The following is a 161,797-nucleotide window of genomic DNA, read 5'->3' as shown; positions in this document are numbered from 1 at the left end:
GCATGTGTTAAGCACGCCGCCAGCGTTCGTCCTGAGCCAGGATCAAACTCTCCGTGAATGTTTACCGGTAATCCGGTGACACATCACGAGAGCGGTGCGAGGAAAGGAATAATCTCCTCGCACACAGCGTCCTCGCTGTGTTTTTTCAAAGGAACCTCAACCCGATCGAACCGATCAGGTCGGGGTATCAACATATCTGGCGTTGACTTTTGGCACGCTGTTGAGTTCTCAAGGAACGGACGCTTCCTTTGTACTCACCCTCTCGGGCTTTCCTCCGGGCGCTTCCCTTCGGTCTTGCGTTTCCGACTCTATCAGATCCTTTTCGATCCGATTCCCTGTCGGCGGGAAGTCGTTCGGCCTTCTCGCTTTCGCTCGTCGGCCTTTCGACATTCACTACGTTAGCCGATCCTCCGCCCAACTCATAATCGAGTCCGCGGGCTTGAATTCGGGCATGCGTGCACGCCGAATTCGACCCCGCTGAGGGGTGATCGTAGGTAGTGGGTTGGCCGCTCCGGCTGCAGGCGATCGCCGTACCCGGTTCAGCGGCTCGGACTACATTACGCACCTCGTGCGCCCGGGTCAACTTCGGCGGCGCCTCGGCACATGGGCCCGGTAGGGGCTCACCGTCGGATCGTCGGCGATCCAGTAACGCCACGGATGGACATCGCCGTTGCCGCCGTCGCCGGCCACACCGGTGCGCGGGCCGTTGCGTACCTGGTCGGACGGCACGGGCGTGCCGGTCAGGACGCGCAGCGGGGTGTCTCCGGCGGCGCAGGCGTCGGTGCCGTCGAGGGACCGGTCGACGTCCAGCGCGGTGGCCAGGCGTGCCGGACCTTTGGCCAGTTCCTTGTCATTGCGGGCCGAGAGTCGACGTTTGCGGGCCCACTCGACGCCCTCGACGATCTCGCCGGCGCGCAGCAGGACCGCGCTCGCCCTGCCCTCGGGTCCGCACACCAGGTTCATGCAGTGCCACATGCCGTAGGTGAAGTAGACGTACACGTGTCCGGGCGGGCCGAACATCACGTCGTTCCGGGGCGTGCGTCCGCGGTAGGCGTGGGAGCCGGGGTCGTTGGGACCGTCGTAGGCCTCGACCTCGGTCAGGCGGAGGGCGATCGGGCCGTCCGGCGTGCTGCGCACCAGGACGCGCCCCAGGAGATCGGGGGCCACCTCGAGGACGGGGCGGTCGAAGAACTCTCTGGGCAGGGGCGTACGGTCGGGGCTCGCGATCATGCCCTCCGAGGGTACTGGAGGCGGGTGGCGCGGAACCGGCCGACGCCGGATCGCGTTTGTAGGGATCAGAGGATCTCGGTTCACGGACAACACGTGCCGGGCCGTGGGGCCCGTCTGGAAAGGAAGAGACATGGCGTTCAAGAAGCTGCTCGCGAGCCTGGGGGCCGGCGGGGCTTCCGTCGAGACGGTGCTGAACGAGGTCAACGTCGTTCCGGGCGGTGTCGTCCAGGGTGAGGTGCGGATCCAGGGCGGGTCCGTGAACCAGCAGATCGAGGGGCTGTCCGTCGGCCTTCAGGCGAAGGTCGAGGTGGAGAGCGGCGACGAGGAGTACAAGCAGAACATCGAGTTCACGAAGCAGCGGCTCGGCGGCGCCTTCGAGCTCCAGGCGAACGCGGTGCACGCGGTGCCGTTCGGGCTGGAGATCCCGTGGGAGACGCCGATCACGACGATCGACGGCCAGGCGCTGCGCGGGATGAACATCGGCGTGACGACGGAGCTGGAGATCGCCCGGGCCGTGGACTCCGGCGACCTGGACGCGATCAACGTGCACCCGCTGCCGGCGCAGAAGGCGATCCTGGACGCGTTCATCCAGCTGGGCTTCCGCTTCAAGAACGCGGACATGGAGCGCGGCCACATCCGCGGTACGCGGCAGAAGCTGCCGTTCTACCAGGAGATCGAGTTCTTCCCGCCGCAGCAGTACCGCGGGCTGAACCAGATCGAGCTGAGCTTCGTCGCCGACGCGACCGCGATGGACGTCGTGCTGGAGATGGACAAGAAGCCGGGCCTGTTCAGCGAGGGCAGCGACACGTTCCGCTCGTTCCAGGTCGGGCTGAACGACTATCAGGGGACCGACTGGGCGGCGTACCTCAACCAGTGGCTGTCCGAGGTCGGCAGCAAGCGCAACTGGTTCTAGGCTCGGTACTCACTGAACGCACCGATCAGGAGGTACCGAGGTGACCGAGCTCAAGAGGCGGCCGCTCCCCCACGACTTCCATCCGCCCGTACCGTCGTTCACGGTGGCGAGTGAGGACGTCGAGGAGGGCGCGACCCTCAAGGACGCTCAGGTCTACGCGGCCGGCAACACTTCGCCGCATCTGCGGTGGGAGGGCTTCCCGCCGGAGACCAAGAGCTTCGCCGTGACGTGTTACGACCCGGACGCCCCGACGGGCAGCGGGTTCTGGCACTGGGTCGTGTTCGACATCCCGGCCTCCGTGACGGAGTTGCCGGCGGGTGCGGGCAGCGGCAAGTTCGAGGGTCTGCCCGAGGGCGCGGTGCAGGCGCGCAACGACTACGGGACGAAGGACTTCGGCGGTGCCGCGCCGCCCGCCGGGGACGGTCCGCACCGGTACGTGTTCACGGTGTACGCCGTGGACCAGGAGAAGCTCGGTCCCGACGCGGACGCGACGCCCGCGTTCGTCGGCTTCAACCTGCGGTTCCACACGCTCGCCCGCGCCCAGCTGATCGGTGAGTACGAGGTGCCCGCCGAAGGCTGAGCAATCCCGGCGTTCACGGAACGTTTGCCCGCCCCTGGTCTTGGAAGTGATCAGGGGCGGGCATTTTTGTTGCCGGGGGGCCACGAGAGTTCAGCCCTCGCGGAGCGGCAGATATTGCGTTGTCCATCTCGGCGTGCCCGGCCAGAGTTGGTCCCAGCCCGCCAGGGGGTGGGCCGGTGCACACGGGAGGTGGGCTGGTATGCGGGACACGCTGGTACTCAACGCGAGCTTCGAGCCGTTGTCGACGGTGACGCTGAACCGCGCCGTCGTTCTGGTGCTCCAGGACAAGGCCGTCGTCGAGCAGGCCCACCCCGAGCTGCGTATGCGGGGAGCCGCGGTCGACATACCGGCGCCCCGCGTCATACGGCTGTGCCAGTACGTACGGGTGCCGTTCCGAAGACGGGCTCCGTGGTCGAGGCGGGGTGTCCTGGTGAGGGACCGGCACAGGTGCGCGTACTGCGGCCGGCGGGCGACGACCGTGGACCACGTGGTGCCGCGGTCGCAGGGTGGTCAGGACACGTGGCTGAACACGGTGGCGTCGTGCGCGGAGGACAACCACCGCAAGGCGAACCGGACGCCGGAGCAGGCGGGGATGCCGCTGCTCAGGGAGCCGTTCGAGCCGACGCCCGCCGACGCGATGCTGCTGGCGCTGGCCCGGGACGACTTCGACGCGCTGCCGGACTGGCTGGCCCAGCCGGCCGCCTAGCCCGTAGCCGCACATGCCGACGGGGGCGCACCTCTCACCAGAGGTGCGCCCCCGTCGGTGCGTGCCGGGTGCGCCGTCAGTCGATCGACGGCTTCTCGCGGCGTTCCTGGGCCGGGACTCCGGCTCCGCCGTTGCCGCCGTTGCCGCTGCCCGAACCTCCGCCCAGGCCGCCGAAGTTGCCCATGGCGCCGGACAGGCCCTTGAGGGCGTCGCCGATCTCGCTGGGGACGATCCAGAGCTTGTTGGCGTCGCCCTCGGCGATCTTCGGGAGCATCTGGAGGTACTGGTAGGAGAGCAGCTTCTGGTCCGGGTCGCCCGCGTGGATCGCCTCGAAGACCGTGCGGACGGCCTGGGCCTCGCCCTCGGCGCGCAGGGCTGCCGCCTTGGCCTCACCCTCGGCACGCAGGATCTGGGACTGCTTCTCGCCCTCGGCGCGCAGGATCTCGGACTGCCTGACGCCCTCGGCCTGGAGGATCGCGGCGCGCTTGTCGCGGTCGGCGCGCATCTGCTTCTCCATCGAGTCCTGGATGGAGGTGGGCGGCTCGATCGCCTTCAGTTCGACGCGGTTGACGCGGATGCCCCACTTGCCGGTGGCCTCGTCGAGGACGCCGCGCAGGGCCGCGTTGATCTCCTCGCGGGAGGTCAGGGTCCGCTCCAGGTCCATGCCGCCGATGATGTTGCGCAGCGTGGTGACGGTGAGCTGCTCGATCGCCTGGATGTAGCTGGCGACCTCGTAGGTGGCGGCCCGGGCGTCGGTGACCTGGTAGTAGATGACGGTGTCGATGTTGACGACCAGGTTGTCCTGGGTGATCACCGGCTGGGGCGGGAAGGGGACGACCTGTTCACGAAGGTCGATGCGGTTGCGGATGGTGTCGATGAACGGGACGACGATGTTGAGGCCCGCGTTGAGCGTGCGGGTGTAGCGGCCGAAGCGCTCCACGATGGCGGCGCTTGCCTGTGGGATGACCTGGATCGTCTTGATCAGGGCGATGAAGACCAACACCACCAGAATGATCAGGACGATGATGACCGGTTCCATCGACGTTCCCCGTACCCTTCTCCGCCTCGGCGCTCATGGAAGATCCGAAGATCCTACGGCTGTTGTAGATCTTGCTGGTCGAGTCTGACAGACCGTCGTGTGTCGCGTGGGGCGTTCGGCGCAGTCTGCGTCGCGCGGGGTCACATGATGATCGCCGTGGCCCCCTCGATGTCCACGACGTCCACTTCCTGTCCGACTTCGTAGGCGGTTCCGGTGTCGAGGGCGCGGGCCGACCAGACTTCCCCGGCGAGCTTGATGCGGCCGCCGCTCGCGTCGACGCGTTCCAGCACGACGGCTGTCCTGCCTTTCAACGCGTCCACTCCGGTGGCGAGTTCGGGTCGCCCGGTGCGATGTCGCTTGGCGATGGGCCGTACCACCGCGATGAGGGCGGTCGAGACGATGACGAAGGTCACGACCTGGGCGACGGCGCCGCCGCCGAAGAGGCCGGAGACCGTCGCCGCCGCGACGGCGCCCACCGCGAGCATGCCGAGTTCGGGCATGGCGGTGACCACCAGCGCGATGCCGAGCACTGCCGCTCCGACCAGCCACCACACCCATGCGTCGATGTCCACGTGGTCATGGTAGGACCGGGGACCCGGTCCCCGACAGGGCGCCGATCAGTTCAACGTGCTTGTGCGTACCGGTTCTTGGGTTTTCACGAGTGCTGGTTCCCGGGTTTTCAGGACAGCGGCAGGCCCTGCGCGGTCCAGCGGTCGCCGACCTGTTCCACGACGAGGGGCAGGCCGAAGCACAGGGAGAGGTTGCGCGAGGTGAGTTCGAGTTCGAGCGGTCCGGCGGCGAGGACCTTGCCCTGGCGGATCATCAGGACGTGGGTGAAACCGGGGGCGATCTCCTCGACGTGGTGCGTGACCATGATCATCGAGGGGGCGATGGGGTCGCGGGCGAGGCGGCCGAGGCGGCGCACGAGGTCCTCGCGTCCGCCGAGGTCGAGACCGGCGGCGGGCTCGTCGAGCAGGAGCAGCTCGGGGTCGGTCATCAGGGCGCGGGCGATGAGGGTGCGCTTGCGCTCGCCCTCGGAGAGGGTGCCGAACTTGCGGTCCACGTACTCGGACATGCCGAGGCGGTCGAGGAAGGCGCGGGCGCGCCGCTCGTCGATCTCCTCGTAGTCCTCCTGCCAGTGCGCGGTCATGCCGTACGCGGCGGTCAGCACGGTCTGCAGGACGGTCTGGCGCTTGGGGAGCTTGTCGGCCATGGCGATGCCGGCCATGCCGATGCGGGGGCGCAGTTCGAAGACGTCGGTGCCGGGCGTGCCGAGGGTTTCGCCGAGGATGGTGGCAGTGCCGGTGCTGGGGTAGAGGTAGCTGGAGGCGACGTTCAGGAGGGTGGTCTTGCCGGCGCCGTTGGGGCCGAGGATGACCCAGCGTTCCCCTTCCTTGACCGACCAGGAGACCTGGTCCACCAGAGCCCGGCCCTCGCGGACCACGGATACGTCCTGAAGCTCCAGAACATCGCTCATGAGCGCGTTGTCTCCCCTTGCAGTGTGGCCGGTCTCGGCTGTCGCGGTCGCCTGTGGCTCGGTCGCCGCGCCGGTGGGCGCAGCCCTCTAGGAAATCTACGCCACCGGTCGGCGCCTCCAATCCATCGGTCCTGTCCTTAGGGTGGGGGCATGCTCTCGGAACCACGCTCTGGACGACTGGCCTCGTGGGGAAACGCCCTTTTGGCCGGACTTGTCTCTCCGGATGACGCCGTGCTCGCGATCGTCGGCGAGGACGCCGTGCACCGGGTGGAAGGACTGCCGGGTGAGTCCGCGCCGGTCGGGCTGACGCTCGCGCTGGGGCGGCTGCGGACGCTCGGCGTGACCGCGCTGCGGGTGGCGCTGCCCGCGCCGGGGCATCCGCTGGGGTTGAGCGGGCCGCCGGAGTTCAACGCGCGGGCGCTGGAGGCGGAGGAGGCCGTGGTCTGTCACGGCGCGGCCTTCGGCCTGGTGCCCGAGGTGTACGAGGCGGGGCCCGACGGTGATGTGCATGTCGAGGTCGTGTGGCACTGCCTGCCGGTGCGGGAGGCGCCGCCCGCCGACGTGCCGTCGCTCGGGGAGGCGGAGCGGGAACTGGCGGAGGCGCTGCGGGAGGCGACCGAGGTGTTGTCGCGGCTGGACGTGGCCGGGTCGGGGCCGGTGGCGGAGGCGGCGGTGGACGCGTACCGGGCGCGGGCCGAGGCGGGCCGTGAGGTGCTGGCGCCGGGGTATCCGCCGCGGGCGGTGCGGGTGCTGGAGTTGGCGCAGCGGGTGGGGCTGCTGATTTCCGTGGCGTACGAGAACGGGCACGGCGGGGCGGTGAGCGCGTCGGAGATGGCGCGCCGTGCGGAGGCGTTGCGGCCGGTGGAGCGGACGGCTCGGCGGGCGCAGGTCGCGGCGTACAACTCCGTTGTGGAGGAGCGGGAGCGGGGGTTGCGGTGACCGCCGGTCACTGGTTCCCGACGCGGGATGCGCCCACCCGGCGTTGACGGGGTGCCGCCCGCGGGCACCCCGTCGCGGTCAGCCGCGTCTCAGTGGTTCAGGCCGAGGTTGCCGAAGGCCGGGTTCAGGGCGCCGATGACGGTCACGGCGTTGCCCACCGCGTTGACCGGGATGTGGACCGGGGCCTGGATCAGGTTGCCGGAGCCGACGCCCGGGGAGGCGACGGCCGTGCCGTCGGCGTGGGCGCCGCCGGTGGCGGAGGCCACGCCGGCGCCTGCGGCGATCAGGCCGCCCGCCATCATCGTCGCGGCCACGGCCTTCTTCAGGTTCTTCACTTTCTGAGCCCTCCTGGCGATTCGCCGCGGCAGTCGCCGCGGTACGCACTGGAGAACGGCCGGGGCGCGCGGAGGATGCGCCATATGGGGGACATTCCCACGACGGTATGAATCTCAGCCCGGACGGGAACCTTCCGGGACCGTCCGTCAGCCGGCGAGGCCGTGCCGTACCGCCCACAGGGCGGCCTGGGTGCGGTCCGCGAGGTCGAGTTTCATCAGGATGTTCGACACGTGGGTCTTCACCGTCTTCTCGGAGAGGACGAGGGCGCGGGCGATCTCCCGGTTGGAGCGGCCGTCCGCGATCAGGCCGAGTACCTCGCGCTCCCGTTCCGTTAGTGAACCGCCCCTGCCCTGTGCGGAGTTGCCGTCCTCCTGGGAGAGCAGGGCGCCTGCGACCTCGGGCTGGAGCAGGATGTGGCCCGCGTGCACGGAGCGGATGGCGCCGGCCAGGGCGTCCGGGTCGACGTCCTTGTAGACGTATCCGGCGGCGCCGGCGCGCAGGGCCGGGACCACCGTGCGCTGTTCGGTGAAGCTGGTGACGATCAGCACGCGCGCGGGGTTGCCGAGTTCGTGCAGGCGCCGCAGCGCGTCGACGCCGTCCATGACCGGCATCTTGACGTCCATGAGGATGACGTCGGGCTTGAGTTCGTCGGCGCGGGCGACTCCCTCGGCGCCGTCGGCGGCCTCGCCGACGACCTCGATGTCGTCCTGCACTTCGAGGAAGGTGCGCAGGCCCCGGCGTACGACCTGGTGGTCGTCGACGAGCAGCACCTTGATTGCGTCACCCACCGGGGACCTCCATCTCGATCGTGGTGCCCTTGCCGGGTATCGATTCCACCGTGAGGCTGCCGCCCACGCCACTGGCGCGGTCGCGCATGGAGACCAGTCCCAGGTGGCGCCCCGCGCGGCGCACCGAGCGCGGGTCGAAGCCGCCGCCGTCGTCCGTGACGCGCAGGACCGCGCCGGCGCCGACCCGGTCCAGGGTCACGTCGACGTGGTCGGCCCCGGAGTGCCGCAGCGCGTTGTGCAGGGCTTCCTGGGCGACCCTGAGCAGGGCCTCCTCCTGGGCGGACGGGAGGGCCCGTACGCCGTGGCTCGTGAAGGTCACGCGCGCGGTGTGGGCGCGGTCGAGGACCTGGATCTGGGTGCGGAGGGTGGCGACGAGGCCGTCGTCGTCGAGGGCCGCGGGGCGCAACTCCACGACGGCCGCGCGCAGTTCGTCGGCGGCTTCGGCGGCGAGCGCGGTCACCTGCTGCAACTCGCCCTTGGCGCGGGCCGGGTCTCGGTCGACGAGGGCGGCGGCGGCCTGGGCGGTCAGGCGCAGGGAGAACAGCTTCTGGCTGACCGCGTCGTGCAGTTCGTGGGCGAGGCGGGAGCGTTCCTCGGCGATGGTGAGTTCGCGGCTGCGCTCGTAGAGCCGGGCGTTGGTGAGGGCGATCGCCGCGTGCTGGGCGAGGATGCCGAGCAGTTCCTCGTCCTCCTCGGTGAAGCCGCAACCGCCTTGTGGTCTGGGGCAGTTCTTGTTCGCGAGGAACAGGGCGCCGAGGACCTCGTCGCCGTCGCGGATGGGCAGGCCGAGGAAGTCGGCCAGGTCGGGGTGGGCGGCGGGCCAGCCTTCGAAGCGGGGGTCCTGGCGGACGTCGGCGAGGCGCTCGGGGCGGGCCTCGTGGAGCATCGCGGCGAGGATGCCGTGCTGGCGGGGCAGCGGGCCGATGGCCTTCCACTGTTCGTCGCTGACTCCGTCGACCACGAACTGCGCGAACCCGCCGTGGTCGTCGGGGACGCCCAGTGCGGCGTACTGCGCGTCGAGCAGCTCGCGGGCGGAGGCGACGATCGTCTTGAGGACGTCGCGCACCTCGAGGTGCCTGCTCATGGCCAGCAGCGCGGAACTCACCGCTGCGAGGCCGGACCGGGGGCGGTGGCTCATGTCCTCACGGTACCGGCGGGCGGTGGGGGTGCGGATCGGGCGGGCGGCGGCCGTGACCGGGGCCGTGGTCCTAGGTCCGAGGTCCCCGTTCGGGCCGGGTGGCGCAGGTCCGGCGGGCGGGGGGCGTAGGCGGAGGGCCGGGGGGCGTAGGCCCGGCGGGCGGAGGGGCGTAGGCGCAGGGCCGGGGGGCATAGGCCGGGGCCGGGGGCCGGCGGTGGCGTAGGCCGGGGGCCGGGTGACGTAGGCCGGGGGGCCGGGGGCGGTGGCGTAGGGCGAAGGGCCCCGGGGGGATGCGTCCGGGGGCCGAGGCGGTGGGGCCGGGGCCGTTCATAGGTTGGGGGCACGCCGATGGGCGGTGGGGACGACGAGGGGACGGACTGTCATGCCGGTTGCGATCATCACGGGCGGCTCGAAGGGGCTGGGGTTCGCGCTCGCCGAGGCGCTGGCCGGGCGGGGCTGGGACCTGGTGCTGGACGCGCGGGACGCCGTCCCGCTGGCGGAGGCGGCCGGGCTGGTGTCCGCGCGCGGCACGCGGGTGACGGCGCTGCCCGGGGACGTCACGGACGCCGGGCACCGCGCGGACCTGGTGGCGGCGGCGTGGCGGCTGGGCGGGGTGGACCTGCTGGTGCACAACGCGAGCGCGCTGGGCGCCGAGCCGCTGGTGGAGCTGGAGGAGCTGCCGCTGGAGGGGCTGCGCCGGGCGCTGGAGGTGAACGTGGTGGCGGCGCTGGGTCTGGTCCAGGAGGCGCTGCCGCTGCTGCGGGCCTCCCGGGCGGGCACGGTGATCGCGGTCAGTTCGGACGCGGCGGCCGAGGCGTACGGGACGTGGGGTGGTTACGGGGCGTCCAAGGCGGCCCTGGACCAGCTCGCGGCCGTTCTCGCCGTGGAGGAGCCGGGGCTGCGGGTGTGGGCGGTGGATCCCGGGGACATGGCGACGGATCTGTACACGGCGGCCGTACCGGACGACGACGGTACGCGGCCCGATCCGGCGGATGTGGCGCCGGCCTTCCTGCGGCTGCTGGACGAGCGGCAGGCTAGCGGGCGGTATGCCGCCCCGGCGCTGCTGGAGGGCGGGCGGTGACGCGGGGCACGGGGGCCGGCGTGCGGGAACCGGCGCGGGGCACGAGGGCCGGTGTGCCGGCGCGGGCGTGGCGGGTGCCGGCGGAGTTGTCGGCGCGGGTGCCGGCCGAGCAGCGGAGTCCCGGGCGGGACCGGGACGCCGTACGGCTGCTGGTGTCGCGCGGGACGGACGTGTCGCACCACGCCTTCGCGGAGCTGCCGTCGCTGCTGCGGGCCGGTGATCTGCTCGTGGTCAACACGTCGGCCACGCTGGCCGCCGCTGTCGACGGGCGGCTCGGGCACGCGCGCGTGGTGGTGCACTTCTCGGCGCTCGGGGACGACGGCCGCTGGGCGGTGGAGCTGCGGGATCCCGACGGAAGGGGAACCACGCGCGCGCGTGCGGGCGGGCCCGCGGGGACAGAGGTGGGGCTGCCCGGCGGGGTGCGGCTGGTGCTGGTCGAGCCGCTGGGCGCGGGGAGCGACCGGTTGTGGTGGGCGTCGGCGTCGGGTCCGGGGGTGCCCGGGATGCTGCGGGAGCACGGGCGGCCCATCCGCTACTCCTACACGGAACGGGATCAGCCGCTGTCGGTGTACCAGACGGTGTTCGCGCTGCCCTCGCCCGACGGGCTGGGGAGCGCGGAGATGCCGAGTGCGGCGCGGCCGTTCACGGCACGGGTGGTGGCGGAGCTGGTGAGCCGGGGCGTGCAGTTCGCGCCGGTCACGCTGCACACGGGGGTGGCCTCGGCGGAGGCGCACGAGCCGCCGTATCCGGAGCGGTTCGCGGTGCCGGAGGCGTCGGCGCGGGTGGTCAACGCGGTGCGGGCGGGCGACGGGCGGGTGATCGCGGTGGGGACGACGGCCGTGCGGGCCCTGGAGTCGGCGGCCGGCGCCGACGGGGTCGTACGGGCGCGGTCCGGGTGGACGGATCTGGTGGTGACCCCGGAGCGGGGGGTGCGTGCGGTGGACGGGCTGCTGACGGGCCTGCACGAGCCGGAGGCCTCGCATCTGCTGATGCTGGAGGCGGTCGCGGGGCGGGCGGCGGTGGAGCGCGGATACGAGGAGGCCCTGCGCGGGCGCTACCTGTGGCACGAGTTCGGGGACGTGCATCTCGTACTGCCGCGCACGGGCGGGAAGTTTGCTTACGCAGAGCAGTGCACGACCGACAGTCGGTGAGGCCGGAGGGCGGGCGGTGTGAGCCCGGGCATAGGGCGCAGGTCACGTACGAAGGTCAATAGGAGTGAAACACCCCCAAGTCACACCACATGAGCGGGGCAGACTGTCCGGTCTGCCCCGTTTTACCCTTTCTTGATCCACTACCGGGCTTCGTACGTCACACCTTTGCCACCGGATTTTGCGGCCGCTAACAATGGCTCACGTCGCTCAGCGCCGCGGGTCCCACCGCGGCGTTTGTGCCGGAAGCACCAATGTCCCCACCGGACGACGAGCGACCTCCGCGCTATCCGAAGAGGTCCAATCGCCATGCCCAAGATCAGCCTGAACCGTGGTCCCAGTCGTGCCCTGAACCGCAAGCACAAGATCGCTGTTGCCGGTGCCGCCACCCTCGGCGCCTCCGCCCTGGCCTTCTCGGCCGTGCCCAGCAACGCGTCCACGACGACCACGACCGAGGCCGTGTCCGCAGCTCCGGTGAAGTACAGCTCCGAGCGCATCACGGACGTCAAGACCAGCGTCACCGACCAGCTCGCCGATGCGAACCTCAAGGTCGAGGCCATCGAGGCGAAGAAGAAGGCGGCCGCCGAGGCCGCCGCGAAGCAGAAGGCGGAAGCCGCGAAGAAGGCCGCCGCCGCCAAGAAGGCCGCCGCCGCCAAGAAGGCCGCCGAGGAGCGCAAGGCCAAGGAGGCCGCCAGCCGCTCCGCGCAGCGCGCCCCCGTCAAGAAGACCTACGCGAACAACCTCGACGGCTGGATCCGTGAGGCCCTCGACATCATGAAGAAGAAGGGCATCCCGGGCTCCTACCACGGCCTGCACAAGAACATCATCCGCGAGTCGTCCGGCAACCCGAAGGCCATCAACCTCTGGGACATCAACGCCCAGAACGGCATCCCGTCCAAGGGTCTGCTCCAGGTGATCCCGCCGACGTTCGAGGCGTACCACGTCTCCGGCACCCCGAAGGACATCTGGAACCCGGTCTCCAACATCACGGCCGCCGCCAACTACGCGGCCGACCGTTACGGCTCGATCGACAACGTCAACAGCGCGTACTGAGGTCGGCGCGGACCTCTCCACGTGAACGCCGAAGGGCGGCACCCTCCTGACGGGGTGCCGCCCTTCGGGCGTGACGGACGCGGTTACTTCCGCATGACCTCGGGCTCGTGGCGGCGCAGGAAGCGCGCCACGAAGAAGCCGCAGACCACACCGAGCGCGATCAGGGCGACCATGTCCATGCCCCAGGCGCCGACCGTGTGCTCCCACAGCGGGTCGTCGCTCTCGCCCTTGGCCGGCGGACTGATGTTGTTGAAGTCGAGCGTGGCACCCGCGGCGGCGACCGCCCAGCGCGACGGCATCAGGTACGAGAGCTCGTTCACACCGACCGAGTTGGCCAGGGGGAACAGGCAGCCGGTGAAGACGACCTGGACGATCGCGAACATCACCAGCAGCGGCATGGTCTTCTCGGCGGTCTTCACCAGGGCCGAGATGATCAGGCCGAACATCATGGCCGTGAAGCCCAGTGCCATGATCGGAATGCACAGCTCCAGCAGGGTCTGGCTGCCGAGGATCAGGCCCTCGTCCGGAATGGTGCGGCTGGAGAAGCCGATCACGCCGACCATCAGGCCCTGGACCATGGTGATCAGGCCGAGCACGAACACCTTGGACATCAGGTACGCGGACCGGGACAGGCCGGTCGCGCGCTCCCGCTCGTAGATGACGCGTTCCTTGATCAGCTCACGGACGGAGTTGGCGGCACCCGCGAAACAGGCGCCCACGGCGAGGATCAGCAGGACGGTCAGGGCCGTGCCGTTGGCGATCGGCCTGCCGGTGTTCGGGTTGATCTGCGTGTTGACCAGGAGGTCCTTGCCGGAGTCGATGAGCAGGCTCACCGAGCCGAGGACGAGCGGCAGGATGATCGACAGGGCCAGGAAGCCCTTGTCGGACACGATCACCGACACGTAGCGGCGCACCAGCGTGACGAACTGCGACATCCAGCCCTGCGGCTTCGGCGGCCGCATCGCCTGCATCGGCGGCATCTGTACGGACTGCGGGGCGACGGCGTCGATGTCCGCGGCGTACATCTGGTAGTGCTGCGAGCCCTTCCAGCGGCCCGCCCAGTCGTAGTCACGGTAGTTCTCGAAGGCGGAGAAGACGTCGGCCCAGGTGTCGTAGCCGAAGAAGTTCAGCGCCTCCTCGGGCGGGCCGAAGTAGGCGACCGAACCGCCCGGCGCCATCACCAGCAGCTTGTCGCAGATCGCCAGCTCGGCGACCGAGTGCGTGACGACGAGGACCGTGCGGCCGTCGTCGGCGAGGCCGCGCAGCAGCTGCATGACGTCGCGGTCCATGCCCGGGTCGAGGCCGGACGTCGGCTCGTCGAGGAAGATCAGCGACGGCTTGGTGAGCAGCTCCAGGGCCACCGAGACACGCTTGCGCTGGCCACCGGAGAGGGAGGTGACCTTCTTCTCCTTGTGGATGTCGAGCTTCAGCTCGCGCAGCACCTCGTCGATGCGGGCGTCGCGCTCCGCGGCCGTGGTGTCGGCCGGGAAGCGCAGCTTGGCCGCGTACTTCAGGGCCTTCTTGACGGTCAGCTCCTTGTGCAGGATGTCGTCCTGCGGGACCAGACCGATGCGCTGGCGCAGCTCGGCGAACTGCTTGTAGAGGTTCCGGTTGTCGTAGAGAACCTCGCCCTGGTCGGCCGGGCGGTAGCCGGTGAGCGCCTTGAGCAGCGTCGACTTGCCGGAACCGGACGGTCCGATGACCGCGATCAGCGACTTCTCCGGGACGCCGAAGGAGACGTCCTTGAGGATCTGCTTGCCGCCGTCGACCGTGACGGTCAGGTGGCGCGCGGAGAAGGACACCTCACCGGTGTCGACGAACTCCTCGAGGCGGTCGCCGACGATCCGGAACGTCGAGTGGCCGACGCCGACGATGTCGGTCGGGCCGAGCAACTGCGAGCCGCCCTTGGCGATCGGCTGGCCGTTGACGTACGTGCCGTTGTGCGAGCCCAGGTCGCGGATCTCCATGCGGCCGTCGGGCGTCGAGTGGAACTCGGCGTGGTTCCGCGAGACCTGGAGGTCGGAGACGACCAGGTCGTTCTCCAGGGCACGGCCGATGCGCATCACGCGGCCGAGGGCGAACTGGTGGAACGTGGTCGGGCTGCGGTCGCCGTAGACCGGTGGCGCCCCCGCGCCACCACCGGGGCCCTGCTGGTGCGGAACGTTCGCGACCGGCTGCTGGGGCTGCTGCTGCCAGCCGGCGCCCGGGGCCTGGTGCTGCGGGGCCTGCTGCTGCGGCGGCGCCTGCTGCGGCCAGCCGGGGTTCGCGCCCTGCGCCGCGTACGGCTGCTGAGGGGCCTGCTGGTGGGCCTGCTGGTGGGGCTGTGCCTGCGGCGTCGCGACGGCGGCGGAACCCGACAGGGTCACCCGCGGTCCGTCGGTCGCGTTGCCGAGGTTCACGACCGTGCCCGGGCCGACCTCCAGGTGCTGGATCCGCTGCCCCTGCACGAAGGTGCCGTTGGTGCTGCCGTGGTCCTCGATGACCCAACTACGGCCGGTGAAACTGACCGTGGCGTGCCGCCAGGAGACCCTGGCGTCGTCGAACACGACGTCTCCCTGCGGATCACGTCCGAGCGTGTAAGACCTGGACGGATCGAGCGTCCAGGTCCGTCCATTGAATTCCAGTACGAGTTCCGGCACTCCATGCCCCACTGAGTTGTCCCCCGAATTACCCCCGTCGCGGGGAGTCTAGGGATGTCGAACATCGGGGGGAACTATTTCAGGCTCCGGCCCCTGACCGAAAGTCGGGCCTTGTGAAGACCCCGCGAGGCCGCGTCGTCCGTCCCCGTTGACGGGGTGGAAACCGGGCCGGACAGTGGTATTCCTCGCGAGGGGGACATGCGCGGCAACCGTCGCGCCGCGGATCGGGGGGTCTGCCATGAGCTCTGCGCTGCGCAGCGGAACCGCGCGGCACGGCACGCGCGTGCCGTGGATCGACGTCCTGGTGTCCGCGGCGGCCGCCGCGAGCTGGGCGCTGATCGGGATGACGGGCGTCGCCGCGCTCGGCCTGCGGCTGCTGGACGCGGACGCCACCGCGCGGCTCGGGCCGATGACCGCGGCGGTGGTGGCGCTCGGCGCGGGCGGTTCGGTCACGACGTCCGGCGAGATGTCCGCGTTCGGGCTCGACGGCACCGTGACGCACACCGCCGTCCGGATCACGCCACTCGGCGTGAGCCTGACCGGCGCGCTGCTGCTGTCGTACTTCTTCCTACGCTCCCTGCGCGCGGCGGGGGTTGTGGTCTCACCGGCCGAACTCCTGGCCCGCGCGGGATCGGTGGCCGCGATGTTCGTGGCGATGCTGGGCGTGCCGGCGTGGGCGGGTCACGACGTCGTCGTGATCGACGGCGGCTCACTGGTCCCGGACGACCTGCCCGGCGGAGGGCCGGAGATCCCCGGGCTCGGCGACATCGCGGGCATCGGTGGGGTGGGGGACGCGGGCGGTGGGCTGTCGGACCGGGTCGGCGACCTCGTGGACGCGCGGATGTCGGTCGGCTTCACGGTCGACACGGGAGCGACGCTGCTCGGTGGCCTGATCTGGTCGGTCGGCGTCCTGCTCGTCGCCCTGCTCGCCTCGCGCCGCACTCCCCTGCCACGCGGGTGGGGCGCCGTCCACCGGGTGGTACGGCCCGCCGCGTCCGCTCTCGCCGCGGTGCTGCTCGTCGCGGTGGCGGCGGGGCTCGCGGCGGCCGGGTACGCGGCGGCCGGCGACGACCACCCCCGGCGGATCGCGGGCGCCGCGCTGCTGGGCGCGCCGAACGGGGCGTGGCTCGGGGTGCCGGTCGGCCTGTTCGTGCCCTGGGACGGCGAGGCGTCCGGCGCACCGTCCCCTTTCCTGCCCGCCCCGCTCGACGACCTCCTGACCGGCTCCGACCGGCCCGTCGCCCTGGCCCGGCTGGCCGAGCTGGACGGCAGGGTCTGGCTGCTGGGTGTGGGCGCGGGACTGCTGATGCTGCTGGCGGGCGTACTGACGGCGATACGGACGCCGGGTCCGGCGCGCCCACCGGGGGACCGTGGGCTTGCGCTGCGCGGCGGGGGTGGGGATGGGGGCGGTGGCGCCGGGCGCGGGGGCGGGCTCGCTGGGCTGGGGCACGGGAGCGGCGAGCGCGGGAGCGGGATGGGTGAGCGGGGGCGCGGAGCCGACGGGGTCGTTGGGCCTCGGCGTCGGGTCCTCGGATTCGTCGGGTGGTGTGTCGTGCGGCTCGGGGTGGTGACGGCGGTGACGCTGCCGCTGCTGGTGTGGCTCACGGGTGTGTCCGTGGGCGCCTCGGTGTCCGTGCTCGGCGTCGAGGCGCTGGGCGCGGGCGTCGAGTTGCACGGTCGCCTCGGTCCGGCGGCGCTGCTCGGGGCGGCGTGGGGCGCGGGCGCCGGTGCCGCCGGGGCGCTGCTGGCGTGGGTGTCCGGATCGGCGGGGAGGCGGGCGGCGCCACTGGCACTGAGTGACGTGGCCGGCGCGGAGGGTGAGGAGGCGGAGGTCGACTACCCGCTGTACGCCGGCCCGACCGGGCGGTTCGGCCCCTACGCGCCCAGCACGCCGCACCGGCCGCCGAACCCGGCGACGAATCCTTACCTGCGGCTGCCGGGCGCCGGAGGGACGGGTGCGGACGGAAGCGCGACGCGGGACGCGGTCGACCCCGGCGCCGACGATCTCTACGGGGCGCCGACCGTGGCGCGGCCCTTGGGGCCACCTCCCAGGGGCCCCCGGCAATCGCCGGGAGCGGGGCGGGTCAGGCGTCCTCCCAGGTGGGGCGACGGGCCGCCGCCTCCCCCGCCCCCGCCACCACCGCGCAGGCCGAACGGCGGGCGGTGACCCGGCCGTCGGGCGCGAGTTCCCGGCGCACCGGCAAGCTCACGGCAAGTCCCCGGCAACCCACCGGACACGGACTGTTCCGTGTCCGGCTGGCGGACCTCGCGGGCGTGAGGCACTGGGTGCCGGATACGGTGGAAGCACCATGAGCGCATCGCAGACCTCCGACGTCCCCACGCTCCTTGTCAAGATCTTCGGCAAGGACAGGCCGGGCATCACGGCCGGCCTCTTCGACACCCTCGCCGCCTACTCCGTCGACGTGGTCGACATCGAGCAGGTCGTCACGCGGGGCCGGATCGTGCTGTGCGCGCTCGTGACGGAGCCGCCCCAGGGCCTGGAGGGCGAGCTGCGGGCGACCATTCACAGTTGGGCGGAGTCGCTGAAGCTGCAGGCGGAGATCATCTCCGGCCTCGGCGACAACCGTCCGCGTGGCCTCGGCCGCTCCCTGGTCACCGTGCTCGGCCACCCGCTCACCGCGGAGGCGACGGCCGCGATCGCCGCCCGCATCACCAGGACCGGCGGCAACATCGACCGTATTTTCCGGCTCGCCAAGTACCCCGTGACGGCCGTGGAGTTCGCGGTGTCCGGCGTCGAGACCGAGCCGCTGCGCACCGCCCTGGTGACGGACGCGGCGGCGCTCGGCGTGGACGTGGCGGTCGTCGCCGCGGGCCTGCACCGGCGCGCGCAGCGGCTGGTCGTCATGGACGTGGACTCGACGCTCATCCAGGACGAGGTGATCGAGCTCTTCGCGGCGCACGCGGGCTGCGAGGACAAGGTCGCCGAGGTGACGGCGGCGGCGATGCGCGGCGAGCTGGACTTCGAGCAGTCGCTGCACGCGCGCGTGGCGCTCCTGGAGGGTCTGGACGCGTCGGTGGTGGACAAGGTGCGCAGCGAGGTGCGGCTGACGCCGGGCGCGCGCACGCTGATCCGTACGCTGAAGCGCCTCGGCTACCAAGTCGGTGTCGTGTCCGGCGGGTTCACGCAGGTCACCGACGACCTGAAGGAGCGCCTGGGGCTGGACTTCGCCCAGGCGAACACGCTGGAGATCGTCGACGGCAGGCTGACGGGCAAGGTCACCGGCGAGATCGTGGACCGGGCGGGCAAGGCGCGGCTGCTGCGCCGGTTCGCGGCGGAGGCGGGCGTACCGCTGTCGCAGACGGTGGCGATCGGTGACGGGGCCAACGACCTGGACATGCTGAACGCGGCAGGTCTGGGCGTCGCCTTCAACGCGAAGCCGGTGGTGCGGGAGGCCGCGCACACGGCGGTGAACGTGCCGTTCCTGGACACCGTGCTGTATCTGCTCGGCGTGACCCGCGAAGAGGTCGAGGCGGCGGACACCCACGAAGCGCGCTGACCCCTTGCGTACGTGACGGGCCCGGCACCCTCGGGGTGCCGGGCCCACGTCGTGCCTGGTCGTGCCTGGTCGTGCCTCGGGTTCGCCTCGGGGCACGGGGTCGCCCCTGAGGAGGGGCTACTACTCCGTGGGCGCCCAGTAGTCGACCAGTGTGGCGGCGCCGGGCTCCACGGACTTCCAGGTCCCGGTGAAGGTCAGGACGGCGAACGCGGCGGCCGGGAAGCCGCGGCGGACCATCCGGTCGCGGGCGTCGCCGTCGGCCGAGCCGGCCAGGACGTCGGCGAGGCCGTGGATGCCGGGGTTGTGGCCGATCAGCAGGACGTTGCGCGCGTCGTCGGGGGTCTCGTTGAGCACGGTGATGAGCTCACCGGGCGAGGCCTCGTAGATCCGCTCCTCGTACACGGTCTTCGGTCGGTGTTCGAACTCGTGTACGGCGAGCTTCCAGGTCTCGCGGGTCCGGGTCGCGGTGGAGCACAGGGCCAGGTCGAAGGGGATGCCGGTGTCGGCCAGCTTGCGTCCGGCGAACGCGGCGTCCATGCGCCCCCGCTCGGCGAGCGGTCGCTCGTGGTCGGTCACCTGTGGCCAGTCGGCTTTCGCATGCCGGAAAAGGACAATCCTGCGGGGTTCTGCGACGCTCATGCGTCCCAGCTTCGCACGAAACAGGCCATGAGGCGCAGGGAGTTGACGGCGCTCTCCGACACCGGTCGGCGCGTGACGGGCGCGCGGTCAGCCCATGATCAGATGCCGCAGGTGTGCGAGCACCTGCGTGATCGCCGGGTCGCCCGCCGCCGCGTGGGCGTCGGACGGGTGCAGTATCAGGGCGAGCAGGGCGACGAAGGTCAGCGTGGGCAGGGCAAGGGCCCACCAGGGCAGCCTGCTGTCGGCGCCGCCCCGGGAAGCCGGGTGGGGCCGGGTGTGCGTGGGGGCCGACATGGGTGCCTCCGCAGGTCTCCGGGACGCGTGGTCCGCGCCGCGTGGTCCGCCGTGCGCGGCCACGTCTCGAAGCTACGGAATCCGCCGCCGTCAACCCATCCGGAGATCCACCCACTTGACCCTGACCCTGGCCCCCTAGGGGATGGTGGGGGCAGCCCCACCACGGGCCGGGCCGGCGGGGCGCGCGGTCAGGGCGCCGCGATGGACGCGACGACGCCGATGATCACGAAGATGGCGAAGAAGGCCCCGAAGACGAGCAGCATCTTCTTCTGGCCGTTGCGGGGGTTCGGGTCGAGCACTGGCATGCGTCAAGTCTCGCACCCCGGCGGCCCGGCCCCGCCACGGGGTGCGCGCCCGCGCGGTCAGCGGGCCGCCTCCTCCTCGACCGTGCGGTCGCGGCCCGCCAGGACGCCCACCAGCATCTGCGGGATCATCAGGGCGGTCATGAGCGCGAGGGGCAGTCCCCAGCCGCCGCTGTGCTGGTAGAGCACGCCGACCAGCAGCGGGCCCGGGATGGAGAGCAGGTAGCCGGTGCTCTGCGCGAAGGCCGACAGCTGGCCGACACCCCCGCCGGTCCTGGCCCGCATGCCGACCATGGTGAGCGCGAGCGGGAAGGCGCAGTTCGAGACGCCGAGCAGCAGGGCCCAGGCCAGGGCGCCCTCGGCCGGGGCGAAGTACAGGCCGGCGTATCCGGCGAGGCCGCAGAAGCCGAGCGCGAGGACGATCGGGCCCTGGCTGGGCAGCCGGGTCGCCAGGCGCGGGATGACGAAGGCCAGCGGCACGCCCATCACCATGGTGACGGCGAGCAGGAGTCCGGCGGTGCCGGCGGGCACACCCGCGTCCCGGAAGATCTGCGCCATCCAGCCCATGGTGATGTAGGCGGCGGTGGCCTGGAGCCCGAAGAACACGGCGAGCGCCCAGGCGGTGCGGCTGCGGGTGATGCGCAGCGCGGGCCGCTCCTCGCCCGTGCCGTGCGCCGCGGCGGACCGCTCGGCGTGCGGCACGGCCCGGTCCCGTACGAAGCCGAGCCACGGCAGGACGGCCGCGGCGGCCAGCGCGGACCAGACGGCGAGGCCGGACTGCCAGTTCCCGCCCAGGGCACCGGTGACGGGCACGGTCGCCGCGGCGGCGACGGACGTGCCGAAGGCGAGGGCCATCGAGTACACGCCGGTCATGGAGCCGACGCGGTCGGGGAACCAGCGCTTGACGATGACCGGCATGAGGACGTTGCTGACGGCGATGCCCATGAGGGCGAGGGCGCTGGCGGCCAGGAAGGCGGGCGTGCTGCCCGCGTAGGGCCGGATCAGCAGACCGGCGGCGATGGCGGCCATGCCGGCGCAGACCACCGCGCCGGGGCCGAAGCGGCGGGCGAGACGCGGGGCGGTGACGCCGAAGACGGCGAAGCAGAGCGGGGGCACGGAGGTGAGCAGCCCGGCCACGCTGCCGCTCATGCCGAGCCCGTCGCGTACCTCTTCGAGGAGGGCGCCGAGGCTGGTGATGGCCGGGCGGAGGTTCAGCGCGGCCAGGACGATGCCGACGACGAGCAGACGCACGGTCCACGCGCGCGTGGCGGCGGACGTGGGGGCCGGTATCGGGGCGTTCGTCGTGGACTCCGCTGTCCGGGTTCGGGTTTCCTCGCTAGCCATGGGGACCATCATAGAATCATGGGATGATTGGTTGTCCATGGTCCGGCGGTCCGCCGCCGGTGCGGCCGTGCGAAGGTGTGACATGCCCCTGAGCCATCCCCGGCGTTCCGCGCTCTCCGAGCAGGTCATCGCCGCGCTGCGCACCCAGATCACCTCGGGCGAGTGGCCCGTCGGCTCCCGCATCCCGACCGAGCCCGAGCTGGTCGAGCAGCTCGGGGTCGCCCGCAACACGGTCCGCGAGGCCGTCCGCGCCCTCGCGCACAACGGCCTGCTGGACATCCGCCAGGGCTCCGGCACGTACGTCGTGGCGACCAGTGAGCTGGCCGGCGTGATGCACCGCCGCTTCGCCAACGCCGACCCCGGGCACATCGCGGAGCTGCGGTCCACGCTGGAGTCGGCCGCCGCGAAGCTGGCCGCCGAGCGGCGCACGGAGAAGGATCTCAAGCAGCTGGACGCGCTGCTGCTGCGCCGCGAGGAGGCGTGGGAGTCGGGCGACACGGAGGCGTTCGTGACGGCGGACTCGACGTTCCACCTGGCCGTGGTGTCGGCCTCCCACAACGACGTGATGACGGAGATGTACGCGGACCTCGGCGAGGTGCTGCGGGACTGGCTGCGCGAGGACGTCGGCGCGGAGCTGACGCCGGAGACACACATGGACCACTCGCGGCTGGTCGACGCGATCCGCGCGGGCGACGCGGCGGCGGCAGCCGCGGAGGCGGCGAGCTATCCGTTCCTGTGCCGCCCGGGGCGGTTCAGCTCCCCAGGTTCTGGTGGCTGACCCACACCGCGCGGACCTCCTTCCAGCACCGGCCGGTGAGCCGTACGGTCTCGGCCGGGCCGGTGTCGGCGGGGGCGCTGTCGGTGTCGAGGTCCCACCAGCGCTCGCACTCGATGTGCAGGCGGACGCGGTCGGTGTCCACGTACGGGTTGTGGCAGTGGGCGACCGCCTGCGAGCCGCTGACGGCTATGCGGCACTCGGCGCCGAACGGCGCGTGCCCGGCGGGCAGCGCGGCGGCCACGCGCGTGTGCGGGGCCGTGTCGTACGGCGCGCCCACGCGTGCGTGCGCGAGGGCCTCGCACGGCAGGCTCACCAGGAGTGCCGCGGCTACGGTCACTGAGGCCAGGCTGTGGATCAGGTACACAGGGACCTCCTCGGCCGCGCTGGGGAGGGAAGCACGCGGTGAGCGCGTCTCCAGAGTGCGCGGACGGCCCGGCCGGCCGCCCGGCCTGCGGGGCCGAACGGGTGACGCCCCGCTCCCCGCGCGGTGCGGGGAACGGGGCGTCGAGGCAGTGCTGACCTGCGGCGGGGCCGGTCAGGCGCCGATGGCGTGCAGGCCGCCGTCCACGTGGATGATCTCGCCGGTGGTCTTCGGGAACCAGTCGCTCAGCAGGGCGACGACACCGCGGCCGGCCGGCTCGGGGTCCTGGAGGTCCCACTCCAGGGGCGCGCGGGTGTCCCACACGGCGGCCAGGTCGCTGAAGCCCGGGATGGACTTGGCGGCCATGGAGCCGAGCGGGCCCGCCGAGACGAGGTTGCAGCGGATGTTCTGCTTGCCCAGGTCACGCGCCATGTAGCGGCTGGTGGCCTCCAGGGCGGCCTTGGCGGGGCCCATCCAGTCGTACTGCGGCCAGGCGTACTGCGCGTCGAAGGTGAGGCCGACGACGGAGCCGCCGTTCTGCATCAGCGGCAGGCAGGCCGTGGTGAGCGACTTCAGTGAGAACGCCGAGACGTGCATCGCGGTGGCGACGGACTCGAAGGGCGTGTTCAGGAAGTTGCCGCCGAGCGCGTCCTGCGGGGCGAAGCCGATGGAGTGCACGACGCCGTCCAGGCCGCCCAGCTCCTCGCCGACGACGTCCGCGAGGCGGCCGAGGTGTTCGTCGTTGGTGACGTCGAGCTCGATGACCTTGGTCGGCTTCGGCAGCCGCTTGGCGATGCGCTCGGTCAGCGTGGGCCGCGGGAAGGCGGTCAGGATGATCTCGGCACCCTGCTCCTGGGCCAGCTTCGCGGTGTGGAAGGCGATGGAGGACTCCATCAGCACACCGGTGATCAGGACGCGCTTGCCCTCGAGAATTCCGCTCATGGTGATCAGTGACCCATTCCCAGTCCGCCGTCAACGGGGATGACGGCTCCAGTGATGTACGAGGCGTCGTCCGAGGCCAGGAACCGCACCGTCGCGGCGACCTCCTCGGGCTGCGCGTACCGGCCCAGGGGCACCTGCGCCACGATGTTCGAGCGCTGCTCCTCGGTGAGCGCCTTGGTCATGTCGGTGTCCACGAAGCCGGGCGCGACGACGTTGAAGGTGATGTTGCGCGAGCCGAGCTCACGGGCGAGGGAGCGCGCGAAGCCGACCATGCCGGCCTTCGAGGCGGCGTAGTTCGCCTGGCCGGGACCGCCGTACAGGCCGACGACCGACGAGATGAGCACGACGCGGCCCTTCTTGGCGCGCAGCATCCCGCGGTTGGCGCGCTTGACGACCCGGAAGGCGCCGGTGAGGTTGGTGTCGAGGACGGACGTGAAGTCCTCCTCGCTCATGCGCATCAGGAGCTGGTCCTTGGTGATGCCCGCGTTGGCGACGAGGACCTCGACCGGGCCGTGCTCCGCCTCGACCTCCTTGTAGGCCTGCTCCACCTGCTCGGCGTCGGTGATGTCGCACTTGACGGGGAGGCAGCCCAGGTCGGTGAGGGCGGCGGGCGGCTCGCCCGAGCGGTACGTGATCGCGACCTTGTCGCCGGCTTCGGCGAAAGCTCGGGCGATGGCGAGGCCGATGCCCCGGTTGCCTCCGGTGACGAGAACCGAGCGGCTCAACGGATCACCCTTTCGATAGCGTTCTGGCACACCGCCCGGGCCGTGGGTTTCCCCCGGGCTCGGCAGGCGGCTTCCCGGAAAACCTATCGGTCCCGTACCGGCCGCGGACATTCGGGCACCCACAGTGGCTTACGGGACTCACTGTCGGGTCCCTACAGAAACCCCGCGGGGCGCCTCGGGAAAGGTGTGGTCCGGGGGCGGCCCGGAGGGACATGATCGGAGGCAGCCAGGTCACTCCACAGAAAGAGACGCCGGTGCCTCATACGATCGACGAAGCCTTCACGGCACTGCCATTGCGCGCCCTCGCCGACGCCGCGCTCGCACGCGCGCGTGCGCTGGGGGCCGAGCACGCGGACTTCCGGTTCGAGCGGGTGCGCAGCGCGTCCTGGCGGCTGCGGGACGCGAAGCCGTCCGGGTCGTCGGACACCACCGACCTCGGGTACGCGGTGCGCGTCGTGCACGGCGGCACTTGGGGGTTCGCCTCGGGTGTCGACCTGACGATGGACGCCGCCGCCCGGGTCGCCTCGCAGGCGGTGGCGATGGCGAAGCTGTCCGCGCAGGTCATCAGGGCGGCCGGGTCCGACGAGCTCGTGGAGCTGGCCGACGAGCCCGTGCACGAGGAGCGGACGTGGATCTCGTCGTACGAGATCGACCCGTTCACGGTGCCCGACGAGGAGAAGGCGGGGCTGCTCGCCGAGTGGAGCGCGCGGCTGCTCGCGGCGGACGCGGTCGACCACGTCGACGCCTCGCTGCTCACCGTCCACGAGAACAAGTTCTACGCCGACACGGCCGGCACCGTGACCACGCAGCAGCGGGTGCGGCTGCATCCGCAGTTCACCGCGGTGGCGGTGGACGACTCCAGCGGCGAGTTCGACTCGATGCGCACCGTAGCGCCGCCCGTCGGCCGCGGCTGGGAGTACCTGACGGGCACCGGCTGGGACTGGGAGTCCGAGCTGGCGGAACTGCCGGAGCTGCTCGCCGAGAAGATGCGCGCGCCGAGCGTCCGGGCCGGCACGTACGACCTGGTCGTCGACCCCTCCAACCTCTGGCTGACGATCCACGAGTCCATCGGGCACGCCACCGAACTGGACCGCGCCCTCGGCTACGAGGCCGCCTACGCCGGCACGTCCTTCGCCACGTTCGACCAGCTCGGCAAGCTGAGGTACGGCTCGGAGCTGATGAACGTCACCGGTGACCGCACCGCCGAGCACGGCCTCGCGACCATCGGCTACGACGACGAGGGCGTCGAGGCGCAGTCCTGGGACCTGGTGAAGGACGGCGTGCTGGTCGGCTACCAGCTGGACCGCAGGATCGCCCGGCTGACCGGGTTCGAGCGGTCCAACGGGTGCGCGTACGCCGACTCCCCCGCGCACGTACCGGTGCAGCGCATGGCCAACGTGTCGCTCAGGCCGGACCCGGCCGGGATGTCGACCGAGGACCTCATCGGGAGCGTGGAGCGGGGCATCTACGTCGTCGGTGACCGGTCGTGGTCGATCGACATGCAGCGCTACAACTTCCAGTTCACCGGGCAGCGCTTCTACCGGATCGAGAACGGCAGGCTCGCCGGGCAGCTGCGCGACGTCGCCTACCAGGCGACCACCACCGACTTCTGGGGCTCCATGGCGGCGGTCGGCGGCCCCCAGACGTACGTCCTGGGCGGCGCGTTCAACTGCGGCAAGGCCCAGCCGGGCCAGGTCGCGGCCGTGTCCCACGGCTGCCCGTCCGCCCTCTTCAGGGGCGTCAACATTCTGAACACCACGCAGGAGGCCGGTCGATGAGCGCCCGTGTCAGCAAGCCCCACGAGATCGTCGAGCGCGCTCTCGAACTGTCGCGCGCGGACGGGTGCGTCGTCATCGCCGACGAACAGTCCACCGCCAACCTGCGCTGGGCGGGCAACGCGCTCACCACCAACGGCGTGACGCGCGGGCGGACGCTCACCGTCGTCGCGACCGTCGACGGCAAGGAGGGCACCGCCTCGGGCGTCGTGTCCCGGTCCGCGGTCACGGCGGACGACCTGGAGCCGCTGGTGCGGGCCGCCGAGGCGGCGGCGCGGGGTGCCGCGCCGGCCGAGGACGCGCAGCCGCTGGTGACGGGCGTGGAGGCGTCGCCGGAGTTCACCGAGGCGCCCGCCGAGACGTCGTCCGCCGTGTTCGGCGACTTCGCGCCGGCGCTCGGGGAGGCGTTCGCACGCGCGCGTGCGGGCGGCCGTGAGTTGTACGGCTTCGCCAACCACGAGATGGTCTCCAGCTACCTGGGCACCTCCACGGGCCTGCGGCTGCGGCACGACCAGCCGAACGGCACGCTGGAGCTGAACGCCAAGTCGCCGGACCGCGCCCGGTCGGCGTGGGCGGGCCGCTCCACGCGGGACTTCAAGGACGTCGACCCGGCGGCCATGGACGCCGAGCTCGCCGTACGGCTGGGCTGGGCGGAGCGCCGGATCGAGCTGCCGGCGGGCCGGTACGAGACGCTGCTGCCGCCGACGGCCGTCGCGGACCTGCTGATCTACCAGATGTGGTCGGCGTCGGGCCGGGACGCGGCGGAGGGCCGTACGGTGTTCTCCAAGCCGGGCGGCGGCACACGCGTGGGCGAGCGGCTGACCGGCCTGCCGCTGACGCTGCGCAGTGATCCGGCCGAGCCGGGTCTGGAGTCGGCGCCGTTCGTGATCGCGCACTCCTCGGGCGGCGACCAGTCGGTGTTCGACAACGGGCTGCCGCTGACCGCCACCGAGTGGATGCGCGAGGGCACGCTGACGCACCTGACGACCAGCAGGCACAGCGCCGGTCTGACCGGGCTCCCGGTGGCGCCGGGCATCGAGAACCTGATCCTGGACGGCGGCGAGGACCGCACGCTGGACGAGATGGTCGCGGCCACCGAGCGCGGGCTGCTGCTGACCTGCCTGTGGTACATCCGCGAGGTCGACCCGGCGACGCTGCTGCTGACGGGCCTGACCCGGGACGGCGTCTACCTCGTCGAGAACGGCGAGGTGACCGGCGAGGTCAACAACTTCCGGTTCAACGAGTCGCCGGTCGGTCTGCTGGGCCGGGCCTCGGAGGCGGGGCGCACGGAGCAGACGCTGCCGCGGGAGTGGAGCGACTGGTTCACGCGGGCCGCGATGCCGCCGCTGCGGGTACCGGATTTCAATATGAGCTCTGTCAGCCGGGGCGTATAACCTCGTAGGCGTTCGCGGCCGGAGGTCACCCGGCCGCCCGAAGATCATCAAGGAGACGCGAGAACCGTGACGGACATCGTCGACGAGCTGAAGTGGCGCGGGCTGTTCGCCCTGTCCACTGACGAGGACGCTTTGCGCAAGGCGCTCGCGGACGGTCCCGTCACGTTCTATTGCGGCTTCGACCCGACCGCGCCGTCGCTGCACGTGGGGCATCTGGTGCAGGTGCTCACCGTGCGCCGGCTCCAGCAGGCCGGGCACCGGCCGCTGGCGCTGGTCGGCGGCGCCACCGGCTTGATCGGCGACCCGCGCCCGACCGCGGAGCGCACGCTGAACTCCCCGGAGACCGTCGCCGGCTGGGTCGACAAACTGCGCCGCCAGATCGAGCCGTTCCTGTCCTTCGAGGGCGAGAACGCGGCCGTGATGGTCAACAACCTCGACTGGACCCAGGGCCTGTCGGCGATCGAGTTCCTGCGGGACATCGGCAAGCACTTCCGCGTCAACAAGATGCTGACGAAGGACTCGGTGGCCCGCCGCCTGGAGTCCTCCGAGGGCATCAGCTACACCGAGTTCAGCTACCAGCTCCTCCAGGGCATGGACTTCCTCCAGCTCTACCGGCGCTACGGCTGCACGCTCCAGCAGGGCGGCAGCGACCAGTGGGGCAACCTGACGGCCGGCCTGGACCTGATCCACCGCCTGGAGCCGGACGCCTCGGTGCACGCGCTGGCGACGCCGCTGATGACGAAGGCGGACGGCACCAAGTTCGGCAAGACCGAGGGCGGCGCCGTGTGGCTCGACCCGGAGATGACGACGCCGTACGCGTTCTACCAGTTCTGGCTGAACGTGGACGACCGGGACATCTCGGGCTACATGCGGATCCTGTCCTTCAAGTCCCGTGCGGAGCTGGAGGAGTTGGAGAAGCAGACCGAGGAGCGCCCGCAGGCCCGTGCCGCGCAGCGCGCGCTGGCGGAGGAGCTGACGACGCTGGTGCACGGCGCCGACCAGACGGCCGCCGTGATCGCCGCGTCCAAGGCGCTGTTCGGCCAGGGCGAGCTGGCGGAGCTGGACGAGCGGACGCTGGCCGCGGCCCTGTCCGAGGTGCCGCACGTCCAGGTCGCCGAACTCGGCCCGGTGGTCGACCTGTTCGCCGAGGTCGGCCTGGTCGCCAGCAAGTCGGCCGCCCGGCGCACGGTGAAGGAGGGCGGCGCCTACGTGAACAACGCGAAGGTGACCGCCGAGGACGCCGTCCCGGCCGGGGAGGACCTGCTGCACGGGCGCTGGCTGGTGCTGCGCCGGGGCAAGAAGAACCTGGCCGCGGTGGAGGTCACCGGCGCCTGACCGGGCGTACGGCGGGCACCGCGTACGGCGCGCGAAGGGGCGGCTTCCCGGTGGGAAGCCGCCCCTTCGGCGTGGGTGAAGCCGGTACCGCACTGCCTGGGCCCCCGGTCGGGGCCCGGCAGGTGTCAGGCCCGCTGCCTCTTCTTGCCGCGCATGGTCATGTACGCCATGTCGACCAGGAAGACGATGACGATCGCGGCCGCGAGCTGGAAGGCGTGCCTCGCCCAGTCGATGCCGGAGGTCTCTTCCACACCGAAGCCCCGGGCGATCGCGTTGCCCGCGATGGCGCCCAGGATGCCGCAGATGGTCGTCAGCCACAGTGGACTGTGCTGCTTGCCCGGGATGATCGCCTTGGCGATCAGCCCCAGTACGAATCCCACGATGATCGCCCACAACCAGCCCATGGCTGCCTCCTCGTCCGGCTCGACGTGAGCATTACCGCCAGTCTCGGCCCGCCGTCCCCGCGCCGCATTTCGGTTGGGCCGTACGGGGGACGGCGCAGGTCGGACGGCCCTGGGATGACGGGGCCCCGCTCTCGTGACCGGCGCGGGCGCGGCGTACCGTGGGTGGTGTCCGGGCCCGGTCTCCCCGACCGGCCGCGGACCGGGTGGCGGGGCGGGGCAGCCGATGCGGACGGATGGTGGATGGTGATGCGGAAACGGCACGGCGAGGCCAACGCCCAGGTGTTCCGGATCACCGGAGCCCGGACGAGCCTCCAGGAAGACGTGCGCGGCCGGCAGCGCCGCTATGTGATCTCGATGCTCATCCGCACCCTGTCGGTGATCCTGGCGGCGACGCTGTGGAACGTGGAACGGCACGTCGCGATCGTGGCGCTGGTGGTGGGAGCGCTGCTGCCCTACATCGCCGTGGTGATCGCCAACGCGGGGCGCGAGAACGCGCCGTCGCTCCCGTCGACGTTCGTCGTGGCGCCGACTCCGCCGATGATCGCGCCGCCCCGTGCGCACGGCGGCTCGGCGGAATCCGTCCCGGAAGACGTGGTGACGGACGCGGGGCCGGGTGCCGGGGGCGAGCGGCGCGAGAACTCCGGAGGGTAGGTCCGGGCCGTAAGCGGAAGCAGGTTTCTCGCCAAAGCTCAGGAAAACCTCAGATCAATCATGCCATTCCGGTGCCGGGCGACGGGTCACCCGTGACATACTTCGTAAGCGCTCCGCATCCCCCGTCGGAGCGACGGACCGACGCCGGGCAGCTCCCCCCGTGGCTGCTCGGCGTCGCCTTGTTTGTGGACCTGTGAGACGAATCCGTGAGTGACGAAAACCCCATCTGTTCCGCCAAGGGCTGCCGTGCCGACGCCGTGTGGGTACTGGCCTGGAACAACCCCAAGCTGCACACCCCGGAGCGCCGCAAGACGTGGCTGGCGTGCGAGGAGCACCGGGAGCACCTCTCGCAGTTCCTCGGCGTCCGGGGCTTCCTGAAGGACGTCGTCCCGCTGAGCGAGTGGCAGTCGCAGGACTAGTCCCGCGACTGTCCGGGACTAGCCGCCGATCGCGGACATCGGGCGGTCCGGCTGGACGAACGACGGGTCGTCGAGGCCCGCGCCCGCCTTCTTGCCCCACATCGCCTGGCGCCAGAGGCGCGCGATCTCCTCGTCCGGCGAGCCGTCGCGCAGCGCCGCGCGCAGGTCGGTCTCCTCGCGGGCGAAGAGACAGGTGCGGACCTGGCCGTCGGCGGTGAGGCGGGTGCGGTCGCAGGCGGCGCAGAACGGGCGGGTGACGGAGGCGATGACGCCCACGCGGTACGGTCCGCCGTCCACGAGCCAGCGTTCGGCCGGGGCGGAGCCGCGCGCCTCGGAGTCCTCGGCGGTGAGCTCGAAGCTGGTGCGCAGCGAGGTCAGGATGTCCCCGGCGGTGATCATGCCGTCGCGCTTCCAGCCGTGCTGGGCGTCCAGGGGCATCTGCTCGATGAAGCGCAGTTCGTAGTCGTGCTCGACGGCCCAGGCGAGGAGGTCGGGGGCCTCGTCGTCGTTGAGCCCGGGCATCAGGACGGAGTTGACCTTGACGGGGGTGAGGCCCGCCGCGCGGGCGGCCTCCAGGCCCTCCAGGACGTCCTTGTGGCGGTCGCGGCGGGTCAGGGTCTTGAAGACGTCGGGGCGGAGGGTGTCCAGCGAGACGTTGACCCGGTCCAGGCCCGCCGCCTTCAGGGCCTCGGCCGTGCGCTTGAGGCCGATGCCGTTGGTGGTCAGCGACATCTGGGGGCGCGGCTCCAGGGCCGCGACGCGCTCCACGATGCCGACCAGGCCGGGGCGCAGCAGGGGTTCGCCGCCGGTGAAGCGGACCTCCTCGATGCCGAGGGAGGTCACCGCGATGTCGATGAGGCGGACGATCTCGTCGTCCGTGAGCAGGTCGGGCTTGGCGAGCCACTGCAGGCCTTCCTCGGGCATGCAGTAGGTGCAGCGCAGGTTGCACCGGTCGGTCAGCGAGACCCTCAGGTCGGTGGCCTGCCGGCCGTAGGTGTCGATGAGCACGTGGGCCCCTCCCTCGTCACGGACCGCACTTTCCGCCGTCACTCGTGAGCCTACGTGACACCACCCACAACGGCCGAGGCCCGATCCCACGACGTGGGACGCGGCCGCGTCGTAGAGAACTACGACGCGGCCGCGTGGGAGGGGGCGTCAGTGCGCTCCGGTGCCGGTCAGGGACCGGACCTCGAGCTCCGCGTACTTGGCGGTGTCGGGCTTCTCCTTGGACAGGACGGTGCCGAGCCAGCCCATCAGGAAACCGAACGGGATCGAGATGAGACCCGGGTTCTTCAGCGGGAACCAGGCGAAGTCGACGTCGGGGAACATCGCCTTGGGGTCGCCGGAGACGACGGGCGAGAACAGCACCAGGCCGACGGCGACGACGAGACCGCCGTAGATCGACCACAGCGCGCCCTGGGTGGTGAACCGCTTCCAGAACAGGCTGTAGAGGATCGTCGGCAGGTTGGCGGAGGCCGCGACGGCGAAGGCGAGCGCGACCAGGCCGGCCACGTTCAGGTCGCGGGCGAGGGCGCCGAGCAGGATGGAGACGGCGCCGATGCCGATGGTGGCGAGCCGGGCCGCCCTGACCTCCTCCTTCTCGGTCGCCGTCCCCTTCTTGATGACGTTCGCGTAGATGTCGTGGGCGAACGACGAGGACGAGGCCAGGGTGAGGCCGGCGACGACGGCGAGGATGGTGGCGAAGGCCACCGCCGAGATGGTGGCGAGCAGGATCGCGCCCCAGGCCGAGTCGACGCCGCCCAGGTGCAGGGCGAGCAGCGGGGCCGCCGTGTTGCCGGACGGGTTGGACGCGATGATCTCGTCCTGCGAGATGAGCGCGGCGGCGCCGAAGCCGAGCGCGATCGTCATCAGGTAGAAGCCGCCGATGATGCCGATGGCCCAGTTCACGGACTTACGGGCGGCCTTGGCGTTGGGCACGGTGTAGAAGCGGATCAGGATGTGCGGCAGGCCGGCGGTGCCGAGGACCAGGGCGATGCCGAGGGAGATGAAGTCCAGCTTGGACGTGCTGTTGAGGCCGTACTGCAGGCCGGGCTCCAGGAAGGCGGCGCCCTTGCCGCTGTTCTCGGCGGCCGTGCCGAGCAGGTCGGAGATGTTGAAGTTGAACTTCAGCAGCACCAGGAAGGTGATCAGGAGCGTGCCGCCGATGAGGAGCACGGCCTTGACCATCTGGACCCAGGTGGTGCCCTTCATGCCGCCGATCGAGACGTAGACGATCATCAGGACGCCGACGAGGGCGACGATGAGGATCTTGCCGGCGTCGGAGGTGATGCCGAGCAGCAGCGAGACGAGGACGCCGGCGCCCGCCATCTGGGCCAGCAGGTAGAAGATCGACACGACGATCGTGGAGGTGCCGGCGGCCGTGCGCACCGGGCGCTGGCGCATGCGGTACGCGAGGACGTCGCCCATGGTGTAGCGGCCGGAGTTCCGCAGCGGCTCGGCGACCAGCAGGAGGGCCACGAGCCAGGCGACCAGGAAGCCGATGGAGTAGAGGAAGCCGTCGTATCCGAAGAGGGCGATGGCGCCCGCGATGCCGAGGAACGACGCGGCCGACATGTAGTCGCCGGAGACCGCGAGGCCGTTCTGGAAGGCGCTGAAGGAGCGTCCGCCGGCGTAGAAGTCGGCGGCGTCCTTGGTCTGCCGGCCCGCCCAGACGGTGATGAAGAGGGTCGCGACCACGAAGAGCGCGAACAGGGTGATGATCAGTGGCCGGTGCTCGCTGGCCTCGTTGGCCGCGAGAGTCGTCGCGAGATTCATGCGCGGTTCTCCATCCGGGACTTGATGGCCTCGGCCTTGGGGTCGAGCTTCGCGGCGGCGTGCCGCGAGTACCACCAGGCGATGAGGAACGTGGTGACGAACTGGAGGATGCCGAAGACGAAGGCGACGTTGATGTTGCCGAACAGCTTGGTGCCCATGAATCCGCCGGCGTAGTTCGACAGCAGCACGTAGAGCAGGTACCAGGCGATGAAGGCGACGGTCAGCGGAAAGGCAAACGACCGGTAGGAGCGGCGCAGTTCACCGAATTCCGTGCTCTGGTGCACCTCGGCGAACTCCTCGGCGGAGGGTAGGACGTGCGGCTCTTTCGAGGGGGGCGGTGCGTCGGTGGCCACGGAGTCTCCTCGCGTTGCGGATGCGGTTTCGGCAAAGGGACGGGGGCGAGTGTCCTCGTCTCCCCTGCACAAGGTCACGGCGCCACGCGAGGACCGGTTCAACGCGTTCCGACTTCTTTCCGAAGTTCGCGTCCGGCAAGTCATTGCTGGCCAGCGACATGGGAGATAGCTTCAACCTCTGCACCAACGTCATGTACCTGCCCAGGCATCACCTGTGTCTCGGGCCGGTTCCCGTTTCCGGATGATGTGGAGATCCCATGGCTCATCTGCCTTCCAGACGCCGGCTCGCGCTGGCCGTTCCGGTCGTGCTGTCCCTGACCGCCTCGCTCGGCTTCCTGCCGGCCGCCGCGTCGGCCGCCCCCGTCGTCGAGACCGCCACGCAGGCGGCCGAGGCGGGCACGCTGACGTACGTGGTCAACACACCGACGGACTCGCGCACGATCGCCTCGGTCAAGAAGGCGATCGCCGCTGCCGAGGGCAGGGTCGTCACCTCGTACGACAGGATCGGCGTCATCGTCGCCCACTCGGCGAACCCGGCCTTCGCGCAGCAGATGCGCGCCGTGCGCGGCGTGCAGTCGGCCGGCGCGACCCGTACGGCGCCGCTGGCGGCCGCCGGTACGACGGACATCGGCGCCGTCCAGATGATGTCGGACGAGCAGGCCGCGCGTACCGCGAGCGTCTCCGCCGCGACCGAGGGCGCCGAGCCCCTCGAGGCCGACCAGTGGGACCTTCGCGCGATAGGCGCCGACAAGGCCGCCGAGATCAACCCCGGCAGCAGCAAGGTGACCGTCGCCGTCATCGACACCGGCGTCGACGACACCCACCCGGACCTCGCCCCGAACTTCTCCGCGGCCCAGTCCGCGAACTGCGTGGGCGGCGTGGCCGACACCAGCGAGGGCGCCTGGCGTCCGTACACCCCCGACGACTACCACGGCACGCACGTGGCCGGTGAGATCGCCGCCGCGCGCAACGGCGTCGGTGTCGCGGGTGTGGCGCCGGGTGTGAAGGTCTCGTCCATCAAGGTGAGCGAGCCGGACACCAGCCTCTTCTACCCGGAGGCCGTGGTCTGCGCCATGGTGTTCGCCGCCGACCACGGCGTCGAGATCACCAACAACAGCTACTACATCGACCCGTTCCTCTACAACTGCAAGAACGACCCCGACCAGCGGGCCGTCATCGACGCGGTGAACCGGGCGCAGCTGTACGCCAAGAACAAGGGCACGCTGCACATCGCGTCGGCGGGCAACTCCAACCACGACCTCGCCTCGGACGCGATCGTGGACGCGAGCAGCCCCAACGACACGACGCCGGTCGAGCGCACCATCGACCCGAGCGAGTGCCTTGACCTGCCGACCCAGCTGCCGGGCGTCGTGACGGTCAGCGCGACGGGCGTGCAGAACCTCAAGTCGTACTACTCCTCGTACGGCTACCGCGTCGCGGACGTCGCGGGGCCGGGCGGCGACGGGCGCTACCAGATCCCGGACACGCCGTCGAAGAACGGCCGCATCCTCTCCACGATGCCGAACGGCGGGTACGCCTTCCTCCAGGGCACCTCGATGGCCTCGCCGCACGTCGCCGGTGTCGCCGCGCTGCTGAAGTCGAAGTACCCCTTCCTGGGCCCGGACCAGATCCAGACGCTGCTCAAGGCGCAGGCGGACAACCCGGGTTGCCCCGAGTCGTACGACCAGAACGGCGACGGCACGCAGGACGCGGTCTGCGAGGGCGGCGAGCGTGTGAACGGCTTCTACGGCCACGGCATCGTCAACGCCCTGGACGCGGTCAAGTGACCTCGATCCGCTGAGGCATCCGCACGGCACACGGGGCCGTGACGTGAGCGGTGGGGCCGGGCCCGGTGCCCGGCCCCTTCGCGTGCCCGGCGACTTGCCCGGCCCGACGGGACTTGTGAAGATCCCGGGGTGACCTTGACACGACCCACTCCCGGGACGGGCGGCGCGAGCGGGTCCGCGGGGCGTGCCGGGGCGGTCCGGGCCGTCGCCGTCCTCGCGCTGGTCGCGCTCGCGGCGCTGATACCCCTGCTCGGCCCGTCCGCCGCGCTGCACGGCACCGGGGAGGCCGGCGCGCCCGGCTCGGCGGGCGTCGCCCTGCTGCGTACGGTGCTGTTCCTGGCGCTGTCGGTGCCGCTGGGCGAGGTGTTCGTGAACCGGCTGGCGCGCGCGGTGCCCGGCGCTCCCCCGGCCGTGCCGCGCAGTTGGGCGGCGGGCGCGGCGGGCGCCGGGTTCGTCGCCGCGCTGGGCCTGGCCTCGGTGGTGTCCACCGGCAATCTCGTGCCGCACGGCGTCGGCGACCTGGACGTCGGCGGTCTCCACGCGTCCCGGGAGGGCAGGCTCGCGCTCCTGGAGGTCAACGCGTTCGTCGTGGCGGGCCTGTGCGCGCTCTCCCGCCGCCCGGCCACTCAACTGTGGCCGCTTGCCGCGGTGGTCGTCGCCGAGGCGCTGCGCGCCCATCCGGCGCCGGAGCACACGCCGCTGACCGGTTCCGCGCTGACCCTCGTGCATCTGACGTGCGCGGCGCTGTGGACCGGCGGTCTGCTGCACGCGCTGCGGACGGTGCGCGACTGGGGCGTCGCGGGGCCGGGTGCCGCGCTGCTGGGCTTGTACGCGCGCGTGGCGGCGGTGCTGCTGGCCGCCGTCACGGCGACGGGCGTGTGGAGTTCGCTGCGCCGGATGCCGCCGGAGACGGTCCTCGACCAGCTGACGGCGACGGCGTACGGGCGGGCCCTGCTCGCCAAGGTGCTGCTGGTGGCGGCCGTCGCGGGGCTCGCCCTGTGGGCGCGGCTCCGGCTGCGCCGCGCGGCCGACCCGCTGTCGGCGTGCGTGCCGGCGCGGGCGGAGGTCGCGGGACTGGCGCTGGTGGTCGCGCTGTCCGGGCTGCTGACGGCGCTTCCGCTGCCGATCCGCTGGTGACGCCGGTGGCTGTGCCCGTGGCGCTCAGCGCGTCACGCCGTACGCCGTCGGCGCCGGGCGGGGGCGTACGGCGGCGAGCAGGCCGGCGCTGAGCAGGACCTGCGCCGCGATGTAGGTCAGCATGATCCAGAAGTCGGGACGCGGGAGCTGCGGCCAGTCGGCGATGCCGGTCGCGATGAGCGTGTCGGACAGCAGGAACAGTGCCCCGCCGAGCCCGGCGACGGCGCCGACGCGGACCGCGGCCGTGCAGGCCATGGCCGTGAGCAGGGCGCTGTAGACGGCGACGGGGACGCGGAGGCCGGCGGGCAGGCCGGTCCAGAGCAGGGCCAGGGTGACGGCGAGGGCGGCGGCGTAACCGGGGACGAGGACCCGGGCACGCGCGCGCAGGGTCGTCGCGGCGGGGGCGTACGTCCTGAACAGGGCGAGGTAGCAGACGTGTCCGGCCGCGAAGCAGCCCATGCCGGCGAGGAAGGCGGCGTCCGCGTCGAACAGCAGCAGGGTGTCGCCGGCGCAGCCGAACAGGAGCGCGGCGACCAGCAGCCGGGGCGCGCCGGACGCGGCGGCCCAGGCGGCCAGCAGCGGCATCAGGAGCGGCTTGGCGACGGTGTGGGCGGAGTCGTGGCCGGCGACGAGGGCGGTGAGGTCGACGGCGACGACGAGGGCGAAGGTGGCGAGCAGACCGCGGGAGGGGTTCACGCGGCCGACGTCTCCTCGACGGCCGCCGCGGCGGGCGGGGCGGGCTGCCAGCCGGGGCCGCGGAACAGCCGCCCGGCGCGCTCGCGCCAACTCCGGGCCGCCTTCAGGTCCTTGGCGATGGCGACGTACTCGTGGGTGGCGACCTTCAGCGGGTTGTACGTGGTGATGTTCTTCGTCAGTCCGTACACCGGCCGCTCGGTCTCGGGGACGAAGGAGCCGAAGAGGCGGTCCCAGACGATGAGGATGCCGCCGAAGTTGCGGTCGAGGTAGCCGCCCTGGGAGGCGTGGTGCACCCGGTGGTGGGACGGCGTGTTGAAGACGAACTCGAACCAGCGGGGCATCCTGTCGATGCGCTCGGTGTGGATCCAGAACTGGTAGACGAGATTCGCCGAGGAGCAGAACGCGAGGGCCGCCGGGTGGACGCCGCAGACGACGAGGGGGACGTAGAACGGCCATACGGTCAGGGACGTCCAGGGCTGGCGCAGCGCGGTGGTGAGGTTGAACTTGCGGCTGGAGTGGTGCACCACGTGGCAGGCCCACAGGATGCGGACGACGTGGTGGCCGCGGTGCGACCAGTAGTAGAAGAAGTCCTGCGCGAGCAGCATCAGCGGGACCGTCCACAGCAGCACCGGCACGCGCAGCGGCGTGAGCTCGTAGAGCGCGGTGTAGATCGCGACGATCGGGATCTTCCACAGGAAGTCGAAGGCGAGGCTGCCCAGGCCCATGCCGACGCTGGTCGCGGCGTCCTTCGCCTCGTAGCCCGCCGCCTCCTCGTCGGGATGGAGGCGCACGCTGATCATCTCGATCACGGTGAGCAGCACGAAGGCGGGTATCGACCACAGCACGACATCGGGCAGGTTCGGCATGAGTGCACCGTAGGACCGCGGGCGGGCCACCACCAGAGGTTGTTACCGACAAGTATTACCGTCGGTACGCGCTTACTTGTTGGCGATCTCCGCCAATGGACGCCGGCCGCTCCCCGTGACCGGCGGGTGAACCCCGTGCCGACGTGCCTCACACACCCGCCGCGCCCAGCAGCGAACCGGCCGCGTAGGTCACCGCCATCGCGAGAGCGCCCCCGGTCACGTTGCGCAGCACGGCGGGGTGCGGGCGGGCCGCGCCGAGCCGGGCGCTGCTGAAGCCGGTGAGGGCGAGTGCGGCGAGCACCGACACCACGGTGACCCACAGCCGGCAGCCGGCCGGCGGCAGCACGATCGCCAGCAGCGGCAGCAGGGCGCCGGCGGTGAACGCCAGGAAGCTCGCCCAGGCGGCGTGCCAGGGGTTGGTGAGGTCGTCGGGGTCGATGCCGAGCTCCACGCGCGCGTGCGCCCGCAGCGCGTCACGTTCCGTCAGCTGCTCGGCGGCCTCGCGCGCGACGTCGCGGGACAGGCCACGCTGCTCCAGAAGGTCCGTCAGCTCCGCGAGTTCGGCCTCCGGCCGCTCCCTCAGTTCCCGTTTCTCCACGGCGAGGGCGGCCTTCTCGGAGTCGCGCTGCATGGAGACCGACACGTACTCGCCCGCCGCCATCGACAGGGAACCGGCGAGCAGTCCGGCCAGTCCGGCGGTCAGCAGCGTCGCGCGCTCGTCGGTGGCACCGGCCACGCCGACGACGAGACCCGCGGTGGACACGATGCCGTCGTTGGCGCCGAGGACGGCCGCCCGCAGCCAGTTGAGCCGCGCGCCCAGGGAACCGCCGTGCGCCTCGTCGTGCTCCGGAACCGGGCCGGACGCCTGCTCACTCACCCCCGAAGCGTCTCACCCGACCCCTCGCGCCGCCCGGCTCCGACACCGCCGACCGGCGAATCCTCCGTCACTTCTCGGGGGATTCGGGGCATTTGACACTCCGTGCGGCAGGCCCCTCCCGGCCCGCGCTGTCGGTCGCGGCCCGTATCCTCAGTGACCATGCTCGAAGACCGCACGACGACCGCAGCGTCCCCGACTGCGTGGCCGGCCGCGTATCCCCGGGGATACGCGGTCGTTGACGTGGAGACCACCGGCCTGGCACGGGACGACCGGATCATCTCCGCGGCCGTCTACCGGCTGGACGCGCGCGGCGAGGTGGAGGACCACTGGTACACGCTGGTCAACCCGGAGCGCGACCCGGGCCCGGTGTGGATCCACGGTCTGACGAGCGACGTGCTGGAGGGCGCGCCCCTGTTCCGCGACGTGGCCGAGGAGTTCACGGACCGGCTGCGCGACCGGGTGCTCGTCGCGCACAACGCGGTCTTCGACTGGCAGATGATCGCCCGCGAGTACGCGCGCGCGGAGTGCGAGGCGCCGGTGCGGCAGCGGCTGTGCACCATCGCGCTGGCGAAGGAGCTCGCCCTGCCGCTGCCCAACCACAAGCTGGAGTCGCTCGCCGCCCACTTCGGTGTCGTGCAGCGGCGCGCGCACCACGCGCTGGACGACGCGCGCGTGCTCGCGGAGGCGTTCCGGCCGAGCCTGCACGCCGCCGCCGCGGGCGGGCTCCGGCTGCCGCTGCACGAGTGCCGCCCGCTGACCGAGTGGACGGACCGGGCCACGCCGCGCATCGGGCAGCAGGCCGGTCACGGCGGCTACCGGGCGACGAGCTGGCGCCCGTCCCGCCGCCGTCCCGCCTGCCCCTATCCCAACCCGGGGCGCTACGAGGAGGGCAGGCCCCTCAAGCAGGGCATGCGCGTGGCGTTCTCCGGCGACACCTCCGTCGACCGCGAGCTGCTGGAGGACCGGGCGACCGAGGCCGGGCTGCACGTCGCATCGAGCCTGTCCCGGCTGACGAGCCTGCTCGTCACGAACGACCCGGACTCCGGCACCTCGAAGGTCGTCAAGGCCCGGCAGTTCGGCACGCCGGTGGTCGACGAGGCCGCCTTCGGGCAGCTGCTGCGGGACGTCGAACCGGCGGACGGCTGACACGCGCGGCCACTGACCGCTGCGTACCGCTGCCCCCTGCGGACGGGCGGCCCCTGCGGACGGGCGGCCCCTGCGGACGGGCGGCCCCTGCGGACGGGCGGCCCCTGCGGACGGGCGGCCCGTGCGGACGGGTGATTGCGGGGCGACTCGCCCGGCGCCCGCTCGCCCGCGCGGCGCCGAGCGCCCAGTCTGAGGCGCATGGCACGTTGCGAGGTCTGCGGAAACGACTACGGCATGACGTTCGAGGTGCACGCGCAGGGCGCCGTCCACGTCTTCGACTGCTTCTCCTGCGCCATCCACCGCATGGCGCCCATCTGCGAGCACTGCCGGGTCCAGATCATCGGCCAGGGAGTCGAGGTCGAGGGCCAGTGGTACTGCGGCGCCCACTGCGCCCGCGCCGAGGGGAAGGCGGGCATCGTCGACAAGGTCTGAAGCCGTACCCCGTGCGGTACACCCCACGACCGAGTTGTACCGTCGTGGGGTGTACCGCTTCCTGTTGTCCCGGCAGTGGGTGATCCTCACGCTGGTCGCCCTGCTGCTCATCCCCACGATGATCAGGCTGGGCATCTGGCAGATGCACCGCTACGACGAGCGCACCGCCCGCAACCGGCTGGTGTCCGAGGCGCTGGCCGCCGAGCCGGTCCCCGTGACGCGGCTGACCGCCCCGGGACACGGGGTCACCACCGACGAGCGGTACCGCGGCGTGACCGCGAAGGGCCGCTTCGACACCGACGACGAGGTCGTCGTCCGCCGCCGCACCAACTCCGACGAAGAGGTCGGCTACCACGTCCTCACCCCGTTCGTCCTCGACGACGGCAAGGTGCTGCTGGTCAACCGGGGCTGGATCCCCGCCGACGGCCCCAGCCAGACCGCGTTCCCCGAGGTCCCCGCGCCGCCGCGCGGCGAGATCACCGTCACCGGCCGGCTGATGCCCGACGAGACGACCGAGGCCAGCGGCATCAAGGACCTCAAGGGCCTGCCGGACCGGCAGATCATGCTCATCAACAGCGAGCAGGAGGCGCGGCGCCTCGGCGCCCCGGTGCTCGGCGGCTACGTCGTGCAGACCGCGCCCGAGCCGAAGGGCGGCACGCCGGAGCCCATCGGCGAGCCCGGCCACGAGAACGCCGCGCTGAACTACGCCTACGCCGTCCAGTGGTGGCTGTTCGCCGCGGGTGTCCCCGTCGGCTGGTTCGTGCTGGTCCGCCGTGAGGCGCGCGACCGCGCGGAGGCGGCGCGCAAGGGCGCGGGCGGCGCCGGGGCGACCGAGAGCGACGCCGACGACCCGGAGCACGCGCCGGTGTAACCGACGTCACACCCTCCGCGTCACCCGCCCGGCCCCGACGCGGATTGCGCCCCAGGTCGGCCGGGAACCCGCACCTGCGTGCACCCCCGTATCGAGGACTACGCACTCATCGGCGACGAGCAGACGGCGGCGCTCGTCGGCCTGGACGGCTCGGTCGACTGGCTGTGCCTGCCCCGCTTCGACTCGGCCGCCTGCTTCGCCAAGCTCCTCGGCGACGAGGACAACGGCCACTGGCGCATCGCCCCCGCGGGCGCGGAGACGTGCACGCGCCGCGCGTACCGCCCCGACACCCTCGTCCTGGACACCGAGTGGGACACCCCGCAGGGCAGCGTGCGCGTCACCGACCTGATGCCGCAGCGCGACCGCGCCCCCGACCTCGTCCGCATCGTCGAGGGGCTCAGCGGCGAGGTCACCGTGCACAGCGTGCTGCGGCTGCGCTTCGACTACGGCTCGATCGTGCCGTGGATGCGCCGCGTGGACGGGCACCGGGTGGCCGTCGCCGGGCCCGACTCGGCGTGGCTGCGCGCCGAGCCGGAGGTGCGCACCTGGGGCCGGGACTTCGGCACGCACTCGGAGTTCACCGTCGCCGCCGGCGAGAAGGTCGCGTTCGTCCTCACCTGGCACCCCTCGCACGAGCCGCGCCCCCCGCTGGTCGACCCGTACGAGTCGCTGGAGCACAGCGTCGCCGACTGGCGGGCCTGGGCCGCGCGGTGCAGCTACGACGGACCGCACCGGGACACCGTGGTCCGTTCCCTGATCACCCTCAAGGCGCTGACCTACGCCCCGACCGGCGGCATCGTCGCCGCGCCCACCACCTCCCTGCCCGAGGAACTGGGCGGCGTGCGCAACTGGGACTACCGGTACTGCTGGCTGCGCGACTCGACGCTCACCCTGGGCGCGCTGGTGGCGGCGGGCTACCAGGAGGAGGCCGAGGCGTGGCGGAACTGGCTGCTGCGCGCCGTCGCCGGCTCCCCCAAGGACCTGCAGATCATGTACGGCCTGGCGGGTGAGCGGCGGCTGCCGGAGTTCGAGCTGCCGTGGCTGTCCGGCTTCGCCGAGTCGACGCCGGTGCGGATCGGCAACGACGCCGTGAACCAGTTGCAGCTCGACGTGTACGGCGAGGTGATGGACTCCCTGGCGCTGGGCCGCCGTTCGGGGCTGTCCGCCAAGCCGGACGTGTGGGCGGTGCAGCGCGCGCTGATGGACTTCCTGTGCACGGCCTGGCGGCAGCCCGACGAGGGCCTGTGGGAGGTGCGCGGCGGCCGCCGGCAGTTCGTGCACTCCAAGGTGATGGTGTGGGTGGCCGCCGACCGGGCGGTGCGCGTGCTGGAGCGGCACCCGGAGCTGCCGGGCGACGTCGACGCCTGGCGGGCGATGCGCGACGAGGTGCACCGCGAGGTCTGCGAGAAGGGCTACGACCCGGAACGCAACACGTTCACGCAGTCGTACGGCTCGCGCGAACTGGACGCGGCGCTGCTGCTCATCCCGCGCGTGGGCTTCCTGCCGCCCGACGACCCCCGGGTGCTGGGCACCATCGAGGCGATCCGCGAGGACCTCGGCCACCACGGACTGCTGCACCGCTACACCGCCGACGAGACCGTCGTCGACGGGCTGCCCGGCGGCGAGGGCGCCTTCCTCGTCTGCTCCTTCTGGCTCGCGGACGCCCTGCACGCGACCGGCCGCACCAAGGAGGCCCGCGAGCTGTTCGAGCGGCTGGTGGAGCTCACCAACGACGTCGGTCTGCTGGCCGAGGAGTACGACCCGGTGGCCGGGCACCAGCTCGGCAACTTCCCGCAGGCGTTCAGCCACATCGGTCTGGTGCACACCGCCCTCGCCCTGTACGGGGACGGCGAGGCAGGATAGGGGCCATGGATCTTGGACTGAAGGACCGGGTGTACGTCGTCACCGGGGCCACCCGGGGCCTCGGCAACGCCGCCGCGTGCGAACTCGTCGCCGACGGCGCGAAGGTGGTCGTGACCGGGCGTGACGAGCGGACCGTGGCCGAGGCGGCCGCCGCGCTGGGCCCGAACGCGGTCGGGGTCGCCGCGGACAACGCCGACCCGCGGGCGGCCGAGCGGCTGATCGCCGCCGCCCGCGAGCACTTCGGCGCCTTCCACGGCGTCCTCGTCAGCGTCGGCGGACCGCCGCCGGGCTTCGCGGCGGACACCACGGACGAGCAGTGGCAGGCGGCGTTCGAGTCGGTGTTCCTCGGGGCGGTGCGGCTCGCGAGGACGGCCGCGGCGGAGCTGGACGAGGGCGGCGTCATCGGGTTCGTGCTCTCCGGTTCGGTGTACGAGCCGATCCCGGGCCTGACCGTCTCCAACGGGCTGCGCCCCGGCCTCGCCGGTTTCGCGAAGTCCCTCGCCGACGAGCTGGGGCCGCGCGGCATCCGCGTCGTCGGCGTCCTTCCGGGCCGCATCGACACCGACCGGGTGCGGGAGCTGGACGCGCTGTCCGCCGACCCGGAGGCGACCCGCAGGGCCTCGGAGTCGCGCATCCCGCTGCGGCGCTATGGCGCCCCGGAGGAGTTCGGCCGGGCGGCGGCGTTCCTGCTCTCGCCCGCGGCCTCGTACCTCACGGGCGTCATGCTGCCGGTGGACGGCGGCCAGCGCCACGGCTTCTGACGGGCCCCGCACCCGAACCCGCGCCGTCCCGGGCGGCTCGGACGTGACGCCGGCCGAGAACTGGTCCGCGGAGCCGACCCGGGTCAGCCGACGCGTTCGGCGCGGTGTCTGACGCCCTTCAGGCGTACCTCGGCCGGCAGTGACGCCAGGCCGGCCGAGTCGCGGGCGTGGGCGAGGGCCCCGGCGGTCAGCCGGTGCAGCGCGGTCCCGGGAGCGACGTGCGGCGCCAGCAGCAGCCGTACCCGGGCCGCCGGCGCGCTGCGCCGGCCGGTGAGGGCGACGTCGGCGCGTTCGACGCCGTCCAGGCCGCCGGCGTCCTCGGCGAGGACGGCCTCCAGGGCGCGCCCGCGCAGCAGGGCGCCCTCGCCGTCGCCCGTGTCGACCAGGACCTCGCTCAGGCGCCGTCGGCGCAGCACGGCGACCAGCCACCACAGGGCGAGCAGCACCAGGACGGCGAGCGCGGCCAGGACGGCGGGCCACCACCAGCCCGCGTCCCGCCACCGGGTCCGCTCGGCCGCGTTCAGCAGGACGTCGTCACGCCCGTGGTGCATCCACCAGGACGGGGCGGACGCGCCGAGACCGACGGCCAGCACGGACCCGCCGAGGGCGAGCAGGACGAGACCCAGCAGGCCCAGCAGCACGCGGTTGACGATCCTGAGCACGGTCCTCACCCCTTCCTGCCGGGCCGCCGGACGTGCACCGACAGCGCGGGCGGCCGGGCGAGCCCGAGCCCCTTGACCGCGTCGGCGAGCACGTCGTCCAGTTCGGCGCGGACGTCGTCCAGTGCCCGGAAGTGCGACACGGCGCGGACGTCGGCCCGGGAGCGGCCCATCCGCACCCGCACCGACTGCACGCCCGACACCTCCATGGCCCGGTCCCGCAGCACCAGGGCGGCGGCGTCCCGGTGCAGTCCGGCGCGCACCTCGGCGTGCGGGCGCCGCATCGGCAGCACGTCCCGCAGACCGGGCGTGACCGCCAGCACGACCAGCCACAGTCCGAGGGCGGCGGCGACACCCGCGCCCACCAGCACCCAGATGTCGTCCAGGGGCCGCTGTTGGAGCTGCCGGGCCAGTTCGCGGCGCCAGCCCATGGCGGGCCGGTCGGCGCGCACGGCCGCGGCGTCGTACAGGAGCAGACCGGTGCCGGCCAGGAGCAGGAGGGCGACGAGGCCCGCGGGCACGCGGCGCGCCGACCAGAACCGTCCGCTGCCGCCGGCGTCGCCGTCGAGCACGGGCGGCGCGTCGTAGGCGGCAGCGGACGACGACTGGCCGGGCCTGGCCCGCTCGTCGTCGCCGGGGCCGGTGTCCTTCTCCATGACCGGCAGCCGTCGCGTGGTGCCCTCGGAGCCCTCGGGCTCGCTCATCGGGTCCTCCCCTGTGCCGCGCCGTGCGCCGGGGACAGCCGCAGCCGCTCCACGTGGACGGCGACCTCCGGCACCTCCATGCCCACCAACGTGCCTACCCGTTCGGCGACTTGGCGACGCACCGCGCGGCAGCGGGCGCCGATGTCGCAGGGGTAGTCGAGTTCGACGTGCACGCGGACGCGGGCGGCCTCGTGGCGCACCGCCACCGTGGCGTGCGGCGGTCTGCCGTCCGGCGGCGGGGCGCCGAGGGCCTCGCGTGCCGCCTGCGAGGCGATCTTGGCGACGACCCGGTCGGCGATCCGGGTCGCCCCTCGCTCACCCGGCGGTACGACGGCCGGGGGGTCGCGGTACGCCTCGGCCGCGGTACTCACCGGCCTCACCGCCGCCGGTCGTCGCGGGTGCGGAAGAAGTCGCCGAACTCCAGGTCCCCCTCCAGGAACCGGCCGACGACGAACCCGACGGCGCCGAGCGCCGCCACCAGCAGGAACGCGCCGAAGCCGCCGAAGTACCCGGCGAAGCCCAGCGCCATTCCGGCGATCAAGCCGACCACGGCCATGCTCATGCTGCGCTCCTCAGCTCATCGTCCGGTCCACAGCTCATCGTCCGGTCCACCGTCGAGGGCCGGTTCACTGGATCCGGGGCTCCGGTTCCTCTTCCTCGTCCTCGGGCAGCTTCACGTCGCTCACCGCGATGTTGACCTCGACCACCTCGAGGCCGGTCATCCGCTCGACCGCGGCGACGACGTTCTCCCGCACGTCCCGGGCCACGTCGGCGATGGCGACGCCGTACTCCACGACGATCTCCAGGTCGAGCGCGGTCTGCACCTCGCCGACCTCGGCCTTCACGCCGCGTGTCACCGACTTCGCCCCGCCGGGCACGCGGTCCCGCACGGCCCCGAAGGTGCGCGAGATTCCGCTGCCCATGGCGTGCACGCCGACGACGTCGCGGGCCGCCAGTCCGGCGATCTTCTCGACCACCCCGTCGGCGATGGTGGTCCGTCCGCGGGTGGCGGGGTCTCCTCCACCGCGCTTGCTCGACTGCGTCCTGCGGGTGCCGGAGGTGTCGGGCAGCTCCGTGGCTCCTCCGGTGGCACCCGTCCGGTTCGGCTCGGTCATGTCGCTCATGTCCGCACGTCCCTTTCGGTCGTCCCTTTGACCACCGTAAGTGCGGTTGCCCGCTCGCGCGCCGGGGATGCGGCAGGCTGGAGGAATGACGGCTGATCGGTGGACACAGGCGGTGCGGCGGCAGTTGGGTCTCGGCAGGCTGCTGCCGCTGGGCGGGCCGCGCGACGGGGCGTGGCTCGCGGAGTCGGCGGCCGGTGCGGTGCTGCGGAGCGCGGCGCGCGAGGTGCCGGGCGTGCGGCCGGCCGGGCTGCGGATCGCTCTCGCCGACCCGGAGGACAGCGACGACCCGGTCGTGCCGCCCCCGCCGGGCGCGCTGCCGCCCGGCCCGCTGCGGGTGACGGCCGACTTCGCGGCGACGGCGGACGAGCCGCTGCCGACGACGGCGTCCCGGCTCCGGGCGGCCCTGTCGGCCGCCGCGGCGGACCGGCTGGGGCTGCGGGTGACGGAGGTGGACCTGCGGGTGACGGCGCTGCTGGAGCACGAGGCGGAAGACACGGCGGAGTCCTCGGACTCGCCGGAGCCGGACACCGAGGACGCCGAGGGCCCCGAGGACCCTGAGGGCCCCGAGGACGCCGACGGCACCGGGGACGCCCGGGACGACGACGGCGACGCCGCTCGTGTCGCCCGTGCCGTGCTCGCCGTGCCCGGTGTCGCCGGGCTGAGCGGCACGCTGGGGCGGCCGGTGCGGCTGCGTGAGGCGCCGGGGGCCGACGCCGCCGCGCTGCCGGGGCGGCACGTTCAGGTGCAGTGCGCCGTGCGCGCGGACCACCGGACCCTGGACGTGGCCCGTGCGGTCCGCGCACGGACGGCCGAGGTGCTGCCGGACCGCCCGACGGTGACAGTCGTGGTCACCGCCGTGGAGTGAGACGGCTGCCGGTCCGGGGCGCGGCTCAGTCGCCGATCCCGGCCAGGTCCCGCAACCGGCGTGCCTGTGCGGCGCGTTCGGCGACGCGCTGGGCCTCGTAGTCCCGGTCGAGGGCGCCGCGCAGCAGCGCCTTGGTCTCGACGACGGCGTCCCGGGGCGCGGCGAGCAGCGCCGCCGCCAAGTCGCGTACGGCGTCGTCGAGCTGGTCGGCGGGCACGGCGAGGTTGGCCAGGCCGGTGGCGACGGACTCCTCGGCCGTGACGAACCGTCCCGTCACGCAGATCTCCAGCGCGCGGGCGTATCCGACCAGGCCGACCAGCGGATGGGTGCCGGTCAGGTCCGGCACCAGTCCGAGGCTGGTCTCGCGCATGGCGAACTGCACGTCGTCCGCGACGACGCGCAGGTCACAGGCGAGTGCGAGCTGGAAGCCCGCCCCGATGGCGTGCCCCTGGACAGCGGCGACGGACACGATGTCGCTGCGCCGCCACCAGGTGAACGCCTCCTGGTACTCGGCGATGGTCGCGTCGAGCTCGGCGTCGCCGCCGCGCGCGAGGTCGATGAACGACGGCTCCCCGTCGAAGCCCTCGGGCGTGAACGCCTGTCGGTCGAGCCCGGCCGAGAACGACTTGCCCTCGGCGCGCAGCACGACGACCCGGACGGTGCCCGGCAGCAGCCGGCCCGCCTCGGCCAGCGCCCGCCACAGAGCGGGGCTCTGCGCGTTGCGCTTGGCCGGGTTGGTCAGCGTCACCGTGGCGATCGCGTCGTCGACGGTGAGCCGTACCCCGTCCTTGTCGAGTACCGGACCGAGGTCCTTGGCGGGCGAAGCCATGGGGCGCCTCCGATGGATGCGGTCAGTGCGGATGCCGTACGGAGGTCCGTACGGGCATCCCTAAGTGACTGCACAGTAACCACCCGGCCGGTTGGTCGGCCGACCGGGTGGCCACCATCGGAAGTCGTGGGGCCGCCCGGGGTGTCAGGCCGATGTGGCCTTCTTGCCCCGGGTCGCCCCGCCACGCCCTCGCAGCGTGACGCCCGACTCACTGAGCATGCGGTGCACAAAGCCATACGAGCGGCCGGTCTCCTCGGCCAACGCCCGGATGCTCGCACCGGCGTCGTACTTCTTCTTCAGGTCTGCCGCGAGCTTGTCGCGCGCGGCGCCGGTCACCCGGCTGCCCTTCTTCAGAGTCTCGGCCACCCGTGCCTCCTCATGGGAAGTGCGCTCTGGTTCTCCTCATGATCACCCCTCCGGGGCAGGATGGCCACCCATTCGGCAAGGTCCGTGAGACATCGTTGTGACGACGGGAGCGCGTCCCCACAAGCGGAATCAGTAATTCCAGGCGGCGGGATCCGTACGTCCGAACGGGTTGTTCCGCGAAGTTCCTGGTCAGGGAAGCGCGACGGCCGACCCCCCGGTGACTGGGGGATCGGCCGCGAAATCCGTGTACGACACACCTCGATACGAGGAGATCTCACACAGATGGTGGATCACCGATGGGCCGAATGATCCATACGGAGTGGATCAGTGCGGTCCGGTTCGGGTGGAGCGAGGTCAGGCGGGCGGGATCAGGCGAGGGCCACGAGGTCCGCGTAGTCGGAACCCCACAGGTCCTCGACGCCGTCCGGGAGCAGGATGATCCGCTCCGGCTGGAGCGCCTCGACGGCGCCCTCGTCGTGCGTGACGAGGACGACGGCGCCCTTGTAGGTGCGCAGCGCGCCGAGGATCTCCTCGCGGCTGGCCGGGTCGAGGTTGTTGGTGGGCTCGTCGAGGAGCAGCACGTTCGCCGAGGAGACCACGAGGGTGGCGAGGGCGAGGCGGGTCTTCTCGCCGCCGGAGAGGACGCCGGCCGGCTTGTCGACGTCGTCGCCGGAGAACAGGAACGAGCCGAGCACCTTGCGGACCTCGACGAGGTCCAGGTCGGGCGCGGCGGAGCGCATGTTCTCGAGCACCGTGCGGTCGGGGTCGAGGGTCTCGTGCTCCTGGGCGTAGTAGCCGAGCTTGAGGCCGTGGCCGGGGACGACCATGCCGGTGTCGGGCTGTTCCACCCCGGCGAGGAGCCGCAGCAGGGTCGTCTTGCCCGCGCCGTTGAGGCCGAGGATGACGACGCGGGAGCCCTTGTCGATGGCCAGGTCGACGTCGGTGAAGATCTCCAGGGAGCCGTACGACTTCGACAGGCCCTCGGCCATCAGCGGGGTCTTGCCGCAGGGGGCGGGCTCGGGGAAGCGCAGCTTGGCGACCTTGTCGGACTGGCGGACGTCCTCCAGGCCGGCCAGCAGCTTCTCGGCGCGCCGGGCCATGTTCTGCGCGGCGACCGTCTTGGTGGCCTTGGCGCGCATCTTGTCGGCCTGGGCGTTGAGCGCGGCGGCCTTCTTCTCGGCGTTCTGCCGCTCGCGGCGGCGGCGCTTCTCGTCGGCCTCGCGCTGCTGCTGGTACAGCTTCCAGCCCATGTTGTAGATGTCGATCTGGGCGCGGTTGGCGTCCAGGTAGAACACCTTGTTGACGACGGTCTCGACCAGGTCGACGTCGTGGGAGATCACGATGAAGCCGCCGCGGTAGGTCTTGAGGTAGTCGCGCAGCCAGACGATCGAGTCGGCGTCGAGGTGGTTCGTCGGCTCGTCGAGCAGCAGGGTGTCCGCGTCGGAGAACAGGATGCGGGCCAGTTCGACGCGGCGGCGCTGACCGCCGGAGAGCGTGTGCAGGGGCTGGCCGAGCACGCGGTCCGGCAGGTTCAGCGCGGCGGCGATGGTGGAGGCCTCGGCCTCGGCGGCGTACCCGCCCTTGGTGAGGAACTCCGTCTCCTGGCGCTCGTACTGCCTGAGGGCCTTCTCGCGGGTGGCGCCCTGGCCGCTCGCGATGCGCTGTTCGTTCTCGCGCATCTTGCGGATCAGGACGTCCAGGCCGCGCGCGGACAGGATGCGGTCGCGGGCGAGGACGTCGAGGTCGCCGGTGCGGGGGTCCTGCGGGAGGTAGCCGACCTCGCCGGAGCGGGTGATGGTGCCGGCGGCCGGGATGCCGTCGCCGGCGAGGCATTTGGTGAGGGTGGTCTTGCCGGCGCCGTTGCGGCCGACGAGGCCGATGCGGTCGCCCTTGGCGACGCGGAAGCTGGCGCTCTCGATGAGGACGCGGGCACCGGCGCGCAGCTCGATGCCGGAGGCGGAGATCACGGGTCAGACTCCAGGGCGGGGTGGAAGCGGGAATGGTCGGCTGAGGGCGTTCCCGCCGTCTAATGCGCGAGGAGAATGGCCATGGAGGCCAGTCTAGCGGGGACGTGCAAGCACTTTTTCTGGGTTCACGTGTTCGATCACCGGCTCCCGGCCGTACCGGGGGCCGGTGTCAGTGGTGGCTGCCAGACTGGCGGCAGGTGATGGTTCCGGCAGTGATCACAAGGGAGTGATCGGCATGGCAGGCACGGTCGGCGGACCGCCGAGCATCTGTCCCACGCTGTTGTACGCGGACGCGAAAGCGGCGATCCGGCAGCTCACGGAGGCCTTCGGCTTCACGGAGCTGTCGGTCTACGAGGGCGAGGACGGCACGGTGATGCACGCCGAGCTGGCCCAGGGCAACGGCGCGATCATGCTGGGCTCCAAGGGCCGCGGCGGCGTGTTCGACGCGGCGATGAAGGACGCGGGCACGACGGGGGTGTACGTCGTCGTGGACGACGTCGACGCACACCACCAGCGGGCCGTGGAGCACGGCGCGGAGATCCTCATGCCCCCGACGGACCAGGACTACGGCTCGCGGGACTACATGGCCCGGGACCTCGAGGGCAACATCTGGAGCTTCGGCACGTACGCGCCGGCGCTCGGCGGCTGACCGGCGGGAGTCAGCCCGCGCCGGTGTGGACCTGGAAGGCGGCCCGGCGCACGGCCTTCGCGAGCGCCGGATCGGGGTGCGCGGCGGCCAGGGCGACCAGCACCTGCACGGTGCGCGGGTGTCCCACGGCGCGCACCTCGTCCAGGAGGGCGGGGACGGTGGGCTGCACCGCGGACTCCAGGTGCCGTACGAGCATGGGGGCCTCGCCGTGGTCGGCGACGGCCGCCGCGGTGTCGACCCACAGCCACGTCGCTTCCTCACGGGTGAGGACCTCGTGGGCGTCCTCGGGGTCGGCGCCGTCGTGCTCGGCCAGCCACAGCAGGGCGTAGGGCCGCAGGGTGGGCTCGTCGAGCACGGCGCGGACATCGGGTTCGGCGGGGGCGCCGACGACGCGCAGCGCCTCGAAGGCGAGGCCGCGCAGCAGGGCGTCCTCGCCGCGGGCGGCGCCGAGCAGTTCGGCCACGGCGCTGCCGACGGGGCGGGCCGCGAGCCAGGCGCGGTACTCGGCGCGGGCCGCGTTCGGGCGGAGCTGGGCGCAGCCGCGGAGCATGGCCTCGGCGGACTGCTCGATGTTCCCGGCCGGGCTCTGCGCGGCGACGCAGATCTGCTCCAGCTTGACCCAGACCGCCCAGCTGCCGAGCGGGGTGAGCGTGGCCTGTCCGTCGCCGTAGGTGAGGGCGCCGACGGAGGCGAGCGCGCGCAGCGCCCAGTCGAGGAGCGGGGCGAGCGGGGTGTCGTCCGGCTGGGGCTGCGCGACGGGTTCGGGCTGCGGCCCGTAGGGGATTTCGCAGCGCTCGGTGCGCAGTTCGGTGACGCGCTGCTCCAGCAGGTCGAGGAGCTGGGCGACGGGGACGGGCCCGGCGGACAGCTGGAGGAAGGAGAGCACCTGCGGCATGGCCGAGACGACCTCGGCGACGGCGGCGGGCCCGTGGTCGCCGGGCTCGGGGAAGGCGAGCGACCAGGCGTCGAACAGGGCGACCCAGCCGCGCAGTACGGCGCTGTCGTCGCGGTGCCAGGCGCGCAGCCGCCAGCCGGGGCGGGCGCGCCCGCCGTGCACCTCGACGAGGCCGGCGAGGCGGGCGGTGTCCCAGTCGGCCCGCACCTGAGCGACCGTCAGGCCGAGCTCCTCGGCGGCGTGTTGGGCGGTCGTGTCGGAGAGCGTGGCCTTGCCGTCGGCGGTGGCGCCGCCGCGGCCGGGGCCGAGGGCGCTGTCGGCCCAGCGGGCCACGCGGGCGGCGCCGGCCAGCTCGGTGCGTGCCATTCCGGCCAGTTCGGACCGTGCGGGGGTGCCCTCCGGGGGGCGTGGCGCTGGGCGGCGCGAGGGCCGCTGGTTCATCGTTCTCGGGGCAGCGGCCAGGGGTCGCGGGCGGACGAGTCGGAGCCTGGAGTCGCGCGGGATACGGGACGTCACGGGTGCAGTCTTCCGGTTGACGGTCCGAAAACCCAAACGGAATGCCGACGGGGGTCGTGGGGGCGGTCCGGGCACGGGGTTCCGTGAGCGGTGGGCGCCCGGAACAGGCCAGCCGTACGGCATTAAACGGAATCGTCGGGCGGCAGGCCCGGCCGCGATCACATCAGGGGGGTCAGAAAGCGCCGCAGGGCCTCTTCGTAGCCGTCCGGATCCGCGTTCCACATGGCCCCGTGGGGGGCGTGGCGGACGGTGTGCAGGGTCATGTGGTGGGGGCGCGCGCCGACGAGGCGGCGGGACAGCTGCCAGGGGGCCACCCGGTCGTCGGGTCCGTGCACGACGAGCGTCGGGATGCGGGGGCCGCCCGAGACCGCTTCGGCGGGGGCCCGGGTGCCGGGGACCGAGGTCGCGGGGACGTGGTCGAGGGAGCCGCCCAGGCGCCCCTGCGCGGCGCGCACCGCGAGGGGCAGCAGCACGCCGGGGGTGCGGCGGGCGGCGGCGAGGGCACGCAGCGTGGTCTCCCAGTGGAGCACCGGGGAGTCCAGGACGAGTCCGGAGACGCGGTCGCGCAGGTCCGAGCGGGCGGCGGCGCGCAGCGCCATGGTGGCGCCGGTGGACCAGCCGTGCAGGACGACCTGGCGGGCGCCGGAGCGCACGGCGTAGCGGATCGCCGCGTCCAGGTCGCGCCACTCGGTCTCGCCGAGGTGGCCGAGTCCGTCGGGCGACCGGGGGGCGCCGAGGTCGCCGCGGTAGGCGAGGGCGAGCACCGGGAAGTGGTGGCGCCGCAGGAACCCCATGATGTTCATGGCCTGTTCGCGGGTGGCACCGAGGCCGTGCACCGCGATGACCCAGGTGTCGCGGCCACCGGGCACGAACCAGGCCGGGAGCGGGCCGAGTTCGCCGGGCACGTCGACGTCGGCGTGGTCCAGGCCGAGGGCGCTGCCCGGGTCGCCGACGTGGAGGTTCGGGGTGAGCCAGACCTTGTCGCCGGGTTCCAGAGTGCCGTGCGTGACGCGTTCCAGACGGCGTACGACGGTGTCGGCGGTGTGCTCGGCGTCGGGCAGGGCGGGGCCGACGACCGCGTGCGATCCGTCGCCGGCGAGGCCGTAGCGGCCGGGGCGGAGGGTCGCGAGGTCCCGGGTGAGCGCGATCCGGCCGGCGGCCGTGGCGTGCACGGTGAGCCGGGGTTCGGTCGGCAGGGGCCGGCCGGGGGGCGCCTTGAGCGCCGCGTCGCTGGCGAACCGTCCGGCGGCGACGCTCGCGGCGCCGGCGGCCAGGGCTGCGGTGACGGCGGCGGCCGTCGCTTTGACTGTGCGCACCCGTCCAGTGTCCCGGTCGACCCGCGCACCGGCCAGTGGGACCGGCTGCGCGGGGTCAGCGGCGCTGTCCGTAGCCCTTGAGCTTCTCCTGGACCTCGGTGAGCTGGTCCCGCGTCAGGAGGGTCGGGGCGGCGCCCGGGACGGACGAGGCGATGAGCCACAGGCGGCACATCCACTCCAGCTGGGCGGTGCGGTCGTAGGCCTGGTCGAGGCCCGCGCCGTGGGTGATCGTGCCGTGGTTCCGCAGGAGGCAGCCGGTGCGGTCGGCAAGGGCCCGGAGCATGTGCTCGGCCAACTCGTCGCTGCCGTACGTCGCGTACGGGGCGACCCGGACGGGGCCGCCGAGGGCCGCGGCCATGTAGTGGATCAGCGGCAGTTCGGACACGAGCGTGGAGACGGCGGTGGCGTGCACGGCGTGGGTGTGGACGACGGCGCGGGCGTCCGTGGTGCGGTACACGGCGAGGTGCATGGGCAGTTCGCTGGTCGGCACGAGGGTGCCGAGCACCTGCCGGCCGTCGAGGTCGACGCCGGTGACGTCGTCGGCGGTGAGCCGGTCGTAGGGCACGCCCGAGGGGGTGACCAGGACGGTGTCGCCGACGCGTACCGAGACGTTGCCGGAGGTGCCGACGACGAGGCCCTCGGAGACGGTCCGGCGGGCCGTCGCGACGAGCTCGCTCCAGGCCCGCGCCACCGCGTCGCCGTCGTCGTGCCTGTGCCCCGTCATCGGTACCTCCTCGCGGTGCTCCGTCATGGGGTGATCCTGCCAGGCGGGAGGGGGTGACGAAGGTCTCTTCCGGCGGTCGCGGGACCGGTCCGGAGGGCGTCCGGGGGCGTGGGGCCGCGCGGGCGTTGGGCGGCCGTGCCGGGAGGGAGCGACAACCCCCTCTTACGGACACCGTGAAGCCCCCCTCAGTTCATCTTCCGTTCACCCTGGTTACCTACGTTCGTCCAGCCAATGACCTCGAACGATTGCCTGGGTAAATGGAAAGCTTCTCGCTGATCCTCGCGATTGTGGTGGTAACCGCACTCGCGTTCGATTTCACGAACGGTTTCCACGACACCGCCAACGCGATGGCCACCACCATTTCGACCGGTGCACTCAAGCCCAAGGTCGCGGTGGCCATGTCCGCCGTGCTGAACCTTGTGGGCGCCTTCCTCTCCGTGGAGGTCGCCAACACGATCTCCAAGGGTCTCGTCGACGAGAGCGGCATCCGTCCCGAGGTCATCTTCGCCGCCCTGGTCGGCGCGATCCTCTGGAACCTGCTGACCTGGCTGGTCGGCCTCCCGTCCAGTTCCTCGCACGCCCTCATGGGCGGTCTGATCGGCGCCACCATCGCCTCCGCCGGCGTCGGCGCGGTGCACGGCGACGTGCTCGTCACCAAGGTGCTGATCCCGGCCATCGCCGCCCCGCTCGTCGCGGGCATCGCGGCGATGATCGCCGCCCGGCTGACCTACACGCTCGGCAAGAAGGCCGACGGCAAGGCCGCCGCCAAGGGCTACCGCTCCGGCCAGATCGCCTCCGCCGGCCTGGTCTCCCTGGCCCACGGCACCAACGACGCCCAGAAGACGATGGGCATCATCACCCTCGCCCTGGTCGTCGGCGGCGCCGTCGCCCCCGACTCCGACCCGCCCATGTGGGTCATCCTCTCCGCGGGCATCGCGATCGCCCTCGGCACGTACCTCGGCGGCTGGCGCATCATCCGCACCATGGGCAAGGGCCTGACCGACCTCCAGCCGCAGCAGGGCTTCGCCGCCCAGACCAGCGCGGCCACGGTCATCCTGGCCTCCTCCCACCTGGGCTTCTCCCTCTCCACCACGCACTCCGTCTCGGGTTCGGTGATGGGCGCGGGCCTCGGCCGCAAGGGCGGCGTGGTCCGCTGGTCGACGGCCACCCGCATGTTCATCGCCTGGGGCCTGACGCTGCCGGCCGCGGCCCTGGTCGCCGCCCTCGCCGAGTACGTCTGCGGCCTGGGCGACTGGGGCACGGCACTCGTCGCGGTCTTCCTCGTGGTGTCCAGCTACGCCATCTGGAAGATCTCCCGCCGCGAGATCGTCGACCACACCAACGTCAACGACACCGAGGAGCCGGCCGGCGTGGTGACCACCGCGATGGCCGCCGTCACCCCGCCCCCCACGGGCACGGTGTCCGAGGAGGTCTCGGCGGCCATCCCCGCCCAGGCCACCGCCGAGCCCAAGGCCCCGTCGGCCTCCACGACCGTCTGAGACCAGGCACCCCCCGGTTCGCCGGGCACGCCGGGTACGAAGGAAGAGAAGCAGCATGAAGATCGACTGGGCGGCCCTCGGCTCCGTCTTCGGAGTCAGTCTCGTGGTCACCGTGGCCCTCGTGGCCCTGTTCACCGTCGGCATCGCCGGACTGTCCCGCCGCGAGCGGGCCGCCGAGCAGGGCGGCTCCGCGACCCTCGCGGTCACCGGCGCGTACGCCTGCTTCGCGGCGTGCGCGGCGGCGGTGGGCTACGGCATCTACCTGATCGTCGCCTGACGCGAACGCGCCCGGGCACCGCGGGGTGCGGGACGGAACACCGTCCCGCACCCCGTTTCGTCGTACCCGCGGCCCCCGCGCCGGCCCTGCCGTGTGGGCCTTCGCACACTCCGCCCCCGCAGGTCAACGGCAAGTTGACGGGTGTTCTCGGGGCGTGGTGGACTTCCGGAGCCAAGTACGGCGGCAAGAGAGGAAGCCGGTGCGAATCCGGCGCGGTCCCGCCACTGTCACCGGGGTGAAAGGCCCCGGGAGCCAGGAACTCTCACCGCCGGTCTCGTCGAACCAGGGCGCGGACACCCTGAGTGAGGACATATCGCCATGCGCGGCTGCCGACCGAGGCACACCAGGTACACCACCACCGACGCGTCTGTGACAGCGGTCGGCTGAGCCGATGGGTGCCGACCGCGTGTTCGCGTACGGCGCCGCCACCGGCCTCCTCGGCGACCTGCTCCTCGGCGATCCGCGCCGCGGGCATCCGGTCGCCGTGTTCGGGCGGGCCGCGGCTGCCGTGGAACGGGTGTTGTGGCGGGACCACCGCGGGTGGGGCGCGCTGCACAGCGCCGTCTGCGCCGGCGGGGCCGTCGGCGTCGCCGCCCTCGCCGCCCGTGCCGTACGCCGCTCCCCCGCCGCCTCCGTCGCGCTGACCGCCGCCACCACCTGGGCCGTCGTCGGCGGCACGTCGCTCGCCCGTGAGGCGCGGGCCGTGGCGCGCGCCCTGGAGTCCGGGGACGTCGAGGCGGCGCGGGCCCGGCTGCCGCATCTGTGCGGGCGCGACCCGCAGGCGCTGGACGCCGACGGCATCGCGCGGGCCGTGGTCGAGTCCGTCGCCGAGAACACCTCCGACGCCGTGGTGGGCGCCCTCGTGTGGGGCGCCGTGGCCGGGGTGCCGGGTCTCGTGGGCTTCCGCGCCGTCAACACGCTGGACGCGATGGTCGGTCACAAGTCCCCGCGCCACCGCCGCTTCGGCTGGGCCTCCGCCCGCCTCGACGACGTCGCCGGATGGCCCGGCGCCCGGCTGACCGCCGCCCTCGCCACCGTCGCGGGCGGCGATCCGCGGGGCGCGCTGCGGGCCTGGCGCGCGGACGCCGGGAAGCATCCGAGCCCCAACGCCGGCCCCGTGGAGGCCTCGTTCGCGGGCGCCCTCGGGGTGCGGCTGGGCGGCACCCTCTCCTACGGCGGGCGGGTCGAGCACCGGCCCGTGCTGGGCGGGGCGGCGGGGCGCGCCGTACAGGTACGTGACATCGAACGGGCCGTGCGGCTGTCGCGGCGCGTGGGCCTGCTCGCGTTCGGCGTGTGCGCGGCCGGACGGCTTCTCGTGAAGGGACGTACGTCATGAACGGTGGGGGTCTGCTCGTCGCCGGGACCACCTCGGACGCCGGCAAGAGCGTCGTCACGGCGGGGATCTGCCGCTGGCTGGTGCGCCAGGGCGTGAAGGTGGCGCCGTTCAAGGCGCAGAACATGTCGCTGAACTCGTTCGTGACCCGCGAGGGCGCCGAGATCGGCCGGGCGCAGGCCATGCAGGCGCAGGCGTGCCGCGTGGAGCCGACGGCGCTGATGAACCCGGTGCTGCTCAAGCCGGGCGGTGAACAGTCCAGCCAGGTCGTGCTGCTGGGCAGGCCGGTGGGCGAGATGAGCGCGCGCGGCTACCACGGTGGCCGGCAACAGCGGCTGCTGGGCACGGTGCTGGACTGCCTCGCCGAGTTGCGGGGCACGTATGACGCGGTGATCTGTGAGGGGGCCGGGAGTCCCGCCGAGATCAATCTGCGGCGGACGGACATCGTGAACATGGGCATCGCCCGGGGCGCCGGGCTGCCCGTGCTCGTCGTCGGCGACATCGACCGCGGCGGCGTCTTCGCGTCGTTCTTCGGCACGGTCGCGCTGCTCTCCCCCGAGGACCAGGCGCTGGTCGCCGGGTTCCTCGTCAACAAGTTCCGCGGGGACGTGTCCCTGCTGGCGCCCGGCCTCGACATGCTGAAGGACCTCACCGGCCGGCCCTCGTACGGCGTGCTGCCGTTCCGGCACGGGCTCGGCATCGACGAGGAGGACGGCATGGGGGTGTCGCTGCGCGGCACCGTGCGCGAGTCGAACACGGCGCCGCCGGTCGGCGAGGACGTGCTGCGGGTCGCGGTGTGCGCGGTGCCGCTGATGTCCAACTTCACGGACGTGGACGCGCTGGCCGCCGAACCGGGCGTCGTGGTGCGGTTCGTGGACCGGCCGGAGGAACTGGCGGACGCCGACCTGGTGGTCGTTCCGGGGACGCGCGGGACCGTGCGCGCCCTGGAGTGGCTGCGCGAGCGCGGGCTGGCGGACGCCCTCGCGAGGCGGGCCGCCGAGGGAAGGCCCGTCCTCGGCGTCTGCGGCGGCTTCCAGGTGCTCGGCGAGCACATCGAGGACGACGTGGAGAGCCGCCGCGGGCACGTCGACGGGCTCGGCCTGCTGCCGGTGCGGGTGCGGTTCGCCCGCGAGAAGACCCTCACGCGCCCGGTCGGGGAAGCCCTCGGCGAGCGGGTCGAGGGGTACGAGATCCATCACGGGGTCGCCGACGTCACCGGCGGCGAGCCCTTCCTGGACGGCTGCCGGGTCGGCCAGGTGTGGGGCACGCACTGGCACGGCTCGCTGGAGTCGGACGGATTCCGGCGGGCCTTCCTGCGCGAGGTCGCGGCCGCCGCGGGCCGCCGCTTCGTACCGGCCCCCGACACGTCGTTCGCCGCGCTGCGCGAGGAGCAGCTCGACCGGCTCGGCGACCTGATCGAACAGCACGCGGACACGGACGCGCTGTGGCGGCTCATCGAGTCCGGCGCGCCACAAGGACTGCCCTTCATTCCACCGGGAGCGCCCGCATGAGCACAGTGTTGTTGTTGTCGACCGCCGACACGGACCTGCTGGCGGCCCGTGCCTCCGACGCGGCCTACCGGATCGGCAACCCGACCCGCGTGGACGTCGCGGAGGAGCTGCCCGCGCTGCTCGACGGCACGGACGTCGCCGTCGTACGCCTCCTCGGCGGCAAGCGGGCCTGGGAGGACGGGCTCGCGGCGCTGAGGGCGTCCGGGGTGCCGACGGTGCTGCTGGGCGGCGAGGCGGTGCCGGACGCGGAGCTGATGGCCGAGTCGTCGGTGCCGGCCGGTGTCGTCGCGGAGGCACTGAAGTACCTCGTGGAGGGCGGCGCCGAGAACCTCACGCAGCTCGCCCGGTTCCTGTCGGACACCGTGCTGCTGACCGGTGAGGGCTTCACCGAGCCGCGGAAGATGCCGGAGTACGGCGTGCACGGGGCGCGCGGGGCGGTCGAGGGCCGGCCGACCGTCGGCGTGCTCTTCTACCGGGCGCACGAGCTGAGCGGCAACACCGCCTTCGTGGACACCCTGTGCGACGCGATCGAGGCGCACGGCGCCAACGCCCTCCCGGTGTACTGCGGTTCGCTGCGCGGCGCCGACGAGGGGCTGTACGAGATCCTCGGCCGGACCGACGCCCTCGTCGCGACCGTCCTCGCCGCCGGCGGCACGCACGCCTCGCAGGCGTCGGCGGGCGGCGACGACGAGGCGTGGAACATCGGGGCGCTCGCGGACCTGAACGTGCCCGTGCTGCAGGGGCTCTGCCTGACCTCCTCGCGGGCCGCGTGGGACGAGTCGGACGCCGCGCTGTCCCCGATGGACGCGGCGATGCAGGTGGCGATCCCGGAGTTCGACGGGCGTCTGATCACCGTGCCGTTCTCCTTCAAGGAGCAGGGCCCGGACGACGTGCCCGTGTACGTCGCCGACCCGGAGCGGGCCGCGCGCGTCGCCGGCATCGCCGTACGGCACGCCCGGCTGAAGCACAAGGCGAACGCCGACAAGAAGCTGGCGCTGGTCTTCACCGCGTACCCGACGAAGCACTCGCGGGTCGGCAACGCGGTCGGTCTGGACACGCCCGCCTCGGCGGTGCGGGTGCTGGACGCGCTGCGGGACGCCGGGTACGGGGTCAGCGGATACCCCTCGGGCGGCGACGAGTTGATCCACCGGCTGATCGAGGCCGGTGGTCACGACGTGGAGTGGCTGACCGAGGACCAGCTGGCCGCGGCGCCCGCGCGCGTGCCGCTGGCCGACTACCGGGCCTGGTTCGACAAGCTCGACCCGGAGCTGCGGGACGCCATGCTGGAGGCGTGGGGCGAGCCGCCGGGCACCCTGTACGTCGACGGCGACGACATCGTCCTCGCCTCCCTCCAGTTCGGCAACGTCGTCGTGATGATCCAGCCGCCGCGGGGCTTCGGCGAGAACCCGATCGCGATCTACCACGACCCGGACATGCCGCCGTCCCACCACTACATGGCGGCCTACCGCTGGCTGGAGAACACGTTCGGCGCGGACGCGATCGTGCACATGGGCAAGCACGGCACGATGGAGTGGCTGCCCGGCAAGGGCCTCGGCCTGAGCGGTGGTTGCGCCCCGGACGCCGTCCTCGGCGACCTGCCGCTGATCTACCCGTTCATCGTCAACGACCCCGGCGAGGGCACACAGGCCAAGCGGCGCGGTCACGCCACCGTCGTGGACCACCTGGTGCCGCCGATGGCGCGGGCCGACACCTACGGCGACCTGGCCAAGCTGGAGCAGTTGCTGGACGAGTACGCGCTCGTCTCCGACCTGGACCCGGTGAAGGCCCCGGCGGTGCGCGCGCAGATCTGGACGCTGGTCAAGGCGGCCGAGCTGCACCACGACCTGCACGTCGACGAGCAGCCGGACGACGAGGCGTTCGACGAGTTCGTCATGCACATCGACGGCTATCTGTGCGAGATCAAGGACGTGCAGATCCGCGACGGCCTGCACGTCCTGGGCGGCGGCCCGGTCGGTGAGCCCCGCGTGAACCTGGTGCTCGCGGTGCTGCGGGCCTCGCAGGTGTGGGGCGGGCAGGCGAACGCGCTGCCGGGCCTGCGGGCCGCGCTGGCCGCTCATTTCGGGCTGGACGAGAAGGAGTTGCTCGGTGAGCCGGGCGCGCCGGTGAAGGTGCCGGGCGAGCTGACGGAGCTGGTGGACGGGCCCGCGCGCACGGCCGCCGACACGATCGACCTGCTGGAGCAGCTGTGCCGGCGGATCGCGGAGGGCATGGAGGAGCGCGACTGGGACGCGGCGGCGGTCCCCGCCCTCGTCCGTGACGTCGTCGGCACCGAACTCCCGGACGCCCTCGCGGTGTTGAGGTTCGCCTGCGACGAGGTCGTGCCGCGGCTGGCGCGCACCACGGACGAGATCGGCCACATCCTGCGGGCGCTGGACGGCGGTTACGTGCCGGCCGGCCCGTCCGGCTCCCCCACGCGCGGGCTGGTCAACGTCCTGCCGACCGGCCGGAACTTCTACTCGGTCGACCCCAAGGCGATTCCGTCCCGGCTCAGTTGGGAGGTCGGCCAGTCGCTCGCGGACTCGCTGGTGCAGCGGTACCTCCAGGACACCGGCGCGTACCCGAAGTCCGTCGGCCTCACGGTGTGGGGCACGTCCGCGATGCGCACGCAGGGCGACGACATCGCCGAGATCCTGGCGCTGCTGGGCTGCCGCCCGGTGTGGGACGACGCCTCGCGCCGCGTGACCGGCTTCGAGGTGGTGCCGCTCGCGGAGCTGGGCAGGCCGCGCATCGACGTCACGGTGCGCATCTCGGGCTTCTTCCGGGACGCGTTCCCGCACGTCGTCGGTCTGATCGACGACGCGGTGCGCGCGGTGGCCGACCTGGACGAACCGGCCGACGCCAACTACGTGCGGGCGCACGCCGACGCGGACACCGCCGAGCACGGCGACCGGCGGCGCGCGACCGCCCGTATCTTCGGCTCCAAGCCGGGCGCGTACGGCGCCGGTCTGCTGCCGCTGATCGACGCCCGCAACTGGCGCTCGGACGCGGACCTCGCCGAGGTGTACGCGGTGTGGGGCGGCTACGCCTACGGGCGCGGGCTCGACGGGCGGGCGGCGCGCGGGGACATGGAGACGGCGTTCCGGCGGATCGCGGTGGCGGCGAAGAACGTCGACACCCGCGAGCACGACCTCGTCGACGCCGACGACTACTTCCAGTACCACGGCGGCATGGTCGCCATGGTCCGGCACCTGACGGGCGCGAGCCCCGAGGCGTACGTCGGCGACTCGGCCACCCCGGACCAGGTGAAGACGCGGACGCTGGGCGAGGAGACGCACCGGGTGTTCCGCGCCCGCGTGGTCAACCCGCGCTGGATGGCGGCGATGCGGCGCCACGGCTACAAGGGCGCGTTCGAGATGGCGGCGACCGTCGACTACCTCTTCGGCTACGACGCCACGGCCGGGGTCGTGGACGACTGGATGTACGAGAAGCTCAGCGCGGAGTACGTCTTCGACCCGGAGAACCGGGACTTCATGAAGAAGTCCAACCCCTGGGCGCTGCGCGGCATCACGGAACGCCTGCTGGAGGCCGCCGACCGCGGCCTGTGGGCGGAGCCGGACGCGGAGACGCTGGAGCGGCTGCGCGCCACCTACCTGGAGCTCGAGGGCGACTTGGAGGGCGACCAGTGACCACCCCCTTTCCGTTCACGGCCGTTGTCGGTCAGGACGATCTGCGGCTCGCGCTGCTGCTGAACGCCGTGTCCCCGGCGGTCGGCGGTGTGCTGGTGCGCGGGGAGAAGGGCACCGCGAAGTCCACCGCGGTGCGGGCGCTTTCGGCGCTGCTGCCCGAGGTGGCGGTGGTGCCGGGGTGCCGGTTCTCCTGTGATCCCGGCTCCCCCGACCCGTCCTGCCCGGACGGGCCGCACGAAGCGGCTCAGGGGGACCGGCGGCCCGCGCGCATGGTCGAGTTGCCCGTCGGGGCCTCCGAGGACCGGCTCGTCGGCGCGCTCGACATCGAGCGGGCGCTGTCGGAGGGCGTGAAGGCCTTCGAGCCCGGCCTGCTCGCGGACGCGCACCGCGGCATCCTCTACGTCGACGAGGTCAACCTCCTCCACGACCACCTGGTCGACCTGCTGCTGGACGCCGCCGCGATGGGCGCCTCGTACGTGGAGCGCGAGGGCGTGTCCGTGCGGCACGCCGCGCGGTTCCTGCTCGTCGGCACGATGAACCCCGAAGAGGGCGAGCTGCGCCCGCAGTTGCTGGACCGGTTCGGGCTGACCGTCGAGGTGGCCGCCTCGCGCGAGCCCGACCAGCGCGTCGAGGTCGTGCGGCGCCGGCTGGCGTACGACGACGACCCCGCCGGGTTCGCCGCTCGCTGGGCCGACGAGGAGGCCGCGGTACGGGCCCGGATCGTGGCGGCGCGCGAGCTGCTGCCCCACGTGCGGCTGGGCGACGGGGCGTTGCGGCAGATCGCGGCCACGTGCGCGGCGTTCGAGGTGGACGGCATGCGCGCCGACATCGTGATGGCGCGTACGGCGACCGCGCTGGCCGCGTGGGCGGGCCGTACGGAGGTGCTGGCCGAGGACGTGCGGCAGGCGGCGCTGCTGGCGCTGCCGCACCGCAGGCGGCGCAACCCGTTCGACGCGCCCGGTCTGGACGAGGACAAGCTGGACGAGACGCTGGAGGAGTTCTCCGGCGAGAACGAGGGCGACGCCGACGGTGGTCCCGAGGACGATCCCGACGGGCCCGGTGGCGGTGGCGGGCAGCCGCCGTCCGAGGGACCCGAGGGCCAGGACGGGGACACCGGCGCGCGGCCGGAGGCCGGTGAGGGCGGGGAGCCGCAGCCGTCCGGGGCCGGCGCGGGTGAGCAGTCCGCCGTACGGGCCGCCGAGCCGTTCCGCACCAAGGTGCTGAGCGTGCCCGGCCTGGGCGAGGGCGCGGCCGGGCGGCGTTCGCGGGCGCGGACCGAGCACGGGCGTACGACGGGTGCGCGTCGGCCCCGAGGCGCCCTGACGAAGCTGCACTTGGCGGCGACGGTGCGGGCCGCGGCGCCGCACCAGCGGGCCCGCGGCCGGTCGGGGCCGGGGCTCGTGGTGCGCCGGGACGATCTGCGGCAGGCGACGCGGGAGGGACGCGAGGGCAACCTCGTGCTGTTCGTGGTGGACGCCTCCGGTTCGATGGCGGCGCGGCAGCGCATGAGTGCCGTGAAGGGCGCCGTGCTGTCGCTGCTGCTGGACGCCTACCAGCGGCGGGACAAGGTGGGCCTGGTGACGTTCCGCGGCTCGGGCGCGGACGTCGCGCTGCCGCCGACCTCGTCGGTCGACGCGGCGGCGGCCCGGCTGGAGACCCTGCCGACCGGTGGCCGTACGCCGCTCGCGGCCGGGCTGCTGAGGGCGCACGAGGTGCTGCGCGTGGAGCGGCTGCGGGATCCGGCGCGCCGGGCGCTGGTCGTCGTCGTGACCGACGGGCGGGCCACCGGCGGTCCGGAGCCGGTCGCGCTGGCGGGGCGGGCGGCACGGCTGTTCGCGGCCGACGGTGTCGCGTCGGTGGTCGTGGACTGCGAGTCGGGGCCGGTGCGGCTGGGGCTCGCCGGGCAGCTCGCGGGCGAGCTGGGCGGTACGGCGGTGACGCTCGACGAGCTGCGGGCGGACGCGATCGCCGGTCTGGTGAAGGACGTTCAGGGCAACAGGAGGGCCGCGTAATGCCTCAGGGACAGCCGAGTGTCATCCCGGACGACGGACTGACGACGCGTCAGCGGCGCAACCGGCCGCTGGTCGTCGTGCACACCGGCGTCGGCAAGGGCAAGTCGACCGCCGCGTTCGGGCTCGCGCTGCGCGCCTGGAACCAGGGCTGGCCGATCGGGGTGTTCCAGTTCGTCAAGTCGGCGAAGTGGAAGGTCGGCGAGGAGAACGCGCTGCGGGTGCTGGGCGCCTCCGGCGAGGGCGGCACCGTCGACTGGCACAAGATGGGCGAGGGCTGGTCGTGGGTCCAGCGCGACGCGCAGATGGACAACGAGGAGAAGGCCCGCGAGGGCTGGGAGCAGGTCAAGCGGGACCTGGCCGCCGAGACGTACCGGCTGTACGTGCTGGACGAGTTCGCCTACCCGATGCACTGGGGCTGGGTCGACACCGACGAGGTGGTCGAGGTGCTGCGCGAGCGGCCCGGCACCCAGCACGTGGTGATCACCGGGCGGAACGCGCCCGAGAAGCTCGTGGAGTTCGCCGACCTCGTGACCGACATGTCCAAGGTGAAGCACCCCATGGACGCCGGGCAGAAGGGGCAGAGGGGCATCGAGTGGTGACGTCTTCCGTCCCGCGGCTGGTCATTGCCGCGCCCTCCTCGGGCAGCGGCAAGACCACCGTCGCCACGGGGTTGATGGCCGCGCTGACCGCGCGGGGGCTCGCCGTGTCCCCGCACAAGGTCGGCCCGGACTACATCGACCCCGGGTATCACGCGCTCGCCACCGGGCGCGCGGGACGGAACCTCGACGCCTACCTGTGCGGGCCCGAGCTGATCGGGCCGCTGTTCGCGCACGGGGCGCGCGGCTGCGACATCGCCGTGGTCGAGGGAGTGATGGGGCTGTACGACGGTGCCGCCGGGGAGGGCGAGCTGGCGTCCACCGCGCAGGTCGCCAAGCTGCTGCGGGCGCCGGTGGTGCTGGTCGTCGACGCGTCGTCGCAGTCGCGGTCGGTGGCGGCGCTGGTGCACGGGTTCGCGTCCTGGGATCCGGAGGTGCGGGTCGGGGGCGTGATCCTGAACAAGGTGGGGTCCGCGCGGCACGAGGAGTTGTTGCGGGAGGCGCTGGACTCGGCCGGGGTGCCGGTGCTGGGGGTGTTGCGGCGGGGGCGGCAGGTCGAGACGCCGTCTCGGCATCTGGGGCTGGTGCCTGTCGCCGAGCGGCGGTCGGAGGCGGTTTCGGCTGTGGCGGCGATGGCCGCGATGGTCTCCGACGGGTGTGATCTGGATGCGGTGGTGGCGCTGGCGCGCGGGGCCGGTGTGCTTTCGGGTGCGGCTTGGGATCCCGGTGCGGCTCTGGTTTCTTCGCCCCCGCCGCCCCTTCCCTCCCCGACCCCGGGGGCTGCCGCCCCCGGGCCCCCGCTTCGGCCCGAAGGGCCTCGGCCTCAAACTCCCCCAGAGGGGGCACCCCCAGACGGGCCGAATGACACGCCCGCCGGGTTGAAAGTTGCCGTTGCCGGGGGGCCCGCTTTCACCTTTTCCTACGCCGAGCACTCCGAGTTGCTCGTCGCCGCCGGGGCCGAGGTCGTCACCTTTGATCCGTTGCGGGACGAACGGCTGCCGGACGGGACGCGGGGGGTGGTGATCGGGGGCGGGTTTCCCGAGGTGTACGCCGCCGAGCTGTCCGCCAACGAGCCGTTGCGCGGGGAGGTCGCCGCGCTCGCGGCGCGTGGGGGTCCCGTCGCCGCCGAGTGTGCCGGGCTGCTGTATCTGTGCCGGGAGCTGGACGGACTGCCGATGTGCGGGGTGCTGGACGCCACGGCGCGGATGACGGAGCGGCTCACGCTGGGGTACCGGGACGCGGTGGCCGTCGGGGACAGTTCGCTTGCCGTGGCCGGGACGCGGATGCGCGGGCACGAGTTCCACCGCACCGCCGTCGAGCCCGGCGCCGGGGTGGCACCCGCCTGGGGTGTGCGGTCTCCCGAGCGGCGGGTCGAAGGTTTCGTACAGCGTGGTGTGCACGCGAGTTATCTGCACACGCACTGGGCGTCCGAGCCCGGTGTCGCCCGTCGGTTCGTGGAGAGGTGCCGCACGTCATGAGCAGCAGCAGGTTGATCGGAGTCGGGGTCGGCCCCGGCGATCCGGAGCTGGTGACCGTCAAGGGCGTGAACGCCCTGCGCGCCGCCGACGTCGTCGTCGTGCCGGTGATGGACACCGGGGAGCGCGGACGGGCCGAGGCGACGGTGCTGCACTACGTGCCGCGGGAGAAGGTGGTCCGGGTCGTGTTCGCGCTGAACGAGCGCACCGACCGGGCGCGCCGCGAGGCCGCCTGGGACGCGGCGGGAGAGCGCGTGGCCGAACTGCTGCGGGCCAACGGCTCCGTCGCCTTCGCGACCATCGGCGACCCCAATGTGTACTCGACGTTCACGTATCTCGCGCAGACCGTCGGCGCGTTGGTGCCCGGGACCGTCGTGGAGACCGTGCCCGGCATCACCGCCATGCAGGACCTCGCGTCGCGGTCGGGTGCCGTGCTGACCGAGGGCACGGAGCCGCTCACGCTGGTGCCGGTCACCGCCGGTGCGGCCGTGCTGAAGGACGCCCTGAACGGGCCCGGGACGGTCGTGGCGTACAAGTTCGGGCGGCAGGCCGGCGAGGTCGCCGAGGCGCTGCGGGAGACCGGGCGGATCGAGGACGCCGTGTGGGGCTCCGCGCTCGGGCTGCCCGAGGAGTCGATCCGGCCGGCCGGTGAACTCGACGGCGCCGCCCTGCCGTACCTGTCGACGCTGATCGCGCCCGCCCGGCGCGAGGGCGGGCGGGGCGGCAAGTTGTGACTCCCCCGGCCGCGCCCGTCCGGTGCCGGCCGCCGCAGTACTCGTAGGGCCTGCCGAGCGTGTGGCGCTCGCAGGACGTGTAGGGCTTGGAGAACCCCGCGGTTCGCGCAGGACCGCGGAACTTGTAGGAGAGGACCGATTCCCATGGCCGATGCCCCCGCCGGCAAGGTGACCTTCGTCGGTGCCGGGCCCGGCGCCGCCGATCTGCTGACGTTCCGCGCGGCGCGCGCCATCGCCGAGGCGGACGTCGTGATCTGGGCCGCCAGCCTGGTGCAGGAGGAGGTCCTCACGCACGCGCGCGAGGACGCGGAGATCCTCGACTCGGCGACGATGTCCCTGGAGGACGTCGTGGCGGTGTACCGGCGCGCGTCCGAGGAGGGTCTGCGCGTCGCCCGCATCCACTCCGGCGACCCGGCGCTGTGGGGCGGCACGCAGGAGCAGGTGGACCGGTGCGCGGAGATCGGCATCGCGACCGAGATCGTGCCCGGCGTGTCCTCCTTCTCCGCCGTGGCCGCGCTCGCGCAGCGGGAGTTGACCATCCCGGAGGTCGCGCAGTCCGTGGTGCTGACCCGGCTCGGCGGCGGCAAGACGCCGATGCCGCCCGGCGAGGAGGTCCGCGAGTTCGCCCGGCACGGCACGACCATGGCGGTGTTCCTGTCGGCGGCCCGCAGCGGCCAGCTGGTGCGGGAGCTGCTGGAGGGCGGCTACCCGACGGACACCCCGGTCGTCGTCGCGTACCAGGCGACCTGGCCGGAGGAGCTGATCGTGAAGTGCACGATCGCCACGCTGGAGGAGACGGTCAAGGAGCACAAGCTCTGGAAGCACACGCTGTTCCTGGTCGGCCCGGCGCTCGACGCGCACGGCACCCGCTCGCACCTGTACCACCCCGGTCACTTCCACGGCTACCGCAAGGCCGACCCGGAGGCCCGCAGGGCGCTGCGCACGCGAGGTGCGAGCACGTGATCACGGTCGTCGGCACGGGCACGGGGGCGCCGCTCGACGAGGACGTGCTCGCCGGGGCGGGTCTCGTCGTCGGCGGGCGGCGGCACCTGGACGCCGCGCGGCTGCCGGACACGGCGGAGCGGGTCGCGCTCGGGCCGCTCGCGCCCGCCCTGGACGCCGTCGCCCGGCACCTGGAGAAGGGCGAGGGGGCCGGGCGGGTCGTCGTGCTCGCCTCCGGGGACCCCGGGTTCTTCGGGATCGTGCGGGCCCTCGCCGAGCGCTTCGGTCCCGGCCGGCTGGACGTACGGCCCGGAGTGTCGTCCGTGGCCACCGCGTTCGCGCGGGCCGGGCTGCCGTGGGACGACGCCGTGGTCGTGAGCGCCCACGGGCGGGACCTGCGGACCGCCGTGAACGTGTGCCGGGCCCGGCCCAAGGTCGCCGTGCTGACCGGCCCCGGGGCGGGCCCCGCCGAACTGGGCGCCGCCCTCGCCTGGTCCGGGTCGCGCGTCCTGGTCGTGGCGTCGGCGCTGGGCTCGGCGGACGAGCGCGTGGAGCGGGTCACGCCGGCCGGGGCCGCCGCCCGGGACTGGGGGGCGGACGTGAGCGTGGTGCTGTGCCTGGACGAGTCGCGCGCCCTCGGCGGCGTCCGCACGGTCGCCGGGCCCGGGCCGGCGCCCGCCGGGTGGGCCCTGGACGAGGGCGAGTTCGCCCACCGCGACTCGATGATCACCAAGTTCGAGGTGCGGGCGCTGGCCCTGGCCCGGCTCGGGCCGCGGCTCGGCGACCTCGTCTGGGACATCGGCGCGGGCTCCGGTTCCGTCGCCGTCGAGTGCGCCCGGCTCGGCGCCGCCGTGACCGCCGTCGAGAAGACCGCGGACGGTGTGGAACGCGTACGCGCCAACGCCGCCGCACACGGGGTCGACGTGCGCGTGGTGCACGGGGCGGCGCCCACGGTGCTGTCCGATCTCGCCGACCCCGACGCCGTGTTCGTCGGCGGCGGCGGGCGCGAGCTGCCCGCCGTCGTCACGGCCTGCGCACGGCGGGCCCGGCGTACGGTCGTCGTCGCCCTGGCCGCGCTGGACCGGGTGCCGGCCGTGCGGGACGCGCTGACCCGGGCGGGGCTCGACTGCGACGGGGTGCTGCTCCAGTCGTCGCGGCTCGCGCCGCTGCCGGGTGACGTGACCCGGCTCGCGGCCACCAATCCCGTTTTCCTGCTGTGGGGCGTCAGGCCCCAGGCCCGTACCGAAGGAGTTGCCCAGTGATCGGCCTCATTTCCGCCACCGCGGCGGGGGCGGCGGCGCGCGACCGGCTGGCCGCGGCCTGGCCGGACCGCACGCGCGTGTACGACGGGCCCGTCCGGGACGCCGTACGGGCCGCGTTCGCGGAGTGCGAGCAGCTCGTGTGCTTCCTCGCGACGGGCGCGGTGGTGCGCCTGATCGCGCCGCTGCTGTCCGACAAGGCGTCCGACGCGGGCGTCGTCTGCGTCGACGAGGGCGGACGGTACGCCGTTTCGCTGGTCGGCGGGCACGGGGGCGGGGCGAACGCGCTGGCGCGTGAGGTGGGGGACGTGCTGGGGGCGGAGCCCGTGGTGACCACGGCGACCGATGCGGTGGGGGTGCCGGGGCTCGACACGCTGGGGCTGCCGGTCGAGGGGGACGTCGCGGGCGTCACTCGGGCCTTGCTGGACGGCGAACCGGTCGCCCTGCGTGCGGAGGTTCCCTGGCCGCTGCCCGCCCTGCCCCTGGCCGAGGAGGGCGCGTACCGCGTTCTCCTGACGGACCGTCATGTCTCTCCGGGCGAGCGCGAAGTCGTTCTCCGCCCGCCCTCCCTCGCCGTCGGCGTCGGCGCCTCGAAGGGTGCTCCCGTCGACGAGGTGCTGGGGCTGGTCGAAGGCGCCCTGCGGGACGCCGGGTTGTCCGTGCGCAGTGTCGCCGAGTTGGCCACCGTCGAGGCCAAGGCCGGTGAACCCGGCGTCGTGGGGGCCGCCGAGCGGCTCGGGGTGCCTCTGGTGACGTACTCCGCCGAGGAGTTGGCCGGGGTCGCCGTGCCCAACCCGTCGGACGCGCCGCTCGCCGCCGTCGGCACGCCGTCCGTCGCCGAGGCCGCCGCCCTCGCGCGTGGCGGTGAACTGCTCGTGCCGAAGCGGAAGTCCGAGCGGGCGGACGGGCGGCCCGCGATGGCGACCTGTGCCGTCGTGCGGCGGCCCGGGCGGGGGCGGCTCGCGGTGGTCGGGCTCGGGCCCGGCGCCCGTGACCTGCTCACGCCGCGCGCGAGGGCCGAACTGCGGCGCGCCTCCGTGCTCGTGGGCCTCGACCAGTACGTCGACCAGATCCGCGATCTGCTGCGGCCCGGCACCCGCGTGCTGGAGTCGGGGCTGGGCGCCGAGGAGGAGCGGGCCCGTACGGCGGTCGAGGAGGCCCGCAAGGGGCAGGCCGTCGCGCTCATCGGCAGCGGCGACGCGGGCGTGTACGCGATGGCCTCCCCCGCGCTCGCCGAGGCGTCCGACGACATCGACGTGGTCGGTGTGCCGGGCGTGACGGCGGCGCTGGCGGCCGGTGCGATCCTCGGCGCGCCGCTCGGCCACGACCACGTGTCGATCAGCATGTCGGACCTGCACACGCCGTGGGAGGTCATCGAGCGGCGGGTGCGGGCGGCGGCCGAGGCGGATCTCGTCGTGACGTTCTACAACCCGCGCAGCCGGGGCCGCGACTGGCAGCTGCCGAAGGCGCTCGGCATCCTCGCGGAGCACCGGGAGCCCGGCACGCCGGTCGGTGTCGTCCGCAACGCCTCCCGGCCGGACGAGTCCAGCCGGCTCACGACCCTGGCCGCGCTGGACCCGGCGACGGTCGACATGATGACCGTCGTGACCGTGGGCAACACGGCGACCCGCGAGATCGCGGGCCGCATGGTGACGCCGCGGGGTTACCGCTGGCAGACGGGGCGGGAGGGCGCCGAGTGAACCGTGTCGTGCATCCCATCGAGGTGGAGTCCTACCGCAGGCTGCGCGCCCGGCTGGACACCTCGCACTTCCCGCCGCTGACCCGGGCGGTGGTGGAACGGGTCATCCACTCCGCCGCCGACCTCGACTACGCCACCGACCTCGTCATGGCCGAGGCCGACCTGGAGAAGGCGCACGCCGCGCTGCACGCCGGGGCGCCCGTCGTCGTGGACGTGGAGATGGTCGGGGCGGGCATCACCCGCCGCGAGACCGTCTGCCGGCTGAGGGACGCCGAGGCCGGTCCGGGGCTCACGCGGTCCGCGCACGCGATCCGGCTCGCCTTCGAGCAGGTCGGCCCGGGCGCCCTGTGGGTGATCGGGAACGCCCCGACCGCGCTGGAGGAACTGCTGACCCTGGACGCCGACCCGGCGCTCGTCATCGGCCTGCCCGTCGGGTTCGTCGGCGCCGTCGAATCGAAGGCCGCGTTGCGCGAGAGCGGGCTGCCCGCCGTGAGCAACGTGTCCGAGAAGGGCGGGTCGGCGGTCGCCGCCGCCGCGCTCAACGCCCTGCTGTACCACCCCACCACCGAGGAGAATCCGTGACCACCCCGCCCGCCCTGCTCATCGCCGGCCACGGCACCCGGGACGAGGCCGGAGCCGAGGCGTTCCGCGACTTCGTCCGGGAGCTGGGCCGCCGCAACCCCGAACTGCCCGTCGCGGGCGGCTTCATCGAGCTGTCCCCGCCGCCGCTCGGCGACGCGGTGACCGAACTCGTGGAGCGAGGCGTGCGCCGGTTCGCCGCCGTACCGCTGATGCTGGTGTCCGCCGGTCACGCCAAGGGCGACATCCCGGCGGCGCTGGCCCGCGAGAAGGAGCGCCACCCCGGCATCTCGTACGCCTACGGGCGTCCGCTGGGCCCGCATCCGGCGCTGCTGAGCGTGCTGGAGCGGCGCCTGGACGAGGCGCTCGGCGGGACGGCCCGCACGCCGCAGGACCGGTCGGACGTGACGGTGCTGCTGGTGGGGCGCGGCTCGACCGACCCGGACGCCAACGCCGAGGTGCACAAGGCGGCCCGGCTGCTGTGGGAGGGGCGCGGTTACGCGGGCGTGGAGACGGCGTTCGTGTCGCTGGCGGCGCCGGACGTGCCGAGCGGTCTCGACCGGTGTGTGCGGCTCGGGGCGCGGCGGATCGTGGTGCTGCCCTACTTCCTGTTCACCGGGATCCTGCCGGACCGGGTGCGGCAGCAGACGGAGGGCTGGGCGGAGGCGCACCCGGATGTCGACGTGCGGTCGGCGGACGTCATCGGTCCGGAGCCGGAGCTGCTGGACCTGGTGATGGAGCGGTACCGGGAGGCCGTCGAGGGCGACCTGCGGATGAACTGCGACTCGTGCGTGTACCGCATCGCGCTGCCCGGCTTCGAGGACAAGGTGGGCATGCCGCAGCAGCCGCACTTCCACCCGGACGACGACGGCCACCACCACGGGCACCACCATCACGGCGGGCACACGCACTCCCATGCCCACTGACGCCGCCGCCGGGGGCGGGCACGATCTGCGGCACCACGGGGACGCCGAGGTGCGCGACGACGGCGCGGAGCTCATCGACCTCGCGGTGAACGTCCGCGCGGACACGCCGCCGATGTGGCTGCGGGAGGTCGTCGCGGAGTCGCTGGGCTCGCTCGCGGCGTATCCGGACGGCCGGGCGGCGCGGGCCGCGGTGGCGCTGCGGCACGGTCTGCCGCCGGAGCGGGTGCTGCTGACGGCGGGCGCGGCCGAGGCGTTCGTGCTGCTGGCGCGGGCCCTGAAGGTGCGCAGGCCGGTGGTGGTGCACCCGCAGTTCACGGAGCCGGAGGCGGCGCTGCGGGACGCGGGGCACACCGTGGACCGGGTGCTGCTGCGGGCCGACGACGGCTTCCGGCTGGATCCGTCGGCCGTCCCGGAGGACGCCGACCTGGTGGTGATCGGCAACCCGACGAACCCCACGTCGGTGCTGCACCCGGCGGCCGGCGTCGCGGCGCTGGCCCGGCCGGGGCGCACGCTCGTGGTGGACGAGGCGTTCATGGACGCGGTGCCGGGCGAGCGGGAGGCGCTGGCGGGGCGGACGGACGTGCCGGGTCTCGTGGTGCTGCGCAGCCTCACGAAGACGTGGGGGCTGGCGGGGCTGCGCATCGGCTACGTGCTGGCCGCGCCGGATACGGTCGCGGAGCTGGAGCGGGCCCAGCCGCTGTGGCCGGTGTCCACTCCGGCGCTGGCGGCGGCCGAGGCGTGCGTGAGCCCGCGGGCGCTGGCCGAGGCGGCGCGCGCGGCGCACCGCGTCACCGCCGACCGGGACCATCTCCTCGCCGGCCTCGCGGAGTTCGCGCCGGACGGCGTCCGGGTCGTGACCCCCGCCGAGGGCCCTTTCGTGCTGGTCCGCCTGCCCCGCGCCGCCGCCGTCCGGCACCGCCTGCGCGGGCTCGGTTTCGCGGTGCGACGCGGGGACACCTTCCCGGGCCTGGACGAGGGGTGGCTGCGCCTCGCGGTCCGCGACAGGGCCACGACGGACGCCTTCCTGCGGGCCCTGAAGCGGGCGTCGGCCCGGACGGAGGGCTGACGCCCGTTCGGGCCCCGGGAGTCAGCCCTCGTTCGTGCCCCGGCGTCAGCTCCTGCCCCGGCGGGCGATCGCCATCGCTCCCCCGCCCGCCACGAGGAGGGCGAGCGCGCCGCCCGCGATGTACGGGGTCCGGGAGTCGCCGCCCGTCTCGGCGAGGTCGGGCTTCTCGGCGCCCTGCGGCTGCACGTCGGCGGGCGCCGGCCCGGCCGCCGGCGGCGCGGGCGACTCGCAGGTGGCCCCGGCGAGGGTGACCGTGCCCTGGACCTCGGCGACGTTCAGCTTCAACGGGTTGACGGAGACGGTGAGTTCGAGGGCGGTGGCCGCGGCCGTGCGGGACGTGGTCGCCCGCTCGGACAGGGCGAGCCGCACCTCGCCGACGCCGGGCACGCTCACGTCGGTCGTGCCGCCGCTGGTGAGGGTCACGCGCTTGCCGAGCACGGTGACCGTGCCCAGCACGTTGGCCGCGGCGACCGGCGCCTTGCCGGCCTCGCAGGTGGCCCTGGCCGTGACCTGCTCGACCTCGATCAGGGACAGCAGGGGCAGGCCCGGCACGTGGAGCTTGGCGTGGGCGAGTTCGGTGGTGCCCTCGGCCTTCTCCGCGTCGGCCGTCGCCGCCGCGCGGGCCACGTCGGCGCGCAGCACGGTGAAGGGTTGGCCGCCGTCGACGCCGTCGAGGGTGGCCGTGAGGGCGGTCTTCTCGGCGCTCTGCGGTGCCTGGACCTCGTTGAGGGAGACCGCGAGCGGGACGTTCACGGTCTTGTTGAGCAGGGACACGTCGAGTGCGGTGCGCAGGACGACGGCGCTCGCGCGACCGTGGTCGTCGGTCGCGTGGGCGGAGCCCGCGCCGGCCAGGGCCGCAGGACCGGCGGCCAGGGCCGTGGCCGTCGCGACGGTGGCGAGACGGCGTGCGGGCATGCGGAACTTGTTGCCGTTCAAGGTGGTGGGACCCCCAGATGAGTCTTGCTCGGGACCCCGTAAGAATTACGCACGGAGAGTGAACGGGCAGCGATCCAGCGTGACTTCACTCCATCGTGGGTTTTCCGTGAACGTTTTCGATTCCCTCGGCACGGGTGTTCCCGTCCGCTCCCTCCGGCACCTCCCGGAGGGTGAGCGCACGGGCCGGCGGGGGGCGTGCGGCACGAGCGCGGCCGTCAACCCCGGTCCGCGGCCGGGGGGTGTCCCGCCGATGACCGTCGTGGCACTAGCCGACGACGCGTCCGTTCAGCACGATCCGGCGCGGCGCCGACAGCACCCGTACGTCGGTCCGCGGGTCGGTGTCGTAGACGACGAGGTCGGCCGCCGCGCCCTCGTCCAGGCCGGGCCGGCCGAGCCAGTCGCGCGCGGCCCAGGTGCCGGCGGCGAGCGCGTCGAGGGGCGGGATGCCGGCGGTGACCAGTTCGGCGACCTCGGCCGCGGCCAGGCCGTGCGGCAGGGCGCCGCCGGCGTCGGTGCCGACGAAGACGGGGATTCCGGCGTCGTAGGCGGAGCGGACGGTGTCGTAGCGGCGTTCGTGGAGCCGGCGCATGTGGGCCGACCAGCGGGGGAACTTGGCCTCGCCGCCGTCCGCGAGCTTCGGGAAGGTCGCGATGTTGACGAGGGTCGGCACGATGGCGACGCCCCGCTCGGCGAACAGCGGGATCAGGTCCTCGGTGAGGCCCGTGGCGTGCTCGACGCAGTCGATGCCGGCCTCCACGAGGTCCCGCAGGGAGACCTCGGCGAAGCAGTGCGCGGTGACGCGGGCGCCGAGCCGGTGCGCCTCGGCGATGGCCGCCTCGACCGCGCCGCGCGGCCAGCACGCGGACAGGTCGCCGAGGTCGCGGTCGATCCAGTCGCCGACCAGCTTCACCCAGCCGTCGCCGCGCCGGGCCTCCTGGGCGACGTAGGCCACGAGGTCCTCGGGCTCGACCTCCCAGGCGTAGTTGCGGATGTAGCGGCGGGTGCGGGCGATGTGCCGGCCGGCGCGGATGATCTTCGGCAGGTCGTCGCGGTCGTCGACCCAGCGGGTGTCGGACGGCGATCCGGCGTCGCGGATCAGCAGGGTGCCGGCGTCCCGGTCGGTGAGGGCCTGCGTCTCGGCGACGTCCGCGGGGACGGCGCCGTGCTGGTCGAGTCCGACGTGGCAGTGGGCGTCGACCAGGCCGGGCAGCGCCCAGCCCTCGACGGTCGTGACGTCCCGGGCCCCGGCGGGGCGGTCGTAGGAGATCCGCCCGTCGATCACCCACAGCTCGTCCCGGACGTCCTCCGCCCCGACGAGCACCCGCCCCTTCACGTGCAGCACCGTGCGATCGCTCATACCCGGCACCCTAATAAGGCGCTAGGTCGTCTTGCCCACCTGGTCCGAGGTCTCCTCCTCCACCTCGGCCATCGCCGGGTCGAGGAGGCGGGAGAGGAAGTGGCGGGTGCGTTCGTGGGACGGGGAGCCGATGACGCGTTCCGGGGTGCCGTCCTCCACGATCACGCCGCCGTCCATGAAGACGACCCGGTCGGCGACCTCGCGGGCGAAGGTCATCTCGTGGGTGACGACCATCATCGTCATGCCCTCGTCGGCGAGCATGCGCATCACGGCGAGGACGTCCCCGACCAGTTCGGGGTCGAGGGCCGAGGTCGGCTCGTCGAACAGCATCACCTCGGGGCCCATGGCGAGCGCGCGGGCGATGGCGACGCGCTGCTGCTGGCCGCCGGAGAGCGACGACGGGTACGCGTCGGCCTTCTCGGCGAGTCCGACGCGCCGCAGGTTCTCGGCGGCGACGCGCGCCGCCTCCGCCTTGTCGCGGCGCAGCACGCGGCGCTGCGGCAGGGTGAGGTTCTCGGTGACGGTGAGGTGCGGGAACAGGTTGAACTGCTGGAAGACCATGCCGATGCGGCGGCGTACAGCGTCGATGTCGACGTCGGGGTCGGTGAGTTCGGTGCCGCCGACGAAGACCTGGCCCTTGGTGGGTTCCTCCAGGAGGTTCACGCACCGCAGCAGCGTGGACTTGCCGGAGCCGGACGGGCCGATGACGCAGACGACCTCGCCCCGGCCGATCTCCAGGTCGATGCCGCGCAGGACGTGGTTGTCGCCGAAGGACTTGTGCAGGTCCCGGACTTCGATCTCGGGGCCTCCCACGGGGGTGTGCTCGCTCATTTCACGGCCTCCTGGGCCTTCGCCTCCATGCGGCGTACGACGAAGCCGAGCGGGATGGTGACCAGCAGGTAGCACAGGCCGGCGACCAGGATCGGCGTGGAGTTGGCGGTCGTGCTGGCCAGGTCGCGGCCGAACTTGGACAGTTCGCGTTCGGCCAGGGTGACGCCGAGGAAGAGCACCAGCGAGGAGTCCTTGAAGAGGATGACGAACTCGTTGGTGAGCGGCGGGAGGATGATCCGGAACGCCTGCGGGACGATGATGGAGACCATGGCGCGGGCCGAGGAGAAGCCCAGTGAACGGGCCGCCTCCATCTGCCCCTTGGGCACGGCCTGGATGCCGGCGCGGATCGTCTCCGCCATGTAGGCGGCGGCGACGAGGCCGAGCGCGAGGGCGACCTTGCCGTACGTGCCGCCGATGATCTCCGTGCCGGGGAAGGCCAGCGGTACGGCCACGCCGATGAAGATGAAGATCAGCAGGGCGGGCAGGCCGCGGAAGATCTCGATGTAGACGCCGGCGAGCCAGCGGTAGGGCCCCACGGACGACAGCCGCATCAGCGCGATCACCATGCCGAGCACCAGTCCGACGAGGAAGCCGCTCACGGTGTAGAGCACGGTGTTCTTGAGCGCCAGCGTGATGACCTCCGGGAACATCTGCCCCGCGATGTCCCCTTGCGCGAACTGGTTCTTCAGGCGCCCCCAGTCGGCCGCGAACGCGAAGGCGAGCACGGCCGCGACGAACACGACGTATTGCGCGCCGCGCGACAGGCTGCGCTTCTGGCGCCGGGTGAGGCCCTTCTTCTTCGGCTGGAGTGCGGTGTCCGCCTGGGTCATGAGGCGGCGGGCGACGCGGCGGACTCGTCGTACGGGCCGATCCACTTCTCGTACAGCTTCTTGTACGTGCCGTCGGCCTTGGCGTCGGCGAGGGCCTTGTTGATCGCCTCGCGGAGTTCGGTGTTGCCCTTCTTGACCGTGAAGCCGTACTGCTCGCCGGTGTTGATGTTCTCGGCGACCTCGAAGGCGTCGGCGTTGGCCTTGTCCTTCAGCCAGCCCTGGACCACGGGGTAGTCGATGACGACGGCCTTGACCTGGCCGGTGCGCAGGCCGTTGAGGACGGCGTCGGAGGACTCGAAGGAGACCGGGTCGAAGCCCTGCTTCTTGGCGTGGTCCTCGCCGGTCGTCTGCGCCTGGGCGCCCAGCTTCACCTTCTTGGCCTTGACGTCGGCGAGCGAGGTGACGCCGCTCTTCTTGTCGACGAGGACGGCCTGGGTGGCGTTGAAGTAAGGGTCGGAGAAGTCGACGTTCTTCTTGCGCTCCTCGGTGATGGTCATGCCGGCGGCGGCCAGGTCGCACTCGCCGGAGTTGAGGAACGCGCCGGTCTTGAAGTTCTCGAAGGGCGTGTCGACGATGTCCTGCTTGACGCCGAGGTCCTCGGCGACGAGGTCAACGAGGGCGACGTCGAAGCCCTGCACCTTGCCGTCGATCTCCGACTGGAAGGGCGGGTAGGGCAGGTGGGTGCAGGTGGTGAGCTGTCCCGCCTTGACGAGTTCGACGCCGCCGGCGGCGGTCTTGGAGCCGCTGCCGCCGTCGTCGGTGGAGGTGCACGCCGCCACGAGCAGCAGCCCGGCCGTCGCGGTGGTGGCGGCCAGGATGCGGGTCCGGCGCCCGTGGAGCGTTGTCACTGGTGTCCTCCTATGCGGGAACGGTGAATTCCGATTATAAGGAGACCTTTGGCCTCCTCAAATCAATCCGATGGCGCGCGGGCTGTCCGGCCTGAGAAGTCGACGGTCGCGGTGCGGCGCGCGGGGTGCCGGTTACGCTCGTCTGCGTCCACCTCCGTGACCGAAGAGAGCACCGCCGTGACGACCCACCCCTTCCTCGATCTGACCCCGCTGAGCGCCGCGCAGTTCGCCTCCGTCGAGGACCGCGTGGCCCGTCTCCTGGCTACCCGCCAGGACGTCGTGATCATGCAGGGTGAGGCGCTGTTGCCCCTGGAGGGTGCGATCCGCGGCACCGCGGGGCCGGGCACGACGGCACTGAACGTCATCACGGGTCCGTACGGCCAGACGTTCGGGGACTGGCTGCGGGACTGCGGGGCGCGAGTGATCGACCTGTCCGTGCCGTTCCACGCGGCGGTCACGGCCGAGCAGATCCGGGCGGCGTTCGCCGAGCACCCGGAGATCGACTTCGTGTCCCTGGTGCACGCCGAGGCGGCGACGGGCAACACCAACCCGGTCGCGGAGATCGGCGAGGTGGTGCGCGAGCACGGCGCGCTGTTCTACCTGGACGCCGTCGCCTCCGTCGGCGCGGAGCCGGTGCTGCCGGACGCGTGGGGCGTGGACCTGTGCGTGATCGGCGCGCAGAAGGCGATGGGCGGCCCGGCCGGGGTGTCGGCGGTGTCGGTGAGCGAGCGGGCGTGGGCGCGGATGGCGGCGAACCCGCAGGCGCCGCGCCGTTCCTACCTGTCGCTGCTCGACTGGAAGGAGCGCTGGATCGACGGCGGCCGCAAGGCACTGCCGCACGCGCCGGCGCAGCTGGAGATGCTGGCGCTGGAGGCGTGTGTCGAGCGGATCGAGGCGGCGGGCCTCGAGAAGGTGATGGCGCGGCACCGGTCGGCCGCCGCGGCGACCCGCGCGGGCGCGCTCGCGCTGGGCGGCGGTCTGGAGCCGTACGTGCACGAGGAGCGGGACGCGGCGCCGGTCGCGACGACGCTGCGGGCGCCGTCGGGCGTGGTGGCCGCGGAGCTGGTGGCGCGGGCGCTGGAGTCGGACCCGATGCTGCCGCTGGCGGCGGGCGGGGGCGCGCTGGCCAAGGAGATGATCCGGGTCAACCACTACGGCCCCGAGGCGCGGCGCGGGGCGGTGCAGGGCAGCCTCGCGGCGCTGGGCGCGGCGCTCGCCGAACAGGGTCTGGACGTGGACCCGGAGGCGGCCCGGCGCGCGGCCGAGGCTGCCTGGCAGTGACCGGCACCTGAATTTCATCCGATTATCGGGATACTCCAAGCGCATTTCTTGAATTCTCCGAAGAGCAGCTTCCCGTATTCGTCTGCCCGCTTTCTCCGACCCTAAACACTAAGATTTTGATAACGCCGATCGACGTGATTCGGGCAAGTCTCGCACGGGTTACGCGCCTGTGACGCGTTCCACACCGACGTCGATTTGCCCCGTATTTTCCGGACAAACCGCCGGTTATCGGCGCGCTCTCACGCGTCCGTACGCGCCCGCGTGATAACACACGACACGCTCATGCGTAACCCCGCCCGGCGATGCAATTCGCTTTTTCCCTCGGTAAATTCAATTCGCATGACTGCCGCACAAGCAGACCTGCACACCTCTCGCCCGGAAATCCCGGACGGGCTGCGAATCGACCGCCCGGTGGTTGCGGACGGTGCGGAGCTCTGGCGTATCGCCAAGGACTCCGGGAAGCTCGACCTGAACTCCTCCTACAGCTACCTGCTGTGGTGCCGTGACTTCGCCGACACCACAGTGGTGGCACGGGCGGCCGACGGACGACCCGTCGGCTTCGTGACCGGATACCTGCGGCCGGAGAGTCCGCGGACGCTGCTCGTGTGGCAGGTGGCCGTCGACTCCGCGTACCGCGGGCACGGACTGGCCGCGCGACTGCTCGACGCTCTGACGCGGCGTGTCGCCGCCGAGCACGGGCTGACCACCGTCGAGACCACGATCACGCCGGGCAACACGGCGTCCGAGCGGCTCTTCGAGTCGTTCGCCGCCCGGCACGGCGCACACGTCGAGCGCGAGGTGCTCTTCGCGGCGGACCACTTCCCCGACGGTCCGCACGATCCCGAGGTCGTCCACCGCATCGGTCCCCTGTGACTCCGGTCCACTGACTCCGGTCCACTCCGCCTGATCCCCCCACGCATCCACGCATCGAGGAGCGATTTCGTCGTGACCATCACCCAGCCCGACCTCAGTGTCTTCGAGACCGTCGAGTCCGAGGTGCGCAGCTACTGCCGCGGCTGGCCCACCGTCTTCGACCGCGCGCTCGGCAGCCGCATGTACGACGAGGACGGCCACGAGTACCTGGACTTCTTCGCGGGCGCCGGCTCACTCAACTACGGCCACAACAACCCCGTGCTGAAACGCGCGCTGATCGACTACCTCGAGCGCGACGGCGTCACGCACGGGCTCGACATGTCGACCACCGCCAAGCGCCGCTTCCTGGAGACCTTCCAGAACCTGGTGCTGCGGCCCCGTGACCTGCCCTACAAGGTCATGTTCCCGGGCCCGACGGGCACCAACGCCGTGGAGTCCGCGCTGAAGCTGGCCCGGAAGGTGAAGGGCCGCGAGGCGATCGTGTCGTTCACCAACGCCTTCCACGGCATGTCGCTGGGCTCGCTCGCCGTGACCGGCAACGCCTTCAAGCGGGCCGGCGCGGGCATCCCGCTGGTGCACGGCACGCCGATGCCGTTCGACAACTACTTCGACGGCAAGGTCCCGGACTTCCTGTGGTTCGAGCGGCTCCTGGAGGACCAGGGCTCCGGCCTCAACAAGCCGGCGGCCGTGATCGTCGAGACGGTGCAGGGCGAGGGCGGCATCAACGTGGCCCGCGCCGAGTGGCTGCGCGCCCTCGCCGACCTGTGCGAGCGGCAGGACATGCTGCTGATCGTCGACGACATCCAGATGGGCTGCGGCCGCACCGGCGCCTTCTTCTCCTTCGAGGAGGCCGGCATCACGCCCGACATCGTCACGGTGTCCAAGTCGATCAGCGGCTACGGCCTGCCCATGTCGCTGTGCCTGTTCAAGCCCGAGCTGGACGTCTGGGAGCCGGGCGAGCACAACGGCACCTTCCGCGGCAACAACCCCGCCTTCGTCACGGCGACCGCCGCGCTGGAGGCGTACTGGGCCGACGGCTCCGCGATGGAGAAGCAGACCCGCGCCCGCGGCGAGCAGGTCGAACAGCACATGATCGCCATCACCGAGGAGAACCTCGCCGACGTGAAGGAGTACCGCGGCCGCGGCCTGGTGTGGGGCATGGAGTTCCACGACAAGGAGCGCGCGTCCCGCATCGCCAAGCGCGCCTTCGAGCTCGGTCTCCTCATCGAGACGTCCGGGCCGGAGAGCGAGGTCGTGAAACTGCTCCCCGCGCTGACCGTCGGCCCGGACGAGCTGGACGAGGGTCTGAAGACCCTCGCCCGCGCCGTGCGCGAGACCGCCTGAGCCCTGGCCGGGACGGCCGGTCGCGCGCACCATCGGAAACACCCCACCTAGGAGGCATCGCAACACCGTGATTGTCCGCTCTTTCAAGGACGTCGAAGGCACCGACCGGCACGTGAAGTCAGCGTCCGGGACGTGGGAGAGCAAGCGCATCGTCCTCGCCAAGGAGAAAGTGGGCTTCTCCCTGCACGAGACGATCCTGTACGCGGGTACGGAGACGTCGATGTGGTACGCGAACCACATCGAGGCCGTCGTCTGCGTGGAGGGCGAGGCCGAGCTGACCGACCACGAGACCGGGCAGACCCACACGATCACGCCCGGCACCATGTACCTGCTGGACGGGCACGAGCGGCACACGCTGAAGGTGAAGGAGGACTTCCGCTGCATCTGCGTGTTCAACCCGCCCGTGACCGGCCGGGAGGACCACGACGAGAACGGGGTGTACCCGCTGCTCACCGAGGAGGTGTGATTCATCGTGACCACGACCGTCACCGATCTCTATCCCAGCCGAGGCGCCACCGAGGTGGCCGTCCCGCGCCAGGACCCGGTGGTCTGGGGCGCGCCCGACACGCCGGGGCCGATCACGGCCGCCGACCTCCAGGGGTTCGAACGCGACGGCTTCCTCGCCGTCGACCAGCTCATCACGGACGACGAGGTCGCCGTCTACCGGCAGGAGCTGGAGCGGCTCGTCACCGATCCCGGCATCCGCGCCGACGAACGCTCGATCATCGAGCCGAAGTCGAAGGAGATCCGGTCCGTCTTCGAGGTCCACCGGATCAGCGAGGTGTTCGCGCGGCTCGTCCGCGACGAGCGGGTCGTCGGACGGGCACGGCAGATCCTCGGCTCGGACGTGTACGTCCACCAGTCGCGGATCAACGTGAAGCCGGGCTTCGGTGCCAGCGGCTTCTACTGGCACTCCGACTTCGAGACGTGGCACGCCGAGGACGGCCTGCCGCGGATGCGCACGGTGTCCGTCTCGATCGCGCTGACCGAGAACTACGACACCAACGGCGGGCTCATGATCATGCCGGGGTCGCACAAGACGTTCCTCGGGTGCGCGGGGGCCACGCCGAAGGACAACTACAAGAAGTCGCTGCAGATGCAGGACGCGGGCACGCCGTCCGACGAGGCGCTCACAAAGATGGCGTCGGAGTACGGCATCAAGCTGTTCACCGGCCGGGCCGGCTCGGCGACCTGGTTCGACTGCAACTGCATGCACGGCTCCGGGGACAACATCACGCCGTTCCCGCGCAGCAACGTGTTCATCGTGTTCAACAGCGTCGAGAACACGGCCGTGGAACCGTTCGCGGCACCGGTACGGCGGCCCGAGTTCATCGGGGCCCGGGACTTCACGCCGGTGCGGTGAGCCCTTGCCGGGGGTCCGGGGGTCGCCCCCCGGGCCGGCACAGCATCGGGGCCCGGGACTTCACGCCGGTGCGGTGAGGTCGTAGCGCGAGCGGGCGGGCCGTGTCACCCTCGGGTGGCGCGGCCCGCCCGTTTCGCGTGCTCGGCCTCGCCGCTCAGCCGGACAGCGCGTCCAGCAGGCGGTCGACGTCGGCCGGGGTGTTGTAGAGGTGGAACGCGGCGCGCAGGTTGCCCGCGCGGTCGGAGACCTGGACGCCGGCGCTGCTCAACCCGCACTGCCGGTGGCCGAGTCCGGGCACGGAGACGATCGGCGAGCCCGGCGCCGGGACCGCCTCGTGGCCCAGCCGCGCGAGGCCGGCGCGGAAGCGGTCGGCGAGCGCGAGGTCGTGGGCGCGGATCGCGGACACGCCGAGTTCCTCGACGAGTTCGAGGGAGCGGCGGGCGCCGGCGTAGGAGAACAGGGCGGGGCTCTCATCGAAACGCCGTGCGGAGTGGGCGAGTTCCTCGATCTGGCCGTAGCAGGAGTCCCAGGGGCGCTCCCCCGCCACCCACCCGGCGAACAGCGCGGGCAGCGTGCCGGGGTCCTCCGGCGCGACGAGGAAGGTGACGCCCTTCGGGCTCATCAGCCACTTGAAGGCGACGGCGACGGTGTAGTCGTGGGCGTCCGCGTCGATGTCCAGCCAGCCCGCGGCCTGCGAGGCGTCCACGTAGGTGCGCGCGCCGTGCTCGCGTGCCGCGGCGCGGATCGCGGGCAGGTCGGCGACCCGGCCGTCCGCGGACTGGGCGGCGCTGACGGCGACGAGGGCGGTGCCGGGCCGCACCGACTCGGCGACGCGCTCCAGCGGCACGACGCGCACCTTGAGGTCGCCGCGCACGTGGAAGGGGTTCACCAGGGAGCTGAAGTCGCCGTCGGCGGTGAGGACTTCGGCGCCGGCGGGCAGGGACGCGGCGATCAGCCCGCTGTAGACGGCGACGGAGGCGCCGGCCGCGACGCGGTCGGTGGGCACGCCGGTCAGCCGGGCGAAGGAGGCGCGGGCCGCCTCGACGTCGGCGAACATGTCGGTCGGCTGCCCGTCCGCCGCGGCCCGCACGGCGGTGTGCAGGGCGGCCACGGTGCGGGCGGGCAGCAGGCCGGTGCTGGCGGTGTTGAGGTAGGTGTTCTTCGGTGCGAACTCGGCACGGACCAGGCTCTCGAAGGTCTCCATGCCACCACTCTGACCCCCGGTCGGCCCCAAGTCCATCGCGTATTTCTGAGCGGTTCCGCAAAGCAACGCTTATGTGTCCCGCGTGACCTGGGACCCCGCCGGGCCGTGCGGCCCCCCGCCGAGGCTGAGGCGCAGGGCCAGGTGGTGGTCGCCGGGCGCCGGCAGGTGGTCCGGGTCGGGGAGCCAGCCGCGGCGGCGGTAGAAGTCGCGGGCGCGCAGGTTGCCGACGTGGACGTCGAGCACGGCCGACGTGCGCCCGTCCGTCCGCCACTCCTCCACGCACGCCGCGTGCAGGGCGGTGCCGATGCCGGCTTCCCAGTGCTCGGGGTCGACGTGGAACTGGAACAGCTTGATCGTTTCCGCGGGTGCGCCCCGCGGGGTGCGGTAGGAGGCGACGGCCACGATCCGGCCGTCCCGTACGACGCACAGCACGTGCCCGTCGGGCCGTTCCACGGCACCGCGCCAGGCGGCGGTCCAGTCGGTCCCGTCGTCGGGCGGCCCGTCCGGGTAGTACGTGGCGCGGGCCCGCGCGTGCAGGGCGGCGACGGTCCCGGCCTCGGCGGGCAGCACGGTCCGGATGATCCGCCGCCCGGTTCCACGGTCACTGATCATGAAGGGGAGGACGAGACCGCCGCGGCCTCGGTTCCACGCGGCGGTCCGTCCTCCGGGTCAGCGCTCCAGGCGGCCGTTGAACCTGCGCGGCACGCCGAGCGGGTTGTCGTCGCGCAGCTCCGGCGGCAGCAGGGCCTCCGGGGTGTTCTGGTACGCGACCGGCCGCAGCCAGCGTTCGATGGCCGTGCCGCCGACGGACGTGGACGTGGACGTGGTCGCCGGGTAGGGGCCGCCGTGGTGCTGGGCGGGGGCGACCGCGACGCCCGTCGGCCAGCCGTTGACCAGGACGCGGCCGGCGAGCGGCGTCAGCTCCTCGAGGATCTCGGTGCCGCGGCCCCGGCCCGCCGTCTCCTCGTCGGAGAGGTGGACGGTCGCGGTGAGGTTGCCGGGCAGCCGGGACAGCACGGCCCGGACCTCGGACTCGTCGTCGTAGCGGGCGACGACGGTGACCGGGCCGAAGCACTCCTCCAGCAGCAGGTCGTGCTCGCCCTCGGCGGCCAGCCGGCTCGCGGGGACGGTCAGGAAGCCCGCGCTGACGGTGTGCTCGCCGCCCGCGCCCGGCGTGACCGGGGACTCCACGTCGGGCAGCTGCGCGCGCTCGGCGACGCCGGCCACGAAGTTGTCGCGCATGCGGTGGTCCAGGAGGACACCGGCGTCGGTGTCGCTGACGGCCTCCGTCAGCGACTTCACGAGGCGGTCGCCCGAGGCACCGGACGGGGCGAGCACCAGGCCCGGCTTCACGCAGAACTGGCCGACGCCCAGGGTCATCGAGCCGGCCAGGCCCGCGCCGATCGCCTCGGCGCGCTCGCCGGCCGCGGCCTCGGTGACCACGACGGGGTTCAGGGAGCCGAGTTCGCCGTGGAAGGGGATCGGGACGGGGCGGGCGGCCGCCGCGTCGAAGAGGGCGCGACCGCCGCGCACGGAACCGGTGAAGCCGGCCGCGGCGACCAGCGGGTGCTCGATCAGCTCGATGCCCGCCTCGAAGCCGTGCACCAGGCCGAGCACGGTCTCGGGGACGTCGTGCCGGGCGGCGGCGCGGCGCAGCACCTTGGCGACCAGCTCGGACAGGGCCGGGTGGTCGGGGTGGGCCTTGACGACGACCGGGCAGCCCGCGGCGAGGGCGCTCGCGGTGTCGCCGCCGGCGACGGAGAAGGCGAACGGGAAGTTCGAGGCCGAGTAGACGGCGACGACGCCGAGCGGCACCTTGTAGCGGCGCAGGTCGGGGACCGGCGGGGTCGCGGTGTCGTCGGGGTGGTTGATGACGACGTCGAGGAAGGCGCCCTCGTCCACGATGTCGGCGAAGGCCCGCAGCTGGTAGCAGGTGCGGGCGAGTTCACCGGTCAGCCGGACCGGGCCGAGCGCGGTCTCGGCGTCGGCGGTCTCCACGAGACCGTCCTTCGCCGCCTCCAGCTCGTCGGCGGCCGAGCGCAGGAACGCCGAGCGCACCGCGCGGTCGGCGAGCGCGCCCCGCGCGGCGTGCGCGGCGCGAACGGCGGCGTCCACCTCCTGGGCTGTGGCCTCCACCGCAACCTGTTCACGCTGCTTCCCGGTTCGGGGGTCGACACTCCAGACTGGTGCTGCTGCCACCGCGGATCCCTCCACATTGATTGCCGCATGCAATGCCGCAGTTTATGTACGATCCACCAGGGGCGTTCGATATACTGAACGCTGTCTCTGATGATGAATGCTGTTCGGAGACTATATCTCCAGGTGCTCGTCGAACGAAGGGGTCAACGGCGATGTCGGCAGGCGAGACGGGCGGCGGGGCGCAGGTCAAGTCCGCGGTGCGGACGGTGGAGCTGCTCGAATACTTCGCGGGCCGGCCCGGGATGCACTCCCTCGCGGCGGTCCAGGAGGCCGTGGGCTATCCCAAGTCCAGCCTCTACATGCTGCTGCGCACCCTCGTCGAACTGGGCTGGGTGGAGACCGACGCGACGGGCACGCGCTACGGCATCGGCGTGCGGGCCCTGCTGGTCGGCACCTCGTACATCGACGGCGACGAGGTCGTCGCGGCGGCCCGGCCCACGCTGGACCGGCTCTCCGACGACACCACGGAGACCATCCACCTGGCCCGCCTCGACGGCACCAACGTCGTCTACCTCGCCACCCGGCAGTCGCAGCACTACCTGCGCCCCTTCACGCGCGTGGGCCGCCGGCTGCCCGCCCACTCCACGTCGCTGGGCAAGGCGATCCTGGCCACGTACGCGGACGAGCAGGTCCGCAAGATGCTCCCCGAGACGCTGCCCGCGCTGACCGAGAACACCATCACCGACCGGGAGAAGCTCATCGAGGAACTGCACCAGGTGCGGGAGCAGGGCTTCGCCGTGGACCGCGAGGAGAACACGCTGGGCCTGCGCTGCTTCGGCGTCGCGATCCCCTACCGCACCCCGGCCCGGGACGCCATCAGCTGCTCGGTGCCGGTGGCGCGGCTGACGCCGGCGCACGAACAGCTGGTGAAGGACGCGCTGTTCGACGCGCGCGACCGCCTCACGCTCGCCACCCGGAGGCTCTGACCCGTGGACATCGCGATCCGTACCGTGCACGACAGCGACCTGCCCGTGTTCTTCCGGCAGTTGAACGACCCCGAGTCGCTGCGGATGGCCGCCTTCACCCCCGAGGACCCCTCCGACCGGGACGCCTTCGAGGCCCGCTGGAAGCGGATCCGCGCCGCGGCCGACGTGGTCGCGCGCACGGTGCTGGCCGACGGGGACGTGGTGGGCAACGCGGCGGTCTACGGACCGCCCGGCGAACGCGAGGTCACCTACTGGGTCGACCGGGCGTACTGGGGGCAGGGCATCGCGACCGCCGCGCTGCGGGCGCTGCTGGCCGAGGTGCCGGACCGCCCGCTGTACGCGCGTGCGGCGGCGGACAACGCGGGCTCCCTGCGCGTACTGGAGAAGTGCGGCTTCCGCCGGTCCGCGACGGCGTCGGACTACGCGCCCGCGCGGGGCACCGAGATCGACGAGGTCGTCCTGCGGCTGGACGACTGAGCGGCGAGGACGACGCCGGTCTCCCCCGCGCGGCGGAGGCGGATCGTCGGTGTGCAGGAGGTGCCGGGCGCGGCCCGCGCGGGAGGGTGGACGCATGACGCAGTCACTCGCCCCCGCCCCGGCCCGCGCCGCCGGTGACCTCGCCCTCCCCCGCTCCAGCAGGCTGCTGCGCGTCGTCGCGATCCTGTCCTGCCTGCCGTACCTCTCCCTGAAGATCGCCTGGGTCGCCGGCAGTGAGATCGGTGTCCCGGCGGGCAGTCCACTGCTGGAGAACCGCACGAGCCTGGTGGTCGCCAACCTCCTCACCGTGCTGATGGACAGCGCGGTGATCGTGCTGGCGCTGCTGCTCACGCGGCCGTGGGGGCGGCGGGTGCCCGCCTGGCTGCTGGCGCTCCCGATGTGGGCCGCCACCGGGCTGCTCGCGCCGATCATGGCCGGGTTCCCGCTCCAGCTGCTGGCGTCGGCGCTCGGCGGCGGCCCCGTCGGCACGGACGGCGACACGGGCGAACCCTTCCTGGACGCCTGGGTGTTCGGCGTCGTCTACGGCGGCTTCATCGTGCAGGGCCTCGCCCTGGGCGCGCTGTTCGTGCGCTACGCCGCCGACCGGTGGGGCCACCTGTGGCAGGGCCGGGTGTGGGACCTGCCCACCGGGATCATGGGCCCGGCGCAGCGGGCCACCGCGGTCGCCGCCGCCGTGCTCGCCCTGTTCCCGCTCGCGCTGCGGCTGCTGTGGGCGTGCGGCGGCACGACCGGGCTGAGCGACGGCGTGATCGCGGAACGCGGCAGCGACTTCCACGTGCTGGAGGCCCTGTACGTCGTCTTCATCCTGGTGGCGGTCGGCGCCGGGGTCCTGCTCGCCTTCCGGCGCGGCCGGGCGCTGCCGGTGCGGGTGCCGCTGGCGCTCGCGTGGGTCTGCTCCGGGGCCGTGGCCTGCTGGGGCGGCTGGATGGGGGCCGCGTCCCTGGTGCCCTCGGACGATCCGGCCGACCGGCCCACGCAGCTGATGTACCTCGCCTACGCTGGCCAGATGATCGTCGGCCTGCTCGTCGCCACCGTCGGCGCGCACTACCTCGCGAAGCGGTCCGCCACGGCCGCCGAGCGACCGGCGGCGTGACGGGCTTCGCCCGGCCGCTGTTCGGCAGGCGGGCGCGCCGGCGGTGGATCCACCTGATCCTCGGCGGCGCGCTCGCCATGCCGTACGTCCTCGTGGGCGAGCTCGTCCTCGGCCAGTCCACCGACGGGATCCTCGGGCCGATGCCGCTGGCCGCGTTCGCCGTGGGCCTGCCGCTGGCCGCCGTGACGGCGCTGTTCCCGCTGACCCGGCCGCTGGAGGCCGGCGCCGTGCGCTGGCTGTGCGGCATCGACCACGAACGGCTGGCGTACGGTCCCGCCCGCGGCCGGGGCGAGAAGGCCCGTACGGCCCTGTTCTTCACGCTGCACCTGGGGTTTGGCGGGATCGTCGCGGGGATGACGCTGGCCGTGCCGCCGCTCGGGGCGCTGCTGATCGCGCTGCCGTTCTTCGTCGTCGTGCGGGGCAGCCGGCTCGGGCTGCCCGAGATGTTCGACGACGCGTGGCTGCTCGCGCTGTGCCCGGTGCTCGGGGTGGCGGTGCTGCTGGCGCTGGCGTGCTGCGCGGCCGGGAGCGGGGCGCTGCTGGCCCGGTGGGCTCCGGCGCTGCTCGGGCCGAGCGCCGAGGACCGGCTGGCGGCGGCCGAGGCGCGCGCCGCGGACCTGGCCGTGCGCAACCGGCTCGCCCGCGAACTGCACGACTCCGTCGGCCACGCGCTGAGCGCGGTCATGCTCCAGGCGAGCGCGGCCCGCCGGGTCCTGGACGCCGACCCGGAGTTCGCCCGGGAGGCCCTCGCCGCGATCGAGGACACCACCCGGCGCACCGTCGGCGAACTCGACGCCGTCCTCGGTGTGCTGAGGGACGGCGACGCCCCGGGCACGGCGCCCGCGCCCACCCTGGAGTCCGACCTGGACGGGCTGCTGCGCCGCACCCGGGCGGGCGGCCCGCGCGTGACGGCGACGGTCACCACCGGGGCCGGGGCGCTGCCGCCGCTGGTGTCCCGGGAGGCGTACCGCATCGTGCAGGAGGGCCTGAGCAACGCGCTGCGGCACGCCGGTGAGCAGGTCGCCGTGGACCTGAGGGTGGAGCTCGCCGACGACCATCTGGAGATCACCGTCACCAACCCCCTCGGCGCCGCCGCCGGTACCCCCGTCGCCCGCCCCGGCGGCGGTCACGGGCTGCGCGGCATCGCCGACCGGGCGCGGCTGCTGGGCGGCACCGCCCGCGCGGGCGCGGAGGAGGGGCTGTGGCGGCTGCACGTACGCCTGCCGATGAAGGGACCCGCATGAGCCGCCCGCCCCTGAGGATCGTCCTCGCCGACGACGAGCGCATGGTGCGCACCGCGCTGCGCGCCATCCTCTCCGCCGAGCCGGACCTGGAGGTCGTCGGGGAGGCCGCGTCCGGCGCCGAGGCGGTGTCCGTCGTGCGCGAGGCGCGGCCCGACGTGGTCCTCATGGACGTCCGGATGCCCGGGACGGACGGCATCCGCGCCACGGAGCAGATCCTGGCGACGATGGACGACCCGCCCCGGATCGTCGTCGTGACCACCTTCGAGAACGACTCGTACGTGTACGACGCGCTGCGCGCCGGTGCCGCCGGTTTCCTGCTGAAGCGGGCCGACGCCGACGAACTCGTGGGCGCCGTGCGGCTGGTGGCGCGCAGCGACAGCCTGCTGTTCCCGGCGGCCGTGCGGGCGCTGGCCACCGAGCACGCGCGCGCGAAGCCCGCGCCGCCGCCCTGGGTGGCGCGGCTCACCGCGCGCGAGAGCGAGGTGCTGCGGCTGATGGCGGGCGGGCTGACCAACGCGGAGATCGCGCGGCGCATGACCGTCGGGCCGGCCACCGTGAAGACGCACGTGGCGTCGGTGCTGGCGAAGACGGGCACCCGGGACCGCACCCAGGCGGTGATCGCCGCGTACGAGGCGGGCTTCGTGAGCAACTGAGGGGCGCGCCGCGGGCCAAATTTCCCCGGTGTCGAACCACTTGCGGGTCTCCTCCGTGTACCGGTTCAGGGTCGACGGGTCATACGGTGTTCGATCCCCCGTACGAACACGTGCGGGGGCACTGCTACGCTCCGGATCTCGTCCGGGCCCTGTTCCGGATCTTCACATGTCATACGCATGACACGCTGGCACGCATGACACGCGCAGGCATCCGCCGGGTGCCGAAGACCACCGCGAGGAGAGGTCGCCCGTGGGCACTGTCGTCGACGACGCCGCCTCCGCGGAGTTCCATGCCTTCTTCGAGCGCCACTACGCCGAACTGTCCCGCCTCGCCTTCCTGTTGACCGGTGAGTCCGACACCGCCGACGACCTCGCGGCCGACGCCCTGCTGGCGCTGTGGCACCGCTGGGACCGGGTGCGTGCCGCGGACCATCCGGTGGCGTACGCGCGCGGCGTCGTGGCCAACCTGGCCCGCACCCGGATCCGCGGCGCGGTCCGGGAGCGGCGGCGCATCGCCCTGTTCTGGTCGCAGCGCGAGGAGAGGACCGAGAACCCGGACGTCGCCGGCGTCGTCGACGTGCAGGAGGCGCTGCGCCGGCTGCCGTTCCGCAAACGTGCCTGCGTGGTGCTGCGGCACGCGTTCGACCTGTCCGAGAAGGACACCGCGCTGGCCCTCGGGATATCGGTGGGTACGGTTAAGAGCCAGACGTCGAAGGGCATGGCCGAGCTGCAGCGACTGCTCGGCACCCGGCAGGCTCCGCTGCGGAAGGTGCACGCGGCGGCGCTGTCGCGCACCGGCGAGGCCGGAGGAAGGGACCGATGACCATGCAGCGGGACGTGCACGACGAGCTGCGCGCCCGGCTGCACGACGCGGCCGGGGCACACGAACCGGACCGGGCGCGGATGCTGGCCCGGGTGGAGCGCGGCATGGCCGGTCCCGCCCGGCCCGAGCGCCGGGCGACCCGTCCGCCGGTGTACGGCTGGGTGCGGGTGGTCGCGGCGACGGCCGCGGTCGCGGGTGTGCTCGGCGTGGGCGGTTACGCGGTGGCGTCCGCGGTGAAGGACGACGCGCCGCCGCAGACGGTCGCGGTCTCGCCGACTCCGACGCCGTCGCCGGACGCGACGAGCCGGGCGCCCGTGCCGCCGGTGGAGCCCGGGCCGAGCGGCGCGCCGACGACCGGGAAGCCGGAACGGCCCGCCACGCGCCCGCCGTCCCCGCCCGCCACGAAGTCCGCGCCGGCCGCGGTCGGTTCGGGGGCGGACGTGGAGAACGGGCCGCTGTGGTCGGACGGTTCCGTCGACCCGCACAGCAACGAGTTCTGGGCGCAGAGCAACGTCACGCTGAGGACCAGCGAGGAACTGACCGCGCTCACCGTGCAGTTGCGGATCGCGCAGACCGGCGGGGTGACCTCGACGGGCGCGTGGCGGTCGCTGCCGGAGGGCGACTTCACGCTGACGGTCGGGGAGCGGGACGGCTTCCTCGTCTACACCTGGACGCTCAAGGAGGGCCGCAGGGTCCCGGCGGGCGAGTGGGTGTTCGCGGGGCAGTACGACCACGAGCGCGGCGGGCGCGACGCGGGCGGCGACTCCTACGGTGCGGCGGCCACGGCAGGCTCCGAAAAGGTGTCGGTGGGCGGCGACTTCGCGCCCCGCGGCGGCGAGAACGGCGCCGACGCGAGCACCGGCGAGAGCGCGGACGAGAGCGCGGACGGCGGCTCGTAGGGGCCACCGGCGGCGACGCGCGGAAGTGACGCGCGAAAAGTTCCGGGAAACGCGGCAACCCTTCCCGCGTGGGCGGCGACCAAGGAGCGAAAGATCCCCCCTCCCACGCAAGGAATGGGCATGACTGCACGAGCTGAACAGCGCGTCCGCCACCGCCGCCGGGTCACCAAGCGACGGGCGGTCATCGCCGGCGCCGCCGCCCTCGGCATCACCGGCGCGGCCCTCGTCACGACGACGATGCTGTCCACCGCCGGTGCGGCGGCGGCCTGGCCGACGGCCAAGGGCAGCCAGGCCGTGCCGTCCACGATCAAGGTGTCCGGCACCTACGACGGTGGGCTGAAGAAGTTCTACGGTTCCGGCGCCCTGGGCGGCGGAGGCCAGGAAGAGGGCCAGGACCCCGTCTTCCAGCTGGCCGACGGCGCGACCCTGAAGAACGTCATCATCGGCACCCCGGCGGCGGACGGCGTCCACTGCCTGGGCAGCTGCACCCTGCAGAACGTGTGGTGGCTGGACGTCGGCGAGGACGCGGCCAGCTTCAAGGGCAAGTCGGCGAACTCCGTCTACACGGTGTACGGCGGCGGCGCGAGGAACGCCTCCGACAAGGTGCTGCAGTTCAACGGCGCCGGGAAGCTGGTCGTCACCAAGTTCCAGGTCGAGAACTTCGGCAAGCTGGTGCGGTCCTGCGGCAACTGCTCCACGCAGTACAAGCGGACCATCATCATCAACGACGTCGACATCACGGCGCCCGGCAAGTCACTCGCGGGCATCAACCAGAACTACGGCGACACGGCCGCGCTGCGCAACGTCCGCATCCACGGCGACAGCGGCAAGAAGATCAAGACGTGCGTGCGCTACCAGGGCAACAACACGGGTGCCGAGCCGAAGGAGCTCGGCTCGGGCCCGGACGGCACGTACTGCCGCTTCACCGCCGCGGACGTCACCTACAAGTGACACCCCCGGTCCGCCGGATGGAGCCCTCACTCGTCCGGCGCACGGAGCGCCCCACCGGTGACGACCGGTGGGGCGCTCCCCCATGCGGTCGGTGCGTCACCGGCTCATGGTCGCGCCGAGCGTCGCGGAGCCCGTCGTGAGGAAGGCCGTCGCGGGCAGCGAGCCGTCCGCCCGGCGCGGGCCCCTGGCGGTGGCCGGGTCGGTCGACCGGAGGGCCGGGGTGGCGACTCCCGCGTCCCAGTTGTTGCCGGACGAGACCGTGGACGGGCCGAGTTCGGCGCGTCCCGCCTCGTTGCCGAGGGCGAGGTTCCCCCAGAGGCGGCCCCTGCCGGTGGCGAAGTGGTAGCCGCTGCGGGCGTTGGCGTACGCGGTGGTGCGGTCGAGGCGCACGGCACCGGTGTTGGTGTGCGCGGAGAAGCCGTGCAGGGCGTTGTCCCAGGCCGCGCTGTGGGTGACGTGGTGGGCGGCCGCGGCGCCTCCGCCGCCGAGTTCGAAGCCGTTGCCCCGGCCCTGGATTCCGCTGCCCCGGCCCTCGGATCCGCCGCCCCGGCCGTTGCCGTGGGCCCAGGAGTGCTCGATCGTGACCGGCGAGGAGAACTGCCACAGGTCGAGGCCGTCGTCGGAGTTGTCGGACAGCCGGGCGCCGGTGATGCGGTTGCCGGTGCCGGAGCCGAACGTGACGGCGATGCCGTCGGCGTTCTGCCCGTGCCCCGCGCGGTCGTGGTTGCCGTGACTGTCCAGGTTCTGCACGAGGTTGTCCGTGGTGCCGTCGCCGCGCAGGGTGAAGCCGGTGTCGCCGTTGTGCGCGGTGACGAGGTTCTTGAAGACGCCGCCGGTGGAGGACGTGGCGACGAAGCCCTGGGCCGGGGAGTTCCGGAAGGTGAGGTCCTGGACGGTCCAGTGGTCGCCGCGGATCGCGGCCAGCCAGGAGCCGTCGGGCAGTTCGGAGCCGTCGATCACGACCCGCTCGCCGGGGCGCGCCCGCAGCGTGATCCGGGCCGAAGGGGTGCCGTTCGCGGCGGACTCCAGGGTGGCGGACGGACGGTAGGTGCCGGCGCGGACCTCGATGGTGGTGCCGGCGGACGCGTTCGTGACGGCCGCCTCCAGCTGGGCGGTCGTGGTGACGGTGAGCGTCGTCGCGGCGGCCCGGGCGCCGTCGTCGGACAGACCGAGGTGGACGCCGACAGCCCCGGAGGCCAGGGCGATCGCGGCGGCGACGGAGAGGGTGCGGGTCCCGCGGTGACGTCCGGTGCTGTGCGGCACGGGGCGTTCCTTTCCTGGGTGACGGGTGGGGGACCGGGCCGAGGGCCCCTCCCGCCCCGTGTCCGCCTACCCGTCGCCGCCGCGCCCGCGTTGGTTGCCGGGCGGCCGCGAAAAATACCGAAACCCTTTCACACCACCGTGTCGAGCCAGCCGAACACCTCGTCCTGCATCGGTGCCGTGAAGACGTGCCCGAGGCCCGGCCACACCTCCGTGCGGAGCCGGTCCCCGGCGCGCAGGGAACGCCAGACGGCGCGCATCCTGTCGTGCGCCACGCGGACCCCCTCGGCGGTGAACAGGGTGTCCTGCGCGCCGCCGAGGACGTACATGGGGCGCGGCGCGGCGATGCTCGCCACGTCGGGAATGTCGAGGTGGCGGGCGAGGCCGGGGTGGAGCATGTAGTACGACGACTGCCCGCGCAGCGTGTTGTTGCCGAGCACCATCATCTCCTTCAGCCCGGTCATCCAGCACACGCTCGCCGTCGCAGCCACGTGGTCGCTGAGCGCGGCCGTCTGCCAGGCGCGGTAGCCGCCCATGGAGAAGCCGACGGCGGCGACGCGGCGGGCGTCCACCCGGTCGAGGCCGGCGAGGAATCCGGCGGCGCGGGCGTCCTCGCGGGCCGTGAGTCCGGCGAGCGAGGAGCCGAGGTTGAGGAAGTTGGAGGCGAGGGCCTGCTGCTGCTCGTAGGTGACCGGGCCGCGGTCGGACCAGCCGAGGGCGTCCAGGCAGAGCACGACGTAGCCGCGCCGGGCGAGTTCGTCACCGACGAAGCGTCCGCCGAAGTACCGGTCCGCCCAGGCCCGCGCGGAGGCCAGCCGGGTGTCGTCGTACCAGGGGCGGACGAGTTTCTCCTTGCCGATGTCGAACTTCGCGCCGTGGTCGTGCAGCAGGAGCACCGCCGGGAAGGGCCCGGTGCCGTGCGGGGTGAGCAGGGCGCCGCGGACGCGTTCGTACCGGGTCAGGGACACGGTGACGAGTTCGCGCGTGCAGCCGTCGCCGTCGGCGCGGTGGGTGAACTCCGGGGCGTACGGCACGCCGTGCTGCCGGTCGACGAGGAGGTGTTCCTCCACCTTGGCGCGGGCGGCGCGGCGCCACGCCCCGAAGTCGCGGACCGGGGAGGTGCCCCAGGCGAGCGGGAAGTCCAGCTCGTCCTTGAGTGCCTGGTGGAAGTCGGGCAGGTTGCCGCCGACGAGTTCGGCGGCCTGTGCTCCGGAGCCGCCGCCCGGCCCCGCGAGGAACGCCGCCGCGGCGGCTCCCGTCACGAAGGTGCGGCGGCCCAGGGCGTCACGGCCGGTCGGGACGCTGGCCACGCGGCCTCCAGTCGCCGAGGTAGGCGGCGGGGGTGTGGGACGCGGCCTGCTCGGCGCTCAGCCGGGGCCGGTTCTCGGGGACGGTGATCTCGGCGCCGGGCCCCCAGTTGCGGTACTCGGCGAAGCGCTGCGCCTGCCACGGGTAGGCGTCCGACATGTTGGCGTAGGGCGCCGCGGCGTCGATGCCCGCGTCGAGCACGCTGTCCCGGACGGTGAGCATGGGGCGGGCGGTGCGGTCGGAGCTGGGCACCCAGGGGCGGGCCAGCTTGTAGTGGGCGTCCGGGGCCTCGCTGCTGATCCTGCTGTTCGTGACGAGGTAGCCGCGCGGGTTGGCGCCCGCCGTGGACGGCGCGAACACGAAGCCGTACGGGGCGCCGGACAGATCGGTGCGGTTCAGGGTGCGGAAGTGGCAGTGCTCGAAGACGGCGGTGGCCCGGCCGAAGACGAAGTCGACGTCGCCCTCGGCATAGCAGTGCGAGAAGTACTGGCGGGCGAACACGCTCAGGGAGTTCGTGTCGGCGTACAGGGTGTCCTGGTGGCCGAGGAAGCGGCAGTGGTGGAAGGCGGAGCGATCGCCCGTCACCTTGATGGCGACGGCCTGGGTACCGGTGACGCCCGGGTGGTCGGCGCGCAGCCAGTCGTTGGCGAAGGTGACGCGGTGGGCGGTGAATCCGTCGGCCCGGACGGTGGTGGTGGCGGAGCCGGTGGTGCCGTAGGTGCCGGAGCCGTCGGGCTTGGGGGTGCCGGCCGCGTTGTCGTACACGACGACGACGTCTCGCGGGCCGTCCCCGGCGCCGAGCCAGGTCATCCCGGTGCGGGTGGCGTCGACGGAGACGGTCTCGCGGTAGGTGCCGGGCGCGATGACCAGCGTGCGGCCGTGGCCGGTGGCGGCGTTCACGGCGGCCTGCACGGAGGTGAAGTCGCCCCGGCCGTGCGGGTCGACGTACAGGGTGCCCGGGGTGAGGCGGGCGGCCGGTGAGCCGTACCGGCCGAACGGGCCGGGGCGGGCGGCGGCGGAGGCGGTGCCGGGCGCGAGACCGAGCGCGGCACCGGCCGCGGCGGTCGCGAGCAGGAACCCTCTTCTGGACGGGGTGGGCTGGGGCGAGGGCATGCGGGTGCTCCTTGCGGTGCGGCTCGTGCGGGTGGGTCTGCGGGGGCAGGGGGCAGGGCTTGGGGGTACTTCCTCGCCGTGGGGGGTGGTGGTGCGGGGCCGGGGCGGGCGCAGCCCTGCTGGGGTTGCGGTGCGGGCCGCCCCGGCCGGTTCGGGGTGCGTCAGCCGAGGCGGCCGGCGCCCGCGCGCCAGTCGACGAGCGCGGGGACCCAGCGCGGCGGGTCGACCTTGGTGCGCAGGGTCGGCGTCCAGCCGGCGCCGGACTGGAGGGTCTCGGCGGGGATCTCGGCGTTGTGCACGGCGATCAGGTCGGTGAGCGCGCCGTTGACGAAGTTGTGCTCGGCGGTGAGCGGCGCCTCGCTCCACTTCTTCAGCGTCTTGGCGGCGCTGACGCCGTCCGGCAGGGAGAAGGCGTTGTGGGTCGCGTACAGCCGCGACTCCTTGCCGATGCCGAAGGTGTAGCCGTAGCTCTGGTCGTCGGTCACCACGAAGTGGTTGTTGTACGCGTCGACCTGGCCGAAGCGGACGCGCGGGGCGCGCTCGACGATGCCCTCGAAGCGGTTGTGGTGCAGGGTGACCTTGAGCTTGTCCGTGTCGGTGGCGGCGGCGCTGTCGCTGTTGCCGATCAGGATGGTCTTGTCGTGGTCCTCGAAGGAGTTCCACGACGCGGTGACGTAGTCGGCGCCCCGGACGACATCGAGCAGGCCGTCGTGCTGCTGGTAGGTCTCGCCGTAGTACGTCGGCAGGGAGCTGTCCGGGTGGCGGCCGTCGGTGAGGGTGTTGTGGTCGATCCACACGTGGGTCGAGCCGTAGACAACGACCGCGTCGTACTCGGAGTTCCAGGCGCCGGTGGCGCCGTCGGTCGGGTCCCACTGCGGGAAGCAGTCGAGCGGGGCCTCGATGGTGAGGTTGCGGACGATGACGTTGTCGACGCCGCGGATCTGGAGGCTGCCGCCGCGGATGCCGGGGTTGCGGCCGATGCCGACGATGGTGGTGTTGCTGGGGACGGCGGCCTTGATGGCCGTGTCCTGGTTCTTCGCCGAGGCCGCCCGCAGGTCCTCCTGGGGGCCGCTCACCTCGGTGTCGTAACCCCAGACGGCGGGGTCGTAGTCGGCGAGGTACTGGTCGAAGTCGTAGCCGTCGGCCTCGAACGCCTCGCAGCCCTCGGCCACGGCGTCGATCATGCCCTTGATCTTGATGATCTTCGGCGCGTCGCCGCCGGCCGCGAGGGCGGCCTTGAACTGCGCCCACGTGGTCACGGTGTGGACGTGCTCGGCGTCGGCCGCGGCGCCTCCGGTGGTGCCGGTGCCGTACGAGCCCCAGCCGTCGCCCGCGCCGAGCGTCTGCCGGGCGATGTCGCCGTGCGCCTGCGCGGCGGTCCCGGTGAGGGACAGCACGAGTGCGGTGCACCCGGCCAGCACACCCACTCTCATGGCATGCCCATGCCATACGTGTCTGTTCACTGTGCGGCTCTCCTTCTTCGGAGTGGTCAGGTTCTTACGCGGTGGCCTCGGGCCAGGTGACCCACGACTCGGGGATCGCGTCGTCCAGACGGTGGGTGTCGCTCGGCGCGAGCACCCGGGTGCGCAGCAACTCCCGCATCACCAGCCGCGCGACCTCGATCGCGCCCGGCGGATTGAAGTGCGTGTTGTCCTGCTCGGTCGCGGTCCAGTTGAAGTACTTCTTCGTCTCCTCGGCGCCCAGCTCCTGCCACCGCGCCAGGGACAGGGCCTGGATGTCGAGCAGCGCCACCTGCTCCTCGGCGGCGAGGGCCCGCATCGCCGCCGGGTACGCGCCGTGCGTCGGCAGCGCGTTGCCGGCGGCGTCGAACCGCCGCCGCTCGACCGCGGTGGCCAGCACGGGCCGCGCACCGCGGGCGCGGGCGCCCTCGACGTACATCCGCAGATAGTCCTGGTACGTGCTCCAGGGCTCGGTGTACCGCGTCGGGTCCGCGGTCTTCTCGTCGTTGTGCGCGAACTGGATCAGCAGGAAGTCCCCGGGCCGCAGGGCCCCGAGCACCACGTCCAGCCTTCCCTCGTCGACGAAGCTCTTCGAACTCCGCCCGTTGACGGCATGGTTGGACACCGCGATCCCGGAATGCAGGAAGAAGGGCGCGGCCATCCCCCACCCGGTCTCGGGAGCGGCGTCGGCGTACTTCTGGGCGGCGGTGGAATCCCCGGCGATGAACAACGTCCGAGCCCGCTTCCCACCGGCCTGAGCAACACCCCCCGCGCCCAGCAAGAGAGGAACGGCGGCCATGGCGGCGACGGCAACTTGTCTACGGCTCAGAGACACGGCAGGGGCACCTTTCCAGAAGGGGGTGACGGAACGCTTACAAGGGGACGGCCCGCGGCCCGAAGCGAAACCCGAGCCGCCCCCGACAAACCGGGATCCGGAGGGGCGTCAGCCCTTCTGCTCATCCCACTCGGCCTGCGCGGCGTTCAGCTGCTCGGCCAACGTGTCCAGGAAGTCCTTCGCGCTCATCTTCCCGAGCAGCACCTTCTGGAAGTTCGGCTCGTTGTCGGCCTTGGAGATCGTGTTCCAGTCCGGCAGGTAGTACGGCAGCTGCACGATCGTCGTCGACCCGTCCGACAGCGCCTGGGCGGCCAGCTTCGTCGGCTCCGCCTTGGTGACCCACTCGTCCTTCGCCGCGTCCGTGTTCGCCGGCACCTGTCCCGCCGACTCGTTGAACTTCGAGTTCTCCTCGTGCGAGACGGCGAACTCGATGAACTTCCAGGCCGCGTCCTTGTTCTTGGAGCTCTTGAACAGGCCGAGCCCGTCCACCGGGTTGGACACCTGGACGCGCTTGCCGCCGGGGCCGGTCGGCTGCGGAATGCCCCGGAACTTGTCGGTGCCGAAGGCCTTCACGTGGTCCTGGTACGAACCGAGGTTGTGGTTCAGCATGCCGATGGTGCCGGAGTCCCACTGGGCGACCATCTTGGTGAAGTCGTTGTTCAGGTCGGCGGCCGGCGTGGCCTTCTTGTAGAGGGCCGCGTACTTCTCCAGCGCCTCGACGTTCTTCGGGTCGTTGACGGTGGTCTTCTCACCCGTGGAGTCCCAGAAGGACGTGATCCCGGACTGCCCGTACATCGCGTCCAGCGCCTGCGCGATGGAACCGGCGCCGCCGCGGATGGTGTAACCGAACTCGTTCTTCTTGGCGTTGGTGAGCTTCTCCGCCGCCTTGTAGAAGTTGTCCCAGGTCGACGGCTCGTCCAGGCCGGCCTTCTGGAACAGGTCGGTGCGGTAGTACAGCACGCCGTTGTTGGCGGAGGTCGGCACCGAGTACAGGCGGTCGTCGCCGCCGCCCGCCGCCTTCAGGGACGTGAGCATGTCCTCGTTGAGCTTGCCGTTGAGCGAGGACTTGGTGAGCCGGAAGTCCAGCGGCTCCAGCGCGTCCTGCGCGGCGAACCCGGCGAGCATGGCCGCGCCGACGCCGCCGACGTCCGGCAGGCCGCCGCCCTGGATGGCGGTGTCGACCTTCGACTGGTACTCGGTGGAGGCGATGCCGACGTACTCGACGTCGATCTCCGGGTTGGCCTTCTCGAAGTCGGCGATGATCTCCTTCCAGATGTCCGTGCGGACACCGCCGTTGTTGTCCCAGAAGACGATCTTGCCCTTGCCGCTGCCGTCGGCGCCGGCGTCCCCGCCCGCACCGCTGCCGTCGTCGCCGCAGGCGGTGGCGGTGAGCGCGAGCACGGCACCCAGGGCGACGGCGGCCGAGGTGCGGCGCCCGCCGGTGCTTCTGCTGCTGCGAATGCTGATCTTCATTGGTCGGCTCTCTTCTTCTTCCGGGATCCAGCGGTGATGTGAAGTTGTGGGGGTCGAGGCTCCGGGTGCGTTCAGCGGCGGGCGTGCGGGGCCCAGCCGTCGGTGCCCCCGAGGTAGGCGGCGACGGTGTACGCGGTCGCGTCCGTGTCGCTCAGCTGCGGCCGGTCGGCGGTGACGGCGGCGCCCGGACCGGAGTTGCGGTACTCGGCGAACCGCGCGTCCCGCCAGGAGAAGCCGCTCATGTCCGTCCAGGGCGCGGACTTGACCGCGGCCGGCAGTTCCGTGTCGCGGAACAGCACCTGGCCGACCGCGTCGGGCTCGCCGCCCGGGTGCCAGGGCCGTCCGAGGTGGTACGAGTCCGCCGGGGCGTCGCTCACCACCTTCGAGTCCGTGATCAGGAACCCGTACGGGTTGCCCTTCCAGGTGGACGCGGCGGTGATGTAGCCGTTGTTGGTGGCCGAGCCCCGGCTGAGCGCGCGGATGACGGAGCGCTCGACGACCGTGGTGGCCCGCCCGTAGATGAAGTCGACGTCGCCTTCGATGTACGAATCGCGGATGTAGACCCGGCTGATGGTGGTCAGCTTGGGGCTGTCGGTCATCAGGGTGTCCTGGTTGCCCAGGAAGGCGGTGTCCTCGAAGACGATCCGGTCGCCCGTCGTCTTCATCGCCAGCGCCTGCTCGGCGCCGAGTTCGTGCGCGGCCTCGTCGAAGTCGTTGCTGAAGGTGAGGTTCCGCGCCGTGACGTCGTTCGCGGCGATCCGTACGGTCGCGCTCCCGGTGGAGCCGCCGTACGCGGCGGGCGTGTCGTAGACGATGACGGTGTCCGACCGGTCCTGTCCAGTCCCCTGCAGCACGATCTTCGGCTTTTCTGCGGGAATGTGGACCTTCGCGCGGTACGTTCCCGGCGCGACGGCGATCGTCACCGGCACGTCGTTGCCGGCGGGCACGGCGTCCACGGCGGCCTGCACGGTCGGGTAGGCGCCCGGGACGTGCAGTACCGTGCCGATCTGCTTGCGCGGGCCGGAGAACCGGGCGACGAGCGCCGGGACGGCCTCGGCGGCGTCGAGGTGGTAGTCGTAGAAGTCGCGCGGGTCGAACGCGTCGCCCCACTCGTCATGCCGGCCGGTGGTGTCCTTCAGGACCGAGCCGCGTTCCACCAACTCGGCGGTGGCATCCGCCTGGTGGGGATGCTGGACGCCGTCGTAGTAGCTGTTCTCGATCACCATCCTCGTGCCGCCGCGCGCCCAGTTGCCGTACGTCCACACCGGGTCGCCGGGGTCGGCGGGCGAGGTCAGGTGGTTGTTGTAGAGGTGCGCGTAGGCGCAGTTGTCGGCGGACGGGTTGCGCTGTTTGGTGCCGCTGAACAGGTTGTGGTCGATGGTGATCTGCGTCTTGACGTTGCTCGTCCAGCCGATGCCGAGCGCCTTGTTGTGGTTCGTGAAGCGGTTGTGGGAGACGGTGATGTACTCGCTGTCCTTGCGGATGTCGAGGAGTCCGTCGCCCATGTGCGTGAAGTGGTTGTGGTCGATCCAGACGTGGTGGACGGAGTCCATCTGGATGGCGTCGAAGTCGCTGGTCTTGCCGTCCCAGTCGCCCTCGACGTAGGAGTCCCGGATCGTCAGGTTGCGGATGATCACGTTGTGCGTGCCGGGGTTCAGGTGGAGTTCGCCGTGCACGATCTCGCCCGTGTCGCCGACGCCGATGATCGTCTTGTTCGAGGCGACGACGACGTCCGAGCCGAACGGCGCGACGGGGATCGAGCCCGCGACCCGGATGACGTAGGGCTCCTCGGCAGCCGCGTACCGGGCGAGCGAGGCCTGGTCGGTGACGGTGACGACCTTGCCGCCCGCGCCGCCGGTGGTGCCGCCGGCGAGGGAGGCGAAGCCGTGCGCCCGGTCGCTGAAGCGGTCGGCCTCGGCCGCGGCCGGTCCGGCGCCGCCGGCCGTCGTCGTGGCGGCGCGCTCGCCGGGGTCGTCCGCGCTCGCCTCCCCGACCGCGCCCAGGCCCAGGGCCGCGGCCAGTGCCACGACGGCGGCCAGGGCTCTGCCAGGACCTGGCAAGCGCTTGCTCCGGAAGTGCGTCATTGCGGCTCCCAACAGGCGTACGGGTGAAGGGGGTTACGAGGGCGTGATCCTGAAGTGCGTGAACATCGCGGTGCCGGCGTGCCCGTGTCCCTCGGGCGCGACGGCGTACAGGCCGAGCAGGGCGCCGACCCAGCGCCAGGGGGTGGCGGCGAACACCGGTCCCGAGGAGCGGAAGCCGTCGCCGGTGTCGGCGGAGAACCGGCAGCGCGCACCGGCGCGGGTCTCGATCCGCAGCCGGGCCCGGCCGTCGGGGGCGAGCCGGGGGTGGGCGGCGTCCCGTTCCCGCTCCGCGACGCTCTCGCCGAAGCGGTGCACCAGGCGCACCGCCCCGTCCGCGCCGCGCTCCAGTCCGATCCAGCCGAACGCGTCGCCGAGGACGACGAGTCCGGCGCGGGCGCCGGGCTCCTCGGCGGCGAGGCTCAGCTCGACCTCGACCACGCAGGGCATGCCGGGCAGCCGCTGCGTGAGCACGTTCGGCAGGACGCGCGGGTCGTGCGCGGCGGCCGAGCGCACGCAGGTCAGGCGGAGTCCGTCGGCGGAGTGCTGGGTGGCCCAGCCGTCGTCGGGGTTGGCCGTCCACTGCCACTGGCGGCCGTACCGTCCGCCGGGGAAGTCGTCGTCGGTGGCCGGGGCGGCGGGCGGCTGCGGCGGGAGGGCGGGGCGCCGGTGCTCGGTGACGGGGGCGCCGTTGTCACCGAGCACCGGCCAGCCGTGGGTGTCCCAGCTCATGGGCTGGAGGTGGACCACGCGGCCGTAGGCGCCGCGCTGCTGGAAGTGCAGGAACCAGTCCTCGCCGGCCGGGGTGCGCACCCAGCCGCCCTGGTGCGGTCCGTTGACGTCGGTGTCCCGCTGCTCCAGGACGATGCGCTCCTCGTAGGGGCCGAAGAAGTCGCGGGAGCGGAAGGCGCCCTGCCAGCCGGTCTCCACTCCCCCGGCGGGCGCCAGGATCCAGAACCAGCCGTCGTGCCGGTAGAGCTTGGGGCCTTCGAGGGTGAACCAGCCGGGGATGCGGTCGCCGTCCACGATCACCTTGCCCTCGTCGAGGACGCCGGTGCCGTCGGGGCGCATGCGGTGCCCGGTGAGGCGGTTCTTGATGCCGGAGCGGGACTTGGCCCAGGCGTGCACGAGGTACGCCTCGCCGGTCTCGTCGTCCCACAGCGGGCAGGCGTCGATCAGGCCCTTGCCGGCCTTGACCAGGTGCGCGGGGGTCCACGGGCCGCGGATGTCGGGGGCGTTGACCTGGAAAATGCCGTGGTCGGGGTCGCCCCAGAAGATCCAGTAGCGGCCGTCGTGGTGACGCAGGGACGGCGCCCAGACCCCGCAGTCGTGCCGGGGCACGGCGAACTCCTCGGCGGGTTCGAGGCGTTCGAGGGCGTGGCCGATCAGGGTCCAGTTGACGAGGTCGCGGGAGTGCAGCAGCGGCAGGCCGGGGGCGCGGCCGAAGCTGGAGGCGGTCAGGTAGAAGTCGTCGCCGACGCGGACGACGTCCGGGTCGGACCAGTCGGCGTCGAGGACCGGGTTGCGGTAGGTGGCGTCGGCCGGGGCGGCGGTCACGCGCTCACCGCCTTGCGGACGAGTGCGGCGGCGGTGTCCCGGTCGAGGCGTCCGTCGGCGACGACGGTGACTGCGCGGCGGACGACGGTGTCGCCGGGCGGCATGGGGACGCGTGCGGTGTGTGCCAGGGACGAGCCGACGCCCGGGTACTCGGCGGTGCGCACGAACCACGGGTCGCGGCGGGTGGCGTCGGTGGCCCCGGCGAACACCAGCGTCCAGGCGGAGCCGGTGAGCGCCAGCCAGTCGGCGGGGCTGCCGTGCACCTCGCTCTCGCCCTCGGCGTCGGGGGTGAAGACGTCGGGTGCGGTGTCCTCCTTGCGGGCCCGCCAGAAGAAGCCGCCGTACGCGGCGCCGGGGCGCCCGTTGGTGGCGGGGCTGCCGATGGACAGCATTCCGTCGGTGACGTTGGTGAGGGAGAAGGTGAGGTCCAACGCCCAGGCGGTGTCGGTGAGTTCGGTGGCGGCGACGGTGCGGCGCTCGCGCAGCAGTTCGTTCCCGGCGGCCACCCAGCGCAGTTCCTCCACGAAGCCGTCGGGGTCGCGGAGCTGGAACGCGGTGTGCCGCTGGGCGCCGTGGTTGTCGAGCTCGGTGGGGCCCTGGTCGCGGACGTAGGTGCGTCCGCCCCAGAAGTTGTGCCCCTCGACGTCGGGAACGGCGACACCGACGCCGAGGTGGTGCGGGTGGTCGGCGGGGCTCAGCTCGGTGACGGCCACACCGGACAGGGTGGTGACGGGGTGCAGGTAGGGGCGCGGGGACAGCCGGGCGGGCAGTTCGGGCCGCACGACGTACCGGGCCACGGGGCGGCCGGCGACGCGCAGGACCGGGGAGTCGTTGCCGTTCATCGGGCGCTCGCCTCCTTGTGGCGGTGCTCGGCGGGCAGCGCCCAGGGGGCGCCGAGTTCGGAGTAGAGGGAGAGGGTGTCGGCGGCGGCCGCGACGAGCCCGTCGACGCCGGGGACGACGCGGCGGTTCTCGCCGGGGACGTGGCGCCAGGACCCGGCCGGCAGCGGTGCCGGGTCGGGGGCCTGCCGTACGGCTTCGACGACCGCCATGAAGGCGCCCGTGGCGTCCGGTGTGACGAGGAGGTCGGCGCCGTCGGTGAGGTGGGCGACGAGGTTCTCCAGCAGGTCGGTGCGGCCGTGCACGACCTCTTCGGGGCCGTGTCCGGCGCGCTGGAGGAGCACGCGGTCCTGCTTGTACCAGAAGGTGATCCGGCCGCTGCTGCCGTGCACGAGGACGTAGGGCTCGCCGGGTTCCTCGGCGCACAGGGTGACGGCGACGGTGACGGGGTGGCCCTGCGCGGTGGTGATGCGTACGCAGGAGGTGTCGTCGGCCTCGATGTCGTTGGCGCGCAGCAGTTCGGTCTCGATGGCGGTGACGTCCTCGGCGCGGGTGCTTCCGCCGAGCGCGAGGGCGGTGACGACGGCGTGCGCGAGGGGGTTGGTGAGCACGCCGTCGACGACGTCGACGCCGTTCATGCGCCGCTTGCCCGCCCACGGCGCGCGCCGGAAGTACGCCTCGTCGCGCGCCCAGGCGCCGGCGCCGCCGAGGCCGACGAGTTCGCCGATGGCGCCGTCGGCGATCAGTTCGCGGATGGCGGGCACGGCGTGCGAGCCGAGCGACTGGAAGCCGATCTGGCAGGCCACGCCGGCCGCGGCGACGCCGTCGGCCATGCGGCGGTACTCGGCGTGGGAGGGCGCCGGGGGCTTCTCCAGAAGGATGTTCACGCCCCGTTCGGCGGCGGTGAGCGCGAGGTCGGTGTGGGTCGGGATGGGGGTGCAGATCACGGCGATCCGGGCGCCGGTGGAGTCCAGCAGGGCGCCGAAGTCGGCGGACTGCTCGGGCGTGCCGAGGCCGTCGAGTTCCTCGTCGCTGAGCGGGGTGAGTTCGCAGACGCCGGCGAGGCGGACGAGGCCGAGGTCCTGCAGGCGGCGGATGTTGGCGAGGTGCCAGCGTCCGTGGCCGCGGGCGCCGGCGAGGACGACGGGCAGCGGTGTGCTCATGGGATCCTCCCCGCGCCGGCGCCGCGGGCCACGTCCCGGTCGGCCGCCTGTGCGCTGTCGATGGTTCCGTGCAGGGTGGGTGTCCAGCCGGCGTCGCCGGTCAGATCGCGCTCGCTGCCGGAGTTGTAGGAGTTGTTGAGGGCGAGCAGGTCGACCGGGTAGCCGTTGAAGAGGGTGCCGGTGGCGTGCAGGGCGGTGCCGTTCCAGCTCTTGACCAGGTCGGCGGCCTCCACGTGGTGGGGGGTGGTGAAGGCGTTGTTCTCGGCGTACACGGCGGACTCGGTGCCGATGCCGAGGGAGTACCGGTGGTCGGTGCCCTCGGGGACGACGTAGCGGTTGTTGTAGACGTGCACCTGGCCGTAGCGGACGCGCGGGGCGCGCTGCACGATCGCCTCGAACTCGTTGTGGTGCAGGGTGACGCGGAGCCTTCCGCGGTCGCCGGTGGCGGAGTCGCTGTTGCCGATGAGCATCGCCTTGTCGTGGCCGGCGAGGCGGCTCCAGGACACGGTCACCAGGTCGGAGCCGTTGGTGATGTCGAGCAGGCCGTCGTGGCGCAGGAAGTTGCGGCCGAAGTAGGTGGGTTCCTTCTCGTCCGGGTGGCCCTTGTCGGACAGGGTGACGTGGTCGATCCAGACGTGCCGGGCGCCGGTCAGCCAGATGTTGTCGTAGGCCGCCTTCCAGTCGCCGAGGCCGCCGGTGTTGGGCTGCCAGGCGGGGAAGCAGTCGTAGGCGTCGCGCAGTTCGAGGTTGCGGACGATGACGTTCTCCGCGTCCTTGATCTGGAGGCCGGCGCCCTTGAGGACGGCGTCGTCGCCGAGCCCGACGATCGTGGTGTGGGAGCCGACGGGCAGCACGATCCGTTCGGCCTGCCGGGCGGCGGAGGCCCGGCGGGCGTCCTCCTGCGGGCCGGACGGCTTGGCGGCGCCCCAGGTGCGGGGGTCGTAGGCGGCGAGGTAGCCGCGCAGGCTGTAGCCGCCGGTGGTGTAGTCGGCGCAGTCGAGGTGGTCGCCGTCGTCGTCGGTGTTGACGTCGATCGTCCCGGCGATGCGGATGATCTTCGGGGTGTCGCTGCCGCCGTCGAGGGCGCGGACCAGGCCGGCGCGGTCGGTGACGGTGTACACGTGGGCGTCGTCGGCCGCCGCGCCGCCGGTGGTGCCCGGCCCGGCGGCGGCCCAGCCGTCGTTCGCGGGGAGGGTGTCGCGGCTGATGTCGCGGCCCTCGGCGTGCGCGGGGACGCACAGCAGTCCCAGCAGGGCGGCGGTCGCGGCGGCGTGGCGGAGTCTCATCCCTTCACCGCCCCCGCGCTGAAGCCGGTGATGAGCCACTTCTGGATGAAGGCGAAGACCAGCACGACCGGCACGGCCGCGATGATGCCGCCCGCGGCGAGCGCGCCGAGGTCGACGCTGTCCGCGCTCATCAGGGTGTTGAGGCCGACGGGGATGGTCTGCTTGTCCTGGTTGTTGAGGAACATCAGGGCGAACAGGAAGTGGTTCCAGGAGTGCACGAAGGCGAAGGAGCCGACGGCGATCAGACCGGGCCGCAGCAGCGGCAGGACGATGATCCGGAAGGCCTTCATCCGGCCGCAGCCGTCGACCCAGGCCGCCTCCTCCAGGGAATAGGGCACGTTCTTGATGAAGTTGCTGATGAGGATCATCGACAGCGGCAGCTGGAACACCGTCTCGGCGATGATGACGCTGCCCAGCGAGTTGATCATCTGCAGTTCGGCGAAGATCTCGAACAGCGGGACCAGCAGCAGCGCGCCGGGCACGAACTGGGAGCACAGCAGGGCGAGCATGAAGGCCTGCTTGACCCGGAAGTTGAACCGGGCCAGCGCGTAGCCGCCGGCCAGGGCGACGACCGTCGTCATCACCAGGGTGGCGAGGCCGACGAGCACGCTGTTCTGGAAGTAGACGCCGAAGCTGCGGTCGGTCCACACCTTGTCGAAGTGCTCGAAGGTCATCGGCCAGGGCACCAGCGAGGTCGAGCCCGCCGGGCGCAGCGCGAAGAGCAGGATCCAGTAGAACGGGATCAGGGTGAAGACGAGGTAGACGGAGAGCGGCAGGTAGATCTGCCAGCGCGGGGCCTCGTCCCAGGCGCGGCGCCGGCCGGCCGGGGGCGGGGGCTGGGGAGTGACGCGCTCGGGTGCGGGAGCGACCTCGGTGGCCTCTTTGGTGATCACTTGTTGTCGCCTCCGAACTTGCTCAGCCTCAGGTAGACGATCGAGCAGAAGAGCAGAATCACGAACGCCACCGTGGTCAGGGCCGACGCGTAGCCGAAGTTGTGGGCGTCGACGCTGGTGTTGGCGATGTAGAGCGGCAGGGTCGTGGTCTCGCCCGCGGGTCCGCCGCCGGTCAGGGTGTAGAGCAGGTCGACGTTGTTGAACTCCCACACCGCGCGCAGCAGCGTGGACAGGATGATGGCGTCCTTCAGGTGCGGCAGCGTGATGTGCCAGAACTGCTTGATGCGGCTGGCGCCGTCCACTTCGGCGGCCTCGTAGAGGTCCTTGGAGACGGACTGGAGGTCGGCGAGGATGAGGATCGCGAAGAAGGGCACGCCGCGCCACAGGTCGGCGACGATCGCCGCGGAGAACACGGTGGAGGTGTCCGACAGCCAGCTGGTGCCGTACGAGCCGATGCCCATGTCGGCGAGGTAACGGCTGATGCCGGTCTGGGAGTTGTAGAGCAGCACCCAGATCGCGGAGGTGAGCACGCCGGAGACGGCCCACGGGGAGAAGACCAGGGCGCGGCCGATGGACCGGCCCACGAAGGTCTGGTTGACGATGAGGGCCAGCGCGAGACCGAACAGCAGCTGGAGGGTGACCTCGACGAAGACCCACTTGGCGCTGAAGACGAGGGTGTCCCAGAAGATGGGGTCCTCGGTGAAGGCGTGGACGAAGTTGTCGAGGCCCGCGAATCCGTCCCGCCAGGGCTTGGTGGGGTTGTAGTGCTGCAGGCTGTAGTAGAAGACGCTGATGACCGGGTAGGCGATGAAGCCCAGCATGAGCAGGGCCGCCGGGGCGATCAGCAGGTAGGGGAGCCTGCGCGGGGTGGCGGAGGCACGGCGCCGCCGGGGTGGCGCGGGCGGTTTCGCCACGGCTGCGGCTTGGGCCATGACAGTTCTCCGATCTTGAGCGTTCTCGTGCGGGGTGAAGCGCTTTCTGTCGTGCTCTGCGTGTGTCCGGCCCACCGCGGGGCGGTGCCGGGTCCGTTCAGCCCGCGTACGGGTCCTGCACCTTGCCCGGCCGCGCGAGGAACTCGAAGTCGCAGCCGGTGTCGGCCTGGGTGATCTGCTCGTTGTAGAGCGCGCCGTAGCCGCGCTCGTAGCGCACGGGAGGCGGCGTCCACGCCTCCTTGCGGCGCCGGAGTTCCGCGTCGTCCACGTGCAGGTGCAGGGAGCGCGCCGCCACGTCCAGGGTGATCAGGTCGCCGGTGCGCACGAGGGCGAGCGGGCCGCCGACGTACGACTCGGGCGCGACGTGCAGGACGCACGCGCCGTAACTCGTGCCGCTCATGCGGGCGTCGGAGATGCGGACCATGTCCCGCACGCCCTGCTTGAGCAGGTGGTCGGGGATGGGCAGCATCCCGTACTCGGGCATGCCGGGGCCGCCCTTGGGGCCGGCGTTGCGCAGCACCAGCACGCTGTCGGCGGTGATGTTCAGCGCCGGGTCGTTGATGGTGCGCTGCATGGTCCTGTAGTCGTCGAAGACGACGGCGGGGCCGGTGTGCCGCAGCAGGTGCGGTTCGGCGGAGATGTGCTTGATGACGGCGCCGTCCGGGCAGAGGTTGCCGCGCAGCACGGCGACCCCGCCCTCGGCGGCGACCGGGTTGTCGCGGGGCCGGATGACGTCGTCGTGGTGCACCTGGGCGCCGGCGAGCTGCTCGCGCAGGGTGTCGTGGGAGACGGTGGGCCGGTCCAGGTGGAGCAGGTCCGTGATCCGGGAGAGGAACCCGGGCAGTCCGCCGGCGAAGTGGAAGTCCTCCATGAGGTACGTCTGTCCGCCGGGCCGGACGTTGGCCAGCACCGGCACGGTGCGCGCGATGCGGTCGAAGTCGTCCAGGGTGAGCTTCACCCCGGCGCGGCCCGCCATGGCGATCAGGTGGATCACGGCGTTGGTGGAACCGCCGAGGCCGAGCACGGTGGTGACGGCGTCCTCGAAGGCGTCGGCGGTCAGGATGTCGCTCAACCTGCGGTCCCGGTGGACCAGTTCGACGATCCTGAGTCCCGCGGCGGCGGCCATCCGGTCGTGTCCGGAGTCGACGGCCGGGATGCTGGAGGCGCCCGGGACGGTCACGCCGAGCGCTTCGGCGGCGGCCGTCAGCGTGGACGCGGTGCCCATCGTCATGCAGTGGCCGGGCGAGCGGGCCAGGCCGCTCTCCAGCTCCTGCATCTCGCAGTCGCCGATGAGGCCGGCCCGCTTGTCGTCCCAGTACTTCCACATGTCGGTGCCGGAGCCGAGGGTCTCGCCCCGCCAGTGGCCCGGCAGCATGGGCCCGGCCGGCACGAACACAGTGGGCAGGTCGACGGACGCGGCGCCCATCAGCAGCGCCGGCGTGGACTTGTCGCAGCCGCCCATCAGCACGGCGCCGTCGACCGGGTAGGAGCGCAGCAGCTCCTCGGTCTCCATCGCGAGCATGTTGCGGTAGAGCATCGGGGTCGGCTTCTGGAAGGTCTCGCTGAGCGTGGAGACCGGGAACTCCAGCGGGAAGCCGCCCGCCTGCCACACCCCGCGCTTGACGGCCTGGGCGCGGTCGCGCAGGTGCACGTGGCAGGGGTTGATGTCCGACCAGGTGTTGAGGATCGCGACGACCGGCTTGCCGAGGTGCTCCTCGGGCAGGTAGCCGAGCTGGCGGGTGCGGGCCCGGTGACTGAAGGACCGCAGCCCGTCGGTGCCGTACCACTGGTGGCTGCGCAGGTCCTCGGGGCGCTTCCTCGGCGTGCTCATACGGACCATCCGGAGGCGATGGCGGCGACCTCGGCGCGCTCGCCCTCGGGCAGCGGCCTGCTCGGCGGGCGGACCTCGCGGCGGCACAGGCCGAGCGAGGCGAGGGCCTCCTTGACGACGGTGACGTTGTTGGCGGAGCCGTTGGCGGCGCGCAGCTCCTCGAAGCGGCGGATCTGCTCCCACACCTTCATGGCGCCCGCGTAGTCGCCGGCCCGCAGCGCCTCAAGCATGTTCAGCGAGACGGACGGGGCGACGTTGACGAGGCCGGAGGTGAAGCCGGTGGCGCCCGCGGAGAAGTAGGACGGGGCGTACGGCTCGGCGAGCCCGGCGACCCACACGAAGCGGTCGAGGCCCGCGTCACGGGCGAACGCGGCGAACCGCGCGGCGTCCGGGACGGCGTACTTGACGCCGATCACGTTGGGGCAGTCGTCGGCGAGTTCGGCGAGCCGGGCGCCGGTGAGCTGCGCGTTGCGGATGTACGGCACGACGCCCAGCTCGGGGACGGCGTCGGCGATCGCGCGGTGGTAGTCGACCCAGCCGCTCTGCGAGACGTAGGGGTGCACGGGCTGGTGCACCATGACCATCTGGGCGCCCAGGTCACGGGCGTGCCGGGCGGAGGCGACGGCGGTCGGCACGTCGTGGCCGACGCCGACCAGCACGACGGCCCGGTCGCCGGTCTCCTCGACGGTCAGCTCCGTGACGAGGGTGCGCTCCTCGGGGGTGAGGGCGTAGAACTCGCCGGTGTTGCCGTTGGGGGTCAGGGTCGTGACGCCACCGTCGAGCAGCCGACGCAGCAGGGCCCGGTAGGTGTCCCGGTCGACGGAGCCGTCCGCGGCGAACGGGGTCACCGGGATCGCCACCACGTCGGCCAGGGCCGCCCGCTGGGTCTCGAACGTCGATGTCATGCCTGACCGTCCTCTCCCTGGGCCTCGTATTCCGCTGTGGGGAAGGCCCGCTCGACGAACGACGCGATGTGCGCGTGGAGGGCGCGTGCCGCGCCGTCCGCGTCACCTTCGAGGGCGAGGCGCAGTATCTCGCGGTGCTCGCTGGCCTCCCGCTCCCAGGAGGGGTCGGCGGCCCAGGCGACGGCGGAGACCAGAGCCGCCTGGTCGCGCACCTCGTCCAGCATCCGGCCGAGCAGCGGGTTGCCGCAGGGCAGGTACAGGGCGCGGTGGAACTCCCGGTTGGCCAGCGAGCGTTCGGCGGTGTCCGTGGCGCCGTCGGCGCGGGTGAGCGCGTCCTTCGCGGCGTCCAGGGCGGATCCGCGCAGCACCGCCCGCCGCAGCGCCTCGGGCTCCAGCAGCAGCCGGACGTCGTAGACCTCGCGCGCCATGTCCGCGTCCACCATGCGCACCGTGACGCCCTTGTACTGGCTCATCACGACCAGTCCGGTGCCGGCCAGGGTCTTGAGCGCCTCGCGCACAGGGGTCTTGGAGACTCCGAACTGGGCGGCGAGCTCGGTCTCGACCAGGGCCTGACCCGGCGTCAACTGCCCGGTGAGGATGCGGCGTTTGATCTCCTCCAGCACGAACTGCGTGCGTGAGGGGATCGGCGTGGGCACAGAGGTCATGCGCGCCTCTCGGATCTCGCATATCGCGTCTCATATATGACGTACGAAGTACGACGCGTTGAAGGTAGAAAGGGCTTGCTGTTTCGTCAATGCTTCGAGCGGAAGAAGTCGGGGTGACGCCGAAATCGGTCCCCGATCGCCTACGTTGAGGCTTGTGTCCGGTTTGCGGGTGACATGAGTGGACCCCCGGGGCTGGTGATGCCGCCCTCGGGGGTCCACTGTATGGCGATAAGAGATGTTTCAGTCGCGGGATGTCCAATGCGGGTCGCGGCCGCTCAAGCCCACCGTGCGGTCGAGCAGCGGGGCGTCGGCGGGGACCGGGACGGGCGGGCCGAAGATGTTGTTCCCGCCGGGCGGCTCGGCGGCCGCCGCGGTCACGAACGCGTGCGTGGCCTGGAGCGCCGTCGGGTCGGGCGCGTAGTCCTGCCCGGTGGCGCGGGCCAGGTCCCAGCCGTGGATCACCAGCTCGTCCGTCACGACCGCGCCGGCGACGTCACCCGGCAGGTCCACGCCACCGGCCCGGGTCATGCCGGTCCAGGCGGCCGGGTCGAGCCAGACCTCGGCCAGCTCGTCGAGCAGCTTGGGCAGCTCCTCGCGCCAGCCGGGTCCGATGTCCGGCAGGGACGCCTCCGGGCTGGTGTCGGTGGTGACGCCCAGGTCCTTGCGCCCGGCGTCGCGGAAGGCGACGGTGAGCCCGATCAGGTGGCCCAGCAGGTGACGCACGGCGTAGTCCGGACACGGCGTCGGGTCCGCGAGCTGCGCGTCGGACACGCCCTCGGCGAGGCGCGCGACGATCCTGGTCTGCGCCGTGAGGTCGAGGGTCGGGGTCGGGGTCGGGTCGGTCATTCGGGGTGCTCCTGGTGGTCGGCGGTGGGTTGGTGGTGGGTTGGTCGTGGGTTGGGCCGTGGGTTGGTGGTCGGAGACGGTGTCGGCGGCGGTCGGCGGTCGGCGGTCGACGTCGGGTGGGCGGTGGGCGGTCGGCGGTCAGCGGTCAGCAGTCGGCAGTCGGCAGTGGTTGACGTATCTCGGGGCGGGCGCGTCCGGTCGGCGGCGGGGCCCGCTCGGGAGGTAGACCGATGGCGACGCCGGGACTCATCGGTGCGGGGCCGAATTCCTAGGCAGTCCTCCCGATCCCGACCACAGGGCCTCAGGTCCACGATGACCAGGCATGACGACCGAACCGACCAGCACGACGACCGAACCGGCCAAGTGGGCGATGGCGCGAGTGCTGCGCGACCGCAACGCGGGCCTCTGTCTGACCGGGGTGGTGGTCTCCGGCTTCGGCACCTCGGCGCTGTGGCTGGCCGCCGGGGTGTGGGTGAAGGACCTCACCGGCTCGGACGGCCTGGCGGCGCTGTGCATGCTCGCGATGTGGGCGCCGACCCTGGCGGGGCCGCTGCTGGGCGCGCTGGCCGACCGGTTCCGCCGCAAGCGGCTGCTGATCGGCGTGAACCTGCTGCTGGCGGGGCTGCTCCCGGCGCTGGTGGCCGTGGACGGGCCGGGCCGGGTGTGGCTCGTGTTCGCGGTGCTGTGCGCGTACGGCGCGGCGGGCGTCGTCCATGACGCGGCAGAGTCGGCGCTGGTGGCCACCGCCGTGGACGCGGAACTGCTCGGCGACTTCAACGGGCTGCGCATGACGGCAGGCGAGGGCATGAAGCTCCTGGCGCCGCTGGCGGGCGCGGGCGTGTACACGGCGTGGGGCGGCCCGGCGGTCGCCCTGCTGGACGCGGCGACGTTCCTGGTGGCGGCGGGGCTGTGCGCGAGCCTACGAGTGCACGAGACACGGCCGGACCCGACCGGGCGGCGGCTGAGCCTACGGCGGGGCCGCGAGGCACGGCCCGCCCAGGGAGCGGCGGGCGTGTGGCGGCGCACCGGCGAGGGCGTGCGTCACCTGTGGTCGCACGCCCTGCTGCGGCGCCTGGTGCTCGCCGGGGGCGTCACCATGGTGTGCGCGGGGCTCAACGGCGCGCTCGTCTACGCGGTCGTCGACGCCCTGGGCCGCTCCCCCGCGTTCGCGGGCGTGCTGTACGCGGCGCAGGGCGCCGGTTCCGTGGCCGTGGGGCTGGTCTCGGGACCGGCGATGCGCAGGCTCGGTGAGCGGCGGTTCGCGGCGCTGGGCATCGCCCTCCTCGCCGTCGCGGTGGCACTGCGGGCGGTGCCGTCCGACGTGGTGGCCGTGGTGTGCGGCGTGGCGATCGGGGCGGGGCTGCCCGCGGTGCTGATCGCCGCGCTGACGGCCGTACAGCGCGAGACGCCGGACGCGCTGCTGGGCCGGGCGACGGCCACCGCCAACACCCTGGTCTTCACGCCGAACGTCCTGGGCCTGGCGGCCGGCGCGGTCCTGGTCGAACTGCTCGACCACGCCCTGCTGCTGCCGGCGGTGGGCGCGGCGCTGCTCGCGAAGGCGGCGGCGTTGGGCGGGGTACGGGTGCCCGGTGCGGGTGCCGTGCCGGGGGCGGGTGCCGTGCCAGGGGCGGGGTCACGGGGTACGCGGGAATCGGCGTGACGGGGAATCGGCGTGAGGGTGGCCCTCATGCCTCTTCCCCCACGACCACCCGGTCCGGCGAGCACCCCGCACCCCGCGCCCCGCGCCACTGCCCCGCCCGCCGCCCCCGCGTCACAGCCCCGCAAGCGCCTCCCGTACCAGCGTCAGGTCCCCGTCCGACGCCAACCCCGCGTGATACAGCCGCAGTTCCGTCGCGCCGAGGCCGCGGGCCTCCGTCGCGTCGGCCGCCAGCGTGGCGGGGCTGCCGCCCATGCCGGAGACCACCGTGAAGTTGGCGGCCAGGACCGTGTCGTCGGAGGCCTCGCGGGCGAACGGGGTGAGCAGGCCCCGCCCGCCCGTGCAGGGCACGACCACGCCGTCCGCGACGGACAGGATGTGCGCCGGGTCGACGCCGGCGTTGGCGCCGCAGTGGTAGGACACGGGGTCGGCGTGCAGCAGCACCTGGAAGCCGGCGGGCGCGGCGGCGCGAACGGCGGCGACCGCCTCCTCCTGGAGGGTGCGGGCCGTCGCGTCGCGCCACGCGCGCGTGGCGTTCGCCATCCCCTCCCCCAGCAGCTTCTCGACGCCGGCCCAGGCCCCGTCCGAGGACGCCGTCCCCTGCCACACCGGCTCCAGCACCGTCCGCACGGCCGCGGCCAGCTTGTCGGCGTCCAGGCCCTGCTCGCCGTACCCGTCCCGGCAGGACGGGCAGAAGCACAGGGACATCAGGTACTGCCCGGCGTCCCCGAGGCCGACGCCGCCCGTCTTGTCGTGGGCGTGCAGGTGCGCGAGGCCGTACCAGCCGAGGGACTCCAGCTCCGTGCCGCGCGCACCGGGCCGTACGGCCGCCTCGGCGGCCAGGTCGACGAGGTACGCGCGCGTGGCGGGCTGCGCGATGCACGGTGCCCACGGGTAGCGGTCGCCGTAGGCGTTGACGACGGAGGTCTCCGGATGCTCGGCGCCCAGGCGGGAGTTGTGCGCGAGGACGACCCAGGTGTGCACTTCGAGGCCGGCGGACGCGAGCGCGTCGGCGGCCTCGCCGTAGGCGTCGCCGGGCGCCCAGTCGCCGGACGGGTACGGGCGGAGCGTACGGCCCTCCCACCTGTCCCCCGGCGGGTACAGCACCGCCGCGTACTCCGCGGTGACGATCCGGTGCCGGGGGTGGCGGGGCGTCAGCGCGCGCGTGGAGTGGTAGGCGGCGGCGAGGGTGGCCTGCCCTACGCCGAGCCCGGCCAGGGACTCCGCGGCGCGCGGGTCGCCGTTGACGTCCCAGGGGTAGACGAATGCCGACGCCTTCACTTGTCCTCCTCCAGCAGCGCGTACCCGCGCTCGATCAGCCGGGCGAGCTGCTTGACATGATCCTCGCCCGGCTCGTGCAGCGGCGGGCGGACCTCCCCGACGTCGAGGCCGCGCAGCCGCACCCCGGCCTTGACCAGGGAGACGGCGTATCCGCGGCCCTGGGCGCGCAGTTCGACGAGCGGCCGGTAGAAGCCGTCCAGCAGTCGGTGGACCGTGGCGTCGTCGCCGGTGCGCAGGGCGCGGTGGAAGGCGACGGCGATCTCGGGGGCGAAGGCGAACACGGCGGAGGAGTAGAGCGTGATGCCGAGGCCGCGGTAGGCGAGCTGGGTCTGCTCGGCGGTGGGCAGGCCGTTGAAGTAGAGGAAGTCGCCGGGCACTTCGGTGCGTACGGCGCTGACGACGCGCTGCATGAGGTCGAGGTCGCCGAGCCCGTCCTTGAAGCCGACGATGCCGTCGGTGCGGGCGAGTTCGACGACCGTCTCCGGAGTGAACACGGCGTTGTCGCGCTGGTAGACGATGACGGGCAGGTCCGTCGCCGCGGCCACCTCCCGGTAGTGCCGCAGCAGCCCCTCCTGCCCGGCGACGACCAGGTACGGCGGCATCGCGAGGAGTCCGTCGGCGCCGGCCTCGGCGGCGAGGCGGGCGTAGCGGACGGCGAGGGCGGTGCCGTAGCCGGCGCCCGCGACGACGGGGACGCGTCCGGCGGTCTCCTCGACGGCGGCGGCGACGCAGGTCCGGAACTCCTCGGGCGTGAGGGCGTGGAACTCGCCGGTGCCGCAGCAGGCGAACACGGCTGCGGCGCCCGCGTCGATGCCGCGGCGCACGTGCGCGCGGAAGACGTCGGGGGCGACGGCGCCGTCCGGGCCGTACGCCGTGACGGGGAAGAACAGCGGGCCGCTGGGAATTCCGAGTCGAGCGGCGAGGGGGGCTGGCGTCACGGACACTCCCGATTCCATACTCATGATCTGCGTCTATATTTCTGAACACGCTCACGCTAAAGCGCCCCCTGGAGGGCGGTCAAGCGCGCCAGACCGTGACACGACCCCGGATTCACCGCTTCCGGGAGACACTTGACGCCCGACGGCCGCGCTCCTTAGCGTGTCCACGCATATGAATGGCGTGCGCTCATGTGCACAGCCGTGAGTCAAGGAGACCGAGGATGCCCGCTCCCCGCACCGTTCTGCTCACCGGCGCCGCCGGCGGGCTCGGCACCCTGATGCGGGACCTGCTCCCCCCGTACGGCTACGAGCTCAGGCTGCTCGACGTGCGCCCGGTCGAGGGCGCGCCGGACGCGATCGTCGCCGACCTCGCCGACAAGGACGCGCTGCGCGAGGCCGTACGGGGCGTCGACGCGATCCTCCATCTCGCGGGCATCTCCCTGGAAGCCTCCTTCGAGAAGATCCTCGCGGCGAACATCCAGGGCACCTACAACCTCTACGAGGCCGCCCGCGAGGAGGGCGTCGGGCGCGTCGTGTTCGCCTCCTCCAACCACGCCGTCGGCTTCACGCCCGCCCCGCGCGGCGGCGACCCGCTGATCCCGATCGACACCCCGCGCCGCCCGGACACCTTCTACGGCCTGTCCAAGTCCTTCGGCGAGGACCTCGCCCAGTTCTACTGGGACAAGTACGGCGTCGAGACCGTCTCCGTGCGCATCGGATCCTGCTTCCCGGAGCCCGCCAGCGTGCGCATGCTGTCGGTGTGGATGAGCCCCGCCGACGGCGCCCGCCTCTTCCACGCGTCGCTGACCGCCGAGGACGTCGGGCACACGGTCGTCTACGGCTCCTCCGCGAACACCCGCCTGTGGTGGGACCTCGGCACCGCGCGGGCGCTCGGCTACGAACCGCAGGACGACTCCGAGGTGTTCGCCGAGAAGCTGATCGCCGAGCAGGGTGAGCTCGACCCGTCCGATCCGGCGCAGGTGCACCTCGGCGGCCCCTTCGTGACCGACCCGCCGATGTGGCCGTACTGACCCGGCACCACGGGGCGCCGATGCGACCGTGACGGCCCGGCACGCGGGCCGGGCGACGGCGCGCACGCGTCTCGAATCGATCGGCCGCGGGAGCGGGCGGGCACCGAACGGGCCCGCCCGCTCCCGCATTCGGGCATCCGCGCTGCCCGTTCGCACCGCGCGCGCGGTTCCGGCGCAGGTCCACGGCGTGCCCGCCCCCGCCCGACTCGGGCGTGAACGGGCAGCATCGAATGGGCAACAGGCCTGGTCAGCGCGGCACGCCCCCTGTAGAACTTCCCCCAAGGACCCCACCGGGCCCGAACGGGCAACGACGCACGGAGGCATGGACGGCCATGGACGCGAAGACGTCGGAGGAACGCCGGCACGAGATCGTGCGCGTGGCCCGCGCCACGGGCTCGGTCGACGTCACCACGCTCGCCGCCCGGCTGGGCGTGGCCAAGGAGACCGTACGGCGGGATCTGCGCGCCCTGGAGGATCACGGCCTGGTCCGCCGCACCCACGGCGGCGCCTACCCGGTGGAGAGCGCCGGCTTCGAGACGACCCTCGCGTTCCGCGCCACCAGCCACGTGCCCGAGAAGCGCCGGATCGCGGCGGCCGCGGCCGAGCTGGTCGGGGACGCCGAGACGGTCTTCGTCGACGAGGGCTTCACCCCGCAGCTCATCGCCGAGGCCCTGCCCCGGGACCGGCCGCTGACCGTGGTCACCGCGTCCCTGCCGGTCGCGGGCGCGCTCGCGGAGGCTGACAACGTTTCCGTCCTGCTGCTGGGCGGCCGGGTCCGCTCCGGCACGCTCGCCACCGTCGACCACTGGACGACGAAGATGCTGGCCGGCTTCGTCCTGGACCTGGCGTACATCGGCGCCAACGGCATCTCCCGCGAGCACGGCCTGACCACGCCCGACCCGGCGGTCAGCGAGGTCAAGGCGCAGGCCATCCGGGCCGCGCGCCGCACCGTCTTCGCGGGCGTGCACACCAAGTTCGGGGCGGTCAGCTTCTGCCGGTTCGGTGACGTCGGCGCTCTGGAGGCGATCGTCACGAGCACGCTCCTCCCGTCGTCCGAGGCGCACCGCTACTCCCTCCTCGGCCCTCAAGTGATCCGCGTCTAACGACCTTTCCCCCGCACCCCCACACCCCCCACGGACCCGCACTCCCGTCCCCCTCGCAGGCACCCCCATGCCCGCACGCGCCCCAAATCCCCCGATATGTACCCCCAGGAGCGATCCATGCGAACCCAGAGCCGACGGAGGCCGCGAGGCGCACTCGCAGCGGCCGCCGCAGGGACGCTGCTCGCCCCGCTGCTCTCCGGCTGCTGGGTCGGAGCGGGCGGGGCCGGATCCGGCGGCGACTCCATCAACGTGCTGATGGTCAACAACCCCCAGATGACCGAGCTCCAGAAGCTGACCGCCGCGCACTTCACCAAGGAAACCGGCATCAAGGTCAACTTCACTGTCCTGCCCGAGAACGACGTCCGCGACAAGATCAGCCAGGACTTCGCCAACCAGGCCGGCCAGTACGACGTCGCCACCCTGTCCAACTACGAGATCCCCATCTACGCCCGCAACGGCTGGCTGCGCGCGATGAACCCCTACGTCGCGAAGGACCCGGCGTACGACGAGCAGGACGTGCTGAAGCCGATGCGCGAGTCGCTCACCGGCGACGACGGCAAGCTCTACGGCCAGCCCTTCTACGGCGAGTCGTCCTTCCTGATGTACCGCAAGGACGTGTTCGAGAAGCAGGGCCTGACGATGCCCGAGAACCCCACCTGGACCGAGGTGGCGGAGCTCGCCGCGAAGGCCGACGGGGCCGAGCCCGGGATGAAGGGCATCTGCCTGCGCGGCCTGCCCGGCTGGGGCGAGGTGATGGCCCCCCTGACCACGGTCGTGAACACCTTCGGCGGCACCTGGTTCGACAAGGACTGGAAGGCCCGCCTGGACTCCCCCGAGTTCGAGAAGGCGGTGAAGTTCTACGTCGGGCTCGTCCGCGAGCACGGCGAGTCCGGCGCCGCCCAGGCCGGATTCGCCGAGTGCCTGAACAACACGACGCAGGGCAAGGTCGCCATGTGGTACGACGCCACCTCCGCGGCCGGCCTGCTGGAGGCCGACGACTCCCCGGTGCGCGGCAAGCTCGGCTACGCGCCCGCGCCGGTCGAGAAGACCGAGTCCTCCGGCTGGCTCTACACCTGGGCCTGGGGCATCCAGAACGCCTCCCGCAACCCCGACAAGGCCTGGAAGTTCGTTTCCTGGGCGTCCAGCAAGGAGTACGAGCAGCTCGTCGGCGACGAGGTCGGCTGGTCCCACGTCCCGGCGGGCAAGCGCGCCTCGACGTACGCCAACCCCGACTACCGCGCCGAGGCCGCCGCGTTCCAGGAGATGACCAAGGAGGCCATCGAGGGCGCCCGGCCGAAGGACCCCGGGGTGCAGCCGCGGCCCGCGCCCGGCATCCAGTTCGTCGGCATCCCCGAGTTCACCGACCTCGGCACCAAGGTCTCCCAGGAGATCAGCGCGGCCATCGCCGGGCGCCAGTCCGTCGACTCGGCCCTGAAGAAGTCGCAAGCGCTCGCCGAGAAGATCGCCGAGGAGTACGAGGGACGATGACCGCCACGACACCGGCCCCCGTGGCCGCCCCGGACATACGCACTCCCGTGCGCCCGCCGTCCCCCCGGCTGCGGGCCTGGGCCAGGCGCGCCCCGCTGCTGCCCGCCCTGGTCTTCATGATCGTGGTCACCCAGCTGCCGTTCGTGGCGACGCTGGTGATCTCCTTCTTCGACTGGAACTCCCTCTATCCGAAGGCCCGTCACTTCACCGGCCTCGACAACTACCAGGAGGTGCTGACCGATCCGGACCTGCGGAACTCGGTGTGGACGACGGTCCTGCTGACCGTGGGCGTCGTGCTGGCCAGCCTGGTCCTCGGCCTGCTGCTCGCCCTGCTGCTGGACCGGAGGTTCCGCGGCCGGGGCGTGGTCCGCACCCTGCTCATCGCCCCGTTCCTGGTGGTCCCGGTGGCGGCGGCCCTGCTGTGGAAGCACGTCCTCTACAACCCCGAATACGGCCTGCTGAACGGCCTGCTGCACTACGTCGGCGGCCCCCAGCCCGACTGGATCTCCAACACGCCGCTGCTCGCCGTGCAGGCCTCGCTGGTGTGGCAGTGGACGCCGTTCATGATGCTCATCCTGCTGGCCGGCCTGCAGAGCCGCGACCACGAGCAGGTCGAGGCGGCCCGCGTCGACGGCGCGAGCGACTGGCAGATCTTCCGCCACCTCACGCTGCCCCACCTGCGCCGTTACCTCGAACTCGGCGCGCTGCTCGGCTCGATCTACATCGTGCAGAACTTCGACGCGGTCTTCACGATCACGTCCGGCGGCCTCGGCACCGCCAATCTGCCGTACACCGTCTACCAGAGCTTCTACCAGGCCCACGAGAACGGCCTCGCCTCGGCCGCGGGCGTCCTGGTCGTCATCGGCTCCATCGTCATCGCCACCTTCGCGCTGCGCGTGGTGTCGTCCCTGTTCCGCGAGGAGGTGTCCCGCGCATGAGTGCCGTGGCCGCAACAGTGCGCCGCAAGGGCGCAGGACTTGGCCTGCTGGCCTGGCTGGCCGGGATCGTGTTCTTCCTGCCCGTCGCGTGGATGGCGCTGACCTCCTTCCACTCGGAGAAGGACGCCGCGACCAACCCGCCGTCGTTCACCGCCGCCCTCACCCTGGACGGCTACCGCGAGTTCTTCGGCGCGGACGGCGGCGCGAGCCCCTGGCCCGCACTGATCAACTCCACCGTGGCGTCGGTCGCTTCGACGCTCCTCGTCCTGCTGCTGGCGCTGCCCGCCGCGTACGCCCTGTCGATCCGGCCGGTGAAGAAGTGGACGGACGTCCTGTTCTTCTTCCTGTCCACCAAGATGCTGCCCGTGGTGGCCGGTCTGCTGCCGATCTACCTGTTCGCGAAGAACGCCGGGATGCTCGACAACATCTGGCTGCTCGTCGTCCTCTACACCTCCATGAACCTGCCGATCGCGGTGTGGATGATGCAGTCCTTCCTCGCCGAGATCCCCGTCGCCGTGATCGAAGCGGCGCAGATCGACGGCGCCCGGCTGCCCACGATCCTCACGCGCGTGGTCGCCCCGATCGCCCTGCCGGGCATGGCGGCGACGGCGCTGATCTGCTTCATCTTCAGCTGGAACGAACTGCTGTTCGCCCGGGTCCTGACGGGCGTGGTCGCCGAGACCGCCCCCGTCTTCCTGACCGGCTTCATCACCAGCCAGGGCCTGTTCCTGGCGAAGGTGTGCGCCGCGTCGCTCGTCATCTCCCTGCCGGTGCTCGCCGCGGGGTTCGCCGCCCAGGACAAACTCGTCCAGGGCCTGTCACTGGGAGCCGTGAAATGAAGGCCGCCGTCATCGAGTCCGTGGGCCGCGCCGTCGTCTCCGAGGTCCCCGACCCGACGCCGGGACCGCGTGACGTGGTCGTGGAGGTCGCCGCGTGCGGCCTGTGCGGCACCGATCTGCACATCCTCCAGGGCGAGTTCGCGCCGAAGCTGCCGATCGTGCCGGGCCACGAGTTCGCCGGCGTGGTCGCCGAGGTCGGCTCCCAGGTCACCGAGCTGTCCATCGGCGACCGCGTGGCGGTCGACCCGTCCCTCTACTGCTACGAGTGCCGCTACTGCCGAGACGGCCACAACAACCTGTGCGAACGCTGGAACGCCATCGGCGTGACCACACCGGGCGGCGCCGCCCAGTACGCCCTGGCCCCGGTCGCCAACTGCGTGAAGCTCCCCGACCACGTCCGCACCGAGGACGCCGCCCTGGTCGAACCACTGTCCTGCGCGGTCCGCGGCTACGACGTCCTCAACTCCCGCCTCGGCGCCCACGTCCTGATCTACGGCTCCGGCACGATGGGCCTGATGATGCTGGAGCTCGCCAAGCGCACGGGCGCGGCGAGCGTCGACATGGTCGACGTGAACCCGGCACGCCTGGAAACGGCCCGGCAGTTGGGCGTCTCGGCCTCGGCGGCGGGCGCGGACGAACTGGACCGGCCGCAGGGCTGGGACGTCGTGATCGACGCCACCGGAAACGCGGCGGCGATCCAGGACGGCCTCGACCGCGTCGCCAAGTCCGGCACCTTCCTGCAGTTCGGTGTCGCCGACTACGCGACACGTGTCACGATCGACCCGTACCGGATCTACAACCAGGAGATCACCATCACCGGGTCGATGGCCGTGCTGCACAGCTTCGAGCGCGCGGCCGAACTGTTCGCGAACGGGGTCCTGGACCCCGACGTGTTCATCAGCGACCGCGTCGCCCTGGACCGCTACCCGCAGGCGCTGGAGCAGTTCGCGGCGGGCGTGGGGCGGAAGATCGTGGTGGTGCCGTAGCGGCACCTCCTCCCAGACTGCGCGGCTCCCGGTGTCTCCCCCGTCCCGGGAGCCGCGCGCTGTCGTCCAGAGAGCGGCCCGGGTGGCTGTAGGTTGTCCCGGCCGGGGCCCTGGGACGAGGCGGCGGGGGTGATCACGGGTGGCGGGCGGTGCGGGCGGGACATCGCTGGGCCGGGACTTCGACCGGCTCTGGGCGGCGTACACGGTCAGCACCATCGGCACCTGGCTGGCCTTCGACGCGTTCCCCCTGATCGCCGTCATGGTGCTGGGCGCGGGCCCCACGGAGGTCTCGGTACTGGCGGCGGCCGGGCTGGCGGTCGGCGCGGTGGTCGCGGTGCCGCTCGGCCCGTGGGTGGAGTTCCGCCGCAAACGCCCGGTGATGATCGGCGCGGACCTGCTCCGCTGCGCGAGCCTCCTCACGATCCCCGCCGCGTACGCCCTGGGCATCCTGACCTTCGCCCACCTCCTGCTGGTCTCGGTCGTCGTCTCGGCGGCCGGCATCACCTTCACGGCGGCGAGCGGCGCGTTCCTCAAGGCGCTGGTACGCCGGGAGGACCTGCTGGCCGCGAACGGCCGTTTCGAGGCGACGATGTGGACGGCGACGATGCTGGGCCCACCACTGGGCGGCGCGGCGATCGGCGTCCTCGGCCCGGTCACGACGGTGCTGGCGGACGCGGTGAGCTTCCTGCTGTCGGCGCTGGGACTGAGGACGATGGGCGGCGTCGCGGAGCCGCGCTCCGTGAAACCGGCGCCCCCGGCCCGCGTCCGCCCGCGCGACCTGGCGGACGGCTGGCGCCACATCCTCACCCACGCGACCCTGCGCCCGCTGTTCTTCAACACCGTGCTGAACAACGCCCTGATCATGGCGGTGTCCCCGCTGCTCCTGGTCCTCATGGTCGGCGACCTGGGCTTCGCGCCCTGGCAGTACGGCCTGGCGTTCGCGGTGCCGTGCCTGGGCGGCCTGATCGGCTCGCGCCTGGCGCGCCGCCTGGTGCCCCGGTACGGATCGCACCGGGTGCTGGTGGCGGCCGGGACGGCACGGGCGTGCTGGCCGGTGGGCCTCGCCTTCGTGGGCCCGGGAACGGCGGGCCTGGCCCTGGTAATGATCGTGGAGTTCGGCCTGATCCTCAGCTCGGCGGTGTTCAACCCGGTGCTGGCGACGACCCGCCTGAACCACACGGACTCCGACCGCGTGGCGCGCACCCTGTCGGCGTGGTCAGTGACGAGCAAGCTGACGGTGGCGGCGCTGACGGCGCTGTGGGGCGTACTGGCCGGGCTGGTCGGCATCCGCGCGGCGATCGCGGCGGCGGGCGTCCTGCTGCTGGCGACGCCGCTGCTGCTGCCGCGCGGGGCGGATACGCGGGTGGCGGCGGACACGTAAAGAGAGCCACGGGAACCTTATGGGGACCCCTCTGACCCATTTGGGCGTCGGGTAAGGGAACGGTAAAACGGCCTCGCTCGTTCACGGGGCATGACAGCTATGACCCCCGGCTCGAACATCCCTCTTTCCGCCGCGCGCGTGACGGTGGACGTCGCCGCCCCGGTGCGGCTCGACGTATCGGGCCTGCTGCTCACCGCCGACGGCAAGGTGCGCTCCGACGACGACTTCATCTTCTACAACCAGCCGACGGGCCCCGGCGTGACGTACCGCTCGGGCGGCGGCACGGCCCCCGACGCGATCACCGTCGACACGACGGCGGTGCCGCCGGGCATCGAGAAGATCGTCATCACGGCGAGCCCGGACGCGGCGGGCCAGACCTTCCAGGGCGTCGAACCGACGGCGACGATCCGCAACGCGGACGACGGCTCCGTGCTGGCCACGTTCACGCCGCCGCAGCTCGGCGCGGAGACGGCGCTGGTGGTTGTGGAGGTCTACCTGCGAGGCGGCGCGTGGAAGGCCCGCGCGGTCGGCCAGGGCTACGCGAACGGCCTGGCGGGCATCGCGACGGACTTCGGCGTGACGGTGGAGGAACCGACACCGGCGCCGGCGCCGACACCTGTGCAGGCCCCGGTGACCCCGCCCGCCCCGCCGATGCAGGCCCCGGCCATGCCCGCCGCCCCACCGGCGGCACCCCCCGCCCCCGCCCCCGCGCCGGGCGCGGGAAAGATCAACCTGGACAAGGGCCGGGTGAGCCTCCAGAAGAACCAAACAGTCTCACTGGTCAAGGGCGGCAGGCCGCTGCTGAGCCAGGTGCAGATGGGCCTGGGCTGGGAGCCGGCGTACCGGGGCAAGGACATCGACCTGGACGCGTCGGTCATCGCGTACGGCCCGCAGCGCAACCACATCGACAGCTGCTACTTCGGCAAGCTCCAGATCGTGAACGGCGCGATCAGGCACTCCGGGGACAACCTCACGGGTGAGGGCGGCGGAGACGACGAGGTCATCACGGTCGACCTGGGCCGGCTCCCGCAGGAGGTCACGGGCCTGGTCTTCACGGTCAACTCCTTCTCCGGCCAGAAGTTCACCGAGGTCGCCAAGGCCTACTGCCGCCTCCTGGACGCGGCGACGGGCGAGGAACTGGTCCGCTTCGACCTCACGAACGCCGAGTCCCAGACGGGCGTGATGATGGCGAAGCTCATCAAGCAGTTCTCGGGCGAGTGGGAGATGACGGCGATGGGCGACTTCGTGAAGTCACGCACGGTGAGGGGAATGGTGAAGCCGGCGGCGCAGGCGCTGTAGGGGCAGGAGCCCCGGGGGTGCCCCGGCCCATCGGGGGCACCCCCGGCCCTGTGATCAGGTGATCAGCACCGCCCGGCGTACGAAACGAACCGCCCCCAGGCCTCGGCGCCGAGGGCGAGCTGGGCCCGGTCCTTGTCCTTGGAGTCCCGGACGTGAACGATCCCGGGACAGTCGGCAACCTCAACACAGTCACCCTGACTCCCACTGCTGTAACTGGACTTACGCCAGGCCAGAGCAACCTCGACGCAGTCATCACCTTCCGATCCGCTGTAACTGCTCTTGAACCAGGCGAGTTCGGTGGTGGTGGGGCTCATAACGCTCCTCGCATCCGCTCCAGCAGACTCCGGGAATCACCGGGAGTGAGAGCCTGCGAACGCAGTTTCGCATAGCGCTGCTGGAGGACGCTGATCTCTTTCACGTCAACGATGAGCCGCCCGTTCTTCTGCCCCTCGGAGTAGGCGAACCACCGATGCTCGGGCGTCTCGAGAAGCCGCAACGGCCCATCAAGCCCCGCATGTTGAGGCGCACGCAGCGGCATGACCTGAACCTCGACGTTCCAGTGCCGGTCGATGACCTGGAGCAGATGATCGAGAAGCTCGCGGGTCACGTCCTCCCCACCGGTGTACCGCTCCAGCACGGCCTGCTCGATGATGAAGCTGAAGTTGCCGGGTGGCTCGCGCCGAGTGGTGAGCAACTCCTGCCGGGCGAGCCGGGCACCGATCCGCTGCTGCAACTGCTCCTCGCTGGGAACGGGCGGCACGCTGAGCGAAACGGCACGTGCATAGGCCTCGGTCTGCAACAGCCCGGGAACGACGCGGCATTCGTACGTGTAGAGGCTGATGGCGACGCCTTCGAGCCGAGCCCACTCCCGAAACCAGGCGGCGATCCCGGGCTGACGGCAAAGGTAGGGCGCCGAACGCCGCAAGGCCCCGGTGTTCCCGAGTACCTCATCCCCCTTTTCAACAAGCTGGGGATCAGGCATCCGGCGCCCCAACTCCACTGACGCGACGGTGTGTTTGGAGTACCCGACGAGGTTCCCGAACTCCGCCCGACTCAGCCCGGCATGCTCCCGCAGGGCCTGCACGACAGCCCCGAACGTCCGCATACTGTCGGACACCTCGGACCCCTCACCCACCATTGGGCAACCTCCCGCACACAGCGAACACCCCGATACTCACGTACCGTGACGCAACGTGTCCACCGAGTGAGCGCGTACGCTCCGACGCGTACGCGGGGGCCGCGGTGACAGTCGGCACGACCGCTGCCCTCAACGGCTGTCGGCGTCCCGCCCGAAGGACCAGGTGACCTCGGCGCGGACCGAAGGCAGTCCCCAGGGCTCCACGGCCCCCGTGACCAAGTCTGCGAGGAACTGAACCATGCCCCCGGTGTAGTGCCACCAGCCGCCGTTGCGTGATGCGACGGTTACCGCCCATCCCCTCGGTCCGGCAGGGTTCGTGGACCACAGGAAGAGGTCGCCCTCAAGGGAGGACCCCCAGGGAAGCAGACCGCCTGGTGACGGATGCGGAGACAACGGCATCGCAAGCTCCGCGTCCTGGCACCACTCGGCGACGATCTCAAGACAGTCGCGCACGCCCTGCACCCAAGCCTCTTCCCGGCCGGGGATCGGTACCACGACCCGGAGGAAGTCACCCAGGTCGAACGTCGGGTACAGGCTGCACAGCATTTTGAAGTCCGCCGGAAGGGCCGCGCCCAACCCGGACTCCACCGTCGCCCAATCCACGACGGCCGGCACAGGCAGCCGATGCGTAACAAGACCGGGCACAGCCTCTTCAAGACAGGCGATCGACTCAACGGGTTCGGTCAGTCTCAGTCGAGGTGCCTGAGTCCCCACAAGGTCGTCCACCATCCGCCTACGCCTTCTTCTCGGGATTGACAGCATCGAAGACGATCACTCGACGCTCGAAGTCGGCGTAGAAACTGCCGGAGTAGCGCGCCCCGGTGACGTCGGCGGTGAAGTCCACACTGGTCTGCCACTCGGCATCCGGCGGTACGCGCGGACGGACGGCACTCAGCACCACAGGCTCGGCGGACGCGTCCCGCCACTCGTACCCCTCACGCAACCGCACCGCATCGGCATCCGAAAGCCGAACGACTCCGGACATCCGAACGTCCGTGGGCCCGGGCACCCGTGAGGAGCCCCCACCGAGCACTTCCCCCTTCCAGACCACGGACGAGAATTCCCCCAACTCGGGAAACCGCACCCGCACCGGCTCCCTGTCCTCCCGGAGACCGCCCTCGATCGACTGCTCAGCGGCAGGCTCCTGAGGCCGAGAGGCCTCGGCGGGATCAGGCCCGAGGTCGCACCCGGCGAGCAACAGCACCCCAACAAGAAGGAAAGCCCAACCCCCAGGGCAACACCACCGCCAGACCTCCGACTCACCCATATTCAGGCTTCCCTCTCACGCCGCTCAAGCCATTCGAGGTACCAGGTGTGGAAGTCGTGACGGTTGCCGTGCTCGTCGACGAGCGGCTCGTACGGCGGGTTGGTCCCCACGTCCCGGTAACGGAGTTCTCCCCGGCGCGGGCCGACGATGACGAGCCAGTTGGTCACCCCACATCCGTCGTCACTGATGACGATCGCGCCCCGGTCCCGTTCCTCCGCCCATCGCCTGGCTCCGGCCTCACCGAACGCCTCACAGTAGTCGTGCAGGTAGTCGTCGTCAGCGTCCCTGGTGGTGGGCTCGTACCCAGCAGTGCGAAGGGTCGTCACCTGCTGTTCAGCCCATTCCTCCGTCTCCACGAAGGGCCCACCCGGGTCCAACAGGATGGGATCGCCGTCCTCCCAGATCCAGCCCCACTTCCCGTCGACCCGGCGCAGCGATGTCAGCTTGAGTTCGGGGCCGGGCCCGCCCGCACCGACCTCCGCCAAAAAGGTGCGGTACTCATCTGGAAGTTCGACACCGTATTGCGCCTCGACCTCGGCAATCTCCGCATCTGTCAGCACAGGCTCGAAGACAGCGCGCTCAGGACTCTCCCAGCCGTACGCCCGATGCCGACCCTCCACTAGCGCAACGACACGTTCCCGCACTCCCGACCACTTTGACTGCACGTCCACGGCTCCTCCTGTCGACCGGTGAACACGGACCAATGGTCTGTTGACCCCGGTGGTCAGGGCGGCTGAGACGAGAAAATTCCTCCTGCCGTCAACGGCATAACAACACGACAGGCCAGCACGGAGGTCGCAGCACAGGCCGGCAAGACGACGGGCCAGGCAACCAACCCCACGAGCAGTGATGTGGGGAAACTGGCGCACACAGCCGCTGCCACCACAGCAGTTGCGCGAGCGGACCGCGAGGCCGGACCGGTCCTCCCCGCCTTCGCGAAGAGGAGCACAACCACGATGACCGCAGTCTCGACAGCCGCCATGGGAACAGCAGTCTGAAACGCGCTCATCCACCGCTCCCCACTCTGCACACGCGCTCCGGACTGCGTCTCGAAGGCACCCAAGAGGAAGTAATACAGAACCGCCAACGGCACAACCGCCGAAACAACAACACCCACAAGCCGCACCAACAGCCCAACTCGAACCAAGGCACCTCCTCCAAACGCCTATGGCCACACCCCGGACTCATGACAACGACTCGTAGAACGGCCGGTCGGGCGCGAGGTTACGAGAACACACCGTCACGTCCCGCCCCTGGAGATAGGCCAACAGCCACTCACCGAACGTCATCTCGTAGAGAGTCCAGGCCGGACTGTCGAGCTCCACGACGGCGACTCGCCAGGGCGACGAGGCCCCGTCAGGGACACGCAGGAAGACCCACTCACCCGTCATGGCCGAAGCCACCGGAATCAGCTCACCAGGGTTCGCCCCCACCGGCCCGGGAAGAAACTCCGCCATGTCTTCCTCGCGCCAGAACTCAAGGTCCTCCCTGATCGTCTCTCCCAGACTGTGCAGGAGGGAACCGGCAGGGTGCGTCAGATACAACTGACCGTTGATCTGGACCGACCCGTAGGCATCCACGACCTCACGAAAGTCTGCCGGGAACTCGACCCCGATCTCCCGCTCCAGCTCGGTCGACGCAACAGAGTCGGACCAGTTGAACCGAGGCTCACCCAACAGGGCCGTGATCTCCGAGATCTGCCCGTCCACATAACTCCTTCCGTGGCCGCTCGTGCGTCGGCCGTCCACACGACTCGATCGAAGGCCGACAACAACGAATCACGCTTCCGAAACTCGGAGACCGATTGCGCTCCGTGATACAGGCCTTGCCGGAGGTAACGATGGCGAGCCTGCCCCGCGGCACCGCCGAGGGACTCGCCCGCTTCTTACGGTTCAGCCGAGACCTGAACGGCTTGAGGAAAACCCAACTGGTCGAGCAGCGCACTGAAGAGATCCTCTGCGAAGGCCTCGTGCGCACGAAGCAGTTCTTCAATCGTGCCTGTCTCCGGCGCTACGGGGATGCCGACGGCTGCGGCCCAGGCAATAGCTCCCTCCGCGACGGCGGGAACCTTCGCATCGAGTTCGGCCCGCTTACGTCCGACGGCTTCGTGGAACTCGGGCGAGTCCCACCACAGGAGCTGATCCTCGACCTCTTCAGGTTCCTCAACCAGAAGCGCGGCAGCGGTGTCCAGGTTGAGCCATGCCTGCCAGCGCTGCCCGCCGGTGTCCAACCCGGTCACGAAAGCGAGGTCACTGTCGGAGACATCGGCGACGCAGGCTGGCGCCTGGCTCCACTCAACCAAGGCGGGCAGGTCGGCATCGTCCCACGCCCCGGACCCGATCTGGAGCATCTGCCAGCCGCCCGGCCGCAACTCACACGTGTCCACAGACGATTTGATGTCTTCGTCAAGGCTGCCGAAGACAGGAGCCTCCAGTAGAGGCCGGTTGCTGCGAGCAAAGACCAGGTGCCCCGAGAACCCCACGATGGTTCCCCCTTCGAGATGGTGAGGGCACCTTATGGGCGGCCACTGACAACGCGGGCGACGGCCAGCCTGCGCATGCTCAGCCGCATGTCCTCGGCCACTTCCCAGTCAAGGGCGTCTCAGGGATCGCGCCCCGTCGATCACAACACCGCCCGCTCTCGAAGCACTTCCCGAACGACCGCTGCACCCCGCACGGCGAGTGCACCGACGCCGCCACCCAGACCTCGTTCGCCCTCACCACTGGCACGCACACCTCGGCACGCCCGGCACAGCCGTTCGTCGCCCACAGGCCGGAAGAGCATGGGCTGCACATGACCCCCGCCCTCACACTCCCGCATCTGCGCCACACGCGGCACCCGCACTACGCGGGCAGCACCGGGAGCAACAACCTCAGCGCGGGCAACAACAGGCGGAACGTCTCGCAGCACATACCGCACGAGCCCACCGGGCCGATGAACCCTCTGCTCCCGACCGGGCAGCGCCCGCCGAAGGCACTCCCGTACGTCGTCCACCGTGTGCCCGAAGTCCAGCCACTCAGCAACCAGCCGGACCAACTCAGGAACCATCCCCCGAGGCACACACAACCGCGAATCCAACTCCGGCAAGGACTCAACGACTTGGCGTGCGGGCACGAGCAAGTCACTCACCTCGGAAGGCGCCACAGCCCCCCGACCAGGCCCAGCCACCGAGTCCACCACCGGATGGACGGAGGGAATGTTCTCCCGAACGGGGTTCTCTGGATAACCGCCGACACCCCGACCACTCGGCTCACCGGCGGCCGGACAACCACCCGCCGGAACTCCCCCGGTCCCCGACGCCCGCACGTCGGCCGCTTCCTCCGCGGTCAACGGCACGTTCGACACGAGCTGAACGGTGGTCCACAGCCCGCGCACCCCCTGCTCCCGCCACTCGTGCAGAAACCCCTCAGCCTTCAACTCCCGCTTGGCCTTGAGGAACGCGCACTTCCCGATCCCGGCACGCTCGGCGGTACGCGAGAGGGAGTCCTTCGCACTGGCGGGGAGAGACAACTGCCAGGTCAACAGCCGCACGGCGTCGGAGGAGAGCCGGGGATGGCGGATGATGTCGTTCGGCACCTGACAGAAGTGACGGGCAGGCGCGATAGCATGGCGAAGCATTTCCGGTGGGCCTTTTCCACTGGTAATGAAGGCCCTCGCCGCCGGTTGCCGCCGGCGACGGGGGCCGCCTCATGCGCGCGCAAAGCGCCACACAAGGCAAGCTGACACGCCCACGGTACAACAACATCCGTACACGCACGCTCACATGCTGTAACCGCCCAGAAGCAACCCCACCGCGGTCACACGGTGGCTCTCCGCTTCCTCCCGGGCAACGTCAGATAGAAGGTGAGCAGCGATTCATTCGAGCCACCCAGCTCAAAACGATTCTGCACCTTGCCCAACGGGTTCCACACCCGCCCATCGGGCATCCGCACACCAACCGGCTGACGAAAGAAGTCCCGCTGGTCCTCGTCGAAGTCCACCCACGCCGCCCCGGCCCGCCGCACCAGCACCTCGCCGACGTAGGCACCCAGCCCCAACACCAAGCCCCGGACCCGCTCCTCGTCCACCCCACCCTTGCGTAACCCGTCGACCATGAAGTCAACGACGCGAAGACTGGCCACGGAGTAGTCCAACGGCAACCGATTCCGCGCGGTCACACCGGTAACGAACCGCGCGGCGAACACCCGCATCCCCGCCGCAGACGGCGACACCCGCCCCTCCACCTTGCCCATGAGATCCCCCTCACTCGACATGACCCCTTCAAGAGCCCTTTGTGTTCAGCGGATCCCACCTCAGGAACATCACAGGTAACGGGCGTGCGAAAGATCACACAGCGCGAACTCGCCACGGATACAACCCTTTTAACAGCTCAAGCGTCCGCGCGCGATTCGGTCGCCCTCGCCACCGAGCGATACCTCGCCCGGCTCGACGGCTCCGCTGCCAGCGACTGGAACGCGATGGGCCGGTACACGAGCGCTTCCTCAACGCCCTCAAGCCCAGCACTCCATTCAAGCCGCGCTACTTCTCGAACGTGACGGCCGGCTGAGACGACACTTCTGATGGCCTCGTACTCGTAGGCGTCGTGAGGCCGACTCGAGGAAGCGGAGCCACCCGTTGGCCAGTCAGGTCGTGCAGACACTGCCGAGCGAGCTCACGGACCTCTCCCCATGCTGGGTCACCGGCCAGTGCATCGTCGGTCCACCGCCCGGCGTTCTCGGCTCTGCTCAACTCTGCGAAAGCTGCGGTGATTCTCTGGAGGCGTCCCGCAACCTCCTCGCTCACGCAACCAGCTTCGACCAGAAAAGGAAGTGGCCCCACGGCACATTCGAAGTCCAACACCACGTCATCGATGTCGAACGAGCACTCGTCCAGCCAGGAGGTGACCAACTCGTCCGGATCTGCGGCCACCACGGCCAAGGACCCGATCAAGAACCGGTACCAGGACTCGACTCGAGGATCCTTCATGCCCTGCATCATCGCAGCAGCCGCAAAAACCCAGCCGCCCGCCGAGGCCAGGGCTGGCAGCGTGCGACCAGGGCACCACATGACCACAGCAGCATCATCTCCTCCCTGTCTTGACACAAAGACCGCGTCAGCCAGCTGCGTACGTCCCGTACTTTGGCCCCTCATTCGCGCCCCAACCAATCAAACTGTTCTTCCCATCTTGCCACTGTTTGTTCAAGCAGGCTCGACGGACTGCTCGGGAACGGAGTCAGCTATGAATAAGGGTGGAATCCAAGATCCCCGTCACCCACCCACCCCAAGGCACCGTTGACGCCACCAGCCTCGATCTCGGACACGTAGGACGGGGACCGACGACGTTAACGACGAAAATACCTCCGCCCCAAAACTTCATTGACCTGTGGATAAGCAATTTCACGCAAGCTTCAACCTCCGCAACAAGGTGAAGAAGAGATCCTCTGCGAATGGATCTGCTTCCCTTTGGAAGACCTCGGCTGTGCCACTGCAACCTGGTGCCCCGTCAAACGAGCCCAGGAAACGGCGTTTTCAGCAGCCCGTTGCGGAGTCAGCAACCAGTCCTCCAGGTGCTGCCCGTCTTCAGCCAGATAGCGCACCATCGCTTTGACATTTAGACATGCAGTCCAGCGCCCATTAATAGAGTCGGCGGCCTCAATCACCACACAATCGCTGTCTATTATAAATGCGACCAGCGCAGGCTTGCGGGTTTCCTGGGCGAGGCCCCCAGGTAGATCGGCAACCTCAACATCAGGCTCTGCCGAATGTTCCCAGATCTGCCAGTCTCCCGACAAGCGTTGATTAAACGTAAACCCTAGAGTTGCCTGCATGCAAGCCAGTTCGGCAAGAGGGGAGACAGATTCAGCAACGGCAAAGTATCCCCAATATAGTATTGATTCCCTCCATATTTACTGTTCTACCGTTGCGGCCGGTGAAAGTTTCGACGTCGGCGTGGTTTTTGTAGCCGTAACAGTCGGGGACTTGGTCAATCCGCGGACGACATCGACTTCAATGCACCCGCGTCGACGGGTCTCTCCAGTCGCAGGCGAAGGTAGTGCTGGAATTTTGACCGCCAGGCTGATGATGTTGGCGTTTTCGTCACGTCCTGACGTCACACGACGGCCAAGGAGCAGCACGGGACATAACTGACAGCCCGCCTCCTCGTACGTTGCTATCAACCCTTGGATGAATCGAGGTCAAGGAGCGGCCGCACCTTCAAGCAGGTTGGTCCCCTGAACCTTGGATACTTGCCCACCGTGCTGGAGTTTTCAGTAAAATCAATCTCACCGTAGCCATGAAAGCAAGTCATGCCCCGCCTGGGTCCCGGCGGGGCATGACGCTTCGGCGGTTTCTCAGGCCACGATTATTGACGTGAGATAGATGGTTGTACGAGACGGGTCAGTTATATCAAGTACGACTGAGTACGTGGGTTGGTCGCCCGCTGATCGACTTTCGTCAGACGATCCGTGCACGTAGTCCCGCCCCTCCTTCGCTCCCCATCCGCTTAATTTGGCCTCAGGGAGATAAAACCCCTTCATCAGCCCTTTTCTGGACACTCTGAGAGTGTCCAGAAAAGCGTAGGCCTCCTTGCGCGGGACATCAAAAGTGAGCCGAAGACCATACGAGGACCAGCCGTCATCAACGCTGTACTGTACCCCTCCCGCACCGCGGGGAATAATAAGCTGGTGCAGAGACAGGATTTTTTCTGACGGCATACCTGACTGGAGCTTTTCCGAATTCGACTCCGCACTGCTCCTCTTGGAATGACTCGAGCTTGAGTCATTCTGCGAGCTGGCACCGCAACCGAGTGCGAAAGAGATTGCGACAGCGAAGACGAGAGGCGTGAGAACCCTGGTGACAATCCGCATCGTTCACCACCCTTCAATTGCGAACGTGGTTACGCCACGGACATCGTACTCCTGCGCCATTCCAGCAACATGGAGGTGAGCGATATCGGGCTGTTTCAGTTCCATGGGCCCGAGGTGCAACGGCTTACGGGGCACACTTTCCTTTCCATTGCCCCAATTGTAGCGCTTATACACCGAAAGCTGCGCCACTACCGTCACATTGCCAGCCTTGTCCGAAACTTGACGCCCTTGTACTCGGTACTGGAATCCGTTGAGCGCATAGTACCAGTCCAGGCTCTCGTTCTCGTTTGCTCGAGTGCTGATCCACCCCGAGTCAAACGATTCCTTCCCCTTGTAGTCCTTCAGCGTGTCACCGAGCTCATCCCGAAACCCAGGAAGGTCATGCAGCATTTCAGCAGGGTCGATCCGGTAGTCGTCACCGGAATTCTGCAGATAGTGCTTGAGTAGGTTGTAGGCGTTTCCGTGGCCCTTGTACGCCAACCCTGACATGACAACAGCACTGAGCTTCCACCACGTCTTCTGATCGGTAGAGTTTGGCGATTCGGTATTGTACGGACGATAGTCAGACTTGGGAGGAACCGGTTTCCCGATAGTCTCGTAATAGTCCGCAGAAGGCGTCCCACCCTCAGACCTAACGATACTCTCGTAGTTGTTACCGTATCCCGTGACCTTCGTCCCGCCTTCGCAGGTGTACATTCCTGAAGCGCATTCTGCGAGTTGGTGTCCGTCTAGTTCGATATTGGTCGTGGGATTACCACCGGTGAAGGCGTATCGGTTGCTTGTGTATGGGTCAAGACCGAGCCCCATATCAGCAATTGCCCCGTTAAACATGTCCCGCGTAGTGAAGCGGTTCAGCCCAGGGTTGTAGTCCCGGAAGCCCATGTCGTACGTCCCCGACTGGGCGTCCCAGCGTTTGGCGTTGTAGCGGTACGGGTTGTAGGCGTCCTTTGTCGGGTCCGTGGTGTCCGGCTTGTCGATGCCGGTGAATTCGGACTTGTCGTCGGAGCCGTAGGCGGTGTAGCCGTACGTCGCCTTGGTGTTGCCGGTGCTGTCGGTGAGGGTTTCGACGTCGGTGTGGCTGTTGTAGCCGTAGTAGCCGGCCTCGGTGGTGCCGTCGCTGTTGTGCTTGATCTGCGACAGGCGTTCGCCCCACGGGCTGTACTGGTAGGACTTGGTCAGTTCGCCGGCGACCTTCTCGTCCAGGACCTCGCTGGAGAGGCCCAGGTACTCGAAGTCCGTGGTCTTGCCGTCGGCTGTCTTCGACGCGGTGCGGTCGAGCGGGTCGAAGGTGTAGGTGGTCGACTTCATGGCGCCCGCGTCGTCCATCTTCTGGGACTCCACCACGTGGTCGAAGCCGTCGTAGACGCTCCGTTCGATGACCTTGCCGGCCGCTGTGACGGATTCCTGGCGGCCGAACGGGTCGTAGTTGTAGTTGGCCGTGGCGCCCGACGTCGTCGCGGTCAGGAGCCGGTTGCGGTCGTAGTGGTACGTCGTGGACGTGCCCTTGACCGTCTGGCTGATGACGTTGGCGTTGTTGTCGTGGACGTAGGTCTCCGTGCCCGCACCCGTGCCGGTCTTGACGGACTTGGCGAGGCGGTCGGCGGGGTCGTAGGTGTAGTCGGTCGTGGAGTCGAGGTACGCCGAGTGGTTGTCGGCGTTCATCTTCTTCGCGACGTCCTGCGCCTTGTTGCCGTTGGGGTCGTAGGCGTAGGTGTGGGAGGCGACCAGTGTGGTGCCGTCCGCCTTCTTCTCCGCCGTCGACTTCAGGGCGCCGTCGAGGTAGTAGGTGTACTCGACGGTGTTGTTGTTGGCCTTGGTCTCCTTCAGCTTCTGGCCGCGGTCGGTGTAGGTGTACGACGTGACCTTCGGGCTGGTGTCCGTCGTGACCTTCGGGCTGGTGTCCGTCGCTGTCTTGCCGACCGACACCGTCTTGACCAGCTCGCGCAGGTCGTAGGTGTACTTGGAGAACTGGCTCGGGTGCGTGACCGTCTCCGGCTGCCCGTTCGCGTCGTACGTGTACGACGTGGCCTTCTTCTCCGTACCGGACAGCGCCTCGGTGACCTTCTGGACCTGGTTGAGGCCCGTGTAGGCGACCGTGTACGCGTCGATCTTCGCACCTGACGACGTGTCGTCGATCGACGTCAGATTGCCGTTGACGTCGTAGGCGTAGGTGAAGGTCTTCTTCTCGTTGTCGGTCTCGCCCGTGTTGTCCCGCACCAGCTTGACCGCGTCGGCGACAGCGATGCCTGCGCTGTTCTGGTCCAGCTTCAGCTTGGCGTCCTCGCCCTGCTTCAGAGCGTAGGTGCCGAGCTGCACCCAGGTTCCGGTGTTCGCCGTCTGCTCCTTCGTGACCGAAGGCTCAGTCGTCGTGCCGTGGGTCAGGGTGTACTTCGCCGTCGTCGCGGCGCCCGTGACCTTCGGGTACTTCACGTACGCCGTGTACGTGCCGTCCCTCGGGATGTTGAGCGTCCACGTGAAGGCGTCGGTGCCGGTGCCCGCCGCGTGGGTGCGGTGGTCGTAGCCCTGCTGGCCGGCGATGTCTCCCTTCGTCCAGGTGCCGGTGGAGGACGTGTTCTGGGTGTCGGAGTTGTCGACGAGGACGACCGACTTGCCGACCGGAACACCGTCGTCCGAGCGGGACTTGAGCTTGCCGTCGGGGAAGTACGACCAGGTCATCGTGCGGTTGGAGGAACCGCCCGCCGACGTCAGCGTCCGCGCCGTCTGCTGGCCCAGGTCGTTGTAGTCATAGGTGGTGACGATGTCCCACGGGTCCGTGGACGACTTCGCGAGACCGTTGTCGAAGTAGCTGTACGTGGTGGTGTTGCGGACGGTCTGCCCCTCGGAGGGCGGCAGCGACGTCGACTTGACGCGGCCCACCTCGTCGTACGCGGTCTGCGTGTAGACGTTCGGGTCGTTGTAGCGGGCGTCCGCCGGGTTGTACGGCTGGAACTGCTTGACCGGACGATTCAGCGCGTCGTACTCGGTACGCGCGGTGAACGCCTCCGTCGAACCGGCCGCCACCGCTCGCGGCGTGAGCACCTTGGTGACGTTGCCGACCTCGTCGTACTCGTACTTCGTCGTGCGGTAGGTGATCGACGTGGTGCCGCTGTGCGGGACCTTGACCTCGGTCTGCTTGCCACGCGCGTCGTAGCTGATGAGCGTGGTGTTGTTCTCCGCGTCCGTGGTCGACGTGACCAGCGAGTCCTTGTTGTAGACCCGCTTGGTGGTCTTGCCGGCCGCGTCCGTGACGGTGGTGACCCGGTGGTTCAGGTCGTAGGCCGTCTTGGACGTGAAGTCGGTCGTGTCGGCCGTCGCGTTCTTCTTCGGGTCGATGACCGTGACCAGGTTGCCGACCCGGTCGTACTCGTAACTGATCCTGTCGCCCGACGCGTTCACCACCGACGTGAGCTGATAGATCTCGTTGTAGTGGTTCGTCGTGACGTAGTCGGTGGTGTCCGACGTGGTGAGCGTGCCCTTGGGCTCCGTCGTCGTCTTGAGGTTGCCGACCCGGTCGTACGTGTACGCCGACCTGCGCTCAGCGGACGTGGACGTGTCCTTCGGAGCGGTCGCCGAGGTGATCTGGTCGGCGTCGTCGTACACGGCCGTGGACACCGCGCCGTTGGGCGCCGTCGACTTGGTGATGTTGTCGTTGGCGTCGTACTCCGGCGCCGGCGTCGTGATCAGGACGCCCGCGGCCTGGTCCTTCGGCACGGTGTTGACCAGCGGACGCCCGAACGTGTCGTACGTCTGCGTGGTCTTCTTGCCCAGCGCGTCGGTGACCTCACGGACCTGGCCGCGCTCGTCGTACACGAACGACGTGGACTTGCTGAGCGCGTCCGTGATCGTCGCCGGGTAGCCCGTCGGCCCGAAGCCGCTGTACGTCGTCGGGTTCTCGTTGGCGTCCGTCGCCTTGGTCAGCTGGCCGTGGGCGTCGTACTCGTACGACGTCGTGTAGTCGCCGGCCGTCGTCGTCGCGACGCCCTTGGGGTCGGTGACCGTCTTCAGGTTGCCGAAGGTGTCGTAACCGAACTGCCAGGAGTGGCCCTCGGGGGACGTCTTGCGGAACAGGTCCGCGGACAAGCCGTCGGCGCGCGTCTGGTACTCGTACTTCGCCGCGTTGGCCGGGTACGTGCCGGGCGCGCAGTCCGTGGCCGGCGGCACACCGGTCTTGTTGTTCTCGGCGTCACGCTGCCAGAGCGGGTAACCCGTCTTCTGGTCGTAGCAGTACGCCGTCTTCGCGCCGTTGTCCTCCTCCAGGTAGGTGACGTTGTTGTCGGCGTCCCAGGTCATCTTCGTGGTCTGGGACTTGGCGTTGGTCGTCTGGACCGGGCGGCCGAAGTCGTCGGTGACGTACTTCGTCGCGTGCGACTCGGCGTCCGTGACCGTGGTGTTGGTGAACTTCGTGTTGATGTCGGTGTTCGCCGCGTAGGCGAAGCTCGTCCCGCCGCCGAGCCGGTCGGTGATCTTCTTGGTCCACCAGTGGTACTTCGGGTTGTCACCGGCCTGCGGGTAGTAGTAGTCGAGCCCCGTGTCGTGACCGCGCGGGTCGGTGGCCTTGACGAGCTTGACGTTCTTGTTGCCCTGCGTGGCGTCGTAGGTGAACGCGAAGGTCTTCGGCTGGGACGAGCCCTCGCCGTCGACCATGCGCCCCATCAGGCCCTTGGTGGTGTAGTAGAAGCCGATCTTGCGGCCCGAGATGTCCGTGACGGACTTGATGTGGTCGTAGATCTTGGAGTTGGTGAGGTTGGTGCCGGTGACCTTGGCGCCCGTGTCGTCGATGTAGTCGTACGACGCGTCGCCCTTCTTGAAGTAGTCCACCGACAGGGACCGGCGGCCCGCCGGGTCGGTGATGTACGTGAGGAACTTGGTCGGCTTGTTGTTGGACTTGCGTTCCTCGTACGTGTACGTCTGCGTGTTGCCGTTCTTGTCGACGATCGACGTCAGGTAGCCGTCGCAGCCGAACAGGAAGCGGGTGCCGTCCGGGCGCAGCAAGGTCCAGGCGTCCGGCACCGGGTCCTTGTTGGGCGTGCAGTCCAGGCCCGTCTTCATCGTGACCCGGTAGTGGACGCCGGCCGGGGCCTTCCAGGTGCCGTCGGCCTGCTTGCGGAAGACGTGCGTGGTGCCGTCACCGTCGGGCAGCCGGATCTCGGTCGCGTTGGCGTTGGGGTTGGGGTGGAAGTCCAGCGGCGCGCCCAGCCGGATCGGCCCGGCGAGCTGTGCGGACCAGCCCGCACCCGTGACCGTGTCAGAGGTGTCCAGCGAGTTGTACGCGAACCGCGCGAACGTGGTCAGTCCGCGTCCGGGGTTGCTGAACGCGTTGTACGACCAGACGCTGTTGCCCGAGGCGAGGTTGTTCATCACCGTGGAACCGGCGCCGGTGTTCTTGCCGGTGTAGGAGTAGAACTTCTCCAGACCGAGCGTGTTGGAGGTCGGGTCCTCCACCGCCACGTTCTGCTTCAGCGGGGGTATGCCGCCGGTTCCGCCGGACAGCCAGGTGCCGTCGGAGATCTTGCGGACGTCCCAGCCGAGGACGTACTCGGTGCGCTTGTTGCCGGAGGCGGAGTTGATCGGTGTCTTGACCTGGGCCTTGATGGTCGCCGACTGGCCGGGGTTCAGGGCCGGTATCGCGGTGGCGGCCTGCGTGGCGCTGGTGGTGACGTCGGTGCCGTCGGGCAGCTTCCAGGTGTACGACAGTTCCCGGGTGCCCGTCGCCCAGGCACTGGACGTGGTGTTGGTGACCGTGAAGTCCACGGTGTACGTGGAGTTCGGGGTCATCCGGGACGGGGTCTGCGGCGCGTAGTAGGTGTCTTCCGTCGTGGAGTCGACGTAGATGACGCGCAGCAGCGGGCCGAGCTGGGGGTCGGCGGCCTCCGACGACAGGAACAACGTGCGCTCCTGCGGCCCGGCGGACGACTCGTCCTTCAGCTTGACCAGCGCGCCCTTGTTGCCGGACGGCGTCTTGACCCAGCTCTGGGTGAGGGAGGTGGCGTCCCACCAGTGGCGGCCGACGTCGTGGACACTGCCCACGGTGTCGGAGACGGTCGCCGAGAAGTCGCCACCCGCGGTCGTCCAGGGAGTGGTCGACGTGGCGTTGTTCCAGGTCGCTGTTGTCTCAGCGAAGTCGCGGGTCAGGCCATGGAGTTCGTAGATGGCCCCATCGGTTTCAGTGGTGGTCTCCGCGCCCCACATGAACAGGCGGGACTCCAGCACCGTGGCCGATGTCGGTATGTCCGAGGTCGCGAACTTCAGCGCCGCGCGGGTCTTTCCGTAGGTCCCGGAGTTGTTGCCGACGCTCAGCCACTTCTGGCCCACGCCCCAGGACTCAATGGCGTCCTGGTTCGTGGTGGGCTGCTGGGACGACAGGGTGGTGTCGGTGACGCCGGAGGTGCCCTGGATCAGCCGCATCGTGCGGCCGGCCTTCGGTACGCCGACGATGCGCGTCGGTGAACCGAGCAACTGGCCGTCCACCGTCTTGACGGCTATCTGGTAGTAGTACGACCGTCCGATCTCCTCCGAGGAGGAGTCGGGTGTCGGCGTCGCGGTGGTGTCCGTGTACGCCGTGGCCGACTTGTCGATCGGCGCGATCAGCGTCGCCGCGGACGGCGTGAACGCCTGCTGCGTGGAGCGGTGCAGCTGGTACTCGGCGATGTTCATGCCCGCGTCGCCCGAGTCGTTCCTGTACGCCTTCCACGACAGCTCCGGGCCCGTGGAGTGCACCACCGTCGGGGAGTCGAGGGCTGTGCCGACCTTGCCGTAGGTCACGGTAAGGCGGGGAAGGGTGGCGGTCTCACCGCCGTAGACCGTGTTGGCGTGGTCGCCGGCCTCGTAGCGAGGGCCGCCGGTCGGCGCGGTCGAGGACTCGTTGGTGGCCTTCAGCACGAAGCCGTGGTTGGTGGCCGTGCCGCTGACCCACTTCTGGACGGTGTCCGTGACCGGGAACTTGTGCCACTGGTTGTATTCACCGGTGTTCTTCACGATCGACGCCGGGTTCACGAAACGCACCGCGTCCGCGATCACCGCGGTCGAGCTGTCGGTGTCTCCCAGGACGACCTTGCCGGACGTGCCCTTGGCGAAGTCGATCTGCTTGCCGTCGTTGAGCTGCGCCCACACGCCGCCGGAGCCGGCCGTCTGGTCCACCGTGTAGGTGGCCGTGCCGTCCTGGCCGGTCACCGTGTACGGGGCCGCCGCCGCCCGGTCCGTGTACTGCACATAGTGCGCGTCCACCCGGTAGGACGCCGTCTCCGGCAGGCGCGGCTGCCAGGTGTAGGTGTCCGTGGTGACGGAGTCCTTGTTGTACAGGTAGTCGCCGTCGATCCCGTAGGACTGCCCACCGGCCTTCCACGAGCCGACCGCGGCCGTCGTACCGGCGTCGCCGTCGTCGACCTGCACGCTGGTGCCCGACAGCTCACCCACCAGGGAGCTGGTGGTGGACCACGTCGACCTCTCGTCCCACGTGCCGGTCGCGCGGTAGGCGCCGATGGTGACGTCGTTGCCGTTGGTGGTGTGCGCCTGGTCGAAGTACATCTCCAGGCGTGCGGAGTCGATCTTCGTGCCGGAGGGGATCTCGCTCAACGGGAACCTGATCAGCGAGCGGGCGATGCCCGTGTCGGTCTTGCCCGCCGCCAGCTTCCAGCTGGAGTCGAAGTTGGTGGTCGGCTGGTCCGACAGCACCATCACGTCCTGAGCGGTCGCCTCTCCCGGCATGATGGTGATCGTCGGGTCGATCACAACGGGATACTGCCGCTCCTTCGCCGCCAGCCACTTCGTGTCCGGAGTGACCGTCAGCTTCCAGGACTTGCCGTCCCGGGTCAGCTTCTGCGTGACCTTCGTGCTGTAGGTCCGGCCGAAGACGGAGTCGTCCGCCTTCTTCGCGTCCGTCATGTACGGCGCCGGGATCACCATCACCGGCGTGTTCGGCAGTTCCCCGAACAGGGCGATGGAGCCGTCCTTGCGGGCCTTCGGCGTCAGCCCGTCGGTGTCCAGGGTGAACGTGAACTTTACGGGCCCGGAAGGGCGTTCGGCGAGGGTGATGTTCTCCTTCACCCGCCCCGGGCCCACCTGGTACTCCAGGTCGGCGCCGGCCACCGCGTCCTTGTACGTGACGGTGGAGCCCTTCGCCACCGGCTTCAGCCGACCGCCGGCACCTGCCAGGCCGAACGTGACGGACCGGCCGTCCGGTGACCGGAACCGCAACAGCCGGTCGCGGTCCGCGCCGAACCAACTGCGCCCCTCGTTGGCCGTGTTGGCGTAGACGAAACCCTTCGCCTTCGTCTCGCGCACGGTGGTGTCGATCGGCTTCCAGTCCGCCTTCGCACCGGAACCCGAGCGGTACGCCGTCGGGACCGCGGACAGTTCCGCCTGGACCCGGCCGTCCGACAGCTGCCAGAAGCGGGCACTCGACGTGCGCCGCCCCGTCAGCTCCTTGACCCGCTTGGCCTCGGCCTCCTTCTTCCCCTTGGGAAGCTTCTGCCGATCGGCCATCTCCAGTTCGTTGTGCGACGGCGGCTTGTCCAGCTCTGCGCTGTCGTCGTCGTCCGCGAACCAGCCTTTGACGGTGTCGACGATTCCCTTGCCGTCGTCGTCATCGGCGGACGCCGCATACGCTGCCTGCGGCAATGCGGTACTGGTTACCGCAGCCACCACAAGGCACGCGACGAGTCTGCCCAATCTGGGTTTCACGTCAAACCTTTCCCTGTGAATCCATCCTTCGAACTTCTCGGCCGAAATGCCTGGACCGCCCCGAGGGGACGGCCACAGGCAGCGGCGCCGAGGTTCTAGTCACTGGCCTGACGTGCAGTCAAGCGACTTCAGATGTCGGACAGTTCACCGATACGCACATTCGGGCGTCCGATTTGTTCCGGCATTGGAAACCGACCCTGACCGTCATGTATAAGTTCCCGGCCGCAGACTCGGAGCGCCCGGAATAGGGCATGGGATTTCAGCCAACGCAGTTGGCCTGGGGAGGGTATTTCGATGCTTGAGGTCGACAGGGAAGCCGACCAGGAAATCGGTCGAGAAAGGCCGCCCCGCGCGGATGAATCGCCACAGGAAAGCGAGAAATCCGGCCAACCCGCCGCCCGACACGCGGACCGTGTCGGCTTCATCGCCGGCGGCGGACTCCTGGCCGCATGCGCCGGCCTCGTCCTCTACGGCGTCTTCGCCGGCGGTGACGACAAGGCCGCGCAGGCGAAGACGCCCACAGCTCCCGTCACCTACGAGGTCACGGGCAGCGGCCGTGCCGACCTCACGTACCAGGGCGCGAGCGAGGACGGAAAGGCCGTCACCGTGGACGCCGCCGAACTCCCCTGGCGCACCACTGTCGACGTGCCCCTCGGCCAGGACCCCGTCATCAGCATCGTGCTCGACGGACAGGGCGGCCAGGCCCGCTGCGCCCTCGCCGTGCGTGGTCAACACGTCCAGAGCGCCACCGCCGCGGGCACGTTCGGCCGCGCCACGTGCGCCGGGACGCTGCCCGCCGAGGGGAGCGACGGACGCGGCTGACCAGCCGCACCAGCCGCACCAGCCCTTAAGGCTCCAACCGACCAACCCGCACCGTGACTTACCGAACGACATCCGCACACTCGACGAAGGACCACTCCGTGCCGCTCAACCACTCAGACGCAACGCTCCGCACGCGCCGCGTGCTCACCGCCGCGGCGACCGGCGGCGCACTGCTCCTCGCCTCGGCCTGCGGGTCGGGCGAGGACACCACGGGGGCGGGACAGGTCGTGGCCGACGCGAGCGACGGATCCTCCCGGGAGGCCTCCGCGAAGGCGTCGCCGTCCAAGAGCGGCTCCCCGAGCAGCAGTGCGTCCTCCTCGGCCTCCCCCAGCGCGTCCGCGTCCGCGTCCGCCAAGGCGAGCGGCAGTGCCTCGCCGGGCACGAGCAGCTCGGGAAGCAACGGCGATGGAGACTCCACGAGGGGCTCGAACAGTGGCTCGGCCTCGTCCGGCTCGGGGACGGCCGATCAGTCCGCCGGGGGCACCAGCACCCCCGCCTTCCCGGTCCCCGTCGAGGTCGGCAACGCCACCCAGCTCATCACCGTCAAGGCCAGCGGCTCGTATGCCACGGTGACCGCCTGGGCGAAGGGCTCGACAGGCTGGAAGGCCCAGTTCAGCACGAGTGCCGGGCGCGTGGGCTCCAACGGTGTCACCAACGGCGCGACCCGCCGCCAGAACACGTACACCACCCCGTCCGGCACGTACACCATCACCGAGGGCTTCGGGCACGTCTCCGCCGGCACGAGCATGACGTACCACATCGTCACCAAGACCGACTGGTGGGTGCAGGACCCCGAGTCGAAGTTCTACAACTCGATGCACGGCGAAGAGGGCGCCGACTTCCCGCTCACGGAGTCGGGCGACCGGGGCAGCGAGCGCCTGATCAACTACCCCACCCAGTACGCCAAGGCCCTCGTCATCAACTTCAACCGCTGGCCCGCCGAGCCCGGCCGGGGCGCTGGAATCTTCCTCCACGTCAACGGCTCGGGAGCGACCGCCGGCTGCGTGTCGGTGCCCCGTGCCACCATGGACCGCATCATGACGTGGATCCAGCCCGGCGCCCATCCGCGCATCGCCATCGGCTGAGCAACGGTTGGAGGGGTGAGGGCGCTGTACAGCGCCGCGGCGTGGGGTATTGGGTGGGGTGTCTTCCTGGGCACCGGCTTCGCGGCAGAGCTGCTCAGCGACGACCAGGCGGCCCGTCGGCGCGTCCCGGGTGACAGCCTCGCTGCCGACCACCCATTACGGGGAGCCTGGCGACTTCCGCGTCAACTTCGTCAGGGACTATGGATGACCCGTCAACGAACAAGAGCGCTCCGCCCGGTGGGAGCGGCCGTGGCCGTCGTCGCGTTGGCGGTCGGGTGGATATTGGTCCGCAAGTGGATGGAGCTGCCCGGTGTGCCGGACCATGTGGTCCAGTCCGCCGCTTCCGGGAATGTGCGCATCATGGCCGAAGGGCGCGCCTCCAGCCCGGGAAACGACTGGGAGGACACGTACGCCCTCCTGTCCGTTTCCCCGGTATCCGCGGACGGTGATCCCGTCGAGGACATCGCGGAGGCACTTCGGTCGGCGGGCTGGAACACGCGCGAGGGCGGAGTCGGCCCGCTGCTCTTGTCCGGGGACACTCCGGCGGAACACCCCGAGTACGGGGTGACGGTGCAGAGCTACCAGGATTTCGCCTGCCTCGATCGGCCCGCGGTCTGTGAGGAATTCGAGGAGGCGACGGAAGGCGGCGACGAGAACGTGTTCGTGGCCACCTTCATGCCGTACGTCTGAGGTCTCGCCCAGTACCACTCCTGGACCCCGGTCGACCTGGTGCCGACGAGGGCCCTCCTGTCCACCGGCATCCTCCCGGGGGCCCCGAGTGTCAGACAATGGCCCCCGGGGTGCCCAAGTGCGCGGGTGCTCGCCCGTTACGCGCCCCTGATGCCCGCTTGGTACCACCCCCGGGGCCGATTACTGTCACGATGCCTTGGCGAACGAATAATCCGGTGTAATGCCGGTGCTGCCCTCGCCACTGCGATCGGGAAGTCCGGCTCCAGCAAAGAAGGCCACGTCGTACACGTACGACGCGAACGGGCAGCCGGAGACGGTCACCCACCCGAGCCAGTTCTCCAAGTACACCTACGACCTGCGCGAGCTGGTCAAGACGGTGTCGGTCGGCAAGACAGCGACGGACACCAGCCCGAAGGTCACGTCGTACACCTACACCGACCGCGGCCAGAAACTGAAGGAGACCAAGGCCAACAACAACACCGTCGAGTACACCTACTACCTCGACGGCGCCCTGAAGTCGACCGCGGAGAAGAAGGCGGACGGCACCACACTGGTCGCCTCCCACACCTACGCCTACGACCCCAACGGCAACAAGGCGCAGGACGTCGCGAAGAAGATGAACGCCGACAACCACGCGGCGTACCTCGACTCCACGACCGACTACACCTACGACCCCGCCGACCGCCTCGCCAAGTCCGTCAAGACCGGCACGGGTGCGGGCACGGAGACCTACGTCCACGACAACAACGCCAACGTCATCAGCCAGACGGTCAAGGGCACGTCCACGACGTACCACTACGACCGCAACCGGCTGCTGACCGCGACGGTCTCCGGCAGCACGGCCAGCTACAACTACGACCCGTTCGGCCGCCAGGAATCCGTCACATCGGCCGGCAAGGTCATCGAACGGAGCGTCTACGACGGCTTCGACCACGTCATCGAGTCCCAGAAGACGGACGACGCGGGCACGCTGAAGTCGACCAAGTACACCTTCGACCCACTCGACCGCACCGCGTCCAAGACAGCCGACGGAAAGACCACGGACTTCGAGTACCTGGGCCTCTCCAGCGAGGTCCTGGACGAGAAGGTCGCCGGCGAACTGACCAAGTCCTACCAGTACAGCCCCTGGGGCGAACGCCTCTCCCAGATCAAGCACAACAGCGACGGCACCACCGAGGCCGGCTACTACGGCTACAACAGCCACACCGACGTCGAAACCCTCACCGACAGCACCGGCAACACCAAGGCGACGTACGGCTACACCGCCTACGGCTCCGACGACAAGTCCGAATTCACCGGCATCGACAAGCCGAACACCACGGACCCGACGAAGGACGCGTACAACCCGTACCGCTACAACGCCAAACGCTGGGACGCCCAGTCCGGCACGTACGACATGGGCTTCCGCGACTACAACCCCGGACTCAACCGCTTCACCACCCGGGACATGTACAACGGGGCGCTGGCCGACATGGGACTCGGCGCCGACCCGTACACCGGAAACCGATACGCATTCACCGGCGGCAACCCGGTGCGCTTCGTGGAGATCGACGGTCACACGAGCTGCGACATCACTGGAATGTGCGGTGGGGTCTATCGCGAGACCCCAATGATCCGTCATGAGCAAAATGAAGAATCCGGTGCAGCTGCAGCAATCGGAGAGATCGTCAATAACAGGGAAGGTACATTGCGCCACAATGAGGCTCAGCGCGTGGCGACGGAGTACCTGCGGCTCACACATCCGCGCGCAACCATTCAGAACGAATACGAGATACCTGGGGGCGGCAAGAATGGCGCCGAAGACGGATCTGCCGATATCGTGATGGTGGAAAACGGCACCATGTATATCTGGGAGGTCAAGTCTGGCAGACGTGCGAAGGACGAGAAGGTGGCGGCTGACGAAGTGGCAGCGTATGTCAAACGGGAACGAACACTGCAAAACGGACCCGGAGGTCAGCGTCTACTCGTCCAAGCCGGTTTCGACATTCCGCAGCTAGTCACGCCTGACATTGTTCAAGCAGACCGTGTCCTGGTCACGGTGTCTACGAACAAGAAGTCGAACATCGTAGGGAAGGGAGGGCATGACGGAGCCATCAGCTGGTGGACGAGAAAGAACCCCCGGCCAAGCGACCCAGGAATGAAGCCCTATCCTGTAACCGTCCCTGCAGCAGTATGGGACTGGGAGATGAGTCCGGGTACAGCTGAGTCTCTACAAAAGGGAGCAACGTGTACCGCAGTAGGCGTGTTGGGGCTGATTACCACAGTACTGACCGGCGGTGCGGCTACCCCGTAGAGTAACCTTCTGTCCGGTTTAGCCGGAAGCGGCACGCGCCGCGGGCCGCTTCCGGTGCCTGCCTGATGAGAAAGAAGTTCCAACCATGAGCGAGTATGTCGATTATGTGGGTGCTATTTCCGTGTCGCCAGTCCTCAACTCTGCTGAAATCCGCTACTTGGAGCGGTTTGCGGAAACGCGAAGGATGAATCGGAAGTCAGGGCCATATTCCACAATCAAAACAGGACGTCTGGTAGTTTCAGACGGCGACATCATCGATGTAAACCTGCCGCCGTCAGGGCAGCCAGGGCTCAGCTGCCAGTGGGTGCCGACGGCCGACGGGGCTTACATCATCTGGAACCGCAAGACGAAATTTCCTTTTGCTGCCGAGTGGCTGACCTACCTCATCGAGGTGTTCTTGAAGCCGGAGGCCGATCTGTGTCGAGAACTGGTGAACCCCGTGTCGGGGCGCTATTATGCCCCGGAATTTCGCGACTTCACTTTCAATCACCTTATGGAGGGCGTGATCGAAGCACGTAGAGAAGACGGTGATCACTGGAGGATCATGGTGCAGGGTAATTCCGTTAGTGTTCTTGAGTAACCTTCTTTCGGGGTGAATCATACGTCGAACACAATTGACTTCATGATCGACGGGTTACGCAAGGGCGGGGTGGACGAGAGGGCTGCTGCACGGACAAGTGACACCTGACCTGGCTTGCTGAGCGACGGCCTGGAAGGATGTTGCAGTGCCCAAGCCGTATCCGAAGGAGTTCCGCAAGGACGTCGTGCGGGTCGCGCGCAACCGTGAGCCCGGCGTCACGCTGGAACAGATCGCCGCCGACTTCGGCGTCCATCCGGTCACGCTGTCGAAGTGGCTGCGCCGCGCCGACACGGGTGAGGGCGCCAGTCCCCCAACGACATCGAGTGCGTCGGCCGAGCTGCGCGAGGCCCGCGAGCGCATCCGGCTGCTGGAGCAGGAGAACGAGGTGCTCAGGAGGGCTGGGGCGTATCTGTCGCAGGCGAACCGGCCAGCAAAATGATGTACCCGCTCGTCCACGAGCTGGCCGCCGCCGCTGCCCCTTGCCAGGTGCCGGTGGCGGTGACGTGCCGGGTGCTCGGGCCGACCCGCCAGTCCTACTACCGGTGGCTGGCCTCACCGGTCACCGGTTCCGAGCTCGCCGAGGCATACCGTGCCAACGCCCTGTTCGACGCGCGTCGCGACGATCCCGAGTTCGGGCACCGCTTCCTTCGCGACGAGGCCCACGTCGCCGATGAGGCGATGGCCGAGCGGACCGCTTGGCGGATCTGCCGGGACAACGGCTGGTGGAGTGCCTTCGGCAAACGCAGGGGCCACGGGAAGAGCGCCAAAGCCGGACCGCCGGTCCACGATGACCTGGTGCGGCGGAACTTCACCGCGGACGGGCCGAACCGATTGTGGCTCACGGACATCACCGAGCACGCAACCGGCGAGGGCAAGCTGTATCTGTGTGCCGTCAAGGACGTGTACTCCAACCGCATCGTGGGCTATTCCATCGACGCCCGGATGAAGTCCGGCCTGGCGGTGAGAGCCCTTGAGTCCGCTGTGGCCCGTCGCGGCCCGGTCGCCGGATGCACTGTTCATTCGTGTCCGTTCTCGCACGTCACGACCTGGTCGTCTCCCATGGGCCGGGTCGGTGCGGCCGGCGACAACGCGGCCCATGGAGAGCTTCTTCGCGCTGCTGCAGCAGAACGTTGTCGACCGCCGTACCTGGGCCACCCGCCAGGAGCTGCGGATCGCGATCGTCACCTGGATCGAGCGCACCTACCACCGACGCAGGCGCCATAGACGCCTGGCCCGATTGACCCCCGTCGAGTACGAGACCATCATGACCCCACCCGCAGCCCTGGCTGCATAACCCCGCTGTCACCCAACCCTGCAGCAGTCCCGTGTCCTGAGAGGCCGCCGGGCAACTGGGGCTTAGCAAAAAGAGGATTGATTATGTGGGTGAACTCTCTGCTCCGTGCTACAGGGTGGGAAGCGCGGGACGTCGCGCAGCCTTGGGCAGACATCGAAGCAGGGCTGGGAGCCGAACTTCCCCGCGGCTACAAGCAGTTGTGCCAGGCGTTCGGAGTGGGTGAGTTCTCACAGGAGGTTTGGGTGCTGTGCGCCGACGAAACTCGCGTGAGCGATCTGCTGACGGAGTGGCAGGGACTGCTGGAGAGCGACGGGCCTTCGGGGGGACCGTTCGCGCCCTACAGGATCCATGCGCCCGGGACGACTGGAGGGCTGATTCCCTGGGGAGGGTCGCGTGCGGGCGACTGGTTCTTCTGGCAGGTCACCGGAGGCCCGGTGGGCGAATGGCCGGTCCTTGCCATGCAAGTGGACATTCAGGAGTGGAACCGGTACCAGGTGACTGCCTCGGAGTTTTTGCACCGGATCCTCACTGATCCCGACTTCCGGCCGCACTCCGTGGCACGGCCCACGGCTGGGCCGTTCTTCGAGCCTGCCTGAACGCCTGAGAGAAGACACCCCGAGGGTCACAGAATGCATTCTCATGAGAACCATCATTTTCTTCGGGGTGCCCTCACGCAGATGCGGGCTTCATTGGGTGCGGCCCTTTCAACCCAGGCCGTGACCGTGATGATGGAATCTGGAATCCCGGTCCATGGAATCCACTTGAGCCATCGAGTCGCCCGGGCAGCCTGGACGTACTGGCGTGAGCGGCACCCGCAGACGGGCTTCTACCCGTTCCTCGCGCAGGCCGGGCCCGAGTGGCTGGCGGGTGCGGAACGCCGAGGTGGCCCGTGGGGCAAGGGAGGCCGGGATCTGCTGGCCCGAGCCCTTGAGAAGTCACCCGCTCATGTCATGGCAGACATCGTCGAATCTGCGCTACAGGAGGCGCTCTCCTACAGTTGCCCACCCCGGAGCGACGACGACCTCCGTGACATCGCGGAGGTCAGGGAGTTGTTCGACGCGGGGAGGCTCGCGGCCACCCTGCCGCCCGCCGGCAAGCAGTCGCGTCCCGGCACCCCTCGGCGGGCCGAGTCGCGAGGTGGCAGCCTGTGGCTGCATCTGGTCGAGGCGTCGGCAGGTTACGAGGTCCCGGCCCTGGTGCCCGGGGTCCTGCAGACCGCGAACTGGTCGGGCTTCCCGGACGACCGACCCCTCCTGCCGGCCGACCACGTGGCCGTGCTGCGGCACTGGCACGACCTGCATGGCGCGGAGTTCTACTACGCGGACTCGGCCGCACTGGAGCTTCTCGTGCGACACCCGCCCTTGGACGCCCGGGCGATCGCAGAAACAGCTATCGAGCAACACGCCTACAGTCCCGACTTCGTGCACGAGCCGCGGTGGGCTGCGCAGGGCCAGGTGCAGACGGATGTCTGGTCGTTCTGGTGGGATTGAGCCGTGGCACGCCTATAGTGCCTGGTCAGGCGGTCTGCCCTTGCTGGCTCCTTGGCTATTCAACACGCCGAACCGGATATGTGTCCCCGAGTAGGTCCCCGACCCGGATTGAACCGCTCCGGGTCTGATGGAGGCTCGATTCTCTGAGACGATCGAGTCATGGCACGTCCGTCTCCATACCCTGCTGAGCTTCGTGAACGTGCGGTGCGCATGGTCGCGGAGATCCGTCCGATCTACCCGACCGAATGGGCTGCGATGAAGGCGGCCGCGGCGAAGCTGGGCATCGGTGCGGCCGAGACTGTGTGGACCTGAGTGCGCAAGGCAGAGGTGGACGCGGGCCAGCGGCCTGGCGCCACGTCCGAGCAGACCGCGGAGACAAACGGCTGCGGGCCGAGAACGCCGAACTGCGGCGGGCGAGCGAGATCCTCAAGGCGGCCTCGGCTTTCTTTGCGGCCGAGCTCGACCGGCCGTCAAAGCGCTCGTAGCGTTCATCGACGAGTTCAGGAAAGTGTTCGGGGTCGAGCCGATCTGCCGTGTGCTGTCCGCCCAGGGAGGTCCGGAGCGTCTGGCGACAGCTTCGGCGCGAGGGCATAGCTGCCGCCCGCTGCACGGTTGCCCGGCTGACACGCGAGTTGGGCCTGGAGGGCGCCCGTCGCGGCAGGAAGATCCGCACCACTGTGCGCGATGATGGGCATGAATGGGCGGCTGACCTGCTCAGGCGCGGCTTCACCGCGTCCCGGCCGAACGAGAGGTGGGTCGCGGACTTCACTCATGTGGCCACCGGGGCGGGGATCATCTACGTCGCATTCGTCGTGGACGTCTTCTCCCGGGGCGAGCGTCGGCTGGTCTCTGGCGACTAGCCTCGCGCTTTCACTAGGCGGGCTGTCCGGTAGGCGATCAGCTATCTGAAGAGTGCGTCTGACCAGCGAGAATGAGGATCGTCAAGGTTCTGCTTCCCGCACCAGCCGGAGGCACTTCTCAGGTGAGTAGCCGGCGTGACGCCCGGACTTGCACAGCCGCGCGAGTGAGCCGAGCCGTTAGAACGGCGGCGACCAACGTCCTGCCCAGGTCGGCGTGTATCCGGCTGGAGGCCAGACACGCATCTCTGGGAACGACGGGTGGGGCCACACATGGCCCACCCATTCGCATTCGGGGATCGCACCTTCCCAGTCGTCAGTGCAGCGGTCGGCCCAGTCTCGACCGACCAACACCAGTCGGGTCAGCAGTCCGTTTGCGGAGTCCTGCACTCGCAGGACCAGCCCCAGGTCGTTGATCCCGGGATTTCCGCGCGGCCCATAGGACACGCCGCCCATCGAGTCTGGGAGATCGAACAGCCATTCCTCCAGCTCAGCCGGGCTGCCACCGACCAGCTCCACCCCGTCCAGTGTCACCTGCGGCCCGCGAACGGCATCAATCGCGATGCAGAACAGTCGGCCAGAGCCGTCGAAGTACTCGTAGACGGTAGGTTCCGCCGGGCTGAGCCCCAGCTGGATACCCACGACCTCTGGAAAATGGGGCTCGGCTTGGAACCGACGTAGCTCAGAGGTCTTGGGCAGCGCCATCGCTGCCTCATCCATACTCATGCCGAATCGCAACGGCCCGACGCTCTCCAGCGGGGTGAGCGCCCACACCGGCCTGCCCCGTGTGGTGGCTTCTTGAGTGCCTGGCGACGTCATCCGCCTATTCCCCTCTGCTGACCTCGAGCTCCATGAGGTGGGCTGTCCGATAGGTGATCACCTATACGAAAAGTGCCTCTGACCAGCGAGAATGAGGATTGTCTAGGCCCTCGTTCCTGCGTCCGTCGGAGGCACTTCTCAGGCGAGTAAGAGTATCGGGTCGTACCCGCGTGTGCTGGTGTCGGGTGGCGGCCGAGGGGTGGTTGCGCAGGCTGGCGGGGTGTTGCTGGTCGAGACGGCCCGCCGGACGGGGCTGGATGCGGCGCTGTCCTCGGCCCTCGCGCCGTGGCGCAAGCCCAGAACGGTGCACGATCCGGGCAAGATCCTGCTCGACTTGGCCCTGGCGACCGCGCTGGGCGGTGACTGCCTGGCCGACATCGCGGTACTGCGCGCAGAGCCGGCCGTGTTCGGGCCTGTGGCCGCCGATCCCACCGTCTCCCGGCTCATTGACACCCTGGCCGCAGCCGGTCCGCGCGGCCTGACGGCGATACGCCGGGCCCGCTCCGATGCCCGCGAACGGGTCTGGAAGCTTGCCGGGCACCAGGCCCCGGACGCGGGTGGTGAGGTAACCGTGGACATCGACGGTGTCCTGGTCCTGGCGCACTCCGAGAAGGAGGACGCGGCCGCGACCTGGAAGAAGACCTTCGGCCACCACCCGCTGTTCGCGTTCGTCGACCACGGCGCCACCGGCTCCGGAGAGCCGGTGGCCGGCCTGCTGCGACCGGGGAACGCGGGCAGCAACACCGCCGCCGACCACATCACCGCAGCCCGGCTCGCGCTGGCCCAGCTCCCGTCAAGGTATCGGCGCGGACGCCGGACCCTGATCCGCACCGACTCCGGCGGCGGCACCCACGAGTTCGTGAACTGGATTGCCGCCCGCGGACGCTGGCTGTCCTACTCGGTCGGCATGACCATCACCGACGCGATCCACCAGGCCGTACTCCTGGTTCCGGCCTCGGCTTGGACCCCGGCCGTCAAGCCCGGCGGCGAGGTCCGCGACGGCGCCTGGGTCGCTGAGCTCGCCGGGGATGTCCTCAAGGGCTGGCCGAAAGGCATGAGGCTGATCGTTCGCAAGGAACGGCCGCACCCGGGCGCGCAATTGCGCTTCACCGACGCCGACGGAATGCGCCTGACCTGCTTCGCCACCAACACCGTCGGCGAGCCGATCGCACAGCTGGAGTTGCGGCACCGCCAGCGGGCCCGGGCCGAGGACCGCATCCGCGCCGCCCGCGACACCGGCCTGCGCAACCTCCCCCTCCACCGCGCCGCGCAGAACCGGATCTGGCTGGAGATCGTGCAGCTTGCCCTGGACTTGCTGGCCTGGATGCCGATGCTCGCTCTGACCGGCGAAGCTCGCCGCTGGGAACCCAAGCGGCTCCGGCTACGGCTGTTCTCCGCCGCCGGCCAGCTCGCCACGACCGGCCGCCGCCACTACCTCCGCCTCGCCCGGCACTGGCCCTGGACTCACCTGATCAGCGCCGCGTTCGACCGCCTGCAAGCCCTACCGAAACCCGGCTGACCAGTAATAACGTCCCATCCCGACGAATCCCCTCACCCACCCGGAACAGTAGAAACCGGCGCCCACCCGACGCGACAGCCGGGCCACCAGCCTGCCCACCACCCGCCCAACAAGACGAAACGGCCTGCCAGAGAATCCGACGGGCCGTCACGCAAGATCGAGGTTAACCAGGTCGACATGGCTGGGTGGGAGCGTGCCATCGCGGAGGAGCTAGGCAAGGGAAACACGGTGTACTACACCATCACAGCGACCTATCAGGGCAATAGCACAGAACCCACGCTGACGGGTTTTGCACAGGTCGTCGACGGAGCCGGTGGATCTCATCCGTGGCAGTACATTGCTGGCACCGGATGATGGCTGGAAAGGAATCAAATGGAATGGGTGCGTGAACTCGTCTCCCTCGTGGGCTGGAGCGAAGAGCGGCAGGAGATGGAGTGGGACGACGTCGAGCGCGAGCTCGGTACACCACTTCCCGCAGATTTCAAGGAGATCTGCGAGGTGTTCGGTAGAGGGAGCTTTTGCGGGTACCTGCGACTGCTCCTACCGGTCGACTCGTCGCATTCTGACAGTCTGGTCGGGAGATGGGATGCGCTCAAGAGTCGTGGAGATAGTCCGGCTGCGCGTTCCTTCGTCGATCCCTACTCAATCTTTGACGGCAGCGGCCTCATCTTCTGGGGTGTCTCCGTGACCGAAGCATCCTATTGCTGGCTGGCGGACGCATCGACGCCCCCCGAGCAGTGGCCCGTGGTTGCAAGGGTTGATCCGCTCGAAGAATGGCAGCGATTCGACATGACGGCTGCGGAGTTCGTTTATCGGGTGCTTGCCGATCTGGACTTCCGCCCCTTCTCGATCGCGAGAAAGATCGAACGTCCTTCTTTCGTAGCCAATCACAGATGAGCGCTCTAGGTTAAACCTCGAATGGGTGCGAGTTCTGCATTCATGGGGGCACTGTGAGCTTTGAGTCTCAACCTGCCGGTCCAGGAGCCCTGTTGTGATTTCCTATCCTGTCGCACTCGACCTGCCTTATGCCGGGCCGCGCTCACGACCTGTCCGCAGCACGCATCGCCGACCGCTCCTACATCGGCGCGGGCCCCTGGGTAACCACCGGATGACGGCCATCGCCGCCGCAGTCCTCACCCTGGCGAGGCAACGCTGAAAATGCTCGCCGTCGCCCTCACTTCAGAGACGTGACGAACCGAGCCCAGGCCCCGGCAGGGAACACCAGGGCCGGGCCCTCCGGGCGCTTGGAGTCGCGGACGGGTGTGACGCCGGGGATGTTGTCGCCGACCTCGACGCACTCACCGCCGGTTCCGCTGCTGTGGCTGCTCTTGCGCCACTGCACGGAGTTCGGGTCGAAGTTGCTGGTGGGCTTCATTCCGGTGCTCCTCCGCTGCTGCCTCGATCATGTCCAGGGACGCCTCTGGCGGCAGTGCGGCGGCCCTGAGTAGATCGTACGACTCGCGGTACTCCATCACATGGGGCGGATAGTCGATGACTTGACCGCTGTGCAGGCCCTCGGTGTACACCAACGGTGGCGCGTCGAAGAAGGTCATGATCCGCGTCAGCCCCATCATGAACGGATGAGCAGCCGCGGTTGCTGGGACGATCTGCAAGATGGTCCGTGTCCTCCTGACCACTTCGGCGATGTGGCCCAGCAGTTCGGCCATCCCCTCTGGTGGCAGCACCCGCCGCCGGATGACCGACTCGTCGAGAATGACCCAGAGCTTTGGAGGTGCCTCACTCTCGAAGATCGCCGCGCGGTTCAGCCGAGCCCTGACAACCGCCTCGACATCGGCATCCGAGGCTCGCGGCATCGCAGACCGAGCAATCGCATCTGCGTACTCCCTGGTCTGCAACAGGCCGGGAACCAACAACGGCGCCCAGTCCTCAATGGTCTGCGCCGACTTCTCCCACTCGGCGATATCCGCGAAGTGGGCGGCGATCCCCGCCCGCCGCGCCTTCGCCGCGTCCTGGCACCGCCGTTGGAAGAATCCGTCCGTGTCCAGCCGTTCGTCCACGTGCCTCGCCAGGTCCAGCGGCATGCCCCGCTCGCCGCGCTCGATCTGGCTCAGGAACGAGACGCCCCGGAAGCTGCCCTCCACCAACTGCTCCAGCGTCAGCCCCGCCTGCTCCCTCCGGTAGCGCAACTCCGCCCCGTAGAAGCAGGGCACGCTCACCGACGCATCCGGATCCTTCTTCGCGGGCACAACTCACCACCGCCGTTTCCCACTTGCCCGTGCGCACCCGAAACGCCTTCCACCGTACGCGGCGCGACGCCACGCTGTGAGCGTATCGTCACGGAACGCATTCGGGCACGCGAGCGGTGGGGGTGGCCTCCCGCAGGAGGGCACCCCCACCTCACGAGTCCCGCGGCCCCGCCGCCCCCAGGTTCAAGCCCCCCAAGGCCACTCCGCATCCCGCGCCCCCTCCAGCAGCGGGACCATGCGGAACGCCCCGTCCGTCAGGCCGCCGAAGGTGTGGCGGTTGCCGGTGCCCGACGGGCCGTGGGCCGCGCGGTAGCCCGCGAGGTTCCACGTGTAGACCGGGACGTTCCCCGGGACCTGCTCCGTCGGGTCGCCCAGGCGGTGCTGGGTGTACTGCTCGTCGGTGACGATCAGGACCCGGTCGTGGCGGCGGTAGTGGCGGCGCACCGCCTCCGTCGTGTTCGTGCCGCCCAGGTCGCCGAAGCGGTCCAGGATCTTCAGCACCGACTCGCCCCGCCGGAACCGCACCTCGTTGCTGCTGGTGCCGAACTCGACGAGGTCCGCCTTCGCCGCCCGCAGCGCGAGCGCCGTGCCGAAGATCGCCGCCGCGTCGGCCCGGTTGAGCTCCGAGCGGTCCGACAGGCGCGAGTAGAACATCGAGCCCGAGCGGTCCACCAGCACCAGCGTCCGGCCGGGCAGCGCGGGCACGTTGGCCAGCGAGTGCCCGAGCGCCCGCTCCAGCGCGTACGACCAGCGCAGCGACGGCGCGTGCTGGTACGCGGCGAGGTACCGGAACGGGAACTGCCGCGAACGCGCCACCTCCGCCGGGTCGGCGATCCGCGCCGCGACCCGCGCCGCGACCTCGTCCGAGACGCCGGCCTCGTCGAAGTTCCGCAGGTTGCGGACGAGCGCCATGGTGCCCATGGACGGGATGACGGCCTCCCAGGCCGCCTTGTCCATCGGGCCCTGGAGCCAGCCGGCCAGCGCCTCCCACGTCATCCCGGCCGCCGCCAGCCGCTCGGCGCCGCCGGGCGACGTGACGACCGCGCGCCGCTCCTCGACCGGCAGCGCCATCAGCTCCCGGTGTGCGGTCAGGACGCGGTCCGTCGCGGGCGGCTCCGCCGTCTCCGGGTGGTGCCGGCGGTCCAGCGCGTAGCGGAACAGCTCGCCCTGCCACGGCTTGTCCGGGTCCGGCGACGCGTGCACCAGGTTGAGGATGTCGCCGAAGCGGTAGCCCTTGGACGCGGTGTCGTACTTCAGGAGCGACTTGCCGCTGTAGAGGCGGCGCACGGCGTCGGCGATCCCGCGCTTGACCGGCTTCGGGACGGCACGGCCGTACGTCGCGGTCCAGTACGCGAGGAGTTCGCCGGGCTCGTCCGGGCGGCGGAGTACCGAGTCCACGACCTGCCGGTTCGACGGGCCGTCGGTCGCGCCCGCGTCGAGGCGCGCCTTCACGTACTCGGCGGCGCCCACGAGCGACGCGGTGCGCAGGTTGCCCTCGCCGCGCAGCCAGCCGAGCAGGCCGGCCGTCCACGCCGGGTCGGACACGGCAAGCTCGCGCACGAGCTTCGCGAACCGGTCGTCGCGGTCGGCGCCGGTCTCGTAGAAGGTCTGCTGCGAGACGAAGTTCGAGACGGCCAGGAGGAAGAGTTCCGAGCGGGCGTCCCGCTCGCGGCCCCGGCCGCCCTCGTAGGTGCGGAGCACGCGGCCCGTCGACGTCACCCGCGACACCGGCTGTGCCTTCGCCGCACGCGTGTTGAATCGCGCCATGGTGAATTCCCCCGAATTCATGAGTGGTTACGGAGGAAGGCGCAGCAAAAGGAAGGTGTCCGAGATCGAGGTCGGCGACGGGCTTTGTGTCGGATGCTCTACCCGGTTGAGCTACACCGACCCGAAGTCGGTGACGGGATTCGAACCCGCAACCCTCTGAACCAATGAAGTATCCGCTGCCTGCGCACCGGACACCCACCTTGAGCTGCGCCTCCCGAGATCAGTTCGGCGGCGGCGTGGATTCTGTGGAAGAGAAGTAGCCGCCGCCCTCGCACCGGGAGGTGCTTGGCGTTCTGAACTCAACTGTAGGAGGCGCAGCTCGGGCGGTGCGAATGAATTACCGGCGGTCCGGCAGGACCATCGGCTCCGGCAGGGCCAACAGCTCCGGCAGGACCATCGGCTTCGGCGGGACCTTCCGCTCCGGCAGGGCTATCGGCGCTGCCGCTTCCAGGGGCCCGTGATGGCGAGCAGGATGCCCGGGTCCTGGATGTTCGCGAACAGGGTGCGGCCGTCGGGCGAGAAGGTGACGCCGGCGAACTCGCTGTATTCCGGCTCCTCTTCGGTGCCGACGTTCAGGTCGTTGCGGGCGATGGGGTACGTCCGGCCGCTCTCGGTGGCGCCGAAGAGGTGCGAGACGCCCTCGCCGTCCTCGGCGAGGATCAGGCCGCCGTACGGGGAGACCGTGATGTTGTCCGGGCCGTCGAAGGCACCGTCGCGCGACGGGTCGGGGTTCACGCCGAGCAGCACCTTGAGGGTGAGCGTGCGGCGCCTCGGGTCGTAGAACCAGACCTGGCCGTCGTGCGCCGTGCCGGGGCTCTCCTCACGGGCGTAGGAGGACACGAGGTACGCGCCGCCGTCGCCCCACCACATGCCCTCCAGCTTGCGGGCGCGGGTGATCTCGCCGGCCGCGAACTGCTTGCGGACGGGGATCTCCCTGGCGTCGCGGTCGGGTACGTCCTCCCAGTCGACGCCGTACACGGTGCCGATCTTCGTGGCGCGGGACAGGTCGTCCACGAACTTGCCGCCCGAGTCGTAGCACCGGGGGGCCTGGAGGCGGCCGGCGTCGTCGGCGAGGGCGCGGAACTTCCCGGGGCCGTACTCGAAGCCTTCCGGCGGGGTCCAGCGGAAGAAGAGGCCGTTGGGGTTGGACGCGTCCTCGGTGAGGTAGGCGTGGCCGCGCTTGGGGTCGATGACGACGGCCTCGTGGTCGTAACGGCCGAAGA

143 protein-coding genes, 5 pseudogenes, 1 riboswitch and 1 other annotated feature (1 of these 150 only partly in view) are annotated in these 161,797 nt (G+C 71.1%); of the genes and pseudogenes, 74 read left to right on the top strand and 74 right to left on the bottom strand.

Features of this window, described 5'->3' with window-relative positions; translation table 11 throughout:
* Positions 1-579 precede the first annotated feature (579 nt).
* The gene (locus tag ACZ7D7_RS13450) at positions 580-1,230 is read right to left on the bottom strand and encodes a DNA-3-methyladenine glycosylase (protein WP_470824244.1); all 651 of its coding nucleotides are present in this window, start codon (positions 1,228-1,230) and stop codon (positions 580-582) included.
* A 130-nt stretch (positions 1,231-1,360) separates the two neighbouring features.
* Between ACZ7D7_RS13450 and ACZ7D7_RS13445 the strand changes: the two genes are divergently transcribed.
* The 3 genes from ACZ7D7_RS13445 (at position 1,361) to ACZ7D7_RS13435 (ending at position 3,429) form a co-directional block, all read left to right on the top strand.
* Positions 1,361-2,143, top strand: coding sequence for a sporulation protein (locus ACZ7D7_RS13445; protein WP_470824243.1), 783 nt, complete (start codon positions 1,361-1,363; stop codon positions 2,141-2,143).
* A gap of 40 nt (positions 2,144-2,183) precedes the next feature.
* Positions 2,184-2,723, top strand: coding sequence for a YbhB/YbcL family Raf kinase inhibitor-like protein (locus ACZ7D7_RS13440; RefSeq protein WP_470824242.1), 540 nt, complete (start codon positions 2,184-2,186; stop codon positions 2,721-2,723).
* Between the two features lie 199 nt (positions 2,724-2,922).
* Positions 2,923-3,429: an HNH endonuclease gene (locus ACZ7D7_RS13435; RefSeq protein WP_470824241.1), complete on the top strand. Its 507-nt coding sequence runs from the start codon at positions 2,923-2,925 to the stop codon at positions 3,427-3,429.
* 76 nt (positions 3,430-3,505) lie between these two features.
* On the opposite strand, the gene ACZ7D7_RS13430 is transcribed toward ACZ7D7_RS13435, so the two are convergent.
* From ACZ7D7_RS13430 to ACZ7D7_RS13420, 3 genes and pseudogenes are all read right to left on the bottom strand, one after another.
* Entirely contained in the window at positions 3,506-4,468 is a 963-nt protein-coding gene (locus tag ACZ7D7_RS13430; protein ID WP_470824240.1) for an SPFH domain-containing protein, read from the bottom strand.
* A 140-nt stretch (positions 4,469-4,608) separates the two neighbouring features.
* Positions 4,609-5,040 (bottom strand): NfeD family protein, encoded by a 432-nt coding sequence (locus ACZ7D7_RS13425; protein WP_470824239.1) that lies wholly within the window; start codon positions 5,038-5,040, stop codon positions 4,609-4,611.
* A gap of 374 nt (positions 5,041-5,414) precedes the next feature.
* A pseudogene (locus tag ACZ7D7_RS13420) lies at positions 5,415-5,945 on the bottom strand (ABC transporter ATP-binding protein); the annotation flags it as partial.
* A 150-nt stretch (positions 5,946-6,095) separates the two neighbouring features.
* On the opposite strand from ACZ7D7_RS13420, the gene ACZ7D7_RS13415 reads away from it, so the two are divergent.
* Entirely contained in the window at positions 6,096-6,884 is a 789-nt protein-coding gene (locus tag ACZ7D7_RS13415; protein WP_470824238.1) for a hypothetical protein, read from the top strand.
* An 89-nt stretch (positions 6,885-6,973) separates the two neighbouring features.
* Here ACZ7D7_RS13415 and ACZ7D7_RS13410 read toward each other — a convergent pair whose 3' ends face one another.
* From ACZ7D7_RS13410 to ACZ7D7_RS13400, 3 genes are all read right to left on the bottom strand, one after another.
* Positions 6,974-7,219 carry a chaplin gene (locus ACZ7D7_RS13410; protein ID WP_470824237.1) on the bottom strand — a complete coding sequence of 82 codons (246 nt, stop codon included), beginning with the start codon at positions 7,217-7,219 and terminating at the stop codon, positions 6,974-6,976.
* 147 nt (positions 7,220-7,366) lie between these two features.
* The gene (locus tag ACZ7D7_RS13405) at positions 7,367-8,008 is read right to left on the bottom strand and encodes a response regulator (RefSeq protein WP_470824235.1); all 642 of its coding nucleotides are present in this window, start codon (positions 8,006-8,008) and stop codon (positions 7,367-7,369) included.
* Positions 8,001-9,146, bottom strand: coding sequence for a GAF domain-containing sensor histidine kinase (locus tag ACZ7D7_RS13400; RefSeq protein ID WP_470824234.1), 1,146 nt, complete (start codon positions 9,144-9,146; stop codon positions 8,001-8,003). The genes ACZ7D7_RS13405 and ACZ7D7_RS13400 overlap by 8 nt, the downstream gene beginning before the upstream one ends.
* Positions 9,147-9,528: 382 nt before the next feature.
* Between ACZ7D7_RS13400 and ACZ7D7_RS13395 the strand changes: the two genes are divergently transcribed.
* From ACZ7D7_RS13395 to ACZ7D7_RS13385, 3 genes are all read left to right on the top strand, one after another.
* Positions 9,529-10,227: an SDR family NAD(P)-dependent oxidoreductase gene (locus ACZ7D7_RS13395; RefSeq protein WP_470824233.1), complete on the top strand. Its 699-nt coding sequence runs from the start codon at positions 9,529-9,531 to the stop codon at positions 10,225-10,227.
* A gap of 20 nt (positions 10,228-10,247) precedes the next feature.
* Positions 10,248-11,378, top strand: a complete 1,131-nt coding sequence (locus tag ACZ7D7_RS13390) for an S-adenosylmethionine:tRNA ribosyltransferase-isomerase (protein ID WP_470824267.1) — start codon at positions 10,248-10,250, stop codon at positions 11,376-11,378.
* Between the two features lie 306 nt (positions 11,379-11,684).
* Entirely contained in the window at positions 11,685-12,428 is a 744-nt protein-coding gene (locus ACZ7D7_RS13385; protein ID WP_470824232.1) for a transglycosylase SLT domain-containing protein, read from the top strand.
* Positions 12,429-12,511: 83 nt separating this feature from the next.
* Here the strand turns inward: ACZ7D7_RS13385 and ACZ7D7_RS13380 are convergent, their stop codons facing one another.
* Complete coding sequence (locus tag ACZ7D7_RS13380) at positions 12,512-15,067, bottom strand: ABC transporter ATP-binding protein/permease (RefSeq protein ID WP_470824231.1); 2,556 nt, start codon at positions 15,065-15,067, stop codon at positions 12,512-12,514.
* Between the two features lie 238 nt (positions 15,068-15,305).
* On the opposite strand from ACZ7D7_RS13380, the gene ACZ7D7_RS13375 reads away from it, so the two are divergent.
* Both ACZ7D7_RS13375 and serB read left to right on the top strand, forming a co-directional pair.
* Entirely contained in the window at positions 15,306-17,234 is a 1,929-nt protein-coding gene (locus ACZ7D7_RS13375; protein WP_470824230.1) for a streptophobe family protein, read from the top strand.
* 142 nt (positions 17,235-17,376) lie between these two features.
* Positions 17,377-18,585, top strand: a complete 1,209-nt coding sequence (gene serB, locus ACZ7D7_RS13370; protein ID WP_470824229.1) for a phosphoserine phosphatase SerB — start codon at positions 17,377-17,379, stop codon at positions 18,583-18,585.
* A gap of 120 nt (positions 18,586-18,705) precedes the next feature.
* Here the strand turns inward: serB and ACZ7D7_RS13365 are convergent, their stop codons facing one another.
* The 4 genes from ACZ7D7_RS13365 to ACZ7D7_RS13350 all read right to left on the bottom strand — a co-directional run bounded on the left by ACZ7D7_RS13365 (position 18,706) and on the right by ACZ7D7_RS13350 (position 21,176).
* Positions 18,706-19,224, bottom strand: coding sequence for a SixA phosphatase family protein (locus ACZ7D7_RS13365; RefSeq protein ID WP_470824228.1), 519 nt, complete (start codon positions 19,222-19,224; stop codon positions 18,706-18,708).
* 87 nt (positions 19,225-19,311) lie between these two features.
* On the bottom strand, positions 19,312-19,518 hold the full coding sequence (locus tag ACZ7D7_RS13360) for a hypothetical protein (protein ID WP_470824226.1): 207 nt from the start codon (positions 19,516-19,518) through the stop codon (positions 19,312-19,314).
* 188 nt (positions 19,519-19,706) lie between these two features.
* The gene (locus tag ACZ7D7_RS13355; protein ID WP_279547026.1) at positions 19,707-19,823 is read right to left on the bottom strand and encodes an SGM_5486 family transporter-associated protein; all 117 of its coding nucleotides are present in this window, start codon (positions 19,821-19,823) and stop codon (positions 19,707-19,709) included.
* A 57-nt stretch (positions 19,824-19,880) separates the two neighbouring features.
* Positions 19,881-21,176, bottom strand: coding sequence for a CynX/NimT family MFS transporter (locus tag ACZ7D7_RS13350; RefSeq protein WP_470824225.1), 1,296 nt, complete (start codon positions 21,174-21,176; stop codon positions 19,881-19,883).
* 70 nt (positions 21,177-21,246) lie between these two features.
* Between ACZ7D7_RS13350 and ACZ7D7_RS13345 the strand changes: the two genes are divergently transcribed.
* Positions 21,247-21,942, top strand: a complete 696-nt coding sequence (locus ACZ7D7_RS13345) for a FadR/GntR family transcriptional regulator (RefSeq protein WP_470824223.1) — start codon at positions 21,247-21,249, stop codon at positions 21,940-21,942.
* On the opposite strand, the gene ACZ7D7_RS13340 is transcribed toward ACZ7D7_RS13345, so the two are convergent.
* The 3 genes from ACZ7D7_RS13340 to fabG all read right to left on the bottom strand — a co-directional run bounded on the left by ACZ7D7_RS13340 (position 21,917) and on the right by fabG (position 23,970).
* Positions 21,917-22,306, bottom strand: coding sequence for a hypothetical protein (locus ACZ7D7_RS13340; protein ID WP_470824222.1), 390 nt, complete (start codon positions 22,304-22,306; stop codon positions 21,917-21,919). The two genes, ACZ7D7_RS13345 and ACZ7D7_RS13340, sit on opposite strands and share 26 nt — an antisense overlap.
* Before the next feature lie 171 nt (positions 22,307-22,477).
* Complete coding sequence (fabI, locus tag ACZ7D7_RS13335; protein ID WP_470824220.1) at positions 22,478-23,245, bottom strand: enoyl-ACP reductase FabI; 768 nt, start codon at positions 23,243-23,245, stop codon at positions 22,478-22,480.
* A 5-nt stretch (positions 23,246-23,250) separates the two neighbouring features.
* Positions 23,251-23,970 carry a 3-oxoacyl-[acyl-carrier-protein] reductase gene (gene fabG, locus ACZ7D7_RS13330; protein ID WP_470824219.1) on the bottom strand — a complete coding sequence of 240 codons (720 nt, stop codon included), beginning with the start codon at positions 23,968-23,970 and terminating at the stop codon, positions 23,251-23,253.
* A gap of 254 nt (positions 23,971-24,224) precedes the next feature.
* Between fabG and ACZ7D7_RS13325 the strand changes: the two genes are divergently transcribed.
* The 3 genes from ACZ7D7_RS13325 (at position 24,225) to tyrS (ending at position 28,474) form a co-directional block, all read left to right on the top strand.
* Positions 24,225-25,748, top strand: coding sequence for a TldD/PmbA family protein (locus tag ACZ7D7_RS13325; protein ID WP_470824218.1), 1,524 nt, complete (start codon positions 24,225-24,227; stop codon positions 25,746-25,748).
* Positions 25,745-27,139, top strand: a complete 1,395-nt coding sequence (locus ACZ7D7_RS13320; RefSeq protein ID WP_470824217.1) for a metallopeptidase TldD-related protein — start codon at positions 25,745-25,747, stop codon at positions 27,137-27,139. Before ACZ7D7_RS13325 ends, ACZ7D7_RS13320 begins: the two co-directional genes overlap by 4 nt.
* Before the next feature lie 66 nt (positions 27,140-27,205).
* Positions 27,206-28,474: a tyrosine--tRNA ligase gene (gene tyrS / locus ACZ7D7_RS13315; RefSeq protein WP_470824215.1), complete on the top strand. Its 1,269-nt coding sequence runs from the start codon at positions 27,206-27,208 to the stop codon at positions 28,472-28,474.
* Positions 28,475-28,599: 125 nt separating this feature from the next.
* On the opposite strand, the gene ACZ7D7_RS13310 is transcribed toward tyrS, so the two are convergent.
* Positions 28,600-28,878, bottom strand: a complete 279-nt coding sequence (locus ACZ7D7_RS13310; RefSeq protein ID WP_470824214.1) for a GlsB/YeaQ/YmgE family stress response membrane protein — start codon at positions 28,876-28,878, stop codon at positions 28,600-28,602.
* Between the two features lie 246 nt (positions 28,879-29,124).
* Here ACZ7D7_RS13310 and ACZ7D7_RS13305 point away from each other — a divergent pair, with 246 nt between their 5' ends.
* Together ACZ7D7_RS13305 and ACZ7D7_RS13300 are read left to right on the top strand one after the other, a co-directional pair.
* On the top strand, positions 29,125-29,529 hold the full coding sequence (locus ACZ7D7_RS13305) for a DUF3099 domain-containing protein (protein ID WP_470824266.1): 405 nt from the start codon (positions 29,125-29,127) through the stop codon (positions 29,527-29,529).
* Positions 29,530-29,735: 206 nt separating this feature from the next.
* Positions 29,736-29,948, top strand: a complete 213-nt coding sequence (locus ACZ7D7_RS13300) for a hypothetical protein (protein ID WP_470824213.1) — start codon at positions 29,736-29,738, stop codon at positions 29,946-29,948.
* An 18-nt stretch (positions 29,949-29,966) separates the two neighbouring features.
* On the opposite strand, the gene moaA is transcribed toward ACZ7D7_RS13300, so the two are convergent.
* The 3 genes from moaA to ACZ7D7_RS13285 all read right to left on the bottom strand — a co-directional run bounded on the left by moaA (position 29,967) and on the right by ACZ7D7_RS13285 (position 33,076).
* Positions 29,967-30,956 carry a GTP 3',8-cyclase MoaA gene (moaA, locus tag ACZ7D7_RS13295; RefSeq protein WP_470824212.1) on the bottom strand — a complete coding sequence of 330 codons (990 nt, stop codon included), beginning with the start codon at positions 30,954-30,956 and terminating at the stop codon, positions 29,967-29,969.
* Between the two features lie 147 nt (positions 30,957-31,103).
* Complete coding sequence (locus tag ACZ7D7_RS13290; protein WP_470824210.1) at positions 31,104-32,723, bottom strand: solute symporter family protein; 1,620 nt, start codon at positions 32,721-32,723, stop codon at positions 31,104-31,106.
* Complete coding sequence (locus tag ACZ7D7_RS13285; RefSeq protein ID WP_470824209.1) at positions 32,720-33,076, bottom strand: DUF485 domain-containing protein; 357 nt, start codon at positions 33,074-33,076, stop codon at positions 32,720-32,722. The genes ACZ7D7_RS13290 and ACZ7D7_RS13285 overlap by 4 nt, the downstream gene beginning before the upstream one ends.
* A gap of 257 nt (positions 33,077-33,333) precedes the next feature.
* Here ACZ7D7_RS13285 and ACZ7D7_RS13280 point away from each other — a divergent pair, with 257 nt between their 5' ends.
* Together ACZ7D7_RS13280 and ACZ7D7_RS13275 are read left to right on the top strand one after the other, a co-directional pair.
* Complete coding sequence (locus ACZ7D7_RS13280) at positions 33,334-34,863, top strand: S8 family peptidase (RefSeq protein WP_470824207.1); 1,530 nt, start codon at positions 33,334-33,336, stop codon at positions 34,861-34,863.
* Positions 34,864-34,992: 129 nt separating this feature from the next.
* A complete protein-coding gene (locus ACZ7D7_RS13275; RefSeq protein ID WP_470824206.1) occupies positions 34,993-36,000 on the top strand; it encodes a CopD family protein in 1,008 nt (335 codons plus the stop codon).
* Positions 36,001-36,024: 24 nt separating this feature from the next.
* On the opposite strand, the gene ACZ7D7_RS13270 is transcribed toward ACZ7D7_RS13275, so the two are convergent.
* The 3 genes from ACZ7D7_RS13270 to ACZ7D7_RS13260 all read right to left on the bottom strand — a co-directional run bounded on the left by ACZ7D7_RS13270 (position 36,025) and on the right by ACZ7D7_RS13260 (position 38,439).
* Positions 36,025-36,696, bottom strand: coding sequence for a lysoplasmalogenase (locus tag ACZ7D7_RS13270; RefSeq protein ID WP_470824205.1), 672 nt, complete (start codon positions 36,694-36,696; stop codon positions 36,025-36,027).
* A complete protein-coding gene (locus tag ACZ7D7_RS13265; protein WP_470824204.1) occupies positions 36,693-37,562 on the bottom strand; it encodes a sterol desaturase family protein in 870 nt (289 codons plus the stop codon). Before ACZ7D7_RS13265 ends, ACZ7D7_RS13270 begins: the two co-directional genes overlap by 4 nt.
* Before the next feature lie 148 nt (positions 37,563-37,710).
* A complete protein-coding gene (locus ACZ7D7_RS13260) occupies positions 37,711-38,439 on the bottom strand; it encodes a VIT1/CCC1 transporter family protein (RefSeq protein ID WP_470824203.1) in 729 nt (242 codons plus the stop codon).
* Between the two features lie 159 nt (positions 38,440-38,598).
* On the opposite strand from ACZ7D7_RS13260, the gene ACZ7D7_RS13255 reads away from it, so the two are divergent.
* From ACZ7D7_RS13255 to ACZ7D7_RS13235, 5 genes are all read left to right on the top strand, one after another.
* Positions 38,599-39,585, top strand: coding sequence for a DEDDh family exonuclease (locus ACZ7D7_RS13255; RefSeq protein WP_470824202.1), 987 nt, complete (start codon positions 38,599-38,601; stop codon positions 39,583-39,585).
* A gap of 198 nt (positions 39,586-39,783) precedes the next feature.
* Positions 39,784-40,017 (top strand): hypothetical protein, encoded by a 234-nt coding sequence (locus tag ACZ7D7_RS13250; RefSeq protein ID WP_470824201.1) that lies wholly within the window; start codon positions 39,784-39,786, stop codon positions 40,015-40,017.
* 49 nt (positions 40,018-40,066) lie between these two features.
* On the top strand, positions 40,067-40,888 hold the full coding sequence (locus ACZ7D7_RS13245) for an SURF1 family cytochrome oxidase biogenesis protein (protein ID WP_470824200.1): 822 nt from the start codon (positions 40,067-40,069) through the stop codon (positions 40,886-40,888).
* A 78-nt stretch (positions 40,889-40,966) separates the two neighbouring features.
* On the top strand, positions 40,967-42,751 hold the full coding sequence (locus ACZ7D7_RS13240; protein ID WP_470824199.1) for a glycoside hydrolase family 15 protein: 1,785 nt from the start codon (positions 40,967-40,969) through the stop codon (positions 42,749-42,751).
* A 5-nt stretch (positions 42,752-42,756) separates the two neighbouring features.
* The gene (locus ACZ7D7_RS13235) at positions 42,757-43,512 is read left to right on the top strand and encodes an SDR family oxidoreductase (protein ID WP_470824198.1); all 756 of its coding nucleotides are present in this window, start codon (positions 42,757-42,759) and stop codon (positions 43,510-43,512) included.
* Between the two features lie 83 nt (positions 43,513-43,595).
* Here the strand turns inward: ACZ7D7_RS13235 and amaP are convergent, their stop codons facing one another.
* From amaP to ACZ7D7_RS13210, 5 genes are all read right to left on the bottom strand, one after another.
* Positions 43,596-44,183, bottom strand: a complete 588-nt coding sequence (gene amaP, locus ACZ7D7_RS13230) for an alkaline shock response membrane anchor protein AmaP (RefSeq protein ID WP_470824197.1) — start codon at positions 44,181-44,183, stop codon at positions 43,596-43,598.
* Positions 44,180-44,875 carry a DUF6286 domain-containing protein gene (locus ACZ7D7_RS13225; RefSeq protein WP_470824196.1) on the bottom strand — a complete coding sequence of 232 codons (696 nt, stop codon included), beginning with the start codon at positions 44,873-44,875 and terminating at the stop codon, positions 44,180-44,182. The genes amaP and ACZ7D7_RS13225 overlap by 4 nt, the downstream gene beginning before the upstream one ends.
* Positions 44,872-45,246, bottom strand: coding sequence for an Asp23/Gls24 family envelope stress response protein (locus ACZ7D7_RS13220; protein WP_470824195.1), 375 nt, complete (start codon positions 45,244-45,246; stop codon positions 44,872-44,874). Before ACZ7D7_RS13220 ends, ACZ7D7_RS13225 begins: the two co-directional genes overlap by 4 nt.
* A gap of 5 nt (positions 45,247-45,251) precedes the next feature.
* Positions 45,252-45,437 carry a hypothetical protein gene (locus tag ACZ7D7_RS13215; protein ID WP_470824194.1) on the bottom strand — a complete coding sequence of 62 codons (186 nt, stop codon included), beginning with the start codon at positions 45,435-45,437 and terminating at the stop codon, positions 45,252-45,254.
* Between the two features lie 64 nt (positions 45,438-45,501).
* On the bottom strand, positions 45,502-45,999 hold the full coding sequence (locus ACZ7D7_RS13210; protein WP_470824193.1) for an Asp23/Gls24 family envelope stress response protein: 498 nt from the start codon (positions 45,997-45,999) through the stop codon (positions 45,502-45,504).
* 85 nt (positions 46,000-46,084) lie between these two features.
* On the opposite strand from ACZ7D7_RS13210, the gene ACZ7D7_RS13205 reads away from it, so the two are divergent.
* Positions 46,085-46,864, top strand: a complete 780-nt coding sequence (locus tag ACZ7D7_RS13205; protein ID WP_470824192.1) for a nucleopolyhedrovirus P10 family protein — start codon at positions 46,085-46,087, stop codon at positions 46,862-46,864.
* 25 nt (positions 46,865-46,889) lie between these two features.
* Here the strand turns inward: ACZ7D7_RS13205 and ACZ7D7_RS13200 are convergent, their stop codons facing one another.
* From ACZ7D7_RS13200 to ACZ7D7_RS13190, 3 genes are all read right to left on the bottom strand, one after another.
* Positions 46,890-47,693 (bottom strand): enoyl-CoA hydratase/isomerase family protein, encoded by an 804-nt coding sequence (locus tag ACZ7D7_RS13200; protein ID WP_470824191.1) that lies wholly within the window; start codon positions 47,691-47,693, stop codon positions 46,890-46,892.
* 144 nt (positions 47,694-47,837) lie between these two features.
* A complete protein-coding gene (locus tag ACZ7D7_RS13195) occupies positions 47,838-48,059 on the bottom strand; it encodes a helix-turn-helix domain-containing protein (protein ID WP_003976983.1) in 222 nt (73 codons plus the stop codon).
* A 368-nt stretch (positions 48,060-48,427) separates the two neighbouring features.
* Entirely contained in the window at positions 48,428-50,026 is a 1,599-nt protein-coding gene (locus ACZ7D7_RS13190; protein WP_470824190.1) for an ABC-F family ATP-binding cassette domain-containing protein, read from the bottom strand.
* Between the two features lie 235 nt (positions 50,027-50,261).
* Between ACZ7D7_RS13190 and ACZ7D7_RS13185 the strand changes: the two genes are divergently transcribed.
* Positions 50,262-50,675 (top strand): VOC family protein, encoded by a 414-nt coding sequence (locus ACZ7D7_RS13185; RefSeq protein WP_470824189.1) that lies wholly within the window; start codon positions 50,262-50,264, stop codon positions 50,673-50,675.
* Positions 50,676-50,685: 10 nt separating this feature from the next.
* Here the strand turns inward: ACZ7D7_RS13185 and ACZ7D7_RS13180 are convergent, their stop codons facing one another.
* From ACZ7D7_RS13180 to ACZ7D7_RS13170, 3 genes are all read right to left on the bottom strand, one after another.
* Positions 50,686-51,936: a hypothetical protein gene (locus ACZ7D7_RS13180; protein WP_470824188.1), complete on the bottom strand. Its 1,251-nt coding sequence runs from the start codon at positions 51,934-51,936 to the stop codon at positions 50,686-50,688.
* Between the two features lie 308 nt (positions 51,937-52,244).
* A complete protein-coding gene (locus ACZ7D7_RS13175) occupies positions 52,245-53,402 on the bottom strand; it encodes an alpha/beta hydrolase (protein WP_470824187.1) in 1,158 nt (385 codons plus the stop codon).
* Between the two features lie 55 nt (positions 53,403-53,457).
* Positions 53,458-54,126 (bottom strand): class II aldolase/adducin family protein, encoded by a 669-nt coding sequence (locus tag ACZ7D7_RS13170; RefSeq protein WP_470824186.1) that lies wholly within the window; start codon positions 54,124-54,126, stop codon positions 53,458-53,460.
* A gap of 257 nt (positions 54,127-54,383) precedes the next feature.
* Between ACZ7D7_RS13170 and ACZ7D7_RS13165 the strand changes: the two genes are divergently transcribed.
* From ACZ7D7_RS13165 to cobC, 15 genes are all read left to right on the top strand, one after another.
* Positions 54,384-55,625 (top strand): inorganic phosphate transporter, encoded by a 1,242-nt coding sequence (locus ACZ7D7_RS13165; protein WP_470824185.1) that lies wholly within the window; start codon positions 54,384-54,386, stop codon positions 55,623-55,625.
* Positions 55,626-55,680: 55 nt separating this feature from the next.
* The gene (locus tag ACZ7D7_RS13160; protein WP_470824184.1) at positions 55,681-55,902 is read left to right on the top strand and encodes a hypothetical protein; all 222 of its coding nucleotides are present in this window, start codon (positions 55,681-55,683) and stop codon (positions 55,900-55,902) included.
* A gap of 141 nt (positions 55,903-56,043) precedes the next feature.
* A riboswitch (cobalamin riboswitch) is annotated at positions 56,044-56,183 on the top strand.
* A 110-nt stretch (positions 56,184-56,293) separates the two neighbouring features.
* Positions 56,294-57,238 carry a cobalamin biosynthesis protein gene (locus ACZ7D7_RS13155; protein WP_470824183.1) on the top strand — a complete coding sequence of 315 codons (945 nt, stop codon included), beginning with the start codon at positions 56,294-56,296 and terminating at the stop codon, positions 57,236-57,238.
* On the top strand, positions 57,235-58,746 hold the full coding sequence (locus ACZ7D7_RS13150) for a cobyric acid synthase (RefSeq protein WP_470824182.1): 1,512 nt from the start codon (positions 57,235-57,237) through the stop codon (positions 58,744-58,746). The genes ACZ7D7_RS13155 and ACZ7D7_RS13150 overlap by 4 nt, the downstream gene beginning before the upstream one ends.
* Positions 58,743-62,393: a cobaltochelatase subunit CobN gene (gene cobN, locus ACZ7D7_RS13145; RefSeq protein WP_470824181.1), complete on the top strand. Its 3,651-nt coding sequence runs from the start codon at positions 58,743-58,745 to the stop codon at positions 62,391-62,393. Before ACZ7D7_RS13150 ends, cobN begins: the two co-directional genes overlap by 4 nt.
* The gene (locus tag ACZ7D7_RS13140) at positions 62,390-64,405 is read left to right on the top strand and encodes a putative cobaltochelatase (protein WP_470824180.1); all 2,016 of its coding nucleotides are present in this window, start codon (positions 62,390-62,392) and stop codon (positions 64,403-64,405) included. The genes cobN and ACZ7D7_RS13140 overlap by 4 nt, the downstream gene beginning before the upstream one ends.
* The gene (cobO, locus tag ACZ7D7_RS13135; protein ID WP_470824178.1) at positions 64,405-65,004 is read left to right on the top strand and encodes a cob(I)yrinic acid a,c-diamide adenosyltransferase; all 600 of its coding nucleotides are present in this window, start codon (positions 64,405-64,407) and stop codon (positions 65,002-65,004) included. Before ACZ7D7_RS13140 ends, cobO begins: the two co-directional genes overlap by 1 nt.
* Positions 65,001-66,479, top strand: a complete 1,479-nt coding sequence (locus ACZ7D7_RS13130) for a cobyrinate a,c-diamide synthase (protein WP_470824177.1) — start codon at positions 65,001-65,003, stop codon at positions 66,477-66,479. The genes cobO and ACZ7D7_RS13130 overlap by 4 nt, the downstream gene beginning before the upstream one ends.
* On the top strand, positions 66,464-67,210 hold the full coding sequence (cobI, locus tag ACZ7D7_RS13125) for a precorrin-2 C(20)-methyltransferase (RefSeq protein WP_470824176.1): 747 nt from the start codon (positions 66,464-66,466) through the stop codon (positions 67,208-67,210). The genes ACZ7D7_RS13130 and cobI overlap by 16 nt, the downstream gene beginning before the upstream one ends.
* Before the next feature lie 144 nt (positions 67,211-67,354).
* Positions 67,355-68,173 (top strand): precorrin-4 C(11)-methyltransferase, encoded by an 819-nt coding sequence (gene cobM / locus ACZ7D7_RS13120; protein ID WP_470824175.1) that lies wholly within the window; start codon positions 67,355-67,357, stop codon positions 68,171-68,173.
* Positions 68,170-69,414: a precorrin-6y C5,15-methyltransferase (decarboxylating) subunit CbiE gene (gene cbiE, locus ACZ7D7_RS13115; protein ID WP_470824173.1), complete on the top strand. Its 1,245-nt coding sequence runs from the start codon at positions 68,170-68,172 to the stop codon at positions 69,412-69,414. The genes cobM and cbiE overlap by 4 nt, the downstream gene beginning before the upstream one ends.
* On the top strand, positions 69,411-71,111 hold the full coding sequence (gene cobJ, locus ACZ7D7_RS13110; RefSeq protein ID WP_470824172.1) for a precorrin-3B C(17)-methyltransferase: 1,701 nt from the start codon (positions 69,411-69,413) through the stop codon (positions 71,109-71,111). The genes cbiE and cobJ overlap by 4 nt, the downstream gene beginning before the upstream one ends.
* Complete coding sequence (locus ACZ7D7_RS13105; protein ID WP_470824170.1) at positions 71,108-71,692, top strand: precorrin-8X methylmutase; 585 nt, start codon at positions 71,108-71,110, stop codon at positions 71,690-71,692. Before cobJ ends, ACZ7D7_RS13105 begins: the two co-directional genes overlap by 4 nt.
* Positions 71,689-72,615 (top strand): sirohydrochlorin chelatase, encoded by a 927-nt coding sequence (locus tag ACZ7D7_RS13100; protein ID WP_470824169.1) that lies wholly within the window; start codon positions 71,689-71,691, stop codon positions 72,613-72,615. Before ACZ7D7_RS13105 ends, ACZ7D7_RS13100 begins: the two co-directional genes overlap by 4 nt.
* Complete coding sequence (cobC, locus tag ACZ7D7_RS13095; RefSeq protein ID WP_470824168.1) at positions 72,605-73,681, top strand: Rv2231c family pyridoxal phosphate-dependent protein CobC; 1,077 nt, start codon at positions 72,605-72,607, stop codon at positions 73,679-73,681. Before ACZ7D7_RS13100 ends, cobC begins: the two co-directional genes overlap by 11 nt.
* Before the next feature lie 45 nt (positions 73,682-73,726).
* Here cobC and ACZ7D7_RS13090 read toward each other — a convergent pair whose 3' ends face one another.
* From ACZ7D7_RS13090 to ACZ7D7_RS13070, 5 genes are all read right to left on the bottom strand, one after another.
* Complete coding sequence (locus tag ACZ7D7_RS13090) at positions 73,727-74,617, bottom strand: SCO1860 family LAETG-anchored protein (RefSeq protein WP_470824167.1); 891 nt, start codon at positions 74,615-74,617, stop codon at positions 73,727-73,729.
* A gap of 265 nt (positions 74,618-74,882) precedes the next feature.
* On the bottom strand, positions 74,883-75,974 hold the full coding sequence (locus tag ACZ7D7_RS13085; RefSeq protein ID WP_470824166.1) for an amidohydrolase family protein: 1,092 nt from the start codon (positions 75,972-75,974) through the stop codon (positions 74,883-74,885).
* A gap of 21 nt (positions 75,975-75,995) precedes the next feature.
* Complete coding sequence (locus ACZ7D7_RS13080) at positions 75,996-76,805, bottom strand: amino acid ABC transporter ATP-binding protein (RefSeq protein ID WP_470824165.1); 810 nt, start codon at positions 76,803-76,805, stop codon at positions 75,996-75,998.
* A complete protein-coding gene (locus ACZ7D7_RS13075) occupies positions 76,802-77,635 on the bottom strand; it encodes an amino acid ABC transporter permease (RefSeq protein WP_470824164.1) in 834 nt (277 codons plus the stop codon). The genes ACZ7D7_RS13080 and ACZ7D7_RS13075 overlap by 4 nt, the downstream gene beginning before the upstream one ends.
* Positions 77,632-78,483 carry a transporter substrate-binding domain-containing protein gene (locus ACZ7D7_RS13070; protein WP_470824163.1) on the bottom strand — a complete coding sequence of 284 codons (852 nt, stop codon included), beginning with the start codon at positions 78,481-78,483 and terminating at the stop codon, positions 77,632-77,634. The genes ACZ7D7_RS13075 and ACZ7D7_RS13070 overlap by 4 nt, the downstream gene beginning before the upstream one ends.
* A gap of 156 nt (positions 78,484-78,639) precedes the next feature.
* Between ACZ7D7_RS13070 and ACZ7D7_RS13065 the strand changes: the two genes are divergently transcribed.
* From ACZ7D7_RS13065 to thpD, 5 genes are all read left to right on the top strand, one after another.
* Positions 78,640-79,764, top strand: coding sequence for a pyridoxal-phosphate-dependent aminotransferase family protein (locus ACZ7D7_RS13065; RefSeq protein ID WP_470824162.1), 1,125 nt, complete (start codon positions 78,640-78,642; stop codon positions 79,762-79,764).
* Between the two features lie 339 nt (positions 79,765-80,103).
* Positions 80,104-80,637 (top strand): diaminobutyrate acetyltransferase, encoded by a 534-nt coding sequence (ectA, locus tag ACZ7D7_RS13060; RefSeq protein ID WP_470824161.1) that lies wholly within the window; start codon positions 80,104-80,106, stop codon positions 80,635-80,637.
* A 72-nt stretch (positions 80,638-80,709) separates the two neighbouring features.
* Positions 80,710-81,981, top strand: a complete 1,272-nt coding sequence (ectB, locus tag ACZ7D7_RS13055; RefSeq protein WP_470824160.1) for a diaminobutyrate--2-oxoglutarate transaminase — start codon at positions 80,710-80,712, stop codon at positions 81,979-81,981.
* A gap of 67 nt (positions 81,982-82,048) precedes the next feature.
* Complete coding sequence (locus ACZ7D7_RS13050) at positions 82,049-82,447, top strand: ectoine synthase (protein WP_470824159.1); 399 nt, start codon at positions 82,049-82,051, stop codon at positions 82,445-82,447.
* 6 nt (positions 82,448-82,453) lie between these two features.
* Positions 82,454-83,344, top strand: coding sequence for an ectoine hydroxylase (gene thpD / locus ACZ7D7_RS13045; RefSeq protein ID WP_470824158.1), 891 nt, complete (start codon positions 82,454-82,456; stop codon positions 83,342-83,344).
* Between the two features lie 154 nt (positions 83,345-83,498).
* Here thpD and ACZ7D7_RS13040 read toward each other — a convergent pair whose 3' ends face one another.
* From ACZ7D7_RS13040 to ACZ7D7_RS13030, 3 genes are all read right to left on the bottom strand, one after another.
* On the bottom strand, positions 83,499-84,548 hold the full coding sequence (locus tag ACZ7D7_RS13040) for an aminotransferase class V-fold PLP-dependent enzyme (RefSeq protein WP_470824157.1): 1,050 nt from the start codon (positions 84,546-84,548) through the stop codon (positions 83,499-83,501).
* Positions 84,549-84,617: 69 nt separating this feature from the next.
* Entirely contained in the window at positions 84,618-85,160 is a 543-nt protein-coding gene (locus ACZ7D7_RS13035) for a GNAT family N-acetyltransferase (RefSeq protein WP_470824156.1), read from the bottom strand.
* Positions 85,161-85,217: 57 nt separating this feature from the next.
* Complete coding sequence (locus ACZ7D7_RS13030) at positions 85,218-86,747, bottom strand: aldehyde dehydrogenase (NADP(+)) (RefSeq protein WP_470824155.1); 1,530 nt, start codon at positions 86,745-86,747, stop codon at positions 85,218-85,220.
* A 152-nt stretch (positions 86,748-86,899) separates the two neighbouring features.
* On the opposite strand from ACZ7D7_RS13030, the gene ACZ7D7_RS13025 reads away from it, so the two are divergent.
* The 8 genes from ACZ7D7_RS13025 (at position 86,900) to ACZ7D7_RS12990 (ending at position 93,834) form a co-directional block, all read left to right on the top strand.
* Positions 86,900-87,673, top strand: coding sequence for an IclR family transcriptional regulator (locus ACZ7D7_RS13025; protein WP_470824154.1), 774 nt, complete (start codon positions 86,900-86,902; stop codon positions 87,671-87,673).
* A gap of 3 nt (positions 87,674-87,676) precedes the next feature.
* The gene (locus ACZ7D7_RS13020; RefSeq protein WP_470824153.1) at positions 87,677-88,150 is read left to right on the top strand and encodes a GNAT family N-acetyltransferase; all 474 of its coding nucleotides are present in this window, start codon (positions 87,677-87,679) and stop codon (positions 88,148-88,150) included.
* Between the two features lie 94 nt (positions 88,151-88,244).
* Entirely contained in the window at positions 88,245-89,264 is a 1,020-nt protein-coding gene (locus ACZ7D7_RS13015; protein ID WP_470824152.1) for a hypothetical protein, read from the top strand.
* Entirely contained in the window at positions 89,261-90,508 is a 1,248-nt protein-coding gene (locus ACZ7D7_RS13010; protein ID WP_470824151.1) for a sensor histidine kinase, read from the top strand. The genes ACZ7D7_RS13015 and ACZ7D7_RS13010 overlap by 4 nt, the downstream gene beginning before the upstream one ends.
* Positions 90,505-91,161: a response regulator transcription factor gene (locus ACZ7D7_RS13005; protein WP_470824150.1), complete on the top strand. Its 657-nt coding sequence runs from the start codon at positions 90,505-90,507 to the stop codon at positions 91,159-91,161. Before ACZ7D7_RS13010 ends, ACZ7D7_RS13005 begins: the two co-directional genes overlap by 4 nt.
* Positions 91,162-91,411: 250 nt before the next feature.
* Positions 91,412-91,984 carry a SigE family RNA polymerase sigma factor gene (locus ACZ7D7_RS13000; RefSeq protein ID WP_470824148.1) on the top strand — a complete coding sequence of 191 codons (573 nt, stop codon included), beginning with the start codon at positions 91,412-91,414 and terminating at the stop codon, positions 91,982-91,984.
* Positions 91,981-92,883, top strand: coding sequence for a hypothetical protein (locus ACZ7D7_RS12995; RefSeq protein WP_470824147.1), 903 nt, complete (start codon positions 91,981-91,983; stop codon positions 92,881-92,883). The genes ACZ7D7_RS13000 and ACZ7D7_RS12995 overlap by 4 nt, the downstream gene beginning before the upstream one ends.
* 120 nt (positions 92,884-93,003) lie before the next feature.
* Entirely contained in the window at positions 93,004-93,834 is an 831-nt protein-coding gene (locus ACZ7D7_RS12990; protein ID WP_470824146.1) for a pectate lyase, read from the top strand.
* 96 nt (positions 93,835-93,930) lie between these two features.
* Here ACZ7D7_RS12990 and ACZ7D7_RS12985 read toward each other — a convergent pair whose 3' ends face one another.
* The 17 genes from ACZ7D7_RS12985 to ACZ7D7_RS12905 form a co-directional block, all read right to left on the bottom strand.
* A complete protein-coding gene (locus tag ACZ7D7_RS12985) occupies positions 93,931-95,097 on the bottom strand; it encodes a right-handed parallel beta-helix repeat-containing protein (RefSeq protein WP_470824145.1) in 1,167 nt (388 codons plus the stop codon).
* A 128-nt stretch (positions 95,098-95,225) separates the two neighbouring features.
* On the bottom strand, positions 95,226-96,404 hold the full coding sequence (locus ACZ7D7_RS12980) for a dienelactone hydrolase family protein (RefSeq protein ID WP_470824144.1): 1,179 nt from the start codon (positions 96,402-96,404) through the stop codon (positions 95,226-95,228).
* Positions 96,379-97,515, bottom strand: coding sequence for a pectinesterase family protein (locus ACZ7D7_RS12975; protein ID WP_470824143.1), 1,137 nt, complete (start codon positions 97,513-97,515; stop codon positions 96,379-96,381). Before ACZ7D7_RS12975 ends, ACZ7D7_RS12980 begins: the two co-directional genes overlap by 26 nt.
* Before the next feature lie 161 nt (positions 97,516-97,676).
* Positions 97,677-98,948: a pectate lyase family protein gene (locus ACZ7D7_RS12970; protein ID WP_470824142.1), complete on the bottom strand. Its 1,272-nt coding sequence runs from the start codon at positions 98,946-98,948 to the stop codon at positions 97,677-97,679.
* Positions 98,949-99,012: 64 nt separating this feature from the next.
* Positions 99,013-99,810 carry a rhamnogalacturonan acetylesterase gene (locus ACZ7D7_RS12965; RefSeq protein WP_470824141.1) on the bottom strand — a complete coding sequence of 266 codons (798 nt, stop codon included), beginning with the start codon at positions 99,808-99,810 and terminating at the stop codon, positions 99,013-99,015.
* Positions 99,811-99,918: 108 nt separating this feature from the next.
* Positions 99,919-101,283 carry an ABC transporter substrate-binding protein gene (locus ACZ7D7_RS12960; RefSeq protein ID WP_470824139.1) on the bottom strand — a complete coding sequence of 455 codons (1,365 nt, stop codon included), beginning with the start codon at positions 101,281-101,283 and terminating at the stop codon, positions 99,919-99,921.
* A gap of 71 nt (positions 101,284-101,354) precedes the next feature.
* Entirely contained in the window at positions 101,355-103,367 is a 2,013-nt protein-coding gene (locus tag ACZ7D7_RS12955; RefSeq protein WP_470824138.1) for a pectinesterase family protein, read from the bottom strand.
* Positions 103,368-103,400: 33 nt separating this feature from the next.
* Positions 103,401-104,921: a glycoside hydrolase family 43 protein gene (locus ACZ7D7_RS12950; protein ID WP_470824137.1), complete on the bottom strand. Its 1,521-nt coding sequence runs from the start codon at positions 104,919-104,921 to the stop codon at positions 103,401-103,403.
* Complete coding sequence (locus tag ACZ7D7_RS12945) at positions 104,918-105,763, bottom strand: DUF6807 domain-containing protein (RefSeq protein WP_470824136.1); 846 nt, start codon at positions 105,761-105,763, stop codon at positions 104,918-104,920. The genes ACZ7D7_RS12950 and ACZ7D7_RS12945 overlap by 4 nt, the downstream gene beginning before the upstream one ends.
* Positions 105,760-106,923, bottom strand: a complete 1,164-nt coding sequence (locus tag ACZ7D7_RS12940; RefSeq protein ID WP_470824135.1) for a Gfo/Idh/MocA family protein — start codon at positions 106,921-106,923, stop codon at positions 105,760-105,762. The genes ACZ7D7_RS12945 and ACZ7D7_RS12940 overlap by 4 nt, the downstream gene beginning before the upstream one ends.
* Positions 106,920-108,209, bottom strand: a complete 1,290-nt coding sequence (locus ACZ7D7_RS12935) for a pectate lyase family protein (protein ID WP_470824133.1) — start codon at positions 108,207-108,209, stop codon at positions 106,920-106,922. The genes ACZ7D7_RS12940 and ACZ7D7_RS12935 overlap by 4 nt, the downstream gene beginning before the upstream one ends.
* On the bottom strand, positions 108,206-109,102 hold the full coding sequence (locus tag ACZ7D7_RS12930; RefSeq protein WP_470824132.1) for a carbohydrate ABC transporter permease: 897 nt from the start codon (positions 109,100-109,102) through the stop codon (positions 108,206-108,208). Before ACZ7D7_RS12930 ends, ACZ7D7_RS12935 begins: the two co-directional genes overlap by 4 nt.
* The gene (locus ACZ7D7_RS12925; RefSeq protein WP_470824131.1) at positions 109,099-110,034 is read right to left on the bottom strand and encodes a carbohydrate ABC transporter permease; all 936 of its coding nucleotides are present in this window, start codon (positions 110,032-110,034) and stop codon (positions 109,099-109,101) included. The genes ACZ7D7_RS12930 and ACZ7D7_RS12925 overlap by 4 nt, the downstream gene beginning before the upstream one ends.
* A gap of 97 nt (positions 110,035-110,131) precedes the next feature.
* A complete protein-coding gene (araD, locus tag ACZ7D7_RS12920; protein ID WP_470824130.1) occupies positions 110,132-111,865 on the bottom strand; it encodes an L-arabinonate dehydratase in 1,734 nt (577 codons plus the stop codon).
* Entirely contained in the window at positions 111,862-112,770 is a 909-nt protein-coding gene (locus ACZ7D7_RS12915; protein WP_470824129.1) for a dihydrodipicolinate synthase family protein, read from the bottom strand. Before ACZ7D7_RS12915 ends, araD begins: the two co-directional genes overlap by 4 nt.
* Positions 112,767-113,435, bottom strand: a complete 669-nt coding sequence (locus tag ACZ7D7_RS12910) for a GntR family transcriptional regulator (RefSeq protein ID WP_470824127.1) — start codon at positions 113,433-113,435, stop codon at positions 112,767-112,769. Before ACZ7D7_RS12910 ends, ACZ7D7_RS12915 begins: the two co-directional genes overlap by 4 nt.
* Before the next feature lie 240 nt (positions 113,436-113,675).
* A complete protein-coding gene (locus ACZ7D7_RS12905; protein ID WP_470824126.1) occupies positions 113,676-114,281 on the bottom strand; it encodes a TIGR03086 family metal-binding protein in 606 nt (201 codons plus the stop codon).
* Positions 114,282-114,603: 322 nt separating this feature from the next.
* Here ACZ7D7_RS12905 and ACZ7D7_RS12900 point away from each other — a divergent pair, with 322 nt between their 5' ends.
* The gene (locus ACZ7D7_RS12900; RefSeq protein ID WP_470824125.1) at positions 114,604-115,941 is read left to right on the top strand and encodes an MFS transporter; all 1,338 of its coding nucleotides are present in this window, start codon (positions 114,604-114,606) and stop codon (positions 115,939-115,941) included.
* Positions 115,942-116,052: 111 nt separating this feature from the next.
* Here the strand turns inward: ACZ7D7_RS12900 and ACZ7D7_RS12895 are convergent, their stop codons facing one another.
* Together ACZ7D7_RS12895 and ACZ7D7_RS12890 are read right to left on the bottom strand one after the other, a co-directional pair.
* Complete coding sequence (locus ACZ7D7_RS12895; RefSeq protein ID WP_470824124.1) at positions 116,053-117,219, bottom strand: hypothetical protein; 1,167 nt, start codon at positions 117,217-117,219, stop codon at positions 116,053-116,055.
* Positions 117,216-118,157: a 5-dehydro-4-deoxyglucarate dehydratase gene (locus tag ACZ7D7_RS12890; protein ID WP_470824123.1), complete on the bottom strand. Its 942-nt coding sequence runs from the start codon at positions 118,155-118,157 to the stop codon at positions 117,216-117,218. Before ACZ7D7_RS12890 ends, ACZ7D7_RS12895 begins: the two co-directional genes overlap by 4 nt.
* A 221-nt stretch (positions 118,158-118,378) precedes the next feature.
* Between ACZ7D7_RS12890 and ACZ7D7_RS12885 the strand changes: the two genes are divergently transcribed.
* The 8 genes from ACZ7D7_RS12885 to ACZ7D7_RS12850 all read left to right on the top strand — a co-directional run bounded on the left by ACZ7D7_RS12885 (position 118,379) and on the right by ACZ7D7_RS12850 (position 127,222).
* Complete coding sequence (locus ACZ7D7_RS12885; protein WP_470824122.1) at positions 118,379-119,188, top strand: NAD-dependent epimerase/dehydratase family protein; 810 nt, start codon at positions 118,379-118,381, stop codon at positions 119,186-119,188.
* A gap of 332 nt (positions 119,189-119,520) precedes the next feature.
* Positions 119,521-120,291, top strand: a complete 771-nt coding sequence (locus ACZ7D7_RS12880; protein ID WP_470824121.1) for a DeoR/GlpR family DNA-binding transcription regulator — start codon at positions 119,521-119,523, stop codon at positions 120,289-120,291.
* A gap of 117 nt (positions 120,292-120,408) precedes the next feature.
* Positions 120,409-121,779, top strand: coding sequence for an ABC transporter substrate-binding protein (locus ACZ7D7_RS12875; RefSeq protein ID WP_470824120.1), 1,371 nt, complete (start codon positions 120,409-120,411; stop codon positions 121,777-121,779).
* Positions 121,776-122,717, top strand: a complete 942-nt coding sequence (locus ACZ7D7_RS12870) for a carbohydrate ABC transporter permease (protein WP_470824119.1) — start codon at positions 121,776-121,778, stop codon at positions 122,715-122,717. The genes ACZ7D7_RS12875 and ACZ7D7_RS12870 overlap by 4 nt, the downstream gene beginning before the upstream one ends.
* Positions 122,714-123,556: a carbohydrate ABC transporter permease gene (locus ACZ7D7_RS12865; protein ID WP_470824118.1), complete on the top strand. Its 843-nt coding sequence runs from the start codon at positions 122,714-122,716 to the stop codon at positions 123,554-123,556. Before ACZ7D7_RS12870 ends, ACZ7D7_RS12865 begins: the two co-directional genes overlap by 4 nt.
* The gene (locus ACZ7D7_RS12860; RefSeq protein WP_470824117.1) at positions 123,553-124,542 is read left to right on the top strand and encodes a zinc-dependent alcohol dehydrogenase family protein; all 990 of its coding nucleotides are present in this window, start codon (positions 123,553-123,555) and stop codon (positions 124,540-124,542) included. The genes ACZ7D7_RS12865 and ACZ7D7_RS12860 overlap by 4 nt, the downstream gene beginning before the upstream one ends.
* A gap of 139 nt (positions 124,543-124,681) precedes the next feature.
* Positions 124,682-125,923 (top strand): MFS transporter, encoded by a 1,242-nt coding sequence (locus ACZ7D7_RS12855; RefSeq protein ID WP_470824116.1) that lies wholly within the window; start codon positions 124,682-124,684, stop codon positions 125,921-125,923.
* Positions 125,924-126,022: 99 nt separating this feature from the next.
* Entirely contained in the window at positions 126,023-127,222 is a 1,200-nt protein-coding gene (locus ACZ7D7_RS12850; protein ID WP_470824265.1) for a TerD family protein, read from the top strand.
* Between the two features lie 62 nt (positions 127,223-127,284).
* Here the strand turns inward: ACZ7D7_RS12850 and ACZ7D7_RS12845 are convergent, their stop codons facing one another.
* The 9 genes from ACZ7D7_RS12845 to ACZ7D7_RS12805 form a co-directional block, all read right to left on the bottom strand.
* The gene (locus ACZ7D7_RS12845; RefSeq protein WP_470824115.1) at positions 127,285-127,536 is read right to left on the bottom strand and encodes a DUF397 domain-containing protein; all 252 of its coding nucleotides are present in this window, start codon (positions 127,534-127,536) and stop codon (positions 127,285-127,287) included.
* A complete protein-coding gene (locus tag ACZ7D7_RS12840; protein ID WP_470824113.1) occupies positions 127,533-128,360 on the bottom strand; it encodes a helix-turn-helix domain-containing protein in 828 nt (275 codons plus the stop codon). Before ACZ7D7_RS12840 ends, ACZ7D7_RS12845 begins: the two co-directional genes overlap by 4 nt.
* A gap of 129 nt (positions 128,361-128,489) precedes the next feature.
* Positions 128,490-129,089 (bottom strand): SMI1/KNR4 family protein, encoded by a 600-nt coding sequence (locus ACZ7D7_RS12835; protein ID WP_470824112.1) that lies wholly within the window; start codon positions 129,087-129,089, stop codon positions 128,490-128,492.
* Positions 129,090-129,093: 4 nt separating this feature from the next.
* Positions 129,094-129,345, bottom strand: coding sequence for a hypothetical protein (locus ACZ7D7_RS12830; RefSeq protein ID WP_470824111.1), 252 nt, complete (start codon positions 129,343-129,345; stop codon positions 129,094-129,096).
* A 284-nt stretch (positions 129,346-129,629) separates the two neighbouring features.
* The gene (locus ACZ7D7_RS12825) at positions 129,630-130,298 is read right to left on the bottom strand and encodes an SMI1/KNR4 family protein (protein ID WP_470824110.1); all 669 of its coding nucleotides are present in this window, start codon (positions 130,296-130,298) and stop codon (positions 129,630-129,632) included.
* A 513-nt stretch (positions 130,299-130,811) separates the two neighbouring features.
* A complete protein-coding gene (locus ACZ7D7_RS12820) occupies positions 130,812-131,336 on the bottom strand; it encodes an SMI1/KNR4 family protein (RefSeq protein ID WP_470824109.1) in 525 nt (174 codons plus the stop codon).
* Between the two features lie 176 nt (positions 131,337-131,512).
* The gene (locus ACZ7D7_RS12815; protein ID WP_470824107.1) at positions 131,513-132,109 is read right to left on the bottom strand and encodes a hypothetical protein; all 597 of its coding nucleotides are present in this window, start codon (positions 132,107-132,109) and stop codon (positions 131,513-131,515) included.
* A gap of 1,315 nt (positions 132,110-133,424) precedes the next feature.
* The gene (locus tag ACZ7D7_RS12810) at positions 133,425-133,859 is read right to left on the bottom strand and encodes a hypothetical protein (RefSeq protein ID WP_470824106.1); all 435 of its coding nucleotides are present in this window, start codon (positions 133,857-133,859) and stop codon (positions 133,425-133,427) included.
* Between the two features lie 2,616 nt (positions 133,860-136,475).
* Positions 136,476-144,146 (bottom strand): golvesin C-terminal-like domain-containing protein, encoded by a 7,671-nt coding sequence (locus ACZ7D7_RS12805; RefSeq protein WP_470824264.1) that lies wholly within the window; start codon positions 144,144-144,146, stop codon positions 136,476-136,478.
* A 1,299-nt stretch (positions 144,147-145,445) separates the two neighbouring features.
* Here ACZ7D7_RS12805 and ACZ7D7_RS12800 point away from each other — a divergent pair.
* The 10 genes and pseudogenes from ACZ7D7_RS12800 to ACZ7D7_RS12755 all read left to right on the top strand — a co-directional run bounded on the left by ACZ7D7_RS12800 (position 145,446) and on the right by ACZ7D7_RS12755 (position 154,265).
* A complete protein-coding gene (locus ACZ7D7_RS12800; RefSeq protein ID WP_470824105.1) occupies positions 145,446-145,973 on the top strand; it encodes a hypothetical protein in 528 nt (175 codons plus the stop codon).
* Positions 145,974-146,071: 98 nt separating this feature from the next.
* Positions 146,072-147,058: a L,D-transpeptidase family protein gene (locus tag ACZ7D7_RS12795; RefSeq protein WP_470824104.1), complete on the top strand. Its 987-nt coding sequence runs from the start codon at positions 146,072-146,074 to the stop codon at positions 147,056-147,058.
* 249 nt (positions 147,059-147,307) lie between these two features.
* On the top strand, positions 147,308-147,748 hold the full coding sequence (locus tag ACZ7D7_RS12790) for a hypothetical protein (protein ID WP_470824102.1): 441 nt from the start codon (positions 147,308-147,310) through the stop codon (positions 147,746-147,748).
* Between the two features lie 268 nt (positions 147,749-148,016).
* Positions 148,017-149,327: pseudogene (locus ACZ7D7_RS12785) on the top strand (RHS repeat-associated core domain-containing protein); the annotation flags it as partial.
* Positions 149,328-150,126: 799 nt separating this feature from the next.
* Positions 150,127-150,621 (top strand): hypothetical protein, encoded by a 495-nt coding sequence (locus ACZ7D7_RS12780; protein WP_470824101.1) that lies wholly within the window; start codon positions 150,127-150,129, stop codon positions 150,619-150,621.
* Between the two features lie 145 nt (positions 150,622-150,766).
* A pseudogene (locus ACZ7D7_RS12775) lies at positions 150,767-151,915 on the top strand (IS3 family transposase).
* Positions 151,916-151,998: 83 nt separating this feature from the next.
* The gene (locus ACZ7D7_RS12770; RefSeq protein ID WP_470824100.1) at positions 151,999-152,511 is read left to right on the top strand and encodes an SMI1/KNR4 family protein; all 513 of its coding nucleotides are present in this window, start codon (positions 151,999-152,001) and stop codon (positions 152,509-152,511) included.
* A gap of 354 nt (positions 152,512-152,865) precedes the next feature.
* A complete protein-coding gene (locus tag ACZ7D7_RS12765; protein ID WP_470824099.1) occupies positions 152,866-153,405 on the top strand; it encodes a DUF4253 domain-containing protein in 540 nt (179 codons plus the stop codon).
* 159 nt (positions 153,406-153,564) lie between these two features.
* A pseudogene (locus ACZ7D7_RS12760) lies at positions 153,565-153,958 on the top strand (IS3-like element ISMyma3 family transposase); the annotation flags it as partial.
* Positions 153,845-153,955, top strand: a sequence feature (AL1L pseudoknot). Its footprint overlaps the pseudogene before it by 111 nt.
* Entirely contained in the window at positions 153,939-154,265 is a 327-nt protein-coding gene (locus ACZ7D7_RS12755; protein WP_470824098.1) for an IS3 family transposase, read from the top strand. The pseudogene ACZ7D7_RS12760 and the gene ACZ7D7_RS12755, both read left to right, overlap by 20 nt.
* Positions 154,266-154,442: 177 nt before the next feature.
* Here the strand turns inward: ACZ7D7_RS12755 and ACZ7D7_RS12750 are convergent, their stop codons facing one another.
* Positions 154,443-154,967 (bottom strand): hypothetical protein, encoded by a 525-nt coding sequence (locus ACZ7D7_RS12750; RefSeq protein WP_470824097.1) that lies wholly within the window; start codon positions 154,965-154,967, stop codon positions 154,443-154,445.
* A 268-nt stretch (positions 154,968-155,235) separates the two neighbouring features.
* On the opposite strand from ACZ7D7_RS12750, the gene ACZ7D7_RS12745 reads away from it, so the two are divergent.
* From ACZ7D7_RS12745 to ACZ7D7_RS12735, 3 genes and pseudogenes are all read left to right on the top strand, one after another.
* Positions 155,236-156,600, top strand: coding sequence for an IS1380 family transposase (locus ACZ7D7_RS12745; protein WP_470824263.1), 1,365 nt, complete (start codon positions 155,236-155,238; stop codon positions 156,598-156,600).
* Between the two features lie 381 nt (positions 156,601-156,981).
* Positions 156,982-157,497 (top strand): SMI1/KNR4 family protein, encoded by a 516-nt coding sequence (locus ACZ7D7_RS12740; RefSeq protein ID WP_470824095.1) that lies wholly within the window; start codon positions 156,982-156,984, stop codon positions 157,495-157,497.
* Between the two features lie 128 nt (positions 157,498-157,625).
* A pseudogene (locus ACZ7D7_RS12735) lies at positions 157,626-157,709 on the top strand (IS5/IS1182 family transposase); the annotation flags it as partial.
* 65 nt (positions 157,710-157,774) lie between these two features.
* Here ACZ7D7_RS12735 and ACZ7D7_RS12730 read toward each other — a convergent pair.
* The 4 genes from ACZ7D7_RS12730 to ACZ7D7_RS12715 form a co-directional block, all read right to left on the bottom strand.
* A complete protein-coding gene (locus ACZ7D7_RS12730; protein WP_470824094.1) occupies positions 157,775-157,975 on the bottom strand; it encodes a DUF397 domain-containing protein in 201 nt (66 codons plus the stop codon).
* Entirely contained in the window at positions 157,899-158,807 is a 909-nt protein-coding gene (locus ACZ7D7_RS12725) for a helix-turn-helix domain-containing protein (RefSeq protein WP_470824093.1), read from the bottom strand. Before ACZ7D7_RS12725 ends, ACZ7D7_RS12730 begins: the two co-directional genes overlap by 77 nt.
* 183 nt (positions 158,808-158,990) lie before the next feature.
* A complete protein-coding gene (locus ACZ7D7_RS12720) occupies positions 158,991-160,574 on the bottom strand; it encodes a TROVE domain-containing protein (RefSeq protein ID WP_470824092.1) in 1,584 nt (527 codons plus the stop codon).
* Between the two features lie 429 nt (positions 160,575-161,003).
* Positions 161,004-161,797 carry the 3' portion of an alkaline phosphatase PhoX gene (locus ACZ7D7_RS12715; RefSeq protein ID WP_470824091.1) on the bottom strand. The gene runs 655 nt beyond the window's last position, so 794 of the gene's 1,449 nt are visible here — the last part of the coding sequence; the start codon falls outside the window, past its right edge; its stop codon occupies positions 161,004-161,006.

The sequence above is a fragment of the Streptomyces sp. NPDC037054 genome (assembly GCF_055606745.1).
The sequence above is the reverse complement of the archived record's forward strand: the minus strand, read 5'-3'. Positions and strand labels throughout refer to the sequence as shown.

Excerpts from the sequence above, each read along its gene's own strand:
- araD (WP_470824130.1), bottom strand. The coding sequence starts at position 111,865 with ATGAGCACGCCGAGGAAGCGCCCCGAGGACCTGCGCAGCCACCAGTGG.
- ACZ7D7_RS12720 (WP_470824092.1), bottom strand. The coding sequence starts at position 160,574 with ATGGCGCGATTCAACACGCGTGCGGCGAAGGCACAGCCGGTGTCGCGG.
- ACZ7D7_RS13185 (WP_470824189.1), top strand. The coding sequence starts at position 50,262 with ATGGCAGGCACGGTCGGCGGACCGCCGAGCATCTGTCCCACGCTGTTG.
- ACZ7D7_RS13075 (WP_470824164.1), bottom strand. The coding sequence starts at position 77,635 with ATGACCCAGGCGGACACCGCACTCCAGCCGAAGAAGAAGGGCCTCACC.
- ACZ7D7_RS12935 (WP_470824133.1), bottom strand. The coding sequence starts at position 108,209 with ATGAGACTCCGCCACGCCGCCGCGACCGCCGCCCTGCTGGGACTGCTG.
- serB (WP_470824229.1), top strand. The coding sequence starts at position 17,377 with ATGAGCGCATCGCAGACCTCCGACGTCCCCACGCTCCTTGTCAAGATC.
- ectA (WP_470824161.1), top strand. The coding sequence starts at position 80,104 with ATGACTGCCGCACAAGCAGACCTGCACACCTCTCGCCCGGAAATCCCG.
- ACZ7D7_RS13080 (WP_470824165.1), bottom strand. The coding sequence starts at position 76,805 with ATGAGCGAGCACACCCCCGTGGGAGGCCCCGAGATCGAAGTCCGGGAC.
- ACZ7D7_RS12940 (WP_470824135.1), bottom strand. The coding sequence starts at position 106,923 with ATGAGCACACCGCTGCCCGTCGTCCTCGCCGGCGCCCGCGGCCACGGA.
- ACZ7D7_RS13035 (WP_470824156.1), bottom strand. The coding sequence starts at position 85,160 with ATGATCAGTGACCGTGGAACCGGGCGGCGGATCATCCGGACCGTGCTG.
- ACZ7D7_RS13200 (WP_470824191.1), bottom strand. The coding sequence starts at position 47,693 with ATGGCTTCGCCCGCCAAGGACCTCGGTCCGGTACTCGACAAGGACGGG.
- ACZ7D7_RS13365 (WP_470824228.1), bottom strand. The coding sequence starts at position 19,224 with ATGAGCGTCGCAGAACCCCGCAGGATTGTCCTTTTCCGGCATGCGAAA.
- ACZ7D7_RS13345 (WP_470824223.1), top strand. The coding sequence starts at position 21,247 with ATGCCCCTGAGCCATCCCCGGCGTTCCGCGCTCTCCGAGCAGGTCATC.
- ACZ7D7_RS13015 (WP_470824152.1), top strand. The coding sequence starts at position 88,245 with ATGACGCAGTCACTCGCCCCCGCCCCGGCCCGCGCCGCCGGTGACCTC.
- ACZ7D7_RS12955 (WP_470824138.1), bottom strand. The coding sequence starts at position 103,367 with ATGACGCACTTCCGGAGCAAGCGCTTGCCAGGTCCTGGCAGAGCCCTG.
- ACZ7D7_RS13305 (WP_470824266.1), top strand. The coding sequence starts at position 29,125 with ATGCGGAAACGGCACGGCGAGGCCAACGCCCAGGTGTTCCGGATCACC.
- ACZ7D7_RS12960 (WP_470824139.1), bottom strand. The coding sequence starts at position 101,283 with ATGAAGATCAGCATTCGCAGCAGCAGAAGCACCGGCGGGCGCCGCACC.
- ACZ7D7_RS12970 (WP_470824142.1), bottom strand. The coding sequence starts at position 98,948 with ATGAGAGTGGGTGTGCTGGCCGGGTGCACCGCACTCGTGCTGTCCCTC.
- ACZ7D7_RS13435 (WP_470824241.1), top strand. The coding sequence starts at position 2,923 with ATGCGGGACACGCTGGTACTCAACGCGAGCTTCGAGCCGTTGTCGACG.
- cobN (WP_470824181.1), top strand. The coding sequence starts at position 58,743 with ATGAGCACAGTGTTGTTGTTGTCGACCGCCGACACGGACCTGCTGGCG.
- ACZ7D7_RS12765 (WP_470824099.1), top strand. The coding sequence starts at position 152,866 with ATGGCAGACATCGTCGAATCTGCGCTACAGGAGGCGCTCTCCTACAGT.
- ACZ7D7_RS13085 (WP_470824166.1), bottom strand. The coding sequence starts at position 75,974 with ATGAGCGATCGCACGGTGCTGCACGTGAAGGGGCGGGTGCTCGTCGGG.
- ACZ7D7_RS13385 (WP_470824232.1), top strand. The coding sequence starts at position 11,685 with ATGCCCAAGATCAGCCTGAACCGTGGTCCCAGTCGTGCCCTGAACCGC.
- ACZ7D7_RS12750 (WP_470824097.1), bottom strand. The coding sequence starts at position 154,967 with ATGGCGCTGCCCAAGACCTCTGAGCTACGTCGGTTCCAAGCCGAGCCC.
- ACZ7D7_RS12875 (WP_470824120.1), top strand. The coding sequence starts at position 120,409 with ATGCGAACCCAGAGCCGACGGAGGCCGCGAGGCGCACTCGCAGCGGCC.
- ACZ7D7_RS13320 (WP_470824217.1), top strand. The coding sequence starts at position 25,745 with ATGAGCGCCCGTGTCAGCAAGCCCCACGAGATCGTCGAGCGCGCTCTC.
- ACZ7D7_RS12800 (WP_470824105.1), top strand. The coding sequence starts at position 145,446 with ATGCTTGAGGTCGACAGGGAAGCCGACCAGGAAATCGGTCGAGAAAGG.
- cobC (WP_470824168.1), top strand. The coding sequence starts at position 72,605 with ATGCCCACTGACGCCGCCGCCGGGGGCGGGCACGATCTGCGGCACCAC.
- ACZ7D7_RS12845 (WP_470824115.1), bottom strand. The coding sequence starts at position 127,536 with ATGAGCCCCACCACCACCGAACTCGCCTGGTTCAAGAGCAGTTACAGC.
- ACZ7D7_RS13360 (WP_470824226.1), bottom strand. The coding sequence starts at position 19,518 with ATGTCGGCCCCCACGCACACCCGGCCCCACCCGGCTTCCCGGGGCGGC.
- ACZ7D7_RS13400 (WP_470824234.1), bottom strand. The coding sequence starts at position 9,146 with ATGAGCCACCGCCCCCGGTCCGGCCTCGCAGCGGTGAGTTCCGCGCTG.
- ACZ7D7_RS12925 (WP_470824131.1), bottom strand. The coding sequence starts at position 110,034 with ATGGCCCAAGCCGCAGCCGTGGCGAAACCGCCCGCGCCACCCCGGCGG.
- ACZ7D7_RS13235 (WP_470824198.1), top strand. The coding sequence starts at position 42,757 with ATGGATCTTGGACTGAAGGACCGGGTGTACGTCGTCACCGGGGCCACC.
- ACZ7D7_RS12945 (WP_470824136.1), bottom strand. The coding sequence starts at position 105,763 with ATGAACGGCAACGACTCCCCGGTCCTGCGCGTCGCCGGCCGCCCCGTG.
- cobO (WP_470824178.1), top strand. The coding sequence starts at position 64,405 with ATGCCTCAGGGACAGCCGAGTGTCATCCCGGACGACGGACTGACGACG.
- ACZ7D7_RS13180 (WP_470824188.1), bottom strand. The coding sequence starts at position 51,936 with ATGGCACGCACCGAGCTGGCCGGCGCCGCCCGCGTGGCCCGCTGGGCC.
- ACZ7D7_RS13210 (WP_470824193.1), bottom strand. The coding sequence starts at position 45,999 with ATGAGCGACATGACCGAGCCGAACCGGACGGGTGCCACCGGAGGAGCC.
- ACZ7D7_RS12910 (WP_470824127.1), bottom strand. The coding sequence starts at position 113,435 with ATGACCTCTGTGCCCACGCCGATCCCCTCACGCACGCAGTTCGTGCTG.
- ACZ7D7_RS13025 (WP_470824154.1), top strand. The coding sequence starts at position 86,900 with ATGTCGGCAGGCGAGACGGGCGGCGGGGCGCAGGTCAAGTCCGCGGTG.
- cobM (WP_470824175.1), top strand. The coding sequence starts at position 67,355 with ATGGCCGATGCCCCCGCCGGCAAGGTGACCTTCGTCGGTGCCGGGCCC.
- ACZ7D7_RS12780 (WP_470824101.1), top strand. The coding sequence starts at position 150,127 with ATGAGCGAGTATGTCGATTATGTGGGTGCTATTTCCGTGTCGCCAGTC.
- ACZ7D7_RS12850 (WP_470824265.1), top strand. The coding sequence starts at position 126,023 with ATGACCCCCGGCTCGAACATCCCTCTTTCCGCCGCGCGCGTGACGGTG.
- ACZ7D7_RS13150 (WP_470824182.1), top strand. The coding sequence starts at position 57,235 with ATGAACGGTGGGGGTCTGCTCGTCGCCGGGACCACCTCGGACGCCGGC.
- ACZ7D7_RS13310 (WP_470824214.1), bottom strand. The coding sequence starts at position 28,878 with ATGGGCTGGTTGTGGGCGATCATCGTGGGATTCGTACTGGGGCTGATC.
- ACZ7D7_RS12805 (WP_470824264.1), bottom strand. The coding sequence starts at position 144,146 with ATGGTGCTGTCGGACCAGCCGACCACCAACTTCGACTCCAGCTGGAAG.
- ACZ7D7_RS13170 (WP_470824186.1), bottom strand. The coding sequence starts at position 54,126 with ATGACGGGGCACAGGCACGACGACGGCGACGCGGTGGCGCGGGCCTGG.
- ACZ7D7_RS13415 (WP_470824238.1), top strand. The coding sequence starts at position 6,096 with ATGCTCTCGGAACCACGCTCTGGACGACTGGCCTCGTGGGGAAACGCC.
- ACZ7D7_RS12840 (WP_470824113.1), bottom strand. The coding sequence starts at position 128,360 with ATGGTGGGTGAGGGGTCCGAGGTGTCCGACAGTATGCGGACGTTCGGG.
- ACZ7D7_RS13005 (WP_470824150.1), top strand. The coding sequence starts at position 90,505 with ATGAGCCGCCCGCCCCTGAGGATCGTCCTCGCCGACGACGAGCGCATG.
- ACZ7D7_RS12730 (WP_470824094.1), bottom strand. The coding sequence starts at position 157,975 with ATGAAGCCCACCAGCAACTTCGACCCGAACTCCGTGCAGTGGCGCAAG.
- ACZ7D7_RS13450 (WP_470824244.1), bottom strand. The coding sequence starts at position 1,230 with ATGATCGCGAGCCCCGACCGTACGCCCCTGCCCAGAGAGTTCTTCGAC.
- ACZ7D7_RS12860 (WP_470824117.1), top strand. The coding sequence starts at position 123,553 with ATGAAGGCCGCCGTCATCGAGTCCGTGGGCCGCGCCGTCGTCTCCGAG.
- ACZ7D7_RS13250 (WP_470824201.1), top strand. The coding sequence starts at position 39,784 with ATGGCACGTTGCGAGGTCTGCGGAAACGACTACGGCATGACGTTCGAG.
- ACZ7D7_RS12915 (WP_470824129.1), bottom strand. The coding sequence starts at position 112,770 with ATGACATCGACGTTCGAGACCCAGCGGGCGGCCCTGGCCGACGTGGTG.
- ACZ7D7_RS13430 (WP_470824240.1), bottom strand. The coding sequence starts at position 4,468 with ATGGAACCGGTCATCATCGTCCTGATCATTCTGGTGGTGTTGGTCTTC.
- ACZ7D7_RS13040 (WP_470824157.1), bottom strand. The coding sequence starts at position 84,548 with ATGGAGACCTTCGAGAGCCTGGTCCGTGCCGAGTTCGCACCGAAGAAC.
- ACZ7D7_RS12830 (WP_470824111.1), bottom strand. The coding sequence starts at position 129,345 with ATGTCCGGAGTCGTTCGGCTTTCGGATGCCGATGCGGTGCGGTTGCGT.
- ACZ7D7_RS13445 (WP_470824243.1), top strand. The coding sequence starts at position 1,361 with ATGGCGTTCAAGAAGCTGCTCGCGAGCCTGGGGGCCGGCGGGGCTTCC.
- ACZ7D7_RS12975 (WP_470824143.1), bottom strand. The coding sequence starts at position 97,515 with ATGCCCTCGCCCCAGCCCACCCCGTCCAGAAGAGGGTTCCTGCTCGCG.
- ACZ7D7_RS12835 (WP_470824112.1), bottom strand. The coding sequence starts at position 129,089 with ATGGTGGACGACCTTGTGGGGACTCAGGCACCTCGACTGAGACTGACC.
- ACZ7D7_RS13225 (WP_470824196.1), bottom strand. The coding sequence starts at position 44,875 with ATGAGCGAGCCCGAGGGCTCCGAGGGCACCACGCGACGGCTGCCGGTC.
- ACZ7D7_RS13290 (WP_470824210.1), bottom strand. The coding sequence starts at position 32,723 with ATGAATCTCGCGACGACTCTCGCGGCCAACGAGGCCAGCGAGCACCGG.
- ACZ7D7_RS12905 (WP_470824126.1), bottom strand. The coding sequence starts at position 114,281 with ATGACCGACCCGACCCCGACCCCGACCCTCGACCTCACGGCGCAGACC.
- ACZ7D7_RS13215 (WP_470824194.1), bottom strand. The coding sequence starts at position 45,437 with ATGAGCATGGCCGTGGTCGGCTTGATCGCCGGAATGGCGCTGGGCTTC.
- ACZ7D7_RS12885 (WP_470824122.1), top strand. The coding sequence starts at position 118,379 with ATGCCCGCTCCCCGCACCGTTCTGCTCACCGGCGCCGCCGGCGGGCTC.
- ACZ7D7_RS13160 (WP_470824184.1), top strand. The coding sequence starts at position 55,681 with ATGAAGATCGACTGGGCGGCCCTCGGCTCCGTCTTCGGAGTCAGTCTC.
- ACZ7D7_RS12900 (WP_470824125.1), top strand. The coding sequence starts at position 114,604 with ATGACGACCGAACCGACCAGCACGACGACCGAACCGGCCAAGTGGGCG.
- fabI (WP_470824220.1), bottom strand. The coding sequence starts at position 23,245 with ATGAGCGGAATTCTCGAGGGCAAGCGCGTCCTGATCACCGGTGTGCTG.
- ACZ7D7_RS13395 (WP_470824233.1), top strand. The coding sequence starts at position 9,529 with ATGCCGGTTGCGATCATCACGGGCGGCTCGAAGGGGCTGGGGTTCGCG.
- ACZ7D7_RS13350 (WP_470824225.1), bottom strand. The coding sequence starts at position 21,176 with ATGATGGTCCCCATGGCTAGCGAGGAAACCCGAACCCGGACAGCGGAG.
- ACZ7D7_RS12865 (WP_470824118.1), top strand. The coding sequence starts at position 122,714 with ATGAGTGCCGTGGCCGCAACAGTGCGCCGCAAGGGCGCAGGACTTGGC.
- ACZ7D7_RS13280 (WP_470824207.1), top strand. The coding sequence starts at position 33,334 with ATGGCTCATCTGCCTTCCAGACGCCGGCTCGCGCTGGCCGTTCCGGTC.
- ACZ7D7_RS13355 (WP_279547026.1), bottom strand. The coding sequence starts at position 19,823 with ATGCCAGTGCTCGACCCGAACCCCCGCAACGGCCAGAAGAAGATGCTG.
- ACZ7D7_RS13165 (WP_470824185.1), top strand. The coding sequence starts at position 54,384 with ATGGAAAGCTTCTCGCTGATCCTCGCGATTGTGGTGGTAACCGCACTC.
- ACZ7D7_RS13265 (WP_470824204.1), bottom strand. The coding sequence starts at position 37,562 with ATGCCGAACCTGCCCGATGTCGTGCTGTGGTCGATACCCGCCTTCGTG.
- ACZ7D7_RS12770 (WP_470824100.1), top strand. The coding sequence starts at position 151,999 with ATGTGGGTGAACTCTCTGCTCCGTGCTACAGGGTGGGAAGCGCGGGAC.
- ACZ7D7_RS13375 (WP_470824230.1), top strand. The coding sequence starts at position 15,306 with ATGAGCTCTGCGCTGCGCAGCGGAACCGCGCGGCACGGCACGCGCGTG.
- ACZ7D7_RS12880 (WP_470824121.1), top strand. The coding sequence starts at position 119,521 with ATGGACGCGAAGACGTCGGAGGAACGCCGGCACGAGATCGTGCGCGTG.
- ACZ7D7_RS12990 (WP_470824146.1), top strand. The coding sequence starts at position 93,004 with ATGACTGCACGAGCTGAACAGCGCGTCCGCCACCGCCGCCGGGTCACC.
- ACZ7D7_RS13205 (WP_470824192.1), top strand. The coding sequence starts at position 46,085 with ATGACGGCTGATCGGTGGACACAGGCGGTGCGGCGGCAGTTGGGTCTC.
- ACZ7D7_RS13255 (WP_470824202.1), top strand. The coding sequence starts at position 38,599 with ATGCTCGAAGACCGCACGACGACCGCAGCGTCCCCGACTGCGTGGCCG.
- ACZ7D7_RS12810 (WP_470824106.1), bottom strand. The coding sequence starts at position 133,859 with ATGGGCAAGGTGGAGGGGCGGGTGTCGCCGTCTGCGGCGGGGATGCGG.
- ACZ7D7_RS12995 (WP_470824147.1), top strand. The coding sequence starts at position 91,981 with ATGACCATGCAGCGGGACGTGCACGACGAGCTGCGCGCCCGGCTGCAC.
- ACZ7D7_RS13155 (WP_470824183.1), top strand. The coding sequence starts at position 56,294 with ATGGGTGCCGACCGCGTGTTCGCGTACGGCGCCGCCACCGGCCTCCTC.
- ACZ7D7_RS12870 (WP_470824119.1), top strand. The coding sequence starts at position 121,776 with ATGACCGCCACGACACCGGCCCCCGTGGCCGCCCCGGACATACGCACT.